Source organism: Nocardia sp. CA-135953 (assembly GCF_050955735.1).
In the GTDB taxonomy this organism is placed as follows: domain Bacteria; phylum Actinomycetota; class Actinomycetes; order Mycobacteriales; family Mycobacteriaceae; genus Nocardia.
The window spans coordinates 6,211,141-6,441,826 of record NZ_CP192082.1; the positions used below are offsets into that span (position 1 = coordinate 6,211,141).

Genomic DNA, 230,686 nt, shown 5'->3' on the forward strand with positions numbered 1-230,686 from the left:
GGGCGGCGGAGTCGGCACACCCACCGATCCGGCCTCGCTCGGGGCGCACCCCGCGACCGTCACGAGGGCGGTCAGCGAGGCGAGCAGTGGTGCGCAGGTACGGTGATTGCGCTGTCGGTTCACGCGCTGCACCGTGCCAGGAGGTGGTGAAGACGAGATGACATGGGTGCGAAGCCTAGGCGTTGCCGCCCGGATTCCACAGCTATCGCCGCCAGGGCGCGACGGTTTGCCCGAATCATCCGGAAATACGTACTCGGACAGTCAAATTTCCGTTTGCGGTCGGATAACTATCCGGCGTCGTTGAGCACCCGATCGAGCGCATCGACCACGGCATCCAGCTCCGATTCGGTAACGGTGAGCGGCGGCCGGAACCGGATGCCGCGTTCGCCGGTGCCGAGAATCAGCACATGCTCGCGTTCCCGCAGCGCGGTCAGCACCTCGTCCCGCAGTTCGGCCGAGGCCAGCGTGATGGCACACATCAAGCCGCGTCCGCGCGGTTCGGTAACCCGAGGATGGTCGGCCGCAAGCTGTTCCAGACGCCGCAGCAGATGCGCGCCGAGCGGCCGTGACCGCTCGATCAGCTCATCGCGCTCGAACACCTCGAGGATGCGCCGGGTCCGCACCATATCGGTGAGGTTGCCGCCCCAGGTGGAATTTATCCGAGAGCTGACCACGAAGACGTTGTCGGGCACCTCGTTCACGCGCCCGCCCGCCATGATGCCGCAGACCTGGGTCTTCTTGCCGAACGCGACGATATCGGGCTCGAGCCCGAGTTGTTGGTAGGCCCAAGTGGTTCCGGTCATGCCGACGCCGGTCTGCACCTCGTCGAGGATGAACAGCGCGTCGTTCTCACGGCAGAGCCGCTGCACGGCCTGCAGGAACTGCGGGCGCATATGCCGGTCGCCGCCCTCGCCCTGGATCGGCTCGGCGATGAAACACGCTATGTCGTGTGGGTTTTCGGCGAAGGCGCGGCGCGCCTGGTCGAGTGCGTGTGCTTCCGCGGCGGCGATATCGACACCGTCGGCCAGGAACGGCGCATCGATGCGCGGCCAATCGAACTTGGGGAAGCGGGCCGTCTTCACCGGGTCGGTGTTGGTCAGCGACATGGTGTAACCGGTGCGGCCGTGGAACGCTCCGGTCAGATGCAGCACCTTGGTGCCGAGTTCCGATGCGCGCCCGTGGGATTCGTTATGCCTGCTCTTCCAGTCGAACGCGACCTTGAGTGCGTTCTCCACCGCCGGTCCGCCACCGTCGATGAAGAACAGGTGCGGTAGCCGGGTATCGCCGAGCACCCGCACGAAAGCTTCGACGAAGCGGGCCATCTCGACGGTGTAGATATCGGAGTTGCTCGGCTTGTTGAGCGCCGCGACGCTCAGTTCCGCGCGGAACTCTTCGTCCTCGGCCAGGGCGGGATGGTTCATGCCGAGGGCATTCGAGGCGAAGAAGCCGAACATGTCGAGGTAGGAGCTGCCGTCTCGTTCGTCGACGATCAGGCAGCCACGGGATTTCCGTAGATCCAGCACCAGGTCGAATCCGTCGGCGAGGATGTGTGCCGACAGGATCTCGTGTACCCGGGAGGCGGGGATGACCGGTGCAGTGCCACTCCCCGCGCGGGTGCGCTCCAGTTCGATGGTCACATCAGTAGGGTACGAAAATCTTTATGAAAATTCTACGTAATAACGGAGCAATTACGGCCAGACGCTATCTGTCGTAGAATGTCTGCAAGATGATGGTGCTTCGAGTTCGCACGTTGGCGGTCGCCCTGATCTCCTGCAGCAACTGCTCGAGGTGCCGGGGAGAGGCCACCCGCACCAGCAACATGTAACTCTCGTCACCGGCCACCGAATGGCATGCCTCGATCCCCGGGATATGTTGCAGCACGGCAGGCGCGTCATCGGGTTGCGAGGGGTCGAGAGGAGTGATGGCGACGAATGCCGACAACAGTTGCCCGAGCGCCTCTGGATCGACATGCGCGGTATAGCCACGGATCACACCGCGCGCCTCTAGTCTGCGGACCCGCGACTGCACGGCGGAGACCGATAAGCTCGCCTTTTCGGCCAGATTCGACAGGGTGGCGCGACCATCGGCCATCAGTTCACGAATGAGCAGGCGATCGATGTCATCGAGTACGGGTCTTGCCGGTGTATCCGCCATCAGCGAAGGCTAACCCAGCGGAGGCTACTCGTGGCAAAAACTTCTGCTCGTTAACGCACCGTACCCATCCGATATTGTTCGCCGACCCAAAGCTAAAGCGGAGCAACCGATGACAGATACGCTCGACGACCACCTGACCGAGAACCTGGCGACCCGGGCGGCCGAACTGCTGCACACACTCGGCGCACCGACACCGGTCGCGGGCGAGCTGCCCGCACGGACGCCGATCACCGGCGGCACGCTCATGACCCTGCCCGCCGATTCCCTCGACGCCGCGGACGCGGCGATCGAGCGGGCCGCGGAGGCCTTCCGCGGCTGGCGCACCGTACCCGCGCCGGTGCGGGCCGGGGTGGTGCGGCGACTGGCCGAACTGCTCACTGTGCACAAGGTCGAACTCGGCGAGTTGGTCACCCTGGAGGCGGGGAAGATCGGCGCGGAGGCCGTCGGCGAGGTGCAGGAGATGATCGATATCTGCGAATTCGCGATCGGTCTGTCGCGCCAGCTCTACGGCAAGACCATGCCCTCGGAGCGACCCGGACATCGGCTGATGGAGACCTGGCATCCGCTCGGCGTGGTCGGGGTCATCTCGGCATTCAACTTCCCGGTCGCGGTGTGGGCGTGGAATACCGCCCTCGCGCTGGTCTGCGGCGACACAGTGGTGTGGAAGCCGTCGGAGACGACACCGCTGACGGCGCTGGCATGCCATACGCTGCTGCGCCGCGCGGCGGCCGATGTGGGCGCGGATCCCGAAGTGCATCAACTGATTCAAGGTGGCGCGGACGTCGGGTCCTGGCTGGTCGAGGACGAGCGCGTGGCGCTGGTGAGCGCGACCGGTTCGGTGCGAATGGGCCGTACGGTGGCGCCGCGGGTGGCCGCTCGGTTCGGGCGATGCCTGCTGGAGTTGGGCGGTAACAACGGTGCGATCGTCACACCCACGGCGGATCTGGAGTTGGCGGCGCGCGGCATCGTATTCGCGGCGGCGGGTACAGCCGGACAGCGCTGTACGACCTTGCGTCGGCTGATCGTGCACGCCGATGTCGTCGGGCCGCTGCTGGATCGCGTGGCCGGGGCGTATCGACAACTGCGCGTCGGCAATCCGCTCGACGATGGTGTGCTCGTCGGCCCGCTGATCAACGGCCGTGCCTACGAAGGGATGCGGGCGGCGATCGATCGTGCGCTCGCCGACGGCGGCGAATTGGTCTGCGGCGGTGAGCGAGTCGACGGCTTCGGCGATGAGGCCTTCTACGTGCGTCCCGCGATCGTGCGCATGCCCGCCCAGACCGCCGTGGTCCGCGAGGAAACCTTCGCACCGATCCTGTACGTGCTCACCTACCGCGACTTCGACGCCGCCATCGACCTGCACAACGGTGTTCCGCAAGGCCTTTCCTCGGCCGTCTTCACCGCCGACCAGCGCGAGGCCGAACGCTTCCTCGCCGCCGACGGCTCGGACTGCGGCATCGCCAACGTCAATATCGGCACCTCCGGCGCGGAGATCGGCGGCGCGTTCGGCGGAGAGAAGCAGACCGGCGGTGGGCGGGAATCCGGGTCGGACTCGTGGAAGGCGTACATGCGGCGCGCGACCAACACCGTCAACTACTCCGATCAGTTGCCATTGGCGCAGGGCATCCAATTCGGCTGAGCCACAAGTGGCACCCAAACTTCAGACCGGCCTGGCAGCATCGCGGCGGCGACTCCGCAGATGAGGCGCACCTGAGCCTCCCGACACCTTGATGGGCGTATCGGCACCCTACGGGTGCAGGTGAAACCGGCCCGGAGGACGCGGAAACCGACGTTCACACCGCGATCGTGGCGTGAACCGACGACGCCCGGGAAGGGCGGTGTCGAATAACCCGTGCAGCGGGTGTCGGACACGCTGTCACGCCGTGAAGTGCAATGTCCATTCGCCGCGGTAATGCAGCCTGGTGACGCTGCCCGGCGGAATGTCGATCCGCCAGAACGATTTCGGCGGCGCGTCAAGGGTCACCAGCAGCGCCGCGCGGATCACCGCCGGATGGGTGACCGCGATAGTGGACATGCCCTCGGAGGCGATTTCGGCCATCCAGTACCTGGTCCGCTCGACCACATCGGTGACGGATTCGCCACCGTGACCACGGAACTGCGGGTCGGTCAGCCAGGCGTATAGCTCGTCCTGCGGCACCGACATCAGTTCGCCGCCGCGCCACGCGCCGGCATCCAGATCGCGCAGCCGGGCGTCCTCCTCGCCCGGAAGTCCCATCAGCGCAGCCGTTTCCACGGTCCGGCGTTCGGGTCCGGTCAGCACGCGCGCCGCGGTCAGGCGGCCATACGCCGCGATTGCTCGGCGACCGGCCTCGGTCAGCGATTCGTCTACTGGAAAACGTGCCTTTCGCATCGCCTCGGTCATGCCATGGCTGACCAGGTCGAGTCTGAGCACCTTTTGCACGGTTGGAAGCGTACGGCGCGGCGCTGGCGGCCGTACTTCGATTGCCACCCCTTCGCTCGGGCCGTGAGCCATTTGCCCGACTCGAGGTATTCCGGCCGCCGCTGCCGGTTGTCGGTGCCCGGGTGCACACTGATGCCATGGCCCAGTTCTCCACCGCGACCCAGGAGTGGTTCGACGGCGCATTTCCCGCGCCCACGGCCGCGCAGCTGGGCGCATGGCAGGCCATTGCCGCGGGTGAGCACACCTTGGTCGTCGCGCCGACCGGTTCGGGTAAGACGCTGTCGGCCTTTCTGTGGGCCATCGATCAACTCGCGACCCGGCCGAAGCCCGAGGGCAAGGTCGACACGTCGGTGCTCTATGTGTCACCGCTGAAGGCATTGGCGGTCGACGTCGAGCGGAATCTGCGCGCACCGCTGGTCGGGGTCACCCAGACCGCGAAGCGGCTCGGCCTGGACCCGCCGACGATCACCGTCGGCGTTCGGTCCGGCGATACCAGTCCGGCGGACCGGCGATCGATGCAGCGGACACCGCCCGACATTCTGATCACCACGCCCGAATCACTGTTTCTGATGCTCACCTCCGCGGCCAGGGAGACGCTGAGCGATGTCGGCACGGTGATCGTGGACGAGGTGCACGCCATCGCGGGCGGTAAGCGCGGCGCGCATCTGGCGCTGTCGCTGGCCCGGATGGATCTGCTGACCGAGCGGCCCGCGCAGCGGATCGGGCTCTCGGCGACGGTGCGACCGCCCGAGGAGGTCGGCCGGTTCCTGGTTGGAAATGCACCGATCACCATCGTTTCGCCGCCGGCGCCGAAGACCTTCGATCTGTCCGTGCGTGTGCCGATAGCGGACATGACCGAACCGGGCGATTCCGATCAGCCCGGGTCGATCTGGCCGCATGTGGACGAGGCGATCGTGGATCTGGTGCTGGACCACCGATCTTCGATCGTCTTCGCGAATTCGCGCAGGTTGGCCGAGCGCCTGACCGCGCGGCTCAATGAGGCCTATGCCGCGCGGCTGGGCGAGGCCGTCGAGACGGTGTCCGATACGCCACGCGCGGGGCCCTCCGTGGTAACGCAAGCTGCCACCTCCGGGCCTGACGCGCGCGGCGGGCACAAACCGCCCGCCCAACTCGGTGCGTCCACCGAAGTGATCCACGGCGCGGATCCGCTGCTGGCCCGGGCACACCACGGTTCGGTGAGCAAGGAGCAGCGGGCGCTGATCGAGGACGATCTCAAGAGCGGACGGCTGCGCTGCGTCGTCGCCACCAGCAGTCTCGAACTCGGAATCGATATGGGCGCGGTCGATTTGGTGGTGCAGGTGGAGGCGCCGCCGTCGGTGGCGAGTGGGTTGCAGCGGGTCGGGCGGGCCGGGCACCAGGTCGGTGAGATCTCGCGCGGGGTGCTGTTCCCGAAGCATCGCACCGATGTCATCCACTGCGCGGTCGCCTCGCAGCGGATGACGGCGGGGCAGATCGAGGCACTGCGAGTTCCCGCGCATCCCTTGGACATCCTGGCCCAGCAGACCGTCGCGGCCTGCGCACTCGAGCCCATCGATGTCGACGCCTGGTTCGAAACCGTGCGCGGCACCGGCAATTACGCGTCGCTGCCCAGGTCGGCGTATGAATCGGTGCTCGATCTGCTCGCCGGTCGCTATCCGTCCGACGAGTTCGCCGAACTGCGGCCCCGGCTGGTCTGGGACCGCGACGCGGGCACGCTCACCGGTCGGCCAGGTGCACAGCGACTGGCCGTCACCTCGGGTGGCGCCATCCCGGATCGTGGCCTTTTCGCGGTCTACATGGTCGGCGGCAGTGACTCATCGGGTCGCTCCGCAGGCTCCGCTCCCGGCGCCTCGCGGGTGGGCGAACTCGATGAGGAGATGGTGTACGAATCACGCGTCGGCGATGTATTCGCCCTCGGCGCGACCAGCTGGCGCATCGAGGAGATCACCTTCGACCGGGTGCTGGTCACACCCGCATTCGGGCAGCCGGGGCGGTTGCCGTTCTGGCATGGTGACGGACTGGGTCGTCCCGCCGAATTAGGGGCGGCGCTCGGGGAATTCATTCGCAAGGCCGGTGTGCACGCGCCGAAGGGTGTGGATCCCGACACCGATGGAAAGAAGAGCTCCTCAGCGGATCCAGCAGTAGACGCACTCTTGCGTGGCGCGGGGCTCGACGACAATGCCACCACGAATCTGGTGACGCTACTCGATGAACAACGCACTGCCACCGGACAATTGCCCACCGACAAGACCCTGATCGTCGAGCGCTTCCGCGACGAGCTCGGCGATTGGCGGCTGGTGTTGCATTCGCCGTACGGCCTGCCGGTGCACGCACCGTGGGCATTGGCGATCGGCGCGCGGCTGCGGGAGCGGTTCGGCGTGGACGTCGCGCCGAATGCCTCCGACGACGGCATTGTCGTGCGACTGCCCGATACCACCGACGATCCGCCCTGTGCCGAGCTTTTCGTGTTCGAGCCCGATGAGATCGACGATATCGTCACCGAGCAGGTCGGCGGATCAGCGCTGTTCGCATCGCGATTCCGGGAGTGCGCGGCACGGGCACTGCTGCTGCCTCGACGCGATCCGGGTAAGCGTGCGCCGCTGTGGCAGCAGCGGCAGCGGTCGGCGCAATTGCTCGATGTCGCGCGGAAGTTTCCGGACTTTCCTATCCTGTTGGAGACGGTGCGCGAATGTCTGCGTGACGTTTACGATCTGCCGTCGCTGCGCGATCTGCTCGGGCGGGTGGCGCGTCGCCAGGTGCGACTCGTCGAGGTCGAGACCGCTACGCCGTCACCATTCGCCAACTCCCTGCTGTTCGATTACATCGGGCAGTTCATGTATGACGGGGACAGTCCGCTTGCCGAACGTCGGGCCGCCGCACTGTCGCTCGATTCCAGTCTGCTCGCCGAACTGCTCGGGCGGGTGGAGCTGCGGGAGTTGTTGGACGCCACCGTTATCGAGCAGATCGAGCGGGAATTGCAACGGCTCACACCCGAACGGTTGGCGCGGGATGCGGAGGGGCTGGCCGATCTGTTGCGGTTGCTCGGACCGCTTACTGCCGAGGAAGCCGCGCAGCGGTGCGTCGGCGTTCGACTCGACGATGCGGAGCCCACCGGTGATCCGGCGGGATGGTTCGCCGGCCTGGTGAAATCCAAGCGCGCACTCGAGGTCACGTTCGCCGGACGAACCTGGTGGGTCGCGGTGGAAGATGCCGCGCGCCTGCGCGACGCGCTCGGCGTGCCGCTCCCGATCGGCACCCCCGCCGCATTCATCGAACCGGTCGCTGATCCGCTCGGCGACCTGGTCGGGCGCTACGCCCGCACACACGGACCGTTCACTACCGAGGCCGTGGCCGCCCGTTTCGGACTCGGCACCGCGGTCGCGGCGACGGCACTGCATCGGCTGGTCGCGGAAAAGCGCGTGGTGGAGGGCGAATTCACACCTGCGGCCAGTGGCTCGGAGTGGTGCGACAGCCAGGTACTGCGCCGATTGCGCCGCCGGTCGCTCGCGGCCGCCCGGCATGAGGTCGAGCCGGTCGCCACCGCCGCCTTCGGCCGGTTCCTGCCGTCCTGGCAGCACATCGGCACCGGTGAACTGCGCGGGGTCGACGGGGTCGCGGCGGTGGTGGAACAGCTTGCGGGAGTGCCGATTCCCGCTTCCGCATGGGAGTCGCTGATTTTGCCGGCGCGGGTGCGCGACTACTCACCCGCCATGTTGGACGAGTTGATGGCCACCGGTGAGGTCATCTGGTCCGGGCACGGCGCCATCACCGCAAAGGACGGCTGGATTGCCCTGCACCTGGCCGATCAGGCCCCGTTCACCCTGACACCCGCCGACGAGATCGAACTGTCCGAGGTGCATCTGCGCCTGCTCGGCGCGTTGGGCGCATCGATCGCCCCCTGGATGCCCATCGATGCCGATACCGAGCCCGGCACCGGATCAGGCCAGGTCGTATCACTGGATGATGATGCAGCACAGGATGTTTCAGCGGTGCGGGGCAATTCGGTGACGCCAGGCACCTCGGTGACCACCAACGGTTCAGCGGGCCGAGATGGTTCGCCATTGCGACTTCCCCCGGTCCTGCACGGCGGCGGCGCGTACTTCTTCCGGCAACTCTCCGACGCCACCGGAGTCCTCGACGACACCAAAGTGGCGGATGCATTGTGGGAGCTCGTCTGGGCAGGCGTGGTCTCCGGTGACACCTTCACCCCCGTTCGCGCCCTGCTCTCGGGTACCGCACGGACCACTACCGCCCATCGCACACCACGGCGCGCACCGCGCGGACGTGCCTACCTCCCACGGCCGAATATGCCCACCAGATCCGGACCGCCCGCCGTCGCGGGCCGCTGGTCGCTGCTGCCGGAGCGGGTAGTGGACAACACCCTGCGCGCCCACGCAACGGCCGACACCCTGCTGGAACGGTACGGCGTGCTGACCCGCGGTTCGGTGCAGAACGAGGGCGTACCGGGTGGATTCGCCCTCATGTACCGAGTGCTCACCGAATTCGAGGATCGCGGCCGTTGCCGTCGCGGCTATTTCATCGATTCGCTGGGCGGCGCACAGTTCTCCACCACCGATGTGGTGGACCGACTGCGCTCCTTCGACACCGAGCGCATCCGCCCCGGCACCGGTGGACAACGCCGCAGCACCGCATTCGCCTTGGCGGCAAGCGATCCCGCAAACCCCTACGGCGCGGCACTGCCATGGCCGAAGGGACCGTCCGAGGGCCCGGGGCACCGTCCCGGGCGCAAGGCCGGCGCCATCGTCGTGGTCGTCGACGGCGATCTCGCGCTGTATCTGGAGCGCGGCGGTAAAACCCTGCTGACCTTCACCGAGGACCCGAACATCCGCCAAGCCGCAGCCACCGCCCTGGCCGACTTGGTGCGCGACCGCCGCGTCGACTCACTCGTGATCGACCGAGTCGACGGAGAAACCGTGCACGGCAACACCTTCGCCGGTTTCCTCACCGAGGCCGGATTCTCCGCGACCCCACGCGGCCTCCGACTACGGAGCAAGCCGTGACCCGAGCCGCCCACCGCGACACCACCCCCGCAGCAAAGGCCACTCGCACGCCGCAAAGCAAGGCCGGACTCCCGGTAACCCCACGCGGCCTCCGACTACGGAGCAAGCCGTGACCCGAGCCGCCCACCGCGACACCACCCCCGCAGCAAAGGCCACTCGCACGCCGCAAAGCAAGGCCGGATTCTCGGTCACCCCACGCGGCCCGCGATTGCGGAGCAAGCCGCGCTCCGACGACGAACCAGTGCACGGCGACATCACTCGGGCAGTCGCCTCAACAGGCCTTCACACACTGAAAGACGAGAACCACGCGGCAACCACACGCACCCTGAAAAGCGGGAATCGCATGGGGAAGTGCGGATTCACACTTCGGAGTGTGAGCCCGGCCCGGATCAACCTATGGTCGAGCCATGCCTGAAGGCGACACCGTATTCCTGACCGCGGCCAGACTGCGGCTCGCGTTGGCAGGAAAGACGCTGATCCGCAGCGATTTTCGGGTGCCGCGCCATGCGACGGTCGATCTGGTCGGGCAGCGGGTCGAGGGGGTCGCCAGCTATGGCAAGCATCTGTTCGTCCGAACCGACGAGGTCAGCGTCCATACGCATTTGAAGATGGAGGGCGAATGGCGGACCTACTGCGCCGGTGAACGGTGGACGCGGCCGCCGGTGACCGCCCGGCTGGTGCTCGGCACCGATGACACCGAGGCGGTGGGCTTTTCGCTCGGCACCGTCGAGGTGCTGCGCCGCGCGGACGAGCACACCGCCACCGACCATCTCGGGCCGGACCTGCTCGGCGCGAACTGGGATGTGACCGAGGCGGTGCGACGGCTGGCACGATATCCGGCGCAACCGATCGGCCTCGCCCTACTCGACCAGCGCAACCTGGCCGGAATCGGCAATATCTTCCGCAGCGAAATCTGCTTCCTGCGCCGCGTCCACCCGGCCACACCGGTCGGCGACGTGCCCGACCTGCTCGCCCTCGTACACGAAGCGCATCGCGTACTGGCCAAGGCCGCCACCGAACCACCGTGGCGGCCACTTGCCTACGGCCGCGCCCGGCGGCCGTGCCAGCGCTGCGGCACCCGCATGGTCGTCCATTTACTCGGCGAGACCGAACCCGAACCTGGCCGAACAGGCCGAAACCCCCAGTCCGACCGCATCACCCAGCGCGAACGCGGCATCTACTTCTGTCCCCGCTGCCAGCCAGAACCCGCCTGACCACACCGAAGGCAACCATTTGCCGTCCCCGATCGACGATTCGAGCATCGCGAATCCACCGCCACCGACCTCGAAGATCCGCCGGCTTCCGAACCAGCTAGACCGGTCGTCATAGTTGACGTAGCATAAAGGCGTGGCACCTCGCACCGACTCCCGCCAACGCTTCATCGACGCCGCGGCCGACCTCTTCCACACCCAGGGCTATCACGCCACCGGCCTGAATCAACTCGTCAGCGCGGGCGGCGCACCCAAGGGCTCGCTCTACTTCCACTTCCCCGGCGGCAAAGAGCAACTCGCCGCCGAGGCTCTTACCCAATCGAGCAGGCAACTGCGCGATCAGCTCGACGCCATTCTCACCGACGGCGGCGATATCGCCACCGTCTTCGACGTCCTCACCGCACTGCTGGTCGATTCCGATTTCGAACGCGGCTGCCCCATCGCGACCATCGCACTCGACGCGGGGCGCGAGAGCGAGACGATCAGGCAGGCCTGCGTCACCGGTTTCGAATCCTGGCGCGAGTCGATCGAAAAGCACCTGCGGGACAAGGGAATCGATCAGGAGCGCGCCACCGAACTTTCGACTGTCACCCTCGCAACGATCGAGGGCGCCCTCATGCTCGCCAAAACCAAGCGTGATGTCGCGCCGCTGCGCACGGTCGCCGCCCACCTGCGTACCACCTTCGAACGGGAGCTCTCCTGATGCGCGTGCACCACCTCAATTGCGGCACCATGCGCCCTCTCGGCGGCCGACTCCTCGACGGCACCGGCAGCATCTTCCGCCGCGCCGAAATGGTCTGCCACTGCCTGCTCCTCGAACTCGACTCCGGACTCGCCCTTGTGGAGACCGGAGTCGGCGAGCAGGCGGTGCACCGACCCGAGGAATGGCTCGGTCGCCGCTTCATCCGGCTGACCAATCCGGTACTCGATCTCGCACAGACCGCGGTGCGCCAGATCGAGGCGCTGGGCTACCGGCGCGCGGACGTCCGCGATATCGTGCTCACCCATCTCGATCTCGACCATGCGGGCGGCCTCGCCGACTTCCCGGACGCGCGGGTGCACGTACACGCGGAGGAACTGCGCGCCTTGCAAGGCGGACATACGCGCGAAGAACGCTTGCGCTACAAGGAACCTCAGTTCCGGCACGGTCCGCGCTGGGAGTCGTACGCGGATACCGGTGACAGCTGGTTCGGTTTCGACGCGGTGCGCGAATTGACCGGCCTGCCACCGGAAATCCTGATCATCCCGCTCGCCGGGCATACCCGTGGCCATGCGGGCGTCGCCGTCGACACCGGGGACGGGTGGCTGCTGTCCGCGGGCGACGCCTACTTCCATCCCGGCGTCCTCGACCCGGTTCGTCCGCGACAACCGCTCGGAACAGCCATGTTCGAGAAGAATGTACAGACACTTCCTGCCGCCCGCATCGAGAATCAGCGGCGGTTGCGCGAACTGGTGCGCGACCACGGCGACGAGGTCACGGTGTTCTCCGCGCACAGTTCGATCGAATTCCACGCCATGGAGCAGATCGGCGTATAGCCAAAACCCTTGACGGCCCAAGCACTCCCGATTAACTTGCAGAATGCAAGTAATATAGGGAGTGCATCGTGAACGATCCGCGGCGGTATGTGGTCATCGGGGGCGGATTGGCCGGGCTCGCGTCCGCGGTCTGGTTGGCCGAGGCGGGTAAGCAGGTGACCCTGCTGGAACGTCGCGGCCGACTCGGCGGCCGGACGCATGCGATGAAAGTCGAAGCGGCCGATGACCTTCCCGATAACGGCCAGCATGTGATCGCCAGCGGTTACGACCACCTGTTCCGCTATCTGAACAGCATCGGCACCCGCCAATACGTCGCCTTTCCGAAGGGCGGCACACTGCGCTGGCCGGGCGGACGCAGCACACCGATAGTGACGAAGGGCTGGGGCGCCTGGCGCACCCTGTTCGGCGCACATCCCGACGCGAGCCTGCTCGATCGGCTGCGCGCGGCCCGCGCCACGGCGCGCCTCGGCTGGCAGAGCCTGCACCAGCCCGATTGCCTTGCCGACCTCACCACCGAACAGTGGTTCAACCGGGTCGGCATGCCCGCTCCGGCGCGAGAAGCGTTGTGGGACTGGCTCGCTCTCGGCCTGGCGGCCGAACCGGTGCAGCAGGAATCGGCCAAGATCCTCGCCGATTTGCTTGCCACCGGCATCCGACTCGGGATGAAACATCGTCGGTCGGTCACCATCGGCTACCCGACCACCGATCTCGATACGCTCTATATCACCGGGGCCCAAAGGGTTTTCGAGAAATTTGGCGTCGAGGTCCGCCATCGCGCCGTGGCCCGCCGGATCAATATCGACAATGGCGCGGTGACCGGGGTGACGCTCGCCGACGGCTCGATCGTCGCGGCCGATGCCGTCATCTGTGCGATACCGAATTCGAATATCGGCGGGCTGCTCGACGATCTGCCAGAACATTCCGAAATCTATGCCGCCGCAGATAAATTGGGCGTTACACCGATCGTCAGCACCAACCTGTACCTGGACCGACCGCTCGGCACCGAGGCCGAATTCGAGGCGCTGATCGGCGGCACCGGCGTCATCGACGAGGTCTTCGACCGACAGCGGATGACCGGGCGCAGCACCGATCAGGCCTGGCTGTACTGCCTGACCACCAGCGGCGCGTACGAGCAGATCCACAAGACCAACGAGCAGATCATCGACGAACAGATGCGCCTACTACGCCGCTACTACCCGGACGCCGAGCACGCGAAAGTCGTTCAGGGACATGTGGTTCGGATGCCGAGGGCGACCTTCTCCCAGGTACTGGGTACGCACGGCCTGCGCCCGGGTCAGCGCACCTCGGTGCCGACGCTGGTGCTGGCCGGCGATTGGACCGCGACCGACTGGTCGGCCACCATGGAGAGCGCGGTGCAGAGCGCTGCCAAGGCGGTGGACCTGCTACTTGCGCTACCGTCGTTGCCGTGACCACGGAGCGCTCGATGTCTGAGCACCCCACTGCGAAGCCACACCCCACGCCCAAGCGCCGCATGTCCGCGGCCGACCGGCGCGCACAACTACTCGATGTGGCGCGCGACATCGTCGCCGTCGACGGCTTCGGTGCGGTGAGTATCGAGCGGGTCGCACGCGAGGGCGAGGTCGCACGGGCACTGGTGTATCAGCAGTTCACCGATCTGTCCGGATTGATGACCGCGCTGGTGGATCGCGAATCGGCCATCGCACTGGCCGGTATCGGCACTCTCGACTGGTCCGACACCGATGACGATGCTGATCGGATCGGCCGCGGCATTCTCGCCTATCTGCATGCCGCGCCGACCAGTTGGCGGATCATCCTCAGCCCACCCGACGGCGGACCGTCGGATCTGCGCGACCGGCTCGAACTCGGCCGGGCCTACGCGCGGACGATCGGCGCGCGGCATCTGTCGCGCCACGCCGGAGTCACCGTCGATCCGGATGGCGCGACCGAGCGAATCATGCTCGCGGCATTGGAGGAATTGGCTCGGCTGCATCTAGCTGATGCACAGCGGTACCCGGATGAGCTGGTACTGCGCTACATTCGGTCGATCCTGGCGTGGGCCACCGATGTCGAAACCCCGAAAAAGGAGTGCTGAACAGCGGTTTCAGCGTCATCACGAAATTCTCACGGACACATTGCACTGCCGCCGCCGACTGTCCAGTTCTCAGCTGTCCAACGGGACCGGTTCCAGGATCTCTGCACGCGGTTCGGGGGCTGCGATGCGCAGCGCATCGGCGGAGGGGTCGTCCGGCTGGGTCTGGGAGCGGATCTCCGCCTCGACGCGTGCTTGGTAGGTGCTGACCTCCCAGTCGATTTCGCCGTCGTCCCAGCCGAGTATCGGCGCCACCAGATGGGCCACCTGTTCGGCGCAGTTCGCGCCGCGGTGCGAGTATTCGATGGAGATCCTGGTCCGGCGGGCCAGAATGTCGTCCAGGTGCAGCGCACCCTCCGCGGCGGCGGCGTAGACGGCTTCCACCTGCAGATACGACGGCGCGTCCATAATCGGTTGCAGCAGTTCGGGTTTGCCGTCGGCCAAGGTCATGACCTCGTCGATGAGCGAACCGTAGCGATCGAGCAGATGCTTGACCCGATACGGATGCACGCCGTAGGCCTCGGCGAGTTGCACCGTCTGATTGATCAGCGCGAAGTAGCCGTCGGCGCCGAGCAGTGGAACCTTCTCGGTGATGGACGGTGAGACTCGCGCCGGAATATCCTGTGCCGCTTCATCGACCGCGTCATAGGCCATCACCCGGTAGGTGGTGTACTTACCGCCCGCGATGCCGACAAGCCCCGGCGCAACCCGGGCGACGGCGTGTTCCCGCGAAAGTTTGGAAGTCGAATCGCTCTCTCCCGCAAGCAAAGGCCGCAGACCAGCGTAGACACCGTCGATATCGGCGGGCGTGAGCGGCGTGACCAGCACCTGGTTGACCCGATCCAACAGATAATCGATATCGGCCTTGGTCGCCGCCGGATGGGCGAGATCCAGATTCCAATCGGTATCGGTGGTGCCGACGATCCAGTGCGCGCCCCACGGCATGACGAACAGCACCGAGCTCGCGGTGCGCAGGATGATCGCGGCATCGCTGACTATGCGGTCGCGCGGCACCACGATGTGCACGCCCTTGGACGCACGCACGTGGAAGCGGCCGCGATTATGCGAAAGCGCCTGGACCTCGTCGGTCCACACGCCGGTCGCATTGATCACCACGTGGGCGCGGATCTCGCCGGTGCGACCGTCCTCGCTGTCGCGCACCTTCACCCCGACGACCCGGTCCGCCTCGCGCAGAAAGCCGACGACCTGGGTTGAGGTGCGGATCACCGCGCCGTAGTGCGCGGCGGTTCTGGCGACGGTCATGGTGTGGCGGGCATCGTCGACGACGGTGTCGTAGTAGCTGACGCCGCCGATCAGTGAAGTGGGCCGCAAACCCGGTGCCAGTCGCAGTGCGCCGGCCCGGGATAGATGATGTTGGCCGGGAACGGATTTCGCGCCGCCCATGGTGTCGTAGAGCACCAGTCCGGCGGCGACATACGGGCGTTCCCAGCCGCGGCGGGTCAGCGGGTAGAGGAAGCGCAGCGGCTTCACCAGATGCGGTGCGAGCCGGGCGAGTGCGAGTTCGCGTTCCCGCAGCGCCTCGCGCACCAGCCCGAACTCCAGTTGCTCGAGGTAGCGCAGTCCGCCGTGGAACATCTTCGAGGAGCGACTCGACGTGCCGGAGGCAAGATCGCGCGCCTCGACCAGCGCGACCTTCAGACCGCGCGTGGCCGCGTCGAGCGCGATACCGGAGCCGACCACGCCACCACCCACGACGACCACGTCGAAATGATCCTTACCGAAGCGCTCCCATGCCGTCACGCGCTGCTCGGGGCCGAGGAACTGCGATTCCGGTTTGTTGGTCATGTGCGACTCCTCCAGCCGACCCCGGCGTCGGGGTTCAGACGACGTTTGTGGTCCTTCGGGCACACGATCGAGCTGCTCAGTCGGGGGGTGGTCTTCTGTTCTACAGGCTAAAGGAATCGGCGACGATCCCCCGCCGGGGCCGAAGCCGTGTCGCCCGCAGCCGACAGCCCGCGCTACTCGCCGGTAACCGATCCCAACACTAGTCCGACAACCCGCTGGTCGCGAGTTGATGCCCTGGCGCGCTCCGCGGTTTCCGCCGCGAGCCACGCCGCTTTTAGTAGCCTGCACGAATGCGTCGCTATGTGGCCGCCATTGATCAGGGCACGACCTCCAGTAGGTGCATCATCTTCGACCGGCAGGGCCGTGTCGTCGGTGTCGCGCAGCGCGAGCACGAACAGATCTTTCCGCGGCCGGGCTGGGTCGAGCACGATCCGGAGACCATTTGGCGCAATACCGAATTCGTCCTCGGCGAGGTGCTGCGGAGCACCGGTATCGCCGCCGATGAGATCAATGCGGTCGGCGTCACCAATCAGCGCGAGACGACGGTGGTGTGGGATCGGGCCAGCGGCAAGCCGATTCATCACGCGATCGTCTGGCAGGACACCCGCACCGACCGTCTGGTCGCCGACCTGGGCGGCGAATACGGCGCGACGCGCTACCAGAACCGCACCGGTCTGCCGCTGTCCACCTACTTCGCCGGTCCGAAACTGCGCTGGCTTCTGGACAATGTCGAGGGCGCCCGAGCCAGGGCCGAGGCCGGTGAGCTGTGTTTCGGCACCATCGACAGCTGGGTGCTGTGGAAGCTCACCGGTCAGCACATCACCGATGTGACCAATGCTTCGCGCACCATGCTGATGGATCTGCGTACGCTGCAGTGGGATTCGCAGATCTGCGCGGAATTCGAGATACCGCGGTCGATGCTGCCCGAGATTCGCAGCTCGTCGGAGATCTACGCGGAGATCGGCTCCGGCCCCTTGGCGGGCATACCCGTCGCGGGCATTCTCGGCGACCAGCAAGCGGCGACCTTCGGCCAGGCCTGCCTGTCCCCTGGCGAGGCCAAAAACACCTATGGCACGGGCAATTTCATGCTGCTCAATACCGGAACGACGCCGGTATTCAGCAAGCACGGCCTGCTCACCACGGTCTGTTACCAGCTCGGCGGCGAGGCGCCGGTTTACGCATTGGAGGGATCCATCGCGGTGACCGGCTCACTGGTGCAATGGTTCCGGGACAATCTCGGCATCATTTCCGCCGCCGACGAGATCGAACCGCTGGCGCGCAGCGTCGAGGACAATGGTGGTGCATACATCGTCCCCGCGTTCTCCGGCCTCTTCGCGCCACGCTGGCGCCCGGATGCCCGCGGCGTGATCGCGGGCCTGACCCGCTTCGTCGACAAGGCGCACCTGGCGCGAGCGGTATTGGAGTCCACCGCATTTCAGACGCGCGAGGTCATGGACGCGATGCGCGCCGATGCCGAATCCCAGCAGTTGCGGCTGGAACTGACCACCCTCAAGGTCGACGGCGGCATGGTCGGCAACGATCTGCTGATGCAATTCCAGTCCGACATCCTCGATGTGCCGGTGGTGCGCCCGGTCGTCAACGAAACCACCGCACTGGGTGCGGCGTATGCGGCTGGGCTCGCCGTCGGCCTGTGGGAGAGCACCGATGACATCCGCGCCAACTGGGCCGCGGACAAGACCTGGCAGCCCGCGATGTCCGCGACGGATCGCGAAACCCACCTCGCCGCCTGGAACAAGGCCGTGGAGCGCACCTACAACTGGGTGGATTGACGGCTATTCGGCCGCGCGAGCCAGCCGGTCGATCGCCTCCGCCAAGGTCGCCGCGTCCGAAGTGGTGAAGCACATGCGCATGGAGTGGCGGTAGTCGGTGTCGACGGCGAAGGCCGAACCGGGCACGAAGGCGACTCCGCGCTCCAGGGCTCGGGGCAGCAGCCGATCGGTATCGGTGCCGTCGGTGAAATCGGCCCACACGAACATGCCACCGGCGGCGTCGGTGCAGGTGACGCGGTCGCCGAAGCGGGTGCGCACGGCGTGCACGAGTGCCTTGGCACGGTCGCCGTACGCGCTGCGGACGGTGTCGACGTGGCCGGTCAGCCAGGTTTCGTCGGTGAGCAGATCGGCGGCGATCTGGTGGGTCAGCGCCGAGCCGCACAGGTCCGCGCCCTGTTTCAGCAATTCGACCGCGCGACAGATCCGCTCCTGCGCCACCATCCAGCCGACCCGCAGCGCGGGCGCGAGGATCTTCGAGGCACTGGACAGCCGAATCACGTTGCGGGAGTAGGTTGCCACGGGATCGGGCGAGGGCCGGTCGAACCAGAGTTCACCGTACGGATCGTCCTCGATCACCCAGAAGCCGTAGGTATCGGCGAGTTCGGCCAATTCGCGACGACGCGGCGGACTCATCGTGACGCCACCCGGATTGTGGAAATTGCTCACCGTGTGCACGACCGTCGGACGCTCACCGCGTGCCAGCCGTTCCTTCAGCACGTCCAGCCGCATGCCCTCGGAATCCAAGGGCACCGCGACAATTCGCGCACCGGCGGCGCGGAACACTTGCAGCGCACCGACATACGCCGGATCCTCGACGACCACCAGCGCGCCCGGATCCAGCAGCACCTCGGCGAGCAGCGAGAGCGCTTGCTGCGAACCATGCGTCACGAACACCTCGTCGAGCCCGACCGCGCGGCCGAGCTTCGCCGACTCCCGTCGGCGCAGCACATCGCGCAGCGGAGGCCACCCGCGCGACCCGGTGTACTGCAACACCGCGGAACCGCTCAGCGCCGCATCGGCCGCGGCGACGAGCCGCTCTCGGGGCATCAACTCCGCATCCGGCAAACCTCCCGCGAGGCTGATCACCTCTTCGCGCGTGGTCAGCTCGAGCAGGTCACGAATCGCCGAACTCTTCAGTCCGCCCAGTTTGGTCGCGAGCGGTGGATTGATCGGCGACATGGAAACCTCCGAGGGGACGGGAAACCCCACTGTCCCACATCGCTACCAGATTATGAAATATTCATCCCATGATCTGAGAGCTCAGGCGCGCTCGCGGATGGCGAAGATCACCGTCTTGCCGTCTCGGACCACCGTGATGATGGTCTGCCGGTAGACATTGGTCGTGCCGTCTGGGCGATGTTCGGTCAGGTCTACCTCGAACGTGTCCACCGTCGACTCGGCGATCCGCAGACAGTGCGTGGTACCCACCGGAATCTGGTCATTGATGGCCTGCTGGATAACCTCGGCGGTCGACACATTCTCGGCATCCGGCGCGACGAATCTGCGCGCCCGCTCACCATTGCGGTCGACGTAGAACTCGTACTGGAAGCCGAGGATCGCACCTGCGCCGGTCGAGGTGTCGCCCTGCCCATTGCCGCGGGTCACCTTGCCGTCTTTGCTCGCGGGACAGCTCAGCGCGGCGGAGGTACTCGGCGGTGCGGGTGGCGCCGCCTTCGGACTGCGGTTGTCGTCGCGGCTGACCGCGACGAAGGTCACCACCAGCGCCAAGACCACCACGATGGCGGCGAGCACACCGAGCGCTATCCATCGACCGCGCGAACGGTGCCGGGTCGGGGTCGCGGTGATGGTGTCCGAGATCAGCTTCGGCGCAAGACGTTTGGCGATCGGATCGTCGGCCCAGGACAGACCCGACGGCTCGGACGGCGGCTTCGGTACCCCACCGGATTCGGCGGGGCTGTTCCACCAGGTATCGCGCTGGCCTGCCGCTGGGGTCGCATGCCGGACGGTGGCCTCGTTGGGATCCGGTTCCACCGGCGGCTCGGTTCGGCGCGTCGGCGGCTCCGGTCGCGGGGTCGGCGGTGGCGGTGGCGGTGCGTCGCCGAACACCGTCGTATCCGGCGCGCGGTACTGCGGGGGTGGCGGCGGCACCGTCGGCGGTTCGTCGGCGGGACGCCAGATCAGCTCGGGGTGATCGGTGCCGGGCTCGGGCACCGACCACTGCGGTCGGACCTGTTCACCCGTCGGTGGCCCGAACTCGCCGACCGGCGGCCCGAATTCGCCGACTGGCGGCCCGAAATCGGAGACCGGCGGCCCGAAATCGGAGACCGGCGGGCCGAATTCGTCCAACGGGGGTCCGAATTCCGACCCGGTCCGGTCGGATTCGTTGTCCCTGCCATCACCCTCGGAGCCCACACCAAATCCTTTCCCCAGGACACACGTGTGGGGCGGTCGAGAACGACCGCCCCACCCGTCGAATCAGCTCGTGTCAGTACTGGAGTGACCCACCCCACTGGGTGGTGACCCCGGCAACGTTGACCGTCTGCGGAGCCAGTTCGCCTGGCGGCACCGGAAGTTTAACTTGCGCGGCGGCCTCGAGGGCAGCCGCGCCGCCCGGCTGTTCCCGAATCCAGTGCTCGACAGCGGCCTTGGCCATGTTGGCCTGGGTGGTGTCGAGGATGACCTCGGTCTTGTTGTCGGCCAGACCCTCACCACCGGTGTAGGAGGTGACCTTGACGGTGTTGGCGCCGATGTATTCGACCGACACACCAGCCTCGCCCTGACCGGTCGGGGTGCGGTACCCGATGGTGCCGACGTAGCCCGCGGCATTGTTGAAGTGGTGGGTGTTGGCCACGTAGCCGGGAGCCAGCGAGCCGCCGTCGACGTTGGCGCCGATCTCCTGGTGCGGCCCGTCCATCTCGACGACCGGCGCGGCAGGCGCCTGCTGGAAGCGCGGAGCCTCCCAGCGCGGCTGCTGCACCAGCGTGTCGGTATCCGGCTGCTGCGGGGTCCGAGCGCTCGGACCGCTCGGGGTGTTCGCACCCGGCGCGGTGGTACCGGGCTGCGCGGGCTTCGGCGCCTCCGCACCGGGGGCCGTCTCCGGCACCACGGCGGGAATCGCGGGGCCGGTCTGGCCCGGAACCGGCAGCGGCGCGACGCGCGGGGTGGTGACACCCGGCTGGGTCGGCTGGGCCAGCTTCGGATCCTTGGGCTGATTCGGCATGATCTGGTTCGGATCCGGCGTCGTGACACCCGGCTGGCTCGGCGTCGGCGAAGGCTTGGCGTCCGGCTTGCCCGGGTCCGGCTTGGTGGTCTCCGGCTGGCCCTGATCCATCGGCGTGGTGCTACCCGGATCGGCGGGCGCGGGCGCCGGCGTGGTCGGTGTACTCGGCTGATCCGGAACTGCCCCCGCCGGCGCCGCGAAGAGCGTGGCCACGGCCGCCGCAGTGGCCAGTGGCAACGATGTGCTCGCCATCGCTCGCTGCGCCCGACTCGGCTTACGATGTTTCACTTTTCGCAATCCCTTTCCCGTGTACGACCGAGTGGGTCGCACACAGTTATCCCTGGTGAGACGCTTGGTCCACGAATGAGGACCGCCGAACGACCAAGCGGCCGTTCGCCGTTCCCGCTGGAAAGGATCGATCCCCCCACACAGAACCCTCGCGATCGCCCGCCGATCGCATCTCTGCGGGAAGTGAACCACATGCGCGCCTTACTGGCAACGCGATGAAAAACGCCACAAGACAGCAAGTCTCGGGGCGGCTGGGTTCAGTGACGGTTAATCCAGGTCGTCGTGACGCATCAGCAGTCGGGCCGCCTCGGTGACCGAGCCCGTGAGCGACGGGTACACCGAGAAGGTCTGGGCGAGATCGTTGACGGTCAGATTGTTCTGGACCGCCAGCGCGATCGGCAGAATGAGCTCCGAGGCGATCGGGGCGACGACCACACCGCCGATGACCACACCGGTCGCGGGCCGACAGAAGATCTTGACGAAACCCCTACGCAGACCCGACATCTTGGCGCGCGGGTTGGTATTCAACGGCAGCATGACCGTGCGCGCGGGCACCTCGCCGTTATCGATGGCCGTCTGGCTCACGCCGACCGTCGCGATCTCCGGACGGGTGAATACGGCCGAGGCGACCGTCTTCAGCCGGATCGGGCTGACGCCCTCACCCAGCGCGTGATACATCGCGATGCGGCCCTGCATCGCGGCCACCGAGGCCAGCGGCAGCAGACCGGTGCAGTCGCCCGCCGCGTAGATGCCCGGCACCGAAGTGCGCGACACCCGGTCCACCCGCAGGTAACCACCGCGGTCGAGTTCGATGCCGACGCGCTCCAAGCCGAGGTCGTCGGTATTGGGGATCGAGCCGACGGTCATCAGCGCATGCGTACCCGTGACGGTGCGGCCGTCCGAAAGTTTGACCACGATCCCCTCGACGGTGCGCTCCACCGCATCGGCGCGCGCGTGCTTGACCAGTTCGACACCGCGTTCGGCGAGCGCGTCCTCGAGCACGAGCGCGGCATCGGCGTCCTCACCGGGTAGCACCCGGTCGCGGCTCGAGACCAATTTCACCCGCACACCCATTTCGGTATACGCGGAGACGAATTCGGCCCCGGTCACACCCGAGCCGACCACGACCAGGGTCTCCGGGAGTTCCTCCAGGTCATAGAGCTGACGCCAGTTCAGGATGCGCTCGCCGTCGGGCTCGGCGCCGGGCAACACGCGCGGGCTCGCACCGGTGGCGATCAACACCACTTCGGCCTCGACGGCCTCCTCGGTGCCATCGGCCAGCAGCGCGCGCACCCGGTGCGCGGCCATACCGGTGGCCGGATCGCCGAGCTGTCCGCGTCCGGCCAGCACGGTCACGCCCGCGGCCTGCACCTTGGATCGGATATCGGAGGACTGGGCCAGCGCCAGCGCCTTCACACGCGCGTTCACTTCGCCCAATTCGATCTGGGCCTGGCTCGGATCGAGGGTAATGCCCAGGTCACGGGCGCGACGCAGATCGGTGCGCACGCCCGTCGAGGCAATAAAGGTCTTCGACGGCACGCAGTCCCACAGGACGCACGCCCCGCCGATGCCGTCGCTATCGATCAGGGTGACCGTGGCCCCGTGCTGGGCCGCCACCAATGCCGCTTCGTAACCGGCCGGTCCGCCACCGATGATCGCTATGCGGGCCATGGATACCTCCGCTGGAGCTGTTCGACCGGGATCTCCGGTGCCGGTAGACAACGTTAGCTGGCGAACACACGGTCATCTCGCCGGGATAGAGACGATGCGCGCAGGTTATTGGATACCCTTGCGTCGTGCCGATCTACGCCGCCTACGGGTCCAACATGGACTCGTCCCAGATGCTCGAGCGCTGTCCGCACTCCCCCATGTACGGGACGGGCTGGTTGGAGGGCTGGCGCCTCACCTTCAGCGGTGACGACATCGGCTGGGAGGGCCCGCTGGCCACTGTCGTCGAAGAGCCGGGCTCGCGGGTGTTCGTGGTGCTCTACGACGTGTCCCCCGAGGACGAGGAGCGCCTCGACCGCTGGGAGGGTTCCGATTTCGGCATCCACCGCAAGATCCGGCTGCGCGTGACGCCGAGTGCGGGCAGCGGTTCCGAACCCATCCTGGCCTGGCTGTACGTACTCGATGCGTACGAGGGCGGGCTACCGTCGGCGCGCTATATCGGCGTGATGGCCGATGCGGCCGAAAAGGCAGGCGCGCCAGCGGAATACGTGCACGCGCTGCGCACTCGCAACAGCAAGAACGTCGGACCCGGATTCTTCGGTAGCTGAACGAACACGGAAGCGGCCGACCCTTTTCGAGGTCGGCCGCTTCCTTATCTTCGTCAGCTCGCGTTCAACGTCTTCGTCAGCTCGCGTTCAACACGATATTGCTGAGCACCCGGACACCGACGGCCAGCGCGCGCTCGTCGAGATCGAAGGTCGGCTGGTGCAGATCCAGCTGCTCGCCGTGCCCGGGCCAAACGCCGAGGCGGGCCATCGCGCCCGGCACCTCCTCCTGGTACCAGGAGAAATCCTCACCGCCCCCGGACTGCAAGGTGTCGGCGAGTGCGTCCGGGCCGAGCATGCGGATCGCGTCCTCGAACATCCTGGTCGAGTGCTCGTCATTGACCACCGGCGGTACGCCGCGGCGGTAGTTCAACTGGTAGCGCACTCCGGTCGGGGCGAGCAGGCCGTCCACGATCTCGCGCACCATCGGCTCGAGCAGCGACCAGGTCGCGTGATCGCCGGTGCGGACGGTGCCGGTGAGCATGCCGGTCTGCGGTATCGCATTGGGCGCCTTGCCCGCGCTGACCGCACCCCAGACCATCACCGTGCTGGTTCGCGGATCGATGCGGCGGCTGAGCAGACCGGGCAGGCCGGTGATCACGGTGCCGATGGCGTAGACCAGGTCGCTGGTCAGATGCGGACGCGAAGTGTGCCCGCCCGGCGAATCGAGGACCAATTCGATGGTGTCGGCCGCCGAGGTGATCGCACCGACCCGGATGCCGACCCGGCCGACCTCGAGGCGCGGATCGCAATGCAGTGCGAAGATCCGGTCGACGCCCTCCATCGCTCCGGCGGCGACCATATCGATGGCACCACCCGGCATCACCTCTTCGGCGGGCTGGAAGACGAATCGCACGCCGACCGGCAGTTCCTGATCGGCCAGCGCGAGCGCGGTGCCGAGCAGGATCGTGGTGTGCGCGTCGTGCCCACAGGCATGCGATACGCCGGGCACGGTCGAGGCGAAGCTGAGTCCGGTGAATTCCTGCAGTGGGAGCGCGTCCATATCGGCGCGCAGCCCGATGCGCGGTGCGTCCGCCGGACCGATGTCACAGAGCACTCCGGTGCCGTTGGGCATCTTCTGCGGCGTCAATCCCGCCTTGGTCAGCCAGGCCGAGACGAACTCGGTGGTGGCGAATTCGGTGCGGGAGAGCTCCGGGTTCGCGTGGATGTGACGGCGCCACTGGACGAGATCGACCGTGTGCTCGGCCAGCCAGGAATCGACCGCATCCGGGCCGACTTCCGCGAAATCCGATTGCGCGGCGCTCCCCTGGCCCCCCGTGGTCGCGCGCGTCACCGTCCCGGAGCGTGTCGCGGGCGCCGCGGAACGGCCGGAAATGCTCACCGAATGTCCTCCTGTCGTTGAACGAGCCGTTGCAACAACCTGTCCCTATGTACTTGATCGCGAGCTACGGCGATAGCGGTACGCGCAAGCGCGATCGCACCGTCGGTTACCGCACGATCGGCCGAAGCGTTGACGCTCGCCGCGGCGAAGCCGGGCTGATGCGTCACCGCCCCACCGGCTTCGATGCCGATGACCGGATGTATGCCCGGTATGACGTTGGTGACGTTGCCCATATCCGTACTCCCGAGCGGCCGCTGCGCCTCGAGTTCTGGTGCGATCGGCACCCGGCCCAAGTTCACGATCTGCTCGCGATAGGCAAACAGTAATCCTGAGTCGGGCGTCAGCTCGGTATATGTCGGCGCAACCGTCCGGATTTCGTGAGTGCAGCCGGTCGCCAGCGCACCCGCCTCGAAACAAGCCGACGCTCGTCGCATCAGATCGTCGAGGGATGCGGAGTCGACTGCGCGTAGGTAATACAGCAGTTCCGCACGTCCGGGAACGATGTTGGGGGCTACGCCACCGTCGCTGACTATACCGTGCAGTTGCTGTCCGGGTCGCAGATGTTGGCGCAGCAATCCCAGAGCAACCTGCGCGACGGTCACCGCGTCACCCGCATTCCGGCCCAATTCCGGGGCGGCGCTGGCATGCGCCTCATGGCCGTGGAAGACCACCGACAGATCCGCCAGCGCCAGCGAGCGCGCGTCGACGATATCGACGGGACCGGGGTGCACCATCAGCGCCATCGCCACATCGTCGAAGACACCGCGCTCGAGCATCAGCACCTTGCCGCCGCCGCTCTCCTCGGCGGGTGTTCCGAAGACGACGACGGTGATGCCGAGCGCGTCGGCCACTTCGGCGAGGCCGAGTCCCGCGCCGACCGCGGAAGCCGCGATGATGTTGTGCCCGCAGGCGTGCCCGATCTCGGGCAGTGCGTCGTATTCGGCGCAGATACCCACGGTGAGCTCGCCGGATCCATAGGTCGCGCGGAATGCGGTCGGCAGATCGGCGATGCCGGTCTCGACGGCGAAACCGCGCTCGGCCAGCGGCGCGATGGTCTTGGCGACGCTGCGATTTTCCTCGAACGCCAGCTCCGGTTCGGCGTGGATCGAATGCGACAGCGCGACCAGTTCGGGCGCTGCGGCCAGGATCGCGGCCTCCGCCGCCGCACCCGGATGCGGCTGGTGGTCCGTGCGTGATTCGGGGTGCCCGATGCGCGGTGGTGGCATGGCACACAGTCTGGCACTGCGCCGACGATCGGGCGCACCCTGCGCGGCGGGGCGCTGCCGCGGTGCGGCGCAAGGTTTGCGATCAGCTTGCGGTTATCCCGGGGCGAACGCCAGATTCTCCGGGGTGGTGGGGGTCGCGAGCCCGGCGAGCGCCTTGGCGTGCAGGGACCGCTTGATCACCGGCAGATTGGGCTTGCGATTTGCCGCGAGGGCGCCCGCACGCTCGATCGCGGACTTCAGCAACACGTCAGCATCCGCCTTTGCGTCGATAATTCCCGCGGAAATGGCCTCATCGGCGGCGAAGCGGTGACCGGCGGTCATGGCCTGAACGCAGACCTGATTGGTGAGACGCTCGGTGAGCAGCGCGTTCATGCCGACCGTGAACGGCATGCCGAGATGCACCTCAGGCAGACACCAGAAGCCGCGGTCGGCACGCATCACCCGGAAATCGTGCGAGGTGGCGAGCATGGCGCCCGCGCCGAAGGCATGACCGTTGACGGCTGCCACCGTCGGCAGCGGGAAGGTCAGCAGGCGGGTGTAGATGCTGTGCACGCGGTCGAGGTAGCCGTGCATCTTGTCCAGGTTGCCGAAAAGCCAATCGGTATCGAGCCCGTTGCTGTAGAACTTCCCACTCGCCGTGGTCACCAGCGCCGCCGGTCCCTCGGACGCCTCGACCTGGTCCAACAGCCCATGGAATGCATCGATCCAATCCGGATGGAAACGGTTCTCACTGTCCGTCTGCCCCGCGCTCCCGAGATAGACGACGAACACATCCCCTTCACGTTCCAGATACGGCATGCGTGCAGCGTAACGGCTGCGCGACGCAATACCTACTCACAGGTAGCAAATCCTCGGCAGGCCAGCGCCGAGAGCATCGCTGCTCACTTCAGCCCCAACAGGCGAGCCTTAGGAGCGAGGAGGTCACGGGCGGTCTCACGTCCGAGCGGGCCGAGCACATATGCCGCACACACAGGATTCGACCATTCGGGCGCGGCAGGTGCCGAACGATCCACCATCACCAACCACCACGAAGCGAGTCCTACGAGCGACCCGTTCGCGGCCCGTCTCGCGTCCGAGCCGTCGAAGCGATGCGACGAAGTCGCGAGCCAGGCACCCGACGCGCGCATCCAGTGCCGAACGACCCGCCATCACCAACCACCACGGAGCGAGTCCTACGAGCGACCCGTTCGCGGCCCGTCTCGTGTCCGAGCCGTTGAAGCGATGCGACGAGGTCGGGAGTCTCGACCATCCGAGGCGCGCATCCGGTGCCGAACGATCCACCATCACCAACCACCACGGAGCGAGTTTTGCGAGCGACCCGTTCGCGGCCCGTCTCGCGTCCGAGCCGTCGAAGCGATGCGACGAAGTCGCGAGCCTCGCACCCGACGCGCGCATCCAGTGCCGAACGACCCGCCATCACCAACCACCACGGAGCGAGTTTTGCGAGCGACCCGTTCGCGGCCCGTCTCGCGTCCGAGCCGTCGAAGCGATGCGCCGCAGGCGCGAGTCTCGACGGCTCGGACGCGAGACACCAGGGGGCCGCGAACCCGCCGCGGCCACGCGGCCAAAAACAGAGCGCGGCAAATCAGATACGGTGACGGCATGCTTGCCGAACAGGCCGCCAGGGCGATTGCCGAACGTACAGGAGTGGAACGGCACCGGGTTGCGGTGGTGCTGGGATCGGGCTGGCAGGAGGCGGCGGCGGAGATCGGGACGCCGTCGGCGTCGGTGCCGATGCCGGAGCTGCCCGGATTCGGGACGCCGAGCGCGCAGGGGCATGTCGGGATGGTGCATTCGGTCGCCGTCGACAACACGCCCGTGCTGCTGCTGATGGGGCGTCAGCATCTGTACGAGGGATATCAGCCGAGCGATGTCGTGCATCCGGTGACCGCGGCGATCGCGGCGGGCGTGGAAACCGTGGTGCTCACCAATGCGGCGGGCGGGATCCGGGACGGACTGCGCGTCGGTGAGCCGGTGCTGATCAGCGACCATCTCAATCTCACCGGCCGGACACCGCTGGCGGGCGCGACCTTCGTCGACCTCGTGGACGCGTGGGATCCCGAATTGCGTACGTTGGCAAGGGAAATCGATCCGAGCCTGACCGAGGGCGTGTACGCGGGCCTGACCGGACCGCAGTACGAGACCCCGGCCGAGATTCGAATGCTGCGCACCATCGGCGCGGATCTGGTCGGCATGTCGACCGTGCTCGAGGTGATCGCGGCGCGTGCGCTCGGCGCCCGAGTGCTCGGTATCTCGTTGGTCACCAACCTCGCCGCCGGCGTCACGGGTGCGCACCTCTCGCATGCCGAGGTACTCGCCGAAGGACATGCCGCCGCACCGCGTCTCGGCAAATTACTGCGCGGCGTACTGGAACGGCTGTAGATGCTGCGCTTCGGCACCGCCGGGCTCCGCGGGCCGCTGCAGGACGGGCCCGACGGCATGAACCTGGACACGGTGAGCCGGACGACCGCCGGACTCGTGGACTGGTTGCGCGGTCGCTGCCTCGGCGGCGGCGCGGTGGTCGTCGGGCGCGATGCCAGGCACGGATCCGCCGAATTCGCCATCGCGACCGCGGAAATCTTTGCCGCCGCGGGCTTTCCGGTGACGTTACTGCCGCGGCCGCTGCCCACACCGATCGTCGCCTACGCGGTGCGTGAGCTGGGAGCCGTTGCCGGAGTACAGATCACCGCATCGCACAATCCGGCTACGGACAACGGCTACAAGGTGTACCTGGACGGTGGTTCGCAACTGATCGCACCGGCCGACACCGAGATCGAGCGCTGCATCGAGGCCGCCACCGAGCCGATCCCCCGCACGCCGGTCACACCGGCCGCCGATGACCTGGTGCGCCGCTATATCGATCGGGTGGCCCAACTGCCGGAGTTGATCGGCGGTCCCGGCGAGCGCTCCGATGTCCGGATCGTGTTGACACCACTGCACGGGGTCGGCGGCGAAACGGCGGTGGCTGCCCTCACCGCGGCGGGATTCAAGCATGTGCACGTCGTCGGTGCGCAATTCGCGCCCGATGCCGACTTCCCCACCGTCGCCTTCCCGAATCCCGAAGAGCCCGGTGCCACCGATCTTCTGCTCGCCACCGCCACCCGGATCGGCGCGGACCTCGCCATCGCCCTCGACCCGGACGCCGATCGCTGCGCCATCGGAATTCCGGACGACGGTGGCTGGCGTATGCTGCGCGGCGACGAAACCGGTGCGCTGCTCGGCGATTACGTGCTGCGGACCGCGCCCCCGGATTCATTGGTGGCGACCACCATCGTGTCGTCGCGATTGCTCTCGAAACTCGCCGCCGCCCGCGGCGCGCGGTACGTGGAAACGCTGACCGGCTTCAAATGGCTGGCCCGCGCGGGCGACGGTCTGGTCTACGCCTATGAGGAGGCCATCGGTCACTGCGCGGACCCGGCCGCGGTCCGCGACAAGGACGGCATCTCCGCGGCGGTGCTGGCCGCCGATCTCGTCGCCCGGCTGAAGGCGGCGGACCGCACCCTCGCCGACGAACTCGACGACTACGCGGTCGAATTCGGCCTGCACGCCACCGACCAGGTCTCGCTGCGCCTACCCGACCCGGCCGCCGCCGCTGACCTGGTGAACCGCCTGCGCGCCGCCCCGCCCGACGAAATCGCGGGCGAGCCGGTCGAATACACCGATCTGCTCCAGGTGCGCGGCCGAATGCGCACCGACGCACTGGTTTTCGAGGGCGCCGGCTCCCGCATCGTGGTCCGGCCGTCGGGCACGGAGCCGAAACTCAAATGCTACCTGGAGGTGGTCGAGCCGGTCGCGGACCGAGACTCGCTCGCCGCCGCCCGAACCTCGAGTGAGCGCCGGCTTGCCGAGTTCCGTGCATACTGCGGGCGTCTCCCGAAATAACTCACGGGTTGGCACCGTTACGTTCTCGAGAGTTTGTCGAGGGTAGTCGAATGGTGGTGGGGATTTCGGCAACCATTCGACTACCCTCGGCGGGTCGGCGGGGTCAGCGGGGGCCGAATTGGCGGTCGCCCGCGTCGCCGAGGCCGGGGACGATGTAGGCGTCGGAGTTGAGGCCCGAGTCGACGACCGCGGTAACCAGGCGCACGGGGAGGCCTGAATCGGCAAGGGCGGCAATGCCTTCGGGGGCCGCCACGACACAGACCGCGGTGATGTCGGTAGCGCCGCGGGCGGCGAGCAGTTGCAGGGTGTGGCGCATCGAACCGCCGGTGGCCAGCATCGGGTCGAGTACGAAGACCGGCATTTCGGAGAGGTCGGCGGGCAGCGATTCCATGTACGGCACCGGCTGATGGGTGGTTTCGTCGCGGGCGATGCCGACGAAACCGACCTGGGCGTCCGGAATGAGTTCGGCGGCCGCGTCGACCATGCCGAGGCCGGCGCGCAGCACCGGAACCAGCAGCGGTGGCTGCGCCAATCGCGTTCCCTCGGTGTCGGATACCGGTGTGGTGATCGGGAAGTGGACCACCGGCGCGTCGCGCAGCGCCTCGTAAATCAGGATTCCGGTGAGATCACGCAGTGCGGCGCGGAAGGCCGGATTGGCCGTGCCCGCATCGCGCATCGTGGTCAGCAGGGCGGCGGCGAGTGGATGATCCACGGTGTGCGTGCGCATGTTGGAACGATAAGGTCGAAGACGAGTTCGGCGGCTAACCTCCACCCGAATTTTTTTCGAACGGCTGGAACCGATCGGTAAGGCAGCGCGTCGAACTAGGTGGATGACGTACTCTGCCTGGGAACAACAGATGGGGGAAGCACTATGCGAAAGATGTCGGCCGACACCGAGGGCATCACCGCCTACGGCGCGACGGCCGCGACGATGTCAGGTGATCTCGCCGCCGCCGGAGTGAGCGCCGCCGCCGCCGATCCCACTCTCCTCGGCCCCATAATGGGCTTGATCGGCGGCGATTTCATGGCCGCCTACGCCGCGGCCCATGCCGGGCACGTCGCCTCGATCGGTCAGTTGTCGGCGGTGCTCGCGAGTATGGGCGGTGCGGCAGCTGCTTCGGCCGTCGTCCTCGAAGAAACCGACCTGAACAATGCCGCCGGGCTGAATGCCAGCGGACTGGACGGGTAACGCCGTGATCGATGTCAGCGCCCTGGTCCAGCCACTGCTCGACCTACTCTCCAGCTTCGGCACCGGCGTCCTGCCCACCGGCGGGCCCGCCGACGCACTGACCTCCACCTCGACCGCCGTCGACCAGGTGCACGCGGCTGGCCGCAACAGCATCAACCAGGTGAACAACGCATGGGACGGTGCGGCGGCCGATGCCGTTACGGCGAAGGCGCTGCGGGTGCAGACCTCGGCCGCCAGCATTTCCGACCGCGGCAACGATATGGCTACCGTCGTGAATCAGGCTGCCGCCCAGGTCGAAACGGGCCAGAAGGAGCTGAACGGGATCGTCCAGTCGTTCGTGAACCAGGCCACCGGTCTCGGTCCGGCGCTGGCCACCCCCGAGGGCCTGACCGTGCTCGTCGGCTCCGCGATCGACCACATCGGTCAGGGGCTGAATGTGGTCGGCCGCGTACGCAACGAACTCGATACCCAGACCGCGTCGATGAACGAGCTGACTCCAGCGCCGTCGACGCCGTCGCTGTCCAATGTCGCAGGCATGGTCGGCACCGCCACCCAGGGCGCCTCGCAATTGTCATCGACGGTGAGCAGTGTCGCGAGCGGCGCCGGCGGCGTGCTCAGCAGCCTGATGAGCACCGCGAGCAAAGCCGGCACCACGACCGCGAGCACCGCGTCCAGTTCCAAACCGAGTACCAGCAGCACGACCGGGACCGGGCAGTCGTCTGCCTCAGGTAATGGCGTGAAGATCACCTTGCCCGACGGCAGCGTCGTGGAAGCCCCGAACGAGAAGGCGGCGACGGCGGTCAAGGCGGCCATCGGCGCGGTCGGCACGCCTTATGTGTGGGGTGGCAATACGCCCGGCTCCGGACTGGACTGCAGTGGTCTCACCAAGTATGCGTACGGCGAGGCCGGTGTCGACCTGCCCCGGTTGGCGCAGGAACAGGGCAACGGCCATATGCAGGTTTCGCCGGGCGATCTGATGCCGGGCGATCTGGCAGTGTGGGATGGCCACGTCGCGATGGTGGTCGGCAACGGGCAGCTCGTCGAGGCCGGTAATCCGGTCCAGATCAGCTCGGTTCGGACCGACAACATGGGTATGAACTTCTATGGCTTCTACCGGCCGACCTCATAAGTGAGCGGAGCGAACGAATAATGTCCCAGCCCCAGACCCCACCGATACCCAATGTCACGGTGGCGTCGAGCACCAACCGATCGGGCACCATCTCGGTCCGGGCCACCGACCAGGGCATGCCGATCGAGATCAAGTTCGAACGCAGTGAATACCGTTACGGCGCACAGACTCTGGCCGACGAGATCCTGCGACTGACCAAGCGCTCCACCGTCGCCGCCCGAGCCCGCCGCCGCGAGCTGCTCGCCGAGGCGGGTATGCCCGCCGACATCCTGGACAAGCTCGGCCTGCCGACCCGCCAGGCCGCAGTGGACGAACTGGACCGGATCGATGACGCGGACACGGGACCGACGAGCTGGATGAGGCCGGTTTGAGCGAGCGAAAAGAGCGAACAATGAGCACCGCTGCCACAGCAGTCATGCCGGAGTCGAGCGCCAGCGAGGCGCAGGCACATGAGTGAGCGGAGCGAGCGAATCATGAACACAGGCGCTCCAGCGCTCATGCCGGAGTCGAGCGCCAGCGAGGCGCAGGTATGAGCGCTGAGATGGACGCGTTGGTCGCCAACGCGACCGCGAAACTGGAAGCGCTCGAGGCCGCGCTGTACGGCCTCGCGCAGGTGCACGGACGGTTCCGGACCGAGGACGGCACGGTCAGCGTCGAGGTGAACAGCGACGGCGCCCTGGTCGCGCTGAGCCTGTCGGAGTCGGTCACCTCACTGCCGCCCGCCGAGGTCGGGCAGCTGATCGTATGGGCCTGTCGCCAGGCCGCCGAGGACGCCGGCACGCAGCGATCGAAGGTCGTTGCGACACTGAACGAGTCGTTCGCGGGGTCGCCGGAGGGTGCCCCGGGAAGCGTTGGGGGCGGGCCGGATAGTCACTGACTCGGAAGGTCGATAGGCTTCCGCACATGGCTTCTGGAGACATCGTCCCGATCGAGCTCGGCCTGACCGACGGCGATCTCGTCACCCTGTGGGCACCGCGCTGGCGCGACGGTGACGACGAGTGGGAGGCGTTCCTCGGACACGAGGATTCGCTGTACGGTTTCGAGACCGTTGCGGAGCTGGCCGCGTTCATCCGGACCAACTCCGATAACGATCTCGTGGACCATCCGGCGTGGAAGGTCGTGGCCGGGCTATCGGCGGTCGAACTGGAGCCGGAGGAGAACTTCACCTTCGATCTGGTCGGGGTCCCGGAGCTGGTCGCGAGCGATCCCGATGTGGACACCATCGCCGAGCTCGACGACACGCTCAGCATGGTGCGCAACATCGGTGAGGTGTGCGAGCTGGAGACGGTGACCAAGTTCTTCGGTTCCCATCCGGTGGTCGGCGCGCTGGCCAGCGGCGTGAGCGCCTTCGTCGGGCGCGACGGCGAGGAGCTGTGGGATCAGATCGGCGCCGCCATCGCCAAGGGCTGGGACGATGTCCTCGACGCCATCGACTCCGTGGTACAGACCCCCGAGGTCGATGCCGAAGCCGTCGCGGTCGCGGAAGCCGAACTGCTCGCCGCGGAGGAGAACGTCGTCGACGCCGATGACGCGGCCGACAGCGAGGAGGACGAGGAGTTCGAATCCGTCGACCTCGATGCGGACGACGAGGACGAGGAAGAAGACGAGGAGGAGGAAGAAGAAGAAGAGTCGTTCTGGCACGAGGTCGGCATCGACCCGGTCAAGATCGTCACCTCCGACGGCACCTACTTCACGCTGCGCTGCTACCTCGACGACGAGCCGATCTTCCTCGGCAAGAACGGCTCCATCACCGTATTCGGCTCCGAGCGTGCGCTGGCCCGCTACCTGGCCGATGACCATGAGCACGAGCTGGCGCGGGTGAGCACCTACACCGATGTGCAGACCGCCGCCGTCGACGGTTCGCTCGAGGTCGAGGTGACCGATGAGAACGTCTACGTCCTGCCCGGTCTCGCCGACGATCTGAGCGAGGGCCCCGAGGCGGTCGATATCGAACAGCTCGATCTGGCGGTCGAATTGTTCACCGACGCAGCCGATTACGCTGACGACGACACGGTGGAGCAGGCGCTGGCGCAGTCCACCCCGCTCGGCTGGTACGTCTCCTACCTGCTGAACCCGGACCCGACCCGCCTGGCCCCGAACCCACCGTTCACCGCGGAGGCCCAGAGCTGGCGGGACCTGGAGCGCAACTTCGAGTCCAGGCTCACGCAGGAGAAGTAGCTCTAGCCGAGCAGGACGGCGTAACCCGGCTTGATGATGTCGTCGATGATGCGCAGACGCTCGGGGAACGGGATGAACGCGGACTTCATCGCATTGATGGTGAAGCGTTCGAGGTCGCTCCAGCCGTAGCCGAAGGTGTTGACCAGCTTGAGCATTTCCTGGCTCATGCTGGTGTCGCTCATCAGGCGGTTGTCGGTGTTCACGGTGACCCGGAAGCGCAGCCGCGCCAGCAGGTCGAACGGATGCTTGTCGAGTGAGGGGACCGCGCCGGTCTGCACATTCGACGAGGGACACAGCTCGAGCGGAATTCGCGTATCCCGCACGTAGTTCGCGACCAGTCCGAGTTGCGCGTCCTCGATCGCGCCGGGAACAGTGATGTCGTCGGTGATCCGCACACCATGGCCGAGCCGATCGCAGCCGCAGAACGCCAGCGCCTCATGGATGGACGGCAGCCCGAACGCCTCACCTGCGTGAATGGTGAAATGCGCGCTATTGGCTCGCATGTATTCGAAGGCGTCCAGGTGACGGCTGGGCGGGAAGCCCGCTTCCGCGCCCGCGATATCGAAACCACCGACGCCGCGGTCGCGCCACCGCACCGCGAGTTCCGCGATCTCGCGCGAACGCGCCGCATGCCGCATCGCGGTAAGCAGGCAGATCACCACGATCGGGTGACCGGCCTCGGCCTCGGCCGCCGCACCCTCGCGGAATCCGGCGAGGGTGTGTTCGACCACCTCGTCCAGGGTCAGGCCGCGCTCGAGATGCTGCTCGGGCGCGAAACGCACTTCGGCATAGACCACGCCGTCGGCGGCGAGGTCTTCCGCACATTCCCGAGCCACGCGGCGCAGACCCTCGGGGGTCTGCATTACCGCGACGGTGTGCGCGAAGGTCTCGAGATAGAGCTCGAGCGAGCCGCTGTCGGCCGCATCACGGAACCACGCCGCCAGTTCGGTCTCATTGTCGGCGGGTAGGTCGTCGTAACCGCAATCGGCGGCGAGCTCCAGAACTGTCGCGGGCCGCAGACCACCGTCGAGATGATCGTGCAGCAGCGCCTTGGGAGCTTGGCGGATCGAGGCAAGGGTCAAAGGCATCGGTCCTGTCATGACCACACGTTAGCCGCACGGACCCGTTCGTGCGGCTGTGATTGCGCTCTCCGCCAACCTCACCCGAGGCATAACCCGCAATGTCCCTGCTCGAGCAGACCTCGAGGTACCAGTAATTCCCTCTAACCAGCCAAGAATTAACGTAGCGGTCGGTTTCCTGCCTGCTTGCCGCAAACCTTTTGCCCCCAACTCGGTGCGCTCGACTCGCATCCGGACTCGAAGGTGTCGCTGGCGTTCGCCGAGCGGACGGCCCACACCGACGCATTGAGTCGGCGCGCCACGCATGCGGGTTGCCAGTTGACCAGCGCGCGACGAGCGAGCCCATGCGGGCTCGAGTGAATTTGCGCGGGCGCCACGGCAGCCGCGTGCCAAACGAATTCGTGTGCCGACGAAATGGCGCGTCGGGCGAATTCGGGGGTGGAAGTGGCCGATGGTGTCAGGGGGCGATGCGGTCCAGGATCAAGGGGGCTTGCGGTGGGGGCGCGGTTCCGATGGTGAACGAGTTTTCGAGGGCGGCGAGGGCGCCGGAGAAGGCCTCCGGCGTGTCGGTGTGCAGGGTGAGCAGGGTTTGGCCTGTGGTTACGGAAGCGCCTGGTTTGGCATGCATTTCGATGCCCGCGCCGAATTGGACGGGGTCGCGCTGACGGGCTCGCCCCGCGCCGAGTCGCCAGGTCGCGATGCCGACGGCCATCGCATCGAGGCGGGTGAGCACACCGTCTCGTTCGGCCCGAATGATTTCGGTGTGCTTCGCGCGCGGCAGAGGCGCGTCCGGATCGCCGCCTTGGGCCCGAACCATGGCGCGCCAATGGTCCATTGCGCGACCATCGGCGAGAGCGTCGGCCGGGTCGATATCGAGTCCGGCCTGGGCGACCATCTCGCGGGCGAGGGTGAGCGTCAGTTCGACGATGTCGGCGGGGCCGCCGCCCGCGAGCACATCCATGGATTCGGCGACCTCGAGTGCATTGCCAGCGGTGCGCCCGAGCGGAGTGTCCATCGCGGTCAGCAATGCCACCGTCCGCACCCCGGCATCGGTGCCGAGTTCGACCATGGCCGTTGCCAATTCGCGCGCGCCGTCCAGGGTTTTCAGGAACGCTCCTGAGCCGACCTTCACATCGAGTACGAGCGCGGCGGTCCCTTCGGCGATCTTCTTGCTCATGATCGAGCTGGCGATCAGCGGTATGGATTCGACGGTCCCGGTGACATCGCGCAACGCGTACAGCCGCTTATCGGCGGGGGCGAGATCGGCACCCGCCGCGCACACCACCGCGCCGATCCCAGGATCGGACAGGATCTCCCGCATCCGCGCCACCGGCACATCGGCCCGCCACCCCGGGATCGCCTCCAGCTTGTCCAGCGTCCCGCCGGTATGCCCCAGCCCGCGCCCGGAAAGCTGCGGCACAGCGGCCCCGCACGCCGCGACCAACGGAGCCAGCGGCAACGTGATCTTGTCCCCGACCCCGCCGGTCGAGTGCTTGTCCACTGTCGGCCGCGCAAGATCGGTGAAGTCCATCCGACGCCCCGACGCGATCATGGCATTCGTCCACCGCGCGGTCTCCCGACGCGTCATCCCCCGCCACACGATGGCCATCGCCAACGCCGCCATCTGCTCGTCGGCCACCGCTCCATTGGTGAATCCATCCACCACCCAATCGATCTGCGCATCCGACAGCTCCCCGCCGTCCCGCTTGGTCGTAATGATCGAAACCGCGTCCACTGCCGTCACACCGGCAAGTCTGGCACGTGACGCGCTCGCCCCCCGGAACTTGTCGGTGCCCTCCGATAGCCTCTGCGCATCATCGAGTCGACGTTGGGGGAGCAATGACGCACGCACACCTGGACCGCCGCGTGACGGATCTCGAGGCCCGCATCCGCGAGGCCGAAGCGGGCTTCGTCGAATCCCAGCTGAAGCTCACGCGACGAGTCACCGCAATCGAAATCGTCCAAAGACGAAGCTTCTGCCGCATTCTCGAACACCTCGGCGTCCCCACCGACGAAATCTCGCAGATCACGGTGACAACCGACGACGAAGTCGACGCATAGTTCGAAGGGCTTGCTGAGAGCGACCTAGGTCTGCCCGGCATCCAGATCATCGGGTCCGAAGGCGTCGGGGAGCAGGGTTCGAAGCGGCACGGGTCCGGTCCTGTGGTCCACCAGAAGATCGGCCCCGCCGTGCTCGTAGAGCAACTGTCGGCAACGCCCACAGGGCATCAGGATTTCGCCGCGGGAATCGGTGACCGAGAGTGCGAGCAACCGGCCACCGCCGCCTGCGAACAGGTTCCCGATCAGTACGCATTCGGCGCACAGGCCCAATCCATAGGAAACGTTCTCCACATTGCACCCGACGACCACGCGGCCGTCGACCAGCCCGGCCGCCCCGACCGGGAATCGAGAATACGGCGCGTACGCCCGCTGCATGACCTCATATGCGCTGGTCCGCAATAATTTCCAGTCGATATCCACGTGTTCGCTACCTTCTGTGGTCCAGGGTCGGTTTCGGTATGGCTGGCGGCTCGGCTGGTCGAATTCTCTCGTCCCGACCCGATGTCGCCCGGCTCGACCCACGCCTGAGCGTGGACCTGACTGGATCCCGGTCGCACCGGACCCCGCTGCACCGTGGCGGCATTCCCGATGTGTCCTTTTCGCAGTGGCATCAGCTCGTGCGGTTTCCAGCGGTCATCTGCGGGCTCGGGTTGTAGGAGCGCGGCTACGAAGGGGCGCGCAACTGGCATGCTTGGTACACCGCGCATCGGGTGCACCCGTCATCCCGACCGCGCCGCACTGTTGGGGTCGCCGCTCGAGGTGCATCTGAACGAACATAGGAGCGATACGGGGACACCGTCAGGTGGCGCTTCGGCGGATGCGGTGGATCGTTATTTCGATCGGCCTGATCATTGCGGTGCTGTTGTTCGGCGTGCAGGCCGAAGGACCCCGATGGCGCCGAACAGACGATCCCGGTCGCCGTCACGGGCGCCGGGGCGTCCTGCGGATCGCGAACTCATGACGCGGTTGCCGGAACGACGCCGATGACCGTCGTAGCGAAATTCGGCTGTCGCCGACCGGAATCTGCGATAGTTTTCTGTTACCGATCAGTAGGCTATGACCCGGCGAATGAGACATTTTCCACATTGCCGACGCTCACAATTCCGCCCGTCGAACTGAGAGCCCCGGCGCCGACCGGAAACCGCGAGTTCGACGCATAGACAATGCGCATAACTTGAATTGCCTTGTCGCGCAAGATTCTTCAGTCGAATTCCGATATCGGCAGCCCCTCCGGGGCCTAGCCGCACTTGCCCGCGCAGGGGCCACGGCGCAACCGTTTACACATCAAGAAAGGTAAACCTAACTCGCTCGACTGTAGCGCAACGCACGGCCTACCGAATTAGTTCCGTGATTGCGAGGGGATTAGAGTCCAGAACAGATCGGTTCAGGTTCCCGGCGGCGGGCCCCGCGCGAGCTATTTGGAGCAGCAAAGCGCAGCCACCTGGGCATTTACATCCACGTCGCCTGCCTCGGACTTGCAACCGGGTCCATCAACGACGTTGGAGGCACCGCACTCTATGACCACGATAGAAGCTCCGGCACAGCCGAAGCGGAAGACGCTGTACCGAGGCGACCCCGGAATGTGGTCGTGGGCGCTGCACCGGATCACCGGTGTCACCATCTTCTTCTTCCTCTTCGTGCACGTCTTGGACACCGCACTCGTTCGGGTCAGCCCCGATACCTACAACCACGCCATCGAGACCTACAAGAACCCCATCGTCGCGCTGATGGAGATGGGCCTTGTCGTCTGCGTGCTGTTCCACGCGCTCAACGGCGTACGCGTGATCCTGGTCGACTTCTGGGGCAAGGGCCCGAAGTACCAGAAGACGATGCTCTGGGTGATTCTCGCCATCTGGTTCCTGCTGGTGGTTCCGGCCGTCGGCCGCCAGTTCTTCTACCTGTTCACGGAGCACTGAAGCCATGAGCGCACCTGTCCTCGGTAAGAGCTACGACCGGCCAGCGAGCCTGGATCTCCCCCGCTCGCCGCGTGCCCGCTCCAGCAACAACTTCGAGAAGTACGCGTGGCTGTTCATGCGCTTCTCCGGCCTGCTGCTGATCGTGCTGGTCCTCGGCCACATGACGATCATGCTGCTGCTCGACGGCGGCGTGAAGCGGCTGAACTTCGCCTTCGTGGCCGGCCGCTGGTCCAGCCCGTTCTGGCAGTTCTGGGATCTGAGCATGCTCTGGCTGGCCCAGCTGCACGGCGGCAACGGCCTGCGCACGGTGATCGCGGACTACTCGCGCAAGGACTCGACCCGGTTCTGGCTGAACACCCTGCTGGCCATTTCGATGATTCTGATCGTGGGCGTCGGCACCTACGTCATCTTCACCTTCGACCCCAACATCAGTTAGGAACAGGCGAACTCCGATGAGTGAGCGCAGCGAACGAATCATCGACACAGCGTGTTTCACACATGCCGGAGCCGAGCACAGCGAGGTGAAGGCATGAGTGAATCCCGGATTCAGGAGCACCGCTACGACGTCGTCATCGTCGGTGCCGGTGGCGCCGGTATGCGCGCGGCGATCGAGGCCGGTCCCCGGGCCCGCACCGCCGTTCTGACGAAGCTCTACCCGACCCGCAGCCATACCGGTGCTGCACAGGGTGGAATGTGCGCCGCGCTGGCCAATGTCGAAGAAGACAACTGGGAATGGCACACCTTCGACACCGTCAAGGGTGGTGACTACCTGGTCGACCAGGACGCCGCGGAGATCATGGCCAAGGAGGCCATCGACGCGGTGATGGACCTGGAGAAGATGGGCCTGCCGTTCAACCGCACGCCCGAGGGCAAGATCGACCAGCGGCGCTTCGGTGGTCACACCCGCGATCACGGCAAGGCCCCGGTCCGCCGCGCGTGCTACGCCGCCGACCGTACCGGCCACATGATCCTGCAGACGCTTTACCAGAACTGCGTCAAGCACGACGTGGAGTTCTTCAACGAGTTCTATGTGCTCGACCTGGTCATGTCCGAGTCCGAGCGCGGTCCGGTCGCGACCGGTGTGGTCGCCTACGAGCTGGCCACCGGCGAACTGCACGTCTTCCACGCGAAGTCGATCATCTTCGCCACCGGCGGTTCCGGCCGGATGTACAAGACCACCTCGAACGCGCACACGCTGACCGGTGACGGTATGGCGATCGTGTTCCGCAAGGGACTGCCGCTGGAGGACATGGAGTTCCACCAGTTCCACCCGACAGGCCTGGCCGGCCTCGGCATTCTGATCTCGGAGGCCGTCCGCGGTGAGGGCGGCATCCTGCGCAACGCCAGCGGTGAGCGCTTCATGGAGCGCTACGCCCCCACCATCAAGGACCTCGCGCCGCGTGACATCGTCGCCCGCTCGATGGTGCTCGAGGTGCTCGAGGGCCGCGGCGCCGGACCGAACAAGGACTACGTCTACATCGACGTGACCCACCTCGGCGAGGACGTGCTCGAGGAAAAGCTGCCCGACATCACCGAATTCGCGCGCACCTACCTGGGTGTGGACCCGGTGAAGGAACTGGTGCCGGTCATGCCGACCTGTCACTACGTGATGGGTGGCATCCCGACCCGGATCCGCGGCGAGGTGCTGCGCAACAACACCGATGTGGTGCCCGGCCTGTACGCCGCCGGCGAGTGCGCGTGCGTCTCGGTGCACGGCTCCAACCGTCTCGGCACCAACTCGCTGCTCGACATCAATGTCTTCGGCCGCCGCTCCGGCATCGCCGCCGCGGAGTACGCCCAGCGCACCGAGTTCGTCGAGATGCCGGAGAACCCGGCGCAGATGGTGCAGAACTGGCTGGCCATGCTGCTGTCCGAGCACGGCAACGAGCGCGTCGCGGATATCCGCACCGAACTGCAGTACACGATGGATATGAACGCCGCGGTCTTCCGCACTGAGGACACCCTGAAGCAGGCGCTCACCGATATCCACGCGCTCAAGGAGCGCTACACCCGAATCACGGTGCAGGACAAGGGCAAGCGCTATAACAGCGACCTGCTCGAGGCCGTCGAGCTGGGCTTCCTGCTCGAGCTGGCCGAGGTCACCGTGGTGGGCGCGCTCAACCGCAAGGAATCGCGCGGCGGCCACGCCCGCGAGGACTACCCGGACCGCGACGACGTCAACTTCATGCGGCACACGATGGCCTACAAGGAGGGCGCGGAGCTCATCTCCGATATCCGCCTCGACTTCAAGCCGGTGGTGCAGACCCGCTACGAGCCGATGGAGCGTAAGTACTGATGACTGCCGTACTCGAAACACCCCCGCAGAAGGCCGCACCGGTGCCCGAGGGCTCGGTCATGGTCGACGTCAAGGTCGCCCGGTTCAACCCGGAGGACGACAAGGGCGCGCACTGGGAGACCTTCCAGGTGCCGGTCCTGCCGACCGACCGATTCCTGAACGTACTCATCTACATCAAGTCCTACCTGGACGGCACGCTCACCTTCCGGCGCTCCTGCGCGCACGGTGTCTGCGGTTCGGACGCCATGCGGATCAACGGCGTGAATCGGCTGGCCTGCAAGGTATTGATGAAGGACATGCTGCCCAAGAGCGGCAAGTCCCTCACCATTACCGTCGAGCCGATCCGCGGCCTGCCCGTGGAGAAGGACCTCGTGGTCAACATGGAGCCGTTCTTCGACGCGTTCCGTGCCGTGAAGCCCTACCTGATCACCTCGGGTAACGAGCCCACCCGCGAGCGCATCCAGAGCCAGGCCGACCGCGCCCGGTTCGACGACACCACCAAGTGCATCCTGTGCGCCTGCTGCACCACCTCCTGCCCCGTGTACTGGAGCGACGGCAGCTACTTCGGCCCGGCCGCAATCGTGAACGCACACCGTTTCATCTTCGACAGCCGCGACGAAGGCGCCCGCGAACGCCTCGACATCCTCAACGACGTCGAAGGTGTCTGGCGCTGCCGCACCACCTTCAACTGCACCGACGCCTGCCCCCGCGGCATCGAGGTCACCAAGGCCATCCAGGAAGTCAAGCGCGCACTGCTGTTCGCCCGCTGACTCCTGGACCGACCTCACCGGCCTGAACACGAAGGCCGCCTACATCTTCGGATGCGGGCGGCCTTCGCATTCGTGCGCTCATCGGCCGTGCCCACCAAAGGCCGTTCGCTCATATCGTTGTCGTCTGCGCAATAAACGGCGGTAATGATCGTTCCAGGACGACGACTCCGCGGCGAGTGTCGACGAGCCGACACCCACACTGCTGCATCGCATTCCGGCACTGCCCCGCTGACCGCATCACCCACCGGACCGGTGCAGCGGTGCGGCACTGGCCCACCCGTCCCCCGCGATCACCACGTGGTCCAGGAAGCGCAGGCCGACGGTGCGGGCGGATTCCATGAGCAGCGTGGTCGCGCGACGGTCGTCGAAGCTGGGGACCGGGTCGCCGGAGGGGTGATTGTGCACGACCGCGAAGGCGCGACCGTCGTGGCGCAGTACGGTATTCAGGATTTCCCGGACCGGGACGGCGACCTGATCGATCGCCCCCTCGGCGACGAATACCTTGTGCCGCAAGCGATTCTGCGCATCGCACACCAGCACCAGCAGCCGTTCGACGCGGGCGCCCGCGAACAGCGGCAACGCCACCCGGACGACGTCGGTGGCGCCGTCCAGGCGTGGGGCGGTCTCCGGACTGTTGCGCGCCCTGGTGCCGAGGTGGAAGGCGGCGATGATGGCCGCCGCCTTGGCGTCCCCCACACCCGCACGCCGCGATAATTCCTCCGGCCGCGCGGCCGCCAAACCGGTGATGCCGCCGTGCTCGGCGATCAGTTCGGCGGCCATATCCAGTGCGCTTTCACCGCGGCGACCTTGGCGCAGCAGCACGGCGAGCAATTCGCTGTCGCTGAGCGCGTGCGGGCCGAGGGTGAGCAGCCGTTCGCGTGGACGTTGGCCGGATGGCAGTTTGGCGATGGGTACCGACATCAATCCCCCTCGAATCCGATGTGATCTCCGCATCATGCCAGCACCCACCGACAGGCCGGATGCGATGGCGACCACGCTCTGCGCACCGCCACCGGGTCGGGCAGACTGAGTGCGCAGGTCCAACCTTGGGGGTCGAATGTTCAACTGGCGCAGGCGGAGTGCGCGTCACATCGGACTCGCCGCAGTCTTTCTCGCAGCAGTCTTTCTCGCAGCGGCCTGTAGTGCGCAGGCCCAATCCGAGCAGCGCCCGCACCTCGACGACACCCGGTCCTGAAGTACCTGATCGAGCTGCCCCCACCCCAGGAAGGGCTGCGCTGCCCGACGCGGTGAGCCCGATCAGCCGTCGGCAACCGCGATCTCGGGTCCAGGCCGGGGGGACAGCACACCGGCAGCCAATCGCTGCAGTTGGTGAAGTTGCCGCTCGTGCACAACGATTCGGCGCAGCGCCTCGTTGATGGTGGCGCTGCTCGTCGACGTGCCCATGATGGCGGCCGCGGCGGCGAGCAGTTTCTGGTCGAGATCGATCCGCACGGATTTCATGCGCCCTCCTTCGTACATTCGCCATATTGCTTTATACGGTCCGCTCATGTGTGGCAAATCGGGCACAACGTCGGAGTTCACATTTGACTAATTACCCTACGGGGGTATAGTTCCCCACATGGAGCACGAGCACGGAACGCCTGTCGAACACCACGAACATGCCGGGCACACAGCACATTCCGCACATCCGGCAGCCGCCGGGCATGCTCAGCACGCAAACACCGAGCATCGGGCTCCGGCGTCCTGGCAGATGGCCGCCCAGGCCACCCTGCACTGCCTCACCGGCTGCGCGATCGGCGAAATCCTCGGCATGGTGATCGGCACGGCACTCGGCTGGAACAACACCGCGACCATGGTTTTGGCGATCGTGCTCGCCTTCTTCTTCGGCTACGCGCTGACCATGCGTGGCGTATTGAAGGCCGGTCTGCCACTGGCCGCCGCCATCACCACCGCGCTGGCCGCCGATACGGTCTCGATCACGGTCATGGAAATCGTCGACAATGCCGTCATCCTCGCCGTGCCCGGCGCCATGGACGCACACCTGGACACGGTCATGTTCTGGGCGACGCTCGCCTTCTCCCTCGTGGTGGCCTTCATCCTCACCACGCCGGTCAACAAATGGATGATCGGCCGCGGCAAGGGCCACGCGGTGGTGCACGAATTGCACAGTCACCACTGAACAGCTCGCCGCCGCAGCAGCCGGTCCGCTGCCGGTCATAATGCGAAGAAGCCCGCCCAGCTATACAGTTTGACCAGCTGAGCGGGCTTTTGTTGTCGCAAAGACCCCGCGGTGCTTGCATCGACGTATGTTCACCGAAGCTCAGCTGTACTCGCCGGTGACCCGATCCGGCGATGGCGATGTCATGGTGCACCTGAGCGACGAGCACCCCGGCGTGCACGATCCCGATTACCGCGCCCGCCGCAATGCGATCGCCGCGCTCGCGCTGGATTACGCACCGGGTAAACCCGTGCCACACGTCGACTACACCGACGAGGAACAACAGGTGTGGCGCATCGTGTCGGCCGAACTCGCCCGCAAACATCAGAAGTACGCCGCCACCGAGGTGCTCGCGGCAGCGGCTCGGCTCGACTTGCCGAGCGATCACATTCCACAGCTCGACGAGGTCTCCGCGGCGCTGGTCCCGCTGACCGGATTCCGCTATGCGCCGGCCGCCGGCCTGGTGCCGCTGCGCGAGTTCTTCGGTTCTTTCGCCGACCGCACCTTCCACTCCACCCAATACATCCGGCACCATTCGGCCCCGTTGTACACCCCGGAACCCGACGCCATCCACGAGATCATTGGGCACGCCAATCAGATAGCCAGCCCGCGCTTCGCCGCCATCTACGAGGCGGTCGGCGCGGCTGTCGCCCGGCTGACCACCGATACAGCGCTCAAGTTCCTCGCCGATGTCTTCTGGTTCTCCATGGAGTTCGGTGTGGTCCGGGAGAACGGCAAAATCCGTTGCTACGGAGCCGGATTGCTGTCCTCCTACGGCGAGATCGAGGAGTTCCAGCACGCCGAGCTGCGACCGCTGGACGTGGCGACGATGGGAACCGCCGTCTACGACATCACGCACTACCAACCGATTCTGTATTGCGCACAGTCGATTTCGGAGATCGAGGATGTGATCGGGGGCTTCTTCTCCAGCATGGACGACGATTCACCGCACCGCGTACTGCACACGGCTGGTATAATGTGACACATCATCGTTTAAACTCGAAAGTTGCTGGGAGACACAGCGTTCGGTAAATCGAGACCTGCCGCGACAACCGGCCGACCGGCTGTTAGCCTGCCTCGCGTCCAATCTCTTCGAAGGGGCGAGAGCCGAGATGACAGCTGATACCACAGATTCCACAACCGAGACGCCGTTGTGGCTACAGGGCCGGGACGCGGTGGTCGCCGCGACGCCGGCCGAGGATTGGCGCAACGGCGCGCCCGATTACCACCTGACCAGGCAAACCGTGCCGCGCGAGCGCACCACCGAGCACGCGGCAGGCTCGCTCGAGGCCGTCGTCGAGGACCTGGTGCGGGTCTTCGAAATGGAGGTCTCGCACAAGAAGGATCCGGCGACCTGGGTTTCGCTGGTGGCCGAGCACTACCGGGGCCGGGTCAACGGCGGGCCGTGGCAGGACGCCGAGGAATTCGCCAGGATCGGCAGCTACAACATCCTGATCGGCGATAACCCGTACTACGAGGTCGAGCAGGAGACCTTCGAGTCCTCCCACGAGATCTTCCACACCGCCTTCCCGAACGGCTTCTTCTGGGAGGTGCTCGAAGTGCTGGCCGGACCGCCCGCGGTCACCTTCCGCTGGCGACACTGGGGCCGCTACGACGGAGAATACAAGGCCAACCAGCCCACCGGCGCATTGATCGAGATGTTCGGCGTGACGATCGCCAGGGTCAGCGACGACCTGCGCATTCTCGAACTCGAGCACTTCTACGACAACAACAAATTGCTCGGCCCATTGGCACACGGGTGCCCGGTTACCAAGTCCGCCTAGGATTTCGGCCGCTCGGCAGCACTACTGCTTGCCGAGCGGTAACCCCGCCTCCAGGAAATCCAGTGCGCGATTCAGGTTCTCGGCATTCAACGGGTTGAACCTGGCGATACCGAGCGCGACACCCGCGATGGCACCTGCGGTCACACGTATCTCGAAATCGTCCGCGTCCCGGCCCATCTGGTCGGCGAGCAGGCCCGCCATCAGGTCGATGCCGCGTTGCAGTTCCAATCCGATGGCCGCGCGCAACTCAGGGACGTGATAAAGCAGCTCCTGACGTTCCTGTTCGAACGCCAGCTCGGCGGCGGGCAGATTCGCGAACACCCCCGCGACCGCATTGCGGAACGCCGTCATCGGCGGGATGTCGTGTGGCTGGGCTCGTATCGCGTCGATCATCAGCGGATCGAGGTCGTCGGCGAGCACCAGCTGTTCCTTGGTGGGGAAATAGCGGAAGAAGGTGCTGGGCGATACCTCGGCCGCCGCGGCGATCTGCTCGATGGTGGTCTCGGTATAGCCCTGCTCACGGAAGAGCCGGAACGCTTCTTCGCGAATCGTCCGGCGGGTCCGTTCCTTCTTCCGCTCGCGCAGGCTCTGCGCGGCCGTCCCGTCCGCGGGCAGCTCAACCGACATGAGTCGATTCTGGCCCATCGACCGGCACCAGTGCGTCCGGTATCGCCTCCTCGTGTTGCGGTACGGCCGTGGACCGCCCCGGCAGCACCCTCAGTGCGAGCGGCACCGCCACCGCGCAGAGAGCCGCACACACCCACAGCATCGCGCTCATGCCGCCGACGAACGCGGACTGCACCTGCTCCAGCATCGCCGCATTGCCGGTCGACTTCGCAACCGCCACACCGGCATTCACGCTGTCGCGAATCGGATCGACATTCAATGCGCCGAGATCGCCGCGGTACACGGTAGCCAGGACGGTGCCGAGCACCGCCACCGCGATGGTGCCCGCCGCCTGACGCAGCGCCTGCACCAGCGCCGAGCCGACGCCCGCACGGGCCACCTCGAGATTGTCCAGCGCGACCGCCATACCGGCTGGCAGCCCGAGACCCATGCCCGCGCCGGTCAACCCGACCCATACGGCCACGAACCAGTACGAGGTCCCCACTTCGGTCAGCCCGCCCAAGCCCATGCCGACCGCGAGCACCGTGAGGCCCAGTCCCACCATCAGCGCCGGTCCCAGTTTCGGCTGCAAGCGATCACCCAGCCGCGATCCGATCAGCAGTCCGCCGATCAACGGCAGCAGGCGCACGCCGCTGCCGAGCGCATCGGCGCCGAGGACCGCCTGGAAGTACTGCGGCACAGTGAAGAACAAGCCGAACAAGCCGAAGGTGATGATCACGGTGAACGCCGCGCCCCAGCGAAAGCCGGGGCTGCCGAACAGGCCCAGATCGACCAGTGGGAAGCTCGCGCGCCGCTGCCACGCGATGAATACCGCGACGGCCGCGACGCCACCGAACAGCGCACCCCAGCCGAGCCCATTGCCCCAACCCTTGTCACCGAGCCGGATGAATCCATAGGTAACGCCGACCATGCCGAGAATCGACAGCGCGACGCCCGGCAGATCCATCGGCCGCTGATCAGGGTTCCGCGACTCCGGCACCAGGACCGCGATGGCCAGCACGCCGAGCACCACCATCGGGACATTGATCAGGAATACCGAACCCCACCAGAAGTTATCGATCAGCCAGCCGCCGAGGATCGGACCGAGCGGCAGGCCGAGTGCGGTCGAGGTGACCCAGATGTTCATGGCCTTGGCCCGCTGCGCCGAATCCGGGAACAGCACCGGCAGCACCGCCATCGATAGCGGGATCATGACCGCCGCCGCGATGCCGAGCACCACGCGGGCCGCGATGAGTTGACCGGCGGTTGTGGCGAAGGCGCAGGCCAGCGATGCCGCTCCGAACAGCACCAGCGCGCCGAGCAGCAGCTTTTTGCGGCCGTAGCGGTCGCCGAGCGCGCCGGCGGGCAGCATCACGGCCGCGAGCGCCAGTGTGTACGCGGTGCTGAACCACTGCAGCGCGCCGGTGTTCGCGTTCAGGTCGACGGCGAGGGTGGGCAGAGCCACGGTCAGCACGGTCATATCCAGGCCGATGGTCAGCATTGCCAAGGCCAATGCCCCCAGCGCCAACCAGCGGCGAGTCGAGTCTGTCTGCATAGCCCCTCCAGTAAATGATAGTTACAACTTTTTGATAGTAGCTCTCATTTAGTAGTTCCTGTCAATACTTGGCGCATCCGTGTCTCATGACGGCCCACCGCGCGGCCGGTCAGTAGGCTCGCAGCCGATGAGCACCCGGGATCTTCGCCTCCTCGTCGCACTCTGCCTAGGTTCTGCACTGGCCATTGCTGCCGCGACCTGGGGACCTGCCACGACCGTTTCGCACGCGATGCCGCCGACCACCACCACGACGCCGTTCAGCACCCCGAATACCGACAGCTGCCCGCAGAAGACGAAGCCGCCTAATCCGATCGACGAATCCGAGGTCCCCGAACCCGGACAGCCGACACCGACACCGCTGGCCGTGCCGATTCCACCGGTCGGCGGCTCACGCCTGGGTGAATGCGGCGTCGTCATCCCGCGCGGCGCACCGCCGGTGCCGCAGGAGATTTCCGCCACGGCCTGGCAGATTTCGGACCTCGACACCGGTGAGGTGCTCGCCGCCAAGGACCCGCACGGGCGCTACCGGCCCGCCAGCACGATCAAGGTGCTGCTCGCGACCGTCGCGCTGCGCAGCCTCGACCTGAACAAGACCGTCACCGGAACCCAGGACGACGCGAATGCCGACGGCACCCGCGTCGGCATCGGCCCCGGCGGCCGCTACACCAACCGACAGCTCATGCAGGCACTGATCATGGCGTCGGGCAACGATGCCGCGCATGCCATCGCCATCCAGCTCGGCGGCGACACCGCCACGGTGCAGAAGATGAACGATCTGGCAAAGTCGTTGTACGCCTTGGACACTCGCACCGCCAGCCCGTCCGGCCTTGATGGCCCCGGCATGAGCACCTCAGCCTACGACCTGTCGGTGCTGTTCCGCGAGGCCATGACGATTCCCTTGTTCGCCGAATTCATCCACACCGAGCAAATCGATTTCCCCGGCTACCCCAAGGACCCGAAAAACCCTGACGACAAAGACCATCCGGGTTTCCCCATCGCCAACGACAACCACCTGCTCTACGAATACGACGGTGCGCTCGGCGGCAAGACCGGCTACACCGACGACGCCAGGCAGACCTTCGTCGCCGCCGCCCAACGCGACGGCCGCCGACTCGTCGTGACGCTGCTGAAAGCCGATGTGCTGCCGATACGTCCGTGGGAACAGGCCGCGCGCCTGCTCGACTACGGTTTCGCCCTGCCGAAGAACTCCACCGTCGGCAAGCTCCCGGATACCAAGTCCGCATCCACGAAAGGCACTGCGGGACTTGCCTCCCCACCCCCGAAAGACACCGACCACGAAGCCCAGCCCACCGATTCCGACAACCATGCGGGCACCCGCATGCTGTTGCTGGTAGGCGGCGTCATCGTGGTCCTCGCGCTTCTCCTCGGAGCTCGCCGCATGAGCCGCCGCCGATAGCGCAGGCACACACCTTCGGCAATTCCGATGCACCGGTGCGTGCCATGATCGGCGGCATGGGGATTCTCGGTCGTGGGTGGCTCCGGTGCAGGGGACTTGTGTGGGGCCTACAGCAGCACCTGTATCCGCCACGAAGCCACCATCCGAACCCGTATCCGGCGGGGCGCCCAACAGTATCCATCGCAGTATTCCCGAAATCCGACCACACCCAATAGCTATCAGCCCCAGCCTGGACCGGCGTACTCGACGAATCACGCGCCGCCGCAGGGCTATCGCCCGAACAACAACCAGCCGCCACACCACTTTCCGCCCCCCCACACGCTGACACCGCATCCGAACACCCCCTCTCACCAAACTCCCCTTCCCACCGGCCAAATCAACCGCCCGCAGCTCCGAACACCGCACAATGCTCCCAACCCCGGAGCGCTGGTAGCTGGACGGATGATCACTATGCGCTGGTGGCGGCAAATGCGAGAAAACCCCACCACCAACGCATTCTCGAGGCACAGCAGGGTTGTGGGGAGGGGGCAACTCGGCATGGTCGGCGAGGGGCGCTGTGGCGATGCGCCGCAGACGGCGAATCGAACGATTTATCTCTGGGTCGAGCGTCGTCTCAACGAGCCTGGTGTAGACCTCGGCGCACCGCCGCGCGGCGTCGGCCTCCATCCGAAATGTTCCCCACTGGCTTGCTGATACAGCGCATTTGCGGCCGATTGCCCACTTCCATCGACTCCCCTCCCTGCCCGTCCGCTTACTGTACTGGGCGCGTGAAACGGTCAATCGGTTAAATTGGAACGCAAAGACTGTCTCGATTGGCTTCGATCCTGGGGGTTCAGACCGCTCCCGAAGGCTCTGCCCGAGCGTTCCTCCAGCCGTGTGCCCCTACCGAAGTTCATGACGGGTGGTCTAGCCCCACAGATCGGGATGCGCCGATGTTGATCTGGACCCGCGAATACGCCACCAGATGCAACTTGTCCCGGGGTTATGTCCTGATGGCATGGAAATCCGCAGTGTTGCCACCAGCTGTAGTCGCGGCGTGATCTCCTGTTGCGAACAGTGAAACCTGAAGGGAGGCAGGCATGTCGGAGGATGGATCGACCCTGGCACGGCGTCAGTTGGGGAAGTATCTGCGCAATGGGAGGCAGGAACGCGGACTTTCGCTCCACGAGGCGGCCAGGCTGATTCAGCGCAGTGGCAGCACGCTCCACCGCATGGAGAAGGGGCAGGTGGCCGAACTGCGCGAGATCGATATCGACGCGCTGTGCACGATCTACGAGTTCGATGCCGACCACACCGCAGCGATGAAAGCGCTTGCGGTACAAGGTAACGAGCTGGGTTGGTGGTATGAGTACGCCGACCTGCTGCCGAAGAACTTCGACTTCTATGTCGGTCTCGAGGCATCGGCACAACGCCTGACGACCTACGAGCCCGAACTCGTACCAGGGCTATTGCAGACGCCAGCGTACGCAAGCGTGCTCATCCGCTCGGTCTACCCTGACGACGATGCCGAAGAGCACGCACGAAGGGTGAGGTTGCGAATGCGAAGGCAAGCCAGAATCACCCGCAAGTACCTTCCGGCATCGCTCGACGTAATCCTTCGAGAGTCGGTCCTACGGGGAATCGTTGGCGGGTCGAATGTCATGGCGACCCAGATGAAGCATCTCGCCGACATGAGCACCCGTCCCAACGTGAATTTGCAGATTCTTCCGTTCAACGCTGGGTTCCCCGTTGGAGCCGCGGTTGGTCCGTTCGTCATCCTGGAGTTCGGCACTGATAGAGATGGACAGCCGATCGAGCCGCCCGTGGTCTACACCGAAAACTTCACGGGTGGCTTGTATCTTGCAAAATCAACCACGGTTCAGCGATACGATCATACGTACGAGAGTCTTCGGCGAAGCGCGATGGACGCCGCTGCCAGCCGGGCTCTGCTCAGGCAGATGGCGAAGGAGTATGCGTGAACAGCGATTTGGCCGGTGCCGACTGGTTCAAGAGTAGGCACAGCGGCGGAGCCGAAAACTGCGTTGAGGTCGCGTTCCTATCGAACACCCTTGTCGGCGTTCGTGATTCGAAGAACCGGTCCGGCCCCGCCCTGGTCTTCACCCCAGCCGAATGGTCAGCCTTCACCGCCGCAACAACCCGAGGCGATTTCGACTGCTGACGGCCTGCTGGTCTGGTGGCCAACAGGGTCATGAGCGCTGAGGCGTTGTCCTGCTCATTGTTCAACGGACATGGCCGCTACCCGTGGAAGCGGAATCTGACACGGTGCGCAGCCGAATAGCCCTCACCAACATGGGCTCTCAGGGTGCGGGCTCGAGTTTGTCGTGCCATTGCGAGGGCACGAGCATCGATTCGGCAGTGAGTGCACCCCGGTCGCGGACCTCGAGAGGTTTCTTGTTACCGCTCCAAGAGACGACCTGAACCGGCTTACCTTTGTCTACGAACAGGTAGTACCCCTGCTCCGACCCTTCGCGGTAATCCATTGTGGGGAGATGCTTCCAACACTGACCTGGCGTGTTCGCATTCTTATTGAGGTCGGCCACTTCGGTGGAAATACGCACTTCCACCAACCGCTCCCAGTCATCAGTCCAACCGGCCGCACGCGTTATTTCGATCAGCATGGCTTCATCCGACCCCTTGGCCACGTCACGCAGCGCTGCATCGAAACGTTTGCTCGATCCAAGCGGCTCAGCGTAAGGAGCGCTGAAATCAAAAGTGCCAGTGCAGGTTTGATCGTCCGCACGATCGGTGGAGGAGGTGCAGGCGGTCAGCGTCGACACGGTGACGGAAACCAGCAGTACGTGGTTTAGTTTAGCCATATGATTACTTCTTTCCCGGCAGCGGGATCTCAACGCCCGCAGGAATGCCGGTCTGGCTCTCGCTCACGGTGTTGCTCCAGGCAATTTGCGGTCGGCTCTGCGTACTGGTGCCAAGGACAATCGCTTGTCCACTGTTGATGTGTTCAGTTACCTTCTGCGCCAGTTCCTCAGGAGTCGCGTTCGAATTCGCCAGGCCGATCTTTCGCCCCTGTTCGTTGTTGTACAGATCCATAGCCTCGCGATGCGGCGGGTTCCCGCCGATCTTTTCATGGCTAGTGGTGTAGGTCTGGGTCCAATCCTCACCGAACTTTTGCGTCATCAACGCATTCCAGTATGTATGCCGGAATGCGTCACCGTGCCCGTCCAGGTATGAGGTCGGATACCGCTTCTTGGCTTCGTCCTCCGCCAGCGAGGTGATATCGAAGAAGTCCCTCAGACCAGATATCCCCTTCTTGGAGTAGAGGTTATCGAGAGCCCTGGACTCCTCCTCGGTCATCAGAGTGGCCTTGAAATCTGGTATCGCCATTCGAATGACATCGAGCAATGCGCCGTCCGACGGCCAGATCACCGGTTTGGAACTCGACGTTTCGGTTTGGTAGTCGGTGAGTATCTTCGCGAGGTTCGGATCGGACGGGGTACCGGACACACCTTGCTTTACTGAATCGGCCAACTTCTCCAGTAGCCGTCCAAGGTTCTCTGATCCGGTGAGATCGGTTTCCTGAATCCGGGTCAGCGCTTGACGAATCGCCTGGGTCAGCCGGAACTCCTCCAACTCCTTGTTGGCGACAGCAGTGGCGGGAGACCACCAATGCTCCTTCATCGTCTCCCAATTCGATTGGTGCGAAAGCACTTCGCCGTCTGGTTCACAGAATAGATCCCAGTCCGAATTCTCGACCTCTTCGAGCCACCCCCGGATCTCTCCGACCTTCCCTTCAATGGTCTCGCAGATCGAGTTGATCGACTTGGCCATCTCCTCGTAGACGTCGACGGTCGTGAAACCATCCTTCTTGTCCTGCTCGCCGCGCTCGCGCACGCTATCGCCCGATTTGCCCTCGAAATATTCGTATGACTGCGCTATCTTGCGACCCGCGTCAGCCATTTCCGAATCGATCTCACCTGATACGCGCCTCACGATCGATGCCACATCACGGGCCGGGCCAAGATCCCAACCCAGTACCCGAGGAACTGTGAGGGGATGATCCTCGTGAAGTCCGCTCACCGCTCCCCCACCTGACGCAAGCCGGTCGCGTTGGCTTGATCCTGCTGCTCGAAGGCCGTGGCCTGTTGTTCGACTACACCAGCAAACTCGCGCATCCGGCCGACATGAAAATCCACTACACGGTCCAGCGCCTCGAGGGTCTCCTGGATGCGAACTCCCGTAGAAGAATCCGGCAGTTTGTCCCGCGCATGATCGCGACTGTCTTTCGCGACTGGCGCCTTACCAGCGATGGCGTCCGCGTGAACCCGCACATCAGCTGCCAGCTTACGCATCCTCACTGGGTCGACCTCGAACACGGGATCACCACACCTTCGATTTCTCTTGCCGCGCCGCGCAAGTCGCGTACGACAGACGCATTTACAGGATGCGTTCGCGGACCGCTGCCGCTAGCGTCGCCTCGTGGGCGCATCCTGGTTGAGTTCTGTATAGATACGTTCGGCCTCAGCCTGAGCATTTCCATACGCGATCCGATGCTGATCCGCGATCAGCAGCTCGAGCCGCCGAGCACCAGCTTCCAGCGCATACGGCTCGATGTACAGAGCCGTGATTGTGCCGCGAGCATCGGCTTCGACATACACACCGCCATCCGCCGATCGCGCGTTTCCGCGCACCTCGGAGACCGCAGCGTTCAATCGTTTGAGGTGCGCTGCCCGACGCTCGGTATGCTCGTCCATTGCTCCCCAACCCCGATCGATACACGGCTCCATCTTGGGCGTACAGCGGAACTCTATCGGTCACAAGTTCACAGCGACAAACCCGTTGGGACTGGGTCGGCCTGTCTACTGACCGGCGTTGCCACGAGCAGACCCGGGCACCCGCTCTTTAACAGTGGCGTCGATGTGGTCGAGGGCCAATCGACATCGGGAGACGGACACCTGAGGCAGAGCGCCGTTACGGTCGGGTGATGAGCGCTACCCGGGGCTGGTCAGCGGCGCCTCAACCCTGAAAGCACAAGCGCCGCAAGCGCACCCGCCCCGAAGTAAGCCGCGCCGGTACCCACCGATAGCCCCGGCGCACCCATGCGCGGCTTGATCACGGCGGGAGCGGGAGGGGGGATTTCGGCTTCGGGCTCGTTCTCCGATGCTGTTGCGGCCCAGGCGGTTGCGAACAGGATGATGCGATAGGTGGTGTAGCTGAACACCATCAGACCGATGATCGATCCGAATACCGCGCCGGCGGGGCTGTGCAGCACCGTCTGCAGGTAGAACGACGCGACGTATTTGAACAGCTCGAAGATCACTGCGGCAATCGCCGCCGCTCGGGCGGCACTTCGCAAGGTGACCGGCTCGCGGGGCAGGCGCGCGATAATCCAGACGAACACCGCCCACGAGGCGAGGAAACCGAGCAGTATCGAAATGAGCACCAGGATCAGCCGCGCACCGGGCAACTCCGACAGGCGGAAAGTGATCAGCAACCGCGCGCCGAGAGTGCTCGACGCCAGGGTGGACAGACCGACCGAGACCACGAAGGCCAAGGCGAGCCCGATCAATGCACCGAGGTCGGAGAGCTTGCTGAGGAACCAATTGCCTTCCGGGGTCTTCTGTTCCCACTGTTCGGTCAGTGCCGCGCGCAGATTCGCCATCCAGCCGAGTCCGGTGTAGACACCGACGAGCAGACCGAGCGTGCCGACCGTGCCGCGCGATCGGACCGCCTGATCGATCAGATCATTGAGCTGGCCGCCGAGTGATCCCGGAATGTTTTCGATGATCTTGTTCCGCAGTTCGGTGAGCATTTCCGGGTCGCCCGACAGCACGGAGCCAGCGATCGCGAAGGCGACCATCAACATCGGAAACAGCGACAGCACAGTGAAGTACGTGATCCCGGCCGCGTAGTAATCACCGCGTTGCCGCTGATAGTTTCCACCCGCGCGGATGAGGTGATCCAGCCATGGCCGCGACTGGATCCGCCGTTCGAGCGTCGCTTTGATGTTGTCGATCACCTGCATCTGTCACGCCCCTTAAACAGAGACCGCGCGGTGATGGTCGACAAGCGGTCGCTAGCGGTATTCCCCGGCTAGCGAGCCAAAAACCCCACCCGGTCGTAAACCTGTGCCAGAGTGTTGCCGGCAATCTCACGCGCCCGCTCGGCACCTGCGTCGAGGATGCGGTCGAGTTCGCCCTGATCTGCCAAGTACTCTTCCACCTTCGCCCGCAGCGGGGTGACAAATTCGACCAGCGCGTCGGCGACGTCGGACTTCAGATCGCCGTAACCCTTACCGGCATAGTCGCGTTCCAGCGTGACAATCGGTGCGCCGCTCAGTGAACTCAGGATCACCAGTAGATTGCTGACACCCGGCTTGACTTCCGGGTCGTAGCGGATTTCACGCTCGGTATCGGTGACCGCGGAGCGAATCTTCTTGGCGGTGATCTTCGGATCGTCGAGAAGGTTGATCAGACCGGCGTCGGTGGAGGCCGACTTGCTCATCTTCGACGTGGGATCCTGCAGGTCGTAGATCTTCGCGGTGCCCTTGACGATATGCGCCTCCGGCACCACGAAGGTCTTTTTGAACCGAGTGTTGAAGCGCTGGGCCAGATTTCGGGTCAGCTCCAGATGCTGGCGCTGATCCTCGCCGACCGGCACCTGATGCGCACGGTAGAGCAGGATGTCCGCGGCCATCAGCACCGGATAGGTGAACAGTCCGACGCTGGCGTTCTCCGCGCCCTGTTTGACCGACTTGTCCTTGAACTGGGTCATCCGGCTGGCCTCGCCGAATCCGGTGATGCAGCTGAGCACCCAGGTCAGCTCGGCATGCTCGGGTACCTGGCTCTGCACGAAGAGCGTGGAGCGCTTGGGGTCGATGCCGAGCGCGAGCAACTGCGCGGCCGCCGCCTTGGTGCGCCTGCGCAGTTCCTTCGGATCCTGCGACACGGTGATCGCGTGCATATCCGGGATGAAGTAGAGGGCGTCGTAGTCGTCCTGCATGGTCACCCAGTACTGCAGCGCGCCAAGGTAGTTGCCGAGATGGAAGGACGCGCTGGTGGGCTGGATCCCGGACAGCACCCGCTGTTTGCGTTCAGCGGCCGGGTTCGTCTGAGCAGGACTGGACATGTCCCGATCTTCGCATGCGTGTCACGCGGAATTTCGCGCCGCCCAGTTGCGTGGGTCGACACCGGGCATGCTCGGCCGGCCGGTGCTGTGCAATTCGCGTTCCCGCTTGGACAACAGCTTGTAGACCGGCGCGCTCGGACCGGCCAGCGTCGCACGCAGCACCGGCGGAACCAGCGGCGGTGCGATATGCGCGGTGCGCACGCCCTGGGCGAGCGCGCGAAAGGTGATTTGCTCGGGCAGCCCCCAGCGCATCCCGTACATATCGCGAACGCGTGGCGGCAGACTGCCCTGCACCAGCAGGTAGAACGCGTCGACGACCTGACGCATCGGCCCGCGCTGCGGATAGGGCACCCGCTGACCGGCCAAATATGAACCGACCAGCCGGGCCTCGTCGGTGAGGAACAGCTCGTCCGAGGCGAGGTAGTCGTCGAAGGATTTGCGGAACAGCGGGTAGCTGCCGGGCGCGGCCTCGCGCGGCATGCCGAACAGCTCGCCCCAGCGGACGTAGTCCTGGTACAGGCCCTCGCGTTCGCCGCCGGTCAGCCGGCGGACCAGCAGATCGTGCATCACCTCGGCCGAGTCGAAGGCGAAGGCCATGGTCATGTACATCAGGTGCGGGTCGAACGCCGAGTAACCGGTGCCCGCCGGATGGTGCGGTCCCGCCTCCTCGGGCAGTGCGCCGACGACCTTCGCGTGCTTCTTGGTGGTGAAGGCGAGCGCGCGATCCGCCTCGTCCTTGCTGCCGAGGAAGACGGCCTCGAAGAGCTTGCCGGTCAACGCGAGTCGCGAGTACGGGGTCATCCGATGCTCGGTGTTCTCGGCGGTTCCGACATACAGCAGCGGATTGACCGCGCCGATCACCAGGGCACGCTGGCCATAGGTGAGACCCACCGCGCGCTTGCTCATGACCCGTCGAGCCATCGAATTATCGGCGAAATAGCCGGGCTGGGACATCGCTGCCTCCTCGTCGAGCGCATCGTCGGACGCATCGGGCTTCCGCGATCCGGATCACCCGTCATCCCGGCGCGCGCCGGGATTCACAGCATCTGGCAATAGAATTTCCCAGAATCCAGAATCTGGCAATAGCCTCCGCCAGATTGTGTCCGGACCGGATCCGGCCGCAACCGAAGATCCGGTCGGCCGCAACCACACCCGTGCCAGAATCGCGATATGACTGCATCGCGAAGCGGTTCCGTGCGGGGTGGTGGTCGAGCGACGGGCGGACCGGCATCGCGTACCAGTTCGACGGGCGTTGGTGGCCGGACGACAAGTAAGTCGGCATCGCCCAGCGACTCGGCGAGCAACAGCGATCGCAGAGCGAGTGGGCCGACACCGCCCAGCGACTCCACAGCCGGTGGTGGCCGGAGGACGAGTAGGCCAGATCCACCAGGCGACTCGACGAGCAGCAGCGATCGCAGGGCGAGTGGGCCGACACCGCCCAGCGACTCCACAGAAGGTGGCGGCCGGACGACGAGTAGGCCAGATTCACCAGGCGACTCGACGAGCAGCAGCGATCGCCGAGCAAGCAGGCAAGCACCGCCCAGCGACTCCACAGAAGGTGGCGGCCGGACGACAAGCGGACCGGCGAAACGGACCTATGGCGGCGTCTCCGCCGACGAGCGCCGCGCCCAGCGACGCGCGGCGCTGCTAGATGCCGCGCTGGAAATCATCGGCACCCAGGGCATCACCAAGCTCACCGTCTCCGGGTTATGTGCGCAGGCCGGACTAAACGAGCGCTACTACTACGAAAGCTTCGACAGCCGCGATGCGGTGCTCGCCGCGCTCATCGATCGGATCGCGGAGGAACTGGCCGCGGCGATCGTCGGTGCGCTGCAAACCGCGCCTTCCGACACTCGCGCCAAAGCGCATGCCGCGATCTCGGCGGGCATTCATCTGCTCACCGACGATCCGCGCAAGGCGCATGTCGCGCTGGCCGCGGGCATGGCGACGCCGGAGCTGCGCGCCCGCACGAATCAGACCGTGCGGGTTTTCGCCCGCATCGTCGCCACCGAGGGCATCGACTTCTACGGCATCACCGATCCGAACCCAGAGCCCACCATCGACTTTCGCGCCACCTACCTGGTCGGCGGCCTGGTCCAAACCCTCACCGCCTGGCTGCAGGACGACCTCCCGCTCACCCGCGACGAACTGATCGACCACACCACCGACGTCTTCGTCCTCCTCGGCGAGGACCTCGCCCGCCGCCTCACCTGAGCCACCAGCATCACACCCCGTCGACGGTAGTCGAATGGTTATGGTTGTTCCTCGAGAGCCTGACAGCCACCATTCGACTGTCCTCGGCGTTACGGGCTCAGGCGGACGATGTCCGGGTCGGATGGTTCGCCTTGGAGGACGACTCGGAAGGCCAGGCCCTTTGTGGACCAGTAGTCGGCGGCTTCGCGCATGGCTTCGGTGAACCATGTGCGTTCTTCCAGTTCATCGATCAGCAGATCGGCCGAATCGCGGATCACGGCAACATATCCGGCGGCGGGGCCGACGAAATCATCGAGATCGCGCAGGCATTCGTCGAAGGCGTCCTTGTTCGCGCCGAAGTAGTACGGAAATTGGAACGCGGCCGCGAATTCGTCGAAAACGCGTGCGGTGGTGCGCATTTTGAGCCCGCGCAGTTCGCGCACCGCGTAGTCGACGGGTGCGTCGTAGCGCACGCCGCTGAGTGTCGGGGCGTCAACGGGGAGAGCACCGACCACGGCGGTCGGCACCGAAGGCGGCGCGTCGGTGGGCCGCCGGGCCTCGGGACGGGCAAGGAACTGCGATAACGGAACTGTCATCAGCGCATCCTCGTGAAGGTTTCGTAGTGGTCACCGGTGTACCAGGCGGAACCGTCGCTGCCGGTGACGATGCGTTCGGCGTCGCGGGAACGGTTGGGCTGCTTCGGGTTCACATCCCATTCCTGGTAGGTGATGGCTTTGCCCGCCGAATCCTTGGCGGGCAGGGTGCCCCCGCGGTTCATCCAGCGCTCACCGCCCTTGGTGCCGGACGCGTTCGCCGAATCCGGCCAGCGGCCCGCGTCGATCTCCACAAGAGTCGCGTAGGCGCGGTCCGGTACGCCGGGGGCTCGAACGGTGGATGTGGTGGTCACATCCGGGCCGCGCGCCGGAACCGCCAAACTCGCGCTGCGAGTCGTGGAGGTGACCGAGGCCGCGGTCGGCTTGCTGTCCCCGCCGCCACGCGAGGCGAGCAGTGCGATCACCAAGGCCAGTAGGGCCACACCGAGCGCGGCGAAGGCGCGAACCCGCTTCGAGGAAATATTCATGCGATCCCGATCTTCAGCACTGCCATGTCGCGAATCATCTTTATCGGGAACTTTATCGGTATTGCACCGTGACCGGCGCGTGGTCGGACCAACGCTCGGCATAGGTGGCGGCACGTTCGACAACGGCCTGCTTCGCCCGGCCTGCCATTTCGCCGCGGGCCAGGTGGTAGTCGATGCGCCAGCCCGCGCCGTTGTCGTAGGCGCGGCCGCGGTATGACCACCAGCTGTACGGGCCCGCGACACCGGGATGCAGGTTGCGCACCACGTCCACGTATCCGGCGGCGAGCATGCCATCGATCCAGGCCCGTTCCTGCGGCAGGAACCCGGAGTTCTTCAGGTTGCCCTTCCAGTTCTTGATATCGAGTTCGGTGTGCGCGACATTCCAGTCGCCACAGATCACGAAATCGCTGTTCTGCGACCGCATATGAGCGCCGATCTCATCGAGGAAGCGGTACTTCTCGTCCTGCATCGGCGTATCCGCCTCACCGGTGTGCACATACACGCTGGCCACGGTCAATTCATCGAATTCGGCCTCGACATAGCGTCCGGCGCCGGCGAATTCGGCGCTGGGATGCCAGGTTCCGTCATGCCAACGCCCCAGCCCGATGCGCACGGCCCGGGGTTCGCGACGGGACAGAATGCCGACCCCGGCCCGCCCCTTCGCACCCGGCTCGGCATGCGTCAGATACCAGCCCGCCTCCAGTGCGGGCGCGAGCGCGGCGCGGGTCTGCTCATCGGTTGCCCGAGTCTCCTGCAGGCAGATGACGTCGGCTTCGGTGACCGCCAGCCACTCGAGCATCCCCCTGCCCGTCTTGCCCGTCGCCGCCCGGACCCCGTTCACATTGATCGACGAGATGATATAAGGCACCTGACGACCGTACAATGCTGGTCAGAAGAACTCCCCCGGGACATCGAAGTCCAGGAAGGGGTGATTGACGATGAAGTCAGGCACCACCAACTCCCCCGCCCCGATAAAAGCGCTGCATATCGGATCCGGTGATCCGGTCCTGCTGCTGCACGGGTTCATGCTTTCACCGCACTGTTGGGAACAGGTTGCGCTGCGACTTTCCGCGAATTGCGAGGTGTTCGCCCCCGCCTTCGCGGGCCACTGGGGTGGCGAACCGATCGACGGCTGGTCCACCGATGTCCATGCCCTCGCCGACCGGATCGAGGATCAACTCGACGAACTCGGCTGGCGTACCTGCCATATCGCGGGCAATTCGCTCGGCGCCTGGGTCGGCTTCGAACTGGCCCGCCGCGGCCGGGCCCGCACCCTGACCGCGATCGCACCGGCGGGCGGTTGGCAGTCGCCCTCGCTCATCCAGTTCCGCGTCGGCGCGAAATTCCTGTCATTGGTGCCGATCGTCGAGGTGGGTAAGCGGCTCGGCGGATTCGCGATCAACAATCCGATCGCGCAACGCTTCGCACTCCTGCTGCTGAGCAAGAACGCCGCTGCGGTCGCGCGCCGCGATATCGCCGCCGTGATCACCGCCGCACTGCACTGCGATGCCATGATTCCGTTGATCCTGGGCACCGTGCGCTCTCCCGCGCTGGAAGACCTGTCCAACCTCCCGACCCCGGTGCGCCTGCTGATGGCCGAATACGACCGGATCATCCCCAACCGCGTGTACGCCCGCCGCTTCCTGCAGGAACTGCCCGACTCCGCCGACCGCATCCTCGTCAACGGCGTCGGGCACGTCCCCATGCTCGAAGCTCCGGACCGCATCGCGACCCTGATAGCCGAACACATCTACGCCAGCCGCACACACTTGCGCGCGGTCTGACCGGCACTACTGGGCGAGCAGGCCCTTGGCTGTGTGGGTGACCTGGATTTCGTTGCTGCCCGCATAGATCATCAGGGACTTCGCGTCACGGGCGAGTTGTTCTACCCATCAGCGGGGCGCAGCAGCGGTCGCTCAACCAGCGCGGCCGTCGCGATCTCCCGCAGATGCACCGAGGCCCGCCGCCAACGCCGGTGCGCCCGTTCGGAATCCGGATCGATGAAATCGGAGACCAGGATTCCGCGCAGTGCATCCATCGCGGTGTAGACGAAATCGCGGGCTTCCTTGCGCCGCATCTCATCCGGGACGAATCGGGCGACCGCCATCAGCACGACATTGTTGACGAACGGCTCGACCTTCTCCATGGCCGAGGCGAGCACCGGATCGGTCCGGCCCGCCACCCACAGCTCGACGGTAGCGATGAACAGTGGCCCCTGATGTAGCTCCCAGACAAAGTCCAGCGCCGCCCCGACCGGATCGTCGCCGCCCTGGACCCTGGACATCTCGTGCATCGCGGTCTCCGCGCGCAGCTGCGCCAGATGGCTGATCGCCGCGACCACCAGATCGGTCTTGGACCCGAAGTGGTGCACCTGGGCCCCGCGGGTGACCCCGGCCCGCTCGGCGACCCGCGGCGTGGTCGTCCCCGCATACCCGTATTCGACCAGGCAGTCGATGGTGGCATCGAGCAGCCGCGTGCGCATCTCACTACTGCGCTGCTCCTGCGTGCGGCGCTGCTGCTTGGACGCTTCGGACCTGGGCATTCCGGCGATTCTACACTTACATACAGATCTGCATGTTCATCTTCACCACGGGCATGAGCCAAGTCACCCGCCACTACCGGCCCCGGCATTCGCTATGCGCCGATCACCGATTCGCGCCTGGCCCGACGGACGCTGGTCTGGCGCAGTGGCGGCGAAACCCAGCGGATTCGCGCACTCACGAGCGTTGTTCGAGAGTTGGGACCGCTGAAGCAGAACTGACCGCCGCAGTCGGTCGGCGGCGCCGCCGCATACGACAGCACGGCCGGCGCAGACGCTGACGCGGCGAAGACCCGCCGCAACAACACGGCGGGCTGAGGCGGTCTCCGATGCCGGTGCTACTGGCCGACCTGCGCGAATTCTCGAAAAGGTGATCTGACGAGGCCGCACATCGGCGACGATTACCTCGACCCGATTTTTCGATCCGAGGAGTGCAGATGGCCAACGATTGGAACCAGAACATCATCGCGGAGTTCCGTGCGAACGCGGGCAAGGTCGGCGGCCCGTTCGAGGGCAAGGATCTGCTGCTGCTCACCACGACCGGCGCGAAAACCGGACTGCCGCGCACGAATCCGACCGCCTATATCCGTGACGGCGGCCGTTTGGTGATCATCGCGTCCAAAGCCGGCGCATCCGAGAACCCGGCCTGGTATCACAATTTGCTGGCGAATCCGAAGGTCACGCTGGAGATCGGCACCGAGACCATCGCGGCGACGGCCACCCCGATCACCGGCGGCCCGGAACGCGATCGGCTCTATGCGGCGATGGTGGAGGTCATGCCGGGGTTCGCCGAATACGAGACCAAGACGGATCGGGTGATTCCGGTCGTCGCGCTGGAACCCAGCGCCTAAACCGCTGAGCGACGACCGGTCCAGACGGTCACCGTGAACAGCAGAACGCCGAGGACCGCCAGCCCCGCCCCGACGGTCGCGGGTGCGGTGTAGCCGAGACCCGCCGCGATGACGAGTCCACCCAACCACGCGCCCGCCGCATTGGCGATATTGAGGGCCGCGTGATTGAGCGCCGCTGCGAGGGTCTGGGCGTCGGCGGCGACATCCATCAGCCGGGTCTGCAGACCGGGCGCGAGCGCCGCACCCGATGCGCCGATGAAGAACGCACCGATCGCCGCCGTGTACGGATTGTGCGCGGCGGCAACGAATCCCGCCAAAATGACGACCATCGCGATCATCGCGACGTAGATCGCCCGGTCGACGCCGCGATCGGCGAAAATGCCACCGACGATATTGCCCGCGACCATCCCGAGTCCGAAGAGCATGAGCACGAACGGCACCAGGCCGAGCCGAAGACCGGCCACATCGGTGAGCGTGGTGGTGATATAGGTGTAGACGGCGAACATGCCGCCGAAGCCGATTGCACCGACCAGCAGGGTCAGCAGCACCTGCGGGCGACGCAGGGCGCCGAGTTCGGTCATCGGATTGGTGATCCGGATACCGTGCAGCTCCGGAACGAATCGGATCAGCGCCGCGACGGTGGCGACACCGATCACCGCGGCCACCACGAAGGCGTCGCGCCAGCCGAGATGCTGGCCGAGCCAGGTCGCACTGGGAACGCCGACAACGTTGGCGGCGCTCAGTCCCAGCATAACCGCGGCAACTGCCTTTGCGCGCTGCCCAACCGGTGCCAGAGTCGCGGCGGCCAGCGAGGCGACACCGAAGTACGCGCCGTGCGGTAGACCCGAAACGAACCGCGCGACGACCAGAGTTTCGAATGTGGGCGCGATAACCGTCGCGGCATTTCCGATGGTGAACGCCACCATCAGGGCGACAAGCAGACGTTTGCGCGGCACCCGCGCGGCAAGTGCGGCGATCAGCGGAGCGCCGACGACGACGCCGAGCGCATAGGCCGATACCGCATGCCCTGCCGTCGGCTCGGAGACGTGCATCGCGCTCGCGATATCGGGCAGCAAACCCATCGTGACGAATTCGGTTGTGCCGATTCCGAATCCGCCGAGGGCCAACGCCAGCATCGCCGGAACATGCCAGTCCGTCCGCGCGGCCTCGGCGGGTGCTGGGGTCTGCGTGGCAACGGTACTGGTCACGTATTCATGTAACCGCCCGGCGACTCCCGCTGCTTCCCAGGCGAACGTGAGTTCCCCCACGTCGAGAAACAGTGCGGGCACCCGTACCACCGCCCCTTTCTAGCGACTGCAAGCAGTCGCTAGCGGTGTGGTGCGGGTGCCCGTAGGTCACGCATGGGGTTGACCACCAAGATCGCCCCGAGCGACGACTGATTTCGTGAGCGCACGGGTCACTCACCGGGTACGCCCAACCCCACGCTTTCCGCCGGCCCGCGACGACACCCTCAGTGGCACTCACGACCGGCAAAAGGCGCGGAGAGGCTGGGGAGCTCAGCGCAGGGCGCGGGCCAGGTTGGCGTCGAGCGCACCGAGGAACTCCTCGGTGGTCAGGTAGCCCTGATCGCCGCCGACGAGCAGCGCGAGGTCCTTGGTCATCTGGCCGCCCTCGACGGTCTTGATGACCACATCCTCGAGTGTCTGCGCGAAGCCGATCACCTCGGGGGTGTTGTCCAGCTTGCCGCGGTGCTCGAGGCCGCGGGTCCAGGCGAAGATCGACGCGATCGGGTTGGTCGAGGTCGGCTTGCCCTGCTGGTGCTGGCGGTAGTGCCGGGTGACGGTGCCGTGCGCGGCCTCGGCCTCACAGGTCCGGCCGTCCGGGGTGAGCAGTACCGAGGTCATCAGGCCGAGCGAGCCGAAGCCCTGGGCCACGGTGTCGGACTGCACGTCGCCGTCGTAGTTCTTGCAGGCCCAGACGTAGCCACCTTCCCACTTCATGGAGGAGGCGACCATATCGTCGATCAGGCGGTGCTCGTAGGTGAGTCCGGCCGCGTCGAACTGGGTCTTGAACTCGGCATCGAACACCTCCTGAAAGGTGTCCTTGAACATGCCGTCGTAGGCCTTGAGGATGGTGTTCTTGGTCGACATGTAGACCGGGTAGTTCTGCTGCAGGCCGTAGTTGAACGAGGCCCGCGCGAAGTCCTCGATGGACTTCTTGAAGTTGTACATACCCATCACGACGCCGCCGTCCTCGGGCATCTGCACGACCTCGTGCACGATCGGCTCGCTGCCGTCCTCGGGGGTGAAGGTGAGTGTGACGGTGCCGCCCTGGAACACCTTGAAGTCGGTGGCGCGGTACTGGTCGCCGAATGCGTGACGGCCGATGATGATCGGCTTGGTCCAGCCGGGAACCAGACGCGGCACATTCGAGATGATGATCGGCGCGCGGAAGATGGTTCCGCCGAGAATGTTGCGGATGGTGCCGTTGGGCGAGCGCCACATCTTCTTCAGGCCGAATTCCTCGACCCGGGCCTCATCCGGAGTGATCGTGGCGCACTTGACACCGACACCGTGCTCCTTGATCGCATTCGCGGCGTCGATCGTGACCTGGTCGTCTGTCTTGTCCCGATATTCGATGCCGAGGTCGTAATACTCGAGGTTCACATCGAGATACGGGTGGATCAGCTTGTCCTTGATGAACTGCCAGATGATCCGGGTCATCTCGTCGCCGTCGAGTTCGACGACGGTGCCTTCAACCTTGATCTTGGACATGGATCTTCGTGTCCTCCTAGGATGGTGCCCTTATTGCACGGCCAGGCGAACACGCTTGTGAGCGGACCCCAGCTGTTCCAACAGACAACGTATATGTCCCGCGTTGTCCGCGAGACGAGTGGTGCAAACAAGACAAGCGTACTGCTGCCATTGTTCTCACCGCGCGGGTAGCCCCCCGTGTGAAGCTGCGTTACCGCCAAGTAGGTCGGCCCCTGCCGAAATAGCGATGTCCGGGCATCCCATCGGACACCCGGACATCGCTATTTCAGGATCAGACCGCGACCGGAATCCGCGCGTCTTGCTCGGATCCCTCGATCAGATTTTCCGGCTTGTCCCGAATCATCAACGCGATCACCGGAATCGCCGCGAGGAAGAAGCCGGCGCCGACATAGAACGCCACGTCGTAGCTGTGGATCGAAGCGCGGGCTATCAGGTTGTCCACCGTCGGATTGTTCTGCGCGAAGGTCTTGGCCGTCTGCACCGAGATGGTGGTGAGCAGTGCGGTACCGACCGCGCCGCCGACCTGCTGTGCCGCATTCAACAGCGCACTGGCCACACCCGAGTCCTCCTCCTCGACCTGATGCAGCGCGACGGTCTGCATCCCGACGAATAGCGGGCCCATACCGAGCGCGATCAGCAGCTGCCCGGGCAGCACGCCGACCGCGTAGCTGTCGCCATAGCTCAGCTGCGCCAGCCACACCAGACCGAGCACGCCGAGCACGGCCCCGGCCACCATCAGCGGGCGCGGGCCCAGCTTCGGCAGCAGCGCGCTGGTGATACCGGCGGAGATCGCGATGCCCACCGGGAACGGCAGGAAGGCGAAACCGGCCTTCAGCGACGAGTAGCCGAGGGTGATCTGAAAGTAGTAGCTCAGGAACAGGAACATCGCGAACATCGCGATCGGGATCAGCAACGCCGCCAGGAAGGCGCCACCGCGGTTGATCTCACCCGGAATATGCAGCGGCAGTAGCGGATTCGACGATCGACGCTCGATGGCGACGAAGGCGATCAGCAGGGCGACACCGATGACGAGCAGCCCGAGGGTGCTGCCGGCCAGCCAGCCGTCCTCGGCGGCGCGGCTGAATCCGTACACGATGGCGATCAGACCGACCGTCACGGTGACGGCGCCGGGCACGTCATAGCCGCCGGTGCGCGGTGTCGGCACATCCTTCACCACGAAGGCCAGCGCGCCGAGCAGCGCGAGCAGTGCGATCGGGGTGTTCACCAGCAGGCACCAGCGCCAGGAGGCGTATTCCGTCAGCGCGCCACCCGCGATCAGGCCGAGTGCCGCACCACCCGCGGAGATACCGGCGAAGACGCCGAACGCGGTCGCGCGCTCCTTGGCCTCGGTGAAGGTCACCGAGAGCAGTGACAGTGCCGCGGGCGCGAGCAGCGCCGCGAACGCACCCTGCAGCGCCCGTCCGGCGAACAGCTCCGCAGCGTTCTGCGCCAGACCCGCCACCGCGGACGCACCGGCGAAGCCGACCAGGCCGACGATGAAGATCCGCCGCCGCCCGAGGTAGTCGGCCAGCCGTCCGCCGAGCAGCAGCAGGCCGCCGAAGATCAGCGTGTAGGCGGTCAGCATCCACTGCCGATTGCCGTCGCTGATGTCGAGATCCCGCTGGGCGAAGGGCAGCGAGATGGTCACGATGGTGGCGTCGAGAACCACCATGAGCTGGGCCAATGCGATCACCCCCAGGGCCAGCCAGCGTGCCGAACTCGTTTGCTTCTCCAGAACTTCCACCGCTGTCGCAGTCTCGCTCACCTTGGTCTCCTCGTCCGAAGTTCGTGTAGCCATCCTGTCATTGGCAGACATTTGTCGTCAATAGAAAAATGTCGTACTACGACATTTGGCTGCTAAGGACACGAATGAATCCGATTGCGCTAACATGAGTCCATGCTCGAGTCATCGACGCCGATCGGCGCGAGCGCCACAGCCGAGGACGCTGTGCGCGCCCCAGCGAACCCAGGGCCCAGTGCGTCCGGCGGTCCGGGGTTGCGCGAGCGCAAGAAGCAGCAGACCCGGTTGCGCATCATCGAGGTGGCGCTCGACCTGTGCGACGCACAGGGATTCGACGCGACCACGGTCGAACAGATCGCGGACCGTGCGGATGTGTCCCCGCGCACGATCAATCGGTATTTCGACAGCAAAGAGGCCATCGTCCTCGGGCCGGTCAAGGACTTCGGACTCGCGATCGCCGAATGCCTGCGTGGACTCCCGGTCACCGGCAATGAGCTGCAATCGCTGCGCGAGGCCTTTTTGCTTGTCGTCGACCAGGCCGCGGTGAATACCGAGGGACCGCTGTCGTTCCGGCGCTTCCAGCAGATGCAGCGGATCCTGCGCAGCAGTCCGACGGTCAGTGCGCAGAGCATGGAACTGGCCGACGACAAGAACACCGCGATCGCCGACGCGATCGCCGAGCGACTCGGCACCCAGCCCGATGCGCTGCCGGTGCAACTGGTCATCGGCGCCTGGCAGCTGATCGGCCACCTCAGCATGGAGTGCCAGAACTCGATCTTCGACGAGGAAGACACCGCCGCGGCCGCCGCGGCGGCCCGCGGCGGATTCACCACGTCGTTCGACGAGTTCATGCGTGTATGCACAGGGCAGCCCGCGACCGAACCGGCGGACAACCGATAACGGATTTCAGTCGCCGACCGCGCGCCGGTTACCATGTCCGTCAGGTCATGAGTGCCAGCGCGAAGCCCCGGCTTGCTGGACGGCAACCCTCCAGCAGCGGTGGGGTGCTCCGGGTGATGACCGGGCTCTCGATGGTCGAGAGCAAGCGCGCACTTCAGGAGGTATTTCCGATGAGTTGTTGTCCGTTACCCAGATCACGATAAGACCTGCTGGCGAACAACCCTTTGGAGCACGACATGAGTGACCCCATCGCGTCCGCGGCCGCACTCCCGGTCTACCGGACCACGGCCCGGTTCAGTCGGGTAGTTAGCATCGAGGATGTGCGTTCCCTCGTGATTCCCCCGGCATCGGCAACGCATTGTCCGCAGCGGGCTGTTTTCACGGCGGCGACGACGTGAGCGAGCGAACCATCAACCGTGAGCGAGCGAACCATCAACACAGCACCCTCGGTCGCGACGGAGCCGAGCGCTGGCGAGGCGGAGTCGTGACCGTGACCGACCCGAGTACCGCGCGTTCGTCCGCGGTGGCCCTGCCGCCGCCGGACGGGAGGCTCGGCATCATCGCCATCGGGGACGTGCGACTGGAGAGCGGCGCAGTCATCCCGGACGTTCATCTGGCCGTGCAGCGCTGGGGTGAACTCTCCCCCGCACTGGACAACGTGGTGCTCGTCGAGCACGCGCTGACCGGCGATTCGCATGTCGTCGGGGTGCCCGACGATATCCATCCGCTGCCCGGCTGGTGGGACGGCATGGTCGGGCCGGGCGCACCGGTGGATACCGACGAATGGTGCGTCATCGCGACGAATGTGCTCGGCGGCTGCAAGGGCAGCACCGGCCCCTCGACGCTCGCGCCGGACGGAAAGCCTTGGGGTGCAAGGTTTCCGGAGATCTCGATCCGGGATCAGGTGACCGCGGAAGCGGCGCTGCTCGATCTGCTCGGCATCGAACGCCTGGCCGCCGCCGTCGGCGGTTCGATGGGCGGCATGCGGGTGCTGGAGTGGATGGTCGGCGCGCCGGAACGGGTCGGTTCCGCACTGGTACTCGCCGTCGGCGCACGCGCCACCGCCGACCAGATCGGCACGCAGACAACGCAAATCGCCGCCATCAAGGCCGATCCGGACTGGCGGGGCGGCGACTACCACGACACCGATCGCGTCCCGACGACCGGCATGGGCATCGCCCGCCGCATCGCGCACCTGACCTACCGCACCGAGGGCGAACTCGATCACCGCTTCGAGAACAATGCGCAGGGCGACGAGGACCCGCGCGACGGCGGCCGCTATGCGGTACAGAGCTATCTGGACCACCAGGCCGAAAAGCTTTGCAGCCGTTTCGATCCCGCCACCTACGTGCTACTGACCGAGGCGATGAACCGACACGATATCGGCCGCGGGCGCGGCGGCATCGCGGCCGCCCTCGCCACCACCCCGGTACCGTGCGTGGTCGGCGGCGTCGACTCGGATCGCTTGTACCCGTTGCGAACTCAACAGGAACTGGCCGACGGGCTGCCGGGCTGCGAGGGCCTGGAGATCGTGCACTCCCGCGACGGCCACGACGGCTTTCTCACCGAAGCCGCCGCCGTGTCCAAATTGCTCACCGAGACAATGCGACTGGCGCGAGTCGGTCGCAACAGCTGAACCCATCATTCCTTCGACTGTGCGGCGGGAGCGCCGACGAGCAGTTGGACGATGGAGTGGACGAAGCCTTCCAATCGCTCGCGCGAATACTCGTCCGGCCCGCTGACCGCAAGCCTGCCGAGCATTTCGGCAACGCTCAGCACCGCATTGGTAAGTAGTGCGGAATCCATTCCCGCCCAACGCGGATCGAGTGCGATGCCCATGCCGACCAGGGATTCGGCCTGGGTGAAGATACCGGTACGGGAATCGGCGAGTGCCGCGCGGTATTCGCCGGGGTCGGCGCACGGTAGCCGAGGTCGGCTGACGCACGGCTTCGATGCGATTGATTCCGAGCGATGCTCATCGAGCCGGAGCCGACGCCGCACCTCGGCACGAGTGAACCGGCGGCTCCGCAGGATAAAGTGGGCCACCATTCGACTGCGCTCGATCGAACGCTGCCGCGTCGGTGGCCGGGTCAGCGGATGCCGACGAAAGTTGTTGCGCCTCAGTCGACACCGAGCTCCGAACGTGGCGCATAAGGTTGACGTCGGCCGATGGACGTCGCCTTGACTCGGGGAGTCGCCGATGTGCAGACTGGCCGACATCGCACCCATCTCAGTGTGGCGGGCATTCCGGTTCATGGACGACATCGGGGGTAGACCATGCGTATTCATCGTGCCGTACCGATATTCGCGCTGCTCGGCGCGATGCTGATCGGCACTACGGCGTGCTCGGACGAGCCGACCGAGACGACCCGGGCCGCGGCGTCGACGACCACCCTGCCATCGGCGCCGACCGTCCTGGGCCCGCTCGGCTTCGGCAAACTGCGGCTCGGGATGAGCCGGAGCGAGGCCGAGGCCACTGGTGAAATCGCGGCCTTCGACAACACCGACGATCCGCCCGGCTGCGGTCGCTACAGCGCACGAGCGGGTTGGCAGGGCTTCACCAACAAGGGCGAAATAGTCGCGATCATGCCCGGCAAACTTCCGGTACGCACACCCGAAGGCATCGCCGTCGGTTCCACCGTCGACGAAGTGCGCGCGGCTTATCCCACGCTCGAGATCGGCTACAACTGGAGTTCCGCCACGGTCCCCGACCAATCAGCGCACTACGGCTTCCTCGGCATCTACCGAAATATGCCCGCCGATGCCAAGGTCACCCAGATCATGCTCTACAACGACCGGGACACTTGCCACAACTGACGCGGGGCGGCCTCAGCCGACGCCGAGCGTATTGATCGTCGCGGCGATGAAGACGATGGCGCTGCCGAGCAGGCTCAGTGCGGCGACATCGAACGGCTTGCTGCGCACGGCGAGCAGTCCGACCCGGGCTGTCGGCAGGCAGAGCCGGAAGGCGGCCGCGAGCAGGGCCGCACCGCCGAAGAACAGCGCGCCGCGACGCCAGCGATCCCAGGCCACGAAGACGACCGCGAGCAGAATGACCGCCGTCACGACCAGCATGGGCAGGTGGCAGCGCAGGAACTGCGCACCCGGGCTGGTCCGGTCGGACTGCCGTTCGGCGGCAGACGAGTCAACGTCGGTCACGCCCCGATTCTTGCAGATGACATGCGGCCACTCACACCAGCGCGACACGGCCGCGCTCTCACACGCCGAGCCTCGAGGCAGGGCTACTGCTCCGCAACAGATTTCGCCGCTCGGCGGCACACCCGATCAGGCATTGCCTCCAACTACTACGCGGCGTAGTTTCAAGAGAAGGGCTGGGTCGACGGCGAGCGCACCCTGTCGCACCTCATCCGAGAATCCGTCGACGAACTGAAACTCGTGACGGGCGCGCAGGACCTGCCCGATGTCGTTCCGGGCTAGCCGGAGCGACCTGGTTGACTGCACAGGTGTTCCGTTTGATGTTTCACGAGCCCGCGATTCCCGGAAATACCGGCAATGCGATTCGACTTGTCGCGGGGACCGGGTGTGAACTGCATCTGGTCGAGCCGTTGGGGTTCGACCTTTCGGAGGCGAAGTTGCGGCGGGCCGGATTGGATTACCACGATCTGGCCTCGGTGACGGTGCACAAGAACCTCGCGGCGGCGTGGGATGCGGTGCGGCCCGAGCGCGTGTTCGCATTCACGACCCAGGCGAGCACCCGCTATACCGATATGGCGTACCGCGAGGGTGACGTGCTGCTGTTCGGCACCGAACCGACGGGACTGCCGCCGGAGGTGCTCGACGATCCGCACATCACCGATCGACTGCGCATCCCGATGCTGCCCGGCCGCCGCTCGATGAACCTCTCCAATGCCGCCGCCGTGACCGTCTACGAGGCCTGGCGCCAGTTCGGATTTCCCGGCGCCGTATGACCGTGTCGCTCAACCCGATTCGGCGATGACGGCGGGGTCAGAGGTCCAGCTCGAAGCGTTTGAAGCGGGAGGTTGCGCCTGCGGCGAGGCGGACAGCGGATTTGGGGACGCCGTAGTGGTCTGCGAGGAGTTCGATGGCGGCCTTGTTGGCCTTGCCCTCCACGGCGGGGGCGCGGACGTACAGCTGCAGGGTGCCGTCATCGAGGGTTTCGACGAGTGGGCCCTTACGGCTGTTCGGTTTGATTGTCGCCCTTACGACCGTCGGCACCTGTATCTCCCATCGTCCCAGCGCCTTTCGCAGTACCAGCACCGGCATTTTCTGCCGCCGTCGTGCTCGCCCCGGTCGGCGTACCGACCGCAGCGGCCTCGCCCTGCTCGGATTCTCCCGATCCCGACGAATGCTTCCGGCCCCGCACCACTCGCACGAGACCCCACAACACCGCGCCGATCACCACGACGAATCCGAGCCAGGGAATCGCCTTGCCGGTGAACACCACCGCGTCTTTCAGCCAATCGACCAGTGAATGCCAGCCGGATACGATGCCGTCCCAGAAATTGGTCGGCCCCTCATCGGAATCCTTGTCCTCGGTGGTGATGTCGATGGTGAGCGTGGACAGCGCGACCTGATCGTCGAGGTGCCGCTTCTGCGCGGTAAGGCTGTCGAGTTCACCCTGCCGACTCGACAGCGCCTGTTCGGCCGCAATGAGATCCGCGGTATTGGTCGCACCGGAGATGAGCGCGCGCAACCGGTCAACCGAGGCCTGCAGCGCCTTGATCCTGGCGTCGAGGTCCTCCCACTGCATGGTGACGTCGTCGCGGTTGGTGCTCATCCGGGTGACCCGGCCGACCCCGCCGAGGCCGTCGATGAACTTGTCCGTCTTGTCCGCGGGCACTCGCACGGTGAGCGTGGCCTGCGGATCGGCGTCATCGGTGCCCGGCTGTTCGGTGCGGCTGTCGACCCGGCCGCCGACCTCGCGCACCTGATCGGTCACCTTGCCGCCCGCCTTGATCGGATCATCCGCGGTGATGTCGACACTGCCGGTGATGACCTCCTTGCGCGCCTCGACGGTGGTCCCGCCGGTATCCCCCTTCGCCGGGGCACCCTCGCGCAGACTCGGCGGCGGCGCCATCGGCGCTACGGTCGCCATGCTCGACCGGCCCGAACTCGCGTTGTCGCCGTTGTCATCACCGCAGCCGACCAGCAACGTCAAACCCAGCAGGCCGATCACCAGCACAGCAAGCTTCCGCATGCACGCAGGTTAGCCGCTGCGGCGAATTCGGTCACGAAACTCGATGCGGCCATTCCCGAATGCCGAAGGGGACGTCGACCGGTTTCACGAGAAATCGTTCGATCTGATCGGCGAGCGGCGGCCAGGTCTGGCCGGGTTCGTCGAGTCGCATCGACACCGCGCCGTGCACCGCCGCGCGCAGATCGAGCATGACCGAGACCGGTCGTCGACGGGTACCAGACCAGCATTCATACAGCGCCGGATCGCGGCGGCGGTGCGTTCGGTCAGCTCCCGTTTGAACGGCAGGTCCATGCGTTGGTCGAGGGTGCTCTCGTGCAGCACCTTGTCCGCACCGAAACTCCGTGTCGAAGTGAAACGCGTTGTGGCAGAGGGCGATTACGTGGTCGCCCATGTGCACGGCGTGCGCGAACCCGGCGACCGCGGGACTGGCGATCATGGATATCTTCCGCCTCGCCGACGGAAAGCTGGTCGAACACTGGGATGTCATCCAGCCGGTTCCGGAGCAGGCCGCCAATGCGAACGGAATGTTCTGAACCTTTCAACGGAAGTCGCGGGATTTCGTATCGACGCGCAGGTCCATGCGCTGCAGATATTCGGCGACGACACTGACCGCGCCCTCGGCATTCTGGACCCGGCCGCGGATGAGCAGAGCGGGTGCGCTCTGGGCCAAGCGGCGATAGCGGGTCCACAGGCCCACCGAGCAGACGACGTTCACCATGCCGGTTTCGTCTTCCAGGTTGAGGAAGGTGACACCGGCGGCGGTGGCAGGACGTTGCCGATGCGTGACGGCGCCGCCGACCAGAACGCGGGAGCCGTCGGGCACGTCGAGCAAGCCTGCGGCGGGGATGACACCGAGCGCATCCAGTTGCGGGCGTAGGAATTCGGTGGGATAGCTGCCCGGGGAAATGCCGGTGGCCCAGACATCGGCGGCGGCCAGTTCGAGTTCGCTCATGCCGGGCAGAGCGGGTGCCGTGGTGGCGGCGCCGGTGCCGGGAAGTCGGTCGGGACGTTCGCCCGCCGCAGCGCCCGCCGCCCACAGCGCCTCGCGTCGGGTGATGCCGAGACAACCCAAAGCGCCTGCGGTGGCGAGGGATTCGGCTTGAGCGACGGTGAGTTCCACGCGACCGGTCAGGTCGAGGAAGGATGTGTACGGGCCGGACGATCGGGCGGCGACAATGCGTTCGGCGAGGTCGGTACCGATGTGACGGACGGTCGCAAGACCGAGCCGCACCTCGTCACCGTGATTTTCGACGGTGGGTTCGGCGCGGCTGGCATTGATATCGGGTCCGTGCACCAGGGCGCCATGTCTGCGAGCGTCGGCGACCAGCGACTGCGGGGAGTAGAACCCCATCGGCTGGGCACGCAGCAATCCGGCGCAGAAGGCCGCCGGATAGTGCAGTTTGAACCATGCCGAGTAGAAAACGATCGAGGCGAAGCTCTGCGAATGGCTCTCCGGGAAGCCGAAATTCGCGAAGGCGTACAGTTTCTCGTAGATGCGGTCGGCAACTTCGCCGGTAATGCCGTGCAAGTCGCGCATGCCTTGATACAGCCTGTCCTTGAGGCGCTCCATGCGTTCGGGTGAGCGTTTGGAACCCATGGCGCGGCGCAACTGATCGGCCTCGGCGGCGGTGAAACCGGCGACGTCGATGGCCATCTGCATGAGCTGCTCCTGGAACAGTGGCACGCCGAGGGTGCGTTTCAGCGAATTCTTCAGTGCGTCATGGTCATAGGTCACTTCCTCGACCTCGTTGCGGCGACGGATGTAGGGATGCACCGAACCACCCTGGATCGGACCGGGTCGGATCAGCGCCACCTCCACCACCAGGTCGTAGAATTCCCGCGGCTTCAGCCGAGGCAGCGTGGCCATCTGCGCCCGCGACTCCACCTGGAACACCCCCACCGAATCGGCGCGCGAAAGCATCTCGTAGACAGCGGTTTCCTTCAGGTTCAGCTTGTGCAGTTCGACGGTTTCGCCCTTGTGCTCGCGCACCATATCGATCATGTAGTGCAGCGCGGAGAGCATGCCGAGACCGAGCAGGTCGAACTTCACCAGATTTATCGCGGCGCAATCGTCTTTATCCCACTGCAGTACGCTGCGGCCGGGCATGCGCGCCCATTCGACCGGGCAGACATCGGCGATGGGCCGGTCACAGATCACCATGCCGCCGGAATGGATGCCGAGATGTCTTGGCAGACCCTCGATTTCGGTGGCCAGCTCCAACACTTCCGCGGGAATATCGGTGCCGGTTTCGGCGCCGACCCCCGTCCAGCGGCTCACCTGCTTACTCCAGGCATCCTGCTGTCCAGGTGAAAAGCCCAGTGCGCGTGCGGCATCGCGAACCGCTGACTTGCCGCGATAGGTGATCACATTCGCCACCTGAGCGGCGTTTTCGCGACCGTATTTGGCGTAGACGTGCTGGATCGCCTCCTCGCGGCGATCGGATTCGATATCGATGTCGATATCGGGTGGGCCGTCGCGCTCCGGTGCGAGGAAGCGTTCGAACAGCAACTCGGCGGCGACCGGGTCGACATTGGTGATGCCGATCGCATAGCAGACGGCCGAATTGGCGGCCGAACCCCGGCCCTGGCAGAGGATGTCGTTTTCCTTGCAGAAGCTGACGATATCGTGCACCACCAGGAAGTAACCGGGAAACTTCAGCTCGTCGATGATCGCGAGTTCGTGCTCGATCTGCCGATACGCCTCGGGATTTCCCGACGGCGGACCGTAACGCCGAGCCGCGCCCGCAAGGGTGAGTTCACGCAGCCAGGACGCCTCGTCGTGGCCGTCTGGCACGTCGAACGGCGGCAAGCTCGGGGCGATCAATTCCAGATCGAAGGCGCATTCGCGGGCGAGCGTCACCGCATTCGCCACCGCCTCCGGACAGGCGGCGAACAACTGGGCCATCTCCGCGCCGGAGCGCAGGTGTGCGCCACCGGTCGGTGCCAACCAGCCCGCGATATCGTCCAGGCTCCGGCGCGCCCGGATCGCCGCGAGCGCCATGGCGCGACGGCGCTGGGCGGGTGCGGCGAAATGCGCTCCGGTGGTTGCCACCACGGGCAGACCGAGACGATCGGCCAGGGCGATGAGGTAGGCGTTGCGTTCGTCGTCCTCCGGAATGCCGTGATGGGTGAGTTCCACGCTCACCCGGTCGGCGCCGAAGCGCTCCGTCAGGTCGCGCAGGGCAGCCTCGGCGCGCCCGAGACGGGTGTCTCCCGCCTGTAGGTCGTGGTCGAGGGCTCGGCGCACATGCCCTTTGCGGCATCCGGTCAGGATGTGCCAGTGCCTGTCCGACGCGGCGGTGAGCGCGTCCAAGTCGTAGCGGAGGATGCCCTTCTCCCCCGCGGCCATGTGTGCGGCGGCGATCTGACTGGAGAGACGGCGATAGCCCTCTTGACCGCGGGCAAGTACCAGCAGATGCGGACCGGCCGGGTCCGGCGAGCCGGTGCGCGGCGCCGAATCGGGCGCGCCGACATGGCCGAGCGAATTCCCGAGGCGCGGTGCGTCTTCCGCGGTGCCCAGCGACAATTCGGCCCCGTAGACCGTCGGGATACCCCATTCCCTCGCCGCCTCGAAAAAGCGCACGGTTCCGTAGAAGCCGTCGTGGTCGGTGAGCGCGATCGCCTCCAGCCCGAGCCGCACCGCCTCCTCCACCAACTCCTCCGGCTGACTCGCACCGTCGAGGAAGCTGTAGGCCGAATGCGCGTGCAACTCCGCGTACGGCACCACCGGACCACCTGGCGGTTCGACCGGTTCGGGCCGATAATCCCCGCGCTTGCGCGACCACGCCGGACTGTCGCCGCCGTCGCCTGGATACATCGCGTCCGGATTCGTCGGCCCGGGTCGACCGGACAGCACCCGCTCCAACTCCGCCCAGGTAGGCGGGCCGTTGCTCCAACCCATGACATATCACCTCCTCATATAGTCGAACATACATTCGAACTACGAAGGAGGTATGGATAGCCGCCGAATCAGGCAGCCGGGAGCGGATCCATCGACTTCTCGCCCAGCGCGGCATCGACCTTGTCCAGGCTGGAGCGGATCACGGCACCATAGGCGTCGTTGGCGAGCACATCGAGATGGCCGCGAGCGATGGTCAGCTGCATGTAAGCCACATCGAAGTCGCCGACGCGGCGGTGACTGTCGGCGAGATTGAGGTAGAGCGAGGGCAGGAATCCGCGTAGCCCCTCATCGAGCGGAACACCCGGGCCGAACACCGCGGCCAGCGCGCGTTGATCCCAGTGCAGCGCACCTTCCGCCGTGCCCTGCAGATCGGCAAGGTGATGCGCAATCACGCAGCGCTGCAACGGATCTCCACCGTCACCGAGCTCGTCCCACAGTTCCGCCAGCATCCGCCGCGCCGCCTCCGGATCACTGCCGGAGAGCCGCACCGCGGCAAAGATTTCCGCCATCCGATCGTCCGCCATGCGCAGAGTATCGCACATATGTTCGATAGATTCGAGGCCGGTTCGAATACCTCGGCGTGGCCCGATTCGAACGCTCGAGGACACGGCGACGTGAGCGAAGGACCCGGAGGTGTAACCGTAGCGACTGCTTGCAGGTCGCTCGAAACGATCAGCTTGCGCAACCACGGAGGGCCCGCGAATGTCGCCAATCGAACAGAGCGCACTTGGCAGGTAAACTTACTTCAGAGTAAGTTCATGCCAACTCGACCTGCAAAGGAGTAGCGATGACCCGAGCTTCCGCTGACGACGCCGACCTGCGCGGGCAGGTCCGGCGCAATCGCCGCAACCGCGACCTGACGGGGCGGCACGTGCTCATTACCGGCGCGTCCTCCGGCATCGGCCGGGCCGCCGCGCTGGCCGTCGCGGATAAGGGCGCCATCGTCTTCCTGCTCGCCCGGCGCGCCGACGAACTCACGGCGGTGGTCGAAGAGATCCGGGCCGAGGGCGGCAGCGCCTACGGATATCAGTGCGACGTAACCGATTCCGACTCCGTCGACCACGCCGTCAAGACCATCCTGGACGAGCACGGCCACGTCGACATGCTGGTGAACAATGCGGGCCGCTCGATCCGTCGCGCCATCCACCGCTCCACCGACCGGCTGCACGATTTCGAACGCACCATGGCCGTCAACTACTTCGGCGCCGTGCGATTGACGCTGGCGCTGCTGCCGCAGATGCGCGAGCGCAAGTTCGGCCACATCGTCAATATCAGCAGTGCGGGTGTGCAGGTGGCCACGCCGCGCTTCGCCGCCTACCTTGCGAGCAAGGCGGCGCTGGATAAGTTCGCCGAGGTCGCGTCGATCGAAACCATGGCCGACGGCGTCACCTTCACCACCATCCACATGCCGCTGGTGCGCACCCCGATGATCACCCCGAGCGGCGATCAGGGTCCCTCGGAGTCCCCCGAATGGGCGGCCGCCACCATCGTGCGCGCGCTGAGCGAGCGGCCCAAGCGTATCGATGTCCCGCTCGGCACCTTCGCCGAATACGGCGCACTGCTCACCCCGAAGCTGCGCGACCGCATCCTGCACCGCTACTACCGGGCCCTGCCCGACTCCCCCGCCGCCAAGGGCGAGCAGGCCGATACCGGGGAACTGACGGAATCCCCTGCGCCACAACATGAACCACGTCACCAGTCGACTGCCCGCCGAGTCGGCGGCACCGTCCTGCGCCGCGTCGCGCGCTGGGTGCCGGGCACCCACTGGTAAGCCCGCGACCTTCATCCCGCAGGGGGCGATAAAGGTCGCCGCGAACGGACATGGCTGCGGTGGATTCGCCGCAACCATGTCCCGTTCGTCACTCGCACCGGTGCCGATGATCGCGACCCGCTTACCGGACAGCTCGGTTTCAGTCGAGGACGAGGCGGGGCCTACTCCACTGTGGTCAACGACTGGATCCGGTCGGCCACAATCGCGGTGACCGGTTTCGGGGCGGCACCGCAACTGGCTTGGCGCGGTGGGAATTCGACGGTGCGAGTTGTCACCTGCCAGCGGCGGCCGTCGCGATGGGTTACCACGGTCCGTACGGAATCGATTGTGGCGGAATCATTTTCGATGTGGGCGGTGAGATCATCGAGGCGTGCCGAAACCTGTTCGCGGACTGCGATTTCCGCGACCTGCTCGACGGGATGATGACCGCTGCGACCACGCAGTCCGTCCAATGAAACCACACCGCGCTGCACGGCTTCGACCGCCGCGATGGCGGCCGCGGTGTCGACGCGGCCGTAGGTCAGTCCGGACGGCAGCAGCACCATGGCGGGTGCGAAGCGATGACCGCCGGTGTGCGAGCACTCCCAGACCCGGTCCGGATAATCGGCGGCCAGATTCGCGGCGATCGGACGGCCGAACAGCGCGCAGCACTGATCGCGCTTCCCGTGCGCACACACCAGGATCAACGGATCGCGCACGGGCGCACCGATTCCCGGCGGTGGACCGTTCAGCAGGTTCAGGTCCAGGTCGAGCAACTGCTTCAGGTCGGTGATCTCGAAGCGTTCGCACCAGGAGTACCCCGGACGCGAGCTGGCGATCAAAATCGTTCGGACACCGGTGAATTCGTTGCGGCCCGGCCGCCGGATCAGCGTCGGACGAACCTTCGCGGCGGCGGTGCGTGCGGCGAGTTCGGCGGTGATCTCCTGACCGAGTACCTCATCACCGATCACATCCCGACCCCACGCGCCCGGCTGCTCGACGCACAACCACCCAGTCACCCGGGTTGCCGTGCCGGGCAAGGGCACATCGACCGCGGCCGCCGCCGAGCAGAGCATCCCTTCGAATCCGGTCATCAGCCCAACGTCTGTCCGTCGGCGAGCGCCACGTCCCAGCGGCCGTCGGCCTTGGCCCGATCGATCTCGGCCTGTCCGGCCGGATGCATCAGCCCCTGCTCGATCAACTCGGCGACCAGGCCGATATTGCGCAGCGACCATGGGCTGCGCTTGCGCCGCGGAGTGAAGCCTACCTGCCAGAACTCCGCATCCTCACCGCGCGCCTGCCCGTCGATCCAGCCGAAGCACAGCGCCTGCCGCAGCGCGCCGGCGTGGTTCAGCGAAACGCGTCCGGAGCCCTTTTTGGCGAAACGCAGCCAGACCCCGTCCACCGAGGCATGGTTGGTCAGCAGCCAGTCGCGGAACGACTGCTCGTCGGGGAAGAACAGAACCGGACGGTCTTGCGCGGGCACCGCTTCACTCTAGATAGCCGCGGGCGAGAGCGTCGCCAGGAACGGCAGCACGGCTGCCTCGAATTCGCGGTAGCGGTCGCGGTGGATGCTGTGACCGCAGGTGAAGGCGGTCACCGAGCAGTTCGGGATGGTGTCGCGCAGAACCGCCAACTTCTCCGGATCGACCATGCCGCCGGGACCGCCGCGCAGCACCAGAGTCGGCGCGGTAATGTCGCAGAGCCGATCCCACCACTCCGGATTCGGCTTGCGGAACTGTTCGAGCGCGCTCCGCGTCATCGAGCGATCGAAGGCGAGCACCGCGCGCGGATGCCGGATCAGGCTGGTGGTGGCGTGCCAGAGTTCGGGAATGGTCGGGAAGCGACGAGTCAGCTTCACCTCTTCATCGCCGGAACGCAGCGGCATCGGGCACTCCTCGATGACCAGCCGCCGCACCAGTTCGGGCCGTTCCTGCGCGACACAGGAAACCGCGTAGCCGCCCAGCGAATGTCCGACCAGATCCACCGCGTCCAGCTCGAGGTGATCACAGAGATTCAGCACGTCCGCGCCGAATTCGGCGAACAGATAGGACTCGGTGTGCGCGCTGCGCCCGTGCCCGCGCAGATCGGGAATGATGACCCGCCGTCCGGCGCGCATCAAGATGTGCGCGAACCGATCCCAGGTATACCCGTCCCCGCCCATACCGTGCACCAGCACTACCGGCACGCCATCGCTCACCGCGGAATCCCGATAGGCGATCCGCACGCCGTCGAGCACAGCCCTGGTCACCGCGAGATCCACGATTTCCGAGAGTACTGGATCTTTGGCCGCGCCTCCGCGTGTTCGCGGCCTCCTGGTGTCTCGCGTCCGAGCCGAAAAGGGCGGAGCTGCGCGGACATCCGTTCACGCTGGCGCTGGTGCGGTCGCGCACGTAGTCAGTCGTAAAGCCCCTCGGCGCGCCAGGTCTGATCGTTGTAGATGAGCAGCAGGACACGGACGTCAGCCGGTTCACCCGCGAGCTGCACCTGGATGCGGGCGGCGGTTCCGGCGCAGAAGGTGGCGGATTCCGGGGTCCACCAGTGTTCGTCCACCGGCCACGGACCGGCCCAGCCCGCAAGGGGCCACTGCTTGCTGCCCCAACGCAGCAGGGCGGGGTCGGCGGTGAAGAGGCCGCGGTCGGTGACCTGTACGGGCGTTCCGTCGGCGGCCTCCAACCGCACCACCGGACGGTTCACCAGGATCACCGCGGGTGCGGGGCGGGGCAGGCGGCCGGGCCACGGCAGGGCCGGATCGGCGGCCGGAATCGGCTCGTCACCGAGGGCGACCATGGTGATGCGTTCGGCGGGTCCGCGGCCGCCGCTGAGCACACCGACCCTGACCGCTTCGCCGCCGAGCAGACCCTGCACCCGGATCAGGGCGCGGCGGGCCCGCTCGTCCTCCTCCCCGACACCGCCCCACAGACCGAGCTGAAGTGCGCTCGCCGCAACGACTTCGACGGGTTCCAGGCGCAGCAGTGTGATCGGTGCGGTGGGACGGTCACGGCGGGTGAGCCAGCCGTCCAGCTGCCAGCGCACCCGATCCGCGGTGCCCTCCGGGGTCAGCGGTTCGGCGCACCGCCAGATGCGCGAAAGTTGTTCGCCCGCCTCGGTTTCCGCGAGCACCGATAGCCGGGTGCAGGCCATCGAGGCATTGGACAGCGCCTCGTGCAACTGGGTGGCGAGCATGCGCCCCGCGAAGGCGGCGGCATCGACCCGATCGATCGGCGGCTCGCAGCGATACTGCACCGCCAGGTCCTTCGGCGGATGACGTGCGGACGGCGGACGTTCCGGCACGGCCCTGGCACAGCGATGCGCCAGCACGGCGTCGGCGCCGAAGCGCGAGGTGACCTCGATCGGGGTCAGTGTGGCGAAATCACCGATCCGCCGTAACCCCAAGCGATGCAGCAGATCCACCAGCTCGATGCGTTCCGGTGCGGACAGGCTCGGTTCGAGCGCGAGTTCGCGCACCGGCAATGGCGCCAGGAATCGCGCACCGTCGCCGGGCGGCACGATCGCGGCGAAACGCGCGGCGATCACCGCCGTGGACAACTCGTCGGCAATGCCGATCTGCGCCTCCACCCCCACGGCGGCGGCCGCGTCGACGAGCCGTTCGGCCGCCGCCTCCTCGGATCCGAAAAATCGGGCCGCACCCCGTGCACCGAGCACCAACAGCCCGGGGCGCAGCACCTCCACTCCCGGCACCGTCGCATCGATGGCCGCCACCACCGGTTCGAACAATCGCGCATCTCGATCCGGATCCACCTGCGCGACATACACATTCGGACACCGCGCCTGCGCCTCCCGCTTGGTCAGCCCACGCCGCACCCCCTCGGCCCTGGCAATTGCCGAACACTCCACCACCTTATTGGCGAACAGCACTGCCACCGGCCGCGTCGCAGGCACCCGCGCCATCGCCGCCGCCGTCACCGCCGACCAGTCCGGACACCACAGCGCCAGCACTCGCGTCCCACCCACCCGACTCGGCCGGATCACCACCCCGGCACCCCGTGTAGCAACCGGGCACCAGCTGTCCGGGGTGCCCGGTCACAGGACAGGATGTCCGGACGAATCTCGCTGGCGACCGGCGACGCGCCTTGGTCGGCAGCGCGGGTTTTCGTGTGGCGCGGCTGCCGCGCGAAGTCCCGCACTTCGAGGTAAGAGCGGTCGATCCTGGTGCGCTCGCCTCGGCACCGATGTGCACACGGCCTGTCCACCCGCGTATTGCGAAGGAGTATCAGGACGCTACACAGTCCAGATCTGGGGTCGATGTGACAGTCGGCCGTTATCTCCCGACCACCGTCGATGCGACAGTCGACCGTTACCCTCGGACCGCCGTTGCTTACAGCGGGGAGCGTCACCGCGCGCGAATCACGCCGACACACCGCACGCACGGAACGTCACCTCACTTGCTCCGGCCCCGTCGCCGAGTCGAAACTCCGACTCGACGGAAAGGCCGCTTCGCGCAGCTGAGCATGGCGCGACGGGCCAACTCACGACGCCGCACCGCGCGCCTCGACGGTCACTTCATCGGCCGCGGCCGCCGTTTCCAGTGCCACCCATTCCACTCGACTCGCACTGGGGCGCAGTTCGATTCGGCCGTGGCAGGGTGGGCCCGCCTTGCCGCGGACCGCGACCTCCAAGCGGAGCGAGCGGAGGCGGCCCCGGCCCGCACCGAGGCCGCCGTACCCGGCGATGCGGGTGTCCACGCGCAGGGACGGATTGGGCCAGCGACCGTCGGTGACCACCAGGGTGGCCCCTTTGCTGCGCGCGCGGGCGGCGATGACGCGGGTGCGGGACGGAGCGACAGCGGCGCCCGCAAGGCCGAGCACCACCAAATCGAGGCCGTCGAGCAACACCGCGGCCACCTCCACCGGATCCGGGCCGGGATCGGCGACGACGGCGAGGCGCTGCAATTGCGCACCCATCTCGACCGCGGCGAGCAGCCCGAGCCGCGGCACCCCGACCACCGCGGCATGCCCACCGCCCTCGGTCACCGCGGCCAGCAACCCGGCCAGCAGCGAACTCGCACCCGAATAGGCCACCACCGAACCCTTGACCAGGCCGCCATCAGGCAACAGCTCCGCAAGGGCGGGCGGCACCGCGAGCGCTTCCCTGCGCAATTCGGCGGTGTGCGGAATCCGCTCGGCCGCCGCTTCCCCGCGCGCGGGTATCGCCGCTATCCGTCGGCGCAGCTCATCCAGTGTCGGTTTATCCCTCGGCGGCATCCTGTCCCGCCGTCTCCCCGCCCCTGAGTCCTCATCCGAACCCATCACAACCACCTACTTCCAACGATGGACCCGAGGCGAAGCACGGCCCGAACCCCCACGATCAAGAGTTCAGCACCGATCCAGCTATCGATCACTATCGAATATACGTTCGATACTCGCCCAGTAGAAACCCGCCCCCGATTTCCGTCAAGTACGCGCGATCACTTCGTTTCGCGGCCGTCCTCGGTGGCGTGCACATGGCCGTTGCGGTGGCGCTGCGCACTCAGGAGGCCTTCACTCTCTCGACCAGTCGCGATTCGGTGCGCGCGGTCTCGCCCGAAATCCGGCGCATGCTCGGGTACAGCATTCACCCACCCTTCATCGGCATGGTGGACGGAATGCACCCGGATCGCCTGCTGACGCAAATAACCGGCACGGCGCGAATCAGGCCAGCTGGCCTTGTTTTCCGATACCCTCGCACCGTGACCGAACGCGCTCGTCCCATTGTCGGCCCCGATTATCTGGTTGCCGGCCGCTACCGTCTGCAGTCGAAACTGGGCGGCGGCGGTATGGGCGCGGTATGGCTCGCACACGATCGTCTGCTCAACCGGGACGTCGCGATCAAACAGGTGCTCTCCACAGCCGGACTCCCGGAGGCGCAGGCCAACGAGATCCGCAACCAGATCATGCACGAGGGCCGGGTCGCGGCCAAGCTCTCGCACGAGCACGCCATCGCCGTCTACGACGTGGTGCTCGAGGCCGGCGAGCCGTGGCTGGTGATGGAACATCTGCCATCACGCAGTGTCGCAAGGGCATTGGCGCTGGTGAACGCACTACCGCCGATCGAGGTGGCGCAGATCGGGGCACAAGTCGCCGATGCTTTGGCGGCCGCGCACGCCGCGGGCATCGTGCACCGCGATATCAAACCGGGCAATATCCTCGTCGCCGACCGCGGACCCGTCGTCGGCATGGCCAAGCTCAGCGACTTCGGCATCTCACGTGGTGCGACCGACAACTCCGACGAACCGGACGGCGTGATCACCGGCACCCCCGCCTATCTCCCCCCGGAGGTGGCGCGCGGCGCGCAGCCGACCACGGCCAGCGATGTGTTCTCCCTCGGCGCCACGCTCTACACCGCAATCGAGGGGCAACCGCCGTTCGGTATGGACGACGACACCGATGCCGTGGTCTATCGCGCGGCCATGGCCCAGATCATCCCGCCCAGCCGCAGCGGCATGCTCACCAACGCGCTGCTGCACATGATGGAACCGGCCCCGCAGCGCAGGCCGACCATGGCCGAGGCGCGGGACGAAATCCTCACCGCCGCATTCGGTCCCGGCACCGGTCCGTATATCCTCGGCGCTCCGGTGCGTACCGAGGACGGCACCATTCCGGCATGGGCGGCCCGCAATTCGGCATCGGGACTGCGCAGCCCGCACTCGACTCCGCTGCCGCGCCCGCACCGCGGCAACCCGTCGGGTCCAGCGGCCGCCGCACCCCAGCGCCCGAAGTCGAAGTCGAAGTCGAAAGAAGCGAGCAATGCCCCGCTCGCCATCGCCATCGGCCTGCTGATCGGCCTGATCCTCATCATCGCCGTCATCATCGCGATGATGTGATCCGCAGCGGCTCAGTCGATGCGGCGGCGGTGCGCCCAGCGGGTGAGTGCGTTGCGGTTGGACTGCTGAGTCTTGCGGAGCACGTTGGAGGCGTGTGTCTCAACGGTTTTCACCGAGATATAGAGCTTCTCCGCGATTTCCCGATAGGTGTAGCCGCGGGCGAGCAGCCGCAGCACTTCCAGTTCACGCGGGGTGAGCGAATCCAGTTCGGGATCCAGCGGCGGTTCCGGGACCGGTGATTTGCCGGTGAAGGAGTCGAGCACGAAACCGGCCAGCCGCGGACTGAACACCGCGTCACCACCGGCGACCCGCCGAATGCCATCAGCCAGTTCGGATCCCGAGATCGTCTTGGTCACATAGCCGCGCGCACCCGCACGGATCACCGCGATCACATCCTCGGCGGCATCGGAGACACTCAATGCCAGGCATACCGGGCCGTCATCGATGCCGGCCAGCACCGCGACCCCGCCACCGTCGGGCATATGCACATCGAGCAGTACGACATCCGGACGCGCGGCATTGATTCCGGCGACCGCCTCGGCCACGCCCCCGGCCTCTCCGACGACCTCCATATCGGTCTCCCGGCTCAATTCGGCCCGCACACCCGAGCGGAATACGGCGTGATCATCGACGAGAAAGACCCGCACGGTCACCTACTTCTCCTCACCCTCGGTGGGTCGACCCACCCTGACGCGCGGACCGCCCGCAGGCCGCCCGCACTTCATCGGTACCACAACTGCCACCACAGCCGTCGTCATCCGAGCTACGACCTGCGTCGCATCATCGGAGCGATCACTTGGCGTTGCGAACTGTCTGTCGTACTCCGTCGACCTGATCGTCGCCGACCGGCTGTTCCGCCTCGGCCCGGTCCCGATCGGCACCGGAATCGGTGCGCGGCATGATGATCCGCACCTCGGTGCCCCGACCGGGCGTGGACAGGATCTCCACCTGACCGCCGCGCCGCTCGATTCTGGCGCGAATGGATTTCGCGACACCCCGCCGATCCTGCGGCACCGCCGCGATATCGAAGCCGGCCCCGCGATCGCGCACGAAGATGCTCACCTGATGCGGTTCGGCCTCGGCGAACAGATCGATCTCCGGGACGCCCGCATGTTTGGCGGCATTCACCAGCGCCTCCCGGCTCGCGCCGAGCAATGCGGTGAAATGCTCCTTCGGCAGGCCGGACCCGCTGTCGGCACCGTCCATCGTCACATCGCCGACGGTGACCGGAGTCACCTTCACCCCGTGCTGATCCTCGACCTCGCCCGCGATCGTGCGCAGCGCCACGGCCAGACTCGATTGCGCGGGCCCGGAATCCTCGAAGAGCCAGCGCCGCAGCTCCCGCTCCTGACTGCGCGCCAGCCGGGCCACCTCTTGCGGATCGTCGGCCTGACGCTGGATGAGCGCCAACGTCTGCAGCACCGAATCATGCAGGTGCGACGCGATCTCCTCGCGTTCCTCATTGCGAATGCGGGCGGCGCGCTCGGCATTCAGCGCGCGCATCATGCGCAGCCACAGCGGCACCGTCAGCAGACCGGCGCCGATCAATGTGACCGCCACCGCGATCAGCGCGGAGCCGAGCGAGCTCAGATCGATCCTGGCCAGCACCACCACGCCGAGTCCGAGCACGATCATGGTGATCCCGGCGACGATGCGCGACCAGGTCACCACCGAGGGACGCGCGGGCAGTCCGAGTAGCGAACGTGGGCCGTCGGTGTCGTACTCGCGCCACACCAGCGCCGCACCAACCGCCACCACGACGATCGGCACGATCACCTTCGCCGCGGTACCGCTGAACAACCACGACACTCCGACCGCGAGCCCGAGCCCGAGCAGGGCCAACCCGATCGCCTGACGACGCTCCTTACCGGTCGGCTTCACCGCATCATGGCCGCCCGGAGTGAAGATCCACAGCATCCCGTAGGCGACGATCCCCGCCCCCGCCAGCGCGGACAGCAATACGAACGCCATCCGCACCTTGAACACATCGAGCCCGAGGTGATCGGCGATACCGCCGGCGACACCACCGACGATCCGGCCACCCGAACGCCGCACCATCCGCGGATACGGCGGTGTCGGCGGCAGGGCCGGCGCGGCGCCGAAGCGGCCGGGGCCTGGCGCGAACCCGGGCGCGGCGCCGAAACCCCGGGGATCGGCCCCCCGAGCAGCATCGAACGCGGGCACGGACGGGTACATGCCTTCGATACTGGCACGCCCGACCGACACCGACCATCAGGAATCGCCCTGATCTTCGTCGTTTCGCGAGCAGTGGCGATCAGGCTCGAATGAACAGCCGCAGCGCCGCGTCGACGACAGCGCCGCGAGTTCGATCATCCGGATCGGCGTCCGAACGCAGCCAGATGGCGGCGTGGTTGGTTGAGGATGCCGTGCAGGCAGTGCAGGGCGACCGATGGGTCCGGGCAATCGAACTCGCCGACGGCGAAGCTTCGCGGTCGATGACATCCGTCACCGTGGTGAACGAAACCTTCCAGGTCTGGGACATCAGTAACCCGGCATCGCCCGAACCGATCGGTGACCGGGTCACCGCACATAATCCGGCGATCATCTCGACCTCGTTCAGTCCCGACGGCAAGACCATGGCCACCAGCGGGAAACGACGGATTGATGCGGTTGTGGGACTTCACCGATCGCCGTCATCCCCGCCTCACGTCCAGTTCCATCGCACCGCCCGGCTCATGACTCCCGAACTCTGGCAGCGCTACCTGCCCCCCACTCTCCCACCGTCCGCCCTGCGAATAAACAAGAGACCGGTTGGTCCAAAGAGATCAGAGATTCTCAGGGTTCCCCCCGATGCGCCGAAGTGCTGGTCAGCACGACCATGGAAACCATGACGAAAACGAGCTTCGGCGATCAGATTCACCAGATGTGGCAGTCGCGGCCCGTCCGGTTGCCGCGGCAAGGTCCGATCGCGGGCGTCGCGGCCGGCTTCGGGCAGCGCTACGGGATCGATCCGGTGCTCGTGCGGGTCGCGCTCGTGGTGTCGACAATCTTCGGCGGGGCGGGCATTGTGCTCTACCTGCTCGCCTGGCTGCTGTTCAGCGAGGCGGGTGATCAGTACTCCGCGGCCGAGTCGCTGTTCGGCAAGGGGCACAGCTCGCAGTCACAGACCAAGACCATCGTTTTGATCGTGGCACTCGCCATCGCGGTCAGCACCGTCGGACCGGTCGGCGTCGGACTGGCCGGCTCGGGCATGATCAGCATGTCGCTGCTGCTGGCCGGTTGGTGGATGTTGCATATGCGAAACCCGCAGCCGCCGCCCGGCACGAGTTCGCTCGGTGGCTTGGACGGCGGTCTCACCACGACCGGCTACCCCGGGGCGGTATTCCCGCAGCGCACGATGCCGGGCGACTTCTACGCGCCGGAGAGCAGCATGTACACCCCGTACACGAAGTTGCCGGACGCATATGTTCCGGACGCTCCGGCCAAGGCCGCACCGAATATCCCTGCGCAGGACACAGTTCGCTCGCCGGATGCCGAAAATGGCAACGCTGAAACCGAACTGATCGAAAAGGGCGGCATGCCGATCGATGCGGCCGCTACGCCAGCCGTTCCCGACACCGTCCTGCTGGGTAAAGAAGATGCCGACACCGTCCTGCTCGACAAGGGCGAGGCGGGAACCACGGCACCACCCACCGAGACCGCAACGCCCGACAATGGAACGCCGAGAATTGCCGCTCCCGAATCGCCGGACACGACCGGCGGCCCGTCCGACGCGAGCACGGCGTCCGGCGCAACAGATGGCGACACCACATATGCCATGACACCCGGTACGAGCAATATCGACGCCGCTTCGGAAAACGGCGGCAGCTCATCGCGAACCGAATCCACTTCGCGCACAGGCACTCCCCCATCCCGCACAACGGCCGCGACCCCGACCGGTCCGACCCCACCCTCCTGGGACCCGCTCGGCGTCGCACCGCTCGCCTGGGATCTCCCCGAACCCACCCCGACCCGCACCATCGTCACGCCCCCGCCGAAGCGTCCCCGCTCGCGGCTCACCCCGGTGGTGCTCGGCCTGGCCATCCTGGCCGCCGCGGGTGCGGGTGCGCTGGCCGCCTCCGGTGTCGAGTGGATGACACCGGGACGCATCGGCGCGGTGGCGCTGGCGGTCATCGGGTTGGGTCTGGTGATCGGCGCATTCCTCCGTCGCGGCTTCGGCCTGCTGGTGTTGACCGCACCGCTCGCCGGATTCGTGGTGCTGGCCTCGATGCTCGGCCCGATCGAATTCGACAGCGCCACCGTCGGTGATCGCACCTGGGCGCCGACCTCGATGGCCGACTTGGCCCCGAAGTACGAATTGACGATGGGGACAGGCACATTGGATCTGCGGTCGCTGAACCTGACCGAAAACCGGACCGTCGAGGTCGCGGTCCGGCTCGGCGATGCCAGGATCCTGCTGCCCGAGGGCATGACGGTGCGCACCGATTGCACCGTCAATCTGGGAGATGTCAACTGCCCCACCGGTATTACCGGCCCGCATGCCGACAGCGCGCCGGTGCTCGACCTGAAAGTCCATGTCCGGACCGGCAATGCGGAGGTGCACCGTGGCTGACCCCACCGATGACAACGTCACCAAGCGGGGACCGTCCGTCTCCCTGCTGATCGTCGGACTGCTCGCCCTCGGTGTGAGCATCTGGGCCTTCATCGGCCCGGCCACCATGACCGCCACCGGTGTGGCCTCGCTCGGCTGGGTGGTCGTGATCGCCGCCATCGTGGTCGGCATCTTCCTGGTCATATCCCCGCGCAGACCCCGCTGATCACCCCGAATGGCCCGCCCCCACGGACGGGCCGTTCTCTTTCCGGAGGAGTACAACGCCAATGCCCATGGAACAGTTCGACACCCACGACGAACCGACCGACCATACCGGAATCCCGATCGGCCGTTTCATGCCGCTGACACCGAGCCGGAGCTACCTCGGCGGCGGCTTATTGCTCGGGCAGCTCATCCTCGGCCGCACACCGCCGCCCACAACTACTCCAAATAGGCCGGACAGCCCAAATGCTCGCTGATCCGGTCGAGTAGCCGCTGCATACTCACCCGCTGCTTGCCCTCGACACCCCGCGCGATCATCGGCACCATCCACCGCCCACTGGTCGCGACGTTGAACATCTGCTGGATCACCCGAGCGCCCTTCGGATGCGGCAGCACTCGGCATTCGGCACGAAACCACCGCTGCCCCTCGACCGCGAACATCGCCTGCGCCCGATCCACCTCGACCCGAATCCCATTGAGATCCCCGGCGATCGCGGCCCGGAATTCATTCGGGCCGCCGCGCAACTCGATCCCGGGGTCGGGCCCGTCGACGAGGAAGAAGGCGTTGTCCGGACCGACCGGCCCTGCGCTCACCGTGGTGAGCAGCGCGGCCACCACCCCACACGGTGCCTCGACGACCGCGTGAAAGGTGCAGAGCGGCTTCTTCGCTGCCATCCGGACCCCCTGGGGAACTGGTCTATCCGGCTGACGGTACTCCCGAAATCCGGCAAATCAGGCCCGATTGCGGGGTCACTCCCATTCGATGGTGCCCGGCGGCTTGCTCGTCACATCGAGGACAACCCGGTTGACCTCGGCCACCTCATTGGTGATGCGGGTGGAGATGCGCTCGAGTACGTCATAGGGCAGCCGGGTCCAGTCGGCGGTCATCGCGTCCTCACTGGAGACCGGGCGGAGCACGATCGGATGGCCGTAGGTGCGGCCGTCGCCCTGCACGCCGACGCTGCGCACATCCGCGAGCAGCACCACCGGGCACTGCCAGATCTGGCGATCGAGTCCGGCGGCGGTCAACTCCTCGCGTGCGATGGCATCGGCCTGCCGCAGCGTCTCCAGGCGGTCCGCGGTGACCTCGCCGATAATGCGGATGGCCAGGCCGGGCCCCGGAAACGGCTGGCGGGCAACGATTTCCTCGGGCAGCCCGAGTTCGCGGCCGACCGCGCGCACCTCGTCCTTGAACAGCAACCGCAACGGCTCGACGAGGTCGAACTCCAGATCGTCGGGCAGACCGCCGACATTATGGTGGCTCTTGATATTCGCGGTGCCGCTGCCGCCACCGGATTCGACGACGTCCGGGTAGAGCGTGCCCTGCACCAGGAACTCGACCTCCGGCTCGGCGCCACCGCTCTGTTCCACGACGACCTCGGAGACCGCGTCCTCGAACGACCGGATGAACTCCCGGCCGATGATCTTGCGCTTCTCCTCCGGATCGGTGACGCCCTTCAGCTCACCGAGGAACTTGTCCACCGCGTCGACGGTAACCAGCTTGGTGCCGGTCGCGGCGACGAAGTCCTGCTGCACCTGCTCGCGCTCCCCCGCCCGCAACAGGCCGTGGTCGACGAACACACAGGTCAGGCGGTCGCCGATGGCGCGCTGCACCAGCGCTGCGGCGACCGCGCTGTCCACACCGCCGGACAGCCCGCAGATCGCATGACCACCGCCGATCTGCTCGCGCACCGAAGTGATCAACGATTCGGCGATATTGGCCGGAGTCCAGGTGGCGGGGATGCCGGCGAGTTCGTGCAGGAAGCGGCTGAGCACCTGCTGACCGTGCGGCGAGTGCAGCACCTCCGGGTGGTACTGCACACCGGCCAGTCTGCGGGCCCGGTTCTCGAATGCGGCGACCGGAGCGCCCGCGCTGGTGCCGGTGACCTCGAAGCCCTCGGGCGCATCGGTGACCGCATCGCCGTGGCTCATCCACACCGGCTGTTTGGTGGGCAGACCGCCGTGCAGCAGACCGCCGTCGATATCGAGGTCGGTGCGGCCGTATTCGCGGGTGCCGGTATGGGCGACGGTGCCGCCGAGCGCTTGCGCCATGGCCTGGAAGCCGTAGCAGATGCCGAAGACCGGAATGTCGAGATCGAACAGCCGCGCGTCCAACTGCGGTGCGCCCTCGGCGTACACGCTGGACGGTCCGCCGGACAGAATCACCGCGAGCGGCTGCTTCTCGGCGATCTCGTCCACCGTGGTGGTATGCGGGATCACCTCCGAATAAACACTCGATTCACGGACCCGCCGGGCGATCAGCTGGGCGTACTGTGCGCCGAAGTCGACGACGAGGACCGGTCTCTGAGTTTCTGCCACTCGAACAGTTTAGTGAGGGAGCGCAGCGAGCGAACTATCGGCACTAGTGAGGGAGCGCAGCGAGCGAACCATCGGCACAGCAGCATCGCTGGCGCCGGAGCCGAGCGCCAGCGAGCCTTAGATGCCAGCGGCTGAAATCGTCCCGCGCGCCCCCGCACTGCTGGTTATCCTCATGCCGTGCCCTTCGCCCGCGCGATAGACGCCGACATCCACTACGAGGACAGTGGCGGCGACGGTCCGGTGGTCTTACTAGCACACGAATTCTTCATGGACCGGACGATGTTCGCATCCCAGATGGCCGCGCTCGCACCGGAATTCCGGATCGTGTCCTGGGATGCGCGCGGACACGGCCGCACCAGAGACCAGGGACTACCGTTCACCTACTGGACCGCCGCGCGCGACGCCCTCACCGTGCTCGACCATCTCGGCGCCGAACGCGCCGTGTTCGGCGGCACCGCGCAAGGGGGATTCACCGCGCTGCGCACCGCGCTCATCGCACCCGAGCGGGTTTCCGCGCTGATCCTGATCAGCACCGAGGCGCACGGCCCGACGCCCGAGCAATCCACCGCGACCCAGAAATTCCTGGACGAGTGGTACGGCGACGACTCCCGGCAGGAGGCCGTCGAACAGCTCGCGTATTGGCTGATCGGCGATGACGAGTGGTACCGGGCGATCTGGACCAAACGCTGGCTGGTCCGCGACCGCGAGGGCATCGAGGTCGCCGCGGGCTGTCTGCTCGGCCGCGATTCGGTATCGGATCGCTTGTCCGAAATCACCTGCCCCGCCTTGGTGATTCACGCCACCGACAGCGGCATCGCCCGCGAGCGCACCCAGCAGCTGGCCGCCGATCTCACCGCATCGACCTTCGTCGAGATCGCGGGTGCGCGCCTGGCGGTCACCATGACCCACCCCGACCCGGTGAATCACGCCATCCAGCAGTTCCTCCGCGAGCGATCCGTGCCGACGCACGCCCGCTGAGCGCGGCTACCTCACGCGCGCACGCTGAGACCGACCCGCTGGAATTCCTTGAGGTCGGAGTAGCCCGCCTTGGCCATCGAGCGACGCAGGCCGCCAATGAGATTCAGCGAGCCGAACGGGTCGTCGGAGGGTCCGTACAGGACACGCTCCAGGCTCGGACGCACCGTCTCGCCGGTATCACCGGACAGCTCGCCGCCCAGATCCCACGGATCCTCCACGTGCAGCAGTGAACCGCGCGGCACCGACGGATGCGCGGCCGAGGACGGCCAGTACCAGCCGCGACCAGGTGCCTCGGCGGCCAGCGCAAGCGGGACCCCGAGCATGGCGGCATCGGCGCCACAGGCGATGGCCTTGGCCAGCTGACCCGAGGTGGCGATATCGCCGTCGGCGATCACGTGCACATAGCGTCCGCCGGTCTCGTCCAGGTAGTCGCGACGCGCGGCGGCGGCATCGGCGATGGCGGTGGCCATCGGCACCCCGATGCCGAGCACCTCACCGGTCGTCGTCGCGCCGGGATAGGAACCGTAACCGACGATGACGCCCGCGGCGCCGGTGCGCATCAGGTGCAGCGCGGTCTTGTGATCGCTCACGCCACCGGCCACCACCGGCACATCCAGTTCGGCGATGAAGGTCTTGAGGTTCAACGGTTCACCGTCGCCGACGTGTTCGGCGGAGATGATGGTGCCGTGCACCACGAGTAGGTCGATACCGGCCTGCAGCAGCGCCGGGGTCAGCGCGCGGGCGTTCTGCGGGCTCACCCGCACCGCCACCGTCACACCGGCGGCCCGCACCTGCGCGACCGCGGCGGCCAGCAGATCCGGCTCCATCGGCGCGGCATGCAGTTCCTGCAGCAGCCCGACGGCACGCTCATAGCCACCCTTGGCGACGAGTTCGAGCAGCTGGTCGATCTTGGCGGCGACATCGGCGTGCCGGGCCCACAGCCCCTCACCGTTGATGACGCCGAGTCCGCCGAGCCTGCCGAGTTCGATGGCGAAATCCGGCGAGACCAGCGCATCGGTCGGGTGCGCCAGGAACGGGATCTCGAATCGGTATGCGTCCAACTGCCACGCCAGCGATACCTGCTTCGACGAACGAGTCCGCCGCGACGGGACGATATCGACATCGTCCAGTTCATAGGTACGCCGGGCGGTCCGACCCATACCGATCTCGACCATGTCGCGCACGCTTGCTCTCCTTATCTTTGGCAGCGCCTGCGGCGCTGCGTGTTCGCGGCCCCCTGGTGTCTCGCGTCCGAGCCGTCGAGACTCGCGACTTCGTCGCATCGCTTCGACGGCTCGGACGCGAGACGGGCCGCGAACGGTCGCTCGTAAGACTCGCTCCGTGGTGGTGACCGCACGTGGGCAGGTCGGCACCGGGTGTATGACCGTCCAGTCGGTCGAGACTTGTACCTGCATCGTATGCGCTCGGACAACTTGGTTGTTTCGATGGCCACGCCTTCGTGCGACGAGGCGAGACCAGCCGCGAATTCCGTGCTCGTGAGACTCGCTTCGTGACCGTCGGCTCGAGCGGCGAGCACAGCCGCCGGGGTGCGCCGACGAATCCGAAGCTCTATATGAACGTTTCGTGGCCACATATTCGGGTCAGCGATCACGAATGTCCGTGGCTGTCATACCGAGTCGCCGACTACATCCTGGGCCTCAGGTCAGGGATCGCGGTCCTACCCTTCTCAAACCTCGCGAAGCCGAGGGCCGTGTACCTCGATGATCGCGAGCACGGCCGATCATGCACGGCCCATTCCGTCCCGGCGAGCAGGCTAACCGCGACCAGTGTAGTTGGGCGCCTCGACGGTCATCGTGATGTCGTGCGGGTGGCTCTCCTTCAGCCCCGCCGCAGTGATCTGCACGAACTGCGCCTCCTGCAGATCCGCGATGGACTGCGACCCGGTGTAGCCCATGGCCGCCCGCAGCCCGCCGACGAGCTGATGGATCACCGGGTTTACCGGTCCGCGGAACGGCACCCGCCCCTCGATGCCCTCGGGCACCAGCTTGTCCTCGGCGAGCACGTCGTCCTGGAAGTAGCGGTCCTTGGAGTAGGACTTGGCCTGGCCGCGGCCCTGCATGGCGCCCAGCGAACCCATGCCGCGGTAGCTCTTGAACTGCTTGCCGCCCACCAGGATCAGCTCACCCGGGGACTCGGCCGTACCGGCCAGCAGCGAGCCGAGCATCACGGTGGACGCGCCCGCCGCGATGGCCTTGGCGATATCACCGGAGAACTGGATGCCGCCGTCGGCGATCACCGGAACGCCGTACGGTTTGCACGCGGCGACGGCCTCGAGGATCGCGGTGATCTGCGGCACGCCGACACCAGCGACCACGCGGGTGGTGCAGATGGAACCGGGACCGACACCGACCTTCACCGCATCCGCGCCCGCCTCGACCAGCGCGGCCGCACCGGCCCTGGTGGCCACATTGCCGCCGACGATCTGGATGCGATCGCCGACCTCGCCCTTGACCTTGGTCACCATCTGCAGCACACCGGCCTGATGGCCGTGCGCGGTATCGACGATGAGCACGTCGACCCCGGCGTCGGCCAAAGTCATGGCGCGCGACCAGGAGTCCTCACCGACACCGATCGCAGCGCCGACGAGCAGGCGGCCGTCACGGTCCTTGGTGGCGTTCGGGTATTGATCGGTCTTGACGAAGTCCTTGACGGTGATGAGTCCGCGCAGGCGGCCGTTACCGTCGACGATGGGCAACTTCTCGATCTTGTGGCGGCGCAGCAGACCGAGCGCGGCCTCGGCGGTGACGCCCTCCTGCGCGGTGATCAACGGCGCTTTGGTCATCACATCGGCGACCCGACGGTTCTGATCGACCTCGAAGCGCATATCGCGGTTGGTGATAATGCCCACAAGCGCGCCGGTCTCATCCACCACCGGCAGTCCGGAAATGCGGAAGCGGGCGCACATCGCGTCGACCTCGGCGAGGGTGTCGGTGGGACGACAGGTCACCGGGTCGGTGACCATGCCCGCCTCGGACCGCTTGACGGTCTCGACCTGCGCGGCCTGATCGGCGACCGCCAGATTGCGGTGCAACACGCCCATGCCACCCGCGCGCGCCATGGAGATGGCCATCCGCGCCTCGGTCACGGTGTCCATGGCGGAGCTGCAGAGCGGGGTGCGCAACCGGATCTCACGGGTCAGTTGGCTGGAGGTTTCCACCGAGCTCGGGATGAGATCCGAAGCGGCCGGTAGCAACAGCACATCGTCGAACGTGAGACCGAGCATGGCGATCTTGTTCGAATCGTCACCACCCGTAGGAGGGCGGACCGCGATTCGTTCGCCCGATACGGGATTACTCATTCGGATCGACCCCTCCTGAACGTCGAAAGCAACGAACGCCGGGGTGGCCGGCGTCGTGGAAGCTGATGGGTTGGACGGTGGCGGCTCCGCCAGCGCTGTCGGATACTGGCCGGGGCCTGTCACCCATGGTATCTGTCCCGCAAACACGCTCACGACTGCGCCTCGCTGACGGTCGTGCGCGTGAGCGCCTGTACCTATTGGTTCACTCGCTGCGCTCGCTCACGACTGCGCCTCGCTGACGCTCGACTCCGTCGTGCGCGTGAGCGCCCGTACCCATGGTTCACTCGCTGCGCTCGCTCACGGAACTGAGCCCACCACCGAAACTGGCGCGCCACATAGCTGGCGAAGAGCACCCTGTTCTGCGTACCGTGGGGGTGTGCGTGACCATCTACCACCTGGCTTGCCGCCGGATCCGTTCGCCGGAGACCCCTCCGACCCGTCCGCCGCACTCGATGCCATCGAGCCCGGCGAACCGCTGGATCCCCACGAGCGCCTTGCGGTCGAGGAGGATCTCGCCGACCTTGCGGTGTATGAGGCACTACTAGCGCACCGTGGCATCCGAGGACTCGTGGTCAGCTGCGAAGACTGCAGGCAAGATCACTACCACGACTGGGATATGCTGCGCGCCAACCTGCTTCAGCTGCTGGTCGACGGCACGGTGCGCCCGCACGAGCCCGCCTACGACCCGATGCCGGAAGCGTATGTCACCTGGGATTACTGCCGGGGATACGCGGACGCCTCGATGAACGAGGCCTTCCACGGCGACGGATTCGACGGGTTCGACAGCTGACATCGCGCGCCTCACACACAGCGCGCTGACGCGCGGGCGCGATGTGAAATAGCTGACATACAAAAAGCCGACCGCCTGTCGGCGATCGGTTCATGCACAACAATTCGAATGTCCGCGCACCCACGCACGCGCGAAAGTGACGGATATGCATCCGCCACAGCGCTTCTGCTCGATCGAACGCTTCTCACGAACCAAAGCACTGTCGGAGTATCGACTCCGATTAAGTGGCCGGTCCCGATCCGGGCAACCCCGGCAAAGACGGCAAACCGGTGGGAACCACGAAGGTCGGCGGCTGCTGATGAGTCGGGGATTGCGCGGGCGGGCCGGAGTCCACGCTCGGCACGACCCCCGTGGGCTGGGTGCCCACGGTGGTCGGTGGAGCCTGAGTCGGATGACTGGGCTGGGTGGGCTGTTCGGGAGCAGGAGTGCTAACCGGCGGCGCGGTTGTCGGCGGTGTCGACTTGCCTGGTGTGTTCGGCTCCGTCGTCGGCACCTTCGAATCGATCGGCGGAACCACCGCTGAGGTAGAACCAGCATCGCCGGAAGGCCTGGTGGTCGGCGAGTTGGTGCCGTCGGTTGCCGTCGGGTTGGGCGTCGTCGTCGATGTCGTGCTCGCCGCGAGCGACTTCCCGATCTCCGGAGCGATCTTGTTCAACTCCGCGAGCAAGGCGTTGAATTCGTTGATTCGCTTGTCCCGCTTGACCGGATCGTCGATCAGTTCGGCATTCGCCTTGGCGCCCTCCAGCTTTGCCCTTGCCTGCTCCGGATTGTCCTGAGCGAGCATCGTTTTCGCATTGGCCAGATCGCTGTCGGCGCGCTGCACCACGGTCGACTGCGCCTGTTCACTGAACACGACTTCCTTGACCCGCCAGAGCGGATCACCAGGAGCGGCGCCGTAGGAGAACGCCGAAAGACCACCGATGACCAGCGCCAGCGCGGCAGCCGTCCCGAGAATCGGACGGACAAGCCGAAGTCGCCCACCGGACTGCGCACCGATCCGGACCTGCCGGGCACCGATCTCCTGATTGACCGCGGCAACGATCTCATCGAGATTCGGTTCAGCGGGCAACGGCGGAGAAATCAGCTCCGCTCGCCAGTCCGCCAGCAGCGACGCGAGCTGAAACTCCTCCGCGCTGTCGGTCTGTACCGGGCCGTTGCTAGCAATGGCATCAATCAGCGCATCGTCTCTGCGCACCGCCGCGATGTCCACCGGACCGGTGTCACCACTCCCGGCGTAGGGACCGCTGTTTCGCGATCCACGTCGCGCCTTCCAGTCGCCCCGACCGCGCTCGCCATCCCTAGCCATACATTTCACCTGCCCTCGCCACTTGTGACTTCAGTTTCGCGAGCGCCCGGTGTTGGGCGACGCGTATCGCACCCGCCGTACTGCCCACGGCGACTGCGGTTTCTTCTGCTGACAAACCCATGACCAAACGCAGGATCAGAATCTCTCGATGCTTCTCCGGAAGCGTCGCGAGCAGACTGTTCATCTGCCTGCTCGTTTCGGACTCGAGAGCTCGCTGTTCCGGCCCCTGGTCGGTGGATATGACATCTGGTACTTCGGCCATTGCCTCCGCCTTGTTACGGGCGGCGTTGCGATGAGCGTCGGCAACCTTGTGCGAAGCGATTCCGTATACGAAGGCCATGAAGGGCCTGCCCTGGTCCTGATACCGGGGCAGAGCTGTCATCACGGCCAGACATACCTCCTGCGCGACGTCGTCCGCAGAGAGCTGTCCACGCTCCGCGGCGCCGATCCGCGCGCGGCAATAGCGCACCACCAACGGGCGGACCAATTCGAGTACCTGAGCTAAAGCGGATCTGTCGCCCTGCGCAGCGGCAGCGACGGCGAGGTCCAACTCTTCGCCCGTGTTCGTCATCGTCAGAGAATTTCCTGGCGTTACAAGTGGCACCGGCAGTGATGACCAGTGCTTCCGCCGAAGGGGCGGAACGGGTCTAACAATAGCGATACAACCCGTGGATCCGGACAACACGGTGGTGTCTTGATCAGACTCGGGAATCACTCATGGGACGAAAGTGCCCGCCACGACGGCGGATTGTCTGCGCGCACTTCTGCGCATCGGCCGCGGCCGCGCTCGCGCGAGTCCCCGTGGACACCCCTGAGCGCAACATCGAACTGGCCCAACGCAATGGGAGCAATCCGTGCTCGCGGCACTGCTCGGCGACCTCATCGGCGAGCGTTCGCGCATGCTCGACATCACCGGCTGCCGCGGCGGTCGCCGCGACCAGGAGCCGGGACTTGACCCGATGCCGGACGGACGGTCCGTCCTCGGCCAGCGCGAGGGCCGTCGCGGCATGGGACGCGGCGGTGTCGGCGGCGCAGGCGGCGAGTGCGGTCTCCGCGCAGACCCAATGCCACCGGATCAGCGTTCGCCAGCTGTGCGGCGACCGCGTCTGGGTCATCGCGTCATGAGTGCGCCGGAGCAGGCGGGAAGCGAGCGCCAGACGGCCGATGCCGAGCGCATCGGCCGCGAGACCGGTCAGCGCGTCACAGATCGCGTCCACGCGTTCGGGACCGACCACATCCCCCGTCGGCAGAATCAACGCGGCCGCGCGACCGTCGTGTCCGGCGGCACGGGCATGCCAGCCGAGCTGACGCAGAAACGAGCCCTCGGTACTCGCGGCCAGCGAAACCAACACCGGATCGGTGGTGTGTGCGCGCAATACTCGCAACTCTTCACGCGCCGCGGCGTAGCGACCCTGACCACCGAAGATCACCGCCCGATGCCAGAAATCGAGTGGGTTCACAGCGGTTGGCAACTCGGTAGCGGCACGGCCGGGACAGGCACCGAAAGCCGCGTCGGCAAGCATGGCGGACTCGATATATATAGGGGAAGAAGGCACGGGCACGCCGAACTCTAACCCGAGCGCCGCGGGTGGCCACGCCGCGAGAAACACGTCCGTCAGATACTTCCGGCTAATATTGAGCATTTCATCGCCGTCGCCATGTTTCCATCAAGTAAAAGTACTTCCGGCAATCGCATAGCGTGTGTGACCGGAATTCACATGCGTTTCGCGCAATTAACCTCAGCGCCCCGTTTCTGCCATCTCCGATCGACCGAACATCGTAGCGGCCCGTCGACGGTGTGATAGTGCCCACGTCTTCGCCTACTCGCTACTACACGGGGATGCAACCACCGAAGGGTTCCCACCTGCGGGAATGCGGAATACTGACGCCATGCGAAGATATACCAGCCTCTGACCAACCGATCAGTATTACCGGACGGGTCCAAGAAGTAAACAGCTTCGAGGTTAATTTTTGCAGCTTAAGATTTAGAAAACTGCTGGATCGAACTATTGACGGAATTTCGCGGCTGGACCTAACGTAACTCATCGCCACGGTCGGCGCCGCGCGAAATTGCAGCGACCGCAATAGGCGAGCCCATGGCACGCCGCCGACCCAGCGCCGTGGCCACAACTGTTGCAGAACAACTGCTCGACAACGCTGACGAGCTCGCACCACGAGGAGTTCACCATGCCCATGCCGACCCACCTCCCCGGACCGAACGCGGACGTCTGGGACTGGCAGATGCGAGGATCCTGCCGAGGCCAGGACTCCGCGGTGTTTTTTCATCCGGACGGTGAACGCGGCCGCGCCCGCACCGCACGCGAGATGCGCGCCAAAGAGATCTGCCGAGCCTGCCCGGTGCTCATGCAGTGCCGCAGCCACGCGCTCAAAGTCAGCGAGCCCTACGGCATCTGGGGCGGTATGTCCGAAACCGAGCGGGAGATGCACGCTCGACGTAACCGTCGTCGGATGGCCGTTTAAAACCAACTTCTCCCCATCCAGGTGGCGCGGCGCGCCGAATGCCTAGCAAACACCCGGCGATGGCCACAAGCCGAAGTCGGTCGCAGATGCGGCGTTTCATGAAACCAGCGGCGTGTCACGGCGTGTCCCCTCCAGAAACGTCTGGCGTGTCGAGGCTTACCGGGAAGTTGCCGGCCCCGCATGCGGTTCGCTGACACCCCACCGCATGGGGTCCGATAGCGGCCAGCTACGGTAGTGACCGATGACACAGAATGGAGCGTTGTGACAACGCGGCCGCCGGCCGCAGAGGGCGACTCGTTCCGAAGAGAAGCCATCCCACCCACCATTACGTCGAATCGGGTGGAATCTGCGGTAACGGCACGCGCCGCCGAAAGTATCGAGCTCGCCGCACTTCTCGAACGTTGCGGCCGGTCCGACCAGGAAGCATTCGCCGAGCTGTACGACCGAACGTGCGCGCGCGTGTTCGGCTTGGTGCTACGCGTCCTGCACGACCCCGGCTACGCGGAGGAGACCACCCAGGAGGTGTATCTCCAGATCTGGCGGACCGCGTCCAGTTTCGACGCGACCAAAGGTTCCGCGGTGACATGGTTGATGACCCTCGCCCATCGGCGGGCCGTCGACCGGGTCCGCGCCGAACAGGCCCATACCCTGCGCGAAGTCGCCTATGGGATAAGGGTTCTCGGCAACGAATTCGATGAGGTCACCGAAGAAGTGGAGCGAAGGCTCGAGCAACAGGCCGTCCAGCAGGGTCTAGGGACATTGACACAGACTCAGCGGGAGGCCATTTCGCTCGCCTACTACGGCGGGCGAACCTACGCGGAAGTCGCCGACTTCCTCGGCGTAGGGTTACCGACCGTTAAGTCCCGTATACGGGACGGATTGACACGACTGAAGAAAAGTTTGGGGGTGACGTGAGATGAACGAAGCCCGGATCGATCTCGCGCACGCCGTCGCGCTCGGATCGATCGACGACGAAGACCACAATGCGTTGCAGGAAGTGCTCGACGGTGAGGACCCCGTACTACGCGCGGAATTCATGATCGAAGTCCAGCAGACGAAGGAAGTCCTCGGCACTCTCGCGGAGGCGACGGCGGCCCAGCCGCCCGCCGCCCTGCGTGCCAGGTTGCTCGCCGCCATCGCCGCCGAGCAACCACCCGTCGCCTCTTAGAACTTCGCCGACCAGGGTCGGAATCAGTTCTCGCGATTGAATTTTTCGACTTGTTGCGCGCTATTGCGTTCATATTGCTCACAACACGAAGGCCCCCGGGACGTGCGGTCCCGGGGGCCTTCTACCGTGCGGCCTGCGCTCAGTGCGCGTGACCGTGGTGGCTGTGGTCGTGCTCCGCTTCGGCGGGCTTGTCGACCACGGCGCTCTCGGTGGTGAGAATCATCCGGGCCACCGACGCCGCGTTCACGACCGCGGAGCGGGTCACCTTGACCGGGTCGACGACACCGTCGGTGAGCAGATCACCGTAGGCGAGGGTGGCGGCATTGAAGCCCTCCTTGCCGTCGGCGACCTTGCTGACCACCACGGAACCGTCCACGCCGGCATTGGTGGCGATCCAGAACAGCGGCGCCGACAGTGCGGTACGCACCGCCTCGACACCGATGGCCTCGTCACCGGAGAGCGAGTCGCGCAGTTCGACGAGCTTGGCCGCGGCGTGCACCAGGGCGGTGCCGCCACCGGGCACGATGCCCTCGTCGACGGCGGCCTTGGCCGCGCTGACGGCGTCCTCGACCCGGTACTTGCGCTCCTTGAGCGCGGTCTCGGTGGCCGCGCCGACCTTGATCACCGCGACGCCGCCTGCCAGCTTGGCCAAGCGCTCCTCGAGCTTCTCCCGATCCCAATCGGAATCGGTGGCCTCGATCTCGCGCCGCAACTGTGCGCCACGGGCGGCGATGTCCTCGGCGGTGCCCGCACCGTCGATGATCGTGGTGTCGTCCTTGGTGACGACGATGCGACGCGCCTTGCCGAGCACCTCGATGCCCGCCTCGCGCAGCGAGATGCCCAGATCCGGGTTGACCACGGTGCCCGCGGTGACGACGGCGAGGTCGTCGAGGAAGGCCTTGCGCCGGTCCCCGAAGAACGGTGCCTTCACCGCAACGGCCTTGAGGGTCTTGCGGATCGAGTTGACCACCAGGGTGGACAGCGCCTCGCCCTCGACGTCCTCGGCGACGATCAGCACCGGCTTGCCGGATTCGGCGATCTTCTCCAGCAGCGGGAGCAGATCGGGCAGCGAGCTGATCTTCTCCCGGTTCAGCAGGATGTAGGCATCCTCGAGGACAGCCTGCTGGCTGTCGGCGTCGGTGACGAAGTAGGGCGAGAGGTAGCCCTTGTCGAACTGGACGCCCTCGGTGACGACGAGTTCGGTCTGCAGCGTCGAGGACTCCTCGACGGTGACCACGCCGTCCTTGCCGACGGTGGTCAGCGCCTTGCCGACCATTTCGCCGATCTCCTCGTCGCGCGAGGAGACGGTGGCGACCTGCGCGATGGCCTGCTCACCGGAGACCGGGGTGGCCAGCGCGAGCAGCGCCTCGGAGACCGCGTCGGCGGCCTTGGCGATGCCCGAACCGACCACGATCGGATTCGCGCCAGCCGCAACGTTCTTCAGACCCGCGCGCACCAGCGCCTGGGCCAGCACGGTGGCGGTGGTGGTGCCGTCACCGGCGACATCGTTGGTCTTGGTCGCGACGCTCTTGACCAGCTGCGCGCCGAGGTTCTCGAACGGATCCTCGAGGTCGATATCGCGCGCGATGGTGACACCGTCGTTGGTCACGGTCGGGCCGCCGAAGGCCTTCGCGAGCACGACGTGGCGACCACGCGGCCCGAGGGTGACCTTCACCGCGTCGGCGAGCTTGTCGACGCCGCGCTCGAGAGCACGACGAGCCTTCTCGTCGAACTCGATCTGCTTTGCCATGTTTTTGTCAGCTCCTGTGTGTTCTGGGCCGAACGCACTCCGCCCCGGGTCGCGAAAGACACCGGGGCGGAACGCATGTGCCTATCGGCTACTTGGTGACGACGGCCAGGATGTCGCGCGCCGACAGGATGAGGTATTCCTCGCCCTGGTACTTGATCTCGGTGCCGCCGTACTTGCTGTAGATGACGACGTCGCCTTCCTTGACGTCGACCGGGATGCGGTCACCCTTGTCGGTGACGCGTCCTTCGCCGACGGCGATGACGGTGCCCTCCTGCGGCTTCTCCTTCGCCGTGTCGGGGATGACCAGGCCGGAGGCCGTCGTCGTCTCGGCCTCGTTGGCCTGGACGAGGATCTTGTCCTCGAGCGGCTTGATGTTCACGCTCGCCACGTTGAGCCCTCCACTTTCAGGGGATTTACGGTCGTCCGGAACTGTTGTCCCGGACCATCGGGTATCGGTTTGTATCGAGCGACCCGCAAGCAGTCGCCGACGGTCACTCGAACTCGACCCTGCGCATCAGCCCCGTCGTCGCGGGTGCCGGGACCCCTGCTCAGTAGTCGAACTGGCACACGCACATCACACAGTGCCGACTAGCACTCTATACATGAGAGTGCCAGCGCTCAAGGTTGGGTGGTGCCAAAACCGTTGGTCCCGGCCTACGCGTGTCGTTTTCCGACACGCGTGCGCCACGCCACGCCACGCCCAGATGTCTGAGGACTTCCCAAGACTTCGGCAAATCTGTAACGTTCGGATAACGGATTGTGACAGTATTGACGACGGTCGTGCTCCGCTCGCCGTGTTCGTCACGAACCAGCGCTTCAGGGGAGCACCAAGCGTCACGAAACACCCAGTGCCACAGAGCAATACCCGCTCCGCAAGAGCAAGATCAACGTCAGTACCAGCGTCACGACACCAGCGTTTTCAAACAAGAAGCTTCACCAGAGGGCAAGACCACACGTGATCCATGGCCGTCCCAGCGACCCATCCGGACAATGGGTCGGCCCGGTCCCGCGTCCGGATCTCGCCATCCACGCGAGCTGTCCGTCTGTCCATTCGAGATGGTCGGCGACACCATGACCATCCGCTCGAAGGGAGGTGACATGCGAACATCCCTCGGCATATCGGCCGGTAACGAGGTCGTGTGCTCGGCGCTGGTCGCTACCGCGTCCAATGGCGCGCAGAGTTTCGACTATCGAGTGGTTTCCGCGGACGCGGCCCACTCCGATCTCGGCGATCTCGTCGCGTCCTCGATCGAGCTCATGACCACTCAGCTTCCGACCACGCAACTCTCCTATGACGTGGCCTTTCCGGCGCATCCGGTCGGCGCGCGCTTCGCCGGTGCGAAATCGGTCGGTGTCGACTCCGCTGCCGGTCGCCCGCCCACCAGCGTCGCGGTCGCCTATCGCAGCAAAGAGCAAGCGCAGGTGATCCGGTCGGCCACCGGCAAACAGCGCGATCTGCGGCTGGTGCCGGAAGGTACTGCGGCACTTACGTATTTGCGGCACACCGGACTCGTGGACCGCTACGAAACGGTCGCCATCGTCGACCTCGGCGCGACCGGTCTCAGCGTCACCGTGGCCGGCCGAGCCGACGCCACCATCCTGCGCACCGAACGCACAACGACGATCAGCGGCAACGCCATCGACGAGCTGATCTATCACCACCTGGTCGATCTGCACTACGCCCGGCGCGGCACCCGCCCCAACCGGGGCATGCTGACCAACCGCGGCCGCGCCGCCAAGGAACACCTATCGATCGCGCCCGCCGTGACCATCGATCATGTCGCCGGGGAGCCGCTCAAGCTGACCAGGGCCGACTTCGAGGAACTGATCTCGGATCTGCTGCGCGATACCGCCGTTTTCGTCGCCGCGGTTTTCGCGCGGGCACCCACGTTTCCGCAGGCCGTGATTGTGATCGGCGGCGGGGCCAATATTCCGGCTGTCCTGTCCACCCTCGAACGCGCGCTGGACATTCCGGTGCACACCATCGACGATCCGGAGGCGGTGATCGCGAAAGGCGCCGCGCTGGTGGCGGATTCGGTGCAGCCGTCGGTATTCCCGGTAGTCGGCGCCGCCGACGCGCCGGTCGGCACCTTCACCAAGGTCGTCGGCACGCTGGCGGGTGCGATCGTGGTGGTCGGGCTGGTCATCGGCTACGGGGTGAAGACCTTCGCACCGACCGGGGACGACGAGATCTCCCCCGCGGGCACCACCAGCAGTGCCCAACTACCCACGGCGCCGGTGACGGTGATGCCACCGACCGGCGCGGGCACTTCGACCACCGGCCCGAGCCGGGAGAGCACCAACCGGCCCTCCGGTGCCAGTATCCCCTCGCTCACTCCGGACCGCGGCCAACCGACCACCTCGACCGCCTCGTCGCCCGTCGGGACCACGCCGTCCGCGCCGACGCTGCGCCCGGATCCGAATCTGCCGCCGATTCCGTTCCCCGAGTTACTCGGACCGCTGTTCGGAAATCCGCATTCGCCGGGTGCCGGGTCGTCGGGTCAGGACCGCGGTCCGGCGTCATCGCCGCCGCAACCGGAGCCGACACAGACACCCGCGCAATCGCGGATTCCGTTCCCACCCAGGGCGAAACTTGGGTCGAGCGCGGGCCTGTCCGGACAGTTCATCGGCCCGCACGACTGAAAGCCAGGCAGAGCAATGTGTGCTGCCACCATCCAAACGCAGCTCACCCGGCGAGGGTAGTCGAATGGTTGCTCAGAATCCCACCCACAACCACCGTTCGACTACCCTCGACAACGCAACCACAGCCAGTCGACCGAGCTGGAAGCCACCGCCTGACTGTGGGAGGGTACGGCACACGACGTGCCCAGCACGGCCAGGAAAACCACGGCACGGCAACAACTCGAGCCAGCACCCCGAGAAGTCCGTACGGAACAACACCCCACGCACCCCACCCCTAACCCACTCACCGGTTCCACCACCACGCACGCCCGGCTGGTCGAACGATCACGTGAAATTTTGGCGGCAAAATGCGAGAGATGACCGCCCGCAGTGCCACCTGATCTTGATTGCGTCAGGCGAGTTGGCTGACGGAGACTGGGAGGCCGGGGTCGGTGGCGACGGTCAGGGGAGATGGGGGTGCGCCGCCTGCGATCACGTGGGCACCGAGGGCGGCGATCATTACGCCGTTGTCGGTGCACAGGCGGGGTTTGGGGACGCGCAGGCGCAATCCGGCCGCGGCGCAGCGGTCTTCGGCCATCGAGCGGATTCTGGAGTTCGCGGTGGCGCCGCCCCCGAGGACCAGGGTCTGCACGCCGACGTCCTGGGCGGCACGTACCGCCTTCATGGTGAGTACGTCGGCGACCGACTCCTGGAACGATGCCGCGATGTCCGGGATCGGAAGTTCATCGGCGGTGAATCCGTTGCGCTGGGCCGCCTCGACGTAGCGGGCGACGGCGGTTTTGAGGCCGGAGAAGGAGAAGTCGTAGCGGGGGTCGCGGGGACCTGTCATGCCGCGGGGGAAGGCAATGGCCTTCGGATCGCCGTGTGCCGCAGCGGCATCCAGCGCGGGTCCCCCCGGGAAGCCGAGGCCGAGTAGCCGGGCGACCTTGTCGAAGGCTTCGCCCGCCGCGTCGTCCACGGTGCTACCGAGTTCGACGATCGGCGCGGCCAGATCGGTGACGTGCAGCAGATGCGTGTGCCCACCGGAGACCAGCAGCGCGACGCACGGCGGCATCGGACCGTGTTCGAGGGTGTCGACCGCGACGTGTCCACCGAGATGGTTCAGTGCGTAGAACGGCACATCCCACGCTGCCGCATAGGCTTTCGCGGCCGCGACGCCGACCAGCAGCGCACCGGCCAGTCCGGGTCCGATGGTCACCGCGAGTGCGTCGGGCTTGCTGATGCCCGCGGCGGCCAGCGCTCGGCGCATCGCGGGCACGATGGCCTCGAGATGTGCGCGTGAGGCGATCTCCGGGACCACACCGCCGAAGCGGGCGTGCTGTTCGACGCTGGAGGCGACCTCGTCGGCGAGCAGTTCGCAGGTGCCGTCGGGGTGTCGGCGCACGATGCCGACTCCCGTTTCGTCACAGGAACTTTCGATACCCATGACGATCACGAAAGCACCTCGTTCGGTTGTGCCGATTCGGCCGGCTGCGGGCGCCAGGCCGGGTTCGCTGCTAGTTCCGGTCTGCGCATGGTGTACGCGTCGGCGCCGCTGGGATGGTAGTAGTTCTTGCGCAGGCCGATGATGTGGAAGCCGTGCTTGGCGTAGAGCGCGATGGCGGGGGCGTTATCGGTGCGCACCTCGAGGAAGACCGGCCCGCCGCGCTTACCGGCCTCGGCGAGCAGCGCCTCCAGCAGCATGGTGCCGACACCGCCGCGATGGCAGCCTGGATCGACGCCGATGGTGTGTACCTCGGCCTCGGGGTGTTCGGCATCACCGAGCAGCGCGATACCCGCATAGCCGACCATTCGCCCGGCCTCGTCACGCGCGACGATATAGCGGTTGTGTGGTCCGGCCAGTTCGGAGTGGAACGACACCGCCTGCCACGGATCGTCCTCCGGGAACAACAACTGCTCGAGTTCGACACAGCGCTCGATATCGGCGACATCCATGGGCTCGATGCGAGTCACGGGTCTGCTTCGCCCCTTGGACCTCCGGTCGGGTTCCACGGCCGTCACGCTCCCGTCCGGTCGAGCGTGCGGTAGCTCCGTTCCACCGCATCCGGTCTGCGCAGGTACAGCGGGATCAACGGTTCCGGGACGGCGCGCGCCAGCAGTTCGGCAGCCGCGACCCGCACCAGACCGGCGGGTGACGGAGTTTCGGCCGGGAGCACGGGCAGGTCGAACAGATCGACGTGCGAGGCGGAACCGGCGATCATGGTGGCCTGCACGGGATCCAGGTCACCGGGCTTGCTCACCTCCGGGCCCTCGATGCGATATCCGTCACGGTAGCGGGCCCAGTACACCTCGCGGCGGCGCGCGTCGGTGACCACGAGCAGTTCGCTCTCGGGTGTGATGCCAGGCAGCAGCGAGGGTTCGAGCGCCGCGTCGGCGGCAATCGCGTCGAGGCTGCACACACCGTGGACCGGGACGCCGAGCGCGTCACCGAAGGCGGCGGCGGTCGCCATGCCGACGCGCAGTCCGGTGAACGGCCCCGGACCGATGCCGACCACGACGGCCTCGATATCGGCCCTGGAACGATCTGCCTCCGAGAGGCATTCGAGGATTTGCGGAGTGAGCACCTCGGCGTGAGCGCGGGCGTCGACCCGGACGCGAGCGGCGACGGTGCGCACCCGCGCCGGTGCGACGGTGCCGGGTGCGGCCTGCTCCAGTTCCACCAATCCCGCCGTTACGGCGGGGGTCGCGGTGTCGACGGCTAGTACAAGCATGATTGGCCCAACGATACCGGGTGGTACCTGGGCGTGGTGCGGAGCTACTCGGTAGTTACGGCACCCTGGTCAAGGGGCCTCTCCGCGACCTATCCGACCCATTCCCAGATCGCGGTGCGGACTTCGGAATTCGGTTCGCGCGAGAGCAACACGTACAGGTGCCGCTCGGCGAGGTGTTCCACGACACCCTTGCCCCACTCCACCACCACGACCGCCTGATGCAGATCGGTGTCGAGATCCAGGGCGTCCAATTCGTCCAGATCGCCGCCGAGTCGGTACGCGTCCACATGCACCAGCGGCACCGGCGCGGCACCCTCGCGCTGTCCGGCCCGGTGCTGGCGGGCGATGATGAAGGTCGGTGAGCTGACCCGGCCCTGGACGCCGAGGCCCTCGGCGATACCGCGAGTCAGTGCGGTTTTGCCCGCACCGAGCGGTCCGTCGAGTACCACCAGATCACCCGCGCCCAGACCCGTGGCGAGTTCACGACCGAAGGCCTCGGTGTCGGCGACCGTGGGCAGAATCCGTTGCTGCCGTTCAGTCACCGGCGACCTCCGCGGTTGATTGGGTGTCCTCGATGACGCCCGCACGTACGAGCAGCCGGTCGAGTGCGGCATTGACGAGATCCGGGAATTGCATATGCGCCATATGCGCGGCGTCATCGAGTCGGACGAGTTCGCTCTCGGGCAATTCGCGTGCCAACGCCCGCGAGTTGCGGAACGGAATGACGACATCGTGCGCGCCGCCCAGTACCAGCACCGGCAGCCCGGCGAGCGTCGGCAGCGCGGCAGATTCGTCGTGCAGTTCGAAGGCCTTCAGGAATTTCACGATCGTTTCGACGGGCGTGCGGTCGATCATGAGCGTGGTGAAGCGCGACAGCGTAGGGCTGACGGGTCCGTGAAACGAGCTGACGTGCAGTATCGGCGCGATCACATGCCGGACGGTGCTGCGCCCGGCCTGCACCAACGTCGGCGCGGTGTGCACGGCCAAGCGGAAGCCGTCGACCGCCGGGTTGCGCAGCAGCTGCCCGATACCCGCCGAGGTGACCTCGGCCGCGGCGGTCGAGAGCAGACCGATCCCGATGACCCGCGCCGCGAACAACTCCGGGAACTGCGCTGCCGCGGCGAGCACCGCCATGCCGCCGAGCGAATGACCGACCAGGACCACCGGACCGGTCGGCGCGGTCGCTTCGATGACGGCCGCCAGATCGCGCCCGAGTTGGGCGACGGTGCAGCTGCCGGTGGTCGGGGTGCCTGAACGGCCGTGCCCGCGCAGATCGAAGAAGACCAGGCGAGCGCTTGTGCCCCAGCGCTTTTCCAGACCATGGCGCTGGAAGTGGTACGACTCCATGGTGTTGCAGAAGCCGTGCACGAAGATCACGGTGACCGGGGCGGCGGGCGGGCCGCATTCCCGGGTGGCCAGGCGCACACCGTCTTCGGTGAGCACCGCACCGGAGCGGTCCTCGTCGAGCAGGTCGAAGTTCTCGTCGCGGTATTCGTCGACACGAGTGGGCCGGAGCACCCGGGCGCCGATGCGGCGCAAGGCATGGGCGCCAGCCAGCGCGCCGACCACACCGGCGGTTGCCAAACCGCCGCGGACGACTGTTCTCATCGAATTCCCCCTACGTGGCGCCGCACCACTCGGCCGTGTGGGGAGCACACGATCTCATAGTGGATGGTGCCGAGCAGATCTGCCCAGTCCTGGGCGCGGGGTCGGTCCGCGCCGAACAGGATCGCGGTATCGCCTTCGCCGACGCGCGCGGCATTGTCGCCCAGATCGACGACGAATTGGTCCATGCAGATGCGACCGACGTTGGGGCGCAATGCGCCACCGAGCCACACCGCGAAGCGGTTACTCAACGGACGGAACACACCGTCGGCGTATCCGGCGGGGATGAGGGCGACGGTGGTGTCGTGCGGAGCGATCCACTGGTGGCCGTAGGAGACGCCCTCACCGGCGGCGACCTCTTTGACCAAGGCGACTCGCGCTTGGAAGGTCATCGCGGGCCGTAGGCCGAAGTCACCGAGTTCGGGTATCGGAGTCAGGCCGTACATCGCGATCCCGGGGCGGACCATATCGAAGGCCAGATCCGGGCGGCTGAGCGTGGCAGCCGAGTTCGCGAGGTGGACCAGTTCCGGTTCGAGGCCGTGTTCCTTGGCGGCGGCTACGGCCTCGACGAAGCGGGCGCGCTGGACGTCGAGAAAGGGGTGGTCCGGCTCATCGGCGTGTGCGAGGTGAGAGAAGATCGCGCGGAACCGCACCAGTTGTTCATCCACCAGCATGCGTAGGGCCGCGAGCACCGCCGGGTACTCGAGGGGCGCAATGCCGTTGCGATTGAGGCCGGAGTCGACCTTCAGCGAGACGATGGCAGGCCGGCCGCAGGCGCGCGCCACCGCCTCGATCGCACGCAAATGCTCCAAGGAGGACACGCCGATCTCGATATCGTGCTCGACCGCGGCGCGGAAGTCGGCATCGGAATTATTGAGCCAGCACAGGATCGGGGCGGTAATTCCGGCGGTGCGCAACTGCACCGCCTCGGCGACCGTGGTGACCCCGAGTTCGGCCGCACCGGCCGCCAGCGCGGCCCGCCCGACCTCGACGGCGCCGTGGTTGTAGCCGTCGGCCTTGACCACCGCCATCACCGCCGCGTCCCCCGCATATTCACGCAGGATCCGCACGTTGTGGGCAATGGCATCCAGATCGATAACCGTCTCCACTTGCGCCTCCACGCCTATTGATCCTGCCATTCGGCTTCTGGCTCGCGCGAGGGCGTCGGTTCATGGCCCAACGGCGAGGGGCAGGGGCGCTTGGATGCGAGCGTAGGTAGGACTCGGATGCCCGGACGCCCCGCCGAGACCAGCACGTCTCGCAGGGGCGTCGATGCGGAAATAAAAGTGCGGTCCGGGCAGCGCACCTCACTTCGCCGCAAGCGTGCGCAATATGCGGATTGCTGGACGCAGGTGGTCGAGGAGCGGTGATGCGGAGGTGGGGGCGGCGGATGGGTGGCTTTCGTGGGCGGCGAGGTTGGCGGCGAGGGCGTGGACGCGGGCGGCAGCCGCGGCGGACCAGGCGGGATCGTAGCCCGCAGCGAGGAGGGCGCCGATGATGCCGGAGAGGACGTCACCCGCGCCGGCGGTGGCGGCCCAGGAACCCCCCGCCTCATTGACGAGGACAGGGCGGCCCGGCGTCGCGACAAGGGTGGCTCGGCCTTTGAGCAGGACGGTGAGTTGCCAGGATTCGGCGAGCTCGTGGACCGCGGCCACCCGGTCCTGGCCGACTTCGTGCCCGGTCAGGCGGGCGAATTCGCCTGCGTGCGGGGTCAATACGGTCGCGGCGGTGCGGCCGCGGATTAGGTCGGGATCGGCGGCGAGCAAGGTGAGGCCGTCGGCGTCGACGACGACGGGCAGGTCGGTGGCGAGGATTTCGGCGAGTCGCTTGTGGGCATCGGTGTCGGTGCCCGTGCCGGGGCCGAAGACCCAGGACTGCACTCGGCCGGTGGAGGAGATGGTCTGGGCGGCAATGACTTCGGGGAAATGGTCGAGGACCTCGGCCGCACCGGTTCCGGCGTAGCGGACCATACCGGAGGTGGCCGCGACGGCGGCACCTGCGCACAGCACGGCTGCGCCGGGATAGGTTGCGCTGCCCGCGCAGATGCCGGTGACGCCCTGGGTGTATTTGTCGTCTGCGGGTCCCGGGATCGGCCACCGCGCACCGATCTCCGCAGGTTCCAGCGCTGCGAGATTCGGTTCGGGAAGCCGTAAACCGATGGGCACCAGTTCGACTCGGCCACAGTAGGGCGCGGCCAAGGCATGTACCGGCTTGTATGCGCCGAAGGCGACCGTGACCTCGGCTCGGACCGCCGGGCCGGTCACCGCGCCGGTGTCCGGATCGACCCCGCTCGGCAGATCGGCGGCGATGATCGGAACATTCAGAGCGGCAACGATTTCCGCGGCCATCGGGCGCAGCGGGCCGTGGCCGGAGATACCTACGATGCCATCGATCACCAGGTCGGGTGCGCCCAAGCCAGTTTCATCCAGGCTCGATCCAGCGCCACTCGATCCGGCGCCACTCGATCCGGCGCCACTCGATCCAGCGCTGTCAGCCGATCCGGCGGGACTCGACCTGACCGCGCCCCGTCCAAGGGAACTTGCCCTCGTCGCGCCACCCGCCCCAGCGAAGTTCGAGCCCGTCGCGCCAGCTGGCTCAACGGAACTCACCCCCATCGCGCTGGCCGCCTCGGCGGGAATCGATCCGGCGTCGCCTGACGTGGTCGAACTCGCACCATCGGTGCGCAATACGTCCGACGCATTTCGGATCCGGCCACCTGCCTTGCGCAGTGCGGCAAGGCCTTTCGCGTGGGCGCGTTCCGGATTCAGCAGCAGAGCGGTCACGGCGACGCCGCGGCGACGCAGCATTGATCCGGCCCATAGCACGTCGCCGCCGTTATCACCGGAGCCAACGAGCAGCAGCACCGACCTACCCGCGATGCCGCTGGTCCGCGCACGCAATTCGCTCGCGGCCACCCTCGCCAACCCGTAGGCCGCCCGATTCATGGGCATGCCCTCGGGGACACGGGTGAACAGCTCGGCCTCGGCGGCGCGCACTTCATCGGCGGTGAAGTAGCCTCGCTGGCTGGACATGAACGCTCGCCTCCACTGCGTCGATCGGGCACTGCGGTTCTGCTCGTACGAGACAAGCCGAAGCGGCAACGTCATGGCGCCGCGCGGGCCCGCACCGTCAGCAGACTACGCTTGGCCGTCATGCCGATGGTGCGCCGCGCGATGTCCACCCGGATCGCAACCGGATTCGTCCTGGCCGCGACACTACTGCTGGCAGGCTGCGGCTCCAGTGATACGAACTCGACTGCCGCATCGACCACCGCGAAGGCCGGCCAGCCGACGACGACCAGGTCCGGCGATTCGAAATCCGCCGCCGTCACCGTCGATGTCACGGATATGAAGTTCTCCCCCGCCGATGTCACCGTCAAGGTCGGCGAGACCGTGACCTGGAAGTTCAAGGACTCCGTCCCGCACACCGTCCAGGGCATCGGCGATAAGGCCATGGGCATCAACAGCCCGATCTTCGACAAGGGCGAATGGAGCTACACCTTCTTCGCCCCCGGCACCTACCGCTACCTGTGCTCCCTGCACCCCCAGATGCGCGGCACCGTCACCGTCGAGTAGCTCGATCCGCGCAGACGGCCCAGCCAGCACATCGGCATTGCTTGCCTTTCACGACACTCGATACACCCTCCCGTGCCGAGCATGAGGTTGACCGGCGCACCCTTTGACCCGCCCCGGCGAGATTCGGACCACTTGTCCGCGTCGCAGCACGCACCGCAATGGGAATACAGGCCAACGCGCGACCAGATCATCGCGCCGATCAACCAGAGCACCAAGTGAACCGCGCAGGCGCGATTCGGACCACTGTCTGCATGGCAGCCCGCACATGTGACGAGCATCCAGGTCGAGCGCGGCCGGACATTTCGACAATCACCGATGCACCGAATGAACCGCTATGCCTGCGGAATTCGGGTGCCGCGGGCCGCGTTGGTGTTCATCGCTTCGACAGCGGCGACCAATGGGGCCAGTTCAGGGTCGGCGGCGGCTTGGCTCAGAGCGCTGGACAGGGCGGTGTCGTGGGTGGGGCGCGGGTCGATAGCTCGGGGCCGTTACGACTGTCCCGCCGAACCCACGCCGCAATCGGCATACCACCGGTTCTCCGATGCCACAGCGGAGCCGTCCCCCGTGAACCATTTCACCGCGCGGTCGACTACCGAGCCGCCCTGCCGAACAGGCCACCCCAATTCTCTCCACCGAGCACCCCATAGGCTCCGGCACCAGTGGCGCTCTGGACGCGAGCTGTCGCACACCTGGTGATGACCTCGCACCGGCTCTACCCTGCGCGAGGCCATCACTAGCTGTGCGCCATCTCGCGAGACCGGACTGGTCGGGCGGGCAAGGCACCGCTGAATCGATCGACCGGGCGCTATTCGACGGTGACGGACTTGGCCAGGTTGCGCGGCTTGTCGATGTCGTAGCCGCGCGCCTGAGCCACCTCGGCGGCAAAGATCTGCAGCGGAACGGTCGATAGCAACGGCTGGAAAAGCGTTGGCGCCGATGGGATTTCGATGAGATCGTCGGCGAACGGGCGCACCGTGTCGTCGCCCTCCTCGGCGATCACGATGGTGCGGGCGCCGCGGGCCTGGATCTCACGGATATTGCTCAGCAGCTTCGAGTGCAGTACTGCGCGCCCCTTGGGTGAGGGCATGACGATGATCACCGGCAGCCCCTCCTCGATCAGCGCGATCGGGCCGTGCTTGAGCTCACCCGCCGCGAAGCCCTCGGCGTGCATGTACGCGAGTTCTTTGAGCTTGAGCGCACCCTCCAACGCCACCGGATAGCCGACGTGTCGGCCGAGGAACAGCACGGTCGGCACATGCGCCAGCTCCCTGGCGATCGCGCGCACCTGCGGCGCGGTCTCCAGTACCTGCTGCACCAGGTGCGGCATCGCCTCGAGTTCGGCGAACTCGCGGGCGACCTCATCCGGATACTTGGTGCCGCGCGCCTGCGCCAGGGCCAGCCCGACCAGGTAGTTCGCCGCAACCTGCGCAAGGAACGCCTTGGTGGACGCGACACCGATCTCCGGTCCGGTCCTGGTGTAGAGCACCGCATCGGACTCACGCGGAATCTGTGCGCCATTGGTATTGCAGATGGCGAGCACGCGCGCCTTCTGCTCCTTCGCGTGCCGCACCGCCTCGAGGGTGTCGGCGGTCTCACCCGACTGCGAGATCGCCACCACCAGTGTCGAACGGTCCAAAACCGGGTCTCGATAACGGAATTCGCTGGCCAGCTCGACCTCGACGGGCAGCCGGGTCCAGTGCTCGATCGCGTACTTGGCCAACAGTCCGGCGTGATAGGAACTGCCGCAGGCGACGACGAATACCTTGTCGAAGTCCCGCAGTTCCTGATCGGCGAGGCGCTGCTCGTCCAGCACGATCCGGCCACCGGCCTCGTCATGGGTGAAGTGGCCGATCAGCGTGTCGGCGACACCGGCGGGCTGTTCCTCGATCTCCTTCAGCATGAAGAAGTCGTGCCCGCCCTTCTCGGCGGCGGCCAGATCCCAGTCGATGGTGAATGGGCGAGTGCGCGCCGATCCGTCATTGCCGGCGAAGTCGGTGACCGTGTAGGTGTCGGCGGTGATCACGACGGCCTGGTCCTGGCCGAGTTCGACGGCCTCGCGGGTGTGCTCGATGAATGCGGTGACGTCCGAGGCGATGAACATCTCGCCCTTGCCGACACCGACGACCAGCGGTGTCGAGCGACGTGCGGCGACAATGACGTCCGGGTGGTCGGCATGGGTGAAGACCAGCGTGAACGCACCCTCCAGCCGACGCAGCACGGCCAGCGCGCTCGCCGCGAAATCACCCGCGGTGGGGCCTTCGGCGTACGCGCGCGCCACCAGGTGCACGGCGACCTCGGTGTCGGTGTCACTGCTCAGCTCGACGCCGGCGTCTTCGAGCTCCCGGCGCAGCGGGGCGAAGTTCTCGATGATGCCGTTGTGCACCACGGCCACCTTGTTGGTGATGTCGCGGTGTGGATGGGCGTTGCGGTCGGTCGGCGCTCCGTGGGTGGCCCAGCGGGTGTGTCCCATGCCGGTGGTGCCCGCGAAGTGGTCGGCCCCCACATCGGCGAGTTCGGCCTCGAGGTTGGCCAGTTTGCCGGCCTTGCGTTCCACCGCCAACACGCCCATGCCATCCAGGATCGCGACGCCCGCGGAGTCGTATCCTCGATATTCCATGCGGCGCAACGCGTCAACGACAACGCCGAGAGCGTCCCGGTATCCGACGTACCCCACGATTCCGCACATGGCTCACCAGAGTACTTATCGGATAACGTTCACGTCGTGTCGGCGTCTGTGAAATCACTCCTGAGTACCCTGACCAGGCGGGGGCCCCACCGCGTACTGCGCGGCAATCTCGCCATCGCCGGTCAGCCCGGCGTGGTGTTCACCCCGGAGTCCGGACTGAATCTACCCGCGGTCGCATTCGGCCACGGCTGGCTGACCGGCGCCGCCAACTATCGCGCCACGCTCGAACACCTGGCGTCCTGGGGTGTTGTGGCCGCGGCCCCGGATACCGAGCGCGGGCCGATTCCGTCACACCTCGGATTGGCCACCGATCTGCTCACCACGCTCGATATCTGCGCCAGCGTCCGGCTCGGTGACGGTGCGATCAGCGTGCATCCGGACCGGCTGGCGCTGGCCGGGCACGGCATGGGCGCGGGCGCTGCGGTGATCGCCGCCGGACAGCGTCGCGTTGCCGCGGTTGCCGCCCTCTACCCGGCGCCGACCGCGCCGTCCGCCGAGACCATCGCACCGGATATCGACACGCCCGCTTTGGTGGTAGCGGGGACGACCGATATCGAATCGGTCAGCTCGAATGCGATCCCGCTGACCGCCGCGTGGGCCGGGCCGGTGGTGCTGCGGGCGGTCGACGGGGCGTCGCACAACGGCATTGTCGAAGGGCGCCGCGCGTTGGCGGCGTTGGGGGTAGGCAAGCACGAAGCCAAGACCGCGCGGACGACGCGGGCGCTGCTCACCGGGTTTCTGCTGCACAAACTGTTGCGCGATAAGACATATGCGGCGTTTTCCGATCCGGAAGCGGTAATCCCGCACGCCACCGTTGTCGATCCGGAAGCGCCGCGTGAAGAGGAGAAGCCCAAGCTCTCGGTCATACAACTCGCGCAGTTGTTGCGCAAGTGATCATGGCCGGAGGCCGTCGAGCGCAGCGTGCCCCACATGGCCAGCCAGGTGACCGATCCGAGTGCGGCAGCTGCGAAGAATTGGGCGCGCATGTTCCCCGTTCGGCGCCATAGGACCGCCAGATCGCGCCGATGAGTGCGCCCATGCCGATGTATTGCGTGTCGTGGAATTTGGCATGCGGGGGCCAGGCCGGGTTGTGCAAGTGCGGGTCGGCGATGTCGGGGATGACCAGGTCGGCGGGGAGGGGCCGAGGAGGGTGTTGAGGAGGACGGCGCCGACGAGGATTCGCGGGAGGGCCCAGTGGGTGGTCAGGGGGCCTATCGCCAGTTGATGGAACCGGATTCCGATTCCACTGTGACGGCAGAGCGATGGGCTGCGGACTGTCAACGAACCGTTGGCATTCCGGGTAGTTCGGGCCGTGGACGACCGGTTGTGCGGCGCTTGCACGGTGGTCGACCGCTCGGTACGGTCGATCCAGCTGAATAGGGGGCGGGGAGCCGGTCCGGCCCTGTTCGATGTCATCGACATCCGGCGAACGGGGAGTACCACATGGTCAGCAGGGGGAAGCTCGTGGTTTTGGGTCCGTTTTCGCGGTTGAGGCTGTTGTGTCGACGGAGTGTGGGGGTCGCCTGATGGGAGCGGCGAACCTGCCGCAGCAGGCCCCGGCGACGCCGAAGATCTTCTCCTGGCCAGGGCTGTAAGGAAGGGGCGATTCGATGTCAGGCAATGAGCCCACGAGAATCCCCCCGCACGGGGAGAACGTATTCCATTGGGAACGTACCGAAATCGAGGAAGCGTTCAAGCCGCTGGATCCGAAGAATGCCCACGGTGCGGCCATGACCTACTCCAACGTGGCCACCCAATGGGACCAGGGTCTGGAGACTTTCGCCCGATCCGTCCAGGGCTCGATCGCCGAAGCGTGGGAGGGCTCGGCCGCAGATAAAGCCAAAGACGCGATCAACCGCTACGTCACCAGCGCCCACGAGCTGACGCCATTGATCACCCAGATGTCGAACGACATGGAAGCCGCCGCCGACGGAGTCCGCAACGTCGCCAACGGAATTCCGGAAGCCAACCATCACTCCTGGACCGCGAATGTCTGGCCGCCCCGCGCCCACGAGGAAGAGAACACCATGAACGAGGCGACCGCGGGCGCCCGCAACGCCATGCTCACCAACTACGTGAACAAATTCGCCGAGTTCGACGGACGAATTCCCGTGCTGCCCACCGCACTCGACCCGACCAATCCGCTGGACATCTCCGGACCGATCAAATCCGGCGGCAACGAACCGGGATCGTCAGGTCCCGGCGGGACCTCCGGGGGCCCGACAGGCGGCACCTCGACTGGCGGCGAGACCAAGGACGGGACCGAATCCGAGGGCAAGTCTCCCGAAGAGACCACGTCCACGGACACCAACCCGACAGATACCACCGCGAGCTCGACGAACCCGAGCACCACGACATCGACGATACCGACTGCGACGACACCGACTACGACGACACCGAGCACCACAACCGCGACAACGCCGACCACCGCGACAACCCCGAGTTCCACCCCGACCGGCACGGGTTCGCCCGGCAGTTACACCTCGACGTCGCCGAGTCCCGGCCGCTCCGTATCCGGCGCACCCGGCATGATTACGACCAATCCCGCTGCGGCAGCGGCCACTACGTCCACCTCGACCGGACGCAGCGGAATGGGAATGGGCGGTATGGGCGCCGGCGCGGGCCGCGGCAAGTCCGATGAGGAGAGCACCCATCAGATACCGGACTACCTCGTCAATGCCGCCAATACCGAAGAACTGCTCGGCGAGATCGCGCGCACCCTCCCCGGCGGCGTGATCGGCGAAGATCCGGAATCGCCACCCCCGCCGGCCCGCACCTGACCGCCGCACACCACCCTCCGGCCGCGTTCGACGCCGGCCGGGATCGTCCATGCGGGGCGGCGAGCCCACCGCGGCCGAAACCTATTGGTCAGAAACGCAAACGGACGCGCCGCACCCGTCACGAACCACCCGCACGATCGATTGGAATCTCCAGATGGCTGAATGGACTTGGGAGTCGGACGATTTCGCCGCACTATGGTTCAGCCTCGCGAACGACCGCTTCCCCAATCCACTCCGCTTCACCAGCCGTTTCGCCTACCGCGACGACTTCGATACCCACCGGGTCACCATGCGCGAGCGCTACTCCTCCGACGAACTCGAGGAGATCCAACTCGCCCTGCACACTCTCACCGCCTCGACTATCCGCATCCAAATCTTCGGCGGGACAACCCAACACAAGAACCCGGTCGGCGGCGTCCGCGTCTACCGAATCGTCGGCGCCCGCACCGACCACCACGCCATGTCACTGGCCCAAGCCACCTTCGGCGAAACCAATGGCCCCATCCGCTGCCGCCTGTTCCCCGTAGACCACCTCCCCGCCCAACTCACCAGTTCCCTCCCTCCCTGCGCCCCAGGCACCAACCCAGCCGCCACCTTCCACCCCGACGACATCTACGGCCGATCCAACGGCCACCTCGAAAGCGTCACCCGCAACTCCCCCCGCGAGCGCTACCAACGCCTGCTCAACCGCCCCGCCGACGGCGGCGGCTCCGCCCTCCTCCACACCGGCCCCGCCAACAAACTCACCACCCCCCTGACCACCGTCCAATGGCACGACATAACCAACGACGGCCGCTACACCGAACACCGCTCCCAACACATAACCGTCCGCCCCACCACCCCCACCACCCTGGCCACCCACTTCACCACCTGGATCGACCAAACAACCCAACGCCTCCGGCAGGCCGAAGAAGACCGCTGGTAGACCCCGACAATCCTCAGATCAACCAGCTCTTGCGGCGGTAGTACTCGGACTCAGGATCGTCGTCCTCATCGATCGGTGTGACGACATTGTGAGCTTTGCGGGCCGCGATCGACCGCGCGATCGCCTCGCGCTGCTCCCGTGCCTCGGCGGCGAGGCGTTCCTGCTCAGCACGAGCCTCGGTCTCGCGACGTTCTCGCTCCTCCGCCTCCGCCTGTGCCTTCCCCAACTCCTCAGCGTGGTCTTCCCAGAACGTGCGCATTTCTTCGTTCATTTGTTCAACGAAGTCGCGTCCCCGCGCTGCGCTTCGCTGCTCGATCTCCACGAGTTCCTCGCGCAGCATCCGAGACCGGCGGTCGTGCTCTTCGAATATCCGCTCGATCTCTTCCGAGTAATTCGCCATCCTGCACCTCCACTAGTCGCATCCACTTGCTAGAGCGGGCCGGCCTCGGCGAGTTGCGCCCCACTATCGAAGGGTTGCTCGGGTTTCTCTTCCTCGGTGCCGGTAAGAGCCGGGTCGGGCATGTGCTCGCCGTCCTCTTCCCGCTTGGTGCCCGTTCCGGTAGGCACGCCGGAGGTTGTGCCCGGAGTTCCCGTGCCCTCCTCCTGCTGCGAGTTGTCCGAGGAAGCGCCCCCAGCGTCTTCGCCTTCCTTCTCGACCTCGGTGTCCGAGATAACCGGTGCACCGTTCTCGTCCAGCTTCAGGCTGTACTCATGCGACTTTCCGTCGGCATCGGTCGAGACGAGTTTCAACTGTCCGTCCTGGCCCATCTCGAACTTCAAATGCTTTCCGCCCAAATCGAACTCGGCGCCCGAACTGTTGTCATCCGGCTTGCCGTCGCCATCCTTGTCTTCAGTACTCGTCGGATCGAGCGTCTTTTCGATCTCCTGCACCGCATTATCGATCCCGTCCTTGATCGAAGTGCCCAGAGAGGTGAGTCCTTGACCGACGGTCTGAGCGAGTGACGTCAATTGCGATGCCGCAGAGGTAAGGGAAGACAGCCCGGACAGGAGGTTGCTCGCCGTGGTGGTAGTGGTGGGCGTCGTAGCCGTGGTGGTAGTGGTGGGCGTCGTTGCCGTCGTTGTGGTCGTAGGCGTCGAGGTATTCGTGCTCGGGGTCGTTCCGGGGCCGGGGGTCGACGAAGCCGTGGTGGAGTTGTTGGTGGTGGGATTGTTGTTGTTCGATGGCGTCTTGTCCGTGGCGGTCCCTTGCGGGCGTGGATAAGGGTTGCTGTCCAACTCCTCCATGGCCTTGACCAGCAACGGGTACGCCTCTTTTATCGCCGTATCGGTCGAGTTGCACTTGTCCACGAAGTTGGTCAGCGTGTCCTCGAATTTCTTTTTGAAAACGTCATCGAGCCACTTGCGGCTGACCTTCTTGGTCGATTCTCGATCGAAAACCAACTTAGCACCTGCGATTACACTACCCACCCCGAAAGTAGGAGTGCCGTAGGCGTATGTGATTCCCACATCCTCCCACGAAAAGTCCGACCAGCCGGTATTGGCACCTTTGATTATCTCGTCGATATCCGAGGGAGACTTGCCATCGACCTTCACTTCACCGGAGCTGCTCGCCAGTTCATGGACGTGATCAGCCTTCGATTGAACCGCCGACCGCAGTTTCGGCACCACGGTCGTAATTGCATCGAGCGCGGCCCTGGCCTTACGTCGGTCCTCCTCGGCCATCGTGAGCTGCTGTCCGAACATGTACTTCGCAGCTCCAGCCGCCTGCCCCTGCCATATCGTGTCCAACTTCTGCGACAGCGCATACTGCGTATCCCACTGAGTATCAGCCTCATTGAGCGTTGAACGAAGTGCGGTGGCCGTATTGGCCAACTTTTCCAGGTTCATACCACGCTGTTCGTCATACCTGGCGTAGATCTGATTCAAGGTCGAGCTGGGGTCATGCCCGAACGCCTTCTCATACCGCTCGATCAACTGCGCAAAGAACTGGAGTCCCGACGATCCGGTATCAAGAATTGCATCGACATTCTTACCACTCAGGTCCGGTGACGTTGTATCCGCCATGCTATGACTCCCTGCTCGTCGAAACCGCCAGCCCGGGCATATGACTAAGCATTTTTGGTCTTGTCCGCATTCTCTTTGTCGGTATCGGAATAGACTATGCTGGCCGCACCCACGGTATCGCCGATAGCCGCACCCGCCGAGCCCCAGGCTTTCAGCCATTTCACGACATTTTCCAACCCGCTATGGATTGCTTTTCCCTGGGTTCCGTAGTTACGCCCCGCATCCCCGTCGCCGAACATATTGTCGGATACCCGCTTGGCGCTGTTCGTCACCACAGCCGCAGACAGCTGCAGATCGCTGCCGAACTGACCCAGTTCCCCGGTCTTGACGCCCAACATCTGGCTCGAATCGGTCATCGGTAAGGCCCCTCCAGTCCTGTCGTCCGATCGTCCGGCGGCGATCCAGCTCGCGCCGAGTACTTGCCCTACTTCCTTCGACGCGTACGGGCGGGATTCGGTTCCATCGGGTCGATCGGCCGAATTCGTATGCGCAGAAATCTACTGGGTGGGTCTATCGGCTACAACAACCATCGACGCGTCGCAGAAGAACCGGTCGGCCCGAGTACGGCCGACAGGGGATTCGTTCCACAGGTTCCAATGATCCGCACATGAAGCGCGCAGATCATTGCAGCCTGCGGCCGAGTCGCCCCTCGAAGGGGCTGGGTCGTGGGGGCCGTTGTCGGACAGTGTAATTGGATTTCGCACAGAGGACGAACGTGTCGAGACGGAGTCGACAGTGAATTGGTCGATGCGATGAGTACGGCCCGACCCCGAGAACAGGGCCGGGCCGACAACGAGAGGCCGCTCAGCGGCTAGTGCCCGATCTTCCCCTGATCGGTCCGCACCCACTCGGAAGTCCCGTCCGGATGCCGATGGAACTCCCACGCGGAGTAATCGCCGTCCTTCTCTACCACGGTGACCTGGTCGGCGATGCCATCGTGGTCCCAGTCGGTCCACACCTGCATTGCCTCGGGGCCAGTGGTGGTGACGGTGTCGAGGGTGCCATCGCCGTCGATATCCTGGGTCGGGTGGTGCAGTTCGACTTCACCGAGGCCGTCCAGGGAGGAGGATGCGTCGACGCCGGGTAGATCCATGCCCGGGAATTCACCTGAGGTGATCATGACTCCTCCTGGTCGGGACTCGCCTGGGTGACACGGCGGTCGATCGGTGGGTACCGGTCCATAGTGTCATCCGCGAGTCCCGAACGCAGCTCCCCGCCCTAACTATTGGGGACAATCACTTTTTCGGAATGATCAGCCACAGCACCAGATACACGACGAACTGCGGGCCCGGGAGCAAGCAGGACAGGACGAACAGCAACCGGACGACGTTGGCGTTCCAGCCGAAGTATTCGGCGATACCACCGCAGACGCCGGCGATCCACTTGTCGTGGGTGGAGCGGGTGAGTCGGCGGGTGGGCGCGGGGGCGGTCATTGTGTTCCCTCTCTGGTGATGTTCGGTACTACATCGACTCTGCCCGGGAAAACAGCGCTTCACATCGGTCGGATGACCTATCCCGACCCTGATTTCCGCAGGCCGCGGACTCAGGGTGCAACCCCGAGCGCCGACCAGACCCGGCGGTGGCGGTGCGGCACGGACACGGCAGACTCATGCTGGTGAGCACCACTCTGCACGCGCGCGGACTCTCCGCGGGCCACGGCGAACGCACCCTGTTCGCCGACCTCGATTTCACCCTGGCGCCGGGTGATGTAATCGGTTTGGTCGGCATGAACGGTGCGGGCAAGTCGACGCTGCTGCGCATGCTCGCGAAACGATCGACACCAACCGGCAGCATCACGCTGTCCCCGCCCGACGCCACCGTCGGGTACTTGGCGCAGGAGCCCGAGCGGATCCCCGGGGAGACGGTGCTCGAATTCCTCGGCCGCCGAACAGGCGTCGCCGATGCACAGCGGAGCATGGATGCCGCGGCAGAGCGTTTGGCCGACGGCGGTGCGGACGAATATTCGCCGGCCCTGGAACGCTGGCTCGCGCTCGGCGGCGCCGATCTGGACCAGCGGGCCGAGGAGGTCGCGGCGGATCTCGGTCTCGCGGATAGCCTGCCGAACGACCTGGATACCACGATGACCGGCCTCTCGGGCGGCCAGGCAGCCCGCGCCGGACTCGCTTCGGTTCTGCTGTCCCGCTTCGACATTCTGCTGCTCGACGAGCCGACGAACGACCTGGATCTCGATGGTCTCGCCCGGCTGGAACAGTTCGTGACCGGCGTGCGGGTGCCGCTGATGGTGATCAGTCACGACCGAGAGTTCTTGGCACGCACCGTGAATCGCATTGTCGAACTCGATCTCGCGCAGCAGCAGGTGGGGATCTACGACGGCGGCTACGAGGCGTATCTGATGGAGCGTGAGATCTCCCGCCAGCACGCGCGCGAGGCCTACGAGGAGTACGCTGACACCAAGGCCGGGCTCGAGGCCCGCGCCCAAATGCAGCGCAACTGGCTCGAACACGGCGTTCGCAATGCTCGCCGAAAGGCACGCGACCCAAAGAAGGTCGATTCCGACAAGGCGGGCCGCAAGATGCGCGCCGAATCCACCGAGAAGCAGGCCGCCAAGGCACGCCAGACCCAACGGCGCATCGAACGTCTGGATGTGGTCGAGGAGCCGCGCAAGGAGTGGGAGCTGCGCATGTCCATTGCGGCGGCGCCGCGCAGCGGCTCGGTGGTCGCCACTTTGGCGAATGCCACCCTCAACCGAGGGGATTTCGAACTCGGCCCGATCACCACCCAGGTCGACTGGGCCGACCGCATCGTGCTGACCGGCGCCAATGGTTCGGGTAAATCCACACTTCTGGCTCTGCTGCTCGGAAAAATTCAGCCGGACAACGGAACTGCCACACTCGGCTCCGGCGTCGAAATCGGCGAGGTCGACCAGGCGCGCGGGCTCTTCAGCGGAAGTGCCGCCCTCGCGGAAACTTTCAGCGCCGAAATGCCCGACTGGCCGGATGCCGAGGTCCGCACCCTGCTGGCCAAATTCGGCCTCCGCGGCCCACATGTCCTGCGGTCCTGCGAAACCCTCTCCCCCGGCGAGCGCACCCGCGCCGCACTCGCGCTGCTCCAAGCCCGCGGCGTCAACCTGCTGGTCCTCGACGAACCGACCAACCACCTCGACCTACCCGCCATCGAACAACTCGAGCAGGCCATCGAATCCTTCGAAGGCACAATGCTGCTGGTCACCCACGACCGCCGCATGCTCGACTCGGTCACCGCAACCCGCCGCTGGCACATGAACAACGGCCACCTCACCGAAAGCTAGATGATTTCCGCGACTGATCGGGTCGGGTTGCTGCCCGGTCAACTGTGGATGCCGCCTGCAGAGCCGCGCCTCATGGGCGCACAACCGGGGACGCCGTGGGACCAGGGTCGGGGCGGGATCGTTCGGTGCGGTGCTGACGGGCGGACAGTGCGAGGCCGCCAGGGGGAGCAGTTCGGCGGCTCGGGTGTAGCCGCGGCGTCTGTGGTGGCGTTCGAGTTCAGTGGTGAGGGCTGCACGGGAGATGCCAAGGCGCAGTGCGGATTCCAGGGTGGCAAGGGCTTCGGGGCGGGGCGCTGTGCGAGCTATGTCGATTGCGGTTCGGGTGGGGTTGGTGGTGACTATGCCGTGGATCAGTTCTAGTTCGGCCTTGTCGACACGGTCACGATGGACGATCAGGCGGCGGGAGCGCGAATCCTGGATGCCCAGTACATGGGTGGGTTGGCTGTGCGGTGTTGGGAAACCGTGCAATTCGGCGGCGGTGTGATAGGCGGCGGTCAGGGTTGGCACTCCCATGGATAGCCGGGCCGCTTCGACGCGGAGTTGGGCGGAGGGCGAAGTGGTCGCTTCGCGGAAGACGCCGCGGAAGACTCGGACCCATTCGCCTCGGTCGAGTAAATTTCGCATCTCTGTGCGGGTGTACTCACATAGCACCTGCCATGAGGTGAACACCCCGAATTGCTTGTCCCGTACTTCTTCCAGGCCTGGTCGCATACGCCAACTATCGGCGAAACCGAACCTCGCCCTCGGTGCCCGACCAGCACAGACAGAAAGTCTGTGGATAACCGATTCCCTGTGGACAACTCGCCGTGCAGCGAACCTTCGGGCCTCGTACCTGCCCGCCCCCCGAAGCGGCCAGGACGTGCGGCCGATCGTGCCGCTGCCCCAACTACACCGCGGCTACACGCTTGGCCAGATCGTCGGCCAGTTGCTGGGCTTGAACCGGGTCGGTCGCCTCGACCATCACCCGAACCAGTTGCTCGGTTCCACTGGGGCGCAACAGGATTCGCCCGGAGTCCCCGAGAGCTCGTTCGGCTTCCGCTACCGCCTCGCGGATTTCGGGGGCGGCGGCGACCGTTGCCTTGTCGGTAACCGGGACGTTCACCAGCACCTGTGGCACGGTCTGCAGCACCGCAGCCAAATCGGCCAGCGTGCGGCCGGTTTGCGCCATACGAGCCATCAGTTTCAATCCGGTGAGGATGCCGTCGCCGGTGGTGCCGTAGTCGGGGAAAACCACGTGGCCGGACTGTTCACCGCCGAGGTTGTAGCCGCCGCGACGCAACTCCTCGAGGACATACCGGTCGCCGACGGCGGTGGTGCGCAAGGTGATTCCGGCTTCGCGCATCGCGATGTGCAGACCCAGATTGCTCATGACCGTGCCGACCAGCGTGTTCTGGACGAGCGAACCGGTCTCGTGCATGGCAAGCGCGAGGATGGCCAGGATCGCGTCACCGTCGACGACGGCGCCCTCGGCATCGACGGCCAACGTGCGGTCGGCGTCGCCGTCGTGTGCGATGCCGAGGTCGGCGCCGTGCTCGCGTACCGCGTGCTGAATTTGTTCGAGATGCGTTGAGCCGCAACCATCATTGATGTTGAGGCCGTCCGGTTCGGCATTGATCGCGATGACCGTCGCACCGGCCGCTCGGTAGGCCGCGGGTCCGACCTCGGAGGCCGCGCCGTGCGCACAGTCGACGACGACGGTCAGCCCGGACAGGTCCTGTCCGGTCGCCTCGACCAGATGCTCGACGTACCGCTCGTGCGTGCCCGCCTCGCTGTATCGATTCGGGATCACCAGCCCGTGATCGCGGGCACCGGAAGCGTTCAGCACGCGACCGATCCCCGCACCGATGGGCCGAAGCGTCGCATCTTCGGCGATCAACGCCTCGATCCGGTCCTCGATCGCGTCGTCGAGCTTGTGCCCGCCGGCCGCGAAGATCTTGATTCCGTTGTCCGGCATGGGATTGTGCGAGGCCGAGATCATGACGCCGAGGCAGGCGTCGTACAGACCGGTCAGATACGCCACGGCCGGAGTCGGAAGTACACCTACCGAAAGCACATTCACGCCTGCGGCGGTCAGACCCGCGGTGACCGCGGCCTCGAGCATCTCACCGCTGGCGCGTGGATCGCGACCGACCACGGCGAGCGCGCGCTCCTTGCCGCGACTCAGGATCTGCGCGGCGGCACCGGAAACCCGCAGCGCCAGTTCCGGACTCAGCGATTCATTGGCAAGCCCACGGACTCCGTCGGTGCCGAACAAACGTCCCACTACCCTCGCCCCTCATCGTAGATCCGCGGCGTGCGCGACGGGCACAGAGGCGGCAGCCCGCGTAACCACGCAAGTCCCCGCAAACGCCGCAAATAGATACAGCACGAGAGCAGGCGCCCAGCCGTGCTGGGAGCCTGCTCTCGCACAGGTGCCCCGCCGACCGTACCGCCTCCGACACCTCCAGGGTGGCGGATGACGGTGGCCGACGTAGCCAAAATCAGCGCTTCGAGTACTGCGGCGCCTTACGGGCCTTCTTGAGGCCGTACTTCTTACGCTCGGTAGCACGCGGGTCACGCGTCAGGAAGCCGGCCCGCTTCAGGGCGGGACGGTCGTCCGGGGTGACCTCGATGAGCGCACGGGCGATGGCCAGACGCAGCGCACCGGCCTGGCCCGAGGGGCCACCGCCGACGAGACGCGCGTGGATGTCGAAGGACTCGGTCCGCTCGACGGTCACCAGCGGCGACTTGACCAGCTGCTGGTGCACCTTGTTCGGGAAGTAGTCCTCGATGGTGCGGCCGTTGAGCACGAAGTTGCCGGCACCCGGCAGCAGGCGCACGCGAACGACGGCCTCCTTGCGGCGACCGACGGTCTGCACCGGGCGGTCGATCACGATCGGGGCGTAGGCGGCGGGCTCGGCCTCGTAGCCGTAGTCCTCGTCGACGACCTCGACGTTGGCGTCCTCGGCTGTGTATTCGTCGGACTCGTTGAATTCCTCAGGAGCGGTCACTGGGCCACCTGCTTGATCTCGAACGGAATGGGCTGCTGAGCGGCATGCGGATGCGTCGGGCCCGCGTAGACCTTCAGCTTGCCCGCGATGGCGTTGCCGAGCTTGTTCTTCGGGATCATGCCCTTGACGGCCTTCTCCACGAGACGATCGGGCCGCGACTCCAACACCTGACCGACAGTGCGCGACTTGAGGCCGCCCGGGTGTCCGCTGTGGTGGTGGATCAGCTTGTCCGCCTTCTTGTTGCCGGAGATGGCAACCTTGTCGGCGTTGATGATGATGACGAAGTCGCCACCATCGAAGTTCGGCGCGTAGGTCGGCTTGGTCTTGCCGCGCAGCAGATTCGCTGCCTGGACGGCGAGACGGCCGAGCACTACGTCAGTGGCGTCGATGACGTACCACTTACGGGTCACGTCACCCGCCTTGGGGCTGTACGTAGGCACAGTGGTTCCCTGTCTGTAGTCGGTGTTGCCAGCCACGGCGTGCGGTCGAGCGGTTCCCGGCGGCCGGTTGAGACCCAGGGCTCGACGTACTTCCACACGCCAACGGGCAACGATACCAGCCATGCCCCAGCGGCATGAAACCGGTCAGATCTCGATCGGCGGGCCGTGATCGATGGCGCCGGGCGGGCCCGGGACCACGTAGCGGGGGACGTCGATGCTCGACTGTGCGCACTCCGCACCCGCGGCGTCGAATCCGGAATCGCCCGGTTCCGACACCAGGCCAGGGTCGTATCCGCGAGCCGCGGCAATGCCTTCACGCTGCTCATTGGTGACATACGGGGTCAATGGGCAGGAGACCGGCGTACCGATGACCGAAGCAGCCGGTTCGCCCCGGTCACCACCGGAGGGGATGGCCATCGCGGCCAGCACGGCGGCACCGGCCACCGCGGGCGCGCCGAAAAACTTGCCCCAGCGCTTGCCCTTGCGCGGTTTGTCCGCGTCATCGTCGGATTCGTGCGGATGCCACTCCGACTGCGGCGGTTGGTCCTGCGGCGGCTGGTAGGGACCGTGCGGGCCCGGCGGCGGCACCGGTCCCTGGGGTGCGGGAGGCCGACCGATAACGCTGGGCGGCTGCTCGTCCGGATACTGCCCGGGCGGGCGGGTGAATCGGCTACCCAGCTCGGCGAGGTTCGGCGGCAAGGACTCCCGGCCGACCCGGGTGGTCGGCTCCTCCCCCGTCGGCTCGGTCGCGGGTTGGACGGTCGGATATCCGGGCCCGTACTGAACCACCGGCGGATGCGACTGCCCGACCTCGCGCTGGCCCTGCCCCTGCTCCGGTCGAACCTGCCCCTGCTCCGATCGGACCTGCCCTTGCTCCGGTCGAACCTGCCCCTGCTCCGATCGGACCTGCCCTTGCTCCGGTCGAATCTGCCCCTGCTCCGATCGGACCTGCCCTTGCTCCGGTCGAACCTGCCCCTGCTCCGATCGGACCTGCCCTTGCTCCGGTCGAATCTGCCCCTGCTCCGATCGGACCTGCCCTTGCTCCGGTCGAACCTGCCCCTGCTCCGATCGGACCTGCCCTTGCTCCGGTCGAACCTGCCCCTGCTCCGATCGGACCTGCCCTTGCTCCGAATGAGACGGCTGCAACGCCTCGGCCTGCCGCTGCGCCGAAAGCGCCTGCTGCTGTGCCGATTCGGCCTGATACTGCGGCGACTCCGCCTGCCGCGCCCGCGGCGGTGCGGGCTCGGCATGCCGTCCCGCCGACTCCGGCTCACCGTTCTCGTTATCGGTCACCAGCAGATGCGAGGCACCGAGCACCAGCGCGTGCATCGGATGATCGGCCACATGCAGCCGGTGCCCGAGATGATTCTGGAACGCCAAGCGCAGCGCGTCGTTGAAGCAGACATTGCCGGACAGCAGCACCGTCGAGGTGTCCGCGCCGATCGAGCGGGCCGCGGCCATCACCTCGATCACCACATTGTCGGCCGAACGCGCATCGCGCATGGCCTCCGCGGTGACCGGCACGTCGACCGATTCGGTCGGCTGCTCATCGTCGCCGTGCACCGCGACGACCAGCATGGTCCGCCCGTCGGAGTACACCCCGGTCGCGCCGATGCCGTGTGGATTGCGATCGTCCGGGGACCGCACCAGACCGAGCGCACGCACATATCCGGACAGCGCAACACTTTCCGGCAGCGGTTCGACCGTGACGTCCAGCCGTTCGACCAGGTCGACGTACACATCGACTTTCGCGTCGGGCCAGCCGTCCGGGAACGGCAGCGCGACCAGATCCGGTTTGCCGCGCAGATATTTGCCGATGGCCGCGAGCGGGTTGTACATGCGGGCACGGAAGACCAGCTCGGCGGGCCAGGTCGCACCGGCCACCACGATCTGCGGATGGCCGAGAATGTCGCGCACGTCGGCGATCGCCATCCCCAGATCCGGCCGCTGCCGCTCCACTCCGGCGGTGTGCAGCCGACCCGACGAATCCGCCAGCAGATATGCCGGCGGCGTGTATGTACCTTCTACCTGCACGGGCCGGATCGGTGTCCCACCGCCGCCCGCGGCAACGGACACCACATCCCATCCGAGATGTACTGCCCCAACTCGCACCGTCACAGGCATAAGTGTGCCTGCTGCGCGAGCGAGATGCTCACCGCATCCGGTGAGAGCCCGCCTGAGCGGCCCCTCACGCGGTCGACTTCCGCAACCGCAGCCGACGCCAGGTGATGATCGCCAATACCGCGGTTATCACCACGAGCAGGCCGATATCGAGACACCAGATATTCGGCTCGTGCTTCCATACCGCGTCGGGTTGCGCGTTGGCGAACAGTGTCCGAATATCCACCGTCGACGCCCCGGCCGCATAACCCCATCGTGACGGGAACAGCCACGAGACCTGTTCGAGCACCACCCGGTCGGTCACCGGAATCAGGCCGCCCGCCATGACCAGCTGGACCATGATCATCACCACGAGCATCGGCATGACCTGCTCGTTGGACTTGGCCAGACTGGACAGCAGCAGGCCGAAGACCACACAGCACACCGCGGTCAGCGCGATATCGAGATAGAGCTCGGTGGGCCCGTTCGGGATCACCGAACCCTTCAGTGGCGGCTTCTTACCGACCAGCGTGATGCCGACCAGCACCGCCGCCTGCAGGAACGCGGTAATGCTGAACACCGCGATCTTGGCGAGCAAATACGCGGAGGGCAGGAGGCCGACCGCGCGCTCGCGATAGAAGATGGTGCGCTCGCCGACCAGATCACGCACGGTCAGCGTGGACCCCATGAAGCAGGCGCCCAAAATCAATACGACAAGCAGTTGCTGGGTCTCGCTGCCTCCAGACGGGACGAACAGCACCTCGTTGCCGCTTTGCACCTGCTCCAGCGGACCGCTCTGGAAACCGTTGCTGCCCGGCACCACCAGCGACAGCGCACCGAGGATAAAGGGCAGGACCACCAGGAACGCCAGATAACCGCGGTCGGCGAAGATCAATCGGACCTGCCGTCGCGCCAGGGTGGAGAACTGCTTGGCGCGCCCGGATTGCGGCGGGCTGCCCGCCGAGCCCTGCCGCGGCGGCGCGGGCGGTGGCGGCGGTGGCGCGAAGGCCAGCCTGGACCGGTACGCGGCGAATGCCTGATCCGGATTCGCGGCGACCCGCCCGAAAATCTCCGCCCAGTCGCTGGTGCCCATGGCCGCGCCGACGCTGGCCGGGTGACCGCAAAAGGCCGTCTTGCCACCGGGTGCGAGCAACAGCACCTGATCACACATGTCCAGGCAGGCCACCGAGTGGGTGACCACGATGACGGTGCGACCGGCATCGGCCAGCTCGCGCAGCATCGTCATCACCTGACGGTCCAGCGCCGGATCCAGACCCGAGGTCGGCTCGTCCAGGATCAGCAGCGACGGACCGGTGAGCAGTTCCAACGCCACCGACGCGCGCTTGCGCTGACCGCCGGAGAGCCGGTCCACCCTGGTCTCGGCATGTTCGGTGAGCGAAAGTTCTTTCAGCACACCGTCGATCACCTGCTGGCGGTCGGCCTTCGAATTGTCCGGCGGCAGTCGAAGTTCGGCGGCGTAGCCGAGGGCTTGGCGCACGGTCAGCTGACGGTGCAGCACATCGTCCTGCGGCACCATGCCGATGCGGGAACGCAGCGCCTCGTATTCGGCGTGCAGATTGCGACCTTCGAAGGTGACCACACCGCCGGAGGGCTGCGTGCTGCCCGCGATCAATTTCGACAGCGTCGATTTGCCCGCACCGGAAGGTCCGATGAGTGCGGTGAGCGTGCCCCGTCCCGCCTGCATATTCACATCGACGAGCAGCTGTTTGTTGCCCTCGACAGCGAATCCGACACCGTGCACGTGCAGGCCCTGTTCGGCGACCGGCTTCTGCCGATGCACCAATGTGCCCTGCTGGACGACGAAGTCGATATTTCCGATGGTGATGATGTCGCGCTCACGCAGCACCGTGCGTTGTTCGCGATGGCCGTTGACGAAGGTGCCGTTGGCCGAGCCGAGGTCCTCGATGGTCAGGCCCTCGGAGTCCGCGACCAGCCGGGCGTGCTTGCGCGAGGCCAGCGGATCGTTGACGACGATCTGATTGTCGGAGGTACGACCGATATTCAGCCCGCCGGGCGGCAGGCGATCGGCCCTCGCGATCGGCGCCGTGGACGGGCGGGTGCGAACCGGCGGCAGCATCGAGGTGTCGGCCTTGAAGGTCATATTGACGTTCGGCTGCTGCGGTTGGGAGGGCGGTGGCTGCTGGGGTTGCGGCTGCGAAGGCGGTTGTGGCGGGTGCTCTGGGCGTTGCTGTTGCGGACGCTGCTGGGACGGCGGCGGTGCCTGCGGTGTCCGTCGCGGATGTTGATAACCCAGCGGCACCGACGACTGCGGTTGCGACGACTGCGGTTGCGACGATGGCGGTTGCGCTGCCGGCGGTCGTTGCGGCTGGGCCGGCGTCGCGGGCAGCAGATGCAATAGCGGACCACTGATCGCATCACCGAGGCGGACCTGCGTCGGCCGATTGATCGGCACCGGCTGACTCAACCGCCGCGCATCCACGAAAACGCCGTTGGTGCTGCCATTGTCGGTGAGTACCCAGCTGTTCCCCTGCCATGCGAGCGTCGCATGCACCCGCGAGACCAGTGGGCTGTCCACGAACAACGTCACTTCCGGTGCGCGGCCCATCGTGACCTGTTGATTCGAATCGAAGACCCGTTCGGTTCCATCATGGCGCACGGTGATGGTCTGCGCCCCCGGTAAAGACATGCAGCGGATACTATTCCATCACCCGGACTTCGGCGGTGCCCCCGATGCGCCTTTATGCCCCGATCCGGAGACCGTTATGAACGTGCGACCGGCCGACTAGGGGGAGCCTTGCCGAAACTCGGAGCGACCGCAGTCGTTGCCGCAGCACTGTGCGTAATCGCAATGTTGGCGGGCTGTACTCGCGCGGTGCACGGTCGAGCGGTTTCGGTCTACGACGATCCGTTCAAGGTCGCCGGACTGCCCACCACGAACGGTCCGAGCGGACCGCGCGACGGCGTCCCCGACAGCTCGCTCACCGCGGTGAACGGCGACAGCGGCGAGGTGGATGCCCTGGCGCTCAACGCGATCGATGATATCCAGACATACTGGCGCGCCGAATACAGCAAGGACTTCGACGGTGAATTCAAGCCGGTCGACAAGCTGATCTCCTGGAGCGCGAAGGCGCCGCGCACCCAGGCACTCGAATTCTGCAGGGAATCCACCTATCACCTTGTGAACGCGGCCTACTGCCGACTGGACAACTCGATCGGCTGGGACCGCTCGGTGCTGTTGCCGACGATCGAGGACACCTTCGGCAAGATGGCCGTGATCATGGTGCTCGCCCATGAATACGGACATGCCATCCAGACCCTGGCCAAAATCGTGCAGTCGAAGGATCCGGTGATCGTCAAGGAGCAGCAGGCGGACTGCTTCTCGGGTGCGTTCATTCGCCATGTGGCCGAAGGCAAATCCAAGCACTTCACCATCAATACCTCCGACGGCCTGAACTCGGTACTGGCCGCGACCGTTGCCATTCGGGACTCCAATCCGGATGATCCCGAGAGCGTGCACGGTTCGGCGTTCGAGCGAGTCACCGCCGTGCAGATCGGCTTCACCGATGGTCCGAAGGCGTGCAAGGCCATAGATATGCACGAAATCGAGCGCCGCCGTGGCAATTTGCCGCAGAGCTTCAAGGATGATCCCGGCCACGGCGAGAATCCGATCGACAAGGACAGTCTGATCGAGCTCAGCAAGGCACTCGCCACGATCCTGCCGCTGAAGTCGGCGCCGACCTACGACTACTCCGGCGCGAAAATCGACTGCAAGAACGGCGTTGCCACACCGCCGGTTTCGTATTGTCCGGCCAAGAACACCATCGCGACCGACGTGCCCGCGCTCGCGCAGCGCGGCACCTCCGATGCCGATGACAATGATCCGTTGCCGCTCAAGGTGACCGGCGATTACAACGGCTACATCGTCTTCATCTCGCGCTACACCCTCGCCGTGCAGCAGAGCAACGGCCAGCAGCTCGTCGGCGCCAAGACCGGATTGCGCGCAGCCTGCCTGTCGGGTGTGGTCACCGGCAAGCTCGCGCAGCCGGGACGGACCCAGGCCCAGGGCGATATCGTCTTGGCCGCAGGCGATCTCGATGAGGCGGTCTCCGGATTACTGGCCGACGGGCTGGCGGCCAGCGATATCGACGGACAGACCGTACCGAGCGGGTTCTCCCGGGTCGACGCGTTCCGCGCCGGGGTGCTCAACGGCGAGCACACCTGCATGTCACGGTATTCCTGAACTCCCGTTCCCGGAAACGTGTCAAACGTTCCAGGGACCTGACGGATTACTCCGCGGGGTTGGCCTGCAACCGGAGTCGCAGGTCTGCTCGGGCAGTACCACCGCCTGGCCTCAGCCCGGTCTTACACGGGTTCCAGCAAGCTTTGACATCCGACCGCAACTCGCCTGGACGATGTAACGAATAACCGACTGGCAGCCTGGTTTTCACCGCCGTCCGACGCGTCCAAGTCCCCATCAAGATGTCACGTTCTGGCGGGGCGATGCGAATACTCAGCCGAACGGCGGGGGTGCGGCAGGTTCGAATCTCAGCACCCGGTTGCCGATCATGATTTCGGTGCCGGGTATCAGGCCCATCGGCTGGTGGGGTGGGAGGCGGATCCAGTCGCGGTAACCGGGCAGGCGGGTACGGGTGCCATTGGTGGAACCCCGATCCACCAGGGACACATCCCAATTCACCAGCAGCACCTCGGCGTGCGCGCGGGACATGCCGCCCGAGGAATCCTCGACCTTCAACGGCACCATGCCGCGCCGGGCCTGTTCGGAATGTTCCGGATCGCGGCCGAGGACCGCGTCCGCGGCCAGCATGTAGGTCATGCCGTCGTCGAGAACCAGCATGCCCAGCGGCGGACGGACCACCTCGATCAGCTGCTGCGTCTGATCCACCGGCATCCCGCAGACCGTGCAGAACGCCGAGCGCGGATCGCTGGGATGCGCACGCGCGCATTTGAATCCCAGCACCTTGACGGTGAGCGCGGTGGCCTTCGCGGTGGCCTCCAGCCTGCGCTGCAGGTCCGGATCCGGGCGCGGGGCGGGATTCGTGCCGCCCATTTGGGTCGGCGCGTGATGCGGGTCGACTGGTTCCTGCTCCTGAACCGAATCGAGCATCGCGGTTGAGGCGCGGGTCTCGGTCAGATGTTCGTCCCCGAGCTGCGGTTCGGGCTCGGGACGCTGGGTCGGTCCCGAATCGATGCGCGCGGTCGGCGGTGGATGCGCGTGCTCGGGGTGCGCCGGTTCGGACCGGCCGCGCACCGCATCGGACCAGACGATCGCGCCGCCCGCCTGTGCGATCCCCTCGACCAACCAGCCGATCCCCCGCTCGGCGGGCACATCCGGAATGCGGCCCTTCGGGTCATCGACGAAAAGCGCGACCGCACGCGCGGGAACCGATGCGACCCGGTCCACCGTGAAGGCAGCATCGCTGCCCCGATAGCGCTCCAGCGTTCTGTCACCGGCGAGCACCGCGGTGACGGCACCGTGCAGGAAGATTGCCACCCCGCCGGTCTCGGCCGCGGACAGGATGCCGAAATCGATTGGCGCACCGGGACTGATCCGCTCGGCATGCGTCATCAGCCAGCGGGTTGCCGCCCGCGCGACCAGTGCGCCCGGTCCCTCCGGACGCTGTTCGGCGGCGTCGCGCACGAGTTCGGCCAGCGACTCCAGCGCGATGACGGCGGGTGCCTCCGGAGTCGGGCGCGCATACCCATGATGTGCGACGACCACCACCGCACCCGCGACCCTGACGACGGCGTGACCACCGGCAACGACCTCAACCTGCCGATCCTTCAACGGTATCGGCCTTTCGGGGGTGCGCATTGCGGGGTCGTCGCCACATCGACAAGGGTATTGCAATCCAAGCCCTAAGGGGTCCCCCTCCTCGGCGTCCGTCCGGTAACTTCAGATGGACATCGGGAGGAACGAGGGGCCTGTCATGGTTAGGACTTCGCGCATCGCGCTCGCCGTGGCTTGTATCGCGGTGACCGGCGTGCTGGCCGGCTGCGGCGGCGTGCCGGGTACACCGCTGGCGGCCGAGCAAGACGTGCGCAAACTGGAGGTCGGCACCTATCCGGTCGATCGACACAAATACGACCAGGACGCGGGCTCGAACGGGGCGCTGGTCGAGGGCATGCGAATGTCGGAGGCCGTGGTCGCCAGTTCGAAGATCGACCCGTCGCTCACCTACGGGCGCGAAGGCAAGGTGCTCAGCAGCATCGACGATGCCGTCGAACACGTCGCGTCCGCGTCCAAGCCGGTGCTGGTGAACCGCAAGTACCTCACCGGATACGCCACCAGCGGTTCGGACAAGCCCGATCCGCCGGGTCAGACCCGGCCGTCGGCCGACACCACCGCGATCACCAACGTGGTATTCCGGTTCCCGGACGAGGCCACCGCGAAGATCGCCGCCCGGGAACTCGAAGACGCCGATATCAGCATCTCACCCGACAACCGCAAACTGACGTCGAGCAAATATCCGGATGCCTATATCCACTGGCGTCCGGGCATTGCCAATATCGGAACCTTCATGGCGCACAAGGAGTTCGTCATCTCACTGTTCGTCGGGCGGCCTCACGCGGACAGTTCGGACCTGCAGAGTTGGGTCGAGAAGACACTCGATGCCCAGGTCCCCGCGTTGGACAAATTCCAAGCCACGCCACAGGACAAATTCAGCAGCCTGAAGGTCGACCCGGAGGGCATGCTCGGGCGGGTAGTGGTCGCGGATCGTCGTGGGCACACCCCGAATGCCGATAACTTCGCGGTCTACGGGCCGAGTTATTTCGTACAGTCGGCGGAGGACGAGGCCAAGACCCAGCAGCTGGTGGACGAGGTCGGGGTCGAGCGGTTCGCCATTGTCGACAACGGCTCGGTCACCCGCGTGCGCGACTATCCGGCCGGCCAGAAGTTCATCGACGGGCTGATCGACGAGGTGCGCAACACCTTCGACCCGATCGACGCACCCAAGGATGTGCCAGGCGCGAAGTGCTTGCAGCTCAACAGCAAAGGTGATCCCGAGCGGCAGTACAAGTACCGCTGCTACGTCCCGTACAAGCGGTATGTCGGTGTGGTCACCAGCGATAAAGAGCCGGATGTGCGGCAAAAGGTGACCGCGCAGTACGCGCTTTTGGCCAATAGCCTCTGACACGGCACGCGCAGAACGCGGTTCCGGTGCTCAAAACCCAGCTGCGTAGGGGCCGGTCGAGTCGCTGCCCTTCCCAAACGGTTCCGGCGCTGACGAGAGCTGTGAAGTAGGATCCCGCGGGGAGTAAGCGAACGGGGAGAACAGCTCCGGAACGGGGGAAGTATGAGGTATCGAGGCGGGTTCGTCGCACTGCTCGCCGCAGCAGCCGCAGCGAGCGTGAGTTGTTCGACGACCGTGACAGGGCAACCAGGGCCGGGGCTTTCGCCGGTCGATGTCGTGACATTGAAGACCGGGGCGTATACCGCCGAGCCGACTGCCTACGCTCCCGACATCACCAGCATTCCCGACTTGCGGCTGATCGAAGCGCGCCGAATGCTCAACTACCTGGTTCATCCGTTCGAGATCGACAGCGAAATCAACGTGACCGCGAATCAGACGTTAATGGCGAATGCCGATTCGATGATCAGCGAGAAATCCTTTCCCGAACTGTATCGTCCGGTCGCGACGGACAACAATCTCCTTGCGGGAGTTTATGTCTCCGGCACCAACGGTAATCTCCGCAGTCGTAAGAAGCTGATCATCTCGATATTGCGCTTCCCGACCGATGCGGCCGGGCGAGCCGCCGCCGACCAGTTCGATCAGCTCACCAACAGCAATCCGGGCCGTCATCCGGTGGCCATCCCGGGGCATTCGGATGCTCGGGCCTCCTCGGCCGACGACAAGACGGTGACCTCGTTCGTCGCGCACGGCCCGTACGTGATCGTGGCGAATGCCGGTCTTCCCCAACCAGATCAGAGCATGATCGCGAACGATATCGCCAAAGCGATCGACCTGCAGATCACCCGATTGGATCAGCAGAAGCCCGTACCACTGGACGACTTGCTCGACCTACCGACGGATCCGGACAACATCATGCGCCGCGCACTGCCCGAGGCCCCGGACTTCAGCGACCCGTTCATCGGCAAGAGTGATTTCGGCTATTTCGGACCGTCCGGCGAATTACACTTCGAACGCAATCCGATCGAGCTGCAGAAGGCATTCGATGAGAGCGGCGTCGATCTGGTCGGACGCCGTGGCGCGATCCTCTATCGTGCGCGAGACCTGTCCGGCGCCTTCCACCTGCAGTCCGTCCTGGCCAAGGCTGGTAAGAACGACGAGATCATCCCATCGCCACCGGGTCTGCCCGATGCCACCTGTATCAAGCTCGATACCAGAGACGACACAAGGAATTTCGATCAATATTGCGTCGTGGTCTATGGGAGGTACGCGGCCGTCGTCGTAGGGCGCACGTTCACCGGAAACCTGGATCCGGTGCTGTACCAGCGCGCGGCCGCTCAGTACGCAATCCTGGCCAAGAGCGAGTGAGTCCGACCATGCGATTCCGACACAGCCTGTACGCCATGATCGCCGTGGTTCTCGCCGCGACCGCGGCCTGCGGTGACAGCAACGACGCGACCACTCCCGCCATCGACGTAACCAAACTGGACTCCGGGAACTATCCGACAACGCCACGCGATATGGAATCCACGCGCACGGCGGACTCGGGAGCCAACCTGGAATCGGTGCGGATCGGAAACTCGATACCGTTGCCTTTCGAAATAGACGGGAAGTTCGCTTACCAGCGCTTGGCATCGGTGGATGGGCGGACCACCCTGAAATCACCGGCAACCATGACCGCTATCTCGAGCAAGGAGTTCCCCGACCTCGCGACAGGACTCGTCGCCGGGTGGGAATCATCCGGCGAACGCCGTAAAAACCCGTGGGTCGGCAGCTCGGTAATCATTGATACGCTTCGATTCTCCGACGCGGCCAAGGCCGAGACCGCGGCCCGTCGCCTGGCCGACCGCCAGGCGGAGCTGGACCCTGGTGAGACGGTGACGATCCCGGAACACCCGAGCGCCCGTGCGAAATGGTCACCCGGTAAACGGACGCTGGATTCATTCCTCGCACACGACGCCATGCTGCTGTACGTGTACATCACCGATCCGGTCAGCGAACCTGTCGACACCGCGCCGCTGATCGCTTTCACCCAGGCGACGTTTACCAAGAGTATCGATGCACTGAAGAACTATTCGCCGACGCCGATCGATCAGCTCGGGTCCCTTCCGCTGGATGTGGATGGCCTGCTCGGCCGGACCCTGCCGCTCGAAGAGCGGCAGATGAGCATTTCCGGGATCGATCGGACGAGGCTCCTTACCGCGCGCAGCGCGCTGCCTGCCGAGAGGTTCCCGGCACTATCCAAAGCCGCCTTCGATGATGCCGGCGTCGATCTGGTCGCATACTCCGGCGAAAAGGTTTTTCGCACTCGTGATGTCAGCAGCACCGTCCGCCTGATCGCCGCCCTTATCGATCAGCGATCCGATGGATACCGTCCGATCGACGCGCCACCGAACATGCCGGACGCGAAGTGTTTCGACACCAAGGACAAAAAGACCTCTTCACTCAGTTATCCGCCGGTGTGCTATCTCGCGTACGACCGATATGTCGCGAAGGTCGAGGGAACCAATGTGCAAGAGGCGTATCAAAAAGCGGCTGCGCAATACAAGTTACTGACTTACGGGCGTTAGGGGGAGGCATGAAGCTCACTACCAGGCCGACGGCCGTTCGAATAGTGGTGGCGCTGTGCACGGTCGCGGCGTTGGCTACCGGATCGGCGGGCTGTGGCTCGCAGGTGACCGGGCAGCCGGTCCGCGTGGAGCCGGACGCGTCGAAGCTCGATTTCGGCAACTATCAGACCAAGCCGCGCCAAGTGGGTAATGCCAAGAGCAGCAAACAAGCTCGGGCGCGCGAGGCACAGCGACTGGCCGACTATGTGGCGCTGCCGTACGAAGCCGATCCCGCCTACGTCGAGGATGCCTGGGGCATCGCGACGCATATTGTCCTCAACCGCAAGACCCTGGGCAGCCTCGTCATCAACGACACCTTCGATGATGTCGCGAAGGACTTGGTCGCGGGCTGGGCCAACGCGTGGCGAACCGGGGGCGCGCAGGAGGACAAGCGACGAACGCTGAATGTCGCGGTGCTGATGTTCCCGGATGCGCAAACCGCGTCGGCCGTCGGACCGACCCTCGAACACGACGACTTCACCTACAACGCCGACAATCAGCCCGTTTCGATTTCGAAGTCGAATACGTACGCGCATTGGCGGCCGGACATCTCCTCCGTCGGCTCATGGACGGTGCACGACCGGTACATCGTCTACATCAAGGTGGTGGACGATATCTCGGCACCCGATCTGCCCGCGTTGACATCGCAGGTCGAGAAGATGCTCGCAGTGCAACTCCCGCTGCTCGACAAGTTCCAGCCGACTCCAGCCGGCGAACTCTCACGTATCCCGCTCGACCCACAGGGTTTACTCGGCCGAACCATACCCAGCAATCCGGAAAGCCCCATTCGCGCTGAGCCCGATGGTGTTTTCAGCGGCCGCGGGACGGTGTCGTTGATGAATGCCGGCCAAGCAACACTGCCGGAACTGGAGAAGTACAACGTCGATCTGGTGTCGTTCGGCGATGCCGTCGTCTTCCGAACCGAATCCCTGAAGGACGCCGACGGCCTCTGGACGACGTGGCAGCCGCTGAAGCCCGATCAGAAGATGGTCGCGGCACCGGCCGGACTCGGCGAACATGTCCAATGTTTCGCGGATGGAGTAACCGAGAAGAATCCGACCGGCTCGATGAATCTGTGTATGTTCCAGGTCGATCGGTACGTCGTGCAGGCATTCGGGAAGCAGCTGCAGGATCTGCACCAGAAGGTCTCCGCGCAGTATGTCCTGCTGCAGAGCCGTTGAGGACGGGTTCGGTGCGGCTCGAATACCCACCGACGACTTGCTAGATTTCTGACGGAGGCTCGCGTTTGGGCGTTCGACATCATCGAGGAGGACCGAATGGCGTTGCGGCCCGGCGCAATCGTAGGCGGCTACCGGGTACTTCAAGTTCTCGGCAGCGGCGGTATGGGCACGGTGTACCTGGCCCAGAACCCGATCCTCCCGCGGCGTGACGCATTGAAGGTGCTGAGCGCCGATCTGTCCACTGACGATGAATTCCGCGCACGCTTCGAGCGCGAAGCGAATCTAGCTGCCGGACTTGATCATCCGAACATCGTCGCGGTGTACAACCGCGGCGAGGAGAACGGGCAGCTGTGGATCGCCATGCAGTACGTCGACGGTGTCGATGCCGCAGACGAGGCCAAGAAGGGCCCCGCCGTGATGACCCCGCAGCGCGCCCTGCGGATCGTGTCCGAGGTGGGCAAAGGGCTCGATTACGCGCATCGACGCGGGCTGCTGCACCGAGATGTGAAACCGGCGAACTTCCTGCTCTCCGCCGCCGAAGAAGGCGATGAGGAACGGGTACTGCTCACCGACTTCGGTGTCGCGAAATCGTCCGATGACGGCCAAGACCTCACCGCGACAGGCAATTTCATGGCTACGGTTGCCTATGCTTCGCCTGAGCAGTTGGTCGGAACCAGCCTGGACAATCGCGCCGATATCTACAGCCTCGGCTGCTCGTTCTTCAAGCTGCTGACCGGGCAGAACCCGTATCCGTCGACCATGCCTGCCGTGGTCATGATGGGCCACATGCACGAGCCGCCACCGAAACTGAGCGCCGTTCGACCGGGTCTGCCGCCCGCGTTGGACGCGGTGATCGAGAAGGTGATGGCCAAGGACCCGACACAACGCTACGCGACATGTCGCGAGTTCACCCAGGCCGCCGAGGCCGCCCTTTACGGTACTCAATTCCGTGCCCCCGAGGCCGGGTACTCGACCGAGAACCGCATGCCTGTCGCGGGATATTCGACCAACCCGACCATGCCGGTTACCGGATATCCGTACGCTTCCGGCACCGGCCACCACACCCAAACCCGGACTTCCGCAACCGGATTCGCGCCCCAGGAAAACACCGACCAGAGCCTGATCGCGACCCAGCGAAACCACTCCCGCCGGTCACCCATCCGCCGATTCCTGATACCGGCGGCTCTGGCCGTAGTCGTCGTTGCCGCTGTCGCAGCTGGAACGTTTTTCTTGTCCAGCAGCGGATCCGACTCCGGCGGTAACGACAAAGTGACCGAAGCACGAAACGCCAATCCGCAATTCTCCGGAAAGACTGTCACCGCATTCAATTTCGGCAACTCGACGCTCTCTGTGGTGCTCAATCCCAGCGAGCAATCCAAGTTCCTGCAGAACCTCGGCTTTGTCTACAGCACCAAATACAAGGCCGTCGGCGATGAGAAGTCGCCCCGCGCACTGTCGGCCGCAAGTTATTCGGCGGATGTCGATTCCGAGGTCGTGATCGTGCTGCGGACCGACAGCCAAGCCGGGAACGGTGGCCTGCGTGGGTTGCCCGGCAGCATCCTGTCCAGCAACGCGAAAATCGTTGTGATCGACGACCCCTCGACCGTGCAGGCCTTCCAGGTGTGGACCGGGCAGTCCCAGGACACACTGGTCGACAAGATGGTTCCGTCGATCGGCAAGGTCGTCAAGTAACACTGCGGACGTGGTCGACAGTCTTATCGCAGCGGGATCGGTCTTGTAGACGCGACACTGCGCTGTTCGGTAGGGTATTCGCAGCCAGCCCACTCGCCAGTTCAGTGGCCGCGAACAGGGGGAAGGAGGGGATCGGTGTGCTGGTGGTGACCGAGACGATGACATTGCGGTCCAAGGCATCCGGGGGGATCTGTGTGGCCCTCCGACCGTGATGATGCCCGGTCGACAAAGCTACAGCGCCCGTGTGACGCGATGGAACTGCCAGATTCTTCAGAACTGGATGGAACCGAACGGGCCGACGACGCGTCCAACCATATGAACGAGGTCAACTCGCAGTAGGGATGTTGACCAGAACCAGAACCAGGAGCAGAAGCGATGACTTCACCAGGGAATTTCGTTGCGGATACCGAGGGTATCAATGCGAAGGCGAAGGAGTTCATGGAGCAGCACAACAGCCTGAACGCCGCGATCAGTCAGCTGAAGACCGACGAGGACAACGTCACGAACGGCGCCAACTGGCAGGGCGCGGCCCGCGACGCCTTCAATGCCTTCATGGAGCGTTACTACTTCCAGGCCTCCAAGATGAACGACCAGCTGATGCAGACCGCCGACAACCTGCTCAAGATGAGCAACCAGTTCTCGGATCAGACGCACGATTTCGCCTCGCAGATCCAGACGCAGGTTTCCAGCCTCGACCTGCCCGCGGTCTAATTTCCAGAATCACGCCATAAAGGAGTCTGAATAATGAGCATGGACAAGCCGATCTCCGCTAATTTCGACGGCGTTGCGGACGGTGCCCGCCAGATCCTCAACCGCGCCGAGAACATTCGGAACGAGCTCGAGGCGTTCGAGAAGAAGGTCAAGGCATTCTTCGACACGCAGGGCGGTCAGGCCAAGGAGGCCTTCGAGCAGTACCAGACGACTTGGAACCAGCACGTCGTCCAGCTGAACACGACGCTGAGCGGTGCCGCGACGCTGATCGACAAGGGAAACTCCGAATTGCAGGGCACAGACACCGCCCTCGCCGGCCTGTTCTGAGTTCCGACACGAACTATTCGTGGCCCCCGGCGGTTTGCCGGGGGCTCGAATTGTTTATGCGCCGAACGCGGTGCAACCGTACTGGGACAACACCGTTCAGGGATTCACCCGTAGCGAACCCGCGAACTGCTCGCAGGGTTGTTTGATCGAGTCGGTGCCACCGAGGTACTGGCATCCGGTGCTGACTTGAAGTCCGTGCTCGACCAGGACGTGCCAGCTCACTGTCGAGCCGTCGCCTGGCTGTTCGGTGTAGGCGAGTCCGGACTTACCGCCGAAGACCACGTCGCGTTTCAGATCGCTCAGCTTGCCGTCGGGCTGCTGCTTCATCTGAGTTTCGAGATCGGCGGCGACCTGCTCGTATCCGGTACCTGGGGCGACCGGGGTCTGGATCAAGGTGATGCGGGCACGGGTTCCGCCCGACGGGACGAGGTCGACTCGCGATTTGGTTGGGTCGATGGCCTGCGTCAAGCGCCACCCGGACGGGATCTGAAAGCCTACGCGTCCAACGGTTTCCGATGATTGCTTCGAGGTCGTCGGCGGTTGGGTGACCGGCGACTGTGGTGTCGTGCCCGCGGCCGCTGATGTGCTCGCCGCCGAGGCCGGAGGGGTATCGTTCGAGCCGCCGAATGCGAATACGGCACCGGCGGCCACTGCGGCGACCACCAGCACTCCGGCAATACCAGCGATCGCATAGGCCTTGGTATTTCGGCCGGGTGGCCGCATGGCCGCGGCCCGCTGACGCAGCGGCTGCATCCACTCGGTGGTCGGCAACGGTGCGACTTCGGGCTGATATTCCGGTTCATGCTGTGGTCCGCGCATCAGATCCGCGCCCGCGATCGGACGCACTTCGATCGCCTGTGTGCAGACCTGTTGCACCGCCGAGCGGATCAGGTCCAGCTTCGCCGAATCGGAAACTCCGACGGCCTGAACGAAATCGGCCGGCTGACCCGCGAGCACGCGATCGACGAGCTCGCACAGATCGAAGAAGCCACTCGACTCCGGCTCGATATCGGCGACCGCGAGATTCGGTTCGTGCTCACATGATTCGATTCGGATGCCCTGATGGCTGCGCACCACGGCGGTCGCGGTGGTCGAGAGCGGGCCGCATTCCAAGACCACCGTGCGGCGGCTGCGGGCGGTGCGGACATCGGCGACCACCGCACGAATCGCCATGTCCTCGAACAGCACATCAGCGGCGAAGCGGCGGGCGGCCTCGGCGAATACCGCTCGCCGACGACCACCCCATTCGGTCGGACAGACGACGGTGAGCTGCGCACACGGAACCGGGACGTCGAGGTTGCGCATTACGGTGCCGACTACCGAGCCCATCGCCTCGGCGAGACTCGGCACGCGCGGCAGCAGGGCGATCCGATCCGCCGCGATGTACTGGACGGCTGAGCTGACCTGTGTCGGCGGCGTAAGTGGCTCGCCGACAACGAGTTCGCCGCTGCTGCCGAGCACCACCGACGGCGGCACATCCCAATGTGTGGCCGGGCCGCGCGCCCATATTCGGGTGTCGGTCACCACGAGATCGACGTTCGACATCACTCGGCCGGTGGCATCCAGGCCAGCTGAATCAACCCCTCGGTATTGCGCGTGACGTATGTGCCACGCCCAGGCGGTTTGATACCGGGGCGGGTGGTGCCGAAGAGCACGCCCTCGTCCTTATTGCAGCTCATGACCAGAGCGGCCGAACCGAGATCCTTCATGCGCGCCACCGTCGCCTCGTACATGGCGCGGCTGGCACCACCGGAGCGCCGCGCGATGATCACGTGGAAACCGAGATCACGCGCATGCGGCAGGTGGTCGACCAGTGCCGATACCGGATTGCCGCTGGAGGAGGCGACCAGGTCGTAGTCGTCGACGATGACGTACAGCTCCGGACCACGCCACCACGAGCGGTCGCGCAACTGCTGTGGCGTGACGTCGGGTCCCGGCGTCCGCTGCGCGACATAGGCGGCGAGATCGGTCATGTTCTGGGTGAACTGCGGTGCGGTGGAGCCGTATCCGGCGAGGTACCCGGCGGGCACGAGTCCCAGCATCGACCGTCGGTAGTCGCCGAGGATGAAACGCGCCTGATCCGGGGTATTCGACGCCGCGATGCTCTCGATGATCGTCCGGAGCAATGTCGTCTTACCGCTCTCGGTATCACCGAGGACGATGAAGTGCGGGCTCTCGTTGAAGTCGAGATAGACCGGGGCAAGTTCGGATTCGTTGATACCGAGCGGAATTCGCATGCACTTGACGTCCGGATCGACCTGCGACGGCCAGTTGCCCGCGAGCTGCAGCAACTGCTCGCGCGGCAGCAGTTCCGGCAGCATCCTGGCCTCGGGCGCGGGGCGGCCCGGGGTCAGTCGGGCGATGGTCGCCACCGCATCGGCGACGGCCGGGCCGAGGTTGTCCTGATCCGCGCTTCCATCGATGCGCGGCAGACCGGTCAGCATGTGCAAGCACTCGGGCGTCATACCGCGTCCCGGACGGCCCTGCGGCACAAGCGATGCGAACTTGCGGCCGAGATCGGAGTCCATCGGGTCACCGAGGCGGAGCTCGATGCGGGTGCCGATCTGGTCCTTCAGAGCGGGACGGGCCTCGGCCCAGCGGGCGAGGGCGATGACCACGTGGACACCGTAGGACAGGCCCTGCACCGCCAGGTTCATGATGGGCTGTTCGAGGGGGTCGAAATCCTGGCGGATGGAGCCGAAGCCGTCGATGACCAGGAAGACATCGCCGAACGGGTCCTCGTGCGCACCGGCTGCGCCCGGGCTGCTCGCCGGGTCCATGGCGCGCAGGCGACGGAATTCGGTCATCGACTCGATGCCGAGTTGACGGAACCTCGCCTCGCGCTGGCGGACGATGGTGGTCATCTCGGCGATGGTGCGGCGGACCTTGTCCTCGTCGAGACGGCTGGCCACCGAACCCACGTGCGGCAGGCCTTCGAGGCTGGCCAGGGTGCCGCCACCGAAGTCGAGGCAATAGAACTGCACCTGTTCGGCCGTGTGGGTGAGTGACAGGGCCATGATCATGGTGCGCAGAGCCGTCGACTTACCCGACTGCGGTCCACCGACGACCGCGACATTGCCTCGCGAACCCGACAGGTCCACGACGAAGGGGTCGCGGCGCTGATCGTAGGGGCGGTCGACGATGCCCATGGGCGCGCGCAGGGTGGCGACGGCGGAGTACTCGCCGGTGAGCACACTGCGTGGGATGAGTTGGTCGAGGGTGGGGGCCTCTTCCAAGGGCGGGAGCCAGATCTCGTGGGCCGCGCGGCCGTGGCCGCGAATGCGGGAGGCCAGCATATTGAGGTTGGAGATCTGTTCGCCGTCCTCGGACTGCGGTTCGGGATCGTGCGTCGGCTCGGACGGCAGCGGGACCCGGTCGATGGTGCGGAAGTCGACGTGGGTGGCGGTGAAAGGGCGTGCCTTGATGTCGATTTCGCCGCCCGCGACACCTGCCTGGGTGACCTCGCGCTGGGAGCCGCCGCCGACGTAGGGGCCGGAGACGTAGGAGGCCTGGAAGCGCTGGATCTCACCGGAGTCGGACTTGAGGTAACCACCGCCGGGGACGCCGGGCAGGTTGTAGGCGTCGGGGACGCCGAGGACCTGGCGGGATTCGTTGGCGGAGAAGGTCTTCAGACCGATGCGGTAGGAGAGGTGGCTCTCCAGGCCCTTCAGTTTGCCTTCTTCGAGGCGCTGCGAGGCCAGCAGCAGGTGCACGTGCAGCGAGCGGCCGAGGCGGCCGATCATCACGAACAGTTCGGCGAAATCCGGGTGCTGGGTGAGCAATTCGGAGAACTCGTCGAGCACCACGAACAGTGCGGGCAGCGGGTCCAGATCGGCACCTGCGGCGCGCGCCTTCTCGTATTCGGAGACATTGGCGAAGTTGCCCGCCTGGCGCAGCACTTCCTGGCGGCGGTTCATCTCACCGGCCAGGGCGTCGCGCATACGGTCGACCAGATCGGCTTCCTCTTCGAGGTTGGTGATGACGGCGGCGACATGCGGTACGCCGTCCAAGCCGAGGAAGGTCGCACCGCCTTTGAAGTCGACGAGCACCAGGTTCAGCTGGTCCGGTGAATGCGTGGCCAGCAGGCTGAGCACCAGGGTGCGCAGGAACTCCGACTTACCGGAACCGGTTGCGCCGATGCACAATCCGTGCGGGCCCATACCGCTTTCGGCGGCTTCCTTGATATCGAGTTCGATGGGCGCGCCGTCCGCGCCGACACCGAAGGGCACGCGCAGCCGCTCGCGGCCGTAGCGGGGACGCCAGGCGTGCTCGGGATTGAATGTGCCGATATCGCCGAGCTTCATCAGCTGGGTCCAGGTCGAGATCACTTCGGCGTCATCGTGTTCGACATCGCTGCTGCGCTGGGTCGCGGCACGATAGGGCGCGAGTCGGCGCGCGACCTGCTGGCCCTGCTGCGGGCTGATCCGGTCGATGAGCGCGAAACGCTCCTGGTTGCCGGTGGCGCCGCGACCGACGCATTCACCGTTCTCGACAACCATCTTGATGCCGCGCGAAACCGCCAAACGCGGTGCGTAGCCGCACAAGTCGATGATGGTCACGCCCTCGTAACCGGATTCGCGAAGTTGGTCTTCTTCGGCTTCGAGCAGACCGCCGTCGACGACGATGACGATGTGCACCAGGTTGGCGTTGGCCGGCTGGTTACGGGAGTAGCGAACGCGATTGGCCAGCAACGGATGCAGGCCCGCGGTGGCCTCCCGGATCGAACCGTAGAACATGCGCTGGGTGCCGATGCCGTCCTGCGCGTCCGGATGCTGGGTGTGCGGCAGCCACTTGGTCCACTCCCATTCGCGGGCGGTGTCCGGACCGCAGACGACGGCGATGAGCACCTGGTCCGGCGCCTGGAACATGCACAGCTGCAACAGCATTGCGCGGGTCATATCGCGGGCCTCGGCGCGGTCGCCGTCGAGTGCGATGGTCGCGAAGCCCTTGACCGCGATCGCGGTCGGCAGATCCGGAACCGTGGAGTGCGCGCGCACGAAGCGACGCAGCGAGACCGCCGCGATCGGCTCCAATTCTTCGACCGGACCGGTCTCCGGCGCGACCAGGCGGGTGGCCAGGCGCTGCCCCCCGGTGCCGATGCGAGCGTGGCAGAAGTCCTTGTCCCCGGCGCGGCGTTCCCACATGCGGGAAGTTCCGGCCAGCATCCAGATCAGGGCCGGTTCCGGATGGCTCCATTCGACGGAAGCGCGCTGCTGCGTTGCGGTCTGGTCGACGTCCTTGCGGACCTGATCGAGGTAGCGCAGGTAGTCCTTGCGGTCCTCGTTCGCCTCGGCCGCCTTCTGTCCCTTGCCGCCGCCCTGACCGGCGAACATGCCGACCATGGAGACGACCATCATCATCGGGAACATCATGCTCATCGGGTTCGACGTGATGCTGCCGCCCTGGGTGAACATCAGCGCCATCATGCCGACCATGCCGACGACCATCACGACCGGCATCAGCTTCGATACCAGGCTGCCCGGTGTCACCCTCGGGATTTCGGGCGGCGGCTGCAGCGTTACCTCGCCACCTGGTGAGCGCGGCATTTCGCGACGCGCGCGCCGCTGGAACCGGACGGTACTCATCGGACGAGCTCCCCCTCTTCGCAAGCTGCACTTTTTCGGCCTCAGTGTAGAGGCCACAGCTGACATGTCGTACAGTTCGACCAGCATTCTGCTGCCCGAACGGTGGGTTCGCAAGCTTGGCCCCCTCGCTCACGGGACGCGGAAATACGAGGTAGAGACCGAGTTGGGGGAAGCTTGACGCACGCGCGACTTGACCACATCGACGAAGAATCCTCGCGCGGTATCGTCCGTGCACCCGACCTTGCCCGGGTCACGATTCTCGCAAAGCACACCCAGGTGGATATGGCGATTCCGGTCGATGTGCCGGTCGCGCTGGTGATTCCGAGTGTCGTCGATATGGTCGCTCAACACAGCCGCACCAACGATTTCGACAATGAGGGCGAACGCTTCGAGCCCGCCGAATGGGTGCTGGCCAGAATCGGCCATCCGCCCTTCTCCAATTCGCTGAGCCTCGGTGAGCACGGTGTGCGCGACGGCGAACTGCTCATGTTGGAGAGCGCCTCGCATACCGCGCCGACGCCGCTGTTCGACGACATCATGTACAACGTCGCGATCGCCGACGCCGATCACTACCGCAGCTGGACCCCGAAGGTCGCGCGGATCACCGGTTCGGTGCTCGCCGAGCTCACTATGATCGTCGGCTGCCTCGGTCTGCTGCTGTCCAAAGACGCACTGCCGGGCTGGGTCAGCGGTTCGCTCGCGTTGAGCGTGGCAATTCTGCTGGTGATCGCGGGCATGGTGCTCAGCAGGATGTACGGCGACACCTCGACCGCGCTGGTGCTCGGCGGCTGCGCGCTGCCCGCCGCGTTCACCGCCGGAATGCTTTACGTGCCGGATGATTACGGCTGGGCGCATCTGCTGCTCGGTTCGGTTCTGGTCGGCGCGACAGCGATACTCGCGTGGCGCGTCACCGGCGTCGGACTCGCGCTGTTCATCGGCGCGGCCACGCTCGCGGTGTACGCGGTACCTGCCGCGCTGGTCGGCGTGCTCACCGACCAGCCGCAGAAGGCCATCGGCGCCGTCGTCGCCGCGCTCGGACTCGCGGGTCTTTCACTCGCGCCGCGGGTTTCGATGCTGCTGGCCAAGCTGCCGCTGCCGCCGGTGCCCTCCCCCGGCACCCCGATCGACCCGACCGAGGACGATCCGGACGATCACCGCGCGCTGCCGACCATGGATGCGCTGCGGGTGAAGTCGGAACGGGCCCGGATGTACCTGGCCGGACTCGTCTCGGCGACCACGCTGCTCTCGGTGGCGGGTGCGTTGGCAGGCGCCGATCCGGGTGCGGAGGATCCGTACTGGCCTGGTATCGCGCTGGCGCTGGTGACCGCGGCGGTGCTGATGTTCCGCAGCCGGACCTACGCGGGTGCCGAACAGGCCGTGGTGCTGATCGCGGGCGGCGCGGCGATCGTGCTGATCATGATGGTCGGCGTCGCCGTCGGTATGGAGCAGCCACTGGCCGTCTTCGGTGCGGCCATGGTGGTGCTGGTCGCCGCACTGATTCTCGGCATCATCATTCCGAACCAGTCCGCGACACCGCCGATGCGCCGTGGCGTCGAATTGCTCGAGTACGCGTTCGTGGCCGCCGTGCTGCCGCTGGTCTTCTGGGTGGCCTCGCTCTACTCGCTCGTTCGCGGGCTTTGAGCGAGCGCAGCGAGTGAACAACAAACACAGCCAGCAACCTGGTCGTGCTGGAGCCGAGCGCCAGCGAGGCGCGGGCATGAACAGGCAGATGCGCGTCGCGGCGGCAGCCGTGGCGTTGGGTCTGAGCGCGTCGCTGGGGCTGGGGGCGTCACTGGGGCTGGGGGCCGGTGCTGCTTCCGCGGACCACCCGCCGGCCGTGAATCCGGGCCTGCTGCCCGCGGGCGATCCAGCCGCACCACCCGAAAAGACCGAGCGCCCAGCGAATTCCGATTGCTCGAATACGGTGTCCGGCGGGGAGGGCGCGACTATTCCCACCGCGCAGCGCTCCCTCGATCTGGAAAAAGCGTGGCAGTTCTCCAAGGGTGAGGGCCAGACCGTCGCGGTCATCGACACCGGTGTCGCGCGGCATCCCCGGTTACCGGGACTGATCGCTGGTGGCGACTTCGTGGCGAACTCGGGCGACGGCACCGAGGACTGCGACGGGCACGGCACCTTTGTCGCGGGCCTGATCGCCGCGTCGAAGATCGACGGTCAGGGATTCTCCGGTGTCGCGCCGGAAGCCCGCATCATGACCATCCGCCAGACCAGCAAGATGTATCAGAAGGAAGGCCGGTCCAGGGAGCGCAATCCCGACGACCTGCCCGAGGGCTACGGCAATCTGGCCACCATGGCCTCGGCGATCCGGCGCGCGGCCGATGCGAACGTGAGCGTCATCAATATCTCCGAGGTGTGGTGCGGTTCGTCCAATGACGTCGACGGATCCATCGGCGCGGCAGTGCGATACGCGACGCTGGAGAAGAATGTGGTCGTGGTCGTGGCGGCCGGAAACCAGGACGGCTCCTGCAAGACCGAACAGCAGATCATCGATCCGCTGAAACCGTCGGCCGATCCGTGGAGCAATGTCAGGGTCAATGTGAGCCCGGCGCGCTGGGACGACTATGTGATCTCGGTGGGCTCGATCGATTCCAACGGCGCACCGTCGAAATTCACGGTGCCCGGGCCATGGGTCAGTGTGGCCGCGCCGGGCGAGAATATGGTTTCGCTCGACCCGCGCGGCACCGGAACCGCGACCGGCACCGTGAATCAACAAGGGCAGCAACAGGCGATGAGCGGTACGAGCTTCGCGACGCCGCTGGTCTCCGGCGTGGTCGCGCTGGTACGGGCCCGCTTCCCAGATATGAGTGCGTTGGATGTGGTCAAGCGGATGCAGGCCACCGCACACGCGCCCGCCGAGGGGTGGAGTCCGTATATCGGCTACGGCGCGGTCGACCCGGTCGCGGCGCTGACCGATGAGGTGAGCAGCACGCCGCTGCCGCCCAAGCGGCCGAGCCCGGCCAAGAGCGCCCAGCTCGCGGTGCCGAAACCGGCGCCGCCGCCGGACAATCGGGCCCGCAACGTCGCGCTGATCGGCACCGGGATCATCGGTACCGCTTTGGTGCTCGGCTATCTCGCCTCGTTCCCGATCCGCCGCCGGTTCGGCGTCAAGTCCGACGATATGTAGCGTCTTCGTGGCAAACGGCGGTACATAGGGTGTCGCACCCGATCGATACAGGTAGTTCCCATGCACGTAGCACAACACGACGGCGGACAACCGAGCCGTAGACAGGCCTGGGAACGCGCGACCGGCATCCCGATGCTGGTACTCGCCGTGCTCTTCATCGGTGTCTACGCCTGGCATGTGCTCGATACCGGAGCGTCACCGCGGCTCGATGCCTGGCTCGAACGGGTCGACATCATGATCTGGACGGCATTCGTCGCGGACTTCGGCATCCGGACCTGGCTGTCCACCGATCGCTGGCGATTCGTGCGGACGCATCCGCTGGAGCTGTTGATCGTGCTGCTGCCGCCGTTTCGTCCGGTGCGGTTGTTGCGCGCGGCGCTGTTGGTGCTCGACCAGCTCAACCGCAATCGGGTGACCCGGGCCCGGCTCGCGGTATTCGTCGGCACCAGTTCGGCACTCACGCTGGTGCTGTGCAGTCTGGCGTTCTTCGATGCCGAATACGGCGCACCCGACAGCAAGATCCACAACTTCGGCGACGCCCTGTGGTGGTCCATGGTGTCGGTGACCACGGTCGGCTACGGCGATGTGTATCCGGTGACCATGCAGGGTCGCATGATCGCGCTGATCCTGATGACGCTCGGCATCGGCCTGATCAGCTTCGCCATCGGCACCACCACCAGCTGGCTGATGGACCAGCTGAAGTCCGTCGAGGTGACCGCCGACCGCACCGAAGTGGAGATCGCGATGCTGGCCGACGAAATCCGCGCGTTACGAAGCGAAGTCGCCGAGCTGCGCGCGGCCTCCAGGTCCGATGATTGACTCAATTCGCCGAGGCGACAGGTGATTTCGAGGGTGACGGGTCTGCGGCGACGCCGTCGTGGGCGACCATCGCATCCGCGCGGGACAGGCTCGGACCGGCTGCGAGCAGGCCGACGATCGGCCACGGTGCCGGTTCGGCCTTGGTGCCCGAATCCGTGTCCATGCCGAGTGCCTTTTCGGCGTCGGAGTCCTTGATGCCGTAGCGGACACCGGTGTCGGCGATGTAGAACTTGCTGTCCTTGCGGCGGCTGTCGGGTTCGATGCCGGTGGTCTGGACGAAGGCACCGGTGCCCGGCGGGATGTATACCGAGTCCGCGTTGGGGCCGGAGCCGTCCGCCTGGGCCAGCGGTACGAGTTCGGCTTTGTCCGGAATCGGCAGGGCCACACCGGTGAGCACCGTCAGTTCGGCGCGATTGCCGCCGTCCTTGTTGTCCGCGGCCGCGGCCAGCGGCTTCCAGGACAGGCAGCTGACCGGCTGGTCCTTGTAGTCGACGATGGACGGGACGACCTGCGGATACATACCGACCGGCAGTGCGTTCGACACCGGCGCGTAGGTCTTGTCGATCTGATCGACTACGTCGTTGCCGGACGTCGAGCGGTTCCGGTTGCGGATGATCTCGGCGGTCACCGGCGAGATCGGCTGCAGACCGTCTTGCAGCACAACGTATTCCGTATTGGGCTGCGCGGGGACGTGCACCACATCGCCGATCCGGTGGTTGCCGATCGAGTAGCTCACCGAGCCGCCCGGATTATCGATCTTGGGCGGAATGATCGGCAGCACTTCGGGAATCGTATTGAGCAGGCCCTCACCGATCGGCCGGGCGGTAGCGCCGGTGATCTTCAACGCGTCGGTGACCGCGCGCTCCTTGAGGTCGACGCGGGCACGCTTGCCGTCGTAGACCAGATACGCCGACTCCTTGCCCTGCACCAGCAGCGCCCGATCCCTACCCATGACCGAGGCCTTCTCACCGAGCGAGAGACTTCCAGCGAGCACCGAGGTGGTGAGATCCCTGCTGCCGTCCACCTTCATCTGATCGCAGACGGTCCAGATCCGGCCCTTGCCGTCCTTGTCGAATCGCAGCGAGGAAGGTGCGCCCGGAATGCCGATCAGCTGGCCCCGCGCTTTCTTGCCGATCTCGGATTCCTTGACGATGACGGCCTTTTCCGGCGATCCCGCGGCCAACCTGGCCGAGGCGAGGTTCAGCGTCGGATGCGCCACGTCGTTGATCATCACGTAGACAGCGCCGGATTCCTTGCCGATCAGGATCTTGTTACTGCCTACCTTGTCCTGCGGACGCAGCAGTGCGAGCACCCCGCAACCGGCCAGCACCACGATCGCCATGATCAATCCGGCCGCGTAGGCGCGGGACTGGGAGCGCATCGGGTCGTGCAGCATGCGCACGTCCCGGCGCACCAGCGCGTGTTCCATCCGGCGGACCAGGAAGCGATAACCGCTCACCTGCCACCGTGTAGTGGGTTTTGAAGGCATGTTTCCCTCCCCGAACAATGCTCGCGTTCGCGGAACACAGTACAGTTCCCGAGGACTATTGTTCAGCTCGGCTGCTGCTATACGGCCGATACCGGGTACTTGGGGGACGACGATGGCCGAACAAGCCGGCGCGGGACCACGCCCGCTACTCGGGCGCATCTCACTGCGGAATCTGTTGATCGCACAGGTGATCGGGCTCGTTGCCGGACTGATCGCCCTGTTGGTCGGGCTCGGTGCCTGGCCCGCGCTGGGCGTCGCGGTGGCCGCCGGACTGCTGCCGCTGATCCCGATCGCCAAGCGCACCATCCTGGATTGGATCGCCACCTGGTGGCGCTACCTCACCCACGGCGATTACGAGCTCGGCGACACCGTCGACTTCCGCGGCCCGGACGGTCGCTCGCTCGGGCTGTACTGGGACGGCAGCCGAGTTGTCACCGTCGTCGAGGTACTGGCCCCCAAGGGCGGGCTGACCCGGATCGCTCGCACGACAGTGCACGCCTCGCATCTGCTGCCACTGCCGGAATTGGCGAAATGCCTGAACCAGCACGACATTCTGCTCAGCGGTATCGATATCATCAGCCACGGTCACCGCAGCCGCTCCGGTACGCCCGCCGGCAAGATCTATGAATCGCTGCTGGGTCCGCTGCCCGCGACCGCACACCGGAATGTGTGGCTCGCCATCAGCTTCGACGCGATCGCGTGCCCGGAGGCCGCGGCCCGGCGCGGTGGCGGCAGTGAGGGTGCGTCACGCGCGGTAACCATTGCGACGCAACGCATTATGCGCACCCTGGAGGACGCCGACTGCAGCGCCCGCATCCTTACCGCACCCGAGATCCGCAAGGCGGTTCTGCAGGTCACGCAGGGCTTCGATCCGCGCACGCTGACTCATCGCTGGCGGTATGCCGAGGTCGGCAACAGCGTGAATATCGGTAGGGCGGTCGACCCGAAGCGACTCGGCTCGGATCTGCTCTCGCAGCTGTGGGTCGCGCCGTCGCGCGGTACGACGGTCGCGGTGCGGCTGCGCCCCGGTAGTTCGGCCGAGTCGGTGAGCATCGGTGCGGCTTGGCGGCTGACCACGCGGGAGCTGCCGGAACGCACGAAGCTCAAGGGTCTGATCTCGATGAACGGGCGGCAGCGCGATGGTCTGCTCGCGCATCTGCCGCTGGGCGTACCGGATCTCGACGACGCGGTTCCGGTGACCGAGTATCCGATCGATGTGATCGATGCGCTGCATCTGCCGTCGTCGGGTTGTGGTCAGCTGATCGGCTCCGATGACGAGGGGCAGGGTGTCGCGGTCCGCATTGTCGGTACCGGTATTTCGACGGTGTATGTGGCCGGTGAGTTGTATCTGGCTCAGCAGTTGGTGTTCCGCGCGTTGGCGGTCGGTGAACGCATCCTGATCCGAACCGACCGGACGCATGCCTGGGAGAACCTGGTGACGACCATCGGGAATCCGGAGCGGCTGCAGATCGCGGTGGAGACGCATCAATCCGATGCCGGGTTCACCGCGACGATGGTCGACGGCGTGCTGGCACCCGCGCCGCACGCGGGTGTCACGACGATCTATGTGACCGGAGATCCGATGGGATGGCCCGCGACTCGGCCGGACCTGTCGATCCACCAACCGGGAGCAATCGGGAACCATGTGGTGCTGCGGACCGGAACTGCTCAGGTCGATCTGACGTTGGTGTCGATTCCGCGCGAGGCGACGTACATCGGGCATCCGCGCGGGCGGCGAGCCATGGCGGGAAGTCCGCAGTAGCTCCTTGTTTCGGTGCGCGGCATCGGAGCTGCGGTAGGTCCTGTGGGCGGGCACCCACAGCCCAGCGTTCGGGCGTTCCAGGCTTTTGGCGAGGGTAGTGGAATGGTGGTAGTAGTCGGAGCATCGAACCACCATTCGACTACGCTCGATGGGTTCCGCTCACGGATGGTCAGCCTGGGTAAGGGTCTGTGGTGCGGGCGGTGCGGAGAGTTCTTGCCCACCAAGCCAATTGGCGGATCAGGCGACCGGCGGCATCTATTGCGGCGCCGTCCTGGGTGTTGCCTGATTCGTCGAATCGCTTTTTGGCCTGGTGGAAGCTGACGGTTTCGCGGATGGCGACCATGTGGATTTCCGCGACTACCTGGCGGAGTTGTTCGACCGCGCGCAGGCCGCCGGAGAGGCCGCCGTAGGAGACGAAGCCGATGGGTTTGGCGCGCCATTCGTGTTTCGCGTTGTCGAAGGCGGTTTTCAGGGACGCCGGGTAGCCGTGGTTGTACTCGGAGGTGACGGCGACGAAGGCGTCGGCGGCGGCCAGACGCCGGCGATAGGCCTCGACCTCGGCCGTGCAGGTCAGGTCGGTCGGCAGTGGGGTGGTCAGGAGATCGATGACGCCGGTCTCGAATTCGGGGGTCGACCGTACCGTGCGCAGGAACCAGTCGGCGACCACCGGAGCGAATCGCTCCGGGCGCGTGCTGGCCACGATGACCTCTAGCCGTAGCGGAGTATCCACTGCGCGAGCCTAACTCGGTGTGCCGACGGTACGGTCGAGGCGGGTGCGGCGATCTCGATTCATTCGCGGGATCGGTCCGGGCGCGCGGCTCGGTGATTCCGCATGATCGACGGGGCGACCCGGTGCGACTCTGGAGGAAACGACATGATCCTGGTGACCGGCGCGACCGGCAATATCGGCACAGAACTGGTTGCGGCACTGAGCAATTCCGGCGCAGCTGTGCGCGCACTGGTCCGCGATCCCGCGCGGGCGCAGCTGCCCGCCGGTGTCGAGGCGGTGACAGGCGATCTGAACCAGCCGGAAAGCCTGACCGAAGCCCTGGACGGGGCCACCGGAATGTTTCTGCTGCCGGGCTACGCCGACACCCCCGACCTGCTCGCCCGCGCGAAGAAGGCGGGCGTCCAGCACATCGTGCTGCTTTCGGGGGGTTCGGCGGCGCTCGAGGATATGAACAATGCGGTCTCCGCGTATATGACGCAGGCCGAACGGGACGTGCGCGAATCCGGCCTGGCATGGACCTTTCTGCGCCCGCGCTCCTTCACGTCGAATGCGCTGCGCTGGTTACCGCAACTCGAACAGGGTGATGTGATCCGCGCCCAGTTCCCCGACGTACCTGTCGCCGCAATCGATCCCGCCGATATCGCGGCGGTCGCGGCGGTCGCCCTGACCGGCGGCGGACTGGCCGGGCAGGTCCTCGAGCTGACCGGCCCGCAAGCGCTCGTGCCCGCCGATCAGGTCGCGGCGCTCGCCGAAGCGCTCAACCGGCCACTTGTCTGCCAGGGCTTGACGAATGCGGAAACGCGGGCCGAACTCGAGGCCGCCATGCCGCAGCACTATGTCGACGCATTCTGGAGCTTCTTCGTCGACGGCACCCTCGACGAATCCCAGGTCTACTCCACCGTCGAGGAAGTGACCGGCCGAGCGCCGCACACCTTCGTCGAGTGGGCCCACGCCCACGCCGCCGCCTTCGCTCCCCCGAAAGCGTGACAGATCGGCTCTGGGTCGGCCCCGGAGATCGCTCCCGGGGTTGCGCCGTTTCCGGTCGATGCGCGCACACGCCGCATCGATGCGCTGATGCGGGCCTCGGACCGGATTTCGCGCCCCACCGCACCCGCTGAGTCGGTGCCGAATGTTCGAGGTGGTCGAACGATTCGACGGCGCACCGGATTTCGTCGCGAACCTGACGCACAGAGCAGCCGGCTCAGGACTCACATCGACGAACCGGGTCCGGCCTCCGGTTCCGCCAACTCGGGGTGGGGGGCAGGCGGGTTCATGTTCGGGCCGGCACGCTCGATTACTGGTTCTGGCGCCGACACATTTGCGTTCGGCGCCGGAGTGTCGAAGCGGGGTTCGGGCCGCACGATCGGCGCGACGGGCCGCGGCTCCGGGTGCACCTGATGCTGGGGGGCGGTCGGCGGCGGCGCGGCTCGCACGTGTAGCGGAGCGGGTTCCCGTTGAGGTGTGGTGGTCTCGACTGCGGGGGCGGCGAGTTCGGCGAGACCGTGGGCGGGTGCGATTCGGGCGGTGAAACCCAGTGTGCGCCTAGCTCGTTCGGGGTCGGCGGCGAGGTGGCGGGCATCGGCGAGGTGGTAGCGGCCGGTTACCACGGGGGCCGGGCCGCCGCGGGCTTTGGCCATGATCGACGCGACTTCCCACATGGTGATGGGGTGACCGGAGGCGATGTTGAGGGGGACGAAGCCGGGTGGGCGGCGGTCGACGGCGGCGACGGTGGCGGCCACGATGTCGTCGACGTGCACCACATCCCTGACCTGTCCGCCGTCCTCGCCGACCAATGGCGGGCGGCCCTGATCGAGTGCGGCGAGGAAGTTTCCGATGAATCCGGCGCGCGCCCCTTCGCCGTAGCCGTTGTGGTAGCGCAATGCCGTGACAGCCGCGCCGGTGGCCAAACCCCAAGCGAGCGCGTAGTTTTCCTGCGCCAACTTGCTGGCACCGTAGAAGCCGCGCGGGCGCAGCGGCGCATCCTCGGTGACCGGCTCCCAGGTGAGCAACTCTGCGGTACGCGGCGCCAGGTGGTCGAACATGCCGCGATCCAGGTCGGCCCGCCGCCGCAATCCGGGATAGAACGGCCCGCTGTTCATCCCGCGATAGCGCCCCTCGCCGTACACCACGATGGATGACGCGAGCACCAGATGACGCACCTTCGCCCGACCCGCCACATCGAGCAGGACCGCCGTCCCGAGATCATTGTGCGCGGCGAAAACCGCCGATTCCGGCCCGGAGGTGACGGCGGCGAGATGACAAACCGTATCGATCCCGCGCAGCATCGGCTCGAGCGCTTCGGCATCGCGCACGTCGACTCGCGAAATACCATCCGGCACTTCCACATCCGGCCCGAGTAGATCGACTCCGACCACCTCGTGCCCGGCTGCGGCCAATGCCCGCCGCAACCGCGCCCCGACGAACCCGGCTGCCCCGGTGACCAGCACTCTCATCACATTCGCACCCCGCGTTCAGTTCCGGAATCAACCTGACCAGCTGCCCGAACTCACGGTAGTTCGAACGGCAGCGACACTCCTGCATGGATACGGCAACGTTCGCAGGTATCGGTTCCGGTGACCGCCGAAACCGAGCGCCGGATCAACTCCTTGAACGGGCCGAGGTTCCTCTTGAATTCGGCGAAGACGTCGACCGCGTGCACACCGTCGCCCTCCTCCACCCCCGCGTCCAGGTCGGTCACCAAAGCCACTGCGGCATAGCACATTTCGAGTTCACGGGCGAGCACGGCCTCAGGATGCCCGGTCATATTGACCAGTTCCCAACCCTGCGCGGCGAACCAGCGGCTCTCGGCCCGGGTGGAGAAGCGCGGCCCCTGTACCACGACCATGGTGCCCGAGGATTTCATCGGCAGCGCATCCGTCGCGGATTTCGTTGCCGCGGAACGCAGTTCGTCGCAGTACGGGTCGGCGAAGGAGACGTGCACGCCGCCGCCGTCGAAGTAGGTCTGCGGGCGGCCGGAGGTCCGGTCGACCAGCTGATCCGGCACCGCGACGGTCCCCGGCCCCCAGTCCGCGCGCAGGCTGCCGACCGCGCACGGCGCGAAGATCCGCCGCACCCCGATCGAGCGCAATGCCCACATATTGGCCTGGTAGGGCAGCGTATGCGGCGCGAATTCGTGCTGTGTGCCGTGCCGGGGCAGGAAGGCCACCGGGCGACCCTCCACCTCACCGACCGCGATCGGCGCGCTCGGCTTGCCGTAGGGCGTCTCGACCTCGACGGTGGTCGCCCCGTTATCGAAGAAATCGTAGAAGCCACTACCGCCGATCACGGCGAGCGCGGGCCGAACATCCAAACTCATGCACCAATTCTCTCGCTCGCCCCGGATTCCCGACCAGACGGGTCCACATCCGGCCAACGCCCAGCGATCCGAGCCGATTGCGCGGCAGCCTGCGCCACCCGCGCACCGTCGGCGGATTCGATGTGATCGCGGTCGCCGGGGTGCAGGCCAGCTTCCTTCTTTCCCGGCCCTACCTGCAGGTCGGCGTGACGCTGATGATCCAATTCCTGGTCCCGATCGCCTGGAACTGGGCGGTGCGCGGACGGCGACCGTCGGGGGCCACAGATCGGTGGCCGACGCGGGGCAGAGCGCGGTAACCTGACAACGTCCTCGCAGCACTGTACCCTAGGGGGGTATTAATCAGGCCGGTCAAGCCGGTGAGCAGCGAGGAGACAGCCGGTGACACCCACCCCGTCGGACAATGACACCGCGCCAGGCAGCGACTCGGCGGGTACCGCGCACGACCATTCCGGCCACGGCTACATCACCGCGAAGGACGATTACCTCAAGCGCCTGCGTCGGATCGAAGGCCAGGCCCGCGGCCTGCAGCGCATGGTCGAGGAAGAAAAGTACTGCATCGATATCCTCACCCAGGTCTCGGCGATGACGAAGGCGCTGCAAGCCGTCGCGATGGGCCTGCTGGAGGACCACATCAGCCACTGCGTGGTGGATGCCGCGGTCGCGGGTGGTCCAGAGGCCGACGCCAAGATCAAAGAAGCCACCGACGCCATCGCTCGCCTGGTGCGTTCCTGACGCTCAACCGTGTCGCCGTCGGTACACCGCGGCCGCACCCGGATGCAGAGGGACGGCATCGGTTCCGATGAGCGAGCGGGTATCCAGGAATTGGGTGCCCGCTGCCTCGGCAGGCACCAACCGGTCCGCGCGGGAAACCAGCAGATCGACAATCGCTCCCGCCGCGGCATCGGACATGGTCGGGGCGGCGAGCAGTAGATTCGCGACGCCGACCGTGCGGACCGAACGACCGCTGTCGTAGGCGTCGGCGGGAATTTCGACCAAATCGTAGAGGTGTCCGAAGCGCTCCCGCATCGGTGCGGCCAACACACCGAGTTCCACCAGCCGCAACCGCTGCGGCACATCGAGTGCGTCGGTCGGAACGCCACCCGCCCATAGCAGCGCGTCCAGCTCACCGGATTCCACACCCGCTACCGCATCTCGCAGCGGTCGATGCGAAATATCCACATCCGAAACGGGATTCACGCCCGCGACCCATAGCAGCCGCTCCCCGGTCACCGCCGCACCGGATCCGGCGGCCCCCAGGTTGACCCGGGTCCCGCGCAGATCGGTGACCTGCTGAATCGGGCCTTCCGATCGCACGGCCAACTGCAGATAGTTCTCGTACACCCGACCGAGCGCCACCAAGGGAGCCCGCTCACTCTGCACCGAATCCGCAAGCGCCAATGCGGCATCCACCTGCCCGTTCGCCAGCATACCCAGATTTTCCTGCGAACCGGTTGTCGTCACCGGTTCGATCCGCACGGTGCCTTCCTCCCTGGCCACCGCCGCGAGCAGTTCCGCGAATGCATGGTAGAAGCCACCGACCTCGCCCGAGGCCAGCCGCACCAGCTCCGGATCCGAACCACACCCGACCGCACCGGCCGCGACACCGAAGACGGTGAGCGCCAGGAACTTCCGCCGCCGCATCATGACCACACCGCCTGCGGCAGCCGGATCTGGATCGCGAGACCGTGCGGCTGCACGGGGAGCACGGACAAGGTACCGCCGCGGGCTTGGACCAGTGCCGTCGCAATCGGAAGCCCCAGGCCCGAGCCACCGGACGACGCGCCGGAGCCGCGGAAGAACCGGGTGGTCAGCTTGTCGATCTCGGCCGGTTCGACGCCGGTCCCATTGTCACGGACGGTCACCGTCACCCATCCGGGCTCGGCGTCGACCACGATGACGGTCTGCGTGCCCGGTCCGGCATAGCTGCACGAATTGCTCAGCGGCACATCGAGAATCTGGGCGAGTACATCGGCGGAAACCGCGGCTTCGGCTGTGGCGACCTGCGGTTCCGCCCGCAATTTCTGCCCGGCGCTCTCGTAGGCGGAGTACCAGGCGTCGATCCGATCGGCAGCCACTTGCACTGCATCGCAATGGATTTCGGTAATGGATGGAGTGCGTGCGGCCTCGAAAGCAGCTGGGGTCTCGGCGACCGCCAAGCTGAGCAGGCCATCGAGCAGCGCGGTCAACCGTTCGACCTCCGCGCCCGCGCTGCGGAAGGTCGTCACCGCACTTTCCGGAATCGCGGCTTCCAACGAGTCGAGACGAATCGTCAAGGCGGCAAGCGGGTTTCGCATGGCATGCGCGGTATCCGCGACGAGCTGACGTTGCGCGTCCGCCGAATCGGCGACCGCCAATGCCATGGCATCGAAGGATTCCGCGACCGCCCGCATTTCCGGCGGTCCACCGTGGTGGCGGGCGATCGAGACGTGCGCGGCGGCCTCGGCACGCGGCTTCGGCAGGGTCGCGGTCAACTCGGCGACCGCCTGCGAAAGCGCCGCCAGCGGGCGCAGCACCCAGCGCGCCAGGCTCAGCGCCAGCGTGGTGAACACCACCATTGCCAGCACCGCGCCGACCGCGATCACCGCCCACGCGCGGGCGATATCGCGCCGGGCACGGGCAGTGGATGCCTCGATCACCACCGCGCCGTTGACCTGCACTCCGGTGCCGACCGGACGGGCGATCAGCACTGTCGACGCACTCCACGGCGTCAGTCGATACACCGGCTGCGGCCGCTGGTTGCGGCGGGCGGCGGCAACAGCGTCCTCGACGGGATCGGCGGCCGCGTCGACGCCCGCGTTCACCGTCCGCGCCCCTCGTGCATCTACCACGAGCACGTTTTCCCCATAGAGATCGTGGTAGCGCCCGGCCTCGTCGGCCAACGCCCGGCTGTCATCCTCGGCCACCGCCGCATCGGCGAGGCTGGCGAACCGGTCGGCATCGCCGGACCGATCGGCCACGAACTCCTGGGTGCGGCTGGTCGCGAAGGTCAGCGAGAGCGGTACCGCGAAGGCGAAAACGGCGATCGCCGCGAATACCGTCAGCGCGACGAGTAGTCGTCTGCGCATGCCGGGCTCCGCTCCTGCTAGGTCTTTCGGGCCGGCACGATCACTGGCCCCAGCGGTAACCGTAGCCGCGAATCGTTGTTATCAGCCCAGGTCGGTCCAATTTCGCGCGCAGTCCGGTCATGTGCACATCCAGTGAGCGCGATACCGCGACGAACGCGTCACCCCAGATCCGATCCATCAGCTGCTGGCGGCTGACCGCAGCGCCGGGCCGCTCCACCAATGCCTCCACCAACTCGAATTCCTTCTGGGTCAATGCGATCGGCCGCCCGGCCACCTCGACCACCCGGGCCACCAGATCGACCCGCACATCTCCGGTGACCACGTCGGCACGCTCCGGCTGCGATCCGGCGGCGGCGCGCCGGACCACATTCTCCAGGCGGGCCATCAATTCCGCGATTCGCGGCGGTTTCACCAGATAGTCGTCGGCACCTCCGCGCAGTCCGCGCACGATCGAGCGTTCGTCGCTGCGCGCGGTCAGGATCAGCACCGGCACGGAACTCACCTCGCGCAGCTGGCGCAGCACCTGCAGACCGTCGCCGTCGGGTAGTCCGAGATCCAGGATGACCGCGTCGTAGCCGCGGTGCGCGGTGAGCAGATCGGCGCCGCGGCGCTTGCGCTCGGCCTGATAACCGCGGGCGTTGAGCGCCTCTACCAGCGCGTCGCCTACGCCGTCATCGTCCTCGACCACCGCCAGCCGCACACGCCGATCCTTCCACAGCAATGGAGCGGCGTATGCGGTCGGGCCGTCAGGGTCGAGCCGCCGCGAGGTCATGGTCCGGCCCGGTGGCCGAGGTGTCCGCCTTGGTGAGCGAAACACCGTCCGTGGCAGCGGCATCGGCGTCGATCGCGGATCCGCTCGAGGTCTCCCGCATGAACCAGTAGGTCAGCAGCGAGATTCCGATGCATCCGGCGACGTACCAGAAGTACAGCGATTCATGATTCGCCTGCTTCAGCGACAGCGCGATGGTTTCCGCCGTACCGCCGAAGATCGCGACGGTCAGCGCGTACGGGAGGCCGACGCCGAGCGCGCGGATCTTGGTCGGGAACAGCTCGGCCTTCACGATGGCGTTGATCGAGGTGTAGCCGGTGATGATGACCAGCGCGCCCATCATCAGCGCCCAGGCGGCGATCGGATTCTTGGTGTGCGCGATCACGGTCATGATCGGCACGGTGAGCAGGGTGCCGGCGACGCCGAAGAAAATCAGCAACTTACGTCGTCCGACCCGGTCGGACAGCGCCCCGGCCAGCGGCTGCAGCACCACGAAGACCAGCAATGCGATGAAGTTGATCCACGAGACCGTCGGCTTGGCGATGCCGGAGGTATTGATCATGAACTTCTGCATGTACGTGGTGTAGGTGTAGAACGCGACGGTGCCGCCGAGCGTCAGCCCGATCACCAGCCAGCATTCCCGCGGGTACTGCAGCAGCATGCGCAGCGAACCGCGCGCAGGCTGGTTTGCACCGGCGCTGCTCGCCGCCGGGTCACGTTCGGCCTCGACCTCGGCCTCGAAGTGCTCGGATTCGTCCATGCTGCGTCGCAGCCACATTACGATCAGCGCGCCCGCCGCACCGATCACGAACGGAATGCGCCAGCCCCAGTTGTTCATCTGGGCGTTGTTCAGGAACTGCTGCAGGATGATCTGCACACCGAGCGCCACCAACTGTCCGGCGACCAGCGTGACGTACTGGAAGCTCGAATAGAATCCGCGCTTACCCGTCGAGGCCACCTCGGACAAATACGTTGCGCTGGTTGCGTATTCGCCGCCCACCGAAAGCCCCTGCAACAGCCTGGCCAGCAAAAGCAGTGCCGGCGCGACGATTCCGATCGTCTGGTATCCAGGTGTCAGCGCGATCAGCAGCGAGCCCGCCGCCATCACCGTCACCGAGAGCGTGAGCGCCGAGCGGCGTCCGAACCTGTCGGCATAGCGGCCGAGCAGCCAACCACCGAGCGGCCGCATGAGGAACCCGACCGCGAAAATCGCTGCGGTGGAAAGCAATTGCGCGGTCGAGTCACCCTTCGGGAAGAACGACTTCGCGAAATACACGCTGAATGCCGTGTAGACGTACCAGTCGTACCACTCGACCAGATTGCCGATGGAGCCACGCAATACATTCGCGACCACCCGGCGCTCGCCGACAGGCTGTGTCGTAGTCACAAGATCTCCTTCTTCGACGCGGCCTTGCGTCGGTCGGAGACCAGTGTGTGCGCCGTCACATCGCCGATGGAAGCGGACGGCGCCCTTTCTAACGCTGTCTTAGGACGATTGCCATCGGTTGACGATCACGGCTGCGGATCCTCCCGAACGAATCGGGCAACCGCCGTCCATCCAGTGCTGAACCGATGAGGAAGGCGACCGTTCGCCTCTTTCAACAGTCCCTTGGGGCGATCGGCCGGTAACTCGGGCCGATCGCCGACGCAGGGCTATTTCACGAGCAGTGGCGCGAGGGTGTGCAGGGTGGCGGCTTCTTCGGCGAGCACTTGGAGTACGACGTGATCGGCACCCGCACTCAGGTGCTCTGAGAGGCGGTCGACGATCGAATCGGTGTCGCCATGGGCTACCAGGGCGTCGATGAGGCGGTCGCTGCCGGGTTTGGCGAGGTCGTCGTCGGTGAAGCCGAGGCGGCGAAGGTTGCTGACGTAGTTCTGCAGGTCGAGGTAGAACTCGACGCGCGGGCGGGCGGTGGTGCGGGCCCGGACCGGATCGTCGTCGAGGACCACCTTGTGTTCGGTGGCCAGCAGCACGCCATCACCGAGCACGGCGCGGGCGCGGGCGGTGTGTTCGGGGGTGACGTTGTAGGGCAGCGCGCCGGCGGACCGTTCCGCCGCCAGCCCCAGCACGCGCGGGCCGAGCGCGGCGAGGGCACGGCGCTCCTTCGGTACGCCCGCGGCATCCAGTTCGTCGAAATATTCGCTCAGCGCGTCATAGGGCTTGCGGTATTCGCCCTGGTGTTCGGGGTGGCCCGCACCGAGGCCGAGCAGGAACCGGCCGGGGAAGCGCGCTTCGATCCGGTGGGACGACTCCGCGACCTGCTTCGCGGGCGCGGTCCAGATGTTCACGATGCTGGTGGCAACGTTGATCGACTCGGTCGCCTCGAGCAGCGACTCGATCACGGGCAATTCGGCGGGCGGGGACCCGCCGAGCCACAGCGTGCCATAGCCGAGTCCTTCCAAGTCCTGTGCGTCCTGCGGGGTGAACGCCCCGTAGTAGCGCCAAACGCCGAACCTTCCGAGATCTGCGATCGCCATGTTCCGAGCCAACCACGCTGTCACGGTTCCTATTCCGACCTCCGAATGGGGTTAGCACTCTCTATCGCAGAGTGCTAACTTGGATGGTGCACAGCTTCCGTCGCTTGCCGCCGTGGCAGGCGGCGCCGCCGATGAAAGGGAGGTGATTGCTGTGCTCCGGTTCGATCCATTCCATGACATCGACACCGTTGCCCGCCAACTGCTCGGCGAATCCATGGGGACGTCACGCGCGCCACGATTCATGCCGATGGATCTGTTCAAGGCAGGCGACCATTACGTACTCAACGCCGACCTGCCCGGTGTGGACCCCGGCTCGGTAGATGTGAGCGTCGACAACGGCACGCTCACCCTGCGCGCGCAGCGCAGCCTGCCGAGTGACGAAGGCGTCCAATGGATTGCCTCCGAGCGCTTCGCCGGCACCTACATGCGCCAGCTCAGCCTCGGCGACAATGTCGATGCCGACAATATCAGCGCGACCTACAACAATGGCGTGCTCTCGGTGACACTTCCGATCGCCGAGAAGGCCAAGCCACGCCGCATCGAAATCTCCGGTTCCAGCCAACCACGGACGATCGAGGCCGGCTCATCCGGCTAGCTCGGCGGGGCCATGCTCCCGTACCACGCCGGCGCCCGCCGATTCACGGTGCGGGAGCGCCGCCCTCACAAGGGCACATAGGTTGTTGTCGCCGCGCACAGGTTGAACCGTCTGCGCGACGTCAAGACGTTATGCGCCAACCTCAGCTGCCACAGCAGCCGTCGTCGACAGTTGGGACCGTACGCATTTCGCGGGTTTCGGCATTGCGCGCGGCGAGGTCGGCAGCGTCCGGATAGTCGACAGCGATGAGACTCAGACCGTGCGCGGGCGCCACGGTGACCGAACTGGAGCGCTCGGTTTCCTTCAGTAGCGCGGCGATCCAGTCGGGCGTGCGCCGACCCTCCCCCACCGCCAGTACCGCGCCGACGAGGCTGCGCACCATGGACCAGCAGAACGCATCCGCGCTGACGTAGGCGATGAGCAGGTCCCCTTCACGCTCCCAGTCGAAGCGCTGGAGTTCACGGACGGTGGTCGCACCATCGCGGCGGCGGCAGAATGCGGCAAAGTTGTGCAGGCCCAACAACTTTCGCGAAGCCTCACGCATGGCTTCGAGATCGACGTCGTGCCGGCAGGCGACCACGCTGCGGGCACGCAGTGGCTCGGCCCCATAGGGAGCGGTGGTCAGCCGGTAAGCGTAGTGGCGGCGGATCGCCGAGAAGCGTGCGTCGAATTCGGGCGGCACGATGCGAATGTCCTTGATTCGCACGTCTTTCGGGAGAAACCGTGCCATGCGATGGATGAGCTTGGCCGCATCCGGCTCGGTGCCGGTATCGAAATGCGCGACCTGCCCCTCGGCATGCACACCGGCATCGGTGCGGCCGGCGACGGTCAATTGGATCGGCTCCCGGAACACCTTGCTCAGCGACTCTTCGAGCACACCCTGCACCGTGCGCAGACCCGGTTGCCGCGCCCAGCCGATGAAATCCGTACCGTCGTAACTGATATCGAGCCGCACCCGGACCGAGTCGGCGTCGTGCTCCGGCCGCGCATCGACTTCCGCGGGCTGCACGCCTTCAGGACCCCCCACAACTCCAGGAGCCTCCGCGACCTCACGGGCCTGCGAGCCCTCAAAAGGCCCCACAACCCCAGGGACCTGCAAACCCTCAGAAGCCCCCACAACCCCAGCAACCTGCAAACCCTCAGAAGCCCCCACAACCCCAGCAACCTGCAAACCCTCAGAAGCCCCCACAACCCCAGCAACCTCCAAGCCCTCAGAAGCCCCCACAACTCCAAGAGCCTGCAAGCGCTCAGAAGCCTCGACCCCAACAGACTCCCCAACCACAACAGACTGCCCGGCCCCAACAGACTGCCCGGCCCCAACAGACTGCCCGGCCCCAACAGACTGCCCGGCCCCAACAGACTGTCCGGCCCCAGCGGACTGCCCGACTGCGCCCGAATCCACCGGCGTGGACGCACCCGACGCCGTCGAATCCACCGAATCCTTCTCGGTCACAGGCGATCTCCTAGTCGATACGGACGCGGGTGGCGGTGCGGGTGGAACCACTCGCCATGCGAAACCCGGTGTCGGCGTGGTGGTCTCGGATACGAACGAGCCCGCCGACCCATATGGGGGCGGCGGGCTCGTGCGAGAACCGAACGTCAGGCGTCCTTCTTGTCCTCAGCGGCCTCGTCGGCAGCGGGAGCCTCGGCCTCGGCGGTCTCGGCGACGGTCTCTTCGGCCTTCTCCTCGACCACGGTCTCGGCGGCGGGCGCCTCAACCTGCTTGGACGCGGCGACGCGACGGGCGCGGTCGGCCTCGTTGGTCACGGTCTTCTCCTGGACCAGCTCGATGACCGCCATCGGCGCATTGTCACCCTTGCGGGGCAGCGTCTTGGTGATGCGGGTGTAGCCACCCTCGCGGCCCTCGAACGACGGACCGATCGAGGCGAAGAGCTCGTGGACGACATCCTTGTTGCGGATGACCTTGAGCACCTCGCGACGGTCGGCCAGGGTGCCGGCCTTCGCCTTGGTGACCAGCTTCTCGGCGTAGGGGCGCAGCGCCTTGGCCTTGGCCTCGGTGGTCGTGATACGACCGTGCTCGAAGAGCGCCGTGGCCAGATTGGCGAAGATCGCCTTCTGGTGCGACGCCGACCCGCCGAAGCGGGCACCCTTCTTGGGCTTGGGCATTGTTTGTTCTCCTGTGTCTTATTGCGGCGCTCCCGGCGCCCTGCGTGGTTACGCTCCGCTACCGCCTCCGGGCGCGTCGCTCACGCCGCGGGTGCGAGGCCGGCCCGGGGTGCCTACCCCAGCGGCCTAGAGCTGTTCGGTCTCGGCGTAGTCCTGCTCGCCGCCATCGGTGTCACTGAACGTGCCGCTGTCGCTCCACGTTCCGGTGCTCGCGTCGTAACCCACCACGGACGAAGGATCGAACGAGGCCGGGCTGTCCTTCAGCGAGAGGCCGAGCGCATGCAGCTTGACCTTGACCTCGTCGATGGACTTCTGGCCGAAGTTGCGGATGTCCAGCAGATCCGATTCGGTGCGGGCGACGAGCTCGCCGACCGTGTGCACGCCCTCGCGCTTGAGGCAGTTGTAGGACCGGACGGTGAGGTCCAGATCCTCGATCGGCAGACCGAACGAGGCGATGTGGTCCGCCTCGGCCGGCGAAGGGCCGATCTCGATGCCTTCGGCTTCGACATTGAGCTCACGGGCCAGGCCGAACAGCTCGACCAGGGTCTTGCCCGCCGAAGCGAGCGCGTCCCGGGCGGTGATGGAGTTCTTGGTCTCCACGTCCAGGATCAGACGGTCGAAGTCGGTGCGCTGCTCGACACGGGTGGCCTCCACCTTGTAGGTCACCTTGAGCACCGGCGAGTAGATCGAATCCACCGGGATCCGGCCGATTTCCGCGCCGGACGCCTTGTTCTGCACCGCCGGGACGTAACCGCGACCGCGCTCGACGACGAGCTCGATTTCCAGCTTGCCCTTGTCGTTCAGGGTGGCGATGTGCATATCCGGGTTGTGCACGACAACACCGGCAGGCGGCACGATGTCACCGGCGGTGACGGTGCCCGGGCCCTGCTTGCGCACGTACATCGTGACCGGCTCGTCCTCCTCCGAGGACACGACCAGACCCTTGAGGTTCAGGATGATGTCGGTGACATCCTCCTTCACACCGGGAACGGTGGTGAACTCGTGCAGGACGCCGTCGATGCGGATGCTGGTAACCGCGGCCCCCGGAATCGAGGACAGCAGGGTACGCCGCAGCGAGTTGCCGAGGGTGTAACCGAAGCCCGGCTCGAGCGGTTCGATGGTGAACTTCGAGCGGTTTTCGGCGACGACCTCTTCGGTCAGCGTCGGACGCTGTGAAATCAGCATTAGGATCATCCTCCTGTACGGGCGCCCACTATTTGACGCCCACGTCTTGGGGGTTGTGCGCGACCGCTCGTCTCCGAGCCGGCCCTTTCGAGCGACCTGCAAGCAGTCGCTAGCGGCCACGCACCAGCAGCGAAAGCTGTTTACTTCGAGTAGTACTCGACGATCAGCTGTTCCTGCAGGGGCACATCGATCTGGGCGCGCTCGGGGAGCTGGTGCACCAGGATCCGCAGCCGGCCCGGGAGCACCTGCAGCCAACCCGGAACCGGGCGGTCGCCGACGGTCTCGCGCGCGACCTGGAACGGCAGCGTGCCGAGCGACTTCTCCTTGACATCGATGATGTCGTACTGGGTCACCTGGAAGCTGGGGACGTTCACGGCCCGGTTGTTCACCAGGAAGTGACCGTGGCTGACCAGCTGGCGAGCCTGCCGACGGGTGCGCGCCAGACCGGCGCGGTACACGACGTTGTCGAGTCGGGTCTCGAGCAGACGGAGCAGGTTGTCACCGGTCTTGCCTTTGAGGCGGTTGGCCTCTTCGTAGTACCGGCGGAACTGCTTCTCCATGACGCCGTAGGAGAAGCGCGCCTTCTGCTTCTCCTGCAGCTGGAGCAGGTACTCGCTCTCCTTGATCCGCGCGCGGCCATGCTGGCCCGGCGGGTAGGGACGACGCTCGAACGCCTGGTCGCCTCCGACGAGGTCGACCCGCAGACGACGCGACTTGCGGGTGATAGGGCCTGTGTAACGAGCCATTTTTCGTTATTCCTTTCCCGCTAGACGCGACGCCGCTTGGGCGGACGGCAGCCGTTGTGCGGCTGCGGGGTGACATCGGAGATCGTGCCGACTTCCAGGCCCGCGGCCTGCAGCGAACGGATCGCGGTCTCGCGGCCCGAACCCGGGCCCTTGACGAACACATCGACCTTCTTGACGCCGTTCTCCTGCGCCTTGCGGGCAGCGTTCTCGGCGGCGAGCTGCGCGGCGAACGGGGTCGACTTGCGCGAACCCTTGAAGCCGACGTGGCCCGAGGACGCCCACGAGATGACGTTGCCGGACGGGTCGGTGATCGACACGATCGTGTTGTTGAACGTGCTCTTGATGTGCGCGTGGCCGTGCGGGACGTTCTTCTTTTCCCGGCGACGCGACTTCTGGGTCTTCTTGGGGCCGGAGGCCCGACTCTTCGGAGGCATCCTTTATCCCCTACTTCTTCTTGCCTGCGACGGTGCGCTTCGGGCCCTTGCGGGTGCGCGCGTTGGTCTTGGTGCGCTGGCCACGCACGGGCAGGCCACGACGGTGGCGCAGACCCTGGTAGCAGCCGATCTCGATCTTGCGTCGAATGTCGGCCTGCACCTCGCGGCGCAGGTCACCCTCGACCTTGAGGGCCGAACCCTCGATGTAGTCACGCAGCTGCGTGACCTGCTCGTCACTGAGGTCCTTCGAGCGCAGGTCCGGGCTGACGCCCGTCGCCTCGAGGATCTCCTTGGCGCGAGTACGGCCGATGCCGAAAATGTAGGTCAGCGCGATCTCCATGCGCTTTTCGCGCGGAAGATCAACGCCCATGAGACGTGCCATGTGGCAGGTTCCTTAATCGTTGCGGAGGTCTGCTCCCTGTCCGTCCCCTCGTCTTGGTGGGGCCCCGGCCTCCGGTCCGGGGGTAGGCGGGCGCTGTGTGCGCCCGCTGGCGCTGGGAGGTCTTCTTTTAGTTGGCCAAGCCGATCAGTGATCGGTGCCCGGCTGGTGCTGCGAAACTCAGCCCTGACGCTGCTTGTGGCGCAGGTTCTCGCAGATCACCATGACCCGACCGTGACGGCGGATCACCTTGCACTTCTCGCAGATCTTCTTGACGCTCGGCTGAACCTTCACGTCCGTCCAATCTTGTTCGGTTCACACAGGTGTGAACACAGTTTTTCCCCAGCCGACGACTGGGGAAGTCTCTGTAGTGAGCCTTGCGGCTCGATGGTCACGCCTTCCGGCGCGATCACTTGTAGCGGTAAACGATGCGGCCGCGCGACAGGTCGTAGGGCGAGAGCTCGACGACCACACGGTCCTCGGGAAGGATGCGAATGTAGTGCTGCCGCATCTTTCCGCTGATGTGCGCGAGAACCTTGTGTCCGTTCTCGAGCTCGATCCGGAACATCGCATTGGGCAGCGGCTCGACAACTCGACCCTCGACCTCGATGGCCCCGTCTTTCTTCGCCATGTCCTCCGCGATCCCGGTTTACACTCAAACCTGGTTTGATTGCCTTGTATCTGCTTCCATGTACCCATCGGTGGTCCCGATCGGCGGCATGCAAACAGTCGGCGCGTAGGTGCACCGCCGACCAAGCTTACCGGGTTAATTGCGGGCAGGCCAATTCGCCCTGGTCACAGTGGGCGGGAGCGGCTATTGTTCCGCTTTTGGTGCGCGTGTCGCCGTGCGCAGATCCGCAGTTGCCCGCGTAGTCGTGTGGCCGGAGCCGCGTTGGAGTCGTGATCGTCACGCAGCGGCCCCGTCGGTGACGAGACCGGAAGTCGGCGCTGCTCTGCTCGTCGTCGAATGCCCACCGGCTTTCCAGCAGAGCTGTCTTACCGGCACGTGCCCTTCTCCTTATCCGGCATGGTGCCCCTCCTCCTTATCCGGCACGGTCCCCCGTTCGGCATCGGCCACGGGCATCAGCATGGCGGTTCGTCGCCGTCCACCACCGAGCGAGCGAGGACAGGGCACTGCGTCGGGACGCCGAGCCGGAGCATGGTGATGCTTCGCGAATTGGTCGCACCCGGATGCGGTCGCGAATGCGTTCGCGACTCTGTGGGGAGCGTTGGCGAACACGTTTGCTCGGCTGGACATAGAGGCCGCCCACGCCGGAAAGCAGAGGCCCGCCGGAGATCGGGATCGAGGCCGGATGCTGATGACGAAGCAGACGCGTGGCAATCCGCCATGCGGAGCGCGCCTGTCATACGACACAGCACATCTCGGCCTACCTATCGAGAGGCGCGTGGGGCCCAACAGATCCCGCGATAGGGGCGTTCGAAAACCGGTCATTCGGCCCACTCCCCACCCGTGATGAGGCAGAGTCGTCGCGTAAACTGACCACAGCCCAGGAATGAAGGTCGAGCAGATCAAGGGGGACGCGTGAGGGAGCGCAGCGAGCGAACCATCAACACAGCGCCCTCGGGCACAGCGCAGCCGAGCGCCGGCGAGGCGGAGTCGTGAGCCGTAACAACGACGGCCTCCCCATGCTGCCCCCGTGGCTTTCCGAGAGCGATGTCACCGGCGGCTACGAAGCACCCGTACAGAACCTGCCACAGGACGACCTCATCGATGAAGCGCCTTCGCGGCGTGGACGTTCCAAGCGCGCGCCGGAGACCGAGCGTCCCGAAGCCGCGCGCCGGGACAAGCGCCGATTCGGCCGTCGCAAGAGTAAGGACGAGCAGCCCGAGGAACAGGGCCAGCGCCCGGGTTCGGCGGGGCGCGAATTGTCCGGTCCCGGTTTCGAACTACACAGCGGACCGGGTGGTTTCCAGGGCCCGAACGCCTTTCGTGGACCCGAACCTCAGCGCGGCCCTGAGCCAGGGGAACCGCACCGCCAAGGTCCACCGCAGCACGATTCCGGTCCACTTGCGCGCCCGGATGGGCCGGGTCAGGATGCGCCGCGCTCGGAAAACGGTTGGCAGGGTAGCAATCAGCTGCCGACCCGCCACCCCGGCCAGCCCTCCGCCGGTTTCGACCCGCTCGGCAGCAGGCCGCCGACGCCACCGTCGCAACCGCTGGTGCACCCTTCCGGTCCGCAGCAGCCCGCCGCCGATTACCAGGGCCGTCCGGTTGCCGCAGAGCCGTCCGCGTCCGTCGAGGAAACGATGCGCTACCAGGCGTCGCGTCCCGGTCTGCCGCCCCCGCCGAACCAGGCCGCCGCACAACCGTATTCGCCTGCCGCACCACCGCAGCCGCCGACGAGCGAGCGGCCGGGGACCGGCGACTTCGACGCCCCACCCGCATGGCTCGATACGCCCCGCACCGCACAGGGCCAACCGGCGGTTGGCACGGGCCCGCATACCCCGGCAGCCTCGGCGCCAGCTCATCCCGGGCCGACTTCGGTGCCCGAAAACCGCTCGGAAAATGGCCAACTCACGCCGCCCCCACAGGGCGGCGCAGCGCCCGAATCGACCTCGGGCGGCACCGACGCACCGTCCGCACGGCTCGACGAACCGCACGCGCGCGGAATCGACGGCCCGTCCTCGCAGCACTCACGCGGGTTCGACGGCGCGCCCACCCGACACGATGAACCGAGCCCTCAGGGCTCTCATGGCGTCGACGGACCGCCCACCCGACACGATGAACCGCTGCCGCATGAGCCGCGCGGAGTCGACAGTCCCCCTTCGCGACTCGACGAGTCCCGGCCGGACTCTCGTACGGACAGCGCGGGCCCGGGACTCGATGAATCGCGCCGGGCCGACTCGCACGGGGACACTGGCTCGGCGCAGCAGTTGGACGAGGCGCGTTCGGCGGACTCGCAAGGTGACGATGGTCCGCCGCCTTGGCTTGCGCCACAGCGGCCGTCGGAGGATCAGTCCGCTGACGAGCAAAGTGCGCGGAGCGAGCAGCGGCCTGAGTTGCCGCCGCCACCAGGGGAATTCGACACACAGTCGGCGGCGGCCTCCGGTATGCCCGCGGACACTGGTACAGCACGTGGTTCCAGCTCAACAGCCAGGGCGGCGACGGATGAACCGGGTGCGGTAAGCCGTACGGATCGGGATGATTCGGCGCGAGCGCTCGCTGCGGAGCAGACCGCGCACGACGCAGCAGGTTCCGCCGAAGGCGATCGCGCCCAATCCGCTGGTGCGACACCGATATTCGATTCCGCGACCGTCGATCCGACCAGGCGGTCGGGTGGCTCCCCGCGCGTGCCAAGCACCGCATCCTCGGAGTACGGCCCCGCACCGCGCGGCGCCCAGGATTCGGCCGCGGGCACCGGCCACCCCGCAGGCGGATCGCCCTCGGGCACAACATCGTCCGCGAGCGGCGGTGCACCGCACGACTACAGCCAGTACGGCCAGGCGACGCAAACCGCCAACGACGATCCGGCCGCCGCGCGGGCAGCCGGCTCGGGAGCAGCACCTCGGACACCGAGCCAGTTCCATCGCCCGGCATCCGCACCACAGACACCCGGCGGCGGGTTCCACCAGCCGCCCTCGCAGGGACCTGATGCCCAAGGGCCTACCGGTACCGGAGATTCGGAATCCGGTCGGCCGCAACGCGATAGTGGGTCGGCCGCGCCCGGATGGGCTACCGGCCCCGATCCGGCGGGTTCGGAGTTCGTGGGATCGGGGGCGGCACCGCAGGCACCGAGCGACGAGCTCGGACGCCCGGGCTCGACACCGCAGGGAACCGCGGCCGAATCCCGGCAGCCGACCGGGACGGCAGAACAGTCCGGATCCGGTGCAGGGCAACGAGGACGTGAGTTGGCCACGCCTGGTTGGGCTGCACATCCCGTCCCCGGCACGGCGGGCACACCGACGCCCGTCGTTGGACGGCACCGGTTGCCATCGGAAATCGACGCAGCTGCCGACGCGGACGATGCGGCCGCGGATGCGACCGACACTACCGGCGATCAGCAGGTTCCGACGAGCGAGCAGTCGGCACCGGATGGGTCGGGCGACCGAGGAAGTGTTGCCGGAGCGGAGCAATCCGCAGTAGCCGAAGGGCAGAGCGGCGACCGCAGTTCCCCCGGGGACGCACAGCCCGCGTCAGGACAAGCACCGGGCACCGACCAGCCGAATACTCAGTGGCACAACGGAACTGGATACGCCCAACCGCCCACCGGGCAGTCGTCTGTCGGCGATCGGGCCAGCGCACCATGGCAGAACGGACCTGGGCCCACAGGACAAGCACCCATCGGCGACCCGGCCGCGCCATGGCAAAACGGACCCGGATACGCGAACCCATCCACCGGCCAAGCACCCGGCGGCGATCGCGCACCGTGGCAAGGTGGCCCGACTCCCACAGGGCAAGCACCTAGCGACCATGCGCCATGGCAAGGCGGACACGCACCAGCGGGTCAAGGGTCTGGTGATCAATGGCACGGCGGCCCGGTACCCACGGGGCCGGTCGGCAGCGACCAGGCACCGTCGCATAGCGGACCCATCGGGCGCGCACCCGGCAGCGATCAAATTCCATGGCAGAGCGGCCCCACGGGGCAAGGCCCCGGAGGCGAACACGCACCGTGGCAAGGCGGACTCGCGCCCACCGACCAAGCACCTGGCAGCGACCGAGCACCACGGCCGAGCGGCCCAGGAACTACGGGCCAAGCACCCGGCGGCGATCAGGCCGCACCGTGGCAGGGCGGAACCGGATACGCGGAACCGCCCACCGGGCAGGCGCCGGTCGGCGATCACCGGCACAGCGGACCCACGGGGCAAAGCCCCGGAGGCGAACACACGCCGTGGCAAGGCGGGGTCGCGCCCACCGGCCATGCACCTGGCAGCGACCGAGCACCACGGCCGAGCGATCCTGGATCTATGGGCCGAGCACCTGGCGGCGATCAGGCCGCACCGGGGCAAGGCGGAACCGGATACGCGGAACCGCCCACCGGGCAGGCGCCGGTCGGCGATCACCGGCACAGCGGACCCACGGGGCAAAGCCCCGGAGGCGAACACGCACCGTGGCAGGGCGGTGTCGCGCCCACAGGCCATGCACCTGGCAGCGACCGAGCACCACGGCCGAGCGATCCTGGATCTACAGGGCAAGCACCCGGCGACCACGCGCCTTGGCAGAGCGGACCTGGATCTACAGGGCAAGCACCCGGCGACCACGCGCCATGGCAGAGCGGACCCGGGTACGCGCAACCGTCCACCGGACAGGCACCGGTCAGCGGTCAGGTCGGACCACTTTGGCAGAACGGACCTGGGCCTACGGGGCAGGCACCCGACGGAGACCGGGCACCGTGGCAGAGCGAGCCCACCGGGCAGGCGCCAGGCGGCGATCACTCGACGTGGCAAGGCGGACTCTCACCCACCGGCCAAGCATCTGGCGACCACGCGCCATGGCAGGGCGGCCCTGCATCCACGGGGCAGGCACCCGGCAGCGACCAAGCACCGTCGCAGAGCGGACCCATCGGGCGTGCACCCGGCAGCGATCACGCACCGGGGCAAGGCAACTCCGCACCCACGGGCCGAGCATCCGGCGGCGACCAAGCGCCATGGCAAGGCGGACCTGCGCCCACGAGGCAGGCACCCGGCAGCGACCAGGCATCGTCGCAGGGCGGCCCAGGCGGGCGAGCATCCGGCAGCGACGACGCACCATGGCAAGGCGGACCGGCACCCACGGGGCAGGGACCTGGCAGCAACCGAACACAGCAAAGCGAACTCGGACCGACAGGCGACCAGGCACCGTGGCAAGGCGCGCCCGGCCCCATGGACCAAGCGCCCGGCGGCGATCGCGCACCATGGCAAGGTGAGCCCGGCCTCATGGGCCAAGCGCCCAGCGGCGATCGCGCACCATGGCAAGGTGCGTCAGGGTATGGGCAGCCGCCGACCGGGCGGGCGCCTGAGGGTGAGCAGTGGCAGAATCCTGCGGCGCCGGGTTTCGGGCAGCAGTCACCGGGTGAGCAGCCTGCTGACCAGTGGCAGCAGGGGCATGGGCCGATGGGACAGCAAGCGCCCGTTGGGGATCCGCAGGCCGGGTACGGCCGACCACCGGCCGGACCGCAGGGGATACCGCCCGGGTACCAGCAGGGTGGTCAGTATCGGCCCCAGCATCCGCATGGGCCCCAGCCTTCGCATGGGCCCCAGCCTTCGCTCGATGACGTGCCGTTGCGGCGTGCGAAGAAGTCGCCGAGTGGTGGGTGGCGCAAGGCCGTGCACCATGTTTCCGGCGGTGCGATCAATCCCGGCTTGTCCGCGGAGGAGTTGCGGCTGCAGGAGTTGGTGGCGCGGATCCGGCAGCCGGTACGCGGTGACTATCGGATCGCGGTGCTCTCGCTCAAGGGTGGTGTCGGAAAGACCACCACGACAATGGGTCTCGGGTCGATCTTCGCCTCCATCCGTGGTGACCGGGTGATCGCGGTCGATGCCAATCCGGACTTCGGCACGCTGTCGCAGCGGGTGCCGCTGCAGACCCGTTCGAGCGTGCGCGATCTCTTGTTGGATCCCGCGATCCAGCGCTATTCGGATGTGCGCAGGCATACCTCGCAGGGCACGAGCCGACTGGAAGTGCTTGCCAGCGAACGGGATCCGGCGGCGTCGGAGGCGTTCAACGACGAGGAGTACCGCGCGGTCGCGCGCATCCTGCAGCGGTTCTACAACATCATCCTGACCGACTGCGGTACCGGACTGATGCATTCGGCGATGGGCGGCGTGCTCGATCTCGCGCATTCGCTGGTGCTGATCTCCTCGGCCGCGATCGATGGCGCGCGCAGTGCGGCGGCGACGCTCGACTGGTTGTCCCTGCACGGCCACGATCATCTGGTCCGCAATGCGGTCGTGGTGATCAACCTGCCGCGTGAGGGTTCCCCCAATGTCGGCATCCAGCAGCTGCGCGAATACTTCCTGTCGCGCTGCCGCGCGGTGCACATCATCCCGTACGACTCGCACCTGTCCGAGGGCGCCGAGATCGATCTGCACCGCCTGCACAAGACCACCAAACGCGCCTACGTCGAACTCGCCGCAACGGTCGCAGACGAATTCGGCATCGACCACCGCCGCTACAGTGTTTGATTCGCCGCGCCTGCGACGCGGCGTGTTCGCGGCCCCCTGGTGTCTCGCGGCCGACCATTCGACCGACCTGCAAGCAGTCGCCAGCGGCGTGGTGCCTGTCACCCGACACCAGACACCGGTGAGCCGTCCACCGCGAATCGGCAAGGGCCGTCGCTACCCGATGGGAAGCCACGGCCCCTCGTCACCCCGGGGTCGTCACCACTCCGGGAGTCGCCGCCGTCCCGCGAGTACATCGCGCACCAAATCGTCGTAGGCATCGGCCAATTCGGCCAGATGGTGCCACGCGACGTGTAGCTGTTCATCGTGTGCGTCCAGGGTCATCAACGCATGGTGGGCGCGCACCGAGGACTCCGCGATCCGATCGATGACCGAGCCGACGGTTTCGGTGTGTAGCGTCGCACCGAGCCGGTGCTGCGGCACGCTGCGCGCCACCCAATCGTCGATAGCCATGACCAATTCGATTCTGCGACGCTCGATTTCGAGGATCGTCGCCGGATCGGTCGATACCGATCCGCCACGACCGACGAGCCGTTTCTCATGCAGAATCGCCAGGTCACGGGCGAACCAGAGCAGCGGACCACCGACAACTCGGTGACCGCGACACGCCCGAACAAGTAGATCCGACGTGGGAAGTAGTCCGGGAGTCAAGGACTGCACCGTCGAATCGACACACCTCGATGTGCCTGGAAGAGCCATCACAACCGTTGATGAATCCGAACCTGCCACGTTGCCTCGCCGTCATCGCCGCACAACACCTGGATCAGGACGTTCATTACAATAAACCTCTGAAGGCACCTGTCAAGCGTTACCCGGCCGTAGGGTGTGACGAAGAGTACACTTCGTTACCTGCACGATTGACCGAGGAGCAAGATGGCGGACGGTCCGACGTATCTCCGGATCGCAGACCTCCTCCGTGAGGAGATCCGCGGAGGCAAGTGGAGTCCGGGCGATCGGTTGCCCAGCCACACCGAGCTGGCCGATCACATGCAGGTTTCGATCACTACCGCGCGCAACGCTATTCAGGTGTTGGTTACCGAGAACTTGGTCTACACCGCGACTTCCCGTGGCACCATCGTCCGAAACCAAGAAGTCCTGGAATCGGTTGTCACCGACCATATTCGTCCGGATCGTCCGCAATCGGCCCACGATATCTTCGAAGAGATCGCGCGCGCCGCACATCGCGAACCGACCAAGGAGTTCAGCGCGAAGATGGAACCAGCCGATCCCGAGGTGGCGCAGTGGCTGGGCGTGCCGGAGGATTCCTGGGTGCTGGCCAGGACCGTCGTCCAGTTCCTGGACAACGAGCCGTGGTCGTGGGAGGTCAGCTTCTATCCACGGGACTTGGCGGAGGCGACCGGTGTCGATTCGCCGAACGATATTCCGGAGGGCACGACACGGCGACTGGCCGACCGCGGCCACGGCGAGACCGCGCACCGCGACACGCTCGCCGCCCGCCCGGCCAGCGCGGAAGAGGCGATCGTGCTCGGTGTCGCGACCGGCACCATTCTGCTGGACCATCTACGCATCGGCGCCAACCACGAGCGCATCACCAGGGCCACTCGGCATCGGTCGATCGCCACCCGCAACCGGCTGGCCTATGAACTCGGCGACGACCAGGGCAGCAACGTCATTCGACACACGCTCGGCATCTCCTACCGGCCGGGGATCGCGTTGCCATGAAAAACGTTCCGCCATGAATACGGTGCAGTCATGAAAATCATCCGCCGGGCGACTCTGAGTGACCTCGGCACCATCTGTCGACTCCGGATCCAGCGCACCGCGTGGCTCACCGCGCGCGGCTCCGATCAGTGGACCGTCGCGGGCCGCGGCCTGCCCATCGAGATCTTCGCGCAGGCGGTCGGCGAAGCGCTGGACGCGGGCGAAACCTGGATTGCCGAGGTGACAGGGGAACCGGCCGGAACGATCACCGTCAACGACCGCTCGGATCGGGGGCTGTGGTCGCCATGGGAGCTGGCCGACGCGGTGATCGTCCATTACATGATCGTCGATGTCCGCTTCGCCGGCCAGCGCGTCGGCCACCGGCTATTGGCCCACGCCGCATCGCTTGCGCGCCAACGACAACGCCATTGGGTCCGACTGGACGCCTGGACCACCAACACCGATCTGCACGACTACTACCGCAGGGAAGGCTTCCACTTGGCCAGGATCGCGGGCCCGGCCGCCTCGGGACCGTCCCGCGCGTTGTTCCAACGCCGCTCCGACAGCTGGACCTTCGAGCCGATGACGCCGGTACTGACCCATGTGCCGCTGCCCCCGGCGGCACAGCCGGCGCCGGAAGCTCACAGCGGCGGCAGATAGGCGATCTGCACCATCGCCTGACCGCGGTTGCGCGACACCAGGATGCCGCGCCCAGGCGGCAGTTTCATCGGACGGACATCACCGATCAGCTTGCCCTCGTCCTTGGGGCCGCTCATGATCAGCGCATCGACGGAGAGGTTCTTCATACCGCCGAGCACATTGTCGTAGAGTGCGCGCGAGACGCCGCCGGTGCGTCGGGTGACGACCACGTGCAGACCGATATCGCGGGCCTGCGGCAGGTACTCCAGCAATGGCAGCAGTGGATTGATGCCCGCGGTGATCATGTCGTAATCGTCGATCAGCAGATAGATTTCGGGTCCGGTCCACCAGCTGCGCTCGCGCAGCTGCTGCGGGGTGATGTCGGAGCCCGGAATGCGCTTGGACATGTAGCGGGCGAGTTCGTTGACCATTGGTCCGCAGGTCTGCGATGAGGTGGAGTAGCCGCCGAGATGGGCCTCGTCGACGACGCCGAGCAGGCTGCGGCGGTAGTCGATCAGGATGATCTTGGCCTGCTCCGGTGTCGCGTTCTCGGTAACGCCCATGGCGATATTGCGCAGCAGCGTCGTCTTGCCGCATTCGACGTCGGCGAAGGCCATGAAGTGCGGCTCCTGGCCGAAATCCAGGACGAACGGGTCTAATTCGTTCTCACCGAGCCCGACCAGCACCTTGGTCGGGCCGAGTTCGACCTCGTGTTTGCGCGCGATCGCGACGACCTCGTCGCGACCGATCTGCAATGGCAACATGCGCACCTCGGGGGCGCGTCGACCCGGATAGAGCTGCTGCATCTCGTCTCTGGCTCGGGCGGCGCCTTCGGCCAGGGTCTGCGGATCGGAATCGGAATCCAGCCGGGGCAACGCGATCAGCATATGCAGTTCATCGGGGGTGAGACCGCGACCGGGACGACCGACCGGCACCAGAGCGGCGGTACGCCTACCCATTTCGGAGTCCGTCGGGTCGCCGAGCCGCAGCTCGATGCGGGTGCCGATCTGATCCTTCACATTGGGCCGGATCTCGCCCCAGCGCGCGGCGCCGATGATCAGGTGGATGCCGTACGAAAGCCCCTGTGCCGCAATGGCAGTGATCTGCGGTTCGACGGCGTCGAACTCCTCGCGCATGGCAGCCCACCCGTCGACGACCAGGAAGACATCGCCGAATTGGTCGGCGGCGAGCGGATCGTTGGGATCGGCCGCGGTCCCGTTGATGAGCCGGGCTTCCATCTGGGAGTACTTGCGGCGCCGGAACTCCACCATGGATTCGATGCCGAGTTCGGCGAAGCGCTCCTCGCGCTGACGCATCAGCGTGGTCAATTCGGCGACGGTGCGGCGCACCCGATCGCCGTCCAGGCGGCCCGCGACCGAACCGACATGCGGCAGACCGGACAGACCGGCGAGGCTGCCGCCACCGAAATCGAGGCAGTAGAACTGGACCTGTTCGGGACTGTGCGTCGCCGCGGCGGCCATGACGATCGCGCGGATGGTGGTCGACTTACCCGACTGCGGACCACCGACGACCGCGACATTGCCTTGGGCACCTGCCAACTGGATGGTCAGCACGTCACGGCGCTGTTCGTAGGGTTTGTCGATGATACCGATCGGCATCCACAGCTGGCCGTGCCGGTTGACCGGGGAGCGCCAATCCGGATCGGGCAGCAGCATATCCACCGTCGGCGATTCGTCCAGCGGCGGCAACCACACCTCGTGCGCCGGACGGCCGTGTCCGGTAAGGCGTTTCACGACGACCTCGAGCAGCGTCTCCGGAACGCCGCCACCCAGCGGCTCCTGTTCCGGCTCGGCACCCGGAGGCGGCGGCAGATCGGGCAGTTCCATCCGCACTCGTTCGGGCCGCTCCTCGGCCTCGACCGGTCCGGCGGTGAACACCGTCGGCGACTGACCGCCGACCACCCGACCGTCCACCTGCCGGCTGCCGCTCGGTGACACGTACGGCCCGGACACATAGGTCGCGTTGAACCGCAACGGATCGTCGGCATCGCTCTTGAGATAGCCGGAGCCGGGAATGCCGGGCAGGTGGTAGGCGTCGGTGATGCCCAGTACGGCGCGGGATTCGTTGGCGGAGAAGGTGCGCAGACCGATTCGGTAGGACAAGTGCGAATCAAGTCCGCGCAACTTATTCTCCTCGAGCCGCTGCGAGGCCAGCAGCAGATGGACGTGCAGCGAGCGCCCGAGGCGGCCGATCATTACGAACAGATCCGCGAAATCCGGCTTCTGCGAGAGCAATTCGGAGAACTCGTCGACAATGACGAACAGCGCGGGCAGCGGATCGAGCGCGACCCCCGCCGCGCGCGCCTTCTCGTAGTCGGTGACGTTGGCGAAATTGCCTGCGGCGCGCAGCAATTCCTGGCGGCGGTTCATCTCACCGGCCAACGCGTCCTTCATGCGGTCCACCATCGACAGTTCTTCCTCGAGGTTGGTGATGACCGCGGCGACGTGTGGCAGCGAGTCGAGGCCGAGGAAGGTCGCGCCGCCCTTGAAGTCGACGAGCACCAGGTTCAGCGCGTCCGGCGAGTGCGTGGTCACCATGGAAAGCACCAGCGTGCGCAGGAATTCGGATTTACCCGAACCCGTTGCGCCGATGCACAATCCGTGCGGACCCATACCGCTCTCGGCGGATTCCTTGATATCGATTTCGACCGGGGTGCCATCCGGGGTGACGCCGATCGGCACCCGCAGCCGCTCGCGCGCGGTGCGCGGACGCCAAACCCGCGACGGTTCGATCTGCGCCGCGTCCGGAATCTTCAGCAGCGCCATCAGTCCCGGGTCGGTCCTGGTGTCGTCGCCGAGGCTGACGATCTGTGCGGCAGTCGCGATGCGGAATCGGGCCAGGCTACGGGCGAAGGACGCGGATTCCGCCGCGCTCACCTCGTCGGCGGTGGCGAATTTCTCGGTTCCCGCAGCACTTTTCGCGCTCACCGCACCGTCGCCGACAACTAATTGCAGACCACGCCGCGCGGCCAGGCCGTTCTCGGGTGCGGTCAGATCGAGCACGGTGACCGAATCCAGACCGGATTCGCTGACCAGGCGCTCGGTGCCGTTGACGTAGCCGTCGTCGATGATGACAACCAGATGCAAACGGCCCTGTGTCGGTTGCGGATTGCGCATGAAGCGGCCGCGTTCGAGCAGCTCGGAGGCGAGTGCGGTTTCGAGTTCGGCCAGCGAGCCGTACATCATTCTGGCCGAGCCCATGCCGTCGCGGACGGTCGGATGTTGCAGGTGCGGCAGCCATTTCGCCCATTCCCAGGCCGGACCGTCCGGATCGGCGCAGACGATGGCGACCGTGACGTGGTCGGGGCCGTGAAATGCGGTGAGCTCCATCAGCATCGCGCGCGCCAGCATCCTGGCTTCCTCGGCATTGCCACCGATATTGATGGCGGGGAAAGCGCGAAGCGACACCGCGGTCGGCAGCTGGTGCACCACCGAATGGGTTCGTACGAAACGGCGTAACGCAACGGTGGAGACCGGCTCCAGATCTTCCAGCGGCCCGGTTTCCGGACGCGCCAACTTGGTCGCCAACCGGTGGCTGCCCACCCCGACCCGTACATGTCCGAAGTCCGGATCGTTCGGCCTGCGCTCCCACATCCGGCGGGTGCCGACCACCGACGGCAGATCGATCGGTTCCGGATGACTCCAGATCAGCGATTCCAGCTGCTTAGTGCCGGTGCGGCGGACGTCCTTGCGCATCTGGTCCAGGTAGCGGAAGTAGTCCTTGCGCTCCTCGTTGAGTTCGCCGGCACCCTTGGGGCCGTTGCCCCGCATGCCGAGCATCATGCCGCCCATCGACATGAGCATCATCATCGGGAACATCATCATGAACGGGTTGGCGAGGAGGTTGCGACCCATCATCACCATCATCGCGATCATGCCGACGACGGCGACCACCATGATCACCGGCATCAACTTCATGATCAGTGGCCCCGGCAGGGCCCGCTGGATCTCCGGCGGTGAATTCAACGCCACCTCACCGCCCGGTGCGCGTGGCGGGGCGATGCGGGGGCGGCGCACGAAACCTTCGGTAGCCATGGGTCCCTCTACTGCTCTGTTACTTCGGACTCGAGATCGACGGAACCACGAGCGCGCCGAAACGGAATCGACAGTGCCGCACCGAGTCCCAGCACGATCAGACAGGCGATCGAGCCGATGATCGCGACCCGTCGCGGCAGCGGATCGGGTCCCGCGGGATGTACCGGCGCCGCCATCACACGTGGGATATCGGAGCCGACGCTCACCGGCTTATCCGGGAGTTGCGCGGTCAGCGCGGCCAGCGGATCGATCAGGCCGTGGCCGACCCGATCGTCGCGGCCCGGGCCGGGTGCTTGTGCGGTGCGGGTAATTCGATCGATGACCTGTCCGGCAGTGAGTTCCGGGAATCGGGACCGGACCAGTGCGGCCAGTCCGGCGACATAGGGTGCGGCGAAACTCGTGCCCTGGATGGTTCCGGTGCCCTCCTGGGTGACCGCACCGTTGACCAGTCCGGTGCTGCCCGGCTTATTGTCGAGCGAGACGATATTGCGCCCGATGGCGGCAGCGCCGACCCACGGCCCGTGCAACGACAGCGCCGATGGCGAGCCATTCGGATCGATGGAAGCCACGGTCAGGACGTAGGGCTGGAACCACGCGGGACTCGCGATGGTCTGCACGCTGTCCCAGCCGTCACCGTCGTTCTGCTTCTCGCAGGCACCGCCGTTCTCCACATTGCCCGCCGCGGCGACTACCACGACGTTGTGGTCGTAGGCGTACTTCACCGCGGCACCGAGCGGAACGTCGGCGGTATCGGTTCCGGCTGTGCTGCACGAGACTTCGGAAATATTGATAACCGTGGCACCCATATCGACGGCGCGCACCACGGAGGCGGCCAAGGCGAGCACACTGCCGTATCCGGAGCGCACCATGGCATCCGGCGGCTGATCGCCGCCCGCGCGATCCTTGCGCTCGTAGTGCGTGCTCAACTGGCGGATGGTGAGGATCTCGGCATCGGGAGCGACACCGACGAAGGCATCGTCCGGGCGCGGGCGCGCGGCGATGATGCCCGCGACGAGGGTGCCATGGCCGTCACAGTCGACAGTGCCGTCGGAGTCCGAGACATAGTCGCCGCCGGCTTGCAGTGCGGGCAGTCGCGGATGCCGATTCACGCCGGTGTCGATGACCGCAACCTTTTGTCCCGCACCGCGACTGAATTGCCAGGCGGCCGGCAGGTCGAGTACTCGCTGCGGCAGCGGCGGCTCCGCGGGCGAACCACCGATGAGTGACAGTTCGGCGCAGACCACCTTCTGCTCGGTCGGCTCCAAAGGCGCGGGCCGACCGCTGAGCGCCTGCGCGGGTCCGAGCGCACCCGGGTCGATCCTCGGTGGTGGGACGGCACCGGCCGGAGCGGACCAACCGAGCACCGATGCGCCGAGAACCGCTGCGGTGCAGACGATTCCGGTTCCGCGCCGCCAGCCGGGCTTACTCGCCCGAGCAGTCATATGTTCCTGGCCATCGAATAAACTCCCATGATCCACAGCACCAGCGGGATCACCGCGACGATCAGCAGATATTCGGCGATCTCCATGGCTCGGCGAGTCACCGGCGTCACCTCGAGGTGTGGACCGATCACGCCGAACACCAGCACACCCGCCGCAACGGCCAGCAGCAGCACACCCGCGAGCAGCAGCAGATCCGAATCGCCGAGGGCCAGTGCGGTGATCAGGCCGATGACGATGACGCAGCCACCCGCGATCAGCGCACCGGCCTGCACCAGATCGGCGAAGGAACGACCGCGCAGGCTGATGATCACCGCGGCGATGACGGCGAGCGTAATCCCTTGCCAGCGTGCGGATCCCAGCGGATCGGCGGCGCCGAGCGCACCGGCGGCCGCGGCAATGGCGCAGGCGATGAGCATGCCGGTCTGGTACTGGTTGGCGGCTCTGGCCCGCTCACCGAGTCCGGCGGCCGAGGGCAATGCGGTCGCACCGATCGCGCCGATGCCCTCGATGGTCGGGCGCGGTTCGTGATCGGCCGGATCGATCGCGCCGCCCGCGGTCGGCACCGGTGGGATCGGCAGCCGGGCCAGCACCGCGGCCAGCCGCGGCACCGCGGAGATCAGTGTGATGGCCACCACCAGGATGGCGGCGGAGATCTTGGGCAGATCGGAATCCCAGATCATCCGCACCAGTGCGGCGATTCCGCCGAACAGCGCGACGGTCACCGCGGCCGCGGCGAGCGCGGCACCGGTCGCGGTGGCGCGATAGATCACAGCCGCGGCCACCAGCGTGACCGAACAGCCGAGCAGCAGATGCGGACTGCCGAGATCGCCTGGCACGAATAGTGCTGCGCCACCGAAGAACAACAGCAGCGCACACAGTGACAACCAGGTGGCTGTCAATTGGTCCGCGTACTTACGCGCCGCGATGCCCGCGGCGACGGCAGCGATGATGGCGACACCGGTCGCGAGGAAGGGCGCGGCCACACCATCGCCGTGCGCACGCCCAGCGGCGAGCAGCAGCAGCGCGAGCAGCACCGCCGACACCGCGGCGACCAGACCGGTCCAGCGGGCCGCGGTGGGCGACCAGCCGCGGAAATCGACACTGGTGAGCCGGGATACCGCATCGATGACGTCGTCGAAGAGCGCGGGCGATTCCTTCGCGGTGACCGAGCGCAGCACCAGCAGTTCGCCATCGAACACCTCGGCCTCGGTGAGGCTGCGGCTCGGTGCGATGGCGTCTCGGCCCAGGCGGGCCAGCGTCCAGTGTTCGGTATGCAGTTGGGTGCCGCCGTCGTCGCTCTCCACCACATCGGGATTGCGCGATTCGATCAGGGCGACGAGATCACCGATAAATGTGGCGATCGGCACGGTCGCCGGAAGCCCGACATCGAGCTGGGTATTTCCTCCGATGACGGAGACTCGGCACAGTTCGGGTTCGGCGGCGCGGGTGCCGCTGCTCAACGGTTCGGTCAATTGCGCACCGATCCCAGCTCTTTACGGAACGATCCAAACACTTGCGCCCGGTTTCCTACCTGTCGAACCAACTCTACGACTCGGATCCACTCTCGCACGAACGTTCCCCCCGTCGCATGTGGTCGTCGCACACTTTGCAACCGATCGGTAGCAAAACATAATGTATCGGACGAGCCGAGCCGACGCGATCGCTAAGCTGGTCGGAAGATGTACGCGGACAATCACGCAACAAAATAGATAGCTCCAACCAACACTTCGGGGTTTGACAGCAATGACCGGCAACCGCCAAGCACAACGGGCCTTCGACGCCGGAATCCTGTCGCTGGGCCTGACCATCGACGGACAGGAATCGGCTCGCGATCTCGAGTACGCGAAACTCGCGTTTCAGCGTGCCACCGAGTGGGATCCGACGATGTGCGACGCCTGGCTGGGCCGGGCCGCGGCGGGTGAGGTCACCACCGAGGTGCTCTACAACCTGTACAAGAACAGTGGGACAACACTTTTCCGCGAGCAACGCCGGTTGGGGCTGGCGCCGCGGGCATTGGCCGGACGCTTCCTGGCCGGGCTGTACATCGACTACCCGCTGGCCGGCTACACCGAAATCTGGCTGGCCCAAGCGGCGCAGTTGATTTCCGAGAAGGAGTACGACGAGGCCGAACGGGTGCTCGACGAACTCGCCGCCCATCGCGCCTCGATGCTCTCGGATACCGATCGGGAGATCGACGACCGGATCTGCGCGTATATCCGTGGCGTACTGCACTTCAACACCCAGCGCTGGCCCGATGTGATGGCCGTGCTCGCCGGATCCGCCGATTGGGACGACCCGTATCTGGCCGCGGGCGCACACGTGATGGTCGGCTCGGCATGCGCTCAGCTCGGCCTGTTCGGCGAGGCCATCCGGCGCATGGAACAGGCCGAGGCGGGCCCGATTCCGGCGGCCAGGACCACCGCCATGTTCTGCCGCGGCCTGTGCCTGCGCGAGACCGGTAAAGAGGCCGAGGCGCAGGCCCTTTTCGAGACGGTGTATTCGCAGGCACCGGATTTCGTCGCCAACACCGCAGCCATGCGCGATCGCACCTACCGGCTCACGGTGACAACCAAGGAGTCGATCGACGCGCGCACCGACCGCTGGGATCCGGCCTCGGCACCGTCGGTGGAGGCGATGCAGACCGCCGACGCCGAGGACCGCGCCAAGAAGATCCTGGCGGACGCGCGCGCCGAACTGGATTCCCAGATCGGCCTCGAATCGGTGAAAACGCAGGTCGCGAAGTTGCAGGCGACCGCGCAGCTGGCCAAGATCCGGGCCGAGAAGGGTATGGCCAGCATGGCCCGCGGCAACCACTTGGCCTTCACCGGTCCGCCCGGCACCGGTAAGACCACCATCGCCCGGGTGGTGGCCAAAATCTATTGCGGCGTCGGTCTTCTCAAGACCGATAAGGTCGTCGAGGCCAAGCGTGTGGACTTCGTCAGCCAGAATCTCGGCGGCACCGCGATCAAGACCGACAAACTGATCGATACCGCGATGGACGGTGTGCTGTTCATCGACGAGGCATATACGCTGATCCAGACCGGTCTGCAGGGCGGTGACGCGTTCGGCCGCGAGGCGGTGGATACGCTGCTGGCCAGGATGGAAAACGACCGTGACCGGCTGGTGGTGATCATCGCGGGCTACGACGGCGAGATCGACCGGCTGCTCGCCGCGAACGACGGTCTGGCTTCACGTTTCGCCAAACGCTTGCAGTTCCCGTCGTACACTCCGACCGAACTCGGGCAGATCGGCAGCCTGATCGCTCGCTCGCGCGATTCCGAGTTGTCCGAGGGCGCAATGGAACTGCTGATCGAGGCGTGCGGGCGGCTGTACGAGACCGAGCGCGTCGACCAGAGCGGGCAGCCGCGTCGGGGCATCGATCTCGCGGGCAACGGTCGATTCGTGCGCAACATCATCGAATCCGCCGAGGAGGAACGCGAATTCCGCCTGGCCAATGACGAATCGCTGGATCTGAGCGCGGTAGACGAGACGGTGCTCATGCGCATCGAAGCGCCGGACATGCAGGCAGCGCTCACCGGTGTGCTGGCTTCGCTCGGCGTCTGAACACTCAGTTTCCTACGGGCAAGATATCGTGCTTGACCAGCGCATCGTTCTTGGACAGCGTCGGTCCCGGCACCAGCTGACCGATGATCGACCAGGGGGCCAGGCGCGGTTCGCTGCCGAGTCCGAGCACTTGGGCGGTGGCGATATCCGGGATGCCGTAGCGGATTCCGTTGTCCGCCACATAGAACAGGCCACCGCGCCGCAAACTGCCCGGCTCCGTTCCGGTTACCTGCACGAACTCCCCCGAAGCCGGTGGGATGTAGGCGGAATCGACCCGATCGCCGGTGCCGTCGGAGGTGGCCAAATTCACCGGTTCAGCCGAACCCGGCAGCGGTAGACGGTTGCCCGCGAGCAGGGTGATAGCGGCTCGGTCGGTGGGGCTTTCGGTCGCGTCGTTGGCGGGTTCGGGGCCCTTTTGCCAGCTCAGGCAGGTGACCGGAGCGTCTTCGGCGGAGACGACCTTCGGGGTGGTCGCCGGGAAGTGGTCGAGGGAAAGTTGGTGTAGCACGGGCATATTGGTCAGCACGTCCGGTGGTTCGGCCTTGATCTCGCGCATGCCCTGGGAATTCGCGGTGCGGATGACCTGCGCGGCGAAATCGGTGACCGGCTGCACACCGTCGGCGAGCACCACATACAGCTGGGACTGATCGGTGCGACCGGTGCCGCCGACCGCGATGACCCCGCCGATCGGCACGTCGGAAAGCTTTGCCGGACCGGGCTGTCCGGCCTTCGGAATATCCGGCACGGCCAGCGGCGGAACCGCGATGGCGGCATCCAGCAGGCCGGTGCCGACCGGCCGCGGCTTGTGCCCGGCCAGGTTCAGCGCCCGTGCCAGCACCGAGTTGCCGGGATCGACTTCCGCCCGCTTGCCGTCGTAGATCAGGTAGGTCTTATCGGCCCGCCGCACCAGCAGCGCATCCGATGGGCCGAGGGTGCGAATGCGTTCGTCCAGTTGGGGTTTGCCCGCGAAAACCGCGGTTTCCACACCGGTCGCCGCGGCCGCGCTGCCGGTGATCGAGAGTTGCACCGTTTCGCACAGCGACCAGTCTGAGCGGCCGCCCTGCGTCGAACCGGGCAGTGCCGCGGGCGCACCGGGGATACCGAGCATCGGACCGCGCGGCATCGACGAAAGCTTCGAATCCTTCACCGATTTGGGCGATTCGTTGCTGCCGCTGATCAACCGGGCCGACGCCAGGTTGAGCACCGGGTGCAGGCGTTTGTCGTCCTTCTTGTCCTCGGATTCGGCCACCACCACATACAGCGCGCCGCTGTCCTTGCCGATCACGATGTTCGCGTCGCCGATCGCGCCCTGCGGCCGCAGGAAGGCCAGGATGGCCGCGCCCGCCACCACGAGCAGGCCGAGGGTGGCGCCGACGAGCATCGAACGCAGCTGAGATCGCATGGGGTCGTGCAGCATCCGCACATCGCGTCGGACCAGTGCGTGATCGAGTCGGCGCAGCAGAAAACGGTAGCCGTTGACCTGAGCCTTGGTGGTCAGCTGAGCCGGCACATGGTCTCCATCGAACTACGGGAAGGACTGGATAATTACAGTATCGTTCGGTGCTGCGGTGTCAATCCAGCGACAATTGGGCAAACCATTTCCCGTCCGCGCACACTGGTGTGGCGCGGTACTGTTATCGCAATACTGGTCCGATTATCGGGGACGGGGCTGTGAACAAACGCGATACCGACTCCGGAGCGAACGCGCGTGAATTAACCGGAAACGAAAACTCCGTGAACGCGACGCACACAACGTTACGTGATCCGGAATTCTGGCTGCTGCGTCAAATGCCTTTGCGACTCATGATTCCGCTCGCGCTGATTGCCGCGATCGCGGCCTGGATCGCAACGGCGCTGCATGCACCGATGGTCGCCGTCATCGCGGTCGCCGCGGTCGTTCTCATTGCCGGCGCGGTACCGGTGCGTCGGCGCGAGCCACGCAATATCGTCGGCATGCTGGCGCGCACGATCGCCTTTCGCTGGCGGCGGACCCGGCCCGGTCCCGCCGATGCCGGCCAGGACGCCTTCGACGTGCCGCTGCCCGAGGGCGGCAGTTACGGCGTGCGCTGGGACGGCAATCTGCTGCTCACCATGCTGCGCATCGATCCGCCGCCGGATGCGCTGACGCTGTTGCGGCGCGGTTCGCTGTCCACCGACCAGGTGCTTCCACTCACCGAAATCGGGCGCTGCCTCAGTCAATTCGATATCGACCTGGCCTCGATCGATGTGATCAGCACCGGTGCGCGCACCGCGGGCGGCGGCCCGGTGGCCCAACTCTACGACCGCATCCTCGGCCCGCTGCCCGCCATCGCGCATCGCACCGTCTGGCTGGTGCTGCGGCTGGATCCGCTCGCCAATGCCGAGGCCGTGGACAACCGTGGCGGTGGCGGCGCGGGTGCGCTGCGAACCGCGGTCATCGCGACCCGCCGGGTGGCCAATCGACTCGCGGGCCGTGACATCTCGGTATCGGTGCTCACCGCGGGCGAGATGAACAGCGCGGTGCGCCAACTCACCCGTGGTATCGCACTGGACGGGTTCGTCGAAACCCCGAAATCGCTGGTGCACCAGGGCCTGTACCTCACCAGCTATGAGATCGGCCCGGAGTTGATCGGGTCGCGCGGCTTCGCCGATATCTGGGCCACCCCGAGCCTGACCACGACGGTCACCGTGCGGCTGCGCCCCGGTGCGCGGCGGCCCGGCGAAGGTCGCGAAACCGGTTCCCCGCCGATCAGGCTGGGCGCGCTGGTCCGCTTCGACACCGCGGCCGAACCGGTCGAGCCGCCCGTGCCCGGCCTGCGCACCCTGCCGGGTGAGCAATTCCGCGCGCTGCTGGATTGCCTGCCCGCCCGGACTGCTCGACGCGACGGTGACAGCGCGGGTGACTACCGCGGACCGCTCGCCGCGCTCGACGGCATCGTCGTGCCGACCGCCGGTTGCGGTCAGCTGATCGGCGCCGATAATGCCGGTCAGGGCATCGCGGTGCCGCTGATCGGTGACGGCACCAGACATCTCGAGGTGATCGGCCGATTGGATCTGGCCCAGCAGGTGATCCTGCGGGCCATCGCCCTCGGCGCACACACCGTCGTGCACACCGACCGGCCCGAGGCCTGGCAGTCCATGGTCGCCAATGTCGACGCGCCGCATTCGCTCTCGCTGGCGCCCCGCTTCGCTGGTGCGGGGCATCACGTCGCCCCACCGCAGCCCGGCGGGCCCATTCCCGCCGCGACGGTCGTTGTCTTCGACGGTATCGCCCCCACCGCGCTGACCGGTGGCGCGACGATCGTGCACGTTCGCGCGCCCGAGCAGCCCGATGGGCAGTTCGATGCCGATATCGTTCTGGTGCAGGATGTTTCGGCTCCCAACCTGATCACGGTGCGCACCTCGACGGCCAGCGCGACGGTCAATATGGTCACCACTCCGGACGAAATGTGGTACATCGGCGAATCCCTCGCCGCGGCTCGGTAATGGAACGAATACGGCCGGTCCGGAAGCGTGACGCTCCGGACCGGCCGAATGGCGAGATTCAGGCCCCGAAGCCGTCACCGATCTTGCCGTCGGTGCCGAGCGCGCGGTGCAGCGAGTTCTCCACCGCTGCGGCGACATTGTTGAGCGAGGTGAGCGTGTCACCGTACTCGGAGTGCCAGGCGTCGTAGACCTGCTTGAAGCTGGCGTGGGCCACGTTGTTCTCCCACGCGATCTTGAGCACGCCGCCCGCGTCCTCCATATCACTGCCGTACTTGACCAGGTCGCCGTGCAGGGTGACCAGGTCGTTGAACAAGGCTGTCATCGGGCCCTTGGCGTATGCCATCGTCGACATAGTGAGTTCCTCCGAATCGAAGACTGATTGTTGTTACGACACAATCGATTACAGGCTGATGTGCTGGAAACCCTCTTGGTTCTCCTGCTCCATCTGCATGTACTGCTGGGTACCGTGACCGACCTGCTCGGTAATGGCGTTGAGCTTCTTGTGCAGCTCCTGGGAGTGCTGGGCCCAGTTGGTCGAGGCCGCGACGAACGCTGCCTTCGCATCGCCCTCCCAGTGGGTCGCCGCGGCGACCTCGTCATCGATCTTCTTCAGCGTGCGCTGCATGTTTTCGACCGCGGCCGCCATGTACTCCTCGGCCTTCTTCGCGGTCGGCTGGTCTACGTGTACGCCTTCACTTACAGCTTCACTCATCGTGGACACCTCTCGTGTAGTGATTCCAATGCCCGGAAACGATGTCGGGTGACATCGCCGGAAGGTCGGCGGCTGACTTACTGCGCGCCCTCAGGGTCTACTGCGGAAGCCACCTTCCCCCGGGCAGTGATTCGATCAAGGCCGAAACCGCTTGCGCGATACGGTGATCGGTGCCCGGTGTCACCGTGGACCAGACCTGCTGATCCGCAGCAATACCGGGCGCGGCCACAATGCGACCGCGTCCGGTGTCATAGACCGCGACCGCACCGGGCGGCCGGGTGGTCGTACCGTCGAGATGGGCGTAGGCCACGATCTCGGCGAAGGCATGGCAGGAGGCGAAGGCCAGCCCGTAGGCGGTGGCGTCACGATCGGCGACGCCCAATGCATAGACGGCGTCCGCATAGTCTTCGGAGGTCTGCGCCGCGGTGTTGTTTCGAGCGACCCGCAAGCAGTCGCTAGCGGTGAGTCGCTCGCTCAATTCGCTCGACAGCGCGCTGAAATCGACCACCTCCGCCGGCGTTCCGGCTCCGAGCGCCGCGAGCAGCGGGCGCACCAGCGCCGCGCCCGATCCGTCCGCCCAGACTGTCCGCACGTCGAAGGTGTCGCCGGTGCGCACCGCGATCGCATGCTGTTCGCCGCGGCGGGCCAGGCAGATCCGAGTCACGGCCGGCGTTGCGTCGGGCCCGGTCGCATAGATGCGGGCGACCAGTTCGCGATCGGGTAGGGCCAGCGTGAACATGGCATCGGCCAGTTCGGAATCGACATCGCCCTCGGCGTCGAGCACGCCCGCGTCGACAAGTTCGGTTACCGCGCGGCGCTGGGCCTCGGCCCACGCATCGAACGAATCCTGTTGCGGCCCAACGGAAAGCACCAGCGGCAAGGTCTGGACACCGAGTCGCTCGGCCACCGCGAGCAGTCCGTCATTGGTCATGGTCGTCATTCGGCACCTCCCGATGCCGTCCGACCGGTGGCCGCAGGCGCTTCCGGAGCGCCGAGTACCGCCGGGGCGGCGGCGATACCGAGATCGGCACCGATGGCGTCGCCGGTCACCGCGGCCGCGCGGGGGGCGTATTCCTCTTCCTCGGCTCCGCCGGCTGCCGCCATCGCGCCGGGAACCATCGGCAGCGCATTGGCACTCGCCGTGGAGGTCGGAACCGTTTGTGGTGTAGTCACTTCCACCGGCGCAGGTGCTTCGGTGAAGACCGGTGCCCGATTCGGCCGCAACTTCGTGAGCGTCGGGACAGCACCGATTCCGCCCGGCATGAACATCCCGGGTGTGATCGCGGGCAGCGCGGGCATTGCCGAAGTCGCGGCCGACGCCGGCGCGCTCGCTTCCTCGGCCGCCAATGCGGCGGACGAGGCGATTACCGGCGGATCCTGCTGAATCCACGGTGTCGCAAGCGGTTCGGTCGCCGCCTCGTAGGTCTGCATAACCCTTGCGGCCGCCGCCTTCGCCATATCGGCGTCGGTGTCGGCCCGGGCGGCCACCGCCTCGAGCGGTGCGCCGAGCGCGCCACTGATTGATTCGAGCATCCGCTGTACCGTCTGGATGGCCTCGATCTCGGCGGTATGCGGCATGGTCAGCCGGGCCAGTTCATAAGCGGCGGCTTGGGTTTCGGCGCGCACCGCATTATTGCCCGCGGCCGTCGCGGCGTCGGCGAGCCAATCGCGCAACCGCGAAATCCGGTCCAGCACCGGGCCGCTCGTGGTGGATTGCCACGCACCGCGCATCGACGCGACGATCAGTTCGTATTCGGTGACCGCCGTGCCGAATCCGGCGGCCAGCCGGGTCCACGCGGCACCGGCCTCGGCCATCGGTACCGCGCCGGGACCGGTGGACAGTTCACGCGCCAGCCGGTCCGGCTCGCGCGCGCCCCAGACCACACCGGTGAAACCGGGCCGCGGCGGTTCGATCATGGTGGCTCCGTGTCGTATTCGCTCTGGTGTCAGGCCGCGCCGGAGACGCCGAAGTCGGCGACACTGTCGTTCTCGGCGCGACCGAAATGTGCGGCCTGCGCGCGCAACGTCGCCGCCAGCTTGCGCAATTCCACGATTCCGGCGGTCGCGCTCTGGCCGTAGGAGGCCGCGACATCGTTCATCGTCTGCGCCGCGCGCACCGAAACCTCGTCGACGCCGGCTGGCGGCACCGTCAACGCGGGCGAGCCCTCGCGCAGTTCCGCTTCCAGCCGGGCCGCGAGTCCGTCGAGCCGGGTGGCCGCGTCCCGGGCCGCTGCCGGATCGAACATCACTCCATCGAAATCCGTACCGCCGCTTGCCATCGCAACCTCCTGAATCAAGGAACCTTTAGAGGGTGAGTTCCTTATCGGGTGGTGGCTCGGAGATCTGTTCGGTCGCGCCGACCACCGGCAGCGAGACCCCCTCGATCGGTCCGACGACCTCTTCGCCGTGTTCGGCATTGACCAGGAAACCGGGCATATCGCCGCCCGCATCCCCCGCCCCGCGCGCACCTGCCGCGCCCGCCGCGCCGTAGGGCATCATGCCCGGGCTGCCCGGCGCACCGGTTACGCCACGTGCCGCGGCAACGGGTTCCGCTGCCGCGGAACCGGTTCCGGTGGCATTGAAGCCGGGCATACCGCTGAGTCCGGCGGTGCGGGGTCCGCTCCACGGGCTCAGTGGTGTCGATATCGGGGCCGCGCCGATACCGCCCACACCACCGCCACCGCCACCGCCACCGCTGCCACCGCCTGCGCCATCGCCCGACGCGCCGTGCTCGGCTTCGTCCTTCTCCGTAGCTTCGCGCTGCTCCTTCGCGATGGCGTCGGCCTGCAGTTTCTGAGCCTGCGTCGCGTTCTGCGTCGCCACCTGGGTGAGCGTCTGCGCGCCGGTCTGCGCCATGGTCATCAGCGGGGTGAGCAACTGCATCACCTGCTGCATCGAGTCGACGCCTTTGGGGGCATCGGTGACCTCGACCTTCTTGCCAACGGCGGTCATATGCGCCGAGTGCGCGGTCATTTCCACCCGAGTTTTGGTCACCACCGCGATGCCCTCGGTGACCGCCTCCACGGTCGCCGCCGCGATAAACGCTTGTCCGCCACCGGTTGCCAGCCACGGCGTCGCCGCGGCCACGGTGGCCATGTACTTGGCGATGACCGACGCCATCAGCGCGCCGCCGGTCGCCACCGAGGTCGCGCCACCGGCGAGCGAAGCCTTCTCCTGCGCGCTCTGCGTGGCGAGTTCCGCGCCGTTCGCCGCGGCCTGTCCGGACTTGTTCGCGGCCTGCATCGCGGCCAGGCCCTGCCACAGCGACATGACGGTCTGCAGCGCCTGGGTGCCGAGTTGGATCGCGGTCTGCGCGGCTTGCGCGGTGTCGGAGAGCACCTTGGTCGGGTCGGGTCCGCCGCCCGCGGGCGCGCCGAGATTTCCGGTGCCGAAACCGCTCGCCATATCGGTGAGCGGCCTGGCCAGTGCGGCCAGATCGATGACCGGCAGCGGCGGCAATTCGGGCAGCGGTGGCAACCCGGAGACTTCCGGAAGTGGGCCAAGGCCCATATCCTTCAGGATGTCGTTGACCGGTCGATCGATCAGCGGCGCAAGGGCACTGCCGCGCAGCAGATCTACGATCGACGGATCGAGCGGCGCAGTCATTGCTAGACGCCGGCAGCGCCGAATTCGGTGCCGGATGCCGCCTCGGCCGCCTCATAGGCGGCGGCGCCCTGATGCGCGGTCAGCGCGGTACCCGCGTGCACACCGGCCAATTCGAACATCGAACTCACGTGATTGGACTGCGCGTAAGCGAACGCCATCAGAAAGTCCTGACCGATCAAGCCGAATACCGGCGCGGCCGCCGCAACGGTTGCCACCTGGTCGAACGCACCGGCCGTCGCGATACCCGTGGCCATGGCCACTGCCGAGTCCCCGTACGCGCGAATCGCATCAGGCGTAGCCACGAGTTCGCTCATCGTGATCCCCCATCCCGTAATGGAATAGACCGACTCTTCATAGAACCCATCAATCGAACTGCAATGCCGAAAGTCAAACTTGCACAAACTTAAGGTTCTTGACAAAAGTTCTACGGGGACAGCGTGAACGTCAGGTGTCTACTCGGCAACTTCCTCGTTGAAGGCAGTGACCAATTCGCTACGTCGCTCGAATGCCTGCCGCACCGCGGCGGCCGCTGTCGCTACCAGCGTCGACTCGAATTCCGCCGGTGTCATCCGCGAAACAGCCTGGGAGAACTGCAGATCCAGCAATGTTCCGTTGCCATCGACCTCAACGGTGATCGAACCGTCACGCGCGGTCTCTCGCCCGCGCACCCCGGCCATATCGTCGGTCAGATCCCGGATCCGATACAGCCGCCGCTGCACCCCGGCCATCAGTTCGTCCATGGTCTCGTACACGATGGAAACTCCTCTCGGACAACGGGGAACTACACCTGACGCAACCAGCTGTCCGGCTCGGTCTCGTACTCCTGCTCTTCAGCTAATTCCTGGCGCGCAACATCTTCGGCGGTCGGCAACCCGCTCAGCGCCAACATCTCCGCGGGCACTCCCGCCGCCGCCAACTCCGCCCTACGCGCCATCCCGGCCCGATTGGCCGCCTGCCTGCACAGCCGCAGCACCTCGGCAGCCAATGCCTGCGGATCGCGCTTCAACTCGGTCGCTTCGACCGAAATACCCAGTGGCAGACCCTGCTCCGTGGTGCGCACCGAGATCGCGCCGCTGCGCGAGGTCGCGGTCCATTCGGGAAAGCCCGGTTGTGTTTCGGCCATGGCGGCCACCTTTCAGACTCGCTCGTCCTTGATCGCACGCACCACCTCGGCGACGCGCGTATTGATCATCGCGGTGAGGTGTTTCGCATCGATGGCACGCGCCACCGGCGGATTCTGGTCGTCGATCGCATAGCGGCCGTCGTCGCGAATGTCGCGCCACTGCAGCCGATGTCGAGTGATGCCGCGCGGGCCGAAACGCGACCGCCCCTGGATCACATCGATCGTCCCGGAACAGGAGGTCGGTAGTGCCAAGAATTCCGCGGAGCGATCGGCGATCGTATCGTCGAAGGAATCGTGCACCATCGATCGGCCGAGCGAGTAATCCAGGCCGTCGCCCTCGTACTGGGTGGACAGCACCACGGCGGCCCGGCGGCCCGGCTCGATCTCCGGCAGCGCTCGCACGATCGCACCGGCGAGATCGACCGCATCGCATTCGGTGATCGTGAAACCACCGGAATGCCAGTATGTTTCGCCGGCCAGCTCGGAGAAGACATAGCCGCGGTCACCCCGGCGGACACCGTGCAGCCGAACCGACACGTCCGGCTGCCAGGGTTCGGCCGGGTCGTAGCCTTCCGCGACGATGCGCAGATCCGGGAAGGCCAGCACGTCCAGCACTTCGTCGAACGACCGGTCGCCGGAGTGCCGCAGCCGCGCCAGCGCATCCTGTTGTTCGCGGACATAGTCCTCGTTCACCCAGGTGCGACAGGTGTAGACGAATGGTTCGGGCAGGTAGTCCTGCTTCAACGTCTCCCACTGGACGATGAATTCCAGGTCGGTGAACTTCCAGGTGCGATTCATTGCTCGACAACGGGTTTGGCGACGACCGGCGCGTCGCCGAGCGCCTCTTCGATGTGCTCGACCGAATCCAGATACGCGGCCCGCTTGTGTTCCTTGTTCTGCCCACCGGCACCATGGCCCGCGGGCCCCATGCCACCGGGTGAACCCGGCTGGCCCGTGCTCGCGATGCCCGCGCGGCTCGTCGTCGCGGCCGCGGCCGTCTCGGCAGCCGCCGCCCGCGGGAACAGCTTCGAATTCTGCAGGCTATTGGGTGAAAGATTGGCTCCGGCACCGCCACCCGCACCGCCCCCTGCGCCACCGCCCTTGCCCGCGCCACTACCGCCGCCTGCTTTGAGGGCGTCCTTGCCCAACCCCGACAGCGCGGACGGCAGACCTGCGAGGCCTGCCGACTGCATATCCTTGGCCGCCGCGGCCTGCGCCTGCTGGGCCGCCGCCTGCGCGGCCTGGTCCATTGCCTGCTTCACGCCGTCCAGGCCCTGTTGCGCGGACTGACTGGTTTGCTGGGCCGCTTGTTGGGCCGCCTGCTGCTGGGCGGCCTGCTGCTGGGCGGCCTCGCGCTGCGCGGCTTCCCGCTCGGCCTGCTGACGCTGCTGTTCGGCCTGCTGGCGTTGCTCGGTCGCGGTCTTCTCGGCCTGCTGGGTCGCCCGGCGTTGCTCGGCGAGCGCCTGCTGAGCTGCCTGCGATTGGGCACCCGAGGTACCACCCCTCCCGCTGCCGCTCCCGCCGCTCCCGCTGCCGCCGGTGCCGCCACCGGGTCCGGTCTGCTGGGTCTGCTTGGGCGACGGCGTCGGCGCGGTCGGCTGCACCACCGGACTCACCGGCTGAACCATGAGCGGAATCGCATTGCTCGATGCCGCCAGTCCGGGTACGTACCAGTCGTTGAAGATCCGCTTGGCCTTGTCGACTTCCTCACGCGCGTACTGGGGCGTGATCGTTTCCGGCGTGATATTGGGAGTATTCGACTGCACCGCCCATAGCCAGCCCGAGGTGTTGAGCAGATTGCTGGCGACCAAGCGCATACCGTCGACCATGTTCTGCACACCGGACACATAGGCCTGAACCGCGCCGCCCGCCTTCACCGCGGCGTCGCTGTTCCAGTCATCCGAGGTCTGCATCGCGGTCATCTGGTTGCCCAGATTCGCGGCGGGCCCGGTCACGTGCTCGGCCATATCGCTCCAGACGCCGGAGGCGTCGGAGGTGTGCCCCATCCCGTCGAACAACGATTGGTGCCAGGAGTAGGCGGTCGGGTAATCCAGGACACTGGCCGGCTCCGGACGAACAGGTTCGGTATCGCGTCCGTCCTTCTCGTTGGCATATTGCTTCAGGTCGGCCGGTGGTCCGCCGTATTTATCGGTTCGGCCGGTCTTCCCGCCCCAATCCGGGATCTTGGTGGTGCCGTCGGCGGGCAGACTCCAGCTGCCGTGGCGTTCGGCGGAGCGGGCATTCCTGAGCCGATCGAATCCGGAGGTATTGGCCTCCTCGGCGGCGGTGTACAGCTTGCCCGCGGTAATGAACTGCTGTGCCAGATCCTGGAGAATGGTCTTGTGGCTCTTGGCCCGGTCGTTCAGATCGCGGCCCGCGCGCTGGAACTTTCCCTGCAGCGCGATGCCGGAGGGGAGATTCCCGAACCCATCGACCTTCTCGACGAAGTGTGTCCAACCCTCGATGGTGTCGAAGACGTCGTACAGGTCGATGGCGTACTTGGCCAGGGTTTGCAGACTCGTCTGCTTGACCGTCAGATGCTGCGAATCCTTGCCGATATCGTCCCCGGAGAGCTGCCAAGGATTGGGCTTGTCATCTGTCGGCGCCATTGGTCAACTCCTGTCCCGCTCGGTGCTGCCTCGACGCGCGGTGTGCGCCCCTCGCGTCGCCCCTCATCCGCGCCCATATGACACCGATCATCCCATGAGCTGCGTGAACGGTCGGTGACCTCATCGTGAATCATGCTGGCGCTCATGATCGGTCACCAACTCCGAGACCACGAGCCGCGCGTCGACCACGGCTATCCGCAAACGGCTGCGCGTCGAACCTTCGCTTGCAAGGATCGGCGCGTGCGGCTTGTGCTGGTGGAAGACGATGACGGAGTCGGAGAAGCGCTGCAGGCCGCGCTCACCGCTCGGGGCTACCTCGTCGACCGCAAGCGGCGCGGCGCGGACCTACTACGCGCCCACCGCGGCTACGACGCGGTGATCCTCGATCTCGGACTTCCGGATATGGACGGGTTGGAGGTATTGCGGCGGCTGCGTGAAGCCAGCACGGTCCCCGTCCTGATTCTCACCGCCCGGGCCAGTGAGCGCACCGTAGTGCTCGCGCTGCGCTCCGGCGCGGACGACTACCTGGTGAAACCGCCGCGCATCGCGGAGCTGGTCGCGCGGCTGGAGACGGTCACCCGTCGCGTCGTTGTCCACTCCGCACCGGTGGAAGCGGTTGTCTCCCAAGATGTTCGGGTGGATCTGATGGCTCGGCAGGTCGAGGTGGCCGGGGTGCCGATCATGCTGACTCACAAGGAGTTCCAGCTGGTTCGGATCCTTGCGGAACGACCCGATACCGCGGTCAGCAGGCAAGAGCTGATGGACCGCATCTGGGGCGACTCGTCGGCCTCGGTATCGCGGGCACTGGATGTGCACATGGCGGGATTGCGCGCGAAGCTCGACCGGCCCGGTTTGATCACCACCATCCGCGGCTTCGGCTATCGTTGGCGCACCGACGGATCCTAGGCCCGTACCGAACCGTGCCGCTGCTGGAAGCGCCGCTCGAACTCCGCTGCATAGACCGACGGCGCCACCGATGACGAAGATTGTTCCAGCACACCGTCATCGGCGACGTAGAAGATCGCGCGCCCGATCGAGATCTCACCGGGTTCGGTCGGCACGTACACCATCCAGCCGACGCTGATCCGGTCTGCACGCAGATCTTCCATCGGATAGCCGGTGGTGTCCATATTCTGATCCAGAATGAACTGGCGGACCTGGGCCATCGCGGCGTCCCGCGAGATCGGCTCCGGCAAGGTGATCGTCACACCGGCCAGCGTGAGCTGATAGAGGGCGCTGTCGATATCGAAGGTGCCGTCGTCGCCGAAGACCTCGACGAGCGTATCCCGAGTCACCACACCGATTTCCGCCGCCGACACCAGATTCGCCACCGCCGCCCGCTGCCCATCGCTCGGCTGCTCCGCGAGCAACCCAGCGACCACGCCGGCCACCGTATCGGAGGTCCAGATGCCGGGCACCGCTTCGCTGAGCCGGTCCGCGGTCGGCGACTCGCCGCGATACCACCGACCGCCGTCCCACCAATAGCAGAACGACAACAGCCCGCTGGCCGCGCGCGGATTCAACACCGGATTGGCGACCCACTCCGGGGCTCCCGCATACAGTGCGGGCATCGGCGTCGCACCGTTGTAGACGGCATCGAGTTCGGGCGCATTCCATACGCCACCGGACAGCACCGCGCGACCACCCGGCAGGGCATACAGGGTCGATCCGCTGCGTTTCGAACCTTCGAACCAGCCGAGAGCGGGCAAAACCCTTGGCCCCCACTGTGATCCGGCGGCCACGAAAGCAGCCGCGATTATGGCCCAGCGGGCCGACAGCACCGGGAAGGCCGGAAAGTCCCGCTCGGACAGCACCGGGCGCACGCCGGTCTCCCGGTCCGCCCTGGCCTGCGCGGCCGCCGCGCCCGCCGGGCGCGATTGCCGATCACCGTGGCCGATATAGGCGGCGAGCCAAACCGGCAGCCGGTCGCGCGGGTACGCCTGCAAATCCGCGAGATAGACCTCGGGAAGGAATAGGTGATCGTCCGGGAAGGGCTCGTCACCGTAGTCGTAATCGACCTCGATCTCGCCGGTGCTCGCCAACTCGATCAACAGCCGCCACCAGGGGCCATCGCTCAATTGAGCCGAGAGATGGCGCTGTTCGCGGACCAGTTCGACCACATCATCGGCAGGCTGCACCCGCGCCTCGCGCTGTTCGTCATCGGCGAATGTCACCAACCCGATTTCGGTGCTCGTGGTCATCGCGAAGACGGCCTCCAGGCGCCGCCAGCCCGGTGGGCCACCGGCCGCGAGCGCGCGGGCGATCCGGTGCATGAGCTGTTCGGCGTGCTCGGCGACGTCTACTGGTTCGTCGAGGGTGAAGCCGATATCGGGGGCGTCCTCGTCTTCTTCCTCGGTGGTGTCGTCGGCCGGGTTGTCGGCGGCCTCGGAGGCCTTCATGAACTCGGCCGAGAACTCCGCATCGCCGTCCGGTACCGCCGCGCGCTGCTCGTGATTCGGGGTCGGCTCTTCATTCGACTTGTCGCCGGGTGCTTCGCCATCAGGTGTGGTCACGTCGCCGCAATCTCCCTCATCTGCGCACCGCGCACGGGAACCCACGCACAATGCCCGAGCTAATTACCGTTCCCATCCTGGCACAGCGCCGAGTTACGCGATTCACAAAAGGTCGGGGCTCAGCAGGTGTCCCTGAAGAGCCCCATCGGCGTGCGGCTCGCCATTGACCGCGCGCCATTACTTTCCGTCGGGATGGCCGACGGTGGCGAGGGCGGTGGTCCAGTCGGCGACGATGGCGTCCTGGGCGTCGGTCAGTGCCACCTTGCCCGAGCACACCAGCGAATGCAGCTGGTTCTCGACGGTGTCCTTCGGATTGTTGGGTCCGGCACCGGGCTTGTGGTCGGGGGAAGGTGGCTCCACCCACAGGTTGCGCGGGTCGTTGGGGTCGCCGCCGAGTTCCAGCGAGACCAGGTGGTCGTATTCGGCGTCGTGCAGCGAGCCGGTGTACCCATACGACTTGGCGTTGGCGTCCTTTTCCCGGTTGGTGATGTTGGCCGGCGGCCGGATCGAGGACGTGTAGCCGCCGGCGCAAATGGTGCTGCCCAAGGTGTCCGGGGTGACCTTGGGGTTGGTCGCGCCCGGCGTGCACGCCGGATCCGGTAGCGGCTGACCGCTGGCGGACTTGCCGAAATGGCAGCTGCCTTCGGCCGGTTGCGGCTGCACCGTATAGGTTCCCGACGGACCCGGACCGACCGGCACCCGTGCGGCCTCCTGCGCGGCGGGCGGATGCGGCACAGCCTGGGAGATCGGTTTCGAATTCTGGTGTGCGCAACCGGCTGTCAACAGCGGCACGGACATTAATGACACCAGCAGGAGCTTGCGTGTTTTCATGACTTCCTTCGGCAGACCTTCATCTGTACCCAATTGTCTGGTACGGCAGGTGATATGGCAGCGCGATGCGAAGTGCATGCGAATGCGTAGGGGTTCCGTCGTTCGCGGTGGCGACGGAATTCGCAGTCCGGCAGGGCAATGGTTAGCGGCATGTTGTCGGCGCTGCATGGGCCGAAGAGCGGTACGGGAACTAGGCACGCACTGGGGCGCAGTCGTCGTCGATGTCGGCCTGCGCGAGTGCCTGGTCGAGGTCGACGGCGGCCATGTTCAGCGGGTCGGTCAACCCGGGCTGGTTCGGCGGACCGCCGACAAGAATGTCAGAGCGCGACGCCGACCCAGCCGGCGAAACTTGACAGGCTATCGGTGCGCCGTCGTTCAGCCGCCGCGATCCCGTGCAGCGTCTCGCGTACAGAGGGGTGCAAGCGGGTTTGCTGTGGTGCGATCCTCCGTGCCCGGTTCAGCGTTTTCAGCGCCTTGTCGGGTTGACCTGAGAGCAGCCACGCCCGCGCAGTGTCCTGCCAGTGGTGCCCTGCGCGGGGTGCCGCTATGCCTGCCGGAAGCACCAACGCCGAGCCTTCCCGTGCGGCTTTGTCGGGGTCGCCCGCCTCGAGTTCGACCGCGCACGAATGAATGCCGACATTCGCGGGCCCGAAAAGGGTTCCGTACAGGTCGCTTTCACCGTTCATCGACTGCGCAAGTTGGCCGGCTTCGGCGATGTGTTCACGGGCCACGTCTGTACGGAATCCTCGAGCGGCGACGATCGCCCCGCACAGGTGGCCGTATCCGCGGACCGCATTGGATGCCTCGCTGTTGCCGGCAATCATGTCCAGTCCCTGATCTATCAGGGTGAGTCCGACATCATTTGCGTTGTGGTACATCAGAACTCGGGCTCGCTTGATCTTCGCTTGCGCCGCGTACAGCGGGTCATCAGCCTGTGCCGCCAACCATTCGAGCCGGTCAAGTACAGGCACCGTCATGTTCATATACCCGAAACGTCGACACAACCGTTCAGCGGTGACATGTGCCGCTGACAGCAGCGTAAACACCCTGGCGCGTTCGGCATCGGTGCCTGCCGCGTGCAGTGCCCCATACATTTGCCGGATCAGAATCGGCAGCCGCGCTAAAGCGGCCCGTCCGCGATCGTCTCGGTAGTCGCGTTCAACCAGGGCCATGTCACCGGCCAACTCCGCCAGCGTCGGCGGCTCGACACCTTGCACGTACTGCCCTTCGGCCAGCAGCGCCCGCAGATCGGTCAGACCTTCCAGCGGCCCATCCGTTTCGATCGTGTCGTAATAGGGCGTACCCGTGAGCTGTTCGGGCTCGACCCCCAACGCTCGCGCCACAGCAGCTGTGAACGCGGGTGACGCTGGTTCACGGCCCTGCTCGACGGCCCGTAGCAGTGAAAGACTGTAGTTGGCTTTCTGTGCCAACTGGATTTGTTTCAGCCCGGCGAGCTTGCGTTCAACCGCGATGCGGTGGCCTACGTGGGTCACAGCGGACTCCCTAGCAGTTGGGCAGGTTTGGCATCTATAGCTGAGACTACCGGCCGCGACCAGGGCGTTGCGAGTTGTCACCAGGTTGTCACTCGCCGCTCTTATATGCCCATAACGTCGGATTGAGCACCTCCCCAGCGGGACGCGCCCCGGAGCGCACCGCGAGCTACGAGCCGCCCAACGGTGCGGTTGGTGCCCCCGCTGGGGAGTGTGCAGCCAACGACAAGGGGAGCAGACCGTGACTGTGAGCGACCTTCCGCATCGAGTTCCGTTCGTCGGCCCGCCACGGCCCGAGTTCCGGGGTTGGTGGCAGCCACCGCCCGCCGAAGTGATCGCGCAACTCGGCATTGCAATCAGCGAACTCGACTTTCGGGCCGACCCCGAGGAATCGTCCCGGTGCCGGGGTGTCGAGTCCTCCGGCACCGGTGACTACGAACCACCGACATGGGTGCCCAATGGCGCACAGTGAGCCGAAAGCGAAGCTCTGCCCCCGCTGCACCCATCAGGACGCCGAGCCGAGCACCGGCATTTGCCGCTACTGCAAGACCGCTATCGAGCGTGCAAGCCGCGCAATCGTTCTCGCGCTACGCGACACCAACACCAGAACCAACCACCCGGTGGGGTGGTTGCAGCACCACGACGGATCATGGGCACCCGTAGACGATCACGGGTTCATCGGCCAGACATTCGCATTCGCATCGGACGATTACCACGAGTTCGACGAGCACGCCGTGATCACCGTCGAACCGATCTCGACCAACGACACCGAGGCCGACTAGCTGTGTCGACTACAGGAGTTGTATGCGCGACCGTCGCCGGGGTTGTGACATTGGGTGTCGTGGTCTTCTACGTACTGCCCTACCTCCTCGACCGCCCGGTGCACGTCGACGGGGAACGCCCCAGCACCGAAATACTCGCCCGCATCGCCCGCGACCAATGCCACCGCGCACCGGACTACCCGTACAGCATCGAGGAAGCGCGCCGCGTATTCCGTGCGCGCATCAACTGCGACGCCGACTCGTGCGGCGCCAAGCATGAGGCTGTCTGGACTTTGATCGACGCGGGGGTGCTGCGACCGAGCACACGTGTCGAACGGTGATGGGACACTGACACAACGGCAGCGACGAGAAACGGAGGTATCGGCGTGGGGAATGACGAACAGATCGGTTTCGATATCGAGTTCGATGACAAAACCCAAGCATTTTTGGATTGGGTTGCGCCTGAACGCATGGAATCGGCGATACGAGCTTTCCTCTCGACGGCGGTTCCAAATCTGGGCAACGAGTCGGAGTGGTGGAAGCCACCTGTGTCGACCCACGTACTCGAGGCTGCGGTTCAACTATTCGGTGACTGGGCAGGTTTCACCGCGCCCGAGAACTGGTCGCTCGCTGATGGTCTCGTTCGGTTCCTGGGCGAGTGTCATATACGGCGACATCCGGACAGCGCCTGGACGAATCGCCCAGGGTGGGGCGCTCCCCGTTATACCGACATCGGCCCTGCGGTATGTGTACGTGGCGATTCAGTGCAAAGTGTGGTGTCTAAGGCGGAAACCCTGTTCAGGCGGAATTACGGCCCCGACATGGTCGAGTACAACATCGACATGGCTCACTTGCCTGCGTAGCAAATGAATTCGTAAACAGGGGGCGGTGCCGTGTCCGACGAATACGACAAATTCCGGCGAGATCTCAGCAACTACGAAAAGGGACTCTATTTCGAACTCGGGAGGGCGCACGAGCGGGGAGAAACGGCGGTCGACCCGGTGCGTGTGGATCAGCGGGTGAAGATTTGGGTGCGGCGGGTGGGGGTGGCGCAGACGTCGTGGATCAGGCGGCCCAGGTCGAGTTCGGGTGGGAGCGAGCGGTATAGGAGTTGGCATACCACGGTGCCGGAGGCGGTGACAGCGAAGCGGGTTCGGCGGTTCTCGACAGGTTCCCATTCGATTGCGACAAGGGGGGTGTCGAGGTTGATGGTGTTGTCGCCGATGCGTAGGGCGAGGCCGGAGCGGTCACGGTAGAAGACGATCGGTGTGTCACCGAGATCGCCGTATACGCCGAGTTGCGGGCCGATTCCGCCGCCGACGGCTTGGAGTGCGCCGGTTTCGGGGTCGAAGTGTGCGGGCACGCCGAAGCCGGAGAAAGGTCGGACGAAAAGGGTTCCGCTGTTGCCGTTCTGGGATGGGCGGTTGCGGTGGCCGCCGGAACCTTGGCGGTTGCGGGTGGGTGGTGGTGCGCCGACGGGCGGCGGTGTCATCGGCGGTGGAGTTGATTGAGTTGTCGGGTCTTGTTGCGGTGCAACTGGATTAATCGGCTCGTGGGATGCCTCGAGCCAGCCGGGAGATTGTGGGGCAACGGAGTAGGCCCGGCCGGGTGGCTCCGAAGGTACGGGTGTACCCGGGCTTAACGGGGGTTCCGACGGGCGGCCTGATGACGGTGGGTGTACCCGGTCGTGCGGGAGCGTCGTCGGGTCGTGGGGTGGGAACGGTAGGGGTTGCGGGGGTTCGGGCGTCGTCGGTGGCACCGGGGGTTCCGGCGCGGTCGGTAGGACAGGCGGCACCGGCATCATCGGTGGCACCGAAGGCTCCGGCGTCGGCGGCAGGACCGGCACCGGCATCGTCGGTGGCACCGGCGTGGTCGGTGGCACCGGCGTGGTCGGCGGCACCGGAGGGGTAGGTGGAAGCGGTGGTGTAGGTGGAAGCGGGGGCTTCGGAGGGACCGGAGGCTTCGGCTCATGCGGCGGCACAGGCGGCTTCGGTGGCACCGGAGGCTTCGGCTCATGCGGCGGCACAGGCGGCTTCGGTGGCACCGGAGGCTTCGGCTCATGCGGCGGCACAGGCGGCTTCGGTGGCACCGGAGGCTTCGGCTCATGCGGCGGCACAGGCGGCTTCGGTGGCACCGGAGGCTTCGGCTCATGCGGCGGCACAGGCGGCTTCGGTGGCACCGGAGGCTTCGGCTCATGCGGCGGCACAGGCGGCTTCGGTGGCACCGGAGGCTTCGGTGGCACCGGAGGCTTCGGTGGGTGCGGCGGCGTTGGTGGGTGCGGCGGCTTCGGGGGTTCCGGCGGGTGCTTCGGCAGCGGCCACGTCGGATCGAACGGTGCCCTGCTGGGCGTGTCGGGCATCTCGTACTCGTGGTTCAGCCTCGGCGGATGCGGGATATGGGAGCGCAGCACCGAGCCGGGCAGCGGCGACGGCTCCGAATCACCCGAATCCGACCGCCCGTCCGGCGGCTCCTGGCCGCCACCCCGATCCGACCGAGCCCCACCGTCACCCGAACCCCCGTCCCGCCCATGACTCCCGCCCTCCCCGGCCGACTCCCCATCGCCCGCGCGATCACGCGAGGCACCGCCGGACGACTCCCCCTCACCAGCACGCCCGTGCCGCGCCCGCTCATCAGAAGACTCGCCGCCACCGCTGCGCTCAGGATGCGTTGTCTCGTCGGATGATTCATCATCGGCACGGCCACGACCCACCGCACCGTCGTGCGACGCACCACCACTTCCACGCTCGGGACGCGTTGTCCCATCGGACGACTCATCATCCGCACGGCCACGACCCACCGCACCGTCGTGCGACGCACCACCACTTCCACGCTCGGGACGCGTTGTCCCATCGGACGACTCATCATCCGCACGGCCACGACCCACCGCACCGTCGTGCGACGCACCACCACTTCCACGCTCGGGACGCGTTGTCCCATCGGACGACTCATCATCCGCACGGCCACGACCCACCCCACCGTCGTGCGACGCACCACCACTTCCACGCTCGGGACGCGTTGTCCCATCGGACGACTCATCATCCGCACGGCCACGCTCCCTGCCACTGTCAGACGACTCCCCATCGCCCGCACGCCCGTGCCGCGCCTGCCCCGCAGACAACTCCTTAACCGCAGGCACTTCCGTTGTCGGCGCAGGCGCGATGCTCTCGGAGGAGGAAGGTGGAGTCTCGGCCGGTGCTCGCTGTGGGAGTTCGTTGGTTGGGGTCGGGGGGAGGGCGAGGGGGGCGTCGGGGTTCGGGAGTGCGGGTGGGGGGAGTTGGGGTTGGTGGTCTACTCGGGGTGGGGCGTAGGGGATTTTGGTGCGCCAGTCGGTGCGGGGTGGGCGGTTGGCGTTCCAGTCGAAGCCGATGCGGATGGCGTGTTGATTGGCGTCGTGCCAGGCACCGATCGGGTTGTGCCGCAAGTAGTTCGATTCGGCGAGGGCGTCTTGCAGGAGCAGGATGTCTTGTGGCAGTGGGGTGCCCGCGATCAGGCGGTTCCAGGCCTCGGCGACATCGGCGACGGCGTCGAGTGGACGACGACGGAGGATGCCGTCGTTCGGGTCGTGCACCAGATGCGGATCGCGCATGAGGTGGTTCTTGATCTGCTGGATCTCGGCGCGGGTGAAGGCGGGTGTCGAGTTGTCGAGTCGGTCGGCGACCAACCTGGTCAATTCGGCGCGACCGGCACCCAGGTTGCCGAGCTGGTCACAAACATTGTCGACCAATCGTCTTGCGTCACCGGGCTGTTCGTCCCGCAGATGGCCGGTGAGCGCGTCGACGATCGGGTCGAGGTCGCCGGAGCTGTCGAGTCTGCGGGCGATCTGATCGACGATCTCCGCGGCCCGAACGGCATCTGCCGCACCTTCCGCATCCGGATGTGCGGCAAGGTGATCGACAATGCTGTAGATATCGCTGTCGTCGGCGCGGAACCGCTGGTATTCGGTGTCGGCCCAGTCCTGCACCCGCGCCCACGCCGCTTCCTGATCACGTTGGCGCTGTTTGTATTCCTCCGACAACTCGCCGCGATCGGGCACCCGATCCTGCGGATCCCATTCACGTGCCATCGGCTGCACATCGGCCGCGCGCGGACGGAAGTAGGGATGTCCCTTGAATCCCGGACTGATACGGCCCGGATGGTCCTTATCGCTGTACCAGGTGAATCCGGACAGCTTCGCCGATTCGAGGATGATGCGCATGGTGTTGTAGAACACGCCCGCCATCGGCGGCTCGAAGGTCGGCACACCCGGATCGAGTGGGTCCATCCCGGGAATCCGCGGCAGCAATTCCTCATCGATCGCACCGGGTGGCGGATCCAGGAACGGGTCGACAATGGACGACTGGAACGGATCGACCGCCCAACCACTGACGCCTTCCGGAAGTACGCGCGGCTCGAATGCTTTCGGCACCCTGGAACTTTGACGGTTTGTCGTCCAGTCCGGGCGGGTCGGATTGACCGGATGCCAGTCACCATTGGCGTCCTGCCACCGGGTGAGATGGATTCCGGGCGAGCCTTCGCGCCAGCCCGCGGTGAGATAGTCGCGAAGCGGTGGTGCGAGTTTCTCGATGCGCACCGGCACCTCGCGCTCGGCGACGATCACGCGGTATTCGATTCGCGTCTCAGGTCTTGTCATCGCCTGTGCCACCGCGGAATTGCGTCGGATCGCATCGGTGAGTGCCGCATCGTGGCCGGCGCGCGGATGCTCCAATGTGCCGCGCGGGGCCACCACGATGATCCGCGGATGTTCGCCCTCGACGAGGCCGACGCGATCCGTGATCGGCCTGGCACCCTCGGCGGCGAAGACGTCGCGACACGCTCCGGCCAGTTCGGCCATCTGATCCTGGATGCGCCCGATCCTGTTGTCCGCCTGGTTGACTCGGTCGGCGGCCGCACGCAGCAGTTGCAGTTGCCTGGTGTTCTCCTCGGTCGGCGCGAGACGGTTCGCCGCATCGCGCAGGGTCTGGTCGATCTCCGCGGGGCCCAATGCGTCTCGGTTCACGCCGAGACGGTCTGCTAGGTCGTCGCACATCCCGCGCCATGGCTTACTGGCGAGCACTTCGGTGGCGCGTTCGGCACCGAGCCGGTCGAGCTCGGCGCGTGTCTCTGCCGAGAGCGGCTGGTGTGCAATGACATCCGCGCCCTCAAGTGCGGCAATACGCCGATCCAGTTCGGCGAGGGCGGAATCGGCTTCGTTGAAGCGCTCCGCCGCGTCTTGCAGCTTGAAGATGTTGTTTTCGCGCTGGGTGCGTTCGGCCGAGCCCACCAATTCCGGTTCCGGCCTCGATGTTTCGTCGCCGGTGCCCGCAATGTCCCTGGTGCCGACGATATCGCCGCTGAGCTGCCGCACGGTCGGCTCCAGGTTGTCCTGGTTCAGGGCGTGATCGGGATCGGGAATGTCGAAGCGTTCGGCGCGGTCATTGCGCTTGGCCCGCCAGAACTCGCATTCGGCCGCCATTGCGGCACGTTCCCGCACCAATTCGGCGTGCACGGCCTCCGGTGTTCCGGACAGTTCCAGCGTCGCGATCGCCTCGTCCAGCCGCGCCACTTCGGCATCGACACGGTTGAATTCGTCGGCTGCGCGCTCGAGTGCGTCGATCCGCGCATGCCGCTCGGCCTGTTCATGCACCAGCATGGTCTGGTTGCGCAGCTCTTCGAGGGTCGTCTCCAGTGGCAGGCCCGGTCGCAGCCCCTGCTCGACATCGACCGGTAGTCCTTCGGCGCGAAGTCGGCGAAGATCGCGCATTTCCTCGCGATCGGCGACGGCCACGGCACGCTCCGCACGCAGCCGCTCGAGTTCGGCCCGGACCTCGGGGGTCAGCGCGTCCGAATCGGGCGCAGTGCCGGGCGCGGTTCCGGGATCCGGCTCCGAGCCGTCAGCGTCTCCTGGTTCGAGCGTGGAGCGCGTGGGATCCGAACCGTCCGCAGCGGAACCCTGTGCCCTGGATCGCATCGGATCCGAACCACCCGGATCGGTTCCCCGTGTTTCGAGCGCCGATCGCCCTGGATCTGAACCATTCGCACCGGCCCGAGCCTTGGGCGCTGATCGTGTCGGATCCGAACCGTCCGCAGCGGAACCCTGCGGCCTGGATCGCATCGGATCGGAACCATGCGTATCGGTGCGTGGCGTCTCGGTCGATGCCTGCATCGGATCCGACTGTGCCGCAACGCGTTCCGGTGGCGCTGCGGACCCCGAACCCGGTGTCTCCGGCGGACCTGTCGGCCGGGCCGGTACCGCTCCGTCGCCGGGCGGGCGGATCGGGGTGACGGTGACGACTCCGGATTCGTCGACCACGACGTGCAGATAGTCGATCTGGACGCCCTGATCGGCCAACTGTCGGCGGAGTTCGGCGGGCATGACCTGCTCGGGTGCCGACGACGGCGACGCGACAACCACGCGCTGCCCATCAGGTGCGATTCCGACGCCCTCGGCGACCATATGCGCCTGTTCCCCGGCCAGCACATCGCGAGACGCGAGCACGGCGGCGCGCTGCCGGGCCACGTTCTCCTCGCCCATCGCGTGGATGTAGCGGCGCAGCTCGGCCTGATATGCACTGGCCGCATCCCTGACCTGGGCGGCTTGTTGCTCGGCGGCCCGGAGATCCGCGAAATGCTGCACCATCTCATGGCGGGGGACGTTTTCACGATCCCGTATCTCGGCAGCCTGATCCTCTGCCGCACTCACCAAATCATTGACGGCACTCTGTATTTCATGCGGACTCAAACCGTCGGGGTTGACTCCGAGCCGCCTCGCACCTTCGGCTATGCCCGGTTCCATGGCCTGGCGGGCAGCCGCCGTCTCCGCAATCCGCGCGGCTAACCCGGGCAGCGCATCACGCAATTCCGGCGTGACAGGCTCGTGCTCCCGCGAGGGTCCATCCTGCGGCCAACCGCCCGAACCCGATTCCGGTTGTCCCGGACCGGGCGGCTCCTGCGGCGGATGCTGCGATCCCCCAGCACCACCGGCCTCCGGCGCACCCGACGGCCCCGCTCCCTCCTGCCCACCGAGTGGCCGAACCCGCACGTCCCCGGGCTCACCACCGCGCCGCCCGCTCGCCTCCTCCTGCACCTCCGACGTCGAATCCCGCCGTCTGGCCGACGACTCCTCGCCGACACCCAACTGCGGCGCGTCCGGCGGGGGTGGCAGCTCGGGGCCGGAGTGCTGGTCGGGCGGCGACCAGGACGGATCAGGCGCGACGACGTCGACGGCGTAGGGAATGCCCGCACGCCAGTCGGTGAGCGGCGGGCGGTCCGCGTCCCAGTGGAAGCCGAGACCGATGGCGTGGGTGTTGGCGGCGCGCCAGGTGGCACCGGGATTGGCGCGCAGGAAGTCGGATTCGGCGCGCGCATCCTGCAGCAGGACGAGGTCCTGGGACAGCGGTTCGCCAGCCATCAACCGGTTCCATGCCTCGGCGACATCGGCGAGGCGGTCCATCGGGCGACGGACATACGCGCCATTGGGATCGCTGTAGTCGCGCACCAGATGCTCATCGACCATCAGGTGGTTCTTGATCTGCGCTATTTCGGCGCGCGTGAAATCCGGTACATCGTGGCGCATGTGCTGGGCCAGGATCTGGGCAATGGCGTCCGGATCCGCGCCCGCGCGCAAGAGCTCGCGAATATCGGCGATGGTGTCGCGCACCGCGTCCGGATCATCGGCCGCGAATCGATTCGCCAAATCGTCCGCGACACGGTCGTTTTCGTCCTGCATCCGCAGCAACTGCGCATCGACATCGCGGGTCGGATCGATACCGCGATCGGCGGTAACCAGCCTGTCCTGCACGGTCGCGACCACATCCCGCGCCGCAGCCACCTGCTGGGCACGGCGGTGGGCGTCGAGCCCGTCCACGATCCGATCGATATCGCTGTCATCGGCCAGGAATCGCTCGTACTCGGCATCGGCCCAGTCCTGCACGCGACGCCAGTTCGCGACATCGCGATCCCATTCCCGTTGCAGCCCGTCGGAAATATCCACCCGATCCGCGGGATTGCCGTGCTCGGCCGGATCCCACGGTCGATGCATGGGCTGAATATTGCGCTCCGGTCCCGCGAACCACTCATAGTTGCGGAAGACGGTGCCGAACGGCGGAATCTTCTGCAGCCACGGCCGGGCCTGCACCCACTCGCCGATCTCCGGATGCGCCTGGATCCATGCCTTCACCGCCGGATGCTTCGGCGTCTGCGCCGCCATCAGAATCAGCCGGGTGATGTTGTAAGCGTCACCGCCCCAATGCTGTTCGAAGATCGGTGTGCCCGGCGGCACGGACGAGGTGTCATAGCGTGACGGCGCCTGCGGCATGTTGACCGGCAGCGTGCTCTCCGCGATCTCACCTGGCGGCACGTGATCGGTCGGCAGCGTGATGTCGTTGACGACATCCTCCATGGCCCAGCCGCTGACACCGTCCGGCGGATCCTTGGGCGTGAACTTCTTCGGCACGGTCCCGGCATCGCGATTGCCGACCCAATCCGGGCGGGTCGGATCGACATGGTGCACAATGCCTTCGGCGTCGACCCACGACGTCATAGCCATGCGTCTACCGTTGTGCCAGCCGGTGCTCAGTCGTCGGATCTCGGGTGGCGGCATTCGCAGCGTCCGAGTGTTGCCCTCGCGATCCGCGAGCACCCGGCGGTATTCCACGCGAGTTTCCGGACGCACCATCGCCTGGGCGACCGCGGGATCACGGCGCAGCGCATCGGCGAGGGCCCGATCGTGATCCGCGCGCGGTGCCGTCGGATCGGGACGCGGACCGTACACGATGATGCGGGGGCGCTCGCCCTCCACGATGCCGACCCGGTCGGTGACCATCCGGCCGCCCTCGGCTTCGACCTGCTGCCGCCATACGCCCGCGGCTCCGGCCATCTCGTCCTGGAGTCGGCCGATCCGATTGTGCGCCTGGTTGACATCGTCGGCGGCCTGGAAGAGTCCGTCGATCTCACGATGGCGAGCCTCTGCCTCATCCGGAGACATCGCGCCATCGAGCACCTCCTCTTCCACATCGAATCGCAGGTTGTCGATCGTTCTGCGCAGCCGATCCGGTTGCAGCGCAGCCTCATCCGGATCGCCCGACGCATCGACGACACCGAGCCGGACGGCCAGATCGTCGCGCATGGCCCGCCGGGGCTTGATCTGCCTGAGCTGATCCGCCCGCTCCCGTGCCATCCGATCGATCTCGGCAGCACCCTCCTCCGACGGCGGGCGGTGCCGTGCGACGCCCTGGTCCTCCAGCTCGGACAGCCGCTGATCCACGCGGCGGACCTGATCATCGAGCGATTCGAAGTCCTCGGTCGCCGCAATGAGTTTGCGCAGCGCCTCTTCGCGCCGTCCCTGCTCGCCGGGCTCGACCGGGCTGCGCACCTGTCGGTTCGCCTCCTCGAGACCACCGAGGACGTCGACGACATCGGTCCGTGCGTGGGCATGCAGTGCTTGAATCGCCTCGTCGCGCGCATCCGGGTCCCGACGCACCCATTCGGTCGAATCGTCCAGACCCAAATTGGCGGCGCGCTCATTGGCCTTGGCGCGGACGAACTCGCGCTCGCGCACCAGATCTCGTCGCTCCTGCAGCAGCCGGTCGTACTCGTCGACCAGTCCGATGCTTGCGGCGAGTTCGCCGACCTCGGCATCCACTCGTGCGAATTCCGGTGCGAGCCGCTCCAATTCGGCGACAACTGCACGATCCGCGTCCGAAAGCAATCGCCGCCCCGCGAATTCGGCAACCGTCGCCCGAATTCGGCGCGGCGTCCACGCATCCGCATCCTCCTGTGCCGGAAGTCGATCGGCCAGCTCAGCGATCCGGGCCGCCAGCGCATCCCGCCGCGCGACCGCATCCGCATGCGCCCGCACCGCCTCCTCATGCTGCGTTCCGGTCCGGGCTTCGGCTCCTGGCTCCGAGCTTCCGGCTGGTTCCGTGGCAACCCACCGGTTATCCGCGCTGCCCTGTTCACCATCCTGGTTGCGACCCGACGCTTCCTCCGGCTCCGACGTCGGCGCGGCAGGCGGGTCATCACGCCGGCTATCCCCGCCCCGCTCTTCCTCACCCTGGTTCCGACCCGACGCTTCCTCCGGCTCCGACGTCGGCGCGGCAGACGGGTCATCATGCCGGTTATCCCCGCCGCGCTCTTCCTCCTGTCGGAATTCGTCGGCCGCCTGCTCGAGTCGATGCGCCACCTCATCGAGGTGATCCATCAACTCCTGGTGCTCGGCCTCGGCTTCCTCATCGCGACGCCGGAATTCCTCATCGGCAGCAGCCTGCTCACGCGCCAATGCCGCTTCGATCCGCGACGGCGGATCGGCCTCTGGCACAGCGGTTTGCGGGTCATCGAGTTCTCCGAACCGCTCGTCGAGGCGACGGGACAGCGCGTCCAGATGATCCATCAACTCCTGATGCTCGGCCTCAGCTTCCTCATCACGACGCCTGAACTCCGCTTCCGCGGCGGCCGACTCACGCGCCAACACATCGTCGATACGCGACCGTGGATCCGCCGAATCTCGCTCCGCCGCAGCACCTTCCGGCTCGTCCGCAATTCCGTCCAGTCCGCGCGCCACCTCATCGAGGCGATCCATCAACTCCTCGTGCTCAGCCTCGGCCTCCTCATCACGACGCCTGAACTCCGCTTCCGCGGCGGCCGACTCACGCGCCAACACATCATCGATCCGCGACCGTGGATCCGCCGAATCCTCGCCCTCCCTCATCTTGGCGACCCACTCATCGAGTTCCGCACGCATGCGCGCATTCCACTCGGCCTGTTCGGCATCCATCTGCCGCTTCCAGTCCGAATCCATGACGACGCGGCGCGGCTCGTGCGGATTCGACGGAGCCGCCTCCTCGGATCCGTTGCCGGAGTTCTCATTTCGTGAGTGACCCGGATTTTCGGGCATTCCGGCGGGGACGGGAGGCTCCGACGGCGGCTTCTTACCGCCGCCACCGGCCTCGGCGGGCGGCTCGACTTCTTGCCGCGCCGCCGGATCATCGACGCGCAGCACTCGTGTCTCGCCTTGCGCACCGATCCGCAACTCGCGCACGACCGTACCGGGTTCGGCGCGCAACTCCGCGAGCTGCGGATGTCGATCGGCCGCATCGTCCAGCACGCGAACCGGATCTCCGTCGCCCCAGCCGACCACGAATACGCGCGCCGGCTCACCCGGCACCACACCGACCCGATCGGTGACCGGAATCGCGCCGGCCCGCAACAACGCGTCGCGCTGCAGTGCGATCGCCATCGCCTCGTCGAGCCGTGCGACCCGCTCCTCGGCTTGCGCGATTCGCTCCGGATCGCCTGCGGCCCTCGCCTCGTCGCGCTCGCGCACCGCCGCCGCATTCTCGGCCGCCAGCCGATCCAGCACGTCTTGTCGCTGCTGCTGGGCCTGTCGCTGCTCTGCGCCATCGTCCGGATGCGCCGGTGGGAACTCCGGTGCGTCGAACGAATCGTCTTCGGGCCGTGGTCGATCGATCGGCCGCGGCGCGGAGTAGCCCTGGTCCGAGCGGTTTCCGAACGACAGTCGGTCGGTAATCCTGCGCAGCAGGCCCTTCGGCGCACTGTGGTCGTTGAGATCGGCCGAGCCATCGAGCAGGATACGACTGATGCGTTCCCCGAGCCGCCCCGAGTCGGTATCGGACATGCCCTGGAACTGCCTGGCCACCACATCGCTCGCACTGCGGTCTCCGATGGGCGGCGCCACCCGCCACCCGCCGTTGCCATCGGACTGCAGCATGACCCCGAAGTCCCACGCCCGCGTCTTCACCTCGGTTCGGAGGAACTGCGGCCAGCTGCGTTCTCGCGCGGAATCGGCTGCGGCATCGTTGTATTCCGGCATGGCCACCTGCCGTGTCCGCAGTCGGCGTGCCACCTCAGCCGGATGCGGCTCGCCGATCGACGGATCCGCCTCGGCGAGTTCGTAACCGCGTGACATGAAGCCCGCACGAAGTTTGCCCTTGCGGCTCGAGGAAGTGCTATCGCCGGTATCGAAAGCATCCGGGCCGAGCTGGCGCATCCAGACATCGAAGCCGAGAGCCGTCTGTCCGGCGGCACGGTAGCGCAGGTAATGCGCAAGCATTTCGGTGGCCCGCTCGTCTGCGCTCGGGAGACGGTAGGGCCCCTCGGCGATACCGGCATAGATCCAATCGGCCGACAGCGAGCCGTCGGGACGCTGTCCCACTTCCAGGTATTCGATTCGGTGCGTGTCGTCCCACAGCACATTGGTGTATTCCGGACGCGTCGCGGCCAGTTCGCGCAGCGCGTCCATGTGCTCGCCCGCGGGCGCCGCCACCACCAGACGTCCACGACCCACCGGCTGGTGACCAGGAAACTGGGCGACCCGGTCGGTGAGCCGAGTCCCACCCGGATCCCGTGCCAGTTCATCATCGAAGAAGCGATTGATGCGGTCCGCGGCGTCTTCCGCGCTTATCCGGCGCGGCGACGCGTCCTGATCGGCCGGATGCCCGGCTTCGGGCTCGGTCGTATCGGACCACGGGCGATAGTCGTCGACGTTGTCGCCCGCATGCCGTGCGACATCGAAGGCGACCTCGGCTGGTTCCAGACCGACCTTGTCGATGTACTTGCGCAGCGCTTCGCGACCGGCTTCGTAACCCGCCTGCTCCGGCCGGATCGCCGGATCATTCGAGCGAGCCGCAGCACGCTCCGCACGCCGATAGGCGCGATCGTATGCGTCGGCGTAGGCACGTTCGGCCGGACCGACCGGCACGAAACGGCCCGAATCACGCAGTAGCCGAAGGGATTCGATTTCCACCGCGTACTGACGACTGCGCTGATCCCGGATCGCCGGGCTGTCGGTGTGGCGCGCCGGCGGCCCCTCGCCGGGTGCGCGGGTGATTCCGTGCGCGCTGTCCCACTGGGCCCGATAGAACGCGGCGAGGTCATTACCGTCGACGCGCGGGCCCGACTCCACCAACCGATTTCGCACTTCACGGACGGCGGCATGGTGTGCGGCCGCATCGATCATGCTGTCCGCGACCTCACGGTTGTCGCGGTAAGCCCGCAAAGCTTGCTGCTCCGCCCGTTTGAAGGCGTCCTCATATGCCTTGGACAGCAAGGTTTCCGGAGCCGGTGACGCTTCCGTACCGAACTGGCGCCATCTATCGAATTCGAAGGCTCTTGCCTGCGCGACCGCCTCCCGATCCAGCATCAGATCGACGTATTCGTCGCGCCCGAGGGTGAATCGCTCGAGCGGACCGTCGCCGAGCTGTTCGGCCAGATATGCCGCCCGAATCGCTTCCGCCGCATGCTGGGACGGTGCATCGGTCAGGCCGAGCAGCACGGTATTCGAGGCCGGGTCGTATCCGGCATCGACGCCGCGCTGCTGTCTGCCGTCGTGGCGGCTGGAATCCACGTCGAGGCCGAAGCGGATCTCGACTCCATGCCCGGCCAGTACTTCGGCCGCCCACCGTCCGAGTTCGTTGCCCCTGAGTATGCGCTGCAGCCGGTCCGACGCCACCTGAGCGGTGTCGACTATCGACTGTTCCGGCAATGCCGCGGCGGGTTCGTCCGGCGTTCGCGGTGCCACCAGGTGGTCTACCTCCGCACGCACATCCGCCGCAGCGTCGACCCAGGCCGCGCGCAGATCCACCGGCTCCCGGCGCACGTGGACGGCACCGGAATCGTCGACGCTGACCCGGACCCGTTCCGCGACGGCATCGCCGTAGCGGATGGCGCGATGCAGATCGCTGCCTCGATCCGCCGCCGCGCGCGATATCGCGGCATGATCACCGCGAGCATCGACCACGATCACTCGCAGTGGTTCACCCGGCAGCACCGCGACGCGGTCATCGACCCAATGCTGCTCGGAGACTTCCGGACCGAGCGCGTCCTGACCGACTCGTGCCGCGATCTCATCGAGCAGATGGTTATGCCGCGCCTCCACCTCGGCATGTCGACGGGTCGCCTCGACCAGCGCTCGCACCTGCGCGGGGCGCTCGGAATTCCGTGCGCCCACTGGCCTGATTCTGTCGTCCGCCACCGCCTGCCGACCGCGCTCGAAAAGCTCCCGGTCGCCGCGGTGGGTTTCGGGGTCGAAGGCGCCGAACCGTCGGACGGCACGATCCCAATCGCCCTCGACCGCACGCAGTTCCCGGGTGAGCGCCGCATGTTCGCGGACCAAGCGCCGCAGTTCCCGCGCCGATTCCGGGGAGGACGGCTCGTGCATTCCATCCGGATGCTGATGGGCATCCCAGGTACCGCCGTGGATATCCCGCAGACTCGCGCCCTCGCTCGGATACAACGGCGAGTCGAACATATCGCCGGACAGCAGCGCCTCGATGCCCGCCTCGCGGCCGATTCGGCGCAGTTCGTGCTCGCCCAGGCCCGGATCCGCGGCGGCCACGGCCGCGTCGCGGGCAGTCAGATACTGCGCGTGCAACGCGCGGGTGTAGGCCGAATCCGCAACATCGTGCGTGGTCGGGGCCGGTTCCGGATATCCGGCCGCGCCAAGTTCACGGCGCAACTCGGCCTGCCTGCCGAGCACCTCCGCTTCCGTGCGCAACTGTGCGTCGACATAATCCGCGCGATCGGTGGCGCGGATACGGGACGGATCCACCTCGACCCGACCGGACAGCACGACATCCGCGAGTACCGCCGCACGTACCAGCGCCTCCGCCTGGGCGGGCTGGCCGCGGTCATGGGTGTCGACGGACACGTCCATGGTCCGGCCGTTGAACGAATCCGGCCGACCACCTTCGAAGCGCACCGCGGCACCGGCGGCCCGCAGTGCCTCGGCCGCTTCGCGTCCGGTTTCGCTGCGCCCCAGCAGTTCCCACACCGGACCACCGGTCATATCTCGCGGCCGGACCTGCCAGGCCCCCGCGTCCGGCTCGGGACCGTCGGCCGGCCGGAACTCCGGCGAATCCGATCCGTCGCCCGTCGCTTCGGGTCGGACCGAGGTCTCCGGCCTGCTGAAATGCGCTACGACCTTCTCGTATTCGCCCGGCCGGCCGCGCATCGCATCGTGGTCGAAGCTCACCTCGGTGAAGCCGAGTTCGACAGCCAGTTTGCCGGTGAAGGTGTTGCGCGCCGCCTCTTCCGGAGTCAGGTACAGCTCCTGCACACCGGCATTGAAGGTGTCGAGGTTGTCCCGGACCCGGTCGTCGGCATTCCACTCGGCACGGATCTCGGTCACCTGATGTCCGAGCTCACGCATCATGTCCCGGAACATTTCTCGCCCGGTCGGCGTGCCGTCACCGACACGCACCGTCGCGCGCAGTACGCCGTCCGCGTCGACGCGACCGTGGATGCCGTGCTGGTTGTCCCCGCCGTACCGGTTGGTGTAGGCATTCGGGCGGTCGTCGAAATCCTCGTCGTGCCTGCTCGAATCCTCGGGCCGCACTGCGATATCGCCGTGTTCGGACGGCAGATCGGAGGCGTGCGCACGGATTTCGGCCAGACGTGCCATCACCGTGTCGTGCCACTGGCCGCGACCGTGCTTGTCGAACTCCGGGCGCAACGCGGCGACACGTTCGGTGATCGCGTCGACCACCGCGCGGGGCAGATGGTGGTCGATGACCTCGATGCTGTCACCGTTGCGACGCAGGAAGTGTTCGGCGAACGGGCTCAACGCATTTCGCGCGGCTTCGCTTTCCTCGAAACCACGACTGTGGTCGATACCGAGCACCTCACCCGCCGGGCCGATCATCCAGCCCTGTCCGTCGCGGTCCGGAATCCGGATCAGCGCGTCCAGCAGACCGAGCGCACGGCCCGCGACGGTATCGGCGTAACCGAGCTCGTGCACATCGATGAACTGCGGATGACGTTCGGCCGCAACATGTCCCGCCAACTTCTCCACATACACGACATTGGATTTGGCGTGGAACACCTCGGGCACATTCGCACCGATAGTGCGGCCGAGCAGCGACGCCAACCGCTCGGCGACGGCGTGGCGCGGATTCATGACGGTCTTGCGGATCAGTTCGGTGCCATCGTTGAAGGTGACCAACTCCACCTTCCTGGCGGCATGTACCGAGGACCCCTCGCTGAGCACCGTGACCGAACGCTCACCGGAAGCGATCGCGGAGCGGACGATATCGTCGAACGAGCGGATGCCGTGCGCGTCATCCCACGCGTGGCCGTAGAACTCGGCATGGGTTTCGGTCGAATGCTCGGGACGATGTCGAGACACCTCGGGGCGAATGGCGTCCAGGCCCGCATCATTGGCGATTCGATCGAGTTCGGCCGCGGGCGCTTGCGGATTCTCTTCGTGCGCTCGGGCTCGGGCTTCGTCGTAGGCCGCGGTATAGGCGCGCTCCAGCGGGGTTTCCGCGAGATCGTGTCCGGCGGCCCTGAGTTGTTTCGCCGCAACGATTTCCAGCGCGTGCGCCCGGGCTTCCTCGTCGAGCATGCGCGTGATGTATTCCTCACGCGGCAGGCGCATGCGTTCCTGCGCACCACCGGGAGTCTCACGGGTATGTGCCAAATCGACGTGGATGGCGCCGTGCACCAGCGCGGCCATCTGTGCCGCATCGGAGGCGCCGACGTCCAGGGCGAGGGTGCGGCGGCTCGGGTAGTAGCGGTCGTCGGCGCCGGACTCGTGCACGATATCGACGTCGTGGCGGGTGAGCACCTCGTCAGCCCAGCGGCCGACTTCGCTCTCCCGCAACTGTTCTCGAATCCGGGCGATACGTTCCTGGGCCGCCTGACCCGCACGGTCCAGTGGGGTGAGATCGGCGGCGCGATCGAATTGGTTGGGTGACGGCTCGTCGATGGACTCGACCCTGATGCGGCCGACTTGGTCGGCGTCGACGTTCAGGTGCTCGCGCACGACCCCGGGCCGGTCGAGCAGTTCGCGGATTTCCGGGTGCTGCCGCGCATCGCGCAGGACGCGCTGGTGGTCGTCGGTGCCCGACGCGACGACCAGTCGGTCGGGCTCTCCGGGGATATGCGCGATGTGTTCGTTGAGCATCCGCGCGTTCGGGTTCTCACGTACGTGTTGGGTGAGAACGTCTTCGATCGCCGCATTCGCCACCTGGTCGGCGCGGTGGTCGTAGGTCGCCTGGGCATGCTGACGCTGGTCGGCCAGGTCGGCGAGAATGCGCAGATCGTGTTGTTCGGTACGCAGTTCGGCCTGCCGCTCGGACCGAACAACAGGTCCGGCAAGTTCATTCGTGATGCGCTGCAGGCGGTCGGTGATCTGGCGTTGCAGCGGCTGTCTGGCGAGGGTCGGATCGAGGCCGAGGGCGGTCGCGCGCTTGGCGAGTTCTTCCGAGGTGTCGCGCAGGTCGCGGAAGGCCGACTCGCGGTCAAGCGCCGCAGTACGCAGGCTTTCGGCGATATCCGCAGGGGTGTCGTGCATGCGCGCGCCCGACGGGAGTTCGGCACTGGCCGCATGCACGCGATCCCAGGCGTCGCCGTAGTAATCGGTGTAGTTCTTGCCGTTTTGCCACTCGTGGATGGCGATTTCCTGGCGTAGCGCATCGACGGCGACCTCATGTGCCGCCTGGCGGACCTCGGCCGGGGTGAGCGACGAATCGCTTTCCGACAGATCGGCGGCGGCGCGGTCATGGGCGGCGGTGTAGGTCTCCTCGAGCGGGTGCACGGCGATGTCGTGGCCGAGATCCCGGAATTCCTGGGCCAATTGGAAGCGTCGGCCCGTTGCCGCAGCCTCCTCGTCGACCATGGTGCGCACGAATTCGTCGCGTGCCATCCCCCGGACGTCAGCGGTTCGGCCCTGGACGTACCGTTCGGCGTGCACGGATTCGTGAGCCAGAGTGAGCGCCTGCTGGACATGATCGGCACCCGAGGTGAAGGCGACTGCGGTCAATTCGCGTCGCCGGAATTCACCGGCTCGGCCGTCACCCGCGGACGGCTCGAATCCCTCGCGAACGGGACTGTCGTCGAAGCTCGCTGCGATCCGCCGCCCGGTCTCGGTATGGCGCAACAGTTCACGGACCTGATCGGGCTGCGCATCGAGTGAGCGGCCGATGCGGGCACCCAGATCGGTGGCAAGTGGATGCTCGGAGCCGGGCGGGTGCAACGGATTTCCGGCCGGGTCGAAGGCGATGGCGTACGTGCCGCGGAGTTCGCGCGGCACCGTCGGCGGGAACCCCTCCACTCGGCCCGCCGCCGGATCGCGCACCACGATCCCACCGTTCTCGTGCACCAGCACATAGGCGTGCGCGCCGACGTTGTAACTGTCGACCGCACCGCTGTATTCATCGACAACCAGCGCCGAAGACCCCTCCGGCATGGAAAGCAACAGCCGCGCGATCTCTTCATGACCCTCATACGAACGCAACTGCCCACCCGCGGCCGTCTGCACCTCCGCGGCCGTCATCCCGTCCAGCCCGATCACCCGCTCCGGCAACCTGATCGCCGAACTCCCGGTGAGCGCCTTGATCAACCGCAGCGACAACTCCGCGCACCGGCCACGATTCCGCTCCGGAATCCGAGGCTCATCGCCCCCTTGTCCCTGCTGGAAATCCGCCCCATCCCGCGACCTATCCGCAGGCGCATCCCCCGTGTTCCGATGCGTATGCGGCTCGGCCACCGGCTGTGGCACGAATGCCACTGCAGGATCAAGAGATTCAGCCCGCTGCCGCGCCGCCTCCCGCCGCGCCTCGACCTCCTCCCGCCGCACCGAATCATCGGCACGATGCGACTTGGCAGGCTCGATGTCCACACCCCGATGCGCCCCGTCATCCCGCGCCGTCGCGTCCGTCGCATGTCGGACGTCGGACGCTTCGGAGCGCACCACACGCTCGTTGTCGGCGCGCACGGCACCCTCACCCTCGCGCCCCGCAGCATCGTTCGGCCGCGCAACGGTGTCACCCTCTGCCCGCACCACACGGTTCCCCTCGGCGCGCGCCACACCGTCACCCTCAGGCCGAACGACACGGTCACCATCCGGGCTATTGCTCCCATTCCGCGCAGCACCGTCACCCTCATGCCGCACAACGCTGTCCGCCTCGCGACGCAGAGCACCATCGCCGTCGGGGCGAACCACGTCACCACCTTCGTGCTGCGGAGCGCTATCACCATCGCGCAGCGCGGCGCGGTCGCCGTCCGGCCGTACGGCACCTTCCCCGTGAGGTCGCGAAACATCGCCGCCGTCAGGCC

General features: G+C 66.3%; 191 protein-coding genes, 4 pseudogenes and 1 riboswitch (2 of these 196 running past the window's edge). Of the genes and pseudogenes, 78 read left to right on the forward strand and 117 right to left on the reverse strand.

Going from position 1 to position 230,686, the window contains the following annotated elements; genetic code table 11:
- The 3 genes from ACQPXH_RS28570 to ACQPXH_RS28580 all read right to left on the reverse strand — a co-directional run.
- Positions 1–123 carry the start of a hypothetical protein gene (locus ACQPXH_RS28570; protein ID WP_433599554.1) on the reverse strand. Its footprint begins 1,089 nt before the window's first position, so 123 of the gene's 1,212 nt are visible here — the first part of the coding sequence; its start codon is at positions 121–123; its stop codon lies off the left edge, out of view.
- Positions 124–287: 164 nt separating this feature from the next.
- Positions 288–1,637, reverse strand: a complete 1,350-nt coding sequence (gene lat / locus ACQPXH_RS28575; protein WP_433599555.1) for an L-lysine 6-transaminase — start codon at positions 1,635–1,637, stop codon at positions 288–290.
- Positions 1,638–1,701: 64 nt separating this feature from the next.
- Complete coding sequence (locus ACQPXH_RS28580) at positions 1,702–2,154, reverse strand: Lrp/AsnC family transcriptional regulator (RefSeq protein ID WP_014981966.1); 453 nt, start codon at positions 2,152–2,154, stop codon at positions 1,702–1,704.
- A 109-nt stretch (positions 2,155–2,263) separates the two neighbouring features.
- Between ACQPXH_RS28580 and amaB the strand changes: the two genes are divergently transcribed.
- Entirely contained in the window at positions 2,264–3,793 is a 1,530-nt protein-coding gene (gene amaB / locus ACQPXH_RS28585) for an L-piperidine-6-carboxylate dehydrogenase (protein WP_433599556.1), read from the forward strand.
- Between the two features lie 237 nt (positions 3,794–4,030).
- On the opposite strand, the gene ACQPXH_RS28590 is transcribed toward amaB, so the two are convergent.
- Positions 4,031–4,576 (reverse strand): histidine phosphatase family protein, encoded by a 546-nt coding sequence (locus tag ACQPXH_RS28590; RefSeq protein ID WP_063038784.1) that lies wholly within the window; start codon positions 4,574–4,576, stop codon positions 4,031–4,033.
- A 137-nt stretch (positions 4,577–4,713) separates the two neighbouring features.
- Between ACQPXH_RS28590 and ACQPXH_RS28595 the strand changes: the two genes are divergently transcribed.
- From ACQPXH_RS28595 to ACQPXH_RS28620, 6 genes are all read left to right on the forward strand, one after another.
- Positions 4,714–9,597 carry an ATP-dependent helicase gene (locus tag ACQPXH_RS28595; protein ID WP_433599557.1) on the forward strand — a complete coding sequence of 1,628 codons (4,884 nt, stop codon included), beginning with the start codon at positions 4,714–4,716 and terminating at the stop codon, positions 9,595–9,597.
- A gap of 407 nt (positions 9,598–10,004) precedes the next feature.
- The gene (locus tag ACQPXH_RS28600) at positions 10,005–10,811 is read left to right on the forward strand and encodes a DNA-formamidopyrimidine glycosylase family protein (RefSeq protein ID WP_433599558.1); all 807 of its coding nucleotides are present in this window, start codon (positions 10,005–10,007) and stop codon (positions 10,809–10,811) included.
- A 133-nt stretch (positions 10,812–10,944) separates the two neighbouring features.
- Positions 10,945–11,511: a TetR/AcrR family transcriptional regulator gene (locus tag ACQPXH_RS28605; RefSeq protein ID WP_433599559.1), complete on the forward strand. Its 567-nt coding sequence runs from the start codon at positions 10,945–10,947 to the stop codon at positions 11,509–11,511.
- Positions 11,511–12,344, forward strand: a complete 834-nt coding sequence (locus ACQPXH_RS28610) for an MBL fold metallo-hydrolase (RefSeq protein WP_433599560.1) — start codon at positions 11,511–11,513, stop codon at positions 12,342–12,344. The genes ACQPXH_RS28605 and ACQPXH_RS28610 overlap by 1 nt, the downstream gene beginning before the upstream one ends.
- Before the next feature lie 65 nt (positions 12,345–12,409).
- Positions 12,410–13,774: a hydroxysqualene dehydroxylase HpnE gene (hpnE, locus tag ACQPXH_RS28615; RefSeq protein WP_433603609.1), complete on the forward strand. Its 1,365-nt coding sequence runs from the start codon at positions 12,410–12,412 to the stop codon at positions 13,772–13,774.
- Between the two features lie 14 nt (positions 13,775–13,788).
- Positions 13,789–14,418, forward strand: coding sequence for a TetR/AcrR family transcriptional regulator (locus tag ACQPXH_RS28620; protein ID WP_433599561.1), 630 nt, complete (start codon positions 13,789–13,791; stop codon positions 14,416–14,418).
- A 69-nt stretch (positions 14,419–14,487) separates the two neighbouring features.
- On the opposite strand, the gene ACQPXH_RS28625 is transcribed toward ACQPXH_RS28620, so the two are convergent.
- Positions 14,488–16,221: a glycerol-3-phosphate dehydrogenase/oxidase gene (locus tag ACQPXH_RS28625; RefSeq protein WP_433599562.1), complete on the reverse strand. Its 1,734-nt coding sequence runs from the start codon at positions 16,219–16,221 to the stop codon at positions 14,488–14,490.
- Positions 16,222–16,511: 290 nt separating this feature from the next.
- Between ACQPXH_RS28625 and glpK the strand changes: the two genes are divergently transcribed.
- Positions 16,512–18,011: a glycerol kinase GlpK gene (glpK, locus tag ACQPXH_RS28630; RefSeq protein ID WP_433599563.1), complete on the forward strand. Its 1,500-nt coding sequence runs from the start codon at positions 16,512–16,514 to the stop codon at positions 18,009–18,011.
- 3 nt (positions 18,012–18,014) lie between these two features.
- On the opposite strand, the gene ACQPXH_RS28635 is transcribed toward glpK, so the two are convergent.
- The 4 genes from ACQPXH_RS28635 to ACQPXH_RS28650 all read right to left on the reverse strand — a co-directional run bounded on the left by ACQPXH_RS28635 (position 18,015) and on the right by ACQPXH_RS28650 (position 23,151).
- On the reverse strand, positions 18,015–19,190 hold the full coding sequence (locus ACQPXH_RS28635; RefSeq protein WP_433599564.1) for a PLP-dependent aminotransferase family protein: 1,176 nt from the start codon (positions 19,188–19,190) through the stop codon (positions 18,015–18,017).
- 81 nt (positions 19,191–19,271) lie between these two features.
- Entirely contained in the window at positions 19,272–20,384 is a 1,113-nt protein-coding gene (locus ACQPXH_RS28640) for a hypothetical protein (protein WP_433599565.1), read from the reverse strand.
- Between the two features lie 73 nt (positions 20,385–20,457).
- Positions 20,458–21,444, reverse strand: a complete 987-nt coding sequence (locus ACQPXH_RS28645) for a hypothetical protein (RefSeq protein ID WP_433599566.1) — start codon at positions 21,442–21,444, stop codon at positions 20,458–20,460.
- 303 nt (positions 21,445–21,747) lie between these two features.
- A complete protein-coding gene (locus tag ACQPXH_RS28650; protein WP_433599567.1) occupies positions 21,748–23,151 on the reverse strand; it encodes an NAD(P)H-quinone dehydrogenase in 1,404 nt (467 codons plus the stop codon).
- A gap of 125 nt (positions 23,152–23,276) precedes the next feature.
- Here ACQPXH_RS28650 and ACQPXH_RS28655 point away from each other — a divergent pair, with 125 nt between their 5' ends.
- Positions 23,277–23,756 carry a gamma-glutamylcyclotransferase gene (locus tag ACQPXH_RS28655; RefSeq protein ID WP_433599568.1) on the forward strand — a complete coding sequence of 160 codons (480 nt, stop codon included), beginning with the start codon at positions 23,277–23,279 and terminating at the stop codon, positions 23,754–23,756.
- A 76-nt stretch (positions 23,757–23,832) separates the two neighbouring features.
- Here the strand turns inward: ACQPXH_RS28655 and ACQPXH_RS28660 are convergent, their stop codons facing one another.
- The 3 genes from ACQPXH_RS28660 to ACQPXH_RS28670 form a co-directional block, all read right to left on the reverse strand.
- A complete protein-coding gene (locus tag ACQPXH_RS28660; RefSeq protein WP_433603610.1) occupies positions 23,833–24,963 on the reverse strand; it encodes a M20 family metallopeptidase in 1,131 nt (376 codons plus the stop codon).
- A gap of 128 nt (positions 24,964–25,091) precedes the next feature.
- On the reverse strand, positions 25,092–26,321 hold the full coding sequence (locus ACQPXH_RS28665; protein ID WP_433599569.1) for a M20 family metallopeptidase: 1,230 nt from the start codon (positions 26,319–26,321) through the stop codon (positions 25,092–25,094).
- Between the two features lie 93 nt (positions 26,322–26,414).
- Entirely contained in the window at positions 26,415–27,119 is a 705-nt protein-coding gene (locus ACQPXH_RS28670) for an enoyl-CoA hydratase-related protein (protein WP_433599570.1), read from the reverse strand.
- An 804-nt stretch (positions 27,120–27,923) separates the two neighbouring features.
- Between ACQPXH_RS28670 and ACQPXH_RS28675 the strand changes: the two genes are divergently transcribed.
- Entirely contained in the window at positions 27,924–28,703 is a 780-nt protein-coding gene (locus ACQPXH_RS28675; RefSeq protein ID WP_433599571.1) for a purine-nucleoside phosphorylase, read from the forward strand.
- Positions 28,704–30,203, forward strand: a complete 1,500-nt coding sequence (locus tag ACQPXH_RS28680) for a phospho-sugar mutase (RefSeq protein WP_433599572.1) — start codon at positions 28,704–28,706, stop codon at positions 30,201–30,203.
- Positions 30,204–30,306: 103 nt separating this feature from the next.
- Here ACQPXH_RS28680 and upp read toward each other — a convergent pair whose 3' ends face one another.
- Positions 30,307–30,930, reverse strand: coding sequence for a uracil phosphoribosyltransferase (gene upp / locus ACQPXH_RS28685; protein ID WP_433599573.1), 624 nt, complete (start codon positions 30,928–30,930; stop codon positions 30,307–30,309).
- Between the two features lie 144 nt (positions 30,931–31,074).
- Here upp and ACQPXH_RS28690 point away from each other — a divergent pair, with 144 nt between their 5' ends.
- From ACQPXH_RS28690 to ACQPXH_RS28710, 5 genes are all read left to right on the forward strand, one after another.
- Positions 31,075–31,392 (forward strand): hypothetical protein, encoded by a 318-nt coding sequence (locus ACQPXH_RS28690; protein WP_433599574.1) that lies wholly within the window; start codon positions 31,075–31,077, stop codon positions 31,390–31,392.
- A gap of 4 nt (positions 31,393–31,396) precedes the next feature.
- Positions 31,397–32,521, forward strand: coding sequence for a C40 family peptidase (locus tag ACQPXH_RS28695; protein ID WP_433599575.1), 1,125 nt, complete (start codon positions 31,397–31,399; stop codon positions 32,519–32,521).
- 20 nt (positions 32,522–32,541) lie between these two features.
- Positions 32,542–32,892 (forward strand): hypothetical protein, encoded by a 351-nt coding sequence (locus ACQPXH_RS28700; protein WP_040686879.1) that lies wholly within the window; start codon positions 32,542–32,544, stop codon positions 32,890–32,892.
- A 158-nt stretch (positions 32,893–33,050) separates the two neighbouring features.
- Positions 33,051–33,398 (forward strand): YbaB/EbfC family nucleoid-associated protein, encoded by a 348-nt coding sequence (locus ACQPXH_RS28705; protein WP_433599576.1) that lies wholly within the window; start codon positions 33,051–33,053, stop codon positions 33,396–33,398.
- Between the two features lie 26 nt (positions 33,399–33,424).
- Positions 33,425–34,699, forward strand: coding sequence for a primosomal protein (locus ACQPXH_RS28710; RefSeq protein ID WP_433599577.1), 1,275 nt, complete (start codon positions 33,425–33,427; stop codon positions 34,697–34,699).
- Between the two features lie 2 nt (positions 34,700–34,701).
- Here ACQPXH_RS28710 and ACQPXH_RS28715 read toward each other — a convergent pair whose 3' ends face one another.
- Both ACQPXH_RS28715 and ACQPXH_RS28720 read right to left on the reverse strand, forming a co-directional pair.
- Positions 34,702–35,799, reverse strand: coding sequence for an adenosine deaminase (locus tag ACQPXH_RS28715; RefSeq protein ID WP_433599578.1), 1,098 nt, complete (start codon positions 35,797–35,799; stop codon positions 34,702–34,704).
- A 436-nt stretch (positions 35,800–36,235) separates the two neighbouring features.
- Entirely contained in the window at positions 36,236–37,522 is a 1,287-nt protein-coding gene (locus ACQPXH_RS28720) for a thymidine phosphorylase (protein WP_433599579.1), read from the reverse strand.
- 95 nt (positions 37,523–37,617) lie between these two features.
- On the opposite strand from ACQPXH_RS28720, the gene ACQPXH_RS28725 reads away from it, so the two are divergent.
- A complete protein-coding gene (locus ACQPXH_RS28725) occupies positions 37,618–37,839 on the forward strand; it encodes a hypothetical protein (RefSeq protein WP_433599580.1) in 222 nt (73 codons plus the stop codon).
- Between the two features lie 24 nt (positions 37,840–37,863).
- On the opposite strand, the gene ACQPXH_RS28730 is transcribed toward ACQPXH_RS28725, so the two are convergent.
- Positions 37,864–38,259 carry a cytidine deaminase gene (locus ACQPXH_RS28730; protein WP_433599581.1) on the reverse strand — a complete coding sequence of 132 codons (396 nt, stop codon included), beginning with the start codon at positions 38,257–38,259 and terminating at the stop codon, positions 37,864–37,866.
- Positions 38,260–39,356: 1,097 nt separating this feature from the next.
- On the opposite strand from ACQPXH_RS28730, the gene sdhC reads away from it, so the two are divergent.
- The 4 genes from sdhC (at position 39,357) to ACQPXH_RS28750 (ending at position 42,821) form a co-directional block, all read left to right on the forward strand.
- Positions 39,357–39,755, forward strand: coding sequence for a succinate dehydrogenase, cytochrome b556 subunit (gene sdhC / locus ACQPXH_RS28735; RefSeq protein WP_387293924.1), 399 nt, complete (start codon positions 39,357–39,359; stop codon positions 39,753–39,755).
- A gap of 4 nt (positions 39,756–39,759) precedes the next feature.
- Complete coding sequence (locus ACQPXH_RS28740; protein ID WP_433599582.1) at positions 39,760–40,191, forward strand: succinate dehydrogenase hydrophobic membrane anchor subunit; 432 nt, start codon at positions 39,760–39,762, stop codon at positions 40,189–40,191.
- A gap of 108 nt (positions 40,192–40,299) precedes the next feature.
- A complete protein-coding gene (gene sdhA / locus ACQPXH_RS28745) occupies positions 40,300–42,051 on the forward strand; it encodes a succinate dehydrogenase flavoprotein subunit (RefSeq protein WP_387294056.1) in 1,752 nt (583 codons plus the stop codon).
- Positions 42,051–42,821 (forward strand): succinate dehydrogenase iron-sulfur subunit, encoded by a 771-nt coding sequence (locus ACQPXH_RS28750; protein WP_364346493.1) that lies wholly within the window; start codon positions 42,051–42,053, stop codon positions 42,819–42,821. Before sdhA ends, ACQPXH_RS28750 begins: the two co-directional genes overlap by 1 nt.
- A 237-nt stretch (positions 42,822–43,058) precedes the next feature.
- Here ACQPXH_RS28750 and ACQPXH_RS28755 read toward each other — a convergent pair whose 3' ends face one another.
- Together ACQPXH_RS28755 and ACQPXH_RS28760 are read right to left on the reverse strand one after the other, a co-directional pair.
- A complete protein-coding gene (locus tag ACQPXH_RS28755; RefSeq protein ID WP_433599583.1) occupies positions 43,059–43,742 on the reverse strand; it encodes a JAB domain-containing protein in 684 nt (227 codons plus the stop codon).
- A 336-nt stretch (positions 43,743–44,078) separates the two neighbouring features.
- Positions 44,079–44,282, reverse strand: coding sequence for a type II toxin-antitoxin system VapB family antitoxin (locus tag ACQPXH_RS28760; protein WP_433599584.1), 204 nt, complete (start codon positions 44,280–44,282; stop codon positions 44,079–44,081).
- A gap of 118 nt (positions 44,283–44,400) precedes the next feature.
- Here ACQPXH_RS28760 and ACQPXH_RS28765 point away from each other — a divergent pair, with 118 nt between their 5' ends.
- The 3 genes from ACQPXH_RS28765 (at position 44,401) to ACQPXH_RS28775 (ending at position 46,784) form a co-directional block, all read left to right on the forward strand.
- Positions 44,401–44,961, forward strand: a complete 561-nt coding sequence (locus tag ACQPXH_RS28765) for a DUF4396 domain-containing protein (protein ID WP_433599585.1) — start codon at positions 44,401–44,403, stop codon at positions 44,959–44,961.
- A 127-nt stretch (positions 44,962–45,088) separates the two neighbouring features.
- The gene (locus ACQPXH_RS28770) at positions 45,089–45,982 is read left to right on the forward strand and encodes a phenylalanine 4-monooxygenase (protein WP_433599586.1); all 894 of its coding nucleotides are present in this window, start codon (positions 45,089–45,091) and stop codon (positions 45,980–45,982) included.
- A gap of 130 nt (positions 45,983–46,112) precedes the next feature.
- A complete protein-coding gene (locus ACQPXH_RS28775; protein WP_433599587.1) occupies positions 46,113–46,784 on the forward strand; it encodes a SnoaL-like polyketide cyclase in 672 nt (223 codons plus the stop codon).
- 21 nt (positions 46,785–46,805) lie between these two features.
- Here ACQPXH_RS28775 and ACQPXH_RS28780 read toward each other — a convergent pair whose 3' ends face one another.
- Both ACQPXH_RS28780 and ACQPXH_RS28785 read right to left on the reverse strand, forming a co-directional pair.
- The gene (locus tag ACQPXH_RS28780; protein WP_433599588.1) at positions 46,806–47,411 is read right to left on the reverse strand and encodes a TetR family transcriptional regulator; all 606 of its coding nucleotides are present in this window, start codon (positions 47,409–47,411) and stop codon (positions 46,806–46,808) included.
- Positions 47,401–48,945, reverse strand: coding sequence for an MFS transporter (locus tag ACQPXH_RS28785; protein WP_433599589.1), 1,545 nt, complete (start codon positions 48,943–48,945; stop codon positions 47,401–47,403). Before ACQPXH_RS28785 ends, ACQPXH_RS28780 begins: the two co-directional genes overlap by 11 nt.
- 127 nt (positions 48,946–49,072) lie before the next feature.
- On the opposite strand from ACQPXH_RS28785, the gene ACQPXH_RS28790 reads away from it, so the two are divergent.
- The 3 genes from ACQPXH_RS28790 (at position 49,073) to ACQPXH_RS28800 (ending at position 52,520) form a co-directional block, all read left to right on the forward strand.
- Positions 49,073–50,362, forward strand: a complete 1,290-nt coding sequence (locus ACQPXH_RS28790; RefSeq protein ID WP_433599590.1) for a D-alanyl-D-alanine carboxypeptidase family protein — start codon at positions 49,073–49,075, stop codon at positions 50,360–50,362.
- Positions 50,363–51,441: 1,079 nt separating this feature from the next.
- Positions 51,442–52,320, forward strand: coding sequence for a helix-turn-helix domain-containing protein (locus ACQPXH_RS28795; RefSeq protein ID WP_433599591.1), 879 nt, complete (start codon positions 51,442–51,444; stop codon positions 52,318–52,320).
- The gene (locus ACQPXH_RS28800) at positions 52,317–52,520 is read left to right on the forward strand and encodes a DUF397 domain-containing protein (protein ID WP_433599592.1); all 204 of its coding nucleotides are present in this window, start codon (positions 52,317–52,319) and stop codon (positions 52,518–52,520) included. Before ACQPXH_RS28795 ends, ACQPXH_RS28800 begins: the two co-directional genes overlap by 4 nt.
- Positions 52,521–52,659: 139 nt before the next feature.
- On the opposite strand, the gene ACQPXH_RS28805 is transcribed toward ACQPXH_RS28800, so the two are convergent.
- Positions 52,660–53,178 carry a hypothetical protein gene (locus tag ACQPXH_RS28805; protein ID WP_433599593.1) on the reverse strand — a complete coding sequence of 173 codons (519 nt, stop codon included), beginning with the start codon at positions 53,176–53,178 and terminating at the stop codon, positions 52,660–52,662.
- Positions 53,179–53,182: 4 nt separating this feature from the next.
- The gene (locus tag ACQPXH_RS28810) at positions 53,183–54,397 is read right to left on the reverse strand and encodes a DUF6973 domain-containing protein (RefSeq protein ID WP_433599594.1); all 1,215 of its coding nucleotides are present in this window, start codon (positions 54,395–54,397) and stop codon (positions 53,183–53,185) included.
- A gap of 35 nt (positions 54,398–54,432) precedes the next feature.
- Between ACQPXH_RS28810 and ACQPXH_RS28815 the strand changes: the two genes are divergently transcribed.
- Positions 54,433–55,302: a hypothetical protein gene (locus tag ACQPXH_RS28815; protein WP_433599595.1), complete on the forward strand. Its 870-nt coding sequence runs from the start codon at positions 54,433–54,435 to the stop codon at positions 55,300–55,302.
- A gap of 20 nt (positions 55,303–55,322) precedes the next feature.
- Here the strand turns inward: ACQPXH_RS28815 and yhjD are convergent, their stop codons facing one another.
- From yhjD to ACQPXH_RS28830, 3 genes are all read right to left on the reverse strand, one after another.
- Positions 55,323–56,342, reverse strand: a complete 1,020-nt coding sequence (gene yhjD / locus ACQPXH_RS28820) for an inner membrane protein YhjD (protein WP_433599596.1) — start codon at positions 56,340–56,342, stop codon at positions 55,323–55,325.
- A 68-nt stretch (positions 56,343–56,410) separates the two neighbouring features.
- On the reverse strand, positions 56,411–57,445 hold the full coding sequence (gene trpS, locus ACQPXH_RS28825) for a tryptophan--tRNA ligase (RefSeq protein WP_433599598.1): 1,035 nt from the start codon (positions 57,443–57,445) through the stop codon (positions 56,411–56,413).
- Positions 57,446–57,466: 21 nt separating this feature from the next.
- On the reverse strand, positions 57,467–58,399 hold the full coding sequence (locus tag ACQPXH_RS28830; RefSeq protein ID WP_433599600.1) for an oxygenase MpaB family protein: 933 nt from the start codon (positions 58,397–58,399) through the stop codon (positions 57,467–57,469).
- Between the two features lie 216 nt (positions 58,400–58,615).
- Here ACQPXH_RS28830 and ACQPXH_RS28835 point away from each other — a divergent pair, with 216 nt between their 5' ends.
- Positions 58,616–59,659 (forward strand): TetR family transcriptional regulator, encoded by a 1,044-nt coding sequence (locus ACQPXH_RS28835; protein WP_433599602.1) that lies wholly within the window; start codon positions 58,616–58,618, stop codon positions 59,657–59,659.
- A gap of 89 nt (positions 59,660–59,748) precedes the next feature.
- Here the strand turns inward: ACQPXH_RS28835 and ACQPXH_RS28840 are convergent, their stop codons facing one another.
- The 3 genes from ACQPXH_RS28840 to ACQPXH_RS28850 are packed head-to-tail and all read right to left on the reverse strand — an operon-like array spanning position 59,749 to position 61,587.
- Positions 59,749–60,234: a barstar family protein gene (locus ACQPXH_RS28840; protein WP_433599604.1), complete on the reverse strand. Its 486-nt coding sequence runs from the start codon at positions 60,232–60,234 to the stop codon at positions 59,749–59,751.
- On the reverse strand, positions 60,234–60,719 hold the full coding sequence (locus ACQPXH_RS28845) for a ribonuclease domain-containing protein (protein WP_433599606.1): 486 nt from the start codon (positions 60,717–60,719) through the stop codon (positions 60,234–60,236). The genes ACQPXH_RS28840 and ACQPXH_RS28845 overlap by 1 nt, the downstream gene beginning before the upstream one ends.
- Positions 60,720–60,771: 52 nt before the next feature.
- On the reverse strand, positions 60,772–61,587 hold the full coding sequence (locus tag ACQPXH_RS28850; protein ID WP_433599607.1) for an exodeoxyribonuclease III: 816 nt from the start codon (positions 61,585–61,587) through the stop codon (positions 60,772–60,774).
- Between the two features lie 70 nt (positions 61,588–61,657).
- Between ACQPXH_RS28850 and ACQPXH_RS28855 the strand changes: the two genes are divergently transcribed.
- Positions 61,658–62,503 carry an alpha/beta fold hydrolase gene (locus tag ACQPXH_RS28855; RefSeq protein ID WP_433599608.1) on the forward strand — a complete coding sequence of 282 codons (846 nt, stop codon included), beginning with the start codon at positions 61,658–61,660 and terminating at the stop codon, positions 62,501–62,503.
- Between the two features lie 6 nt (positions 62,504–62,509).
- Here ACQPXH_RS28855 and ACQPXH_RS28860 read toward each other — a convergent pair.
- A pseudogene (locus ACQPXH_RS28860) lies at positions 62,510–62,608 on the reverse strand (acyl-CoA dehydrogenase family protein); the annotation flags it as partial.
- The gene (locus ACQPXH_RS28865; RefSeq protein WP_433599609.1) at positions 62,605–63,261 is read right to left on the reverse strand and encodes a TetR/AcrR family transcriptional regulator; all 657 of its coding nucleotides are present in this window, start codon (positions 63,259–63,261) and stop codon (positions 62,605–62,607) included. The pseudogene ACQPXH_RS28860 and the gene ACQPXH_RS28865, both read right to left, overlap by 4 nt.
- 434 nt (positions 63,262–63,695) lie before the next feature.
- Between ACQPXH_RS28865 and ACQPXH_RS28870 the strand changes: the two genes are divergently transcribed.
- The gene (locus ACQPXH_RS28870; RefSeq protein ID WP_433599610.1) at positions 63,696–64,109 is read left to right on the forward strand and encodes a nitroreductase family deazaflavin-dependent oxidoreductase; all 414 of its coding nucleotides are present in this window, start codon (positions 63,696–63,698) and stop codon (positions 64,107–64,109) included.
- On the opposite strand, the gene ACQPXH_RS28875 is transcribed toward ACQPXH_RS28870, so the two are convergent.
- The 3 genes from ACQPXH_RS28875 to ACQPXH_RS28885 form a co-directional block, all read right to left on the reverse strand.
- Positions 64,106–65,245, reverse strand: coding sequence for an MFS transporter (locus ACQPXH_RS28875; RefSeq protein WP_433603611.1), 1,140 nt, complete (start codon positions 65,243–65,245; stop codon positions 64,106–64,108). The two genes, ACQPXH_RS28870 and ACQPXH_RS28875, sit on opposite strands and share 4 nt — an antisense overlap.
- A 381-nt stretch (positions 65,246–65,626) precedes the next feature.
- Positions 65,627–66,844, reverse strand: coding sequence for an NADP-dependent isocitrate dehydrogenase (locus tag ACQPXH_RS28880; protein WP_433523049.1), 1,218 nt, complete (start codon positions 66,842–66,844; stop codon positions 65,627–65,629).
- A 271-nt stretch (positions 66,845–67,115) separates the two neighbouring features.
- The gene (locus ACQPXH_RS28885) at positions 67,116–68,609 is read right to left on the reverse strand and encodes an MFS transporter (RefSeq protein WP_433599611.1); all 1,494 of its coding nucleotides are present in this window, start codon (positions 68,607–68,609) and stop codon (positions 67,116–67,118) included.
- Between the two features lie 132 nt (positions 68,610–68,741).
- Between ACQPXH_RS28885 and ACQPXH_RS28890 the strand changes: the two genes are divergently transcribed.
- On the forward strand, positions 68,742–69,485 hold the full coding sequence (locus ACQPXH_RS28890) for a TetR family transcriptional regulator (RefSeq protein ID WP_433599612.1): 744 nt from the start codon (positions 68,742–68,744) through the stop codon (positions 69,483–69,485).
- A gap of 43 nt (positions 69,486–69,528) precedes the next feature.
- Positions 69,529–69,639, forward strand: a riboswitch (SAM riboswitch).
- A gap of 369 nt (positions 69,640–70,008) precedes the next feature.
- Positions 70,009–71,121, forward strand: a complete 1,113-nt coding sequence (metX, locus tag ACQPXH_RS28895) for a homoserine O-acetyltransferase MetX (protein ID WP_433603612.1) — start codon at positions 70,009–70,011, stop codon at positions 71,119–71,121.
- A gap of 5 nt (positions 71,122–71,126) precedes the next feature.
- Here metX and ACQPXH_RS28900 read toward each other — a convergent pair whose 3' ends face one another.
- Positions 71,127–71,534, reverse strand: coding sequence for a hypothetical protein (locus ACQPXH_RS28900; protein ID WP_433599613.1), 408 nt, complete (start codon positions 71,532–71,534; stop codon positions 71,127–71,129).
- Positions 71,535–71,762: 228 nt separating this feature from the next.
- On the opposite strand from ACQPXH_RS28900, the gene ACQPXH_RS28905 reads away from it, so the two are divergent.
- Positions 71,763–72,302: a hypothetical protein gene (locus ACQPXH_RS28905; protein ID WP_433599614.1), complete on the forward strand. Its 540-nt coding sequence runs from the start codon at positions 71,763–71,765 to the stop codon at positions 72,300–72,302.
- A gap of 12 nt (positions 72,303–72,314) precedes the next feature.
- Here the strand turns inward: ACQPXH_RS28905 and ACQPXH_RS28910 are convergent, their stop codons facing one another.
- Complete coding sequence (locus ACQPXH_RS28910) at positions 72,315–72,560, reverse strand: DUF3017 domain-containing protein (protein WP_433603613.1); 246 nt, start codon at positions 72,558–72,560, stop codon at positions 72,315–72,317.
- A gap of 389 nt (positions 72,561–72,949) precedes the next feature.
- Between ACQPXH_RS28910 and ACQPXH_RS28915 the strand changes: the two genes are divergently transcribed.
- On the forward strand, positions 72,950–73,414 hold the full coding sequence (locus ACQPXH_RS28915) for a tRNA (cytidine(34)-2'-O)-methyltransferase (protein ID WP_433603614.1): 465 nt from the start codon (positions 72,950–72,952) through the stop codon (positions 73,412–73,414).
- A 37-nt stretch (positions 73,415–73,451) separates the two neighbouring features.
- Here ACQPXH_RS28915 and ACQPXH_RS28920 read toward each other — a convergent pair whose 3' ends face one another.
- Genes ACQPXH_RS28920 through ACQPXH_RS28930 form a run of 3 tightly spaced genes read right to left on the reverse strand, consistent with a single transcriptional unit; the run spans position 73,452 to position 74,854 of the window.
- On the reverse strand, positions 73,452–73,682 hold the full coding sequence (locus ACQPXH_RS28920) for a DUF167 domain-containing protein (RefSeq protein ID WP_040686756.1): 231 nt from the start codon (positions 73,680–73,682) through the stop codon (positions 73,452–73,454).
- Complete coding sequence (locus tag ACQPXH_RS28925) at positions 73,639–74,664, reverse strand: DUF4349 domain-containing protein (RefSeq protein ID WP_433599615.1); 1,026 nt, start codon at positions 74,662–74,664, stop codon at positions 73,639–73,641. The genes ACQPXH_RS28920 and ACQPXH_RS28925 overlap by 44 nt, the downstream gene beginning before the upstream one ends.
- A gap of 31 nt (positions 74,665–74,695) precedes the next feature.
- A complete protein-coding gene (locus ACQPXH_RS28930) occupies positions 74,696–74,854 on the reverse strand; it encodes a hypothetical protein (protein WP_433599616.1) in 159 nt (52 codons plus the stop codon).
- Between the two features lie 199 nt (positions 74,855–75,053).
- Here ACQPXH_RS28930 and ACQPXH_RS28935 point away from each other — a divergent pair, with 199 nt between their 5' ends.
- On the forward strand, positions 75,054–75,197 hold the full coding sequence (locus ACQPXH_RS28935) for a nuclear transport factor 2 family protein (protein WP_433599617.1): 144 nt from the start codon (positions 75,054–75,056) through the stop codon (positions 75,195–75,197).
- A 5-nt stretch (positions 75,198–75,202) separates the two neighbouring features.
- On the opposite strand, the gene ACQPXH_RS28940 is transcribed toward ACQPXH_RS28935, so the two are convergent.
- A complete protein-coding gene (locus tag ACQPXH_RS28940; RefSeq protein ID WP_433599618.1) occupies positions 75,203–78,565 on the reverse strand; it encodes an error-prone DNA polymerase in 3,363 nt (1,120 codons plus the stop codon).
- 68 nt (positions 78,566–78,633) lie between these two features.
- Entirely contained in the window at positions 78,634–79,089 is a 456-nt protein-coding gene (locus tag ACQPXH_RS28945) for a hypothetical protein (RefSeq protein ID WP_433599619.1), read from the reverse strand.
- Positions 79,090–79,352: 263 nt separating this feature from the next.
- Here ACQPXH_RS28945 and ACQPXH_RS28950 point away from each other — a divergent pair, with 263 nt between their 5' ends.
- Positions 79,353–80,336, forward strand: a complete 984-nt coding sequence (locus ACQPXH_RS28950) for an SDR family NAD(P)-dependent oxidoreductase (RefSeq protein WP_433599620.1) — start codon at positions 79,353–79,355, stop codon at positions 80,334–80,336.
- 161 nt (positions 80,337–80,497) lie between these two features.
- Here the strand turns inward: ACQPXH_RS28950 and ACQPXH_RS28955 are convergent, their stop codons facing one another.
- The 5 genes from ACQPXH_RS28955 to ACQPXH_RS28975 all read right to left on the reverse strand — a co-directional run bounded on the left by ACQPXH_RS28955 (position 80,498) and on the right by ACQPXH_RS28975 (position 85,540).
- Positions 80,498–81,409 (reverse strand): sucrase ferredoxin, encoded by a 912-nt coding sequence (locus tag ACQPXH_RS28955; protein ID WP_433599621.1) that lies wholly within the window; start codon positions 81,407–81,409, stop codon positions 80,498–80,500.
- Positions 81,409–81,801 (reverse strand): YdeI/OmpD-associated family protein, encoded by a 393-nt coding sequence (locus tag ACQPXH_RS28960; RefSeq protein WP_433599622.1) that lies wholly within the window; start codon positions 81,799–81,801, stop codon positions 81,409–81,411. Before ACQPXH_RS28960 ends, ACQPXH_RS28955 begins: the two co-directional genes overlap by 1 nt.
- A gap of 9 nt (positions 81,802–81,810) precedes the next feature.
- Positions 81,811–82,566, reverse strand: coding sequence for an alpha/beta fold hydrolase (locus tag ACQPXH_RS28965; protein ID WP_433599623.1), 756 nt, complete (start codon positions 82,564–82,566; stop codon positions 81,811–81,813).
- 146 nt (positions 82,567–82,712) lie between these two features.
- Positions 82,713–84,227, reverse strand: a complete 1,515-nt coding sequence (locus tag ACQPXH_RS28970; protein ID WP_433603615.1) for a DNA polymerase Y family protein — start codon at positions 84,225–84,227, stop codon at positions 82,713–82,715.
- A gap of 578 nt (positions 84,228–84,805) precedes the next feature.
- Positions 84,806–85,540: a hypothetical protein gene (locus tag ACQPXH_RS28975; RefSeq protein WP_433599624.1), complete on the reverse strand. Its 735-nt coding sequence runs from the start codon at positions 85,538–85,540 to the stop codon at positions 84,806–84,808.
- Between the two features lie 464 nt (positions 85,541–86,004).
- On the opposite strand from ACQPXH_RS28975, the gene ACQPXH_RS28980 reads away from it, so the two are divergent.
- Positions 86,005–87,138 (forward strand): serine/threonine-protein kinase, encoded by a 1,134-nt coding sequence (locus tag ACQPXH_RS28980; protein WP_433599625.1) that lies wholly within the window; start codon positions 86,005–86,007, stop codon positions 87,136–87,138.
- Between the two features lie 11 nt (positions 87,139–87,149).
- On the opposite strand, the gene ACQPXH_RS28985 is transcribed toward ACQPXH_RS28980, so the two are convergent.
- From ACQPXH_RS28985 to ACQPXH_RS28995, 3 genes are all read right to left on the reverse strand, one after another.
- Entirely contained in the window at positions 87,150–87,785 is a 636-nt protein-coding gene (locus ACQPXH_RS28985) for a response regulator (RefSeq protein ID WP_040686746.1), read from the reverse strand.
- A gap of 145 nt (positions 87,786–87,930) precedes the next feature.
- On the reverse strand, positions 87,931–89,334 hold the full coding sequence (locus ACQPXH_RS28990) for an ATP-binding protein (RefSeq protein ID WP_433599626.1): 1,404 nt from the start codon (positions 89,332–89,334) through the stop codon (positions 87,931–87,933).
- 79 nt (positions 89,335–89,413) lie between these two features.
- A complete protein-coding gene (locus ACQPXH_RS28995) occupies positions 89,414–89,743 on the reverse strand; it encodes a hypothetical protein (RefSeq protein ID WP_433599627.1) in 330 nt (109 codons plus the stop codon).
- Positions 89,744–89,986: 243 nt separating this feature from the next.
- On the opposite strand from ACQPXH_RS28995, the gene ACQPXH_RS29000 reads away from it, so the two are divergent.
- Together ACQPXH_RS29000 and ACQPXH_RS29005 are read left to right on the forward strand one after the other, a co-directional pair.
- Entirely contained in the window at positions 89,987–91,711 is a 1,725-nt protein-coding gene (locus ACQPXH_RS29000; protein WP_433599628.1) for a PspC domain-containing protein, read from the forward strand.
- Positions 91,704–91,916 carry a hypothetical protein gene (locus ACQPXH_RS29005; RefSeq protein WP_063039019.1) on the forward strand — a complete coding sequence of 71 codons (213 nt, stop codon included), beginning with the start codon at positions 91,704–91,706 and terminating at the stop codon, positions 91,914–91,916. The genes ACQPXH_RS29000 and ACQPXH_RS29005 overlap by 8 nt, the downstream gene beginning before the upstream one ends.
- A 215-nt stretch (positions 91,917–92,131) precedes the next feature.
- Here the strand turns inward: ACQPXH_RS29005 and ACQPXH_RS29010 are convergent, their stop codons facing one another.
- Positions 92,132–92,587: a hypothetical protein gene (locus tag ACQPXH_RS29010; protein ID WP_433599629.1), complete on the reverse strand. Its 456-nt coding sequence runs from the start codon at positions 92,585–92,587 to the stop codon at positions 92,132–92,134.
- Between the two features lie 75 nt (positions 92,588–92,662).
- The gene (guaA, locus tag ACQPXH_RS29015; protein ID WP_433599630.1) at positions 92,663–94,231 is read right to left on the reverse strand and encodes a glutamine-hydrolyzing GMP synthase; all 1,569 of its coding nucleotides are present in this window, start codon (positions 94,229–94,231) and stop codon (positions 92,663–92,665) included.
- A gap of 177 nt (positions 94,232–94,408) precedes the next feature.
- On the opposite strand from guaA, the gene ACQPXH_RS29020 reads away from it, so the two are divergent.
- On the forward strand, positions 94,409–95,209 hold the full coding sequence (locus ACQPXH_RS29020) for an alpha/beta fold hydrolase (RefSeq protein ID WP_433599631.1): 801 nt from the start codon (positions 94,409–94,411) through the stop codon (positions 95,207–95,209).
- Positions 95,210–95,220: 11 nt separating this feature from the next.
- Here the strand turns inward: ACQPXH_RS29020 and ACQPXH_RS29025 are convergent, their stop codons facing one another.
- Positions 95,221–96,393 (reverse strand): GuaB3 family IMP dehydrogenase-related protein, encoded by a 1,173-nt coding sequence (locus ACQPXH_RS29025; RefSeq protein ID WP_433599632.1) that lies wholly within the window; start codon positions 96,391–96,393, stop codon positions 95,221–95,223.
- A gap of 590 nt (positions 96,394–96,983) precedes the next feature.
- Entirely contained in the window at positions 96,984–98,528 is a 1,545-nt protein-coding gene (guaB, locus tag ACQPXH_RS29030; protein ID WP_433599633.1) for an IMP dehydrogenase, read from the reverse strand.
- A gap of 376 nt (positions 98,529–98,904) precedes the next feature.
- Between guaB and ACQPXH_RS29035 the strand changes: the two genes are divergently transcribed.
- On the forward strand, positions 98,905–99,318 hold the full coding sequence (locus ACQPXH_RS29035; RefSeq protein WP_040686729.1) for a DUF5319 domain-containing protein: 414 nt from the start codon (positions 98,905–98,907) through the stop codon (positions 99,316–99,318).
- Between the two features lie 220 nt (positions 99,319–99,538).
- Here ACQPXH_RS29035 and ACQPXH_RS29040 read toward each other — a convergent pair whose 3' ends face one another.
- The 3 genes from ACQPXH_RS29040 to ACQPXH_RS29050 form a co-directional block, all read right to left on the reverse strand.
- Positions 99,539–100,624 (reverse strand): anti-sigma-D factor RsdA, encoded by a 1,086-nt coding sequence (locus ACQPXH_RS29040; protein WP_433599634.1) that lies wholly within the window; start codon positions 100,622–100,624, stop codon positions 99,539–99,541.
- The gene (locus ACQPXH_RS29045) at positions 100,617–101,195 is read right to left on the reverse strand and encodes a sigma-70 family RNA polymerase sigma factor (RefSeq protein ID WP_040686727.1); all 579 of its coding nucleotides are present in this window, start codon (positions 101,193–101,195) and stop codon (positions 100,617–100,619) included. The genes ACQPXH_RS29040 and ACQPXH_RS29045 overlap by 8 nt, the downstream gene beginning before the upstream one ends.
- A gap of 127 nt (positions 101,196–101,322) precedes the next feature.
- The gene (locus ACQPXH_RS29050) at positions 101,323–102,084 is read right to left on the reverse strand and encodes a hypothetical protein (RefSeq protein WP_433599635.1); all 762 of its coding nucleotides are present in this window, start codon (positions 102,082–102,084) and stop codon (positions 101,323–101,325) included.
- A gap of 727 nt (positions 102,085–102,811) precedes the next feature.
- On the opposite strand from ACQPXH_RS29050, the gene ACQPXH_RS29055 reads away from it, so the two are divergent.
- From ACQPXH_RS29055 to ACQPXH_RS29065, 3 genes are all read left to right on the forward strand, one after another.
- Positions 102,812–103,105 carry a WhiB family transcriptional regulator gene (locus ACQPXH_RS29055; RefSeq protein WP_014981828.1) on the forward strand — a complete coding sequence of 98 codons (294 nt, stop codon included), beginning with the start codon at positions 102,812–102,814 and terminating at the stop codon, positions 103,103–103,105.
- 339 nt (positions 103,106–103,444) lie between these two features.
- Positions 103,445–104,020: a sigma-70 family RNA polymerase sigma factor gene (locus ACQPXH_RS29060; protein WP_040686725.1), complete on the forward strand. Its 576-nt coding sequence runs from the start codon at positions 103,445–103,447 to the stop codon at positions 104,018–104,020.
- A 1-nt stretch (position 104,021) separates the two neighbouring features.
- The gene (locus ACQPXH_RS29065; RefSeq protein WP_433599636.1) at positions 104,022–104,273 is read left to right on the forward strand and encodes an RskA family anti-sigma factor; all 252 of its coding nucleotides are present in this window, start codon (positions 104,022–104,024) and stop codon (positions 104,271–104,273) included.
- Between the two features lie 139 nt (positions 104,274–104,412).
- Here ACQPXH_RS29065 and groL read toward each other — a convergent pair whose 3' ends face one another.
- Entirely contained in the window at positions 104,413–106,023 is a 1,611-nt protein-coding gene (groL, locus tag ACQPXH_RS29070) for a chaperonin GroEL (protein WP_433599637.1), read from the reverse strand.
- 88 nt (positions 106,024–106,111) lie between these two features.
- Positions 106,112–106,411, reverse strand: coding sequence for a co-chaperone GroES (groES, locus tag ACQPXH_RS29075; RefSeq protein ID WP_040686722.1), 300 nt, complete (start codon positions 106,409–106,411; stop codon positions 106,112–106,114).
- A 710-nt stretch (positions 106,412–107,121) separates the two neighbouring features.
- Here groES and ACQPXH_RS29080 point away from each other — a divergent pair.
- On the forward strand, positions 107,122–108,666 hold the full coding sequence (locus ACQPXH_RS29080) for an Hsp70 family protein (RefSeq protein WP_433599638.1): 1,545 nt from the start codon (positions 107,122–107,124) through the stop codon (positions 108,664–108,666).
- Positions 108,667–109,057: 391 nt separating this feature from the next.
- Here ACQPXH_RS29080 and tsaD read toward each other — a convergent pair whose 3' ends face one another.
- The 8 genes and pseudogenes from tsaD to ACQPXH_RS29120 form a co-directional block, all read right to left on the reverse strand.
- A complete protein-coding gene (gene tsaD / locus ACQPXH_RS29085) occupies positions 109,058–110,101 on the reverse strand; it encodes a tRNA (adenosine(37)-N6)-threonylcarbamoyltransferase complex transferase subunit TsaD (RefSeq protein WP_433599639.1) in 1,044 nt (347 codons plus the stop codon).
- A complete protein-coding gene (rimI, locus tag ACQPXH_RS29090) occupies positions 110,098–110,601 on the reverse strand; it encodes a ribosomal protein S18-alanine N-acetyltransferase (RefSeq protein ID WP_063039043.1) in 504 nt (167 codons plus the stop codon). Before rimI ends, tsaD begins: the two co-directional genes overlap by 4 nt.
- A 62-nt stretch (positions 110,602–110,663) precedes the next feature.
- Positions 110,664–111,377: a tRNA (adenosine(37)-N6)-threonylcarbamoyltransferase complex dimerization subunit type 1 TsaB gene (gene tsaB / locus ACQPXH_RS29095; RefSeq protein WP_433599640.1), complete on the reverse strand. Its 714-nt coding sequence runs from the start codon at positions 111,375–111,377 to the stop codon at positions 110,664–110,666.
- A gap of 89 nt (positions 111,378–111,466) precedes the next feature.
- A complete protein-coding gene (gene tsaE, locus ACQPXH_RS29100; protein ID WP_433599641.1) occupies positions 111,467–111,919 on the reverse strand; it encodes a tRNA (adenosine(37)-N6)-threonylcarbamoyltransferase complex ATPase subunit type 1 TsaE in 453 nt (150 codons plus the stop codon).
- Positions 111,912–112,985, reverse strand: coding sequence for an alpha/beta fold hydrolase (locus tag ACQPXH_RS29105; RefSeq protein ID WP_433599642.1), 1,074 nt, complete (start codon positions 112,983–112,985; stop codon positions 111,912–111,914). The genes tsaE and ACQPXH_RS29105 overlap by 8 nt, the downstream gene beginning before the upstream one ends.
- Positions 112,982–114,121, reverse strand: a complete 1,140-nt coding sequence (gene alr / locus ACQPXH_RS29110; protein WP_433599643.1) for an alanine racemase — start codon at positions 114,119–114,121, stop codon at positions 112,982–112,984. Before alr ends, ACQPXH_RS29105 begins: the two co-directional genes overlap by 4 nt.
- A 168-nt stretch (positions 114,122–114,289) precedes the next feature.
- Positions 114,290–115,597, reverse strand: a complete 1,308-nt coding sequence (locus tag ACQPXH_RS29115; protein WP_433603616.1) for an NAD(P)H-hydrate dehydratase — start codon at positions 115,595–115,597, stop codon at positions 114,290–114,292.
- A pseudogene (locus ACQPXH_RS29120) lies at positions 115,574–115,933 on the reverse strand (NAD(P)H-hydrate epimerase); the annotation flags it as partial. The pseudogene ACQPXH_RS29120 and the gene ACQPXH_RS29115, both read right to left, overlap by 24 nt.
- Positions 115,934–116,134: 201 nt before the next feature.
- Here ACQPXH_RS29120 and ACQPXH_RS29125 point away from each other — a divergent pair.
- Positions 116,135–116,557: a plastocyanin/azurin family copper-binding protein gene (locus ACQPXH_RS29125; RefSeq protein ID WP_433599644.1), complete on the forward strand. Its 423-nt coding sequence runs from the start codon at positions 116,135–116,137 to the stop codon at positions 116,555–116,557.
- Positions 116,558–117,362: 805 nt separating this feature from the next.
- Here ACQPXH_RS29125 and glmS read toward each other — a convergent pair.
- The gene (glmS, locus tag ACQPXH_RS29130) at positions 117,363–119,243 is read right to left on the reverse strand and encodes a glutamine--fructose-6-phosphate transaminase (isomerizing) (protein ID WP_433599645.1); all 1,881 of its coding nucleotides are present in this window, start codon (positions 119,241–119,243) and stop codon (positions 117,363–117,365) included.
- A gap of 36 nt (positions 119,244–119,279) precedes the next feature.
- Here glmS and ACQPXH_RS29135 point away from each other — a divergent pair, with 36 nt between their 5' ends.
- Positions 119,280–120,137 (forward strand): dienelactone hydrolase family protein, encoded by an 858-nt coding sequence (locus ACQPXH_RS29135; protein ID WP_433599646.1) that lies wholly within the window; start codon positions 119,280–119,282, stop codon positions 120,135–120,137.
- On the opposite strand, the gene ACQPXH_RS29140 is transcribed toward ACQPXH_RS29135, so the two are convergent.
- Complete coding sequence (locus tag ACQPXH_RS29140; protein WP_433603617.1) at positions 120,106–120,654, reverse strand: DUF6640 family protein; 549 nt, start codon at positions 120,652–120,654, stop codon at positions 120,106–120,108. The genes ACQPXH_RS29135 and ACQPXH_RS29140 overlap by 32 nt on opposite strands.
- Positions 120,655–120,853: 199 nt before the next feature.
- Here ACQPXH_RS29140 and ACQPXH_RS29145 point away from each other — a divergent pair, with 199 nt between their 5' ends.
- Positions 120,854–122,023, forward strand: coding sequence for a WXG100 family type VII secretion target (locus ACQPXH_RS29145; protein ID WP_433599647.1), 1,170 nt, complete (start codon positions 120,854–120,856; stop codon positions 122,021–122,023).
- A 154-nt stretch (positions 122,024–122,177) separates the two neighbouring features.
- Entirely contained in the window at positions 122,178–122,948 is a 771-nt protein-coding gene (locus tag ACQPXH_RS29150) for an ESX secretion-associated protein EspG (protein ID WP_433599648.1), read from the forward strand.
- 13 nt (positions 122,949–122,961) lie between these two features.
- Here ACQPXH_RS29150 and ACQPXH_RS29155 read toward each other — a convergent pair whose 3' ends face one another.
- The 5 genes from ACQPXH_RS29155 to ACQPXH_RS29175 form a co-directional block, all read right to left on the reverse strand.
- The gene (locus ACQPXH_RS29155) at positions 122,962–123,288 is read right to left on the reverse strand and encodes a hypothetical protein (RefSeq protein ID WP_433599649.1); all 327 of its coding nucleotides are present in this window, start codon (positions 123,286–123,288) and stop codon (positions 122,962–122,964) included.
- Between the two features lie 89 nt (positions 123,289–123,377).
- Positions 123,378–124,973, reverse strand: coding sequence for a hypothetical protein (locus tag ACQPXH_RS29160; RefSeq protein WP_433599650.1), 1,596 nt, complete (start codon positions 124,971–124,973; stop codon positions 123,378–123,380).
- A gap of 44 nt (positions 124,974–125,017) precedes the next feature.
- Positions 125,018–125,329: a hypothetical protein gene (locus tag ACQPXH_RS29165; protein ID WP_433599651.1), complete on the reverse strand. Its 312-nt coding sequence runs from the start codon at positions 125,327–125,329 to the stop codon at positions 125,018–125,020.
- A 455-nt stretch (positions 125,330–125,784) separates the two neighbouring features.
- Positions 125,785–126,093 (reverse strand): DUF6802 family protein, encoded by a 309-nt coding sequence (locus ACQPXH_RS29170; RefSeq protein WP_387293825.1) that lies wholly within the window; start codon positions 126,091–126,093, stop codon positions 125,785–125,787.
- A 115-nt stretch (positions 126,094–126,208) separates the two neighbouring features.
- Positions 126,209–126,406, reverse strand: a complete 198-nt coding sequence (locus tag ACQPXH_RS29175; RefSeq protein ID WP_040686696.1) for a PspC domain-containing protein — start codon at positions 126,404–126,406, stop codon at positions 126,209–126,211.
- A gap of 176 nt (positions 126,407–126,582) precedes the next feature.
- Here ACQPXH_RS29175 and ACQPXH_RS29180 point away from each other — a divergent pair, with 176 nt between their 5' ends.
- Entirely contained in the window at positions 126,583–128,241 is a 1,659-nt protein-coding gene (locus ACQPXH_RS29180; RefSeq protein WP_433603618.1) for an ABC-F family ATP-binding cassette domain-containing protein, read from the forward strand.
- Positions 128,242–128,388: 147 nt separating this feature from the next.
- Positions 128,389–128,601, forward strand: coding sequence for a hypothetical protein (locus ACQPXH_RS29185; protein ID WP_433599652.1), 213 nt, complete (start codon positions 128,389–128,391; stop codon positions 128,599–128,601).
- 526 nt (positions 128,602–129,127) lie between these two features.
- Here ACQPXH_RS29185 and glmM read toward each other — a convergent pair.
- From glmM to ACQPXH_RS29210, 5 genes are all read right to left on the reverse strand, one after another.
- Positions 129,128–130,504, reverse strand: a complete 1,377-nt coding sequence (glmM, locus tag ACQPXH_RS29190; RefSeq protein WP_433599653.1) for a phosphoglucosamine mutase — start codon at positions 130,502–130,504, stop codon at positions 129,128–129,130.
- A 217-nt stretch (positions 130,505–130,721) separates the two neighbouring features.
- On the reverse strand, positions 130,722–131,231 hold the full coding sequence (gene rpsI / locus ACQPXH_RS29195; RefSeq protein ID WP_433599654.1) for a 30S ribosomal protein S9: 510 nt from the start codon (positions 131,229–131,231) through the stop codon (positions 130,722–130,724).
- The gene (gene rplM / locus ACQPXH_RS29200; RefSeq protein ID WP_040686710.1) at positions 131,228–131,671 is read right to left on the reverse strand and encodes a 50S ribosomal protein L13; all 444 of its coding nucleotides are present in this window, start codon (positions 131,669–131,671) and stop codon (positions 131,228–131,230) included. The genes rpsI and rplM overlap by 4 nt, the downstream gene beginning before the upstream one ends.
- 144 nt (positions 131,672–131,815) lie before the next feature.
- Positions 131,816–133,789 carry a hypothetical protein gene (locus ACQPXH_RS29205; RefSeq protein WP_433599655.1) on the reverse strand — a complete coding sequence of 658 codons (1,974 nt, stop codon included), beginning with the start codon at positions 133,787–133,789 and terminating at the stop codon, positions 131,816–131,818.
- Between the two features lie 70 nt (positions 133,790–133,859).
- Positions 133,860–136,439 carry an FHA domain-containing protein gene (locus tag ACQPXH_RS29210; RefSeq protein ID WP_433599656.1) on the reverse strand — a complete coding sequence of 860 codons (2,580 nt, stop codon included), beginning with the start codon at positions 136,437–136,439 and terminating at the stop codon, positions 133,860–133,862.
- A 162-nt stretch (positions 136,440–136,601) separates the two neighbouring features.
- On the opposite strand from ACQPXH_RS29210, the gene ACQPXH_RS29215 reads away from it, so the two are divergent.
- Positions 136,602–137,993 carry a metallopeptidase gene (locus tag ACQPXH_RS29215; protein ID WP_433603619.1) on the forward strand — a complete coding sequence of 464 codons (1,392 nt, stop codon included), beginning with the start codon at positions 136,602–136,604 and terminating at the stop codon, positions 137,991–137,993.
- Positions 137,994–138,263: 270 nt separating this feature from the next.
- Here ACQPXH_RS29215 and ACQPXH_RS29220 read toward each other — a convergent pair whose 3' ends face one another.
- The gene (locus ACQPXH_RS29220; protein WP_433599658.1) at positions 138,264–139,586 is read right to left on the reverse strand and encodes an FHA domain-containing protein; all 1,323 of its coding nucleotides are present in this window, start codon (positions 139,584–139,586) and stop codon (positions 138,264–138,266) included.
- Positions 139,587–139,701: 115 nt separating this feature from the next.
- Here ACQPXH_RS29220 and ACQPXH_RS29225 point away from each other — a divergent pair, with 115 nt between their 5' ends.
- The 7 genes from ACQPXH_RS29225 to ACQPXH_RS29255 all read left to right on the forward strand — a co-directional run bounded on the left by ACQPXH_RS29225 (position 139,702) and on the right by ACQPXH_RS29255 (position 147,424).
- On the forward strand, positions 139,702–140,907 hold the full coding sequence (locus ACQPXH_RS29225; protein ID WP_433599659.1) for a DUF7373 family lipoprotein: 1,206 nt from the start codon (positions 139,702–139,704) through the stop codon (positions 140,905–140,907).
- Positions 140,908–141,183: 276 nt separating this feature from the next.
- A complete protein-coding gene (locus tag ACQPXH_RS29230) occupies positions 141,184–142,272 on the forward strand; it encodes a DUF7373 family lipoprotein (RefSeq protein ID WP_433599660.1) in 1,089 nt (362 codons plus the stop codon).
- A gap of 8 nt (positions 142,273–142,280) precedes the next feature.
- The gene (locus tag ACQPXH_RS29235; RefSeq protein ID WP_433599661.1) at positions 142,281–143,474 is read left to right on the forward strand and encodes a DUF7373 family lipoprotein; all 1,194 of its coding nucleotides are present in this window, start codon (positions 142,281–142,283) and stop codon (positions 143,472–143,474) included.
- An 8-nt stretch (positions 143,475–143,482) separates the two neighbouring features.
- Positions 143,483–144,694 (forward strand): DUF7373 family lipoprotein, encoded by a 1,212-nt coding sequence (locus ACQPXH_RS29240; protein ID WP_433599662.1) that lies wholly within the window; start codon positions 143,483–143,485, stop codon positions 144,692–144,694.
- Between the two features lie 96 nt (positions 144,695–144,790).
- Positions 144,791–146,386 (forward strand): serine/threonine-protein kinase, encoded by a 1,596-nt coding sequence (locus tag ACQPXH_RS29245; protein WP_433599663.1) that lies wholly within the window; start codon positions 144,791–144,793, stop codon positions 146,384–146,386.
- 375 nt (positions 146,387–146,761) lie between these two features.
- Positions 146,762–147,097, forward strand: coding sequence for a WXG100 family type VII secretion target (locus ACQPXH_RS29250; protein ID WP_387295284.1), 336 nt, complete (start codon positions 146,762–146,764; stop codon positions 147,095–147,097).
- Between the two features lie 39 nt (positions 147,098–147,136).
- The gene (locus ACQPXH_RS29255) at positions 147,137–147,424 is read left to right on the forward strand and encodes a WXG100 family type VII secretion target (protein ID WP_040686706.1); all 288 of its coding nucleotides are present in this window, start codon (positions 147,137–147,139) and stop codon (positions 147,422–147,424) included.
- Positions 147,425–147,520: 96 nt separating this feature from the next.
- On the opposite strand, the gene ACQPXH_RS29260 is transcribed toward ACQPXH_RS29255, so the two are convergent.
- Positions 147,521–148,969, reverse strand: coding sequence for a type VII secretion-associated protein (locus tag ACQPXH_RS29260; RefSeq protein WP_433599664.1), 1,449 nt, complete (start codon positions 148,967–148,969; stop codon positions 147,521–147,523).
- Positions 148,969–153,009: a type VII secretion protein EccCa gene (gene eccCa / locus ACQPXH_RS29265; protein ID WP_433599665.1), complete on the reverse strand. Its 4,041-nt coding sequence runs from the start codon at positions 153,007–153,009 to the stop codon at positions 148,969–148,971. Before eccCa (ACQPXH_RS29265) ends, ACQPXH_RS29260 begins: the two co-directional genes overlap by 1 nt.
- Before the next feature lie 174 nt (positions 153,010–153,183).
- Here eccCa (ACQPXH_RS29265) and eccD (ACQPXH_RS29270) point away from each other — a divergent pair, with 174 nt between their 5' ends.
- The 3 genes from eccD (ACQPXH_RS29270) (at position 153,184) to ACQPXH_RS29280 (ending at position 156,970) form a co-directional block, all read left to right on the forward strand.
- Positions 153,184–154,650 carry a type VII secretion integral membrane protein EccD gene (gene eccD / locus ACQPXH_RS29270; protein WP_433599666.1) on the forward strand — a complete coding sequence of 489 codons (1,467 nt, stop codon included), beginning with the start codon at positions 153,184–153,186 and terminating at the stop codon, positions 154,648–154,650.
- 76 nt (positions 154,651–154,726) lie between these two features.
- Positions 154,727–156,151 (forward strand): type VII secretion-associated serine protease mycosin, encoded by a 1,425-nt coding sequence (mycP, locus tag ACQPXH_RS29275; protein ID WP_433599667.1) that lies wholly within the window; start codon positions 154,727–154,729, stop codon positions 156,149–156,151.
- A 60-nt stretch (positions 156,152–156,211) separates the two neighbouring features.
- Positions 156,212–156,970: a potassium channel family protein gene (locus tag ACQPXH_RS29280; protein ID WP_433599668.1), complete on the forward strand. Its 759-nt coding sequence runs from the start codon at positions 156,212–156,214 to the stop codon at positions 156,968–156,970.
- A 1-nt stretch (position 156,971) separates the two neighbouring features.
- On the opposite strand, the gene eccB (ACQPXH_RS29285) is transcribed toward ACQPXH_RS29280, so the two are convergent.
- Positions 156,972–158,459 (reverse strand): type VII secretion protein EccB, encoded by a 1,488-nt coding sequence (eccB, locus tag ACQPXH_RS29285; protein ID WP_433599669.1) that lies wholly within the window; start codon positions 158,457–158,459, stop codon positions 156,972–156,974.
- A 112-nt stretch (positions 158,460–158,571) separates the two neighbouring features.
- Between eccB (ACQPXH_RS29285) and eccE (ACQPXH_RS29290) the strand changes: the two genes are divergently transcribed.
- Positions 158,572–160,221, forward strand: coding sequence for a type VII secretion protein EccE (gene eccE / locus ACQPXH_RS29290; RefSeq protein ID WP_433599671.1), 1,650 nt, complete (start codon positions 158,572–158,574; stop codon positions 160,219–160,221).
- 169 nt (positions 160,222–160,390) lie between these two features.
- On the opposite strand, the gene ACQPXH_RS29295 is transcribed toward eccE (ACQPXH_RS29290), so the two are convergent.
- Positions 160,391–160,951, reverse strand: a complete 561-nt coding sequence (locus ACQPXH_RS29295) for an NADPH-dependent FMN reductase (RefSeq protein WP_433599673.1) — start codon at positions 160,949–160,951, stop codon at positions 160,391–160,393.
- Between the two features lie 144 nt (positions 160,952–161,095).
- Between ACQPXH_RS29295 and ACQPXH_RS29300 the strand changes: the two genes are divergently transcribed.
- Positions 161,096–161,938 (forward strand): NAD(P)H-binding protein, encoded by an 843-nt coding sequence (locus tag ACQPXH_RS29300; protein ID WP_433599674.1) that lies wholly within the window; start codon positions 161,096–161,098, stop codon positions 161,936–161,938.
- 497 nt (positions 161,939–162,435) lie between these two features.
- On the opposite strand, the pseudogene ACQPXH_RS29305 reads toward ACQPXH_RS29300, so the two are convergent.
- Positions 162,436–163,404 (reverse strand): annotated as a pseudogene (locus tag ACQPXH_RS29305) (NAD-dependent epimerase/dehydratase family protein); the annotation flags it as partial.
- A 53-nt stretch (positions 163,405–163,457) separates the two neighbouring features.
- On the reverse strand, positions 163,458–164,267 hold the full coding sequence (locus ACQPXH_RS29310; RefSeq protein ID WP_433599675.1) for an S-methyl-5'-thioadenosine phosphorylase: 810 nt from the start codon (positions 164,265–164,267) through the stop codon (positions 163,458–163,460).
- Between the two features lie 77 nt (positions 164,268–164,344).
- Here ACQPXH_RS29310 and ACQPXH_RS29315 point away from each other — a divergent pair, with 77 nt between their 5' ends.
- On the forward strand, positions 164,345–164,563 hold the full coding sequence (locus ACQPXH_RS29315; protein ID WP_433599676.1) for a hypothetical protein: 219 nt from the start codon (positions 164,345–164,347) through the stop codon (positions 164,561–164,563).
- An 82-nt stretch (positions 164,564–164,645) separates the two neighbouring features.
- Complete coding sequence (locus ACQPXH_RS29320) at positions 164,646–164,999, forward strand: metal-sensitive transcriptional regulator (RefSeq protein WP_433599677.1); 354 nt, start codon at positions 164,646–164,648, stop codon at positions 164,997–164,999.
- A gap of 3 nt (positions 165,000–165,002) precedes the next feature.
- On the opposite strand, the gene ACQPXH_RS29325 is transcribed toward ACQPXH_RS29320, so the two are convergent.
- From ACQPXH_RS29325 to ACQPXH_RS29345, 5 genes are all read right to left on the reverse strand, one after another.
- The gene (locus ACQPXH_RS29325; RefSeq protein WP_433599678.1) at positions 165,003–165,911 is read right to left on the reverse strand and encodes a TAXI family TRAP transporter solute-binding subunit; all 909 of its coding nucleotides are present in this window, start codon (positions 165,909–165,911) and stop codon (positions 165,003–165,005) included.
- Entirely contained in the window at positions 165,908–167,332 is a 1,425-nt protein-coding gene (locus tag ACQPXH_RS29330; protein ID WP_433599679.1) for a sensor histidine kinase, read from the reverse strand. The genes ACQPXH_RS29325 and ACQPXH_RS29330 overlap by 4 nt, the downstream gene beginning before the upstream one ends.
- Before the next feature lie 40 nt (positions 167,333–167,372).
- The gene (locus tag ACQPXH_RS29335) at positions 167,373–168,032 is read right to left on the reverse strand and encodes a response regulator transcription factor (RefSeq protein ID WP_433603620.1); all 660 of its coding nucleotides are present in this window, start codon (positions 168,030–168,032) and stop codon (positions 167,373–167,375) included.
- A 46-nt stretch (positions 168,033–168,078) separates the two neighbouring features.
- Positions 168,079–169,488, reverse strand: coding sequence for an MFS transporter (locus tag ACQPXH_RS29340; RefSeq protein WP_433599680.1), 1,410 nt, complete (start codon positions 169,486–169,488; stop codon positions 168,079–168,081).
- A 266-nt stretch (positions 169,489–169,754) separates the two neighbouring features.
- Positions 169,755–170,579, reverse strand: a complete 825-nt coding sequence (locus tag ACQPXH_RS29345) for an LLM class F420-dependent oxidoreductase (RefSeq protein WP_433599681.1) — start codon at positions 170,577–170,579, stop codon at positions 169,755–169,757.
- A gap of 151 nt (positions 170,580–170,730) precedes the next feature.
- On the opposite strand from ACQPXH_RS29345, the gene ACQPXH_RS29350 reads away from it, so the two are divergent.
- On the forward strand, positions 170,731–171,174 hold the full coding sequence (locus ACQPXH_RS29350) for an Hsp20/alpha crystallin family protein (protein WP_433603621.1): 444 nt from the start codon (positions 170,731–170,733) through the stop codon (positions 171,172–171,174).
- Positions 171,175–171,316: 142 nt separating this feature from the next.
- On the opposite strand, the gene truA is transcribed toward ACQPXH_RS29350, so the two are convergent.
- From truA to infA, 8 genes are all read right to left on the reverse strand, one after another.
- Positions 171,317–172,129, reverse strand: coding sequence for a tRNA pseudouridine(38-40) synthase TruA (truA, locus tag ACQPXH_RS29355; RefSeq protein WP_433603622.1), 813 nt, complete (start codon positions 172,127–172,129; stop codon positions 171,317–171,319).
- A 644-nt stretch (positions 172,130–172,773) separates the two neighbouring features.
- A complete protein-coding gene (gene rplQ / locus ACQPXH_RS29360) occupies positions 172,774–173,301 on the reverse strand; it encodes a 50S ribosomal protein L17 (protein WP_433599682.1) in 528 nt (175 codons plus the stop codon).
- A gap of 126 nt (positions 173,302–173,427) precedes the next feature.
- Positions 173,428–174,486, reverse strand: coding sequence for a DNA-directed RNA polymerase subunit alpha (locus ACQPXH_RS29365; RefSeq protein WP_040686662.1), 1,059 nt, complete (start codon positions 174,484–174,486; stop codon positions 173,428–173,430).
- Between the two features lie 140 nt (positions 174,487–174,626).
- Positions 174,627–175,232 carry a 30S ribosomal protein S4 gene (gene rpsD, locus ACQPXH_RS29370; RefSeq protein ID WP_063039138.1) on the reverse strand — a complete coding sequence of 202 codons (606 nt, stop codon included), beginning with the start codon at positions 175,230–175,232 and terminating at the stop codon, positions 174,627–174,629.
- A gap of 20 nt (positions 175,233–175,252) precedes the next feature.
- A complete protein-coding gene (gene rpsK / locus ACQPXH_RS29375; protein WP_014349147.1) occupies positions 175,253–175,666 on the reverse strand; it encodes a 30S ribosomal protein S11 in 414 nt (137 codons plus the stop codon).
- A 10-nt stretch (positions 175,667–175,676) separates the two neighbouring features.
- Entirely contained in the window at positions 175,677–176,048 is a 372-nt protein-coding gene (gene rpsM / locus ACQPXH_RS29380; RefSeq protein WP_062983099.1) for a 30S ribosomal protein S13, read from the reverse strand.
- A 177-nt stretch (positions 176,049–176,225) separates the two neighbouring features.
- On the reverse strand, positions 176,226–176,339 hold the full coding sequence (gene rpmJ / locus ACQPXH_RS29385; RefSeq protein ID WP_040686659.1) for a 50S ribosomal protein L36: 114 nt from the start codon (positions 176,337–176,339) through the stop codon (positions 176,226–176,228).
- 115 nt (positions 176,340–176,454) lie between these two features.
- Positions 176,455–176,676: a translation initiation factor IF-1 gene (gene infA / locus ACQPXH_RS29390; protein ID WP_003418601.1), complete on the reverse strand. Its 222-nt coding sequence runs from the start codon at positions 176,674–176,676 to the stop codon at positions 176,455–176,457.
- Positions 176,677–181,814: 5,138 nt separating this feature from the next.
- Between infA and ACQPXH_RS29395 the strand changes: the two are divergent.
- Positions 181,815–183,167, forward strand: a pseudogene (locus ACQPXH_RS29395) (AAA family ATPase); the annotation flags it as partial.
- Positions 183,168–183,362: 195 nt separating this feature from the next.
- Here ACQPXH_RS29395 and ACQPXH_RS29400 read toward each other — a convergent pair.
- Complete coding sequence (locus ACQPXH_RS29400) at positions 183,363–183,824, reverse strand: DUF4254 domain-containing protein (RefSeq protein ID WP_245721274.1); 462 nt, start codon at positions 183,822–183,824, stop codon at positions 183,363–183,365.
- A 213-nt stretch (positions 183,825–184,037) separates the two neighbouring features.
- Between ACQPXH_RS29400 and ACQPXH_RS29405 the strand changes: the two genes are divergently transcribed.
- Positions 184,038–184,847 carry a GntR family transcriptional regulator gene (locus ACQPXH_RS29405; protein WP_433599703.1) on the forward strand — a complete coding sequence of 270 codons (810 nt, stop codon included), beginning with the start codon at positions 184,038–184,040 and terminating at the stop codon, positions 184,845–184,847.
- Positions 184,848–184,877: 30 nt separating this feature from the next.
- Complete coding sequence (locus ACQPXH_RS29410) at positions 184,878–185,486, forward strand: GNAT family N-acetyltransferase (protein ID WP_433599704.1); 609 nt, start codon at positions 184,878–184,880, stop codon at positions 185,484–185,486.
- On the opposite strand, the gene eccCa (ACQPXH_RS29415) is transcribed toward ACQPXH_RS29410, so the two are convergent.
- The 3 genes from eccCa (ACQPXH_RS29415) to eccD (ACQPXH_RS29425) are packed head-to-tail and all read right to left on the reverse strand — an operon-like array spanning position 185,468 to position 192,434.
- Entirely contained in the window at positions 185,468–189,520 is a 4,053-nt protein-coding gene (eccCa, locus tag ACQPXH_RS29415; RefSeq protein WP_433599705.1) for a type VII secretion protein EccCa, read from the reverse strand. The genes ACQPXH_RS29410 and eccCa (ACQPXH_RS29415) overlap by 19 nt on opposite strands.
- Positions 189,521–189,528: 8 nt before the next feature.
- Entirely contained in the window at positions 189,529–190,962 is a 1,434-nt protein-coding gene (mycP, locus tag ACQPXH_RS29420; RefSeq protein WP_433599706.1) for a type VII secretion-associated serine protease mycosin, read from the reverse strand.
- Positions 190,959–192,434 carry a type VII secretion integral membrane protein EccD gene (gene eccD, locus ACQPXH_RS29425; RefSeq protein ID WP_433599707.1) on the reverse strand — a complete coding sequence of 492 codons (1,476 nt, stop codon included), beginning with the start codon at positions 192,432–192,434 and terminating at the stop codon, positions 190,959–190,961. The genes mycP (ACQPXH_RS29420) and eccD (ACQPXH_RS29425) overlap by 4 nt, the downstream gene beginning before the upstream one ends.
- Positions 192,435–192,705: 271 nt before the next feature.
- On the opposite strand from eccD (ACQPXH_RS29425), the gene eccA reads away from it, so the two are divergent.
- Positions 192,706–194,526 carry a type VII secretion AAA-ATPase EccA gene (gene eccA / locus ACQPXH_RS29430; RefSeq protein WP_433599708.1) on the forward strand — a complete coding sequence of 607 codons (1,821 nt, stop codon included), beginning with the start codon at positions 192,706–192,708 and terminating at the stop codon, positions 194,524–194,526.
- A gap of 4 nt (positions 194,527–194,530) precedes the next feature.
- Here the strand turns inward: eccA and eccB (ACQPXH_RS29435) are convergent, their stop codons facing one another.
- Entirely contained in the window at positions 194,531–196,036 is a 1,506-nt protein-coding gene (gene eccB / locus ACQPXH_RS29435; RefSeq protein ID WP_433599709.1) for a type VII secretion protein EccB, read from the reverse strand.
- 224 nt (positions 196,037–196,260) lie between these two features.
- Here eccB (ACQPXH_RS29435) and eccE (ACQPXH_RS29440) point away from each other — a divergent pair, with 224 nt between their 5' ends.
- Complete coding sequence (eccE, locus tag ACQPXH_RS29440; protein ID WP_433599710.1) at positions 196,261–197,991, forward strand: type VII secretion protein EccE; 1,731 nt, start codon at positions 196,261–196,263, stop codon at positions 197,989–197,991.
- Between the two features lie 58 nt (positions 197,992–198,049).
- Here the strand turns inward: eccE (ACQPXH_RS29440) and ACQPXH_RS29445 are convergent, their stop codons facing one another.
- From ACQPXH_RS29445 to ACQPXH_RS29495, 11 genes are all read right to left on the reverse strand, one after another.
- Positions 198,050–198,343, reverse strand: coding sequence for a hypothetical protein (locus ACQPXH_RS29445; protein ID WP_433599711.1), 294 nt, complete (start codon positions 198,341–198,343; stop codon positions 198,050–198,052).
- A 48-nt stretch (positions 198,344–198,391) separates the two neighbouring features.
- Entirely contained in the window at positions 198,392–198,703 is a 312-nt protein-coding gene (locus tag ACQPXH_RS29450) for a WXG100 family type VII secretion target (RefSeq protein ID WP_433599712.1), read from the reverse strand.
- 97 nt (positions 198,704–198,800) lie between these two features.
- Positions 198,801–199,643, reverse strand: coding sequence for an ESX secretion-associated protein EspG (locus ACQPXH_RS29455; protein WP_433599713.1), 843 nt, complete (start codon positions 199,641–199,643; stop codon positions 198,801–198,803).
- Entirely contained in the window at positions 199,640–200,620 is a 981-nt protein-coding gene (locus tag ACQPXH_RS29460; RefSeq protein WP_433599714.1) for a PPE domain-containing protein, read from the reverse strand. Before ACQPXH_RS29460 ends, ACQPXH_RS29455 begins: the two co-directional genes overlap by 4 nt.
- A 29-nt stretch (positions 200,621–200,649) precedes the next feature.
- The gene (locus ACQPXH_RS29465) at positions 200,650–200,982 is read right to left on the reverse strand and encodes a PE family protein (protein ID WP_433599715.1); all 333 of its coding nucleotides are present in this window, start codon (positions 200,980–200,982) and stop codon (positions 200,650–200,652) included.
- A 25-nt stretch (positions 200,983–201,007) separates the two neighbouring features.
- Complete coding sequence (locus tag ACQPXH_RS29470; protein WP_433599716.1) at positions 201,008–202,309, reverse strand: hypothetical protein; 1,302 nt, start codon at positions 202,307–202,309, stop codon at positions 201,008–201,010.
- Positions 202,310–202,311: 2 nt separating this feature from the next.
- Positions 202,312–202,611, reverse strand: coding sequence for a type VII secretion target (locus ACQPXH_RS29475; RefSeq protein WP_433599717.1), 300 nt, complete (start codon positions 202,609–202,611; stop codon positions 202,312–202,314).
- Between the two features lie 150 nt (positions 202,612–202,761).
- Complete coding sequence (locus ACQPXH_RS29480; RefSeq protein ID WP_433599718.1) at positions 202,762–203,061, reverse strand: YbaB/EbfC family nucleoid-associated protein; 300 nt, start codon at positions 203,059–203,061, stop codon at positions 202,762–202,764.
- 29 nt (positions 203,062–203,090) lie between these two features.
- Positions 203,091–203,432 (reverse strand): hypothetical protein, encoded by a 342-nt coding sequence (locus ACQPXH_RS29485; RefSeq protein WP_433599719.1) that lies wholly within the window; start codon positions 203,430–203,432, stop codon positions 203,091–203,093.
- A 12-nt stretch (positions 203,433–203,444) separates the two neighbouring features.
- Complete coding sequence (locus tag ACQPXH_RS29490; protein WP_433599720.1) at positions 203,445–204,230, reverse strand: ESX secretion-associated protein EspG; 786 nt, start codon at positions 204,228–204,230, stop codon at positions 203,445–203,447.
- Positions 204,227–206,041, reverse strand: a complete 1,815-nt coding sequence (locus tag ACQPXH_RS29495; RefSeq protein WP_433599721.1) for a hypothetical protein — start codon at positions 206,039–206,041, stop codon at positions 204,227–204,229. Before ACQPXH_RS29495 ends, ACQPXH_RS29490 begins: the two co-directional genes overlap by 4 nt.
- Positions 206,042–206,281: 240 nt before the next feature.
- Between ACQPXH_RS29495 and ACQPXH_RS29500 the strand changes: the two genes are divergently transcribed.
- Complete coding sequence (locus ACQPXH_RS29500) at positions 206,282–206,947, forward strand: response regulator transcription factor (RefSeq protein ID WP_433599722.1); 666 nt, start codon at positions 206,282–206,284, stop codon at positions 206,945–206,947.
- Here ACQPXH_RS29500 and ACQPXH_RS29505 read toward each other — a convergent pair.
- The 3 genes from ACQPXH_RS29505 to ACQPXH_RS29515 form a co-directional block, all read right to left on the reverse strand.
- Complete coding sequence (locus ACQPXH_RS29505) at positions 206,944–208,554, reverse strand: hypothetical protein (RefSeq protein ID WP_433599723.1); 1,611 nt, start codon at positions 208,552–208,554, stop codon at positions 206,944–206,946. The two genes, ACQPXH_RS29500 and ACQPXH_RS29505, sit on opposite strands and share 4 nt — an antisense overlap.
- A 177-nt stretch (positions 208,555–208,731) precedes the next feature.
- Entirely contained in the window at positions 208,732–209,385 is a 654-nt protein-coding gene (locus tag ACQPXH_RS29510) for a hypothetical protein (RefSeq protein WP_433599724.1), read from the reverse strand.
- Between the two features lie 317 nt (positions 209,386–209,702).
- Complete coding sequence (locus ACQPXH_RS29515; protein WP_433599725.1) at positions 209,703–210,878, reverse strand: helix-turn-helix domain-containing protein; 1,176 nt, start codon at positions 210,876–210,878, stop codon at positions 209,703–209,705.
- Positions 210,879–211,116: 238 nt separating this feature from the next.
- Here ACQPXH_RS29515 and ACQPXH_RS29520 point away from each other — a divergent pair, with 238 nt between their 5' ends.
- Genes ACQPXH_RS29520 through ACQPXH_RS29535 form a run of 4 tightly spaced genes read left to right on the forward strand, consistent with a single transcriptional unit; the run spans position 211,117 to position 212,499 of the window.
- Entirely contained in the window at positions 211,117–211,347 is a 231-nt protein-coding gene (locus ACQPXH_RS29520) for a hypothetical protein (protein ID WP_433599726.1), read from the forward strand.
- Entirely contained in the window at positions 211,334–211,657 is a 324-nt protein-coding gene (locus ACQPXH_RS29525) for a hypothetical protein (protein WP_433599727.1), read from the forward strand. Before ACQPXH_RS29520 ends, ACQPXH_RS29525 begins: the two co-directional genes overlap by 14 nt.
- Before the next feature lie 2 nt (positions 211,658–211,659).
- Positions 211,660–211,977 (forward strand): hypothetical protein, encoded by a 318-nt coding sequence (locus tag ACQPXH_RS29530; RefSeq protein ID WP_433599728.1) that lies wholly within the window; start codon positions 211,660–211,662, stop codon positions 211,975–211,977.
- Between the two features lie 45 nt (positions 211,978–212,022).
- Positions 212,023–212,499 carry a hypothetical protein gene (locus ACQPXH_RS29535; protein ID WP_433599729.1) on the forward strand — a complete coding sequence of 159 codons (477 nt, stop codon included), beginning with the start codon at positions 212,023–212,025 and terminating at the stop codon, positions 212,497–212,499.
- Positions 212,500–212,648: 149 nt separating this feature from the next.
- Here the strand turns inward: ACQPXH_RS29535 and ACQPXH_RS29540 are convergent, their stop codons facing one another.
- Positions 212,649–230,686, reverse strand: partial view of a hypothetical protein gene (locus ACQPXH_RS29540; RefSeq protein ID WP_433599730.1) — the 3' portion only. It continues 2,755 nt past the right edge of the window; 18,038 of the gene's 20,793 nt are visible here — the last part of the coding sequence; its start codon lies off the right edge, out of view; it ends in the stop codon at positions 212,649–212,651.

Coding starts and splice junctions, on each gene's coding strand:
- ACQPXH_RS28580 (WP_014981966.1), bottom strand. CDS start 2,154: ATGGCGGATACACCGGCAAGACCCGTACTCGATGACATCGATCGCCTG.
- amaB (WP_433599556.1), top strand. CDS start 2,264: ATGACAGATACGCTCGACGACCACCTGACCGAGAACCTGGCGACCCGG.
- ACQPXH_RS28595 (WP_433599557.1), top strand. CDS start 4,714: ATGGCCCAGTTCTCCACCGCGACCCAGGAGTGGTTCGACGGCGCATTT.
- ACQPXH_RS28600 (WP_433599558.1), top strand. CDS start 10,005: ATGCCTGAAGGCGACACCGTATTCCTGACCGCGGCCAGACTGCGGCTC.
- ACQPXH_RS28610 (WP_433599560.1), top strand. CDS start 11,511: ATGCGCGTGCACCACCTCAATTGCGGCACCATGCGCCCTCTCGGCGGC.
- ACQPXH_RS28620 (WP_433599561.1), top strand. CDS start 13,789: ATGTCTGAGCACCCCACTGCGAAGCCACACCCCACGCCCAAGCGCCGC.
- ACQPXH_RS28625 (WP_433599562.1), bottom strand. CDS start 16,221: ATGACCAACAAACCGGAATCGCAGTTCCTCGGCCCCGAGCAGCGCGTG.
- glpK (WP_433599563.1), top strand. CDS start 16,512: ATGCGTCGCTATGTGGCCGCCATTGATCAGGGCACGACCTCCAGTAGG.
- ACQPXH_RS28635 (WP_433599564.1), bottom strand. CDS start 19,190: ATGTCGCCGATCAATCCACCGCTCGCGACCAAACTGGGCGGACTGAAG.
- ACQPXH_RS28645 (WP_433599566.1), bottom strand. CDS start 21,444: ATGGCGAGCACATCGTTGCCACTGGCCACTGCGGCGGCCGTGGCCACG.
- ACQPXH_RS28650 (WP_433599567.1), bottom strand. CDS start 23,151: ATGGCCCGCATAGCGATCATCGGTGGCGGACCGGCCGGTTACGAAGCG.
- ACQPXH_RS28665 (WP_433599569.1), bottom strand. CDS start 26,321: ATGCCACCACCGCGCATCGGGCACCCCGAATCACGCACGGACCACCAG.
- ACQPXH_RS28670 (WP_433599570.1), bottom strand. CDS start 27,119: ATGCCGTATCTGGAACGTGAAGGGGATGTGTTCGTCGTCTATCTCGGG.
- ACQPXH_RS28675 (WP_433599571.1), top strand. CDS start 27,924: ATGCTTGCCGAACAGGCCGCCAGGGCGATTGCCGAACGTACAGGAGTG.
- ACQPXH_RS28680 (WP_433599572.1), top strand. CDS start 28,704: ATGCTGCGCTTCGGCACCGCCGGGCTCCGCGGGCCGCTGCAGGACGGG.
- upp (WP_433599573.1), bottom strand. CDS start 30,930: ATGCGCACGCACACCGTGGATCATCCACTCGCCGCCGCCCTGCTGACC.
- ACQPXH_RS28690 (WP_433599574.1), top strand. CDS start 31,075: ATGCGAAAGATGTCGGCCGACACCGAGGGCATCACCGCCTACGGCGCG.
- ACQPXH_RS28700 (WP_040686879.1), top strand. CDS start 32,542: ATGTCCCAGCCCCAGACCCCACCGATACCCAATGTCACGGTGGCGTCG.
- ACQPXH_RS28705 (WP_433599576.1), top strand. CDS start 33,051: ATGAGCGCTGAGATGGACGCGTTGGTCGCCAACGCGACCGCGAAACTG.
- ACQPXH_RS28710 (WP_433599577.1), top strand. CDS start 33,425: ATGGCTTCTGGAGACATCGTCCCGATCGAGCTCGGCCTGACCGACGGC.
- ACQPXH_RS28715 (WP_433599578.1), bottom strand. CDS start 35,799: ATGACAGGACCGATGCCTTTGACCCTTGCCTCGATCCGCCAAGCTCCC.
- ACQPXH_RS28725 (WP_433599580.1), top strand. CDS start 37,618: ATGACGCACGCACACCTGGACCGCCGCGTGACGGATCTCGAGGCCCGC.
- sdhC (WP_387293924.1), top strand. CDS start 39,357: ATGACCACGATAGAAGCTCCGGCACAGCCGAAGCGGAAGACGCTGTAC.
- ACQPXH_RS28740 (WP_433599582.1), top strand. CDS start 39,760: ATGAGCGCACCTGTCCTCGGTAAGAGCTACGACCGGCCAGCGAGCCTG.
- ACQPXH_RS28750 (WP_364346493.1), top strand. CDS start 42,051: ATGACTGCCGTACTCGAAACACCCCCGCAGAAGGCCGCACCGGTGCCC.
- ACQPXH_RS28755 (WP_433599583.1), bottom strand. CDS start 43,742: ATGTCGGTACCCATCGCCAAACTGCCATCCGGCCAACGTCCACGCGAA.
- ACQPXH_RS28760 (WP_433599584.1), bottom strand. CDS start 44,282: ATGAAATCCGTGCGGATCGATCTCGACCAGAAACTGCTCGCCGCCGCG.
- ACQPXH_RS28765 (WP_433599585.1), top strand. CDS start 44,401: ATGGAGCACGAGCACGGAACGCCTGTCGAACACCACGAACATGCCGGG.
- ACQPXH_RS28770 (WP_433599586.1), top strand. CDS start 45,089: ATGTTCACCGAAGCTCAGCTGTACTCGCCGGTGACCCGATCCGGCGAT.
- ACQPXH_RS28775 (WP_433599587.1), top strand. CDS start 46,113: ATGACAGCTGATACCACAGATTCCACAACCGAGACGCCGTTGTGGCTA.
- ACQPXH_RS28780 (WP_433599588.1), bottom strand. CDS start 47,411: ATGTCGGTTGAGCTGCCCGCGGACGGGACGGCCGCGCAGAGCCTGCGC.
- ACQPXH_RS28785 (WP_433599589.1), bottom strand. CDS start 48,945: ATGCAGACAGACTCGACTCGCCGCTGGTTGGCGCTGGGGGCATTGGCC.
- ACQPXH_RS28790 (WP_433599590.1), top strand. CDS start 49,073: ATGAGCACCCGGGATCTTCGCCTCCTCGTCGCACTCTGCCTAGGTTCT.
- ACQPXH_RS28795 (WP_433599591.1), top strand. CDS start 51,442: ATGTCGGAGGATGGATCGACCCTGGCACGGCGTCAGTTGGGGAAGTAT.
- ACQPXH_RS28805 (WP_433599593.1), bottom strand. CDS start 53,178: ATGGCTAAACTAAACCACGTACTGCTGGTTTCCGTCACCGTGTCGACG.
- yhjD (WP_433599596.1), bottom strand. CDS start 56,342: ATGCAGGTGATCGACAACATCAAAGCGACGCTCGAACGGCGGATCCAG.
- trpS (WP_433599598.1), bottom strand. CDS start 57,445: ATGTCCAGTCCTGCTCAGACGAACCCGGCCGCTGAACGCAAACAGCGG.
- ACQPXH_RS28830 (WP_433599600.1), bottom strand. CDS start 58,399: ATGTCCCAGCCCGGCTATTTCGCCGATAATTCGATGGCTCGACGGGTC.
- ACQPXH_RS28835 (WP_433599602.1), top strand. CDS start 58,616: ATGACTGCATCGCGAAGCGGTTCCGTGCGGGGTGGTGGTCGAGCGACG.
- ACQPXH_RS28840 (WP_433599604.1), bottom strand. CDS start 60,234: ATGACAGTTCCGTTATCGCAGTTCCTTGCCCGTCCCGAGGCCCGGCGG.
- ACQPXH_RS28845 (WP_433599606.1), bottom strand. CDS start 60,719: ATGAATATTTCCTCGAAGCGGGTTCGCGCCTTCGCCGCGCTCGGTGTG.
- ACQPXH_RS28855 (WP_433599608.1), top strand. CDS start 61,658: ATGAAGTCAGGCACCACCAACTCCCCCGCCCCGATAAAAGCGCTGCAT.
- ACQPXH_RS28865 (WP_433599609.1), bottom strand. CDS start 63,261: ATGCCCAGGTCCGAAGCGTCCAAGCAGCAGCGCCGCACGCAGGAGCAG.
- ACQPXH_RS28870 (WP_433599610.1), top strand. CDS start 63,696: ATGGCCAACGATTGGAACCAGAACATCATCGCGGAGTTCCGTGCGAAC.
- ACQPXH_RS28875 (WP_433603611.1), bottom strand. CDS start 65,245: ATGCTGGCGTTGGCCCTCGGCGGATTCGGAATCGGCACAACCGAATTC.
- ACQPXH_RS28880 (WP_433523049.1), bottom strand. CDS start 66,844: ATGTCCAAGATCAAGGTTGAAGGCACCGTCGTCGAACTCGACGGCGAC.
- ACQPXH_RS28890 (WP_433599612.1), top strand. CDS start 68,742: ATGCTCGAGTCATCGACGCCGATCGGCGCGAGCGCCACAGCCGAGGAC.
- ACQPXH_RS28900 (WP_433599613.1), bottom strand. CDS start 71,534: ATGGTGGCCCACTTTATCCTGCGGAGCCGCCGGTTCACTCGTGCCGAG.
- ACQPXH_RS28905 (WP_433599614.1), top strand. CDS start 71,763: ATGCGTATTCATCGTGCCGTACCGATATTCGCGCTGCTCGGCGCGATG.
- ACQPXH_RS28910 (WP_433603613.1), bottom strand. CDS start 72,560: ATGCTGGTCGTGACGGCGGTCATTCTGCTCGCGGTCGTCTTCGTGGCC.
- ACQPXH_RS28925 (WP_433599615.1), bottom strand. CDS start 74,664: ATGCGGAAGCTTGCTGTGCTGGTGATCGGCCTGCTGGGTTTGACGTTG.
- ACQPXH_RS28930 (WP_433599616.1), bottom strand. CDS start 74,854: ATGCTCGATCTGCGCGCGGCGGTGCACGGCGCGGTGTCGATGCGACTC.
- ACQPXH_RS28935 (WP_433599617.1), top strand. CDS start 75,054: ATGTGCACGGCGTGCGCGAACCCGGCGACCGCGGGACTGGCGATCATG.
- ACQPXH_RS28940 (WP_433599618.1), bottom strand. CDS start 78,565: ATGGGTTGGAGCAACGGCCCGCCTACCTGGGCGGAGTTGGAGCGGGTG.
- ACQPXH_RS28945 (WP_433599619.1), bottom strand. CDS start 79,089: ATGGCGGACGATCGGATGGCGGAAATCTTTGCCGCGGTGCGGCTCTCC.
- ACQPXH_RS28950 (WP_433599620.1), top strand. CDS start 79,353: ATGACCCGAGCTTCCGCTGACGACGCCGACCTGCGCGGGCAGGTCCGG.
- ACQPXH_RS28955 (WP_433599621.1), bottom strand. CDS start 81,409: ATGACCGGATTCGAAGGGATGCTCTGCTCGGCGGCGGCCGCGGTCGAT.
- ACQPXH_RS28970 (WP_433603615.1), bottom strand. CDS start 84,227: ATGGCGCGGGTGCCTGCGACGCGGCCGGTGGCAGTGCTGTTCGCCAAT.
- ACQPXH_RS28975 (WP_433599624.1), bottom strand. CDS start 85,540: ATGCCGCCGAGGGATAAACCGACACTGGATGAGCTGCGCCGACGGATA.
- ACQPXH_RS28990 (WP_433599626.1), bottom strand. CDS start 89,334: ATGTACCCGTCCGTGCCCGCGTTCGATGCTGCTCGGGGGGCCGATCCC.
- ACQPXH_RS29000 (WP_433599628.1), top strand. CDS start 89,987: ATGACGAAAACGAGCTTCGGCGATCAGATTCACCAGATGTGGCAGTCG.
- ACQPXH_RS29010 (WP_433599629.1), bottom strand. CDS start 92,587: ATGGCAGCGAAGAAGCCGCTCTGCACCTTTCACGCGGTCGTCGAGGCA.
- guaB (WP_433599633.1), bottom strand. CDS start 98,528: ATGAGTAATCCCGTATCGGGCGAACGAATCGCGGTCCGCCCTCCTACG.
- ACQPXH_RS29040 (WP_433599634.1), bottom strand. CDS start 100,624: ATGGCTAGGGATGGCGAGCGCGGTCGGGGCGACTGGAAGGCGCGACGT.
- ACQPXH_RS29045 (WP_040686727.1), bottom strand. CDS start 101,195: ATGACGAACACGGGCGAAGAGTTGGACCTCGCCGTCGCTGCCGCTGCG.
- ACQPXH_RS29055 (WP_014981828.1), top strand. CDS start 102,812: ATGCCCATGCCGACCCACCTCCCCGGACCGAACGCGGACGTCTGGGAC.
- ACQPXH_RS29065 (WP_433599636.1), top strand. CDS start 104,022: ATGAACGAAGCCCGGATCGATCTCGCGCACGCCGTCGCGCTCGGATCG.
- groL (WP_433599637.1), bottom strand. CDS start 106,023: ATGGCAAAGCAGATCGAGTTCGACGAGAAGGCTCGTCGTGCTCTCGAG.
- ACQPXH_RS29080 (WP_433599638.1), top strand. CDS start 107,122: ATGCGAACATCCCTCGGCATATCGGCCGGTAACGAGGTCGTGTGCTCG.
- rimI (WP_063039043.1), bottom strand. CDS start 110,601: ATGGATGTCGCCGATATCGAGCGCTGTGTCGAACTCGAGCAGTTGTTG.
- tsaB (WP_433599640.1), bottom strand. CDS start 111,377: ATGCTTGTACTAGCCGTCGACACCGCGACCCCCGCCGTAACGGCGGGA.
- ACQPXH_RS29105 (WP_433599642.1), bottom strand. CDS start 112,985: ATGAGAACAGTCGTCCGCGGCGGTTTGGCAACCGCCGGTGTGGTCGGC.
- alr (WP_433599643.1), bottom strand. CDS start 114,121: ATGGCAGGATCAATAGGCGTGGAGGCGCAAGTGGAGACGGTTATCGAT.
- ACQPXH_RS29115 (WP_433603616.1), bottom strand. CDS start 115,597: ATGGGGGTGAGTTCCGTTGAGCCAGCTGGCGCGACGGGCTCGAACTTC.
- ACQPXH_RS29125 (WP_433599644.1), top strand. CDS start 116,135: ATGCCGATGGTGCGCCGCGCGATGTCCACCCGGATCGCAACCGGATTC.
- glmS (WP_433599645.1), bottom strand. CDS start 119,243: ATGTGCGGAATCGTGGGGTACGTCGGATACCGGGACGCTCTCGGCGTT.
- ACQPXH_RS29145 (WP_433599647.1), top strand. CDS start 120,854: ATGTCAGGCAATGAGCCCACGAGAATCCCCCCGCACGGGGAGAACGTA.
- ACQPXH_RS29150 (WP_433599648.1), top strand. CDS start 122,178: ATGGCTGAATGGACTTGGGAGTCGGACGATTTCGCCGCACTATGGTTC.
- ACQPXH_RS29155 (WP_433599649.1), bottom strand. CDS start 123,288: ATGCTGCGCGAGGAACTCGTGGAGATCGAGCAGCGAAGCGCAGCGCGG.
- ACQPXH_RS29160 (WP_433599650.1), bottom strand. CDS start 124,973: ATGGCGGATACAACGTCACCGGACCTGAGTGGTAAGAATGTCGATGCA.
- ACQPXH_RS29165 (WP_433599651.1), bottom strand. CDS start 125,329: ATGACCGATTCGAGCCAGATGTTGGGCGTCAAGACCGGGGAACTGGGT.
- ACQPXH_RS29170 (WP_387293825.1), bottom strand. CDS start 126,093: ATGATCACCTCAGGTGAATTCCCGGGCATGGATCTACCCGGCGTCGAC.
- ACQPXH_RS29175 (WP_040686696.1), bottom strand. CDS start 126,406: ATGACCGCCCCCGCGCCCACCCGCCGACTCACCCGCTCCACCCACGAC.
- ACQPXH_RS29180 (WP_433603618.1), top strand. CDS start 126,583: ATGCTGGTGAGCACCACTCTGCACGCGCGCGGACTCTCCGCGGGCCAC.
- ACQPXH_RS29210 (WP_433599656.1), bottom strand. CDS start 136,439: ATGTCTTTACCGGGGGCGCAGACCATCACCGTGCGCCATGATGGAACC.
- ACQPXH_RS29215 (WP_433603619.1), top strand. CDS start 136,602: ATGTTGGCGGGCTGTACTCGCGCGGTGCACGGTCGAGCGGTTTCGGTC.
- ACQPXH_RS29220 (WP_433599658.1), bottom strand. CDS start 139,586: ATGCGCACCCCCGAAAGGCCGATACCGTTGAAGGATCGGCAGGTTGAG.
- ACQPXH_RS29225 (WP_433599659.1), top strand. CDS start 139,702: ATGGTTAGGACTTCGCGCATCGCGCTCGCCGTGGCTTGTATCGCGGTG.
- ACQPXH_RS29235 (WP_433599661.1), top strand. CDS start 142,281: ATGCGATTCCGACACAGCCTGTACGCCATGATCGCCGTGGTTCTCGCC.
- ACQPXH_RS29240 (WP_433599662.1), top strand. CDS start 143,483: ATGAAGCTCACTACCAGGCCGACGGCCGTTCGAATAGTGGTGGCGCTG.
- ACQPXH_RS29245 (WP_433599663.1), top strand. CDS start 144,791: ATGGCGTTGCGGCCCGGCGCAATCGTAGGCGGCTACCGGGTACTTCAA.
- ACQPXH_RS29250 (WP_387295284.1), top strand. CDS start 146,762: ATGACTTCACCAGGGAATTTCGTTGCGGATACCGAGGGTATCAATGCG.
- ACQPXH_RS29255 (WP_040686706.1), top strand. CDS start 147,137: ATGGACAAGCCGATCTCCGCTAATTTCGACGGCGTTGCGGACGGTGCC.
- ACQPXH_RS29260 (WP_433599664.1), bottom strand. CDS start 148,969: ATGTCGAACGTCGATCTCGTGGTGACCGACACCCGAATATGGGCGCGC.
- eccCa (WP_433599665.1), bottom strand. CDS start 153,009: ATGAGTACCGTCCGGTTCCAGCGGCGCGCGCGTCGCGAAATGCCGCGC.
- mycP (WP_433599667.1), top strand. CDS start 154,727: ATGAACAGGCAGATGCGCGTCGCGGCGGCAGCCGTGGCGTTGGGTCTG.
- ACQPXH_RS29280 (WP_433599668.1), top strand. CDS start 156,212: ATGCACGTAGCACAACACGACGGCGGACAACCGAGCCGTAGACAGGCC.
- eccB (WP_433599669.1), bottom strand. CDS start 158,459: ATGCCTTCAAAACCCACTACACGGTGGCAGGTGAGCGGTTATCGCTTC.
- eccE (WP_433599671.1), top strand. CDS start 158,572: ATGGCCGAACAAGCCGGCGCGGGACCACGCCCGCTACTCGGGCGCATC.
- ACQPXH_RS29300 (WP_433599674.1), top strand. CDS start 161,096: ATGATCCTGGTGACCGGCGCGACCGGCAATATCGGCACAGAACTGGTT.
- ACQPXH_RS29310 (WP_433599675.1), bottom strand. CDS start 164,267: ATGAGTTTGGATGTTCGGCCCGCGCTCGCCGTGATCGGCGGTAGTGGC.
- ACQPXH_RS29325 (WP_433599678.1), bottom strand. CDS start 165,911: ATGATGCGGCGGCGGAAGTTCCTGGCGCTCACCGTCTTCGGTGTCGCG.
- ACQPXH_RS29330 (WP_433599679.1), bottom strand. CDS start 167,332: ATGCGCAGACGACTACTCGTCGCGCTGACGGTATTCGCGGCGATCGCC.
- ACQPXH_RS29345 (WP_433599681.1), bottom strand. CDS start 170,579: ATGGCGATCGCAGATCTCGGAAGGTTCGGCGTTTGGCGCTACTACGGG.
- rplQ (WP_433599682.1), bottom strand. CDS start 173,301: ATGCCCAAGCCCAAGAAGGGTGCCCGCTTCGGCGGGTCGGCGTCGCAC.
- ACQPXH_RS29365 (WP_040686662.1), bottom strand. CDS start 174,486: ATGCTGATTTCACAGCGTCCGACGCTGACCGAAGAGGTCGTCGCCGAA.
- rpsD (WP_063039138.1), bottom strand. CDS start 175,232: ATGGCTCGTTACACAGGCCCTATCACCCGCAAGTCGCGTCGTCTGCGG.
- rpsK (WP_014349147.1), bottom strand. CDS start 175,666: ATGCCTCCGAAGAGTCGGGCCTCCGGCCCCAAGAAGACCCAGAAGTCG.
- rpsM (WP_062983099.1), bottom strand. CDS start 176,048: ATGGCACGTCTCATGGGCGTTGATCTTCCGCGCGAAAAGCGCATGGAG.
- infA (WP_003418601.1), bottom strand. CDS start 176,676: ATGGCGAAGAAAGACGGGGCCATCGAGGTCGAGGGTCGAGTTGTCGAG.
- ACQPXH_RS29405 (WP_433599703.1), top strand. CDS start 184,038: ATGGCGGACGGTCCGACGTATCTCCGGATCGCAGACCTCCTCCGTGAG.
- ACQPXH_RS29410 (WP_433599704.1), top strand. CDS start 184,878: ATGAAAATCATCCGCCGGGCGACTCTGAGTGACCTCGGCACCATCTGT.
- eccCa (WP_433599705.1), bottom strand. CDS start 189,520: ATGGCTACCGAAGGTTTCGTGCGCCGCCCCCGCATCGCCCCGCCACGC.
- mycP (WP_433599706.1), bottom strand. CDS start 190,962: ATGACTGCTCGGGCGAGTAAGCCCGGCTGGCGGCGCGGAACCGGAATC.
- eccA (WP_433599708.1), top strand. CDS start 192,706: ATGACCGGCAACCGCCAAGCACAACGGGCCTTCGACGCCGGAATCCTG.
- ACQPXH_RS29445 (WP_433599711.1), bottom strand. CDS start 198,343: ATGTCGACGATGGCATACGCCAAGGGCCCGATGACAGCCTTGTTCAAC.
- ACQPXH_RS29450 (WP_433599712.1), bottom strand. CDS start 198,703: ATGAGTGAAGCTGTAAGTGAAGGCGTACACGTAGACCAGCCGACCGCG.
- ACQPXH_RS29455 (WP_433599713.1), bottom strand. CDS start 199,643: ATGACGACCATGACCAATGACGGACTGCTCGCGGTGGCCGAGCGACTC.
- ACQPXH_RS29460 (WP_433599714.1), bottom strand. CDS start 200,620: ATGATCGAACCGCCGCGGCCCGGTTTCACCGGTGTGGTCTGGGGCGCG.
- ACQPXH_RS29465 (WP_433599715.1), bottom strand. CDS start 200,982: ATGGCAAGCGGCGGTACGGATTTCGATGGAGTGATGTTCGATCCGGCA.
- ACQPXH_RS29470 (WP_433599716.1), bottom strand. CDS start 202,309: ATGACTGCGCCGCTCGATCCGTCGATCGTAGATCTGCTGCGCGGCAGT.
- ACQPXH_RS29485 (WP_433599719.1), bottom strand. CDS start 203,432: ATGGCCGAAACACAACCGGGCTTTCCCGAATGGACCGCGACCTCGCGC.
- ACQPXH_RS29490 (WP_433599720.1), bottom strand. CDS start 204,230: ATGAATCGCACCTGGAAGTTCACCGACCTGGAATTCATCGTCCAGTGG.
- ACQPXH_RS29495 (WP_433599721.1), bottom strand. CDS start 206,041: ATGGCGCCGACAGATGACAAGCCCAATCCTTGGCAGCTCTCCGGGGAC.
- ACQPXH_RS29510 (WP_433599724.1), bottom strand. CDS start 209,385: ATGAAAACACGCAAGCTCCTGCTGGTGTCATTAATGTCCGTGCCGCTG.
- ACQPXH_RS29525 (WP_433599727.1), top strand. CDS start 211,334: ATGGCGCACAGTGAGCCGAAAGCGAAGCTCTGCCCCCGCTGCACCCAT.